Annotated in this window: 194 protein-coding genes, 4 tRNA genes and 2 pseudogenes (2 of these 200 only partly in view); 130 read left to right on the forward strand and 70 right to left on the reverse strand. The window is 64.9% G+C overall.

Annotated elements, in window-relative coordinates:
• Positions 1–1,353 carry the 5' portion of an NADP-dependent phosphogluconate dehydrogenase gene (gene gndA, locus BQ7471_RS09610; protein WP_076465836.1) on the reverse strand. Its footprint begins 114 nt before the window's first position, so 1,353 of the gene's 1,467 nt are visible here — the first part of the coding sequence; its start codon is at positions 1,351–1,353; the stop codon falls past the left edge of the window.
• Positions 1,354–1,416: 63 nt separating this feature from the next.
• Positions 1,417–2,130, reverse strand: a complete 714-nt coding sequence (locus BQ7471_RS09615) for a FadR/GntR family transcriptional regulator (protein WP_076465837.1) — start codon at positions 2,128–2,130, stop codon at positions 1,417–1,419.
• 135 nt (positions 2,131–2,265) lie between these two features.
• Between BQ7471_RS09615 and BQ7471_RS09620 the strand changes: the two genes are divergently transcribed.
• Together BQ7471_RS09620 and BQ7471_RS09625 are read left to right on the forward strand one after the other, a co-directional pair.
• Positions 2,266–2,808, forward strand: a complete 543-nt coding sequence (locus tag BQ7471_RS09620; protein ID WP_076465839.1) for a gluconokinase — start codon at positions 2,266–2,268, stop codon at positions 2,806–2,808.
• Positions 2,809–2,846: 38 nt separating this feature from the next.
• Positions 2,847–4,241: a GntP family permease gene (locus tag BQ7471_RS09625; RefSeq protein ID WP_076465840.1), complete on the forward strand. Its 1,395-nt coding sequence runs from the start codon at positions 2,847–2,849 to the stop codon at positions 4,239–4,241.
• Here BQ7471_RS09625 and BQ7471_RS09630 read toward each other — a convergent pair.
• Both BQ7471_RS09630 and BQ7471_RS09635 read right to left on the reverse strand, forming a co-directional pair.
• Positions 4,213–5,100 (reverse strand): hypothetical protein, encoded by an 888-nt coding sequence (locus tag BQ7471_RS09630; protein ID WP_076465842.1) that lies wholly within the window; start codon positions 5,098–5,100, stop codon positions 4,213–4,215. The two genes, BQ7471_RS09625 and BQ7471_RS09630, sit on opposite strands and share 29 nt — an antisense overlap.
• A 5-nt stretch (positions 5,101–5,105) precedes the next feature.
• Entirely contained in the window at positions 5,106–5,600 is a 495-nt protein-coding gene (locus BQ7471_RS09635) for a hypothetical protein (protein WP_129583420.1), read from the reverse strand.
• Between the two features lie 316 nt (positions 5,601–5,916).
• On the opposite strand from BQ7471_RS09635, the gene BQ7471_RS09640 reads away from it, so the two are divergent.
• Together BQ7471_RS09640 and BQ7471_RS09645 are read left to right on the forward strand one after the other, a co-directional pair.
• Positions 5,917–7,419: a glycoside hydrolase family 32 protein gene (locus BQ7471_RS09640; protein WP_076465845.1), complete on the forward strand. Its 1,503-nt coding sequence runs from the start codon at positions 5,917–5,919 to the stop codon at positions 7,417–7,419.
• Between the two features lie 365 nt (positions 7,420–7,784).
• Positions 7,785–9,785: a PTS sucrose transporter subunit IIABC gene (locus tag BQ7471_RS09645; protein ID WP_076465847.1), complete on the forward strand. Its 2,001-nt coding sequence runs from the start codon at positions 7,785–7,787 to the stop codon at positions 9,783–9,785.
• Between the two features lie 88 nt (positions 9,786–9,873).
• Here the strand turns inward: BQ7471_RS09645 and BQ7471_RS09650 are convergent, their stop codons facing one another.
• A complete protein-coding gene (locus tag BQ7471_RS09650) occupies positions 9,874–10,929 on the reverse strand; it encodes a LacI family DNA-binding transcriptional regulator (protein WP_076465848.1) in 1,056 nt (351 codons plus the stop codon).
• 399 nt (positions 10,930–11,328) lie between these two features.
• Here BQ7471_RS09650 and BQ7471_RS09655 point away from each other — a divergent pair, with 399 nt between their 5' ends.
• The 5 genes from BQ7471_RS09655 (at position 11,329) to BQ7471_RS09675 (ending at position 17,669) form a co-directional block, all read left to right on the forward strand.
• The gene (locus tag BQ7471_RS09655) at positions 11,329–13,329 is read left to right on the forward strand and encodes a glucose PTS transporter subunit IIA (RefSeq protein WP_076465850.1); all 2,001 of its coding nucleotides are present in this window, start codon (positions 11,329–11,331) and stop codon (positions 13,327–13,329) included.
• A 33-nt stretch (positions 13,330–13,362) separates the two neighbouring features.
• The gene (locus BQ7471_RS09660; RefSeq protein ID WP_076465851.1) at positions 13,363–14,202 is read left to right on the forward strand and encodes a PRD domain-containing protein; all 840 of its coding nucleotides are present in this window, start codon (positions 13,363–13,365) and stop codon (positions 14,200–14,202) included.
• Positions 14,203–14,276: 74 nt separating this feature from the next.
• Positions 14,277–14,543: an HPr family phosphocarrier protein gene (locus tag BQ7471_RS09665; protein WP_076465853.1), complete on the forward strand. Its 267-nt coding sequence runs from the start codon at positions 14,277–14,279 to the stop codon at positions 14,541–14,543.
• Positions 14,544–14,547: 4 nt separating this feature from the next.
• Positions 14,548–16,233, forward strand: coding sequence for a phosphoenolpyruvate--protein phosphotransferase (ptsP, locus tag BQ7471_RS09670; RefSeq protein ID WP_076465854.1), 1,686 nt, complete (start codon positions 14,548–14,550; stop codon positions 16,231–16,233).
• 215 nt (positions 16,234–16,448) lie between these two features.
• The gene (locus BQ7471_RS09675) at positions 16,449–17,669 is read left to right on the forward strand and encodes an alpha-amylase family protein (RefSeq protein WP_076465856.1); all 1,221 of its coding nucleotides are present in this window, start codon (positions 16,449–16,451) and stop codon (positions 17,667–17,669) included.
• Between the two features lie 49 nt (positions 17,670–17,718).
• Here the strand turns inward: BQ7471_RS09675 and BQ7471_RS09680 are convergent, their stop codons facing one another.
• Positions 17,719–18,342: a superoxide dismutase gene (locus tag BQ7471_RS09680; RefSeq protein WP_076465858.1), complete on the reverse strand. Its 624-nt coding sequence runs from the start codon at positions 18,340–18,342 to the stop codon at positions 17,719–17,721.
• A gap of 156 nt (positions 18,343–18,498) precedes the next feature.
• Complete coding sequence (locus tag BQ7471_RS11540; protein WP_205408289.1) at positions 18,499–23,706, reverse strand: family 78 glycoside hydrolase catalytic domain; 5,208 nt, start codon at positions 23,704–23,706, stop codon at positions 18,499–18,501.
• Between the two features lie 162 nt (positions 23,707–23,868).
• Between BQ7471_RS11540 and BQ7471_RS09700 the strand changes: the two genes are divergently transcribed.
• Positions 23,869–24,885 carry a LacI family DNA-binding transcriptional regulator gene (locus BQ7471_RS09700; protein WP_076466363.1) on the forward strand — a complete coding sequence of 339 codons (1,017 nt, stop codon included), beginning with the start codon at positions 23,869–23,871 and terminating at the stop codon, positions 24,883–24,885.
• A 273-nt stretch (positions 24,886–25,158) separates the two neighbouring features.
• Positions 25,159–26,547 (forward strand): MFS transporter, encoded by a 1,389-nt coding sequence (locus BQ7471_RS09705; protein ID WP_076465859.1) that lies wholly within the window; start codon positions 25,159–25,161, stop codon positions 26,545–26,547.
• 85 nt (positions 26,548–26,632) lie between these two features.
• On the opposite strand, the gene BQ7471_RS09710 is transcribed toward BQ7471_RS09705, so the two are convergent.
• From BQ7471_RS09710 to tdh, 3 genes are read right to left on the reverse strand one after another with little or no spacing between them, the layout of a single operon-like run.
• Entirely contained in the window at positions 26,633–27,592 is a 960-nt protein-coding gene (locus BQ7471_RS09710; protein WP_076465861.1) for a DUF808 domain-containing protein, read from the reverse strand.
• 6 nt (positions 27,593–27,598) lie between these two features.
• Positions 27,599–28,795, reverse strand: a complete 1,197-nt coding sequence (locus BQ7471_RS09715) for a glycine C-acetyltransferase (RefSeq protein ID WP_076465862.1) — start codon at positions 28,793–28,795, stop codon at positions 27,599–27,601.
• A 31-nt stretch (positions 28,796–28,826) separates the two neighbouring features.
• Positions 28,827–29,891: an L-threonine 3-dehydrogenase gene (gene tdh / locus BQ7471_RS09720; protein ID WP_235821292.1), complete on the reverse strand. Its 1,065-nt coding sequence runs from the start codon at positions 29,889–29,891 to the stop codon at positions 28,827–28,829.
• 347 nt (positions 29,892–30,238) lie between these two features.
• On the opposite strand from tdh, the gene BQ7471_RS09725 reads away from it, so the two are divergent.
• From BQ7471_RS09725 to hemH, 8 genes are all read left to right on the forward strand, one after another.
• Complete coding sequence (locus BQ7471_RS09725) at positions 30,239–31,852, forward strand: DUF7059 domain-containing protein (protein ID WP_076466365.1); 1,614 nt, start codon at positions 30,239–30,241, stop codon at positions 31,850–31,852.
• Between the two features lie 491 nt (positions 31,853–32,343).
• Positions 32,344–35,028 (forward strand): type I DNA topoisomerase, encoded by a 2,685-nt coding sequence (gene topA, locus BQ7471_RS09730; RefSeq protein WP_076465866.1) that lies wholly within the window; start codon positions 32,344–32,346, stop codon positions 35,026–35,028.
• 77 nt (positions 35,029–35,105) lie between these two features.
• Entirely contained in the window at positions 35,106–35,927 is an 822-nt protein-coding gene (gene tmk, locus BQ7471_RS09735) for a dTMP kinase (protein WP_235821293.1), read from the forward strand.
• Positions 35,924–37,126, forward strand: a complete 1,203-nt coding sequence (locus tag BQ7471_RS09740; protein WP_076465868.1) for a DNA polymerase III subunit delta' — start codon at positions 35,924–35,926, stop codon at positions 37,124–37,126. Before tmk ends, BQ7471_RS09740 begins: the two co-directional genes overlap by 4 nt.
• 50 nt (positions 37,127–37,176) lie before the next feature.
• A complete protein-coding gene (locus BQ7471_RS09745; protein WP_076465869.1) occupies positions 37,177–38,814 on the forward strand; it encodes an alpha/beta hydrolase in 1,638 nt (545 codons plus the stop codon).
• A 110-nt stretch (positions 38,815–38,924) separates the two neighbouring features.
• Positions 38,925–38,997, forward strand: a tRNA-Thr gene (locus BQ7471_RS09750).
• A gap of 170 nt (positions 38,998–39,167) precedes the next feature.
• Positions 39,168–39,647: a formate/nitrite transporter family protein gene (locus BQ7471_RS09755; RefSeq protein WP_268874475.1), complete on the forward strand. Its 480-nt coding sequence runs from the start codon at positions 39,168–39,170 to the stop codon at positions 39,645–39,647.
• A gap of 188 nt (positions 39,648–39,835) precedes the next feature.
• On the forward strand, positions 39,836–40,846 hold the full coding sequence (gene hemH, locus BQ7471_RS09760) for a ferrochelatase (RefSeq protein ID WP_076466369.1): 1,011 nt from the start codon (positions 39,836–39,838) through the stop codon (positions 40,844–40,846).
• A 54-nt stretch (positions 40,847–40,900) separates the two neighbouring features.
• Here hemH and BQ7471_RS09765 read toward each other — a convergent pair whose 3' ends face one another.
• Both BQ7471_RS09765 and BQ7471_RS10900 read right to left on the reverse strand, forming a co-directional pair.
• Positions 40,901–41,350: a MarR family winged helix-turn-helix transcriptional regulator gene (locus tag BQ7471_RS09765; protein ID WP_076465872.1), complete on the reverse strand. Its 450-nt coding sequence runs from the start codon at positions 41,348–41,350 to the stop codon at positions 40,901–40,903.
• A 519-nt stretch (positions 41,351–41,869) separates the two neighbouring features.
• Positions 41,870–42,292, reverse strand: coding sequence for an LLM class flavin-dependent oxidoreductase (locus BQ7471_RS10900; RefSeq protein ID WP_076465874.1), 423 nt, complete (start codon positions 42,290–42,292; stop codon positions 41,870–41,872).
• Positions 42,293–42,685: 393 nt separating this feature from the next.
• Here BQ7471_RS10900 and BQ7471_RS09775 point away from each other — a divergent pair, with 393 nt between their 5' ends.
• The 5 genes from BQ7471_RS09775 (at position 42,686) to BQ7471_RS09795 (ending at position 45,833) form a co-directional block, all read left to right on the forward strand.
• The gene (locus BQ7471_RS09775) at positions 42,686–43,006 is read left to right on the forward strand and encodes a histone-like nucleoid-structuring protein Lsr2 (protein WP_076465875.1); all 321 of its coding nucleotides are present in this window, start codon (positions 42,686–42,688) and stop codon (positions 43,004–43,006) included.
• A gap of 74 nt (positions 43,007–43,080) precedes the next feature.
• Positions 43,081–43,818 (forward strand): phosphoglyceromutase, encoded by a 738-nt coding sequence (locus tag BQ7471_RS09780; RefSeq protein WP_076465877.1) that lies wholly within the window; start codon positions 43,081–43,083, stop codon positions 43,816–43,818.
• Positions 43,819–43,916: 98 nt separating this feature from the next.
• Positions 43,917–44,363 (forward strand): GNAT family N-acetyltransferase, encoded by a 447-nt coding sequence (locus tag BQ7471_RS09785; protein ID WP_076465878.1) that lies wholly within the window; start codon positions 43,917–43,919, stop codon positions 44,361–44,363.
• A gap of 179 nt (positions 44,364–44,542) precedes the next feature.
• Entirely contained in the window at positions 44,543–45,061 is a 519-nt protein-coding gene (locus BQ7471_RS09790) for a CarD family transcriptional regulator (RefSeq protein ID WP_076465880.1), read from the forward strand.
• 1 nt (position 45,062) lies between these two features.
• On the forward strand, positions 45,063–45,833 hold the full coding sequence (locus BQ7471_RS09795; protein ID WP_076465882.1) for an IspD/TarI family cytidylyltransferase: 771 nt from the start codon (positions 45,063–45,065) through the stop codon (positions 45,831–45,833).
• Between the two features lie 37 nt (positions 45,834–45,870).
• Here BQ7471_RS09795 and BQ7471_RS09800 read toward each other — a convergent pair whose 3' ends face one another.
• Positions 45,871–46,080 (reverse strand): hypothetical protein, encoded by a 210-nt coding sequence (locus tag BQ7471_RS09800; protein WP_076465883.1) that lies wholly within the window; start codon positions 46,078–46,080, stop codon positions 45,871–45,873.
• 472 nt (positions 46,081–46,552) lie between these two features.
• Between BQ7471_RS09800 and BQ7471_RS09810 the strand changes: the two genes are divergently transcribed.
• The gene (locus tag BQ7471_RS09810) at positions 46,553–47,845 is read left to right on the forward strand and encodes an MFS transporter (RefSeq protein WP_129583456.1); all 1,293 of its coding nucleotides are present in this window, start codon (positions 46,553–46,555) and stop codon (positions 47,843–47,845) included.
• A gap of 21 nt (positions 47,846–47,866) precedes the next feature.
• Here BQ7471_RS09810 and BQ7471_RS09815 read toward each other — a convergent pair whose 3' ends face one another.
• The 3 genes from BQ7471_RS09815 to BQ7471_RS09825 form a co-directional block, all read right to left on the reverse strand.
• Positions 47,867–48,532 (reverse strand): class I SAM-dependent methyltransferase, encoded by a 666-nt coding sequence (locus tag BQ7471_RS09815; RefSeq protein ID WP_076465887.1) that lies wholly within the window; start codon positions 48,530–48,532, stop codon positions 47,867–47,869.
• A 73-nt stretch (positions 48,533–48,605) separates the two neighbouring features.
• The gene (gene ispF / locus BQ7471_RS09820; protein WP_076465888.1) at positions 48,606–49,121 is read right to left on the reverse strand and encodes a 2-C-methyl-D-erythritol 2,4-cyclodiphosphate synthase; all 516 of its coding nucleotides are present in this window, start codon (positions 49,119–49,121) and stop codon (positions 48,606–48,608) included.
• A 42-nt stretch (positions 49,122–49,163) separates the two neighbouring features.
• The gene (locus BQ7471_RS09825; protein ID WP_205408290.1) at positions 49,164–50,864 is read right to left on the reverse strand and encodes a hypothetical protein; all 1,701 of its coding nucleotides are present in this window, start codon (positions 50,862–50,864) and stop codon (positions 49,164–49,166) included.
• Between the two features lie 72 nt (positions 50,865–50,936).
• Between BQ7471_RS09825 and thrC the strand changes: the two genes are divergently transcribed.
• Complete coding sequence (gene thrC / locus BQ7471_RS09830) at positions 50,937–52,382, forward strand: threonine synthase (protein ID WP_076465891.1); 1,446 nt, start codon at positions 50,937–50,939, stop codon at positions 52,380–52,382.
• Here the strand turns inward: thrC and BQ7471_RS09835 are convergent.
• The 5 genes from BQ7471_RS09835 to BQ7471_RS09855 form a co-directional block, all read right to left on the reverse strand.
• Positions 52,351–53,910: a hypothetical protein gene (locus BQ7471_RS09835; RefSeq protein ID WP_076465893.1), complete on the reverse strand. Its 1,560-nt coding sequence runs from the start codon at positions 53,908–53,910 to the stop codon at positions 52,351–52,353. The two genes, thrC and BQ7471_RS09835, sit on opposite strands and share 32 nt — an antisense overlap.
• Complete coding sequence (locus BQ7471_RS09840) at positions 53,907–57,455, reverse strand: DUF5682 family protein (protein WP_076465894.1); 3,549 nt, start codon at positions 57,453–57,455, stop codon at positions 53,907–53,909. Before BQ7471_RS09840 ends, BQ7471_RS09835 begins: the two co-directional genes overlap by 4 nt.
• Positions 57,456–57,503: 48 nt before the next feature.
• Positions 57,504–58,637 (reverse strand): ATP-binding protein, encoded by a 1,134-nt coding sequence (locus tag BQ7471_RS09845; protein WP_076465896.1) that lies wholly within the window; start codon positions 58,635–58,637, stop codon positions 57,504–57,506.
• Between the two features lie 156 nt (positions 58,638–58,793).
• The gene (locus BQ7471_RS09850) at positions 58,794–63,314 is read right to left on the reverse strand and encodes a hypothetical protein (RefSeq protein ID WP_076465898.1); all 4,521 of its coding nucleotides are present in this window, start codon (positions 63,312–63,314) and stop codon (positions 58,794–58,796) included.
• A gap of 78 nt (positions 63,315–63,392) precedes the next feature.
• Positions 63,393–64,238 carry a DUF4132 domain-containing protein gene (locus tag BQ7471_RS09855; protein ID WP_076465899.1) on the reverse strand — a complete coding sequence of 282 codons (846 nt, stop codon included), beginning with the start codon at positions 64,236–64,238 and terminating at the stop codon, positions 63,393–63,395.
• Positions 64,239–64,567: 329 nt separating this feature from the next.
• On the opposite strand from BQ7471_RS09855, the gene cysS reads away from it, so the two are divergent.
• From cysS to BQ7471_RS11280, 7 genes and pseudogenes are all read left to right on the forward strand, one after another.
• On the forward strand, positions 64,568–66,019 hold the full coding sequence (cysS, locus tag BQ7471_RS09860) for a cysteine--tRNA ligase (protein ID WP_076465901.1): 1,452 nt from the start codon (positions 64,568–64,570) through the stop codon (positions 66,017–66,019).
• Between the two features lie 39 nt (positions 66,020–66,058).
• Positions 66,059–66,280 (forward strand): annotated as a pseudogene (locus tag BQ7471_RS11970) (hypothetical protein); the annotation flags it as partial.
• A 321-nt stretch (positions 66,281–66,601) separates the two neighbouring features.
• Positions 66,602–67,183: an ImmA/IrrE family metallo-endopeptidase gene (locus tag BQ7471_RS11735; RefSeq protein ID WP_235821295.1), complete on the forward strand. Its 582-nt coding sequence runs from the start codon at positions 66,602–66,604 to the stop codon at positions 67,181–67,183.
• The gene (locus BQ7471_RS09870; RefSeq protein WP_076465904.1) at positions 67,176–67,745 is read left to right on the forward strand and encodes a PIN domain-containing protein; all 570 of its coding nucleotides are present in this window, start codon (positions 67,176–67,178) and stop codon (positions 67,743–67,745) included. The genes BQ7471_RS11735 and BQ7471_RS09870 overlap by 8 nt, the downstream gene beginning before the upstream one ends.
• A gap of 166 nt (positions 67,746–67,911) precedes the next feature.
• Positions 67,912–68,907, forward strand: coding sequence for a 23S rRNA (guanosine(2251)-2'-O)-methyltransferase RlmB (rlmB, locus tag BQ7471_RS09875; protein ID WP_076465905.1), 996 nt, complete (start codon positions 67,912–67,914; stop codon positions 68,905–68,907).
• A gap of 837 nt (positions 68,908–69,744) precedes the next feature.
• Positions 69,745–70,014, forward strand: a complete 270-nt coding sequence (locus BQ7471_RS11975) for a DDE-type integrase/transposase/recombinase (protein ID WP_129583421.1) — start codon at positions 69,745–69,747, stop codon at positions 70,012–70,014.
• Between the two features lie 6 nt (positions 70,015–70,020).
• Positions 70,021–70,239, forward strand: a complete 219-nt coding sequence (locus BQ7471_RS11280) for an integrase core domain-containing protein (protein WP_129583422.1) — start codon at positions 70,021–70,023, stop codon at positions 70,237–70,239.
• Between the two features lie 362 nt (positions 70,240–70,601).
• Here the strand turns inward: BQ7471_RS11280 and BQ7471_RS09890 are convergent, their stop codons facing one another.
• Complete coding sequence (locus BQ7471_RS09890; protein WP_076465909.1) at positions 70,602–70,835, reverse strand: hypothetical protein; 234 nt, start codon at positions 70,833–70,835, stop codon at positions 70,602–70,604.
• A gap of 169 nt (positions 70,836–71,004) precedes the next feature.
• Here BQ7471_RS09890 and BQ7471_RS09895 point away from each other — a divergent pair, with 169 nt between their 5' ends.
• The 8 genes from BQ7471_RS09895 (at position 71,005) to BQ7471_RS09930 (ending at position 77,695) form a co-directional block, all read left to right on the forward strand.
• Positions 71,005–72,795 (forward strand): cytochrome c biogenesis protein CcdA, encoded by a 1,791-nt coding sequence (locus tag BQ7471_RS09895; protein WP_076465910.1) that lies wholly within the window; start codon positions 71,005–71,007, stop codon positions 72,793–72,795.
• An 86-nt stretch (positions 72,796–72,881) separates the two neighbouring features.
• Positions 72,882–73,439, forward strand: a complete 558-nt coding sequence (locus BQ7471_RS09900) for a sigma-70 family RNA polymerase sigma factor (RefSeq protein ID WP_076465912.1) — start codon at positions 72,882–72,884, stop codon at positions 73,437–73,439.
• Positions 73,436–74,125 (forward strand): anti-sigma factor, encoded by a 690-nt coding sequence (locus tag BQ7471_RS09905; protein ID WP_076465914.1) that lies wholly within the window; start codon positions 73,436–73,438, stop codon positions 74,123–74,125. The genes BQ7471_RS09900 and BQ7471_RS09905 overlap by 4 nt, the downstream gene beginning before the upstream one ends.
• Positions 74,126–74,320: 195 nt before the next feature.
• Positions 74,321–74,779, forward strand: a complete 459-nt coding sequence (locus tag BQ7471_RS09910; protein ID WP_129583423.1) for a hypothetical protein — start codon at positions 74,321–74,323, stop codon at positions 74,777–74,779.
• A 135-nt stretch (positions 74,780–74,914) separates the two neighbouring features.
• Positions 74,915–75,874: an SPFH domain-containing protein gene (locus BQ7471_RS09915; protein WP_076465917.1), complete on the forward strand. Its 960-nt coding sequence runs from the start codon at positions 74,915–74,917 to the stop codon at positions 75,872–75,874.
• Positions 75,875–75,895: 21 nt separating this feature from the next.
• Complete coding sequence (locus tag BQ7471_RS09920) at positions 75,896–76,150, forward strand: type II toxin-antitoxin system antitoxin (protein ID WP_076465918.1); 255 nt, start codon at positions 75,896–75,898, stop codon at positions 76,148–76,150.
• Between the two features lie 8 nt (positions 76,151–76,158).
• Positions 76,159–76,338 (forward strand): hypothetical protein, encoded by a 180-nt coding sequence (locus BQ7471_RS09925; RefSeq protein WP_076465920.1) that lies wholly within the window; start codon positions 76,159–76,161, stop codon positions 76,336–76,338.
• A 76-nt stretch (positions 76,339–76,414) separates the two neighbouring features.
• On the forward strand, positions 76,415–77,695 hold the full coding sequence (locus BQ7471_RS09930; protein WP_076465922.1) for an adenylosuccinate synthase: 1,281 nt from the start codon (positions 76,415–76,417) through the stop codon (positions 77,693–77,695).
• Between the two features lie 62 nt (positions 77,696–77,757).
• Here BQ7471_RS09930 and BQ7471_RS09935 read toward each other — a convergent pair whose 3' ends face one another.
• The 8 genes and pseudogenes from BQ7471_RS09935 to BQ7471_RS09975 all read right to left on the reverse strand — a co-directional run bounded on the left by BQ7471_RS09935 (position 77,758) and on the right by BQ7471_RS09975 (position 84,017).
• Positions 77,758–78,051, reverse strand: a complete 294-nt coding sequence (locus tag BQ7471_RS09935) for a hypothetical protein (protein ID WP_076465923.1) — start codon at positions 78,049–78,051, stop codon at positions 77,758–77,760.
• A gap of 5 nt (positions 78,052–78,056) precedes the next feature.
• Positions 78,057–78,785 carry a hypothetical protein gene (locus BQ7471_RS09940; protein WP_076465925.1) on the reverse strand — a complete coding sequence of 243 codons (729 nt, stop codon included), beginning with the start codon at positions 78,783–78,785 and terminating at the stop codon, positions 78,057–78,059.
• An 11-nt stretch (positions 78,786–78,796) separates the two neighbouring features.
• On the reverse strand, positions 78,797–79,102 hold the full coding sequence (locus BQ7471_RS09945) for a hypothetical protein (protein ID WP_083663369.1): 306 nt from the start codon (positions 79,100–79,102) through the stop codon (positions 78,797–78,799).
• Positions 79,103–79,425: 323 nt separating this feature from the next.
• Entirely contained in the window at positions 79,426–80,040 is a 615-nt protein-coding gene (locus tag BQ7471_RS09955; protein ID WP_076465929.1) for a hypothetical protein, read from the reverse strand.
• Positions 80,033–80,734, reverse strand: a complete 702-nt coding sequence (locus BQ7471_RS09960) for a hypothetical protein (RefSeq protein WP_076465931.1) — start codon at positions 80,732–80,734, stop codon at positions 80,033–80,035. Before BQ7471_RS09960 ends, BQ7471_RS09955 begins: the two co-directional genes overlap by 8 nt.
• Positions 80,735–80,835: 101 nt before the next feature.
• Positions 80,836–82,396: pseudogene (locus BQ7471_RS09965) on the reverse strand (IS1634 family transposase).
• A 57-nt stretch (positions 82,397–82,453) separates the two neighbouring features.
• On the reverse strand, positions 82,454–82,858 hold the full coding sequence (locus tag BQ7471_RS09970; protein WP_076465932.1) for a hypothetical protein: 405 nt from the start codon (positions 82,856–82,858) through the stop codon (positions 82,454–82,456).
• A complete protein-coding gene (locus BQ7471_RS09975) occupies positions 82,794–84,017 on the reverse strand; it encodes a hypothetical protein (RefSeq protein ID WP_129583425.1) in 1,224 nt (407 codons plus the stop codon). The genes BQ7471_RS09970 and BQ7471_RS09975 overlap by 65 nt, the downstream gene beginning before the upstream one ends.
• 177 nt (positions 84,018–84,194) lie before the next feature.
• Here BQ7471_RS09975 and BQ7471_RS11545 point away from each other — a divergent pair, with 177 nt between their 5' ends.
• From BQ7471_RS11545 to BQ7471_RS10010, 7 genes are all read left to right on the forward strand, one after another.
• Entirely contained in the window at positions 84,195–84,506 is a 312-nt protein-coding gene (locus tag BQ7471_RS11545) for a hypothetical protein (protein ID WP_205408291.1), read from the forward strand.
• A gap of 370 nt (positions 84,507–84,876) precedes the next feature.
• Complete coding sequence (locus BQ7471_RS11745) at positions 84,877–85,959, forward strand: hypothetical protein (RefSeq protein ID WP_235821300.1); 1,083 nt, start codon at positions 84,877–84,879, stop codon at positions 85,957–85,959.
• A gap of 60 nt (positions 85,960–86,019) precedes the next feature.
• Positions 86,020–86,670: a heme-binding beta-barrel domain-containing protein gene (locus tag BQ7471_RS09990; protein WP_076465937.1), complete on the forward strand. Its 651-nt coding sequence runs from the start codon at positions 86,020–86,022 to the stop codon at positions 86,668–86,670.
• 37 nt (positions 86,671–86,707) lie between these two features.
• A complete protein-coding gene (gene ygfZ / locus BQ7471_RS09995) occupies positions 86,708–87,874 on the forward strand; it encodes a CAF17-like 4Fe-4S cluster assembly/insertion protein YgfZ (protein ID WP_076466377.1) in 1,167 nt (388 codons plus the stop codon).
• Entirely contained in the window at positions 87,874–88,299 is a 426-nt protein-coding gene (gene dtd, locus BQ7471_RS10000; protein ID WP_076465939.1) for a D-aminoacyl-tRNA deacylase, read from the forward strand. Before ygfZ ends, dtd begins: the two co-directional genes overlap by 1 nt.
• A gap of 91 nt (positions 88,300–88,390) precedes the next feature.
• The gene (locus tag BQ7471_RS10005; RefSeq protein WP_076465940.1) at positions 88,391–89,551 is read left to right on the forward strand and encodes an AAA family ATPase; all 1,161 of its coding nucleotides are present in this window, start codon (positions 88,391–88,393) and stop codon (positions 89,549–89,551) included.
• Between the two features lie 56 nt (positions 89,552–89,607).
• On the forward strand, positions 89,608–90,159 hold the full coding sequence (locus tag BQ7471_RS10010) for a hypothetical protein (RefSeq protein WP_076466379.1): 552 nt from the start codon (positions 89,608–89,610) through the stop codon (positions 90,157–90,159).
• Positions 90,160–90,215: 56 nt separating this feature from the next.
• Here the strand turns inward: BQ7471_RS10010 and BQ7471_RS10015 are convergent, their stop codons facing one another.
• Complete coding sequence (locus BQ7471_RS10015; protein WP_076465942.1) at positions 90,216–91,028, reverse strand: DUF4037 domain-containing protein; 813 nt, start codon at positions 91,026–91,028, stop codon at positions 90,216–90,218.
• A 234-nt stretch (positions 91,029–91,262) separates the two neighbouring features.
• Here BQ7471_RS10015 and BQ7471_RS10020 point away from each other — a divergent pair, with 234 nt between their 5' ends.
• The gene (locus tag BQ7471_RS10020; RefSeq protein ID WP_076465944.1) at positions 91,263–93,731 is read left to right on the forward strand and encodes an ATP-dependent Clp protease ATP-binding subunit; all 2,469 of its coding nucleotides are present in this window, start codon (positions 91,263–91,265) and stop codon (positions 93,729–93,731) included.
• Between the two features lie 87 nt (positions 93,732–93,818).
• On the opposite strand, the gene BQ7471_RS10025 is transcribed toward BQ7471_RS10020, so the two are convergent.
• Both BQ7471_RS10025 and BQ7471_RS10030 read right to left on the reverse strand, forming a co-directional pair.
• Positions 93,819–94,655 carry a TPM domain-containing protein gene (locus BQ7471_RS10025; protein ID WP_076465946.1) on the reverse strand — a complete coding sequence of 279 codons (837 nt, stop codon included), beginning with the start codon at positions 94,653–94,655 and terminating at the stop codon, positions 93,819–93,821.
• 12 nt (positions 94,656–94,667) lie between these two features.
• The gene (locus tag BQ7471_RS10030) at positions 94,668–95,828 is read right to left on the reverse strand and encodes a TFIIB-type zinc ribbon-containing protein (protein ID WP_129583427.1); all 1,161 of its coding nucleotides are present in this window, start codon (positions 95,826–95,828) and stop codon (positions 94,668–94,670) included.
• Between the two features lie 250 nt (positions 95,829–96,078).
• On the opposite strand from BQ7471_RS10030, the gene BQ7471_RS10035 reads away from it, so the two are divergent.
• Positions 96,079–97,548: an SPFH domain-containing protein gene (locus BQ7471_RS10035; RefSeq protein ID WP_083663371.1), complete on the forward strand. Its 1,470-nt coding sequence runs from the start codon at positions 96,079–96,081 to the stop codon at positions 97,546–97,548.
• A 223-nt stretch (positions 97,549–97,771) separates the two neighbouring features.
• Positions 97,772–100,483, forward strand: a complete 2,712-nt coding sequence (ppdK, locus tag BQ7471_RS10040) for a pyruvate, phosphate dikinase (protein ID WP_076465949.1) — start codon at positions 97,772–97,774, stop codon at positions 100,481–100,483.
• 67 nt (positions 100,484–100,550) lie between these two features.
• Here ppdK and BQ7471_RS10045 read toward each other — a convergent pair whose 3' ends face one another.
• On the reverse strand, positions 100,551–102,212 hold the full coding sequence (locus BQ7471_RS10045) for an L-lactate permease (RefSeq protein ID WP_076465950.1): 1,662 nt from the start codon (positions 102,210–102,212) through the stop codon (positions 100,551–100,553).
• A 196-nt stretch (positions 102,213–102,408) separates the two neighbouring features.
• Between BQ7471_RS10045 and BQ7471_RS10050 the strand changes: the two genes are divergently transcribed.
• The 12 genes from BQ7471_RS10050 (at position 102,409) to BQ7471_RS10105 (ending at position 114,345) form a co-directional block, all read left to right on the forward strand.
• Positions 102,409–103,314 carry an ABC transporter ATP-binding protein gene (locus tag BQ7471_RS10050; protein WP_129583428.1) on the forward strand — a complete coding sequence of 302 codons (906 nt, stop codon included), beginning with the start codon at positions 102,409–102,411 and terminating at the stop codon, positions 103,312–103,314.
• Between the two features lie 33 nt (positions 103,315–103,347).
• The gene (locus BQ7471_RS10055; RefSeq protein WP_083663372.1) at positions 103,348–104,127 is read left to right on the forward strand and encodes an ABC transporter permease; all 780 of its coding nucleotides are present in this window, start codon (positions 103,348–103,350) and stop codon (positions 104,125–104,127) included.
• Between the two features lie 94 nt (positions 104,128–104,221).
• Positions 104,222–105,367, forward strand: coding sequence for a sensor histidine kinase (locus BQ7471_RS10060; RefSeq protein WP_076465953.1), 1,146 nt, complete (start codon positions 104,222–104,224; stop codon positions 105,365–105,367).
• Positions 105,364–105,996, forward strand: a complete 633-nt coding sequence (locus tag BQ7471_RS10065) for a response regulator transcription factor (protein ID WP_076465954.1) — start codon at positions 105,364–105,366, stop codon at positions 105,994–105,996. The genes BQ7471_RS10060 and BQ7471_RS10065 overlap by 4 nt, the downstream gene beginning before the upstream one ends.
• Before the next feature lie 171 nt (positions 105,997–106,167).
• A complete protein-coding gene (locus BQ7471_RS10070; protein WP_328586653.1) occupies positions 106,168–107,427 on the forward strand; it encodes an FTR1 family iron permease in 1,260 nt (419 codons plus the stop codon).
• 42 nt (positions 107,428–107,469) lie between these two features.
• The gene (locus BQ7471_RS10075; protein ID WP_076465956.1) at positions 107,470–108,090 is read left to right on the forward strand and encodes an iron transporter; all 621 of its coding nucleotides are present in this window, start codon (positions 107,470–107,472) and stop codon (positions 108,088–108,090) included.
• A 125-nt stretch (positions 108,091–108,215) separates the two neighbouring features.
• Positions 108,216–109,475 carry a Fe-S-containing protein gene (locus BQ7471_RS10080; RefSeq protein WP_407922689.1) on the forward strand — a complete coding sequence of 420 codons (1,260 nt, stop codon included), beginning with the start codon at positions 108,216–108,218 and terminating at the stop codon, positions 109,473–109,475.
• A 52-nt stretch (positions 109,476–109,527) separates the two neighbouring features.
• A complete protein-coding gene (locus BQ7471_RS10085) occupies positions 109,528–110,805 on the forward strand; it encodes an ABC transporter permease (RefSeq protein ID WP_205408292.1) in 1,278 nt (425 codons plus the stop codon).
• 4 nt (positions 110,806–110,809) lie between these two features.
• Positions 110,810–111,985: an ABC transporter permease gene (locus BQ7471_RS10090; protein ID WP_076465960.1), complete on the forward strand. Its 1,176-nt coding sequence runs from the start codon at positions 110,810–110,812 to the stop codon at positions 111,983–111,985.
• A 7-nt stretch (positions 111,986–111,992) separates the two neighbouring features.
• On the forward strand, positions 111,993–112,730 hold the full coding sequence (locus BQ7471_RS10095) for an ABC transporter ATP-binding protein (protein WP_076465961.1): 738 nt from the start codon (positions 111,993–111,995) through the stop codon (positions 112,728–112,730).
• Positions 112,727–113,272, forward strand: a complete 546-nt coding sequence (locus BQ7471_RS10100) for an FMN-binding protein (protein ID WP_076465963.1) — start codon at positions 112,727–112,729, stop codon at positions 113,270–113,272. The genes BQ7471_RS10095 and BQ7471_RS10100 overlap by 4 nt, the downstream gene beginning before the upstream one ends.
• Positions 113,269–114,345, forward strand: coding sequence for an FAD:protein FMN transferase (locus BQ7471_RS10105; protein WP_076465965.1), 1,077 nt, complete (start codon positions 113,269–113,271; stop codon positions 114,343–114,345). Before BQ7471_RS10100 ends, BQ7471_RS10105 begins: the two co-directional genes overlap by 4 nt.
• Here BQ7471_RS10105 and BQ7471_RS10110 read toward each other — a convergent pair.
• The gene (locus tag BQ7471_RS10110) at positions 114,312–114,953 is read right to left on the reverse strand and encodes a DNA-3-methyladenine glycosylase (RefSeq protein WP_076465966.1); all 642 of its coding nucleotides are present in this window, start codon (positions 114,951–114,953) and stop codon (positions 114,312–114,314) included. The genes BQ7471_RS10105 and BQ7471_RS10110 overlap by 34 nt on opposite strands.
• A gap of 245 nt (positions 114,954–115,198) precedes the next feature.
• On the opposite strand from BQ7471_RS10110, the gene pulA reads away from it, so the two are divergent.
• The gene (pulA, locus tag BQ7471_RS10115; RefSeq protein ID WP_076465967.1) at positions 115,199–119,170 is read left to right on the forward strand and encodes a pullulanase-type alpha-1,6-glucosidase; all 3,972 of its coding nucleotides are present in this window, start codon (positions 115,199–115,201) and stop codon (positions 119,168–119,170) included.
• Positions 119,171–119,203: 33 nt separating this feature from the next.
• Here pulA and BQ7471_RS10120 read toward each other — a convergent pair whose 3' ends face one another.
• Positions 119,204–119,722: a GtrA family protein gene (locus BQ7471_RS10120; RefSeq protein WP_076465969.1), complete on the reverse strand. Its 519-nt coding sequence runs from the start codon at positions 119,720–119,722 to the stop codon at positions 119,204–119,206.
• 281 nt (positions 119,723–120,003) lie between these two features.
• Between BQ7471_RS10120 and BQ7471_RS10125 the strand changes: the two genes are divergently transcribed.
• Positions 120,004–121,341: a replication-associated recombination protein A gene (locus BQ7471_RS10125; RefSeq protein WP_076465970.1), complete on the forward strand. Its 1,338-nt coding sequence runs from the start codon at positions 120,004–120,006 to the stop codon at positions 121,339–121,341.
• A 37-nt stretch (positions 121,342–121,378) separates the two neighbouring features.
• Here BQ7471_RS10125 and BQ7471_RS10130 read toward each other — a convergent pair whose 3' ends face one another.
• The gene (locus BQ7471_RS10130; protein WP_076465972.1) at positions 121,379–122,548 is read right to left on the reverse strand and encodes a methyltransferase domain-containing protein; all 1,170 of its coding nucleotides are present in this window, start codon (positions 122,546–122,548) and stop codon (positions 121,379–121,381) included.
• Between the two features lie 945 nt (positions 122,549–123,493).
• Between BQ7471_RS10130 and dnaK the strand changes: the two genes are divergently transcribed.
• From dnaK to BQ7471_RS10170, 8 genes are all read left to right on the forward strand, one after another.
• Positions 123,494–125,347, forward strand: coding sequence for a molecular chaperone DnaK (gene dnaK / locus BQ7471_RS10135; protein ID WP_076465974.1), 1,854 nt, complete (start codon positions 123,494–123,496; stop codon positions 125,345–125,347).
• Positions 125,344–125,982 (forward strand): nucleotide exchange factor GrpE, encoded by a 639-nt coding sequence (locus tag BQ7471_RS10140; RefSeq protein WP_076465975.1) that lies wholly within the window; start codon positions 125,344–125,346, stop codon positions 125,980–125,982. Before dnaK ends, BQ7471_RS10140 begins: the two co-directional genes overlap by 4 nt.
• 38 nt (positions 125,983–126,020) lie before the next feature.
• On the forward strand, positions 126,021–127,040 hold the full coding sequence (locus tag BQ7471_RS10145; RefSeq protein WP_076465977.1) for a DnaJ C-terminal domain-containing protein: 1,020 nt from the start codon (positions 126,021–126,023) through the stop codon (positions 127,038–127,040).
• A 4-nt stretch (positions 127,041–127,044) separates the two neighbouring features.
• Complete coding sequence (locus tag BQ7471_RS10150) at positions 127,045–127,602, forward strand: heat shock protein transcriptional repressor HspR (RefSeq protein WP_235821302.1); 558 nt, start codon at positions 127,045–127,047, stop codon at positions 127,600–127,602.
• A gap of 259 nt (positions 127,603–127,861) precedes the next feature.
• Positions 127,862–128,536 carry a helix-turn-helix transcriptional regulator gene (locus tag BQ7471_RS10155; protein ID WP_076465981.1) on the forward strand — a complete coding sequence of 225 codons (675 nt, stop codon included), beginning with the start codon at positions 127,862–127,864 and terminating at the stop codon, positions 128,534–128,536.
• Positions 128,533–129,735 carry a MalY/PatB family protein gene (locus BQ7471_RS10160; RefSeq protein ID WP_076465982.1) on the forward strand — a complete coding sequence of 401 codons (1,203 nt, stop codon included), beginning with the start codon at positions 128,533–128,535 and terminating at the stop codon, positions 129,733–129,735. Before BQ7471_RS10155 ends, BQ7471_RS10160 begins: the two co-directional genes overlap by 4 nt.
• Positions 129,736–129,783: 48 nt before the next feature.
• Positions 129,784–131,265: a Na+/H+ antiporter NhaC gene (gene nhaC / locus BQ7471_RS10165; RefSeq protein WP_235821303.1), complete on the forward strand. Its 1,482-nt coding sequence runs from the start codon at positions 129,784–129,786 to the stop codon at positions 131,263–131,265.
• A gap of 246 nt (positions 131,266–131,511) precedes the next feature.
• Complete coding sequence (locus BQ7471_RS10170) at positions 131,512–132,981, forward strand: endonuclease/exonuclease/phosphatase family protein (RefSeq protein ID WP_076465986.1); 1,470 nt, start codon at positions 131,512–131,514, stop codon at positions 132,979–132,981.
• 2 nt (positions 132,982–132,983) lie between these two features.
• Here the strand turns inward: BQ7471_RS10170 and asnB are convergent, their stop codons facing one another.
• Positions 132,984–135,716 (reverse strand): asparagine synthase (glutamine-hydrolyzing), encoded by a 2,733-nt coding sequence (gene asnB / locus BQ7471_RS10175; RefSeq protein WP_076465987.1) that lies wholly within the window; start codon positions 135,714–135,716, stop codon positions 132,984–132,986.
• A 206-nt stretch (positions 135,717–135,922) separates the two neighbouring features.
• Between asnB and BQ7471_RS10180 the strand changes: the two genes are divergently transcribed.
• From BQ7471_RS10180 to BQ7471_RS10190, 3 genes are all read left to right on the forward strand, one after another.
• Positions 135,923–136,765: a hypothetical protein gene (locus BQ7471_RS10180; protein ID WP_076465989.1), complete on the forward strand. Its 843-nt coding sequence runs from the start codon at positions 135,923–135,925 to the stop codon at positions 136,763–136,765.
• A gap of 177 nt (positions 136,766–136,942) precedes the next feature.
• Positions 136,943–137,401 (forward strand): type III secretion system chaperone family protein, encoded by a 459-nt coding sequence (locus BQ7471_RS10185; protein ID WP_076465990.1) that lies wholly within the window; start codon positions 136,943–136,945, stop codon positions 137,399–137,401.
• 13 nt (positions 137,402–137,414) lie between these two features.
• The gene (locus BQ7471_RS10190) at positions 137,415–137,912 is read left to right on the forward strand and encodes a YbjN domain-containing protein (protein WP_076465992.1); all 498 of its coding nucleotides are present in this window, start codon (positions 137,415–137,417) and stop codon (positions 137,910–137,912) included.
• 61 nt (positions 137,913–137,973) lie between these two features.
• Here BQ7471_RS10190 and clpB read toward each other — a convergent pair whose 3' ends face one another.
• Both clpB and BQ7471_RS10200 read right to left on the reverse strand, forming a co-directional pair.
• Entirely contained in the window at positions 137,974–140,613 is a 2,640-nt protein-coding gene (gene clpB, locus BQ7471_RS10195) for an ATP-dependent chaperone ClpB (RefSeq protein ID WP_076465994.1), read from the reverse strand.
• Between the two features lie 634 nt (positions 140,614–141,247).
• Entirely contained in the window at positions 141,248–144,382 is a 3,135-nt protein-coding gene (locus tag BQ7471_RS10200; protein WP_083663375.1) for an FAD-binding and (Fe-S)-binding domain-containing protein, read from the reverse strand.
• 121 nt (positions 144,383–144,503) lie between these two features.
• Between BQ7471_RS10200 and BQ7471_RS10205 the strand changes: the two genes are divergently transcribed.
• Positions 144,504–145,643 (forward strand): hypothetical protein, encoded by a 1,140-nt coding sequence (locus tag BQ7471_RS10205; protein ID WP_076465995.1) that lies wholly within the window; start codon positions 144,504–144,506, stop codon positions 145,641–145,643.
• 11 nt (positions 145,644–145,654) lie between these two features.
• Here BQ7471_RS10205 and BQ7471_RS10210 read toward each other — a convergent pair whose 3' ends face one another.
• A complete protein-coding gene (locus BQ7471_RS10210) occupies positions 145,655–146,779 on the reverse strand; it encodes an alpha/beta fold hydrolase (RefSeq protein ID WP_076465997.1) in 1,125 nt (374 codons plus the stop codon).
• Positions 146,766–147,014: a hypothetical protein gene (locus BQ7471_RS11390; RefSeq protein WP_159438545.1), complete on the reverse strand. Its 249-nt coding sequence runs from the start codon at positions 147,012–147,014 to the stop codon at positions 146,766–146,768. Before BQ7471_RS11390 ends, BQ7471_RS10210 begins: the two co-directional genes overlap by 14 nt.
• Before the next feature lie 199 nt (positions 147,015–147,213).
• Here BQ7471_RS11390 and BQ7471_RS10220 point away from each other — a divergent pair, with 199 nt between their 5' ends.
• Entirely contained in the window at positions 147,214–147,405 is a 192-nt protein-coding gene (locus BQ7471_RS10220) for a hypothetical protein (RefSeq protein WP_076466000.1), read from the forward strand.
• Positions 147,406–147,459: 54 nt separating this feature from the next.
• On the opposite strand, the gene metX is transcribed toward BQ7471_RS10220, so the two are convergent.
• Both metX and BQ7471_RS10230 read right to left on the reverse strand, forming a co-directional pair.
• Entirely contained in the window at positions 147,460–148,626 is a 1,167-nt protein-coding gene (gene metX / locus BQ7471_RS10225; RefSeq protein WP_076466001.1) for a homoserine O-acetyltransferase MetX, read from the reverse strand.
• Positions 148,627–148,659: 33 nt separating this feature from the next.
• Positions 148,660–149,994, reverse strand: coding sequence for an O-acetylhomoserine aminocarboxypropyltransferase/cysteine synthase family protein (locus tag BQ7471_RS10230; protein WP_076466003.1), 1,335 nt, complete (start codon positions 149,992–149,994; stop codon positions 148,660–148,662).
• A gap of 411 nt (positions 149,995–150,405) precedes the next feature.
• On the opposite strand from BQ7471_RS10230, the gene BQ7471_RS10235 reads away from it, so the two are divergent.
• Complete coding sequence (locus tag BQ7471_RS10235; protein ID WP_076466005.1) at positions 150,406–151,686, forward strand: C40 family peptidase; 1,281 nt, start codon at positions 150,406–150,408, stop codon at positions 151,684–151,686.
• Positions 151,687–151,738: 52 nt separating this feature from the next.
• On the opposite strand, the gene BQ7471_RS10240 is transcribed toward BQ7471_RS10235, so the two are convergent.
• On the reverse strand, positions 151,739–152,233 hold the full coding sequence (locus BQ7471_RS10240; RefSeq protein ID WP_076466006.1) for an inorganic diphosphatase: 495 nt from the start codon (positions 152,231–152,233) through the stop codon (positions 151,739–151,741).
• Positions 152,234–152,332: 99 nt separating this feature from the next.
• Between BQ7471_RS10240 and dacB the strand changes: the two genes are divergently transcribed.
• From dacB to BQ7471_RS10290, 10 genes are all read left to right on the forward strand, one after another.
• Positions 152,333–153,709 carry a D-alanyl-D-alanine carboxypeptidase/D-alanyl-D-alanine endopeptidase gene (gene dacB, locus BQ7471_RS10245; RefSeq protein ID WP_076466008.1) on the forward strand — a complete coding sequence of 459 codons (1,377 nt, stop codon included), beginning with the start codon at positions 152,333–152,335 and terminating at the stop codon, positions 153,707–153,709.
• Positions 153,710–153,755: 46 nt separating this feature from the next.
• Positions 153,756–154,583, forward strand: a complete 828-nt coding sequence (locus tag BQ7471_RS11750) for a zinc-dependent metalloprotease (protein WP_076466010.1) — start codon at positions 153,756–153,758, stop codon at positions 154,581–154,583.
• Positions 154,573–155,724 (forward strand): tRNA lysidine(34) synthetase TilS, encoded by a 1,152-nt coding sequence (tilS, locus tag BQ7471_RS10255; protein ID WP_235821305.1) that lies wholly within the window; start codon positions 154,573–154,575, stop codon positions 155,722–155,724. Before BQ7471_RS11750 ends, tilS begins: the two co-directional genes overlap by 11 nt.
• A gap of 91 nt (positions 155,725–155,815) precedes the next feature.
• Positions 155,816–156,370 (forward strand): hypoxanthine phosphoribosyltransferase, encoded by a 555-nt coding sequence (gene hpt, locus BQ7471_RS10260; protein WP_076466011.1) that lies wholly within the window; start codon positions 155,816–155,818, stop codon positions 156,368–156,370.
• A gap of 74 nt (positions 156,371–156,444) precedes the next feature.
• A complete protein-coding gene (gene ftsH / locus BQ7471_RS10265) occupies positions 156,445–158,370 on the forward strand; it encodes an ATP-dependent zinc metalloprotease FtsH (RefSeq protein WP_129583459.1) in 1,926 nt (641 codons plus the stop codon).
• Complete coding sequence (gene folE, locus BQ7471_RS10270) at positions 158,370–158,939, forward strand: GTP cyclohydrolase I FolE (RefSeq protein ID WP_076466016.1); 570 nt, start codon at positions 158,370–158,372, stop codon at positions 158,937–158,939. The genes ftsH and folE overlap by 1 nt, the downstream gene beginning before the upstream one ends.
• Position 158,940: 1 nt before the next feature.
• Positions 158,941–159,750 (forward strand): dihydropteroate synthase, encoded by an 810-nt coding sequence (folP, locus tag BQ7471_RS10275; RefSeq protein ID WP_076466017.1) that lies wholly within the window; start codon positions 158,941–158,943, stop codon positions 159,748–159,750.
• A gap of 9 nt (positions 159,751–159,759) precedes the next feature.
• Positions 159,760–161,712 carry a 2-amino-4-hydroxy-6-hydroxymethyldihydropteridine diphosphokinase gene (gene folK / locus BQ7471_RS10280; RefSeq protein WP_076466019.1) on the forward strand — a complete coding sequence of 651 codons (1,953 nt, stop codon included), beginning with the start codon at positions 159,760–159,762 and terminating at the stop codon, positions 161,710–161,712.
• Entirely contained in the window at positions 161,709–162,194 is a 486-nt protein-coding gene (locus tag BQ7471_RS10285) for a DUF3180 domain-containing protein (protein WP_076466020.1), read from the forward strand. The genes folK and BQ7471_RS10285 overlap by 4 nt, the downstream gene beginning before the upstream one ends.
• Positions 162,195–162,228: 34 nt before the next feature.
• A complete protein-coding gene (locus BQ7471_RS10290) occupies positions 162,229–162,930 on the forward strand; it encodes a hypothetical protein (protein WP_076466022.1) in 702 nt (233 codons plus the stop codon).
• A gap of 24 nt (positions 162,931–162,954) precedes the next feature.
• Here the strand turns inward: BQ7471_RS10290 and disA are convergent, their stop codons facing one another.
• From disA to BQ7471_RS11290, 3 genes are all read right to left on the reverse strand, one after another.
• Positions 162,955–164,025 (reverse strand): DNA integrity scanning diadenylate cyclase DisA, encoded by a 1,071-nt coding sequence (gene disA, locus BQ7471_RS10295; RefSeq protein ID WP_076466023.1) that lies wholly within the window; start codon positions 164,023–164,025, stop codon positions 162,955–162,957.
• 164 nt (positions 164,026–164,189) lie between these two features.
• Positions 164,190–164,870, reverse strand: coding sequence for a response regulator transcription factor (locus tag BQ7471_RS10300; protein WP_076466025.1), 681 nt, complete (start codon positions 164,868–164,870; stop codon positions 164,190–164,192).
• Complete coding sequence (locus tag BQ7471_RS11290) at positions 164,867–166,090, reverse strand: sensor histidine kinase (RefSeq protein ID WP_076466026.1); 1,224 nt, start codon at positions 166,088–166,090, stop codon at positions 164,867–164,869. The genes BQ7471_RS10300 and BQ7471_RS11290 overlap by 4 nt, the downstream gene beginning before the upstream one ends.
• 557 nt (positions 166,091–166,647) lie before the next feature.
• Here BQ7471_RS11290 and BQ7471_RS10310 point away from each other — a divergent pair.
• From BQ7471_RS10310 to BQ7471_RS10330, 5 genes are all read left to right on the forward strand, one after another.
• A complete protein-coding gene (locus BQ7471_RS10310; RefSeq protein ID WP_076466028.1) occupies positions 166,648–166,935 on the forward strand; it encodes a lactococcin 972 family bacteriocin in 288 nt (95 codons plus the stop codon).
• A 241-nt stretch (positions 166,936–167,176) separates the two neighbouring features.
• On the forward strand, positions 167,177–167,632 hold the full coding sequence (locus tag BQ7471_RS10315; protein WP_129583429.1) for a hypothetical protein: 456 nt from the start codon (positions 167,177–167,179) through the stop codon (positions 167,630–167,632).
• Between the two features lie 15 nt (positions 167,633–167,647).
• Positions 167,648–168,694, forward strand: coding sequence for a peptidoglycan-binding domain-containing protein (locus BQ7471_RS10320; protein WP_076466031.1), 1,047 nt, complete (start codon positions 167,648–167,650; stop codon positions 168,692–168,694).
• Positions 168,691–169,299 carry an ATP-binding cassette domain-containing protein gene (locus BQ7471_RS10325; protein WP_076466033.1) on the forward strand — a complete coding sequence of 203 codons (609 nt, stop codon included), beginning with the start codon at positions 168,691–168,693 and terminating at the stop codon, positions 169,297–169,299. The genes BQ7471_RS10320 and BQ7471_RS10325 overlap by 4 nt, the downstream gene beginning before the upstream one ends.
• Positions 169,300–169,370: 71 nt before the next feature.
• Entirely contained in the window at positions 169,371–170,369 is a 999-nt protein-coding gene (locus BQ7471_RS10330) for a hypothetical protein (protein ID WP_159438546.1), read from the forward strand.
• Between the two features lie 46 nt (positions 170,370–170,415).
• On the opposite strand, the gene radA is transcribed toward BQ7471_RS10330, so the two are convergent.
• The 4 genes from radA to BQ7471_RS10345 all read right to left on the reverse strand — a co-directional run bounded on the left by radA (position 170,416) and on the right by BQ7471_RS10345 (position 174,370).
• Positions 170,416–171,783 (reverse strand): DNA repair protein RadA, encoded by a 1,368-nt coding sequence (gene radA / locus BQ7471_RS10335; protein WP_076466036.1) that lies wholly within the window; start codon positions 171,781–171,783, stop codon positions 170,416–170,418.
• A 58-nt stretch (positions 171,784–171,841) separates the two neighbouring features.
• Positions 171,842–171,970 carry a hypothetical protein gene (locus BQ7471_RS11810; protein ID WP_268874471.1) on the reverse strand — a complete coding sequence of 43 codons (129 nt, stop codon included), beginning with the start codon at positions 171,968–171,970 and terminating at the stop codon, positions 171,842–171,844.
• Positions 171,971–172,116: 146 nt separating this feature from the next.
• Complete coding sequence (locus BQ7471_RS10340) at positions 172,117–172,791, reverse strand: potassium channel family protein (RefSeq protein WP_076466037.1); 675 nt, start codon at positions 172,789–172,791, stop codon at positions 172,117–172,119.
• A 49-nt stretch (positions 172,792–172,840) separates the two neighbouring features.
• Positions 172,841–174,370 carry a TrkH family potassium uptake protein gene (locus BQ7471_RS10345; protein WP_076466039.1) on the reverse strand — a complete coding sequence of 510 codons (1,530 nt, stop codon included), beginning with the start codon at positions 174,368–174,370 and terminating at the stop codon, positions 172,841–172,843.
• Between the two features lie 178 nt (positions 174,371–174,548).
• On the opposite strand from BQ7471_RS10345, the gene BQ7471_RS10350 reads away from it, so the two are divergent.
• The 3 genes from BQ7471_RS10350 (at position 174,549) to BQ7471_RS10360 (ending at position 175,706) form a co-directional block, all read left to right on the forward strand.
• Positions 174,549–174,767: a helix-turn-helix domain-containing protein gene (locus BQ7471_RS10350; protein WP_076466041.1), complete on the forward strand. Its 219-nt coding sequence runs from the start codon at positions 174,549–174,551 to the stop codon at positions 174,765–174,767.
• 88 nt (positions 174,768–174,855) lie between these two features.
• Complete coding sequence (locus tag BQ7471_RS10355) at positions 174,856–174,954, forward strand: 30S ribosomal protein bS22 (RefSeq protein WP_003792170.1); 99 nt, start codon at positions 174,856–174,858, stop codon at positions 174,952–174,954.
• 83 nt (positions 174,955–175,037) lie between these two features.
• Positions 175,038–175,706: a histidine phosphatase family protein gene (locus BQ7471_RS10360; RefSeq protein ID WP_076466042.1), complete on the forward strand. Its 669-nt coding sequence runs from the start codon at positions 175,038–175,040 to the stop codon at positions 175,704–175,706.
• A gap of 49 nt (positions 175,707–175,755) precedes the next feature.
• On the opposite strand, the gene BQ7471_RS10365 is transcribed toward BQ7471_RS10360, so the two are convergent.
• The 3 genes from BQ7471_RS10365 to BQ7471_RS10375 all read right to left on the reverse strand — a co-directional run bounded on the left by BQ7471_RS10365 (position 175,756) and on the right by BQ7471_RS10375 (position 178,532).
• Complete coding sequence (locus BQ7471_RS10365; protein WP_076466044.1) at positions 175,756–176,187, reverse strand: PLDc N-terminal domain-containing protein; 432 nt, start codon at positions 176,185–176,187, stop codon at positions 175,756–175,758.
• Positions 176,188–176,244: 57 nt separating this feature from the next.
• Positions 176,245–177,138, reverse strand: coding sequence for a 1,4-dihydroxy-2-naphthoate polyprenyltransferase (locus tag BQ7471_RS10370; protein WP_076466389.1), 894 nt, complete (start codon positions 177,136–177,138; stop codon positions 176,245–176,247).
• Positions 177,139–177,209: 71 nt separating this feature from the next.
• On the reverse strand, positions 177,210–178,532 hold the full coding sequence (locus tag BQ7471_RS10375; protein WP_076466045.1) for an AMP-binding protein: 1,323 nt from the start codon (positions 178,530–178,532) through the stop codon (positions 177,210–177,212).
• A 186-nt stretch (positions 178,533–178,718) separates the two neighbouring features.
• On the opposite strand from BQ7471_RS10375, the gene BQ7471_RS10380 reads away from it, so the two are divergent.
• Positions 178,719–180,161 carry a L,D-transpeptidase family protein gene (locus tag BQ7471_RS10380; protein ID WP_076466047.1) on the forward strand — a complete coding sequence of 481 codons (1,443 nt, stop codon included), beginning with the start codon at positions 178,719–178,721 and terminating at the stop codon, positions 180,159–180,161.
• Between the two features lie 152 nt (positions 180,162–180,313).
• Here BQ7471_RS10380 and BQ7471_RS10385 read toward each other — a convergent pair whose 3' ends face one another.
• Positions 180,314–181,294 carry a 1,4-dihydroxy-2-naphthoyl-CoA synthase gene (locus tag BQ7471_RS10385; protein ID WP_076466048.1) on the reverse strand — a complete coding sequence of 327 codons (981 nt, stop codon included), beginning with the start codon at positions 181,292–181,294 and terminating at the stop codon, positions 180,314–180,316.
• Between the two features lie 46 nt (positions 181,295–181,340).
• On the opposite strand from BQ7471_RS10385, the gene BQ7471_RS10390 reads away from it, so the two are divergent.
• The 4 genes from BQ7471_RS10390 (at position 181,341) to BQ7471_RS10405 (ending at position 186,856) form a co-directional block, all read left to right on the forward strand.
• On the forward strand, positions 181,341–182,426 hold the full coding sequence (locus BQ7471_RS10390) for a hypothetical protein (protein ID WP_076466050.1): 1,086 nt from the start codon (positions 181,341–181,343) through the stop codon (positions 182,424–182,426).
• Complete coding sequence (locus BQ7471_RS10395) at positions 182,423–183,493, forward strand: o-succinylbenzoate synthase (protein WP_076466051.1); 1,071 nt, start codon at positions 182,423–182,425, stop codon at positions 183,491–183,493. The genes BQ7471_RS10390 and BQ7471_RS10395 overlap by 4 nt, the downstream gene beginning before the upstream one ends.
• Entirely contained in the window at positions 183,490–185,202 is a 1,713-nt protein-coding gene (gene menD / locus BQ7471_RS10400; protein ID WP_076466053.1) for a 2-succinyl-5-enolpyruvyl-6-hydroxy-3-cyclohexene-1-carboxylic-acid synthase, read from the forward strand. The genes BQ7471_RS10395 and menD overlap by 4 nt, the downstream gene beginning before the upstream one ends.
• A 97-nt stretch (positions 185,203–185,299) precedes the next feature.
• A complete protein-coding gene (locus BQ7471_RS10405; protein WP_235821306.1) occupies positions 185,300–186,856 on the forward strand; it encodes a S1C family serine protease in 1,557 nt (518 codons plus the stop codon).
• A gap of 116 nt (positions 186,857–186,972) precedes the next feature.
• Here BQ7471_RS10405 and BQ7471_RS10410 read toward each other — a convergent pair whose 3' ends face one another.
• Together BQ7471_RS10410 and BQ7471_RS10415 are read right to left on the reverse strand one after the other, a co-directional pair.
• A complete protein-coding gene (locus BQ7471_RS10410; protein WP_129583430.1) occupies positions 186,973–187,638 on the reverse strand; it encodes a DUF6318 family protein in 666 nt (221 codons plus the stop codon).
• A gap of 97 nt (positions 187,639–187,735) precedes the next feature.
• Entirely contained in the window at positions 187,736–188,983 is a 1,248-nt protein-coding gene (locus BQ7471_RS10415; RefSeq protein ID WP_129583431.1) for an isochorismate synthase, read from the reverse strand.
• Between the two features lie 349 nt (positions 188,984–189,332).
• On the opposite strand from BQ7471_RS10415, the gene BQ7471_RS10420 reads away from it, so the two are divergent.
• The 17 genes from BQ7471_RS10420 (at position 189,333) to BQ7471_RS10500 (ending at position 208,577) form a co-directional block, all read left to right on the forward strand.
• Positions 189,333–190,046 carry a class I SAM-dependent methyltransferase gene (locus BQ7471_RS10420; protein ID WP_076466057.1) on the forward strand — a complete coding sequence of 238 codons (714 nt, stop codon included), beginning with the start codon at positions 189,333–189,335 and terminating at the stop codon, positions 190,044–190,046.
• 306 nt (positions 190,047–190,352) lie between these two features.
• The gene (locus BQ7471_RS10425) at positions 190,353–191,633 is read left to right on the forward strand and encodes a geranylgeranyl reductase family protein (protein ID WP_076466059.1); all 1,281 of its coding nucleotides are present in this window, start codon (positions 190,353–190,355) and stop codon (positions 191,631–191,633) included.
• A 37-nt stretch (positions 191,634–191,670) separates the two neighbouring features.
• Positions 191,671–192,030: an NADH-quinone oxidoreductase subunit A gene (gene ndhC / locus BQ7471_RS10430; RefSeq protein ID WP_076466061.1), complete on the forward strand. Its 360-nt coding sequence runs from the start codon at positions 191,671–191,673 to the stop codon at positions 192,028–192,030.
• Between the two features lie 17 nt (positions 192,031–192,047).
• Positions 192,048–192,602, forward strand: coding sequence for an NADH-quinone oxidoreductase subunit B (locus BQ7471_RS10435; protein WP_076466062.1), 555 nt, complete (start codon positions 192,048–192,050; stop codon positions 192,600–192,602).
• Positions 192,599–193,309 (forward strand): NADH-quinone oxidoreductase subunit C, encoded by a 711-nt coding sequence (locus tag BQ7471_RS10440; protein WP_076466064.1) that lies wholly within the window; start codon positions 192,599–192,601, stop codon positions 193,307–193,309. The genes BQ7471_RS10435 and BQ7471_RS10440 overlap by 4 nt, the downstream gene beginning before the upstream one ends.
• Positions 193,309–194,658 carry an NADH-quinone oxidoreductase subunit D gene (locus tag BQ7471_RS10445; protein ID WP_076466065.1) on the forward strand — a complete coding sequence of 450 codons (1,350 nt, stop codon included), beginning with the start codon at positions 193,309–193,311 and terminating at the stop codon, positions 194,656–194,658. The genes BQ7471_RS10440 and BQ7471_RS10445 overlap by 1 nt, the downstream gene beginning before the upstream one ends.
• Positions 194,655–195,350: an NADH-quinone oxidoreductase subunit NuoE gene (nuoE, locus tag BQ7471_RS10450; RefSeq protein ID WP_076466067.1), complete on the forward strand. Its 696-nt coding sequence runs from the start codon at positions 194,655–194,657 to the stop codon at positions 195,348–195,350. Before BQ7471_RS10445 ends, nuoE begins: the two co-directional genes overlap by 4 nt.
• A complete protein-coding gene (gene nuoF / locus BQ7471_RS10455) occupies positions 195,347–196,648 on the forward strand; it encodes an NADH-quinone oxidoreductase subunit NuoF (protein WP_076466068.1) in 1,302 nt (433 codons plus the stop codon). Before nuoE ends, nuoF begins: the two co-directional genes overlap by 4 nt.
• On the forward strand, positions 196,645–199,212 hold the full coding sequence (locus BQ7471_RS10460) for an NADH-quinone oxidoreductase subunit G (RefSeq protein ID WP_076466070.1): 2,568 nt from the start codon (positions 196,645–196,647) through the stop codon (positions 199,210–199,212). The genes nuoF and BQ7471_RS10460 overlap by 4 nt, the downstream gene beginning before the upstream one ends.
• Complete coding sequence (gene nuoH / locus BQ7471_RS10465) at positions 199,209–200,519, forward strand: NADH-quinone oxidoreductase subunit NuoH (protein ID WP_076466071.1); 1,311 nt, start codon at positions 199,209–199,211, stop codon at positions 200,517–200,519. Before BQ7471_RS10460 ends, nuoH begins: the two co-directional genes overlap by 4 nt.
• Positions 200,512–201,174 (forward strand): NADH-quinone oxidoreductase subunit NuoI, encoded by a 663-nt coding sequence (gene nuoI / locus BQ7471_RS10470; protein ID WP_076466073.1) that lies wholly within the window; start codon positions 200,512–200,514, stop codon positions 201,172–201,174. Before nuoH ends, nuoI begins: the two co-directional genes overlap by 8 nt.
• Positions 201,171–202,142, forward strand: a complete 972-nt coding sequence (locus BQ7471_RS10475; RefSeq protein WP_076466074.1) for an NADH-quinone oxidoreductase subunit J — start codon at positions 201,171–201,173, stop codon at positions 202,140–202,142. Before nuoI ends, BQ7471_RS10475 begins: the two co-directional genes overlap by 4 nt.
• The gene (gene nuoK, locus BQ7471_RS10480; RefSeq protein WP_076466393.1) at positions 202,139–202,438 is read left to right on the forward strand and encodes an NADH-quinone oxidoreductase subunit NuoK; all 300 of its coding nucleotides are present in this window, start codon (positions 202,139–202,141) and stop codon (positions 202,436–202,438) included. Before BQ7471_RS10475 ends, nuoK begins: the two co-directional genes overlap by 4 nt.
• Before the next feature lie 14 nt (positions 202,439–202,452).
• Positions 202,453–204,432, forward strand: a complete 1,980-nt coding sequence (nuoL, locus tag BQ7471_RS10485) for an NADH-quinone oxidoreductase subunit L (RefSeq protein ID WP_076466076.1) — start codon at positions 202,453–202,455, stop codon at positions 204,430–204,432.
• A 25-nt stretch (positions 204,433–204,457) separates the two neighbouring features.
• Positions 204,458–206,005: a complex I subunit 4 family protein gene (locus BQ7471_RS10490; protein WP_076466077.1), complete on the forward strand. Its 1,548-nt coding sequence runs from the start codon at positions 204,458–204,460 to the stop codon at positions 206,003–206,005.
• Positions 206,002–207,567, forward strand: a complete 1,566-nt coding sequence (nuoN, locus tag BQ7471_RS10495) for an NADH-quinone oxidoreductase subunit NuoN (RefSeq protein WP_076466079.1) — start codon at positions 206,002–206,004, stop codon at positions 207,565–207,567. The genes BQ7471_RS10490 and nuoN overlap by 4 nt, the downstream gene beginning before the upstream one ends.
• Positions 207,564–208,577, forward strand: coding sequence for a polyprenyl synthetase family protein (locus BQ7471_RS10500; RefSeq protein WP_076466081.1), 1,014 nt, complete (start codon positions 207,564–207,566; stop codon positions 208,575–208,577). Before nuoN ends, BQ7471_RS10500 begins: the two co-directional genes overlap by 4 nt.
• Before the next feature lie 101 nt (positions 208,578–208,678).
• Here the strand turns inward: BQ7471_RS10500 and BQ7471_RS10505 are convergent, their stop codons facing one another.
• Genes BQ7471_RS10505 through aztB form a run of 4 tightly spaced genes read right to left on the reverse strand, consistent with a single transcriptional unit; the run spans position 208,679 to position 212,969 of the window.
• Positions 208,679–209,929 (reverse strand): hypothetical protein, encoded by a 1,251-nt coding sequence (locus BQ7471_RS10505; RefSeq protein WP_076466082.1) that lies wholly within the window; start codon positions 209,927–209,929, stop codon positions 208,679–208,681.
• Between the two features lie 57 nt (positions 209,930–209,986).
• The gene (gene aztC, locus BQ7471_RS10510) at positions 209,987–210,901 is read right to left on the reverse strand and encodes a zinc ABC transporter substrate-binding protein AztC (RefSeq protein ID WP_076466084.1); all 915 of its coding nucleotides are present in this window, start codon (positions 210,899–210,901) and stop codon (positions 209,987–209,989) included.
• A complete protein-coding gene (locus BQ7471_RS11550; RefSeq protein ID WP_076466085.1) occupies positions 210,898–212,121 on the reverse strand; it encodes a hypothetical protein in 1,224 nt (407 codons plus the stop codon). Before BQ7471_RS11550 ends, aztC begins: the two co-directional genes overlap by 4 nt.
• Positions 212,118–212,969 carry a zinc ABC transporter permease AztB gene (gene aztB, locus BQ7471_RS10520; RefSeq protein WP_076466087.1) on the reverse strand — a complete coding sequence of 284 codons (852 nt, stop codon included), beginning with the start codon at positions 212,967–212,969 and terminating at the stop codon, positions 212,118–212,120. The genes BQ7471_RS11550 and aztB overlap by 4 nt, the downstream gene beginning before the upstream one ends.
• Positions 212,970–213,056: 87 nt before the next feature.
• Between aztB and BQ7471_RS10525 the strand changes: the two genes are divergently transcribed.
• The 3 genes from BQ7471_RS10525 to htpX all read left to right on the forward strand — a co-directional run bounded on the left by BQ7471_RS10525 (position 213,057) and on the right by htpX (position 216,303).
• Positions 213,057–213,659, forward strand: coding sequence for a metal ABC transporter ATP-binding protein (locus tag BQ7471_RS10525; protein WP_076466395.1), 603 nt, complete (start codon positions 213,057–213,059; stop codon positions 213,657–213,659).
• 155 nt (positions 213,660–213,814) lie between these two features.
• Positions 213,815–215,311 carry an FAD-dependent oxidoreductase gene (locus tag BQ7471_RS10530; protein ID WP_076466089.1) on the forward strand — a complete coding sequence of 499 codons (1,497 nt, stop codon included), beginning with the start codon at positions 213,815–213,817 and terminating at the stop codon, positions 215,309–215,311.
• A 110-nt stretch (positions 215,312–215,421) separates the two neighbouring features.
• Positions 215,422–216,303: a zinc metalloprotease HtpX gene (gene htpX / locus BQ7471_RS10535; protein ID WP_076466090.1), complete on the forward strand. Its 882-nt coding sequence runs from the start codon at positions 215,422–215,424 to the stop codon at positions 216,301–216,303.
• Between the two features lie 43 nt (positions 216,304–216,346).
• Here htpX and BQ7471_RS10540 read toward each other — a convergent pair whose 3' ends face one another.
• Complete coding sequence (locus BQ7471_RS10540) at positions 216,347–216,850, reverse strand: YajQ family cyclic di-GMP-binding protein (RefSeq protein WP_076466092.1); 504 nt, start codon at positions 216,848–216,850, stop codon at positions 216,347–216,349.
• Positions 216,851–216,975: 125 nt separating this feature from the next.
• Between BQ7471_RS10540 and BQ7471_RS10545 the strand changes: the two genes are divergently transcribed.
• The 6 genes from BQ7471_RS10545 (at position 216,976) to BQ7471_RS10570 (ending at position 219,072) form a co-directional block, all read left to right on the forward strand.
• Positions 216,976–217,060 (forward strand) — tRNA-Tyr (locus BQ7471_RS10545).
• A 108-nt stretch (positions 217,061–217,168) separates the two neighbouring features.
• Positions 217,169–217,241 (forward strand) — tRNA-Thr (locus BQ7471_RS10550).
• Positions 217,242–217,269: 28 nt separating this feature from the next.
• Positions 217,270–217,346: transfer RNA gene (locus BQ7471_RS10555), tRNA-Met, on the forward strand.
• 51 nt (positions 217,347–217,397) lie between these two features.
• A complete protein-coding gene (gene rpmG, locus BQ7471_RS10560; RefSeq protein WP_006680816.1) occupies positions 217,398–217,568 on the forward strand; it encodes a 50S ribosomal protein L33 in 171 nt (56 codons plus the stop codon).
• A gap of 123 nt (positions 217,569–217,691) precedes the next feature.
• Positions 217,692–218,816, forward strand: coding sequence for a UDP-N-acetylmuramate dehydrogenase (locus tag BQ7471_RS10565; RefSeq protein ID WP_076466093.1), 1,125 nt, complete (start codon positions 217,692–217,694; stop codon positions 218,814–218,816).
• A gap of 46 nt (positions 218,817–218,862) precedes the next feature.
• Positions 218,863–219,072: a hypothetical protein gene (locus BQ7471_RS10570; RefSeq protein ID WP_129583432.1), complete on the forward strand. Its 210-nt coding sequence runs from the start codon at positions 218,863–218,865 to the stop codon at positions 219,070–219,072.
• A 46-nt stretch (positions 219,073–219,118) separates the two neighbouring features.
• On the opposite strand, the gene BQ7471_RS10575 is transcribed toward BQ7471_RS10570, so the two are convergent.
• The 7 genes from BQ7471_RS10575 to BQ7471_RS10605 form a co-directional block, all read right to left on the reverse strand.
• A complete protein-coding gene (locus BQ7471_RS10575; RefSeq protein WP_076466397.1) occupies positions 219,119–220,243 on the reverse strand; it encodes an adenosine deaminase in 1,125 nt (374 codons plus the stop codon).
• Between the two features lie 36 nt (positions 220,244–220,279).
• A complete protein-coding gene (locus BQ7471_RS10580; RefSeq protein ID WP_076466097.1) occupies positions 220,280–221,089 on the reverse strand; it encodes an alpha/beta hydrolase in 810 nt (269 codons plus the stop codon).
• A gap of 61 nt (positions 221,090–221,150) precedes the next feature.
• The gene (locus BQ7471_RS10585) at positions 221,151–222,170 is read right to left on the reverse strand and encodes an LCP family protein (protein ID WP_235821307.1); all 1,020 of its coding nucleotides are present in this window, start codon (positions 222,168–222,170) and stop codon (positions 221,151–221,153) included.
• Positions 222,171–222,319: 149 nt separating this feature from the next.
• The gene (locus BQ7471_RS10590) at positions 222,320–223,525 is read right to left on the reverse strand and encodes a pyridoxal phosphate-dependent aminotransferase (protein ID WP_076466100.1); all 1,206 of its coding nucleotides are present in this window, start codon (positions 223,523–223,525) and stop codon (positions 222,320–222,322) included.
• Positions 223,526–223,588: 63 nt separating this feature from the next.
• Entirely contained in the window at positions 223,589–225,367 is a 1,779-nt protein-coding gene (locus tag BQ7471_RS10595; protein ID WP_159438547.1) for a glycosyltransferase family 4 protein, read from the reverse strand.
• Positions 225,351–226,610, reverse strand: coding sequence for a glycosyltransferase family 4 protein (locus BQ7471_RS10600; RefSeq protein WP_076466102.1), 1,260 nt, complete (start codon positions 226,608–226,610; stop codon positions 225,351–225,353). The genes BQ7471_RS10595 and BQ7471_RS10600 overlap by 17 nt, the downstream gene beginning before the upstream one ends.
• Positions 226,611–226,732: 122 nt before the next feature.
• On the reverse strand, positions 226,733–227,488 hold the full coding sequence (locus BQ7471_RS10605; protein ID WP_328586654.1) for a DUF6270 domain-containing protein: 756 nt from the start codon (positions 227,486–227,488) through the stop codon (positions 226,733–226,735).
• Between the two features lie 80 nt (positions 227,489–227,568).
• Between BQ7471_RS10605 and BQ7471_RS10610 the strand changes: the two genes are divergently transcribed.
• The gene (locus tag BQ7471_RS10610; protein WP_235821308.1) at positions 227,569–229,443 is read left to right on the forward strand and encodes a glycosyltransferase; all 1,875 of its coding nucleotides are present in this window, start codon (positions 227,569–227,571) and stop codon (positions 229,441–229,443) included.
• Positions 229,430–230,686 carry the 5' portion of a UDP-N-acetyl-D-mannosamine dehydrogenase gene (gene wecC, locus BQ7471_RS10615; protein WP_076466107.1) on the forward strand. The gene runs 39 nt beyond the window's last position, so the window shows 1,257 of its 1,296 coding nt (coding positions 1–1,257); it begins with the start codon at positions 229,430–229,432; its stop codon lies beyond the right edge, outside the window. The genes BQ7471_RS10610 and wecC overlap by 14 nt, the downstream gene beginning before the upstream one ends.

Raw genomic sequence — 230,686 nt, forward strand, 5'->3', positions numbered from 1 at the left:
GATGAGGGCGGCGGGAAGGCGTTCGGCGCGAAGCTGATCGATGTAGGAGAGGCTTGAGGCGAAGACTGGCGTTGGAGTCCCCGTGAGGATCGCCTGGGCGGTGATGCGCCTCCATGCGGGAAGCGCTTCCTCGACGGCTTCGGCGAAACGGGGCGCTGTGAGGAGCGTCGGGAGCCCCGCATCGGCTTCGTAGGCGCTGACGATGTCGTCGAGGAAGCGCGCCCGAATGATGCAGCCGCCTCGCCAGATCTTCGCCATCGCTCCCAGGTCGATGCCCCAGCCGTTCGCTTCGCTCACGGTCGCGATCTCGTCGAAGCCCTGCGCGTAGGCGGCGATCTTCGCGCCGTAGAGGGCTCGGCGGACGTCGTCGATGAAGCATGCGCGATCCTCGATCGACATCGTTTGGGCGCCGGAATCCAGGTTCCGCCGCCGCATGGCGTCGCGCTGGCGCGAGGCTGATGATATTGAGCGTGCGAAGGTCGCTTCGGCGATCGCGGGTACGGCGACGCCGAATTCGAGGGCGTTCTGCGTGGACCAGGTTCCGGTCCCCTTCTGGTCGGCTGCGTCCACGATGATGTCGACGAAGGGGTGCCCAGAATCAGGGTCGGTGCGCTCGAGCACCTCTGCGGTGACTTCGATGAGGTAGGAGTCGAGTTCGGAGTCCTTCCAGGAACGGAATACTTCTGCGATTTCGGGAACGCTCAGTCGGCCGATGGAACGAAGGACCTCGTAGGCCTCGGCGATCACCTGCATGTCGGCGTATTCGATGCCGTTGTGAACGGTCTTGACGAAGTGTCCGGCGCCGCCCGGGCCGACGTGGGCGCAGCAGGGGGAGCCGTCGACCTGTGCGGCGATGCTCTCCAACAGGGGGCCGATGCGCCGGTAGGCGTCTACGTCGCCGCCGGGCATGAGCGAGGGGCCGAGGAGGGCTCCTTCTTCGCCTCCCGATACTCCCATTCCGACGAAGCGGATGCCCTTGTCGGCGAGATCCGCTTCGCGCCGGACGGTGTCGGTGTAGTGGGTGTTACCGCCGTCAATCACGATGTCGCCGGGTTCGAGGACTTCGGAGAGCTGGTTGATGACGGATTCGGTCGCGGGTCCTGCGGCTACCATTGCGAGGACGATGCGCGGTCGGCTGAGGGAGGATGCGAAGGACGTGATGTCGGTCGCGGGGAGGAAGGATCCTTCGTCGATGTGATTCCGGGTGAAGCGGTCGACGAGGTCGGGGGTGTAGTTGAAGAGGGCGACGGTGCTCCCGTGGCGTGCGAGGTTGCGAGCGAGGCTCGTCCCCATCACTCCGAGGCCGTAGACTCCGATGTCGGCGAGAGGATGCGTACCGGGTGTGTCCTGCATGATGTGCCTTTCAAAAGGGTAGGTGCCGGTCGAACGGGGCATTCGCGGGCGTCTGGGTGAGGTTCAGTCGTTTTCGAGGAATCCGCGGAGCCCCTTGTCGAGGAGGGCGGCTTTCACTTCGGCCACGAGGGATCGGGTGGCCGCTTCGGCTGTCGCGGAGGCGCCGTTCGCGATGGCGCGGGCGACTTCGTCGTGCAGGTCGAGGGCGATGGGCTCGGGGCGCGCGGGATAGAGGCCGAGGCGGGTGCGCCCAGAGAGGACCTCTGCGACGAGCCCTGTGAGCGCGGCGAAGACATCGTTGTGGCTGGCGGTGAGGATGAGGGAGTGGAACTCGATGTCTGTGACGAGGAAGTCGCTGAGGTCTTCAGATTCTGATTGTTCTCGGAGAAGCGTTGCGAGTCTGAGGATGGACGATCGTTCTTCTTCGGTGGCGCGACGCGCTGCTGCGGCGGCGGCGGAGGGCTCGATAGCGGCGCGCGCCTCGGTGAGGGCGCCGAGTTTGGGGCCGCGGGGGTCTGCGTCGAGTTGCCAGCGGATGACGGTCGGGGAGAGGGAGTCCCATTCGGATCTGGGGCGGATGATGAGCCCGGTTCTGCGACGGGACTCCATGAGGCCGTCGGTTTCCAGGGATCGCACGCACTCTCTGGCGATGGTGCGGGAGACACCGTATTCGTTCTGGATCCACTCCAGGGTCAGGGGCTTGCCCGCTGCGAGGTCACCGGAGACGATTCGGCGGCCGAGCGCTTCTCGGACGTCGTTGTGAAGTGAGCGCGGCACGTGAACTCCTCCTCTGAGCCGATGTCGCCAGCATACTCGTAATTCAGCAAAAAAATCTCTTTTGGGATTGATTCGTAGTATTTAATGTGTAGTATGAGATTACGAAATGACGAAGATGTCACTCAAGGAGGAAATATGGGATCTGCAAACAGCAAGTCCGTCACGCACCTCGTTGTCATGGGAGTCGCCGGCTCTGGCAAGACCACAGCATCGCGCTCCCTCCGTGAACTCACCGGTTGGCCCATCGCAGAAGCCGATGACTTCCATCCTGCGGCGAATATTGAGAAGATGTCCGCCGGGATTCCACTGACCGACGAGGACCGATGGCCCTGGCTCGATAGCCTCCGTACCTGGATGACGGAGCGTGCGAACGAGGGATCCTCGACGATCGTCACCTGTTCGGCCCTCAAGCGCTCCTACCGCGACCTTCTCGCGGAGGCCCCCGGACGAGTCGTCTTCGTCCACCTCATCGCCGAGCAGGCCCTCCTCGACGAGCGCATGAAACAGCGTGAGGGGCACTTCATGCCCCCGGCGCTCCTCCCTTCCCAATTCGCGGCCCTTGAACAACTCGAGGCCGATGAGGACGGCTTCGCCGTTGAGTCCCGCGAAACCCCTGAACTCACACTCCGCGCGGTCGAAGAGGCCCTCGCTAAACGCGGCGTCTCCCTCGAGATCTGATCCCCGTCCCCAACTCATGCTTCCATATGGAGGAAACCATGACACCTGCACTCCTCAGCGCCGCAGACACCATCACTCACTCCGATAGTGATATCCGACTCGTCGGCGCCGCGCTCGCGGGCATCGCGACGATCATCGTCTTGATCGTCTGGAAGAAGGTCCACCCCTTCCTCGCCCTCACCCTCGGCTCGGCGGTCCTCGCCCTTGCCGCGGGAATCCCCCTGGGCGACACCTTCACCGCCTTCTCGAGCGGCCTCGGCTCCACCGTCGGCGGCGTCGGGACACTCATTGCCTTCGGCGCCATCATCGGCAAACTCCTCATCGACTCGGGCGGCGCCGACCAGATCGTCGACACCATCCTCGACAAGACGCCCATGTCCAGGCTCCCCTGGGCAATGGCCCTCGTCGCCTTCGTCGTTGGCATCCCGCTGTTCTTCGAGGTCGGCATTGTCCTGTTGATCCCCGTCGTCATGCTCGTCGCCCGCCGCGCACACCAGCCCCTCGTCCTCGTGGGAATCCCCGCGCTCGCCGGCCTGTCCGCGCTTCACGGCCTCGTGCCGCCCCACCCCGGGCCGCTCATTGCGATCGACGCCCTCGGCGCGGACTTGGGCATCACCCTGGGCCTCGGTCTTCTCGTCGCCGTTCCGACGATCATCGTCTCCGGTCCGGTCGCCGCGCGCTTCATGGCGCGTTGGGTCCCCATCGAGGCGGGCGCTCCTCTCGGAGCGGAGTCTCACGTTGAGGTCGAGAAGCGCCCCTCCTTCTTCACCTCGATCGCCGTCGTCCTCCTTCCCGTGATCCTCATGCTCGGCCGCACCATCGTCGAGACCCTCGCGGGCGACTCCACGGGGGCGTGGATCTACCGGGGAGCCATCTTCCTTGGTCAGCCGATCGTCGCCCTGCTCCTCACCGTCCTCGTGGCGATCCTCGTCTTCGGAGTGATCCCCGGTCGCAGCGCCGAGGACATCTCTTCGATGGTCGGAGCCTCCCTCGGGCCCATCGCAGGCATCCTCCTCATCGTCGGCGCCGGCGGCGGATTCAAACAGACCCTCGTCGATTCGGGCATCGCCGACATCATCGCCGCATGGATCGAGCAGGCCGCCGTTCCGGCGCTCGTCGCCGGATGGCTCGTCGCCGTCGCAGTCCGCCTCGCAACCGGTTCCGCGACGGTCGCGACCATCACTGCCGCGGGCATCATGGCCCCTCTCGCGGGGCAGATGCCCCCTGTCGAGGCCAGTCTCCTGGTCCTCGCGATCGGTGCGGGGTCGGTCTTCCTCTCGCATGTCAACGACGCGGGCTTCTGGCTCGTCAAGGAGTATTTCGGCATGACCGTCGGCGAAACATTCAAGACCTGGTCGCTCATGGAGACCCTCCTCTCCGTCGTCGCCGGTACGGCCATCGTCCTCATCGGAGCGGTCCTCGGAGTCCTCTGATCCGCCTCTGGAGCGCGTCGGGGCTTCGTCCCGGCCGCGTTGGTTCGTGGGGTGCGAGCGATGCGCCCCACGGGCCCGACGCGGATTCGGCGGCGCCCGCTGCGACATCGGATGCCTCGGCTGCGGCGCTCTTCAGTCCAGAATCCGCCGACCGGGTGAGTTCTGCAATGGTGGGGGTCTGTTCAATGGAGTCGGCCCGAGCGAGGATCGAGGCGTACTCGGCTGCATCGGCCCCGGGCGGGGGCATCTCGCGCAGGTGGACGAGCAGGCGCACCGACTGGCTCTTGAGGGCTACCAGGGTCATGGATCCGGAAATGACCCCGCCGACGCCCATCATGACCCCGAAGAACAGGGCGAGGCGCCCAACGGTCTCGTCGTCTGCCTCGTCGAGGTCGGAGAGCAAATCCTGCCACCCGTAAAGGTAGACGAGTTTCTGAATGATCCTCAGAGCGTGGACGTGGTACTGCGTGATATCCGCCGGCACGGTGGCGAGCATCGCAAATCCTCCCGTCAGTCCCGCTGTGAAGGACATCGCTGCGGATTTTCGGGTCTCGAAGTCGATTGTCGAGGCTGCCAACTCGTCGAGGCGGTCAAGAGCGATTCCAGCGTTGAGTGGCGTCGACTCCAGGGCGATGCCGATCTGGGCGTCCGAGGTTCCGAGCTTGCGCAGCTCTTGGCGCAGGTAGTCCTGGCGGGACACTGCCACTCCTCGGATGCGGATGACTTTGGAGAGGAACTCGATCGCGTATTGCTGTGCGTGTGCATCCTGCTCGGCGGTCATCTCAGCAAGGGGTGAGGCCGCCGCAAGCTCGTCAGCGGTCGCGCCTTCATCCCCCCGGAACGAGGTCGGCGTGGTCATTCATGTCATTCCTTCGCGGTGGGTTGCTCGGCGAACTCGAAGTCGATGGAGGCTTCGGGGTCGACTGCGGTGATGATTCCGGTGAAGAAGACTTCGGCCTGGGAGCGCAGGTGCTGCTCGTTATCTGCAATGAGCTGTGCGCTCTGGTCTGTGACGATCCTTGAGTACAGGACGCTCTCGTCAATGTCGGCGGTGACGAAGCTGAGGATGCCGTTCGCGGTGTCGATCTTCTTGAAGGGGCCTTCGCCGTCCTGATTGCTGAACTTCATGCCCATGAACTCGAACGCGGGAATGCTGACGCTGTACGAGTGTTCGCCGGTCTTCATAATGTTGACTTGCGTTCCGTTGATGCCGAGGCTGACAAGCGTGATGTCCTGTTTGAACTCGAAGGATTCGACGGTTTTCGTGTCGCGGGTGTCCGTCGAGATCCCTGCAGTGAAGAAGCCCGTGATGCAGAGGGATGAGAATGCGCCTCCAGCGATGAGTAGCAGCGCCGCCACTCCTCCGGCGATGAGCTTCGTTTTGAAACTCAGTGGATTCCGTCTCCGGACGATGGCCCCATCGGGTTGGCGTGACGAGCGCGCGAATCCGCTCGGGTCATCGTCGGGCGACAAGAGTCTAAAATCCGCGCGGGGGGGGGATGAGATTATGAGAAGATTCCTGGCTTAGCGTGAGGGAGACAATAGAACAATACCCCAGCCACCTGCGAATGCGGTCACAAGCGACGCGATGGGAGGAAGGGCAGGTCGCCTTCTTCCCTCTGAAGTCTTCTCCATCGCTCTGTCAAACGTGTGGCATAGCTGATACTCTCGCCGCATGACCGAGGATTATCTGACGCTCGCCCGCGACGCCGAGCGCAACTCTCATGCCCGTGAAGACGCCGACTACCCCCAGTTCCACATCGCCCCTCCCGTCGGACGGCTCAACGACCCCAACGGACTCATCGTCGACGGCGACACCTATCACGCGTTCTTCCAGTACACGCCGGAGCACCCCCGCAAACTCGTCTACTGGGGCCACGCGACATCCACGGACCTCGCCCACTGGACGTACATGGACCCCGCGATCCTGCCCGACTGTCACCAAGATGCCAATGGTGCGTATTCGGGAACAGCGATCGGCGTCGACGGGGGAGTCGAACTGTGGTACACCGGCAACTATAAGGATCCCGACACCGGTGAGCGCGAAGCGACGCAATGCGTTGTGACGACCCCCGACCTCGAAGTGTTCACGAAGGTCGTCCCGCCGATCATCACCGCCCAGCCCGAGGGGTACACCGCGCACTTCCGCGACCCGCAGGTCTGGGCGGACCCCGACCAGCCGGGCACCTATCGGATGCTCCTGGGGGTCCAGCGTTCCGATTCAACGGGCGCGGCCCTGCTCTATCGCTCCACCGACCTGCGCGAGTGGCAGTGCGAAGGAGAGATCACCTTCCCCGACGCGGCGGGCGCCTTCGACTCCTTCGGCTACATGTGGGAGTGCCCGAACCTGGTGCGCCTGCGCGATGAGGCGACGGGAGAGGTCAACGACGTCCTCATCTTCTGTCCGCAGGGCATCGAGCCTGAGGCAGAGGGTTTCGAGAACGTCTTCCCCTGCGTCTACATCGTCGGACACCTCGTCGGCACCGAGATGCGCGGTTGCGACGGCACATTCTCCGAACTCGACCGCGGCTTCGAGTTCTACGCCCCCCAGGTGTTCGCGCGCCGCGACCAGTCGTGGGGAGTAGTCGACGCCGACCCGGCGCTTCTCATCGGATGGGCGGGCAATGCGGGCGAGGACGACCAGCCCTCCATGCAGACCGGCGGATGGGTGCACTGCCTCACCAGTCCGCGCGCCCTCGCCCTCGTCAATGGGCGGCTCCATCAGCGCTTCTACCTGCCGAGCCTGTCCCCGTCCGCCGACGATCGCATCGACGCCCCCGCACTCACCGAGGAGAGCGGCGCCGTCGATATTGAGACGCTGAAGGGCTCGCGGTCTTGGATCTTCTCCGCGCGCGCCTCCTACGAGGGCGATTCCGCCCTGGACATCGATATGGGTGAGGATTGCGGCCTTGTGATCTCGATCAGCCCTTCGAGGCTCGTCGTCGACAGGTCGGGCACCCGCTACCCCCACGGTGACCGCCGCATGGTGAGCCTGGAGCCGACACAGGCAGAGGCGATCACCATCGTTCACGACCGCTCCATCACCGAGGTCTTCCTCGGAGGGGGGAGCCGGGTTTTCACCCTCCGCTCCTTCCTGCAGGGCGAGGGCGCAGGTCTTCGCCTGGAGGCGAGGGGAAGCGTCCGGCTCGACTCGTGCGAGGCGACCCGCGCGGACTGATGCGTCGTGCCGCTCGGCGCATCGCGCCACGAGGAGCGCCCTTCGCGTTCACTGTGCGGACATGCGGGGGAGACTGTTCACGCCCTCGGCACATAGGTGCTGATACGCGATGAACAGATCCCATATCACAACAGATCGCAATTGAGCAGGTCAGAGAATATTTCAGCGTATTGAATAAGCTGGGGTGGGTGCGAGTCGGAGCGATTCGCTGTGTCGTTCCCGACTTTCATGCAAATTGATCGCTCAAACCCTTGATAAGGACTCCTTGGGCTCTCTAATATGTCAAACGATTGCTATATCTCCCGGTTGACGTATGACGATGTCGTCTGGCAGCCGGGACCACCAAGAAAGGAACGTGGAGAGCAATGGATCACGCCAAGGTGGCGTCCGAGGTCGTCAAGGCCGTCGGAGGTGCATCCAATATCAGCGCAGCCGCACACTGCGCCACTCGTTTGCGACTCGTCATCACTGATCCCGGCAAGATCGACCAGGCCGCCCTAGACGACAACGATGATCTCAAAGGAACATTCGCCGCAGGCGGCATGTTCCAGATCATCGTCGGTCCCGGTGATGTCGACATCGTCTACCAGCACATGGTCGCCGACCACGGCGTGCGCGAGGTCTCCAAGGACGAGGCGAAGGAAGAGGCCGAGCAGGGCGGCAACATCTTCTCCCGCTTCATCAAGATGATCGCCGACATCTTCGTCCCGGTTCTGCCGGCCCTCATCGCCGGCGGTCTCATGATGGCTCTGAATAACGTCCTCCAGGCCGGATTCTTCAACGGCAAGTCGATCATCGACATGTACCCGGCTGTGGCCGACTACGCGAGCCTCATCAACCTGGTATCGGCAGCGGCATTCGCCTTCCTCCCCATCCTCGTCGGCTTCTCTGCGACCAAGAGATTCGGGGGCAATGTTTACCTGGGTGCTGCGATGGGCGCAGCCATGGTCTCCGGTTCTTTGCTGTCCGCCTACTCGATGACCGATCAGGACGCCGCTGACGCCTTCTGGGCGTACACCGGCGCCAACCCCACGTGGCACCTCTTCGGCCTCGAGGTCGACAAGATCGGCTACCAGGCGATGGTCATCCCGGTGCTGTGCGTCGCGTGGATCCTGTCCACCATTGAGAAGTGGCTGCACAAGCGCCTCTCCGGTACCGCCGACTTCCTGCTGACGCCGCTCATCACCATGCTGGTCACCGGCTTCTTGACCTTCGTCCTCGTCGGCCCGGTCACTCGCCAGCTCTCGGTGCTGCTCACCAACGGACTCGACTGGACCTACAACACGCTCGGCGTCGTCGGCGGGTTGATCTTCGGCTTCTTCTACAGCCCGATCGTCGTCACCGGTCTGCACCAGTCCTTCCCCGCAGTCGAGATCCCCCTTCTTCCGCAGAACGGCGGCCCCGGCGACTTCATCTTCCCGATCGCCTCCATGGCGAACGTCGCCCAGGGCGCCGCGGCCCTCGCGGTCTTTGCGAAGACCCGCGACAAGAAGCTCAAGGGCCTGGCCGGTGCCGGTGGCGCCTCCGCAGTCTTCGGCATCACCGAGCCCGCGATCTTCGGCGTCAACCTCCGCCTGCGCTGGCCCTTCTTCGTCGCCATGGGCGCCGCGGCGATCGGCGCAGCGGGAGTCGCGCTTTTCGATGTTCGAGGCGCTGCCCTCGGCGCCGCCGGCTTCGTCGGCTTCGTGTCGATCCGTACTGCTGACATCCCGATGTACCTGCTCCTCGAGGTCATCGTCTTTGCGCTCTCCTTCGCAGGCGTTTTCGTCTACGCCTCGACCCGTGGCAAAGCCGATATGGACGATCGCAAGGCCACCGCCGACGAGGACGCACCGGCTTCGCCTGCTGCCCCCGTTGATGAGGCCGCTGCTCCAGTCTTCTCCGCCGAAGCGGCAGCCGACTACATGGTGACTGCCCCCATGGCGGGGACCGTCGTCCCCCTCGCTGAGGTCAAGGACGAATCCTTCGCACGCGGAATGCTCGGCCCCGGCATTGCGATTGCGCCCGCCGGTGGACACGTCGTCGCTCCCTTCGACGGCGAGGTGACCGTCGCCTTCCCGACGGGTCACGCCTACGGCATCAAGTCGGCATCCGGCGTTCAGGTCCTCATCCACATCGGCATGGACACCGTCAAGCTTGACGGCAAGTGCTTCACGCCCCGCGTGTCCAAGGGTGACGTTGTCCGTCGCGGTGACATCCTCGCCGAGGTCGACTGGGCGGGAATCGCTGCCGCAGGCTATGACACCATCACGCCGATCGTGGTCACCAACAAGAAGAAGTTCTCCGACATTGCCCCCGTGGCCGAGGGGACCGTCGCCATCGGCGATGCCCTCGTGGCTCTGACTCCCAAGGAAGTCAACGCCTGATCGACTTGATTCTGGACTGAGGGGGCGGGCGCCGCTGGCGCCCGCCCCCTTCATGCCGTCTGTGGAGCGCCCGCCCGCAAGGCGTCGACTAGGCCGTCCATCCCTTGACGAGGGTTGCGGGGAACTCCACGGTCATCGTCGTCGTGTCATCCGATACTGCCGATGAGGACGCCTGAGAATCGCCGCGCAGACGGATCCTACCGCGTTTGGGCTTGCCGCTGGCGCTGTCCTTCTCGTCGATCTGTTCGAGCAGGATCTCCACCGCCTTACGGGCGATGAGGTCGAGGGGCTGGCGGATTGTCGTCAAACCGGGCAGGGCGCGTCTGACGGCCGTCGTCCCATCGAAGCCGATGACTTTGAGTTCAGTGGGGACATCGATTCCCCGCGACCGCGCCCACTCGATGGCCTCGGCGGCGGCGAGGTCATCGGTTGCGAACACTGCGTCGAAAGATCCGGCGACCGAGTCGAGTCGTTCATTAACGAGCCCTTGGCGTTCCTCTGCCGGGGTGTGGAAGGGGACTTCGAGGAACAGGGGTTCAGCGCCGTGGCGCTCCATGACGTGCCGATACCCCTGTTCGCGCAGGTTGCGTGGACCTGTGCGCGATGTGAGGAGCGCGGGCCTAGTCGCTCCTGCCTCGAAGAGGTGCTCGGTCGCCATGATTCCGGCAGCGCGGTTATCGCAGCGGACGTTGGGGATTCCCGGAGCAAGGGTCCTGTCGATCGTGACGAGGGGCATGCGGATGGAATGGTATTCCTCAAGGTCCTCATTGTGTGCGCCCGAAATAATGCCATCGACCCGGTTCCCGACGAGCAGATTGAGATATTCGCGCTCTCTGTCGGAGCGTCCCATCGAATTGCAGATGAGGATTCGATATCCGTGTTCAGCCAGGGCATTCTCTACTTCGACGGCGAGTTCCCCGAAGAAAGGGAGGGCAACCGTGGGGACGACGAGGCCGATCGTGTACGTCCTCATCGAGTGAAGTGCGCGGGCCATCTGATTCGGGCGGTATCCGAGTTCGTCAATGGCGGCTTGGACTTTGTCCTTCGTCGCCTGTGAGAGATAGCCGCGATTATTGAGAACGCGCGAGACCGTCGTCAAGGACACGCCGGCCCGCTCGGCGACATCGGCCAACGTGGGTTCCATCCGAGGACTCACTGGCAGCAACCTCCACAAACAGCGCACTCAATACATCATCGTCCGCGTGAATCACGACATGGGTATTCCCTCACAGTCTAGGCGCAACGGCGCGAGCCGAAGCCGCCGAAGAGCTCCGTCGCGGCCCACTTCGACGATGTGCAGCGGAGTATTGGGACCGTGAAGAGATGCATGTCACGTTTCCAAGAGTCTTGATGTTAACGATGTGGAGGCTGTAGGTTAAGGGTAACTGCTGATCTTCGGATCGGTTGACAGGGTTGTTACTCGGCTGAGGCAAGACCTGGGAACGTATCATGCGCGCCCAGGTCTTTTTGTTGCCTGAAACCACCTGCAACCCGCCCCATCAATACGCGACTCTCACGGGTTGCACACACAGGAAGGACACAGATGTCCACCAACCAGCAGATCGCCGAGGCGATCCTTAAAGAGATCGGCGGCGCGGGCAATGTCACCAGCCTCACCCACTGCGCCACCCGCCTGCGATTCGAACTCGTTGATGCGGGCAAGGTCAACGCCGACGCCCTCGACAAGATCGACGGCGTCCTCGGAGTTGTCCCCCAGGGCGGAGACCGCTACCAGGTCGTCATCGGCGGCGCCGTCCAGGGCGTCTTCGCCGCTATGCAGGCCCTGCCCGGTATGGGCGGAGGCATGTCCGACGCCGACGTGAAGGCCCAGGCGCGTGCTAAGGCCCGCGGCAAGAACGCCTACGTCGACGCCTTCTTCGAATACCTCTCCGACTCCTTCAGGCCCCTGTTGGGCGTCCTGCTGGGGGCCTCTCTCATCATCGCTTTCGCCGCGGTCCTCGACGCCCTCGGCATCGTCGATTTCCGAGCGACCGACAAGGCCGCCTCCTGGGTCTTCGTCGACGCTATGTGGAACGCAGTCTTCACCTTCCTGCCGATCATGGTCGCTTACAACGCCGCGAAGAAGCTCGACGTGGATCCGTGGCTCGGAGCGACCGTCATGGCGGCGCTCATGACGGCAGAATTCACCAGTCTCGGCAACGTCTCCCGCTTCCCCGACACGGTCTGCGTGACGAATGAACTCCTCGGGACTCAGAACTGCACTGCGAATATCTTCGGACTGCCGATGCAGCTCAACGGGTACGGCGGCAATGTCTTCGTCCCGCTCATCATGGTCGCGATCCTCGCCCTCGTCTACCACGGACTCAAGAAGATCATCCCCTCCAATGTCCAGATGGTCTTCGTCCCCTTCATCTCGATGATCATCATGATCCCGGCGACCGCTTTCCTCATCGGCCCCATAGGGGTGTGGCTCGGCAACGGCCTCGGCGTCGGACTGGCGTGGATGAACACGCACGCGCCCTTCGTCTTCGCACTCATCATCCCGATGATCTACCCCTTCCTCGTGCCCCTTGGCCTCCACTGGCCGCTCAACGCCCTCATGCTCGTCAATATCCAGACCCTCGGATACGACTTCATCCAGGGCCCCATGGGCGCATGGAACTTCGCCTGCTTCGGCGCCACCGCCGGCGTCCTCTTCCTGTCGATGCGCGATAAGGACGTCCAGATGCGCCAGACCGCGACGGGCGCGCTCGCGGCGGGACTCCTCGGCGGCATCTCCGAGCCCTCCCTTTACGGCATCCACCTGCGTTTCAAGCGGATCTACCCTCTTATGCTCATCGGCTGCTTCTCCGGCGGCCTCACCATCGCGATCCTCGGCCTCGCCTCGGGCGGCGTCACCACCTCCGCCTTCGCCTTCACGTCGCTGCTCACGATCCCCGTATTCAACCCGATGTGGATTTACGGCATCGCGATCGCCGTTGCCTTCTTCGTGGCCTTCGCCCTCGTCATCACCTTCGACTACCGCACTGCGGAGCAGAAGGCCGAGGCCCGCCTCGCAGCCGGGGCAGTCGAGGAGGCTGCTCCCGCAGCCTCGGCCGCGCGCACCGCGACAGCGGTCATGGCGCCGGCAACGACGGCGGTCATGGCACCCGTCGCCGGTAAGGTCATTGCCCTGGCCGACAGCGGAGACAAGGTTTTCGCCTCCGGAGCCCTCGGCGCAGGCGTCGCCATCATCCCCTCCTCCTCGAAGATCGTCGCACCCGTCGCCGGAACCCTCGCGACTGTCGCGAAGACCGGCCACGCCTTTGGCATCAAGACAGATGACGGTGTGGAGATCCTCGTCCACGTCGGCATTGACACCGTTCAGATGGACGGCGACGGCTTCGACATCGCGGTCGCCAAGGGACAGCGCGTCGAGGTCGGGGACCTGCTCGCCACCGTGGACCTCGCCAAGGTGGAGGCGGCGGGATACTCTACGAACACGCTCATGACGGTGACGAATACGAAGGCCCTCACCTCCGTCACCCCCTTGACGGGTGCCAGCGTCGAGGCCGGCGCCCCCGTCATCGACGTGGAGAACTGATCGACTGGGGCCGCGTCCGGGAAGGAGGATGCCGTGGAGCTGCTCCGCGTTTTCAACAACAATGTTGTCCTTGCCAGGCGCTCGGACGGCGTTGATGTGATCCTCACCGGACGCGGCCTCGGTTTCAAGGCCCAGCCCGGCCAGAGCGTTGACGAGGAGAAAATCGTCAAGGTCTTCGTCCCCTCCGATGGGAGGGACCCTGACCATATGGGCGAACTCCTTGCCGAGATCCCGCCCGAGCACATCCAACTCGTCGTTCGCGCGCTGCGCGAGATCGGCATCCCGGACGCGTCCTCGCCGACCCTTGTCGTCGCTCTCGCCGACCACCTCGGATTCGCCCTGGCGCGCGCGAGAGTGGGACAGACCGTCGAATACCCCCTGACGGGGGAAGTCGTCCACCTCTATCCCGACGAGTACGCGAGGGCGCGCAGTCTCGTCCGCTTCCTCAACACCGCCGTCGACGTCGAATTGCCCGAGTCGGAGGCAACCGCCTTCACACTCCACCTCGTCAATGCGGGATTCGCGACGGGGGACTTGTCGTGGACCTACACGATGACCGGTGTCATCCAACAGATCCTCGATGTCGCAGCATCGAGCATGGGAGTCGACCTCAATCCGACATCCGTGAACGTTGCGCGTTTCATTACGCACCTGCGCTACCTGTTCGTGCGGATCCGTACGGGGGAGCAGCTCCATGATGAGATGCTCACCGTCGTCCGCACGATCAACGAGGCGTATCCGCAGGCGAGCACGTGCGCGCAAACTTTAGCAGGACTCATCGAATTGCGCCTGGGAAATGCACTGTCCGCGAACGAAATCGCCTATCTGACGCTGCATTGTGCCCGACTTTCATCACCCCCTCCCCAAAAGTGAATCGAACCCATACGATGGGGCACAAGAGTATTTCTGTCCAACGATGGACAGACCTCTACCGGAAGGAAAACCCAATGATTTCACGTACCGTCACCATCGCATCCTCCGTCGGGCTCCACGCGCGTCCGGCTGCGATTCTCGCCGAGGCCGTCGATGATTCCGGCGTCGACATCACCTTGAACTTCGACGGTGAAGAGGTGGATGCCGCGTCGCTCCTTGAGATCATGACCCTCGGCGTCAAGCACGGCGACGAGGTCACTCTCTCCACCGATGACGACAATGCCGGAGCAGTCCTCGACTCCCTCGTCGAGTTGCTCTCGCGCGACCTGGATAAGGAATGACACCGTGACTTGCACGCACGAAGTTCTTCACGGGATCGGCGTCTCTGCGGGCACCGCATCGGGCCCCGCAGTCATCGTTCAGCCGGCACCCGGTATCGACACAGCGGAACCGCCGTGCACCGATCCGCAGGCCGATGGCATCCGCGTCCGCGAAGCGCTCGCAGTCGTCTCCGTCGGCCTTGAGAAGCGCATGGAGTCTGCTCCTGACGAGTCCAAGCCGATCCTCAAGGCGACGGCGAGACTCGCCTCGGATCGAGGGCTCGCCAAGGCCATCGACAAGAAGCTGAAGAAGGGCCTGGGCCTCACCCGAGCCGTGAGCGACGCCGTCGAGGAATACGCCGAGATGCTCAAGGGCTTGGGCGGATACATGGCAGAACGGGTGACGGACCTTTACGACGTGCGCGACCGCGCGATCTGCGAACTGCGCGGCCTGCCCGCTCCCGGCGTCCCGGCCCTCGACTCGCCGGTCATCATTGTCGCCCGCGACCTCGCGCCCGCCGAGACCGCGACACTCAACCCGGACACGGTCAAGGGCATCGTCACCGAAGTGGGCGGACCGACCTCGCACACGGCGATTCTCGCCGCTCAGCTCGGCATCCCCGCGATCGTCAAGGTCACGGGAATCCTCGACATCGAGCCCGGCCAGCAACTCGCCCTCGACGGCGGTGTCGGCGAGGTCATCATCGCGCCGACCGCGGAAGAGGTCGAACTCCTCGAAGAGCGATCGCGTCGTCGCGCCATGGCGCTCGCGGGTTCTTCCGGTGAGGGCGCCACCTACGACGGTTACAAGATCAAGCTCCTCGCGAATATCGGCACGGTCGATGACGCTGCGAAGGCGGCGACGTTCGACCTCGAGGGATCGGGCCTGTTCCGTACTGAGTTCCTCTTCCTCGAGCGCCCGGACGCGCCGTCGCTTGACGAGCAGATCGACACGTACACGAAGGTACTCGACGCTTTCGGCAAGCGCCGCGTCGTCGTGAGGACTCTCGACGCGGGAGCGGACAAGCCGCTGAGCTTCGCCAACCTCGGTGAGGAGGAGAACCCCGCCCTCGGTCGCAGGGGCCTGCGCCTGTGCAAGGTGCGCGAAGACCTCCTCGATACGCAGCTCGCGGCTCTGGCCGCCGCTCATGAGCGCACGAACGCGGACCTGTGGGTCATGGCGCCGATGGTGTCGACCCTTGAAGAGGCCCAGTGGTTCGCGGACAAGGCGCGCGGCGTCGGGCTGCCGAAAGTCGGCGTCATGATCGAGGTCCCGGCGGCCGCGATCCGCGCGGATCAGATCCTCTCCGTTGTGGACTTCGCATCGATCGGCACGAACGATCTTACGCAGTACACGATGGCGGCGGATCGCATGGACGGCGAACTCGCCGATCTGCTCAACGCCTGGCAGCCCGCGGTCCTCCAGATGATCAAGCTCGCCTGTGCGGGCGGACGGGCGACCGGCAAACCGATCGGCGTGTGCGGCGAGGCCGGCGGCGACCCGCTACTCGCCCTCGTCCTCGCAGGTCTGGGAGTGGCGTCCCTGTCCATGGCCCCGACGAAGGTGAACGCCGTTCGCGCGGCGCTGCGCCTGCACGACTTGGCGACGTGTCAGCAGATGGCGGCCTTCGCGGTCGACGCCCCTACGGCCGAAGAGGGGCGTGATAACGTGCTCAAACTCGTCATGCCCACAATGCTGGCATTGTTGTAACGCGGAGAAGTCGACTGCGTGTGTCAGCGCGGTCGACCGACTCGGGCGTCGTCCGCCGAGTACGACCCGCCATGATCTCGGGTGGCGGTGCGAGTCTTCCAGCAACTCGCACCGCCACCCGTCTTTGTATGCGGCGATGATTGTGCGCGTCAGCGGCGCGCCGCGAGACGCCGGATCGCATAATGGTGAGGAGTCCTGTTCAACGAGGAGTTGTCATGATGAACCTCGCCCATACGATCTTGTGGCACGTCTATCCGCTCGGCGCGTGTGGGGCGCCGATCAGGCCCACCGACAGAGCGGGGGACTGGGAGGGGCATCGGCTCGGCCTCCTCGAAAACTGGCTCGACTACGTCGTCGACCTCGGCTGCAATGGACTGCTGCTCGGCCCCGTCTTCGCCTCGACCAGCCACGGCTATGACACCCTCGACTACTATCGGATCGACCCCCGCCTCGGAGACCGGGACGATTGGGACAGTTTCGTTCACCAGGCCCGATCCAGGGGCCTGTCCATCATGCTTGATGGCGTCTTCAACCACGTCAGCGCCGACCATGCACTCGTCGCCGACGCCCTCGCAGGCTCCACCGGCATGATCCGCATGGTCGACGGCGCGCACGCGAGTTGGGAGGGGCACGGCGAACTCGCCGAACTCGACCACGCAGACCCCCGCGTTCTCGACCTCGTCGTCGACGTCATGACCCACTGGCTTGACCTGGGGGCCGACGGTTGGCGGCTCGATGTCGCCTACAAGGTGCCGACCTGGTTCTGGGCCCAAGCCCTCGCGCGAGTCCGGCGCACCCATCCCGGCGCGATCTTCCTCGGCGAAGTGATCCACGGGGACTTCGCGCAGATCGCCAAGGACTCCGCACTCGACATGGTGACCGCCTACGAAGTGTGGAAGGCGATATGGAGCAGCATCAACGACCGCAATGCGTGGGAGCTCGCCTGGGCACTCGAGCGCCACGGCGTATTCTCCTCCGGCACATGGATGCAGACCTTCGTCGGCAACCACGATGTCACTCGGATCGCCAGCCGCATCGGAGACGACGGCGCGGGCCTCGCGGCCATCATCCTGTTCACCCTGCCCGGAATCCCCAGCGTCTACTACGGAGACGAGCAGGCCTTCCGGGGCATCAAGACCGAGACATGGGGCGGAGACGATGAGATCCGCCCCGCCCTTCCCGCTTCGCCCGAGCACCTGCAGCCAGAGGGCGAGTGGCTTCACAGCCTCTACCGGGAAGCCATCGCCATGCGACGCGCCAACCCCTGGCTCGCCTCAGCCCGGCTCGACGTCCTAGACAAGACGAATACGACCCTCTCCTATGCTGCCCGCGAAGAGGCGGGGAGTCATGAACTCATTGCGCGCCTCGACATCACCGACCGCTATACGGCGACGATCACCATCGACGGGGAGCGGATCCTCGAGTGGGAGGCATAAGACTGCGGCCCTGCTCGGCAATCGCAGGCGAGGGGCGCAGCAGTGAGGCTCAGACGAGGACGAGGCCCGAGTAGTGGGCGCGTGCACGCTCGAAGCGCGCCGTCACATCCGCCCAGTTGACGATGTTCCACCACGCCGTGACGTAGTCGGCCTTGACGTTGAGGTAGTCGAGGTAGAAGGCGTGCTCCCACATGTCGAGCATGAGCAGCGGGACGGTGGCGACCGGGATATTGCCCTGCTGGTCGGTGAGCTGGAAGATCACGAGTCGCTGCCCGAGGGCGTCCCAGGCGAGGACGCCCCATCCCGAGCCCTGGAGGCCGAGGGAAGCGGCGGCGAACTGCGCCTGGAACTTCTCAAAGGAGCCGAAGAACTCGTCGATCGCGGCGGCGAGTTCGCCCTCGGGACGACCCTGACCGTCAGGCGTCATGTTCTGCCAGAAGATGGTGTGGTTGGTGTGCCCTCCGAGGTGGAACGCCAGGTTCTTCTCATGCAGGTTGATCGCGCCGTGGTCGCCCGCCTCGCGCGCGGCCTCCAGAGCGGCCAGAGCACCATTGGCACCCGCCACGTAGGCGGCGTGGTGCTTGTCGTGATGGAGCTCCATGATCTTCGCGGAGATGTGGGGCTCGAGGGCGGCGTAGTCGTAGGGCAGATCGGGAAGCGTGTACACGGTCATGTCATCCTCAAAATACTCAGATCAGTGGCCCGTCGGGCCTCGCGTGCATTCAGCGTATCGCCCTTTAGTCCTATGCGCCTAGGGAAACAGGTGGTAATGCAGCACACTTATGTGAATGCTCATGGGGGGCTCGGCTGAGCAGCCGAGCCCCCATATTCACCCCTCGACCGGTTGGAGGCTGAGTTCGATGAGAGGCTTGAGCTGATCGGCGGTGATCGGAAGGAATCCGACGAATTGTTTCATCGGCATGGACTCGATCATCGTGAGCATATCGGCGCTTTGGGCGGCTTGAGCCGCCTGCTCCTCACTCATTGACGAGGCCATGGACTCCTGGAGGACAGGCCCCACCACCGGGTGGGCGAACCAGTCGCCGACGGTGGAATCCATCGTCAAAGGCCGGACCAGGACGTCGCCGGACAAAGTCACCGCCGCGGAGACCTCGACTTCGTGGGCATTGGCTCCGACTTCGACCGAGTAGGTGCCCTCGGCGACGACCCACTGATCGCGGGTCGTGTCCCAGAATGCGAAGGCGCGCCGATCCAGGGGGAGTTCAATAGTGCGGGACTCGCCGGGCTGAAGCTCCACCTTGGTGAAGGCGCGCAACTCGCGCACCGGACGGCGAACCGGGCCCGCTTCGCCTGCCGCCACATACACCTGTACAACGTGCTTGCCGATGCGGCTCCCCGTGTTCGCCACCGTCACGCGGGCGAGCGCACTATCCGGCCCGGTCGCATCGACCTGTAGGTCGGATGTTTCGAAGGTCGTGTACGACAGGCCGTGCCCGAACGGGTAGCGCACCGGAATCCCGGCGCTCGCGTAGTAGCGGTAGCCCACCATCAGGCCCTCGCCGTACAGGACGCTTCCCTGATCTCCGGGGAAGTTGATCCAGCTCGGGTTGTCTTCCAATCGAAGGGGAATGGACTCTGCCAGGTGCCCCGAGGGATTGACGAGGCCGAAGAGCACGTCCGCGATCGCGGCTCCGCCGCCCTGGCCCAGCAGGAAGCCCTCGACGATGGCGTCGACTTCGTCGTGCCATTCTTCCAGGGAGACGATGCCGCCATTGGACAGGACGACCACGGTGCGAGGCGCCGCCTGAGCGACTGCCCGGATCAGCGCCACCTGATCGGCGGGCAGGTCGATGTGGGTGCGGTCGAAGCCCTCGGATTCCTCCTTCTGGGTCAGCCCGGCGAAGACGACTGCGACATCCGCCGCGCCTGCGACGCCGACCGCCTCGGCGAGCAGCGCCTCTGCGTCTGGTGCACTGCCGTCAGGAGAGGCTGCGCCCTCATCGGAGGAGGCGTATCCGAGCGCATGGGTCACCGTCACTCCCGCATCGGCTGCCCGTGAGCGGATCTCGTCGAGGGCGATATCCGTGCGGGTCGGGTTGATGTGCGAGGAGCCTCCGCCCTGGTAGCGCGGCTCCGTGGCCATCGCGCCGATCACAGCGACACTGCTTCTAGTGGGAGCGGCCTCCAGCGGGAGAGTATGGCCCTCGTTCTTGAGAAGGACGATGCACTCGGACGCCAGTTCACGGGCCAATGCGTGGTGCGCCTCGGCGTCGAAGGAAGTGCCCGCCTCGGGTATGCGCTCGACCAATGCGAGGAATCGTGCCACGGACGCATCCACCGCCTCGTCGGACAGCTCGCCCGAGCGCACTGCGGCGACGACCTCGGCATCGGTCGCCCCGCCGCTGCCGGGCATCTCAAGATCCATTCCCGCTGCTACCCCGGCAACCCGGTTGGATACGGCGCCCCAGTCGGACACGACGAGGCCCTCATAACCCCACTGCTCGCGCAGAACCTCGGTCAGCAGCCAGTGGTTGTGGGAGGCCGGAACACCGTTGACCTGGTTGTATGCGCACATGACGGTGGCGGGTTCGGCCTCGGTGACGACCTTCTCGAAGGGGGTGAGATAGATCTCGCGAAGGGTGCGCGCGTCGATGCGCGCGTCAATGCGCATGCGCTCGGTCTCCTGGTTATTGGCCGCGAAATGCTTGACGGAGGCGCCGGGGCCCTCAGCCTGCAAGCCCCGCACGTGGGCCGCCCCCAGGGCGCCCGAGAGCAAGGGGTCTTCGGAGTAGTACTCGAAGTTGCGTCCGCCCAGAGGCGAACGCTTGATATTCACGCCGGGGCCGAGCACCACTGCAGCACCCAACGCCCTGCCCTCACGGCCCACCCCCGCGCCGACCTTCGCCGCCACGTCGGTGTTCCACGAGGAGCCGACCGCCACCGCCGGTGGGAAGCAGGTCGCGGGTTCGGCCTCGTTGAGTCCGAGGTGGTCACTCGCTCCCTTTTGCAGGCGCACGCCGTGGGGTCCGTCGGTGAGGACGAGCGAGGGGATCCCGGCCTCCTCAATGGGTGTGGTAGTCCAGAAATCGCGGCCCGACAAGAGGGAGGCCTTCTGTTCGAGAGTCAGGGAGCGGATTGGGTCGGAGACGTCGGCGTGCGCGGGTGCGTCCTCCTTGTCGGGTGACGCCTCGCGGGCTGCGCGCACGCCCTCGATCGTGAGGTCCTCGGGCACGGACTCTGCCGCATTGAGGGCGGCGAAACCGCGCTCGATATCGGCCAGGAACTCTGCGGAGTGGGGGATCATCCCGGCGACCTGGCGCACGGTCACCGACTCCTGTCCGGCCGTGCCCGAACCCATATGCTCGGCGGCGCCCGGAATGAACTTCTCGATCACCGCTGTCAGCAGGGTCATCGCCGCGGGTACGTCCGCCAACACTCCCATCGGAGTATCGATATCCAGGTGGGGCTGTTCTTCCGTATCCGTTTCGAAGGGCTCGGTGAAAGAGTAGTCGCCGTGCTCGACCTCGTGGGACTCACCAGAGGGCAGAATGATGGTGGCCCGGGCCCCCACGGGCACGCGCACGTCGAGCCTGAGTTCGCCCTCGCCGATGGTCCACGAGGACGAGGCGAGCCCGTAGGGGGTGCGCAGGGTTGCGCCCGCCGAGGTGAGTCCCTTGCGCGGCGGGCGCGGGGCAATCGACAGATGCCGCCAGCCCGGCTCGGCCGTGTCGAGGCCCGCGACGACGCGGTGCATCCAGTCGGCCACAGCGCCCAGCGCATAGTGGTTGAAGGAGGTCATTCCCGAGGGGTTGACCGAGCCGTCGGGTAGCAGTGAGTCCCACCGCTCCCAGATGGTCGTCGCCCCCATGAGGACGGTGTTGAGCCACGAGGGCGATTCCGTTTGGAGCAGCAGGCGGTAGGCGACGTCCTGGTAGCCCTCATTCGACAGGGCATCGCAGATGACGGGGGTGCCGAGGAATCCGGTGGAGATCTTGTAGCCGCTGGCGCGCACGAGCTCGGCCAAGCGGGCGGCCGCTTTGGGGCGGGACTCTTCAGGCAGGAGATCGAAGCACAGGGCGAGGGCGTAGGCGGTCTGCGCATCCGACATGAGGCGACCGGAGCCGGTCACGTACTCGCTGATGAAGGCGTTGCGCACGCGGCGGGCAAGGTCGGTGTAGGTATCGGCGATCTCGCCCTCGCCGACGAGAGCAGCAGAGGCGGCCAGGATCTTCGTCGAATGCGCGAAGTAGGCGGTGGCCACGAGCTCGGCGGCGGCAGCGGCTTTCTCAGGGCGTTCGGGTGGGGCGGTCGGATCCAGCCAATCGCCGAATTGGTAGCCCTTGTCCCACAGCAGATCATTGCTTGCGGCGGCGGCGACCTCGTCCACCCAGGCGCGCATCGAGGGAAGCTGACGGCGCAGGATCTCAGTATCACCGCTGGCCCGGTACAGGGCCCACGGGACCACGGTTGCCGCATCCGCCCATCCCGCCATGGGGCCCTGGTAGCCGGTGACAATGGAAGGGACCACAGAGGGTGTGCCACCGTATCGGGCCTGTTCAGCGGCCAAGTCCTTGAGCCAGGAGCCGAGCATTCCGGCGGTGTCGAAGAGGAAGGCCGCAGTGGGGGCGAAAACCTGCAGGTCGCCGGTCCACCCCAGGCGCTCATCCCGCTGGGGACAGTCGGTGGGGATATCGAGGAAGTTGCCCTTCATCCCCCATACGACGTTCTCGTGGAAGCGCTGTAGGGTCGCATCTGAGCAGGTGAAGGTGCCGGTGCGCTCCATATCGGAGTGAATGACCTGGGCGATGATGGCCGGGTCGTCGCCGGTGAGTTCATCGAGTCGATCCTCCGGCCATCCGCTGACTTCGGCGTAGCGGAAGCCGTGGAAGGTGAAGGAGGGGGACCACTCCTCGGGGACGTGCCCTTCATCGGTTCCAGCACAGATATACGTGTCGGTGGCCCTGGCTCCGCGAAGCGGCTCGGTGGCCAACTCGCCTGCGTCCAGCACCTCGGCGTGGCGCAGGGTCAGCGTCGTGCCCTGCGTTGCTCGCACGCGGATGCGCAGGCGGCCCACGAGGTTCTGCCCGAAGTCGAGGATCGTTTTCCCGCTGGGTGAGGTGAGCCGCTCAACCGGGACTATCTCGCCGGTGACCCTTACGGGAGGACCGTCCGGGGCGACGAGGACGGAGGTGTCGAGATCGCGCACCGCGACGGGAGCCCACTCCGAGTCGTCGAAGTCGGCGGTCGACCAGGCGGGGTCGTGCAGGCGGGCATCATAGGTTTCCCCGTTGTAAATATCGGATTCGAGGATCGGGCCCGGCGCCCATCGCCAGTCCTTGCCGGTGGTGACGGTTGTGGTTGAGCCGTCGCTGAGTGTCGTCTCAAGCTGGATGAACGCCCCGAGATCATTGCCGTAGAAAGCATTCTTTCCGCCCCAGCCGAGATGTCCGCGCCACCAGCCGTCGCCTAGGCGCACGCCGATGGCGTTCGCTCCGCCCCTCACCAGGTCCGTGACGTCGTGGGTGCGCACTCGCAGGCGCGATTCGTAGGCGCTCCACCCCGGGTCGAATTCGACGTCGGTGGCGCGTCGACCGTTAATCTCCACTCGATCGAGGCCGTGGGCGGTGGTGCGCAGGCGTGCTCGTATGATGCTTGCATCGTCGGGGAGGGTGAAAGTTGTCCGCAGTTGCGGGCCGTGGCAGTCGGGGTCGGTGGGGCCGACCATTGTCGCTCGCCACTGGTTGGCGTCGAGGATCCCGGCCTCGACGATGGACCATTCGGACCAGTCGGAAACGGAGCCGTCTATGCCGTGGACCCTCACGCGGACTTCGCGCCCCTCGCGGGCGGCGAGAGGGGTGAACGGCCAGGGGACCAGCACCGAGTCATTCGATTCGACAATGAGGGAGCGTCCATCGGAGTCGTCGCTCAGGGGGCGCTCTGCGACTTCATAGGTGCGCTGCGTCCAGCCCGTGGGTGCCTCTGGGAGGATCCATGACATGCGCGGCGCGGTCTCTGCGATGCCGATGGCACTGCGGTGGTGTTCGAAGACGGGAGGGGTGGGGGTGATGACCATCATTACTCCAGGTGTTCTGCTCGTGGGACGGGGGCTCCTCTGCCCGCCGCTAGCACGCGCTAGTTTTGCTAGGCTATCTGGTGGGGCTCACGCGCGCAAGTACTTCTGTGGAAATAGTGATTCTTGCGGTTCTGCCTTCATATGACGACGCTGGAGGAGGTGCAGATGAAAGCCCGCAGGAGGGTTACTGCGGCAGATGTTGCCCGATCCTTAGGAATCTCCCGCGCCACCGTAGGTTTCGTCCTTAATGACACCCCGGGGCAGACTATCTCCGAGCCCACGCGCGCCAGAGTCCTCGCCGAAGCCGAGCGCCTGGGGTATCGCCCGCATCGTGCGGCCAAGGCGCTCGCCAGCGGGCGCTCGCATATCGTACTGCTGGTGCTTCCGGATTGGCCGATGGAGCATTCCATGCAATCCCACCTCGACCAAGCCTCTCGTGTCCTCGACGAGGCAGGATACTCGCTGGTTACCACCACGTCGCGGTCTGATCGCAAGACGAAGCCGCTATGGGAGGTGCTCGACCCGGATGTCGCCGTTTCGCTCGTCCCGTGGAGTAAGAAGGATCTTGCGTCACTCGCTCGTGTCGGCGTGCGCACTGTCATCCATGATCCGGGATCGACGCAGAATGAATCGCTACAGCATGATGATGAAACCTGTCGTCGTCTGCGATTCGATGATGGGCCCCGCCTCCAGGTCGAGCACTTACGCGATCGTGGCCGCATTCGGCTGGCCTATGTCTCATTGGATGATCCTCGCTTGGTCGACCTGACGTCGGCTCGTGAGGAGCGAGCGCGCCAGACGGCGGAGGAGATTGGGGGAGTGGAACTGATTGACAGTGCAAGTATTGACCTTGCCTCCCCTGGGCGTATTGAGTATCTGCTGAGTCGCTGGATCGCCTCCGGTGTTGATGGGGTCGTCGCCTATAACGACACTGTCGCCGCAGCTGTCGTGGGTGCAGCGCATCGCATCGGTTTGGCGGTGCCCGACGATCTGGCGGTGGTCGGCCATGACGATACGCCTCTCGCGTCCCTCTTCGTCCCCTCATTGTCGTCGGTCCATGTCGACTATTCCGGCCTCGGCCGCTTCCTCGCCGAACTGGCACTGAGAGAAGCCGGCGAGGGAAGTGGACCGGTGAGGGAGCCGGAGGCGGTCATCTACCTAATCTCCCGGGCCTCCAGCTGATCGTCCGTTTTGATTGTCGCGGGCGCCTTCAATCGCTTAAATGAATCAATTCATTATAAATGCTTGCGCGCGCTAGCTTTTGTGTCTACGCTGAACTAGCGCGCGAAAGTTCTAGTTGTAAAAGTTCTAGTTGTATCTGAGCTATTTGCGCGGCGCGCGACGACGGGTGCACAGACCTCGATGATGAATGGTCCACCGCCCCCTACACGGCAGTACCAACGCACTGCCCCGACATCCCCCAGCACGCAATGACGCACAGCGAAAGGCACTCTGATGGCCAGAAAGCCCCTCGGACTCGACCGACAAGGCATCCAGAAAACGATGCGCATGTCCAACTACTTCGGCGACGGCCTAGGGCAGTTGGGTCTCAACATCATGTCTGGCTTGATCGGCATCCTCGTCTACTTCTACACCGACAAGGTCGGCATTGCAGCCGGAGCGGCCGGCACCGCCCTGCTCGTCGCCAAAATCGTCGATGCCTTCTCCGACTTCACCATGGGATGGCTTCTCGATCGAGTCCGTACGCGGTGGGGCAAGGCCCGCCACTGGCTGCTGTGGGGCGCCGTCCCCGCAGGCATCGCCGTTACCGTCCTCTTCACGGTCCCTGTCGGTGCCGCTGACGGAGTCAAAGTAACCTACGCCATCGCTACGAACATCCTGCTGTCGGCGGGTGCGTACACGATGCTCGTCATCCCCTACGGCTCGCTCATGTTCTACTTGACCCCTTCCATCGAACAGCGTGGGAGCATGGGACTGACTCGCGCGGTCTTCGGGTACATCAGCGGCATGATCATCGCCATCGGCTACATCCCGATCACCAATGCCCTGGGCGGAGACCAATCGGCGTGGATCAAATTCGGCTTCGGAGCCGCCGTTGCCATCACCGTGTGCTTCCTCATCGCTTTCGTCACCGATAAAGAGAAGACCGCCGACAGTGAAGAGAGCGCCGATGAGAAGCTGCCGATCGGGCAGGCAATCGCGCTTCTCTTCCAGAACAAGTATTGGGTCATCATGCTGGGCGTCCAAGTGGTGTCCAACATGATCTTCTCCATCACCTCTGCCACGGGCATCTACTACGTCAAGTGGATTCTCCACAACGAGGAACTCGTATCACTCCTCGGCGCCATCGGCCTCATTCCCGTCGTCATCGGATTCCTCTTGGTCAAACCGCTCACCCGCTTCTTCGGCATGGCCGGTGCCGCGCGCATGGTGATCATGGTCGGCATCATCGCCACCGCGATCCGCTGCGTCTTCCCCTTCGACTTCTGGGCGCTCATGTTCGTCGGCCCCTTCGTGACCCTCGCAACCATCCCCCTCATGGCGCTGTCCGGTCCCCTCGTCCAGAACACCATCACCTACGGCGAGTGGCAACACTGCTACCAGCAAGTCGGCATGGCCAACGCTGCAACCTCCTTCGGTTCCAAGATTGGATCCGGTCTGGGTGCCGCAATGATCGGCTGGATCCTCGCACTGGGCGGCTACGACGGCGAGGCCGTCGAGCAGGCCGACTCCGCGATCAACGCCATCATCGGAGTGTCCATCTGGCTGCCCGGAATCCTGCTGGTGATCTGCTGGCTGTTCCTCAAGGCCTATGACCTGGAGGCAAAGTACGCCGACATCGTCAAGGAGCTCAAGGAGCGCAAGGCTGCGCAAGTCGGCTGACTTCCGGGGCGCCTGCTCGCACGAGGGCAGAGCCCGTTGAGCGCCTGCTGGACAGACAATTTCAGCAGGCGTTCCCGTGCGTGTGTCAGTGCGCTGCGCCCTCGACCGCCGTCGCCTTCTTCGGCATCAGGTGCGAGAGTGCGAGCCATGCGTATGCGAGGACGCTCCCCCACACGAGGCCGAATAGCCCCGACAGAGCCGTCTCCATCGTCCACATCGCGGCGCCCCCCAGGTGCGCCACCCATTCGACGGCGCCGCCGATGAGGTGGTGCAGCCACGAGGCGCCGAGGTCGTCCAACGAGACGATGACGATATGTCCGCCTACCCACTCCATCGCGATCGTGCCGACGATGCCGATCACTGTGAAGACCTTCGGCATGGCGGCGACGATGCGCCGACCGAGGGCGGCGACCCAGCCGTTGCCCTCCGCCATGCGCAGGCCGACATCATCCATCTTGACGAGGACGGCGACCAGGCCGTACACGAAGAAGGTCATGAAGAAGGCGACGAAGATCATGATGCCGACTCGGATGAGATTCGACTCGGCGCTGACATTCGCTAGCGAGATCAACATGATCTCAGCGGAAAGGATGAGGTCGGTGCGCGTGGCGGATGAGACGATCCCGCGTTCGAGTTCCTCAGCGGACGCCGCCCTGGGCTCGTCCTCGTCCCCCTCGTGATCGGGGAGGAGGCGCAGTTTCGCGAGCACCTTCTCCGCCCCCTCGACGCATAGGAACGAGCCTCCGACAATGAGGAGGATCGGCAGCATCCACGGCGCGAGCCAGGTGAGGATCAGCGCCGCCGGCAGAATGATCGCAAGCTTATTGATGAGGGAGCCGCGCGCAATCCTCTTGATGATCGGCAGTTCCCGGCTCGGGTCGAGGCCCGCCACGTACTGCGGAGTGACGGCGGTGTCGTCGATGACGACTCCCACCGCCTTGGAAGAGGCCTTCGCGGCGCCCGCAGCGATGTCGTCGAAGGAGGCCGCAGTTGTCTTCGCAAGGGTCGCAATGTCATCGAGGAGGGCGATGAGTCCGCCTGCCATGGGATGTCAGCGCCCGTCGACGTCGGCGCGCGCCCGGATAAACGCATCAACGCAGGCGCGCACATCCTCTTCGCTGTGGGCGGCGGAGAGTTGAACGCGGATGCGTGCCTTTGAACGGGGGACCACCGGGAAGGAGAAGGCCGTGACGTAGACGCCGAGTTCGAGCATTCGCTCCGCGATGGCGCCCGCCAGGCGCGCCCCGTCCTCACCGGGGAACATCACCGCATGGATCGGGTGGGTGCCCGGGAGGATCTCAAACCCCGCTTCGGACATGAGGGAGCGGAACAGGGCTGACAAGTCCGCCAGATGCGCCCTCGCGTTGTCCGCACCCGCAGCGACGCGCAGCGCTTCGCGCGAACCGGCGACGATCGCGGGCGCGAGAGTGTTGGAAAAGAGGTAGGGGCGCGCCTTCTGTCGGAGCATGTCGACGACCGCCTGACCTGCGGCGACGTAGCCGCCGGATGCGCCGCCCAGAGCCTTGCCGAGCGTCCCCGTGAGGATGTCGACCCGGTCGCGGACGTTGAAGAGCTCCGGCGTTCCCCGCCCGCCCGCCCCGACGAACCCGGTTGCGTGCGAATCGTCGACCATCACGAGGGCGCGGAACTCCTCCGCCAGGTCGCAGATCCCGGGCAGCGGCGCGTAGGAGCCGTCCATCGAGAAGACCCCGTCCGTGACGATGACGATCTGCTCGGCACCGGCAGCCCGGGCCGCTTCGAGTTGGGAGCGCAGGTCGCCCATGTCGGCATTGCGGTAGCGGAATCGCTTCGCCTTGCACAGGCGGATGCCGTCGATGAGGGAGGCGTGATTGAGCTCGTCGGAGACGATCGCGTCGTCCGCGGTGAACAGGGCTTCGAAGATGCCGCCGTTGGCGTCGAAGCAGCTGGAGAACAGGATTGCGTCATCCATTCCGAGGAAGTCGGCGATCTCGCGCTCCAGGGCCCGGTGCTGGTCCTGGGTGCCGCAGATGAAGCGCACGGAACTCATGCCGAAGCCCCAACGCTCAAGGGCCTCCTTCGCGGCCTCGGCGGGGCGCGGGTCGCCGGCGAGGCCGAGGTAGTTGTTCGCGCAGAAGTTGAGGGCATCGCCGCTGCGGGTGGTGACGGTCGGGCCCTGCCTGCCCAGGATCTCGCGTTCGTTCTTGTACAGGCCCGCCTCGCGGATATCAGCGAGCGCGGCCTCAAGCTTCGGTGTCAAAGTGTTCATGAGTGTTCCTTATAAATGAGGGGAATGGGAGTCACGCCTCCCAGTCGATGATGACCTTTCCGACGGTGCCCGAGGCAGCGGTGTCGAAAGCTGCTTGCCAGTCATCGGGGGTGAAGCGGTGAGTGATGATGGAGCGCACCGCATCGCGCAGTTCTTGAGAGGTTTCCATCATGTAGGTCGCGAGGTACCAGGTGTCGAACATTTCACGTCCGTAGACGCCCTTAATGGTGAGCATCCGCGTGATGACCTTGTTCCAGTCGACGGAGAAGGAGCCCTTGGGCAGCCCGAGGAGGGCGATCGTGGCGCCGTGCGTGCAGTGCTCAATGAGGGTTGACAATCCGCCGGGCGCTCCCGACATCTCAAGGCCCGCATCGAAGCCCTCGCGGATATTGAGCCCGGCCATGACATCGGGCAGAGTCTGCTCGCGGATGTCGAGGGCGACATCGGCACCCGCCTTCTCAGCGAGGGCGAGGCGATCAGCCTGCAGATCGGTGACAACGACGTGGCGAGCTCCAGCGTGCTTGGCGAGGGCGACGCACATGATGCCGATCGGTCCCGCTCCGGTGACGAGGACGTCCTGCCCGGTCATCTCAACCTGCTGGCAGGAGTGGACGGCATTGCCGAGGGGATCGAAGAGGGCGCCGAGCTCCGGGTCGATGGACTCGGGCTGCACCCAGACATTGCCCGCGGGAACGACGACGTAGTCGGCGAATCCACCGTCTCGGTTGACGCCGATACCGATGGTGCGGATACACATGTGACGACGCCCCGCACGGCAGTTGCGGCAGCGCCCACACACGATATGCCCTTCGACGGATACCCGCTGGCCGACGTGGAGCTCGTCGCGCCCCCGCCCCTGTACGACGCCGGGGCCGATGTCGGTGATCTCGCCGCAGAACTCGTGTCCGAGGGTCTGCGGGGGCGTGAGGGAGCCGGGCGCTCCGCCGTCCCACGTATACAGGTGGACGTCCGTGCCGCACAGGCCTGCCCGCTGGACGCGGATCTTCACCTCGCCGAAACCGGGAGTGGGCTCGGGGATATCGCACAATTCGAGGCCGGGAGCCTCACTCGTCTTGCGCAGCGCACGCATATCCATTCCTTCGATCGTAAGAAGACGGGGGAGAAGCCGTCACTCTATTGTGCGCCACTGAGCGGGCATCTCACGCACGCGCTGAGGGCGGCGGCTCCACCGGTACACATGATGACGACGAGGACGAGTCGGATGAAATGGGATAGTCGTTGTGAAGGAACGACGGAACGCAGCGAGGCATAGCGCGGCATTAGGGGATCATCTCCAATGATGATGTTGATGAGATATGGCAGAGATTACATCCACTCCAGGAGGTAATGGGGCAGGATGCGATGATGAATCGCTCGACTGTTGGTCTCCCGGTGCCTGTGCACCTGGGAAGCACCCATCGGCACGCAATATGCTGGGGACTCATGAGTACATCTGGGGGCCCCGTGCCCGCCCTTGACGCCGACCTCATCGAGCGCCTGCGTTCGGATCTCGTAACAGCCGATTGGACGGCGGCCCGCCTCGGCGAGCTGCTCAGCGCCGATGCGGCGGCCGCGCTCTCCAGAGAGCAGCGCATCCCCGCCCTCGTCGAACTCGAAGGCTCTGACGACCCGGCGGCGACCCTCACTCGCTTCTTCATACTCGGCTCCGTCGAGGAGGCCCCCCGCCTCGACGCCGCGCTCGCCACACTTACCAGCGCGGGACTCGTGGCGCTCGGCCTCGCCCAGCCGCTCGACGGCGAAGAGGCCTCATCCGACGAGGGCGATGCTCCGTCGCGCATGAGGGCGCTTGTCGACCTGCGCCCCCACGCAGCCGCCGTCGGGGACGAGGACGCAGACACCACCTGGTGGATCGCCAGCGACCAGGGGGAAGCCATCACCGGACGCCCACTCGCATCCGACCACGTCATGGGCGTCGGCGGGGCATCGGCCTCGTTGCTGAGGGCGACGATGAGACGCCGCGTCGCCCGCGCCCTCGACCTCGGGTGCGGATGCGGTATCCAATCCCTCGCCCTGGCCACCCACGCAGACCACGTCGTCGCCACCGATCTGTCCGCCCGAGCCTGCGCATTCACCATATTCAATGCGGCTCTCAACTCGGTGAGCCTCGACGTGCGCCAGGGGTCGCTGTTCGAGCCCGTCGAAGGAGAGAACTTCGACCTCATCGTGTCGAATCCGCCCTTCGTCATCACTCCCGACTCGGTGCGATCCTCCCGCGGCACGGGCATGCTCGAATACCGCGATGCGGGGATGAACAGGGACCGCCTTGTCGAGATCATCATTCGAACAGCACCCGCCATGCTCGCACCGGGAGGATGTCTCCAAATGCTCGCGAATTGGGAGATTCCCGAGGGCGTTGACCCCGATTTCGAATGGTCGCAGCGCATCGACGAATGGTTCGACGGGCTTCCCGTCGATGCGTGGGTCGTCCAGCGCGATGTCCTCGACCCGGCGCGTTATGTCGAGATGTGGACGCGGGACTCCGGCGTCGGCCTCGTCGGCAGGGACGCCTATGAGCGCACCTACCGCACCTGGCTCGCCGATTTCCGTGCCGCCGGGGTCGGAGCGATCGGCATGGGCCTCATCACCATGCGCACCCCTGCGGTCGCCGAGGGCGCGACCGGCGAGGACAACGGTGTGCGCGTCTACGACTACGCGATCACGGGCATCGCCCCGCGCGGGTTGGACGTCGAACGGGCTCTGGCTGCGTTGAGACTCCCGAACGACCTATGGGACTCGCGGCTGATCAGGGCAGATGACGTCATAGAAGAGCGCCATTATGTGCCGGGAAGCGCGGATCCGACTGTTCTCATCCTCCATCAGGGCGCGGGTCTGGGAAAGTCCATCGTAGTGTCCAGTGCGACCGCCGCTGTAGTCGGCGCATCGGATGGGGAGTTGACTGTTGGTCAGATCGTGTCAGCGGTCGCGATGCTCACCGACCGGCGGGTGGATGAAGTGAAAGAGGAAGTGGGACCCGCGCTGCGCGAGCTGCTCCGCGCAGGAATGATGTCCATTGCAGCGGGTGAAGCGGCTTCGTGATCCGTTCGAGGAACACATCGGGCTGAATCGGATCGGCAACCGCTTGAGGCACATGGTCACGGCGTCAAGGACGCGAGCGCTTATTGATCTGAACGAAAGACGAACTTCATCACGATGTGAGGATTGCCGGTTCGTTATCCTTTGTCTTCGGTGCTCGTAAGGGCTTCTGCTCCATCGTGGTCGAACTGGATCCAGCTATCCGCGACCGCTGTAGCCCCTTCAGACAGTGCCTATGTGTGCAACGCCCGCAGCGGAGGGCCCGTTCCCGACGCAGCCGGAAATCGGGGAGCATACGCATCATCGAGCGGAACACCGGGGAGAAGCCGGAATATCCGAACAGGGGTCTGCATGCCCGTTGAAAAGGGTGGGGAATGCGACGATACGGCATCGAAGGGTAGACATTGTCTGAACATGCCTGTCGTTAGTTGTAAGGTCATGTCCACTGGTGCAGTCGGCGAAGCGCCGCATAGGAAACGGAGGCTCAGGAGAACATGGGAGCGTCGAAGCTGGTCATCGTGGAGTCCCCCGCGAAGGCAGCGACCATCGAGGGGTACCTGGGCCCCGATTACCATGTCACCGCGTCTATCGGGCATATTCGCGACCTCCCTCAGCCCAAAGAGCTTCCCGCCGACATGAAGAAGGGCCCCTACGGGCGTTTCGCCGTTGACATCGACCACGGGTTCACCCCCTACTATGCGGTGAACCCGGACAAGAAGAAGAAGGTCACCGAACTCAAGCGGGCCCTCAAAGAGGCCGACGAACTCTTCCTCGCAACCGATGAGGACCGCGAGGGCGAGGCCATCGCCTGGCACCTCCTTCAAGTCCTCAAGCCGAAGGTGCCCGTGCGCCGCATGGTGTTCCACGAGATCACGAAAGAGGCGATCACTCGGGCACTGGAGACGACGCGCGAACTCGACACCGCCCTCGTCGACGCGCAGGAGACTCGGCGCATCCTCGACCGCCTCTACGGCTACGAGGTGTCGCCACTGCTGTGGCGCAAGATCCGCCCCTCCCTGTCTGCCGGGCGCGTCCAGTCCGTCGCCACGCGTCTCGTCGTCGATCGTGAGCGCGACCGTATGGCGCACATCAAAGCTGAATACTGGTCGATCCAGACCCGCGTCGAAGCCGCGGGGGAGGCCTTTGACGCCCGCGTCACCCATATCGACGGCCGCGCGGTCGCCACGGGTTCGGACTTCTCTGAAAGGGGAGTCCTCTCCGCGAAGGCTCAGAAGGCGGGCGCCGTCCATCTGAGCGCGGATCGTGCGCGCGAACTCGCCGACGCGCTCGGAGCCTCGACCTCGTCGATCATCAACGAGGTCGCGCACAAGCCCTACCGCCGCCGTCCTGCCGCGCCCTTCACGACCTCCACCCTCCAGCAGGAGGCATCGCGCAAACTCCACTGGAATGCCTCGTCGACAATGCGCACGGCGCAGTCCCTCTACGAGTCCGGCTACATCACCTACATGCGCACCGACTCGACCGCCCTGTCGGGCCAGGCGATCAACGCCGCGCGCCGCCAGGCCACCGAACTCTACGGCGCCGACGCAGTCCCCGATTCTCCGCGCGTCTACGGCAAGGTCGCCAAGGGCGCGCAGGAGGCGCATGAGGCGATCCGCCCCGCAGGCGACCACTTCCGCACCCCCGACCAGGTGGCCGCGCATCTGTCGCGCCAACAGCTCGCCCTCTACGACCTCATCTGGAAGAGGACGATCGCCTCGCAGATGGCTGACGCCGTCGGCTTCACCGCGACGATCCGGGTCCTCACCGGAGTGTCCACCGCCCAGGGGCGCCACGACGTCGTCTCCTCCGCATCCGGCACCGTCATCACATCCCCTGGATTCCGCCTCGCCTACGAGGAGGGCCGCGACAAGGGCCGCTATGACGCTGAGAAGGCGGACGCGGAGAAGGTCCTGCCCAATGTCGCCGAGGGCGACGCAGCGGATATCGCCTCCGCCCAGCCTGAGGGGCACGAGACGCAGCCGCCCGGCCGCTACACGGAAGCAACCCTGGTGAAAACCATGGAAGAGCGCGGCATCGGGCGCCCCTCCACCTACGCGTCGACGATTCAAACCATCGGGGACCGCGGCTACATCACGCACCGCGGCCAGTACCTCGTGCCGACATGGCTGGCGTTCTCAGTGACGCGCCTGCTCGAAGAGAACCTCGCCAATCTCGTCGACTATGACTTCACTGCCTCCATGGAGGCCGACCTCGACCGCATCGCCGCTGGCGAAGAGTCGGGAACGGATTTTCTCTCCCTGTTCTACCTGGGCGCGGACGGCGGCGGAGACGCAGACGGATTGAAGTTCCAGGTCGAGTCCCTCGGAGATGACATTGACGCGAGGGCGGTCAACTCGATGGAGGTCGCCGACGGTGTGGTCGTGCGCGTCGGCCGTTACGGCCCCTACTTGGAGAAGGCGGACGGCACGAGGGCGAATCTGCCCGACGAGGTCGCCCCCGACGAGGCGACCCCCGACAAGATCGCAGAACTCTTCGCCCTCGCCGCCGCTGACGGGCGCGAACTCGGTGTTGATCCCGGCACCGGCCACACGATCATTGCGAAGTCCGGCCGATTCGGCCCCTACGTCACCGAGGTGCTCCCCGAATCCGAGCAGGAGACTCCTAAGGGACGCAAGGCTGCGAAGTCGAAGCCGCGGACCGCCTCGCTCTTTGCATCGATGGACCTGGCGACAGTCGATCTCGATCAAGCCCTGAAGCTGCTGTCCCTTCCCCGCGAAGTCGGCGCGGATCCCGCCGACGGCACGATCATCACCGCGCAGAACGGCCGCTACGGCCCCTACTTGAAGAAGGGGTCGGATTCGAGGACCCTCGCCAGCGAGGACCAGCTCTTCACGATCACCCTGGAAGAGGCGCTCGCGATCTACGCCCAGCCGAAGACCCGGGGGCGCGGAGCTGCCAAGCCGCCGCTCAGAGAATTCGGCGAGGATCCGGTCTCGGGGAAGAAGGTGACCGTCAAGGACGGCCGATTCGGCCCTTATATCACCGACGGGGAGACGAATGTGACGGTCCCCCGCGCGGAAACGGTGGAGGACCTCACCCAGGAGCGGGCTTTCGAGTTGCTCGCCGACAAGCGGGCCAAGGGGCCGGCGCCGAAGAAGACGCGGCGGACGACCGCGAAGAAGACGACGAGCCGGGTGAGGAAGACGTCGAAGTAGGCGTCGCTCTACACGCATGAGGCGCGGCACAGGCGGCATCGGCGCAAAATGCCCGTGAGCCGTGCGAGGATGTGCCTATGGACCAAGCGGGGGTGAATCCGATGAACGGCGCTCTGTTCATCACATTCGAGGGCGGCGACGGCTCGGGCAAGTCGACTCAGATTCAGCGGGTGCGAACCTGGTTCGAAGAACGCGGGCATAGGGTACTCGTGACGCATGAACCCGGGGGAACGGAACTGGGGCGCGATATCAGGCGTATGGTTCAAAACGGCCCCGAAGACATCGACCCGAGAACCGAGGCTCTCCTCTACGCGGCCGACCGCGCCTACCACGTGGCGACCGTCGTCCGACCCGCCCTCGAGGAAGGGTTCGTCGTCCTCGCCGACCGCTACATCGATTCGTCTCTCGCCTATCAGGGCGCCGCCCGCTCCCTCGGCGTCGACGAGATCCGCGCACTATCCGCCTGGGCGACTCGGGAACTGGCTCCGACGCTGACATTCTTACTCGACCTGCCTCCAGAGGTGGGGGCGCGGCGCAGAACGGACCGCCCCGACCGGATGGAACGCGAATCCATGGACTTTCATGAGCGCGTCCGCCACGAGTACCTGCGGCTGGCGGACGCCGAACCCGAGAGGATCATCGTCATCGACGGGGTCGGCACCCAAGATGAGGTCTTCTCCGAAATCCGCGGAGTCCTCGAGGAATGCTTCGCCGATAGAACCCCGAATGCTGCGCAGGGGGCCGAATCGTCGAATGACAATGCCGAGGTCGAGGCGGTTGTCAATGACACGCCCACTGCTCCGCGCGTTCGCTCCGGCAGGAAGAAGCCAATGCTCCACGCCCTCGCCGAAGGACAGGCGACGCTGTGGGCCATCGACGAACAGGGCGCATTATTGTGACCGCGACGGTCCCGCCCGTCTTCAGCGGACTCGTCGGCCAAGATCGCTGCGTCGCGACACTCACCCGGGCGGCTGTCGCCGCAAGGGCGATCGTTGATGCCGAGGACGGCAAGTGGATGGACTCCCAACGGGCGATGAGTCACGCATGGCTCATCACCGGTCCCCCCGGATCCGGCCGTTCCGTCGCCGCTCAATCATTCGCGGCGGCGCTGCAATGCACGGGCGGTGAGCCCGGATGCGGCGAATGCCCCGGCTGCAAGACCACGATGAACAAATCGAATGGCGACGTTCATTTCATCTCCACCCAGGAGAGCGTCATCAGCGTCAAAGTGGCGCGCCCCCTCGTATTGGACGCCCAGAGTTTCCCCTCACAGGGGCGATGGCGCGTCATGATCGTCGAGGACGCTGACCGCCTCACCGCACAGGCAGCCAATGCCCTCCTCAAAGCCATCGAAGAGCCCCCGGAGAGGACCATCTGGCTGCTGTGCGCGCCCAGCGTCGATGACATGATCCCGACCATCCGCTCCCGCTGTCGGCATATCGGACTCACCATTCCGCCCGCGCAGGCGGTCGCCGACCTCCTCGTCTCCCAGGGCATCGCCGACCCCGCGACCGCCCTCGCCGCTGCCCGTGCGGCCCAATCGCATATCGGTTTTGCGCGGGCTCTTGCCAAGGATCCGCAGATGCGTCGGCGCCGCCGCGATATCATCGCCGCTCCGATCCGGGTCCACTCCGTCGCCCAAGCGGTGTCCGCCGCAGAAGAACTCCTTGCAACGGCGAAGGCTCAGGCCGATGCCCGGGTGGAACAGATCAACGCCCAGGAGAAGGCGGAGCTGCTCCGTCAACTCGGCTTATCCGAGTCGGATTCGCCGACCAAGCAGTCGCGCACCATGGTCCGCGAACTCCAAGAGAACCAGAAGCGGAGGGCGAAGCGGGCGCTCAAAGATGAACTCGATCGGGCGCTCATCGATCTGCTCGCGATCTATCGCGACATCCTCATGGTGCAATTAGGCGCGGGCCAGGAACTCATCAACGAGGACCTGCACGACCTCGTTGACGATGTCGCCCAGCGCTCCACCGCCGCGCAGACGATGACGCGGGTGAGCGCCATTGAAGACGCTCGCAGGCGTCTTCAGCACAACGGGCAGGCGACCCTCGTCCTCGAAGCGATGATCGTCGCGCTCAGGCTCGACTCCTGACCCGTCGCGTCCCCGTGCCCGAGAGGACGTTGTCTTCTACCCTTGGGGGCATGATCCGACGCTCCGGCCGCTCACCGTTTCTCATCGTCGCCGTCCTCATCGTCTTGGTCGCCATCGTCGTCATCATGGCGCGAATGGTGGTGCTGCCGGTGCTGTTGCCGTCATTGCACCGGTCGGCGACGCTCGCCCAATCCGCCCCCGATATCAACGCGACGACGAGGGAATCGTTCTACTCCCAACAGATCGAATGGAGCGCGTGCGACAGGGAGAGGATCACCCTCTCCGGTGTTCGTGTGAACCCGAATATGTCCGAATACCAGTGCGCGACCCTTAAAGCCCCCCTGGACTGGGACGAACCCGGGGGGGAACAGATCACCCTGTCGCTCGCGGTGCACCGCTCAGGCGCCGCTGGAGCGCCGATGCTGTTCTACAACCTCGGCGGCCCCGGGGCGCAGGCTGTGCGCTCCCTCTCCTACCAGATCGAGGAGAATCTCGGGGACGCCCTCGTCGATCACTACGACATCGTCGCTCTCGACCCCAGGGGAGTCGGCGGATCCACACCCGTCACCTGTATGACGGACGAGCAGAAGGACTCCTATAGCGCTCATGGGAGCCCCATCGAAGGCGCGGCGGCGAACGCGGAGTCGATGACTCCCCAGCAGATCGTTGATGCCGCCGATGAGAGGGCCGGCGCTATCGCCGAGGGGTGCAGGCGCTTGAGCGGGAGCCTCTTCGAACACATCGATACCGTTTCAGCGGCGACGGACTTCGATATGGTGCGCGCCGTTCTCAGCCAGGGTGAGCTCCACTACCTCGGCTTCTCCTATGGGACATTCCTCGGCGCCACATACGCGGAGCTATTCCCCGACAGGGTCGGACGCTTCGTCCTCGACGGGGCGATCGACCCGGCGATGAACGTGAACGACGTGTCGGACCTGCAGATGAGGGGATTCGAGGAAGCAATGGGCCACTGGGTCGACGTGTGCCTGAACGAGGCCGACTGTCCCCTGTCGGGGACGCACGCCGACGGCGTCGCTCAGGTATCAGACTTCCTCTCCTCGCTGACCGGCGTCCCCTTGGATACATCGGACCCGCAGCGTCCTCTCACGCAGAACCTCGCGTTAACGGCAATGACCGGGATGCTGTACTCCGAGCAGAGCTACCCGCTCCTCAAGCAGGCCCTCGCGCAGGCAGTCACCCACGGGGACGGGTCGCAACTGCTGATGATCGCCGACTATGTCAACGACCGTAATGATGACGGGACGTATTCGTCGTCAACGGATGCCCTCATTGCGATCAACAATCTCGATTACGGGCCTGTGGGCACCATTGATGAGTGGACGAAGAACGCCGACGCCCTGAAAAAGGAACTCACTGTTTTCGGCGGATTCGCGGGATACACCTCGGCGGGCCTGGGTCGGTGGCCGACATCCCACGCGCCCCGGCGCCCGATCAGCGCCTCCGGCGCCGCTCCGATCGTCGTCATCGGGACGACGCATGACCCGGCAACGCCCTATGTCATGGCGGTGAATCTCGCTGCTCAATTGTCCTCCGGTGTCCTCGTGACAAACGAGGGGTGGGATCACACCGCGTATTCGAAGGTGGCGAATCCTTGCGTGCGCGGAGCCGTCGAAACCTATCTCGTTGATGGCAGCGTCCCCGAACAGGGGTTGATGTGCGGACAGTAGGGACCGGTGTGAGGCGATCCATTGACGAGGACGTGCCGGGCATTTGCCCCAACCGAGCCCCTCACATTACAGTGTCACCGTTGCCTTGATACCCGCGGGTGTTGCGGCGCGCCACCTTAGCTCAGTCGGCAGAGCGATTCACTCGTAATGAATAGGTCGTGGGTTCGATTCCCACAGGTGGCTCCGTGTGAAGTCCAATCCAGTTCCTCCCCGCATAAACGCACACAGTTTCTGGAAACCAAAGTTAAGTCAAACAGTTTTCAACCCTGTGACCTGCGAATATGTGATGCTTGTTCACGTGCGTGGGGAGTTTTTCGGGGAAACTGTGTGCGTTTTAGCGGGTTGACGGCGGCATCGCGGATGTCTTCATGTTCACCGCCGCGGGACCCTTCTACGTGGCGAGTCATCCCGTATCCTCCCTCATCTCGGGCCTCGTTTTCGGCCTCGGTCTCATTCTCGTTGTCTTCGCAGGCGGAGAACTCGCGACTTCGGCGATGATGGCGCTTCCCCAGGCCGCCGCTCTGCGCCGCATCACCTGGGGGCGGGCGTCCCTCTGCCTCGCGATCTGGGCGCAGTCGAAAATTGCCAATGATGTGGCGAAGATGGTTCTCATGGCGTGGTGCATGTTCGCCTTCGTGACCTCGGACTTCGAGCACGTCGTGGCGAATATGACGACGCTGAGCCCGGGGCTATTCTTCAATGCTCCGGGCGTTCAGGCTGCGGGGATCGTTCATAATCTGGTGTTCGTAGGTTTGGGGAATCTCGTGGGCGGTGCCCTCTTCGTCGGGGCGGTCTATCTATTCATCGCGCACCAAGAGGCTGCCGATCATTGACCGCAGGGCGGCGAGACGCATGGTCTTTGCGACACGCCGTCGCAAAGACTGGGTCGAAAGTCCTCTATGCTCGCCTTCATGACGAAATGCGTGGTCGTGTCAGATCGCCTCGACAACGGGTGCGGGATCACGCAGATATGCCCTGCGAGCAGACCGAAGGTGGACTGACAACGGTGAACCTCATCGATATGCGCAACGAACTCGGACACCGGGCGGCGCCCGCAGTCGTCCTCGTCAATCTGGGAACCCCGAAGACGCCGACAACGGCGGATGTGCGCACCTACCTGCGTCAATTCCTCTCCGATCGGCGCATCATCGAGATGAACCCGCTCATGTGGCGGCCCATTCTCGAAGGCATCATCTTGCGCGTCCGCCCCGCGCGAACCGCGGAGAAATACAGGACCATTTGGATGGATGAGGGGTCGCCGCTGCTTCATTACACCCTCGAGCAGGCCAGGCTCGTAGGGGAGGAGCTCAGCGGAGTCGCCACAGTTCGCGCGGCGATGCGCTACGGCAGCCCCGCCCTGGCGGATGTGCTTGACGAGCTCTACGCCGACGGATACCGCAAAGTAGCTGTGCTCGCGGCCTACCCGCAGTACTCGGGGACGACGGTTGCTTCCGTCAATGACGCACTCATCTCGTGGATGGCGTCGCGGCGCGACCATATGGAGATCCGGATCTCCCGGTCCTTCCCCATCGTACCCTCCTACATCGAGGCTCTCGCCCGGGCGGTCGAAGACCATTGGGCGACTAATGGTCGCCCGGACTTCGAGGGCGGGGACCGCCTTATCGCGTCCTTCCATTCGATTCCCGTGGCGATGCACAAGGCGGGAGACCCCTATCGGAGTGAATGCGAAGCGACCGCCGCCGCCGTGAGCGATCGCCTCAACCTCCCCGAAGGGGCGTTGAGCGTCACCTTCCAATCCGTATTCGGGCCCGCCGAGTGGCTCGCCCCTGCGACGATCGACACGGTCGAACACCTGGGGAAGCAGGGGGTCAATCGCGTCGACGTCATCTGTCCGGGATTCGTCGCCGATTGTCTCGAGACCCTTGAGGAGATCGACCAGCTCAACCGCGAGACATTCCTCAAGGCGGGGGGCTCGCAATTCCACTACATCCGCTGGGGCAATGATGCTCCGGCGACGGTGGAGGCGCTCGTACAACAGGCGCGCAGTCTCATCGGAGGTTGGGCGTCCTGACTACGATGGCACGGAGCAAGGCGACGGGAATTAATTGGGCCCGCACCGACCGGGTTACTTCTCGATATCGCTGAGGCGCTCTGCGATCCGTGAGAAGACGCGGTCGAGGACGGTGATCTCATCCTCTGTCAGGTCGTTGAGGACGAGAGACCTGATGATGTCTCGTTGAACGAGGGCGGCCTGTGAGAACAGGGCGGCGCCCTCGTCGGTGAGAATGACGAGCCCGCCGCGGCCATCTCCCGCACAAGGGGTTCTCATGACGAGTCCCCGGTCGACGAGCCGGTTGATGGTGTGAGTGAGGCGCGAGGGGCTGAAAACCACCTGGTGGGCCAGGATGGAAGGGCGGATGCCATTGGCTCCGGCGCGGGAGATCTGGAGGAGGACATTATACTCGGGCAGCGTGAGCTTGCAGGAGGACTTGAGGCCGATTTCGATGCGGTTCGACAGGCGAGAGGTCGTCGTGAAGTACGCCTCCCAGGCTTTGCCCCGAGCCTCCGGCCTCATCGTCGTGCGCCTCCCAGCAACGTGTCGAAGTCCGTGAAGCCCGGCCAAGAGTCTGCCTCGCTCACGGTGGTGGGGACGGGGGACTCGAAGGGGATCCCACTGCTCCCCGATATGGGATTGATTTTCAGGAAATTATCGCTTGAACCCTCCTCATGTCCATGTTTTGTGACCCCTTCCACCTTTGCGGGCGTGCAGGATGCGTCAGTGCGCGTCCCGAGGCGACGTAATAGCTCAGCGGCTCCCCGGGGTGATACGGGGGGCGGGGGAGGTCCTGCCCGACCCATCCGAGTCGACCGCGTGCGCGCCCCAGTCCTCCGTGGCGGCGTAGATCGCGGTCGGCACCGGATCGGCGTGCGCGCATTCGAGACGGGATGGGGCGAAAGCGGTGAGGACGTGGTCGATGATTCTTCCGACATGCCCGCGTGGATGATGACGATGCTGCTCATGCGACGTCGTTCCGATCCTGCCCGCCCGCGAGGAGCGCGTCGGAATGGCGGATGGCGTCCTGGGAGTTCCTCCTCATAGAACTCTCCGGTCCAGTCCCGCGATTGTCTTCTTCGCCTCCCCGTGGTCGTGGTATTCGAATCGCTCGCGGTAAAGGGCGACCATTCGGGCGGTGTGCTCGGGCGGCCAGAAGATATTGTTGTGGAAGAAACCGTCGCCGCAATAGGCGGCCTGTTCGGCGATTTCGGGGAAGCGGATGGAGCCGTGCCACACGAATGGGGCGATGGAGTCGAGAGGGCGCGGTGTGGAGATGTATCCGCGAAGGAGAGTGCGGAACTTGCCCGACCGCGTGACATTCTCATTCGCCCACAGTTCGCGCAACAGTGCATAGTTCTCAATGGCACGTGCGATTCCATCTCGAATGTCTTTGCCGAACCAGGGGTAGACGGAGCCGGTGTTGCCGTGGCCCATCGTGAGGTCGATCCGTCCGTCGGGCATATAGTGGCATCGCGTAATCCTCGGCGATCTTCACGGGGTCATTCGTCGTGATGAGAGCCCTCGGTCGATAGTTGGATCCTTTCGGTGACCGCAGCGATGCGCGCGAGGGGCGTCGTGGGATGTGGTCGGTGGTGGGATCGGTGGTGGGGTCCGAGACGCTCATGATTCCGAACTGCATGGGTGTTCCTTAGAAGAATCGTTCACCGAAAGATGTAGTGCAACTTTCAACCATATCTGAACTGCGAGGTGCATCTCGTAGTGTCAGGGACGGGCTGCGGCACAGGGAAAGAATGAATTTCTACTTGCGTCATCATGAATGATGAATTTATTCTTGAGTATTGAAAAGCGGGGAGTTGAGCCCCGGCATTCACCCTCTCGAGAATAGGAATTTTCATGAAGAAGACTCATGTCGTCCTCATTGATGACATCGACAACTCTGTCGAAGCGGTGAAGACCGTGAATTTTGCACTCAATGGCACCTCCTACGAAATCGACCTTTCTCAGGATCACCTTGACGAACTCGAAGCCGATTTCGCGAAGTGGGTCACCGCTGCTCGCAAGATCTCAGGACGAGGTGTGCGCTCTGCTCGGACCTCGACAGGGCCGAAGACCGCGGTTGTGCGCGCCTGGGCGAAGGAACAGGGCATTGAGATCTCCGATCGTGGTCGGATCCCCGCTCCCGTCCTCGAGTCGTACCTCGCTGCGAAGGCCTGATGCATGTGCCTGCTCGCCGTTGAGCAGGTAAGAACACCGGTGACAAGACCGCTGTCGAATGAAAGAATGACACCATGACTTACACGCTGGTACTGCTCCGCCACGGCGAGAGCGAATGGAACGCGAAGAACCTCTTCACAGGTTGGGTCGATGTGCCCCTGTCGGACAAGGGCCGTGCAGAAGCCACCCACGGTGGCGAACTCCTCAAGGAATCCGGCGTTCTGCCGGACCTGCTGTTCACCTCGATGCTGCGTCGCGCCATCATGACGGCGAATCTCGCCCTCGACGCCGCTGACCGCCACTGGATCCCCGTCGAGCGCAACTGGCGCCTCAATGAGCGCCACTACGGTGCCCTCCAGGGCAAGAATAAGAAGGAGATCCGCGACGAGTACGGCGAAGAACAGTTCATGCAATGGCGCCGCTCCTACGACGTGCCGCCGCCCGTGATCGAGGCTGGTTCGGAGTTCTCCCAGGACGCTGATCCCCGCTACACGGGTGAGCCGATCCCGGCGACCGAGTGCCTTAAGGACGTCCTCGAACGCATGCTCCCCTATTGGGAAGGCACGATCGTCCCGGCGATCACAACCGGCAAGACCGTTATGATCGCTGCGCACGGCAACTCGCTGCGCGCCATCGTCAAGCACCTCGATGACATCTCCGATGATGACATTGCGGGCGTCAACATCCCCACCGGCATTCCGCTCGTCTACGAGCTCGACGAGGAGACTCTCAAGCCCGTGAAGAAGGGCGGCACCTATCTGGATCCCGAGGCTGAGGCGAAGATCGCCGCCGTCGCGAACCAGGGCAAGTGAGCCATTCTCGCTGAAACTGCGGTATGGGGGTGGCCCCGACTATCGGTCGGGGCCACCCCCATACCGCAGTTGTGCTGCACCGGTACTATACTCGCGGGATGATCGCTGAGAATCCCGAGACGCTCATCGGGTTGACGGTCGTCACCGACTTGAGCCGGGCGGATATGGAAACCGTTCACCGATGGTTGACGGGTGACACCTATTGGGGTGCGGGCAGGAGCCTCGAGCAGACCCTGACTGCTGGCGACCACTCGTTGAACTTCGGCCTGCGCGACGGCGACGGCGCCCTGTGCGGGTATGCCCGAGTCGTCACCGATTACGCCCACTTCGCCTGGCTTGCCGACGTCTACGTCCTTCCAGCGCTGCGGGGATGCGGTGCGGGTAGGCGGCTCATCGCCGCGGTCATCGAGACACTGAGGAGAATGGAACTCAACCTGGTGCTCCTGGCGACCAACGACGCCCATGGTTTCTACGAAGGATTCGGTTTCGCTCCCCTCGCCGACCCGGGGCGCTTCATGGCGGCGCGACTGCGCCCGCCCCGTTGACGATATCCTCGAGTCACCCCTTCCCCTTTCTGGGGCGCGCGAAGGTTCCGCTCCGATCCGCTGCGAGGTCTCGTCGGCCGGGTGCCGTCTGAGAAGAGGTTTCTCGACTCCGGGCGGGCCATATAGGTCGTGAATGGTAGAATGAGATTTGCTATTCGCATAGTTCAGGGAGTCCGCTCATGTCCTTCGCCATCGGTCAGACGGTTGTTTATCCTCACCACGGTGCCGCCACGATCGAAGAGATCTCCACCCGCACGGTTCGGGGCGAAGACGTCACCTATCTGACCCTGCGAGTCAATCAGGGCGACCTTACCATTCAGGTCCCCGCGGGAAACGTCGACCTCGTCGGAGTGCGCGACGTCGTCGATGAGGACGGCCTCGAAGAGGTCCTATCCGTCCTGCGCGCCCCCTACATCGAAGAGCCGACGAACTGGTCGCGCCGCTACAAAGCGAACCAGGAAAAACTCTCGACCGGTGACATCGTCAAGGTCTCAGAAGTGGTCCGCGACCTCACCCGTCGTGACGATCAGAAGAAGCTCTCGACCGGGGAGAAGCGGATGCTGACGAAGGCCCGCCAGATCCTCACCTCTGAACTCGCTCTCGCGCGCAATATCGACAAGGCGGCTGCGGCCGCCAGGCTTGACGAGGTCCTCGCAGAGGGGTACGTGCCCTTCGACGACGACGCAATCGACGAGTGACATGGCGGCGTTCGCCGTACTGACAGCCGCAGGATCGGGCACCAGGCTCGGATGCTCGGGCCCCAAGGCCCTCGTCGGCGTCGCGGGCGTCCCGATGGTTGTGCGTGCTGCGCGCGGCCTCGTCGATGCGGGAATCGCCGGGATCATCATCACCGCCCCCTCCGACCATCTTTACGACTTCACCCGGCTATTCCCCGGCGCAGTGCTGAACGGGGTCCCCATCCGCGTCGTCGCGGGCTCATCTGCATCCCGCCAGGCCTCCGTCGCCCTCGGAATGGCGCAACTGCCCGCATTGGCAGCGGATACGGGGGAGGGCCTCGATGCCACGACCCCCGTCCTCGTCCACGATGCCGCACGCTGCCTCACGCCCACCAGCGTGATCCGCCGGGTCGTCAACGCCGTCGAATCCGGCCTCGTCGCCGTCATCCCCGTCCTGCCCGTCACCGATACCCTCAAAGAGGTCGGGGAGCCCCTCACGGTCTCCGATATCCGCATGCGCCCCGTCCTGGCGACTCCCGACAGGCTCACCATGGTCGCAGTGCAGACCCCTCAGGGATTCGCATGGTCCATTCTCAAGAAGGCACATGCGGCGGCCGAGGCCCGCTCCGCATCGGAATCAACCGCAGCGACCGACGACGCGGGACTCGTCGAGGACCTTGGGGAACAGGTCGTCGTCGTCGACGGCGACGCGCTGTGCCTCAAGATCACGACCGCACTCGACTTGGGGCTGGCCGAGCATCTCATCGCCAATACTGAACGGGCGGGCGCTTAAGCGTCGTTGAGTCGACGCTTGCGGGTGAGGACGACCGCTACAGCGCCTGCAACTCCGATCGCTCCAACGAGGGCGGAGTAGGAGCCTCATCCTTTGAGCCGCTCGGGCGCGGCGTGATCGAGCCGGTCGCAAGATCGAGGAGAGAGTGGTGCTCGTCTGCGAGGGCGAAATCCTTGATGACGAAGGATTGGACGGACGCAGTGAAACGCGAATGCGGAAGAAACTGACACGGCGAAGCTCTTTGCATCCTTTGCAAACTCGAAGCTCTCGTTCATACTGATGCGCCGTCCCCCGCTCAGCGTCGTCTCAATGCTCTTCCCGGAGGTGAGAGTCTCGCTCAGCAACTTCGGGTACTCTCGCCATAGCGGTTGCCGAGTTCAACCTTCACATATGCGGACAGTGTGAGATCGGCTGACTTGAGGGAGACCCTGTGATCGCCTGACTCGGTGTTCACTATGTCGAATTCGACGATCGGTGAGGCAAGGGCTCGTGGCGCGTAGTCCAGACGAGTGTTCTCCGACCGATTGACGCGTTCGGCAAGATCCGGGGGATGCCCATTCGACGTACGGCGCGTGAGTGTGCCCATCGCCGTGATAGCTTTACGATGAGCTCGCACTTGCGGGCCTTGGACATCCCAAGGAGTGTACGCCTTGTCCAACACACAGGTCGGCGCCGTCGGCGCACCCAAGATCCTCACCCGGCCCATCATCGAATGGGCGATGTGGGACTGGGGGTCAGCAGCATTCAACGCGGTCGCCACAACCTTCGTGTTCTCCGTCTACCTGACGGGGACCGATAGATTCGCCCCTGGAGACGAGGCCTCCGTTCATCTGACAACCGGTATGACTATTGCGGGTCTCGTCATCGCCCTCCTCGCTCCGATCACCGGCCAGAGGGCCGACCGGCGCGGCAAGGGAGGCGTGTGGCTCGGATGGTTCACTGCAATGGTCGTCGTGTGCTGCGCATCGATGTTCTTCGTCGCACCCGAATCTCCGTTTGGGCGCAGCGGGGCGATGTGGCTCGGCATCGTCCTTCTCGGCTTGGGCAATATCTTCTTCGAATTCGCATCCGTCAACTACAACGCGATGCTCAACCACCTCACGACGAAGGAGAACATGGGGCGAGTTTCTGGACTGGGATGGGGCGCCGGATACGTCGGTGGCATCGTCCTCCTCCTGATCCTCTACGTCGGCCTCATCGGCCCGAATCTCTTCGGCGTCCCCACCGACAACGGTATGGCCGTCCGCATCTCCATGGTGATTGCTGCTCTTTGGTTCGCCCTGTCAGCAGCCCCCGTCATTATGCGTCCGCCGACACCGTCCGTGATCCGCCACGAGGGCGATGCGCGCGAGACTCTGTGGGACTCCTACCGGCTCTTGTGGGGCACAGTGAAATCCCTCGCCGCAGAAGCACCCCACACGCTGTTCTTCCTCATCGCCTCCGCAGTCTTCCGCGATGGATTGGCGGGTGTCTTCACCTTCGGAGCGATCCTCGCGGGCACCGCCTTCGGCTTCTCCGCCGGCTCCGTCATGATCTTCGCTATCGCTGCGAATATCGTTGCGGGGATCGCGACCATCAGCTTCGGCGCCCTTGACGACCGATTCGGGCCCAAGAAGGTCATCATCTTCTCACTCGCCTCCATGGTCGTAGCGGGACTGGGGGTGTTCTTCCTCCACTCCCATGGTCAGATCGTGTTCTGGACGCTCGGCCTCATCCTGTGCATCTTCGTCGGGCCCACCCAATCCGCCTCCCGCTCCTTCCTCGGGCGCATGATCCCCAAGGGGCGCGAGGGCGAGGTCTACGGGCTGTACGCCACCACCGGGCGCGCGGTCTCCTTCGTCGCACCCGCCATGTACGGGCTGTTCCTGCGCATAGGCAAAACGGTGACAGAAGAGGGCCAAGATTACACCTACTGGGGGATCCTCGGCATCATCCTCGTGCTATTGGTCGGCCTCGTCCTCACGATCCCTGTGAAGGCGGAACAGGCCCACCTCGACCACTTCGACGACTGACAATCGGCCGCGCGCCGGGCCTCACTGATCCTCCCGCGATGCGGGGGAGCGCAGCACGAGCAGCGCATCCGCCCGTCTGCCGGCCTCGTGTTCGCCAGAAGCGGGAACTTCCCTCCACCGATCCTCGCCCACCTCGATCTGCCACCGGGGAGTCACGAAGGATAAAGCGGCGAGGAGCTCCGCTGCCGTATACGTGGTCCCATGGTTGGAATGCCACGGCGGATTTACCGCGTGCACGGCGATCATGAGGCGACCGCCCGGTGCGAGGCGCTCGACCTGACGGGCGAGGAGTCCGGGAAGGGTTGGGCCGTCGCCCTCGTCATTGCAGTGGACGAATGAGGCGCAGATGAGGTCGAACTCGCCGTCAATGTCGACGTTGGACGCGTCGCCGACGATTCCCGTCAAGCGCGGGCGCAACCCCTCAAGGCGGGCCGTTTCGCACATGCGGCTGATCGCCGTCACTGAGTAGTCGATACCGACGCCCTCCCATCCGCGCGAGACGAGCCAGAGAAGATCCGCTCCCTCGCCGCAGCCGATGTCGAGAACCCTGCCCGGGGTCCATGATTCAGTGACCGTGGCGAGCCATTCATTCGGCTCGTTCGACCACAGTCGCCGAGTCGAGGAGTAGCGCTCCTCCCAGCGGTCCGGGCCGTCAGCCTGCGGAGGAATGTCGTTCGTAGAACTCATAAGGGCACACTAAGCGGTGGTGGAGTGACGCGCTAGACATGACGCATCACGAAACGATCAAGAGAATGCCCAGTCAGCCGATGCGGACGACGAGGGCGGCCGCACTCGCCGCGAGACCATCCCCGCGCCCCGTGAACCCCAGACCATCAGTCGTCGTCGCACTCACCTGCACCGGTGCTCCGACGATCTCGCTCATTCGCGCGCGCGCCTCGGGCAGTCGCGTCGCCATACGGGGTCGATTCCCGATCACCTGCACCGTCGCATTGCCGACCTGCCAGCCCGCCTCGGCGGCCATGCGCACCACTTCTTTGAGGAAATCCTCCCCCGATGCATTCGCCCACTCAGGGCGGGACGTCCCGAAGACGCTGCCCATCTCACCCAATCCAGTCGCCGCGAGGATCGCATCGCACACTGCGTGTGCGGCGACATCCCCGTCGGAGTGTCCCGACAGCGGGGTTTCGCCCGGCCATGCGAGGCAGGCGAGCATCAACGAACCGGTTTCGGGATCGTCCTCGTCGGTGACGAAGGCATGGACGTCGATCGCCTGACCGACGCGGAAGGGGATCGGGGAGTCGCTGTAGTCGCTCATGGCGTCAGCCTAGCGAGTGCGGGGCTCCCAATTGTTCTCACACTACGAGAGGGAGGGGGTCAGGGCGACGAGTCCCAGGCCGGAGACTCCTACGAGGAGGTCGTCGAAAACGAGAGTCGGTTCTGACAACTTTCGGGTTTTCTTCACATCGACAAGGGAGCCTGTCGCCGAATCGGCAAAGAACGGATGCCGCTCGAAATCGTAAAACCCTAACCCGATCGAACGATCCGTTGAGAGCACGAAGCCTTCAAGTTCAACAGTGCATTCGCCGTCATAACCGTAGGACAGCGAGTAATCGGAGTTGATGCCCTCTATCGAAATCTTCTGGTTGTTCATAACCATGTCCTCACAATTCTCACCGGTGAAGCCGACGAGTCCATCACCCCAGGTGCGCACTTCATCGCGCCATTGTCGGCCGATTTCTTCGATAGTGGGGCGCCGCGGTCCGAGGACGGGCCGGGGTCCGCGCGTGACACGGCGGTAGTCGATGTCGAAGGTTTCGATGAGTGAGCCATCCGGGGCGAGTAGGCTCATAGAATCCTTCTCGCCGGGGATGACGGCCCACCCATCCGACGCTGCAATGATGGGTCCTTCAGAGTCCAGATAGGCGTAGTCGGGCTTGACCTCGAAGGAAGAGGTCTCACCGGTGCGGATATTGAAAAGGAGCATCATGTCAGCTGAATAGTCCGTGACAATCGTCCACTGATCGTCTCCCTCGCCGACAATGTCGTCACTCAGAGAGGCTCTGGTGGGTAACCGTCTCTGCCACAATTGTTCAGTCGGTGATGCCCAACCGGTGCACAGTCCATCCCAATCACATGCGATCGCCATATCGCCGACAATTTTGACGCGTGTATCCGCACTCCACGGAGACACGATGCGTGCGCCAGTCTCAATGTCGATGAGGTATCCATCGAGGAGGAGCAGATCCCCCCACAAAGACAGCTCATTCGAGGAGTAGATGACTATGTCCGCACTGAGTCGCCACAATTCCTGCGGGGTTGCTCCCGCAACGTCATACGCGACGAGTTGCGGCAATGCGCTGCCATCGCTCGAGACGACGATCAGTGTCGTACCGTTGGCGATTGAAGCAAAAGTGGATGTCGGCCGATCTGAATCGAGGGGGATCGGGAGTGTCCAGGCGACTGCGACTCCGTGTGACCAATCGGATGAGGGATGTCCTGTCGACGCCGTAGTACCCGAGTATCCGACAGCCGCCTCCCTGTCGATGCTCGTCCATCGTGTGATGAAGGGGGTGAGGACCAGCACCGCGATGACAATGACAGCGCTCCCAACGGTGAGCCACGTACGAGGACGTCGATTCGGATGAGGTCCGGACTTTTGTGCGACCGTCGAAAAGGGGTTGACGGCGGGACTGATCTGTGAGGTCCACTGTTGCAGGGGATCCAACGGCTGGTGCGCGCCCACGAGCGGATCGGACTGCGCGTGGCCAGGATTCGGTCGAAGCGTCGGGACAGCGGGTGTGATGTCCTCCCGCTCGGGCGCAGCGCTTCCCGGATGCTCGTGCCCGACCCGCGGGGGCTCCGCGGATGGAACGGGCTGATCCGGATGGGACCAGCGTTCGTCGGCCACCGATGACGGCTCACCCGGTGTGGGAGAGAAGACCGCAGGCGGCTCGGGGAGCGGCGCAGCGATGTCATCAACGCCGTCCACAGGCGGCGCCCACTTCGAATCGTCGCTCATCGCGCCTCCATTCATCGGGTCGGACCTGGGTTCACTCACACGACCAGTATGCCGTCACCGGTGCGTTGGACGCCGCTACTGTCAGTGCTCGAACGCCGATAGGATTGAAGCGTGCGATACATCTCAACACGGCAAGATCCGGCGGTGCCCTCGCGGACTTTCTCGGACATCCTCTTGGAAGGGCTCGCCCCCGACGGGGGTCTCTACCTACCCGAGGAATACCCGCAGCTGACCCCCCAGGACCTCGCGGACCTGCGTCGCGTCTTCGTCGCCGAGGGCTATGCCGCCCTCGCCTCACGCGTCCTCGCCCTCTTCATCGACGACATCCCCGCCGCCGACCTCGAAGCGGTCACCGCTCGCGCATACTCCACCCCCGCTTTCTCACATCCCGACATCGTCCCCGTCACGCACCTGCGCGACTCCCTGTGGATCGCCCACCTGTCGAACGGCCCGACCGCCGCTTTCAAGGACATGGCGATGCAGCTGCTCGGCGAACTCTTCGAATACGAGCTCGCCCGGCGGGACGACTGGCTCACCATCGTCGGCGCCACATCGGGGGACACCGGTTCTTCCGCGGAATACGCGTTGCGGGGCAGGCCCGGCCTCGGAGTCGTCATGCTCACCCCGGCCGACCGCATGACCCCCTTCCAGAGGGCGCAGATGTTCTCCCTCATGGATGACAACATCATCAATGTCGCCGTTGACGGCGTCTTCGACGATTGCCAGGACCTCGTCAAGGCACTCAATATGGACGCCGACTTCAAAGCCGCCTGGCATATCGGAGCCGTCAACTCGATCAACTGGGCGCGCCTGCTCGCCCAAGTCGTCTACTACATCGCGACCTGGCTGAGGATCTCGACGGCGGACACGGACGCGGTGAGCGTCGTCGTCCCGTCGGGCAACTTCGGCAACGTCTGCGCCGCCCACATCGCCCGCCAGATGGGGGTGCCCCTCGACGCGCTCATCGTCGCAACGAATGAGAACGACGTCCTCGATGAATTCTTCCGCACCGGTGTCTATCGGGTGCGATCCGGCGAACAGACCCTCGCTACCTCCTCGCCGTCCATGGACATCTCCAAGGCCTCGAACTTCGAGCGATTCATCTTCGACCTCCTCGGTCGCGACGGTGGGCGCGTCGCAGAACTCTTCGGAAAGGTACTGGAGCGCGACGGCTGCTTCGACCTGTCCGACACCCCCGAATTCGCCGCCCTGAGGGAGAACTTCGGCTTCGCATCGGGGACCTCGACGCACGCCGACCGGCTCGTCGAAATCGCCCGTACTGAGACAGAAGACGGGTACCTCATCGACCCGCATACCGCCGACGGCATGCACGTGGCGCGCCAATGGGCAGCGCACGTCTCCACGCCCCTCGTCGTCATGGAGACCGCCCTGCCCGTGAAATTCGCCGAGACGATCCACGAGGCCACCGGCCACGATCCGGCTGTTCCGGAGCGCTTCGCCGACATCGGGAGCGGCCCGCAGCGCGTCGTCGAACTGCCCAACGACGTTGACGCACTCAAGACACTCATCGAATCCCGGGTCCACCCCCTCGCCTGACCCCGCCCACCCTCCCGTGAAACCCGTCCGAGTACGCGGTGGGGCGGGCGTCCTCGGCTGCGAAAGGGGCTCCGACACCGCGAACCCATGCGGCATCGCGGTCGAGGACGGGCGAGGAGAGGACGGATGGGCCCGCATCGACAACCCGCTGGCACCAGCGGCGAAGCACCTCGCGCACTTGAGCCGGCCCGGACCCCGCATCCTCCTGGGCGTCCTCGGCGCGCCGCACCTCCTCACCATCGGAGGCGGGTTCGGGCAGGGTTCCCGCCCAGGAGCGATCGACGAGGTCGAGGCCCGGCCACCACACGCCTCCGAGCTCATCGGGCACGACGATGACTCCGCTGATGACGACCATTCCGAGCAGTTCGTCCTTGCGCGCCAAACAGCGCACGTGGGTCCCCAGGGCTTGCCCGAAGAGTTCGGTCGCCAGGCCCGCGCCGAGCGCGCGAGCCGTCTCGCTCAAGGACACGAACCTTCCGCTCACATCGAGGCCGCTGCGATCGCCGCCGCGAATTTCGCCCTCGATGACCTCGAAGGGCGCGGGAACTGACTTCCACCACTCCTCCGGCGCCGCTGCGAGCGACGCCCGCACTGTTGCGCCCGCGCCCAAACGGCCGTCGTCGCGCGCCGTCGCTCCGGCGACGAGGAGTCGGCGACGCGACAGGACCCGGATCGGGGCGGACAACTCGCGCCAGACCGGCTCGACGTCGTAGGCGTTTCTCACGCTTACCGCGTCGCCGGGGCGCAGGCGCGCCACCGACCAGGTCCGCCCCGACGCGTCCGCGAAAGTCGCCTCGGCCCCGGCGAACCCCGAGGTTGCGATGACGGGTGCCGCGAAGAGCGGCGTCACAGACAGGCCCCCGACCTTGCGATAGGTCCCGCGCGCTCGGCCGAGCAGCGCCCTCGCATCCTCGTCGGGGCCGAGGTGGGACAGCAGATGCAAGTTGATGAGGGCGGAAGCGAATGCCGATGCCCGCACCTGCGGTGAGGCCGATAGGTTCTGGTAGTACGCCGTGAGCGCCCGATCCGCGGTGACGAGGCCCGCGGCTCGCAGCCCGTGGAGATCGCGGGCGAGCGCCGAACGGTGCGCCGCCCCCAGGTGCGCGGTTCCGACCTGCAGGATCGTCGCGAGGTCGGCGACGACTGCGAGGGCGGTCTCGCGCTGAGCCGCCGACACGGGAACGCTCACGGCCGGGCCCCTCCGAGCGTCGGCGCTCTCAGCTGTGGAGTCGGAGGCGCCGTCCGAAGCGGCCTCCCCGCCCTCGTCGTCCTCACATCCATCGGCGACTTCCAGGCTCAGAGCCACCACCGCGCGGTGGGCGCAGCGCGGCGCCAACAGGCAATCGCACACGATCTCGTCCTCGTCGCGCAGTACATTAACGTCGGCCATCCGCACCGTCGACGCGCCGAGAACCGTCTCAGCCCCGACCTCCACTCCGTCGGCGAGATAAGCGTCGACCCGTTGACGCACCCGCGGCGTCAACGCATCGACGATGGAGGAGAGTACCTCGGGGGCGATCCGAGTCATGAGTGCTCCCGAATGACCGTGCCCACCCATCGGGCCAGATCGAGCGGCGACACCGCCGCGACCCGCATGCCCGCGGCCGCGACCCGTGAGGCGACTCCGACGTTGTAGACGCCCGTGCCCGAATCGTTGAGAGCCGCGCACCCGAGCAGCATCACACCGGAGACGGCCAGGGCCTCGACCTCGTCCTCCAGCGCATCGAGCGGCCCGCCCTCGTCGAAATCCGACACGAGGACGAGCAGGGTGCGCCCCGGTACCCGGACCCGCGATCGGGCCACGCGAAGCGCCCCCGCGATGTCCGTTCCGCCGCCGATCTCGACCTCCACGAGCAGCGCCAAAGGGTCGTCGACCCGGCCGGAGAAGTCGATGATCTCCGTGTTGAAGGCGAGGAAGTCGACCGACAGACACGGGGACTCGGCGAGGATCGCGGCGACGAGGGCGGAGTAGACGACCGACTCCGACATCGAACCGGACACGTCGACGACGAGGATCAGACGCCAGTCGGATTCTTGGGCCTGCGCCGAATGGAACACCGGGTGAACGGGAACGACTCGGGGGCTCCCGTCGACCGGCACGACGTGGCGCAGATTCGCTCGCAGCGTCCGCGCAAGGTCGAGATCGTTCGTGTGGCGCCGCGTGGGTCGGCTCGTCGCCAGGCCCGTCAGCGCCGGGCGGAGTCTTACGGCGAGCTCCTTGGCGAGTTCGGACACAAGTCGGGCGACGAGGGGGCGCAGCTTCGCCAGGCGGGCCTCGGGCAGGGCTCCGGTCAACGACAGGGCCGTCGTCAATAGGTCGACCGAGGGGCGCACGGTGTCAGGGGAGAGGCGTTCGAGTAGGTCGGCGCGGCCTCGGGAAGCGGCCTCGCCGAAGATCTCCTCGATGTGCCCGTGACCGAAGAGCGCGTCGATCTCGGACTCCCATTGGCGCACGCCGAGCTGCGAGGGGCCCGACGCGGCGTCCCGTCTGCGCGCGTCGAGGGCGTCGGATGCGCTCCGCCCGTACAACTCGTCGAGTGCGGATGCCATGCGTCGGCCCTGCGGCGACAGGCTCGTGCGCTGCGTCCCGAGGATGAGCCGCCACCTCTCGGCCGGGCTGAAGGACGCGTCGGCGAGCCCCAGGGCCGCCAGACGCGCCCGCGCCCCCGTGTCGGCTTGTGTGATGGCGATGACCTGCTCGGCAGGAAGCTCAAGGTTGCGCGCCCGCCCCAAGTTCGGCGCGAGGTCGGCGAGCAGGCGTTCGCGAGAATCCTGGTCGAAACAGTCGAACCCGCCGCGCAGGGCCGGCAGGACCGTGACGAACTCCGCGTCGTCGACGGTGTTGATCCGATCGACGAGGGCGAGGGCGGCGGGCGCCGTGTCGAAACGGGCGCCCGCCGTGATGAGCAGGCCGACGAGCCTGCGGCGCAGGACCCGTCTGGCTTCCGGGGTGGCGGCGTTGAGCCAGGAGGCGATGCGGACCGCCGCCTCGTCCTCGTCGATGAGGAGTCCGGCGGATGCGCCCTGCATGAGGGGCGAGCCCGCGGACGTCAGGCGGTTGAGGGCCGCATGGAGCGAGAGCGGGTGGTCGGCGCCGATCCCGATGAGGGCGGCGAGGGCGGCGGCGTCGTCGGGGTCGTCGGATCCCTCGATGCCGCGGATCTCGCGGATGGCGGCGGTTCCGAACAGGTCGGCGGCGGTGGCGGCCCTCTCGCGGAGCTGAGAGTCGAGGAGAGCAGCGCCGGGAATGTCCGCGCGGGCCACGTCGCTTAGGGCGATCGCGAAGGACACGGCCTCGGCGAAGGACACGGTCGCGGTCATGCGAGTAGCGAGGTTGAGTGCTCTCTCAAGGGGTGCGGGGCAGGCGCAGGCACTGGCCTCGCGCAGGAGTCGCACGACGTCCACGGCACCCTCGACCCGCCGGGTGAGCAGCGCCGTCGACGCGATCTGCTCGACTGTGAGCCCGCGAATGGAAGCGAGTTCGATGCTCGCCTCCGTGGCGGGAGTCCACTGCACCTGCCAAGTCTGTGCAAGGGCTTGCGCTCCCCGGGTCGTGCTCCGCTCCTCGCTGTGGCCGTAGACGACTCCGCCCGCGCGCAGCCGGTGCATGAGTACGGAACGGGTGAGGTCGAGGGCGCTGCGTTCGGGTACGAGGACGAGCTCGTGGGTTCCGTCAAGGGGGAGGCGTGCCGCTTCGACCTCGGATCGCACGGCTTCGAGCAGGGGGGATGTGGGGACGGCGGGGTCGACTCGTCCCGTCCTCGTGCCGATGAGGACGCGTTCGAGGGCGTCGGCCACTGCTCTGCCCCGTCCGAGGATTTCCCCTTGGGCGAGGACGGAGGTGACCGCTTCGACGAGTTCGCGCCGTGAGGGGGCAGCCAGGTTGCGCAGGGTCGCGAGGTCGAGGGCGATGCGTGAACATTCTGCGGCTTCTGCGGGGCCTGCGGGGTGTCCGGCTTCGCGCAGCGCCCTCGTGATGGAGGTGATGACGGAGGCGACGTCGGCGCGCAGGCGCTTAGGGTCGAGGCCCGATTCGTAGACGAGTTGTTGCCAGCCGGGGTCGCGGATGCCGGATGGGTAGCCGGAACGCGAGTCGAGGTGGTCGAAGGAGTAGGCGACGAGACAGGAACGCACAGGAGCGTGCTGCGTGCGTGCAGGGAGCTTCGCAGCCTCGGAGGAGCCATGTTCCCCAAGCGGAATGTTCACAGCCACAGGGGTGCAAGATGCGGTGTCTTGTGGAAGGGGGAGAAGAGCGGGGGCGTGGAAGGCTCCGACGAGTGCGGCGACTCGGGTGCCGGACGAGATCTCGGGAGTGAGGGTGGCGCGCATCCATTGTTCGCGCTCGAGGCTGTCCTCGTCTGTTTCTGCCTCATCGACGCGCATCGCCCACCCGTGCGCGAGGGCGGCGACGCGGATCTGACCGGGGGTTGAAGAGGGTGCGCGAGCTTCGACGAGGCGATCCCAGGATTCGGCTGAATCCCCGTCCTCGGCGCGGGCCGCGGCCTCCAGGGCTCGTCGGCCTCGAGAATCGCCGGAGGCGGGAGCCGGGCCCTGGCTGCCCTTGGCCTCCTCACGGGGGTCGCTCTCTTCCCGGAGTGCGCCGAACTCCATCTCATGATCGGCTGCTCCGGCTGGTGTCTCTCCTGCTCGTGGGCCCGTTGGCGTCTCCCCACTTGGTGTTTCTCCAGCTCTCGGGCCCACGCCTGCCGAGGTCTTCTCCCCCCGAGCCGCAATGGGCCGGTCAATGCACAGGACCCGTACCCCGCGCGCCGCGGCCCAGCGCAAAGCCGCGAGTTCGGGTGAGAAGTCCGCGAACGGGTAGAAGCTGAGATCCTCGCCGCGACTGAATGCGAGAGCAACCGGGGCGACGGTGTTCGCGCTGGTCAGCCAGGGGATCCATTCATCTGCCTCAGCAGGCAGTTCGATAGCGAGCACATCGGGTGCGAAGTCGTCGAGCATCGCGGGGATACTCGCGGCCAGCGCAGGGGAGTGATGGCGCACACCGATGAGGAAGGGGTCGCGGCATGCCGCGAGCGCCGACACCTGTTCGCGCGCATCGACCTCGTTCCTCATGTTCCCACATTCCATCGCTGTGTTGTGTGATTCGTCCAGCTCGTCGGCTCAGTCCTCAAGCGCGCTGCGAAGCTCCCAGAGCTGCGCCCAGGTGTGCCGTCCCTCGTTCGCGCGGCGTTTCACAGTCGAATCCCAGTAGGCGAGCAGGCGCGCCCCGTCTTCAGAATCGTCCTTGCGGACCGCCCCGAGCAGTTGGCCGGGAATGAGTCGCACTCCGTCCTTCGCGTGAGGGAAGAACGCCCCGGCAAGGGCGATCGACCCGGAGATGGCGACCGCTTCAGCCGTCGACAGGACGGTTGAGGGTTTCTCGACGGCCCATCCTTCCTGGCTGATCCCGCTGCGCAGGTCACGGAACGCGGTGACGAGGGTTTCAACGACGACCTCGTCGACCTTCGCGGGCACTCCGGCTGCACTGAGCGTCTGCTTCGTTTTCTCAGTGACGAGGGCGATCTCAGCCGAAGCGTCGCAGATCGGGGCGACGGCCTCGAAGTTGAAACGGCGTTTGAGGGCGGCGCTCATTTCTGACACTCCCCGGTCGCGCAGGTTTGCTGTCGCGATGAGACAGAATCCGGGGCGCGCATGAATCGCATACTCCCCGAGTTCGGGGACGGCGATGCGGCGTTCGGACAGGATGGAGACGAGTGAGTCTTGGACTTCGGGCAGGCAACGGGTGATCTCCTCGATGCGCGCGACCCGCCCCGTCGACATGGCGGCCAGGACAGGGGAGGGGACGAGGGCGTCGACACTGGGGCCGCGCGCGAGGAGTTGGGCGTAGTTCCACCCGTAACGCAACTGGTCCTCGGTCGTGCCCGCACTGCCCTGGACGGTCAGCCCCGAGGTGCCGCAGATGGCTGCGGAGAGCAGTTCGGAGAGCATTGACTTCGCGGTGCCCGGCTCGCCGACGAGGAGGAGGGCGCGCTCACCGGCCAGGGTGATGACGCAGCGCTCAACGAGGGAGACATCGCCGACGAACTTGCGGCTGATCTTCAGCCGAGGGTTTCCACAGATGAAGGAGACGACGGCCGAGGGTGTCAGGCGCCAGCCGGGCGGCTTGGGCCCCTCCTGGCGGGCGAGGACGGCGAGCTCGTCTGCGTAGAGGACCTCCGGCGGCGGCACCTGCTGGGCTGTGTTCGCCTCGGACGCTCCGGGCGTGGAATCGCCGGGGGGTGTGCTCGTCGCCATGATTCCTCCTCGAAACCTTCTTCTCAGGGTCGGGTGAGCTCGGCGGCCTCATGAGCTAGTCGCCCGTCGCTCTCTCCCCTTCGGCCTGAAGTCTATTCGCTCTCTCCCCTTCGGCCCCGAGAGAAACTGGGGGAGAGGGTGAACATCTTCACCTGTTCAGCGCCTGCGGTAGCGGGTCGTGCGCAACTCCGTGTATCCGGGAACGTCCCCGTCCACGTAGCGCTGCCACGCATCCTCGAAGAGTCGCCCCAAGGGGACGAGCGGGACGACCGCATCGTGACGCGGAGTGACTTTCGGGGCGTCGGTGAGATCGTAGAATGGGGCCTTCCAGACCTCCATTGGCTTATGCGGGGTGCTCGCCTCCTGCCAGCCGCCCGGCAGGAAGAGGCTGCGACCTGCACGGGCGCGCTTCGCTTCGACGAGCAGCCCCGCCTCCAGCAGAGGGGCCGCCGCTGCGAGACGCTGCTTCTTCGACCAGGAGTTCCACGACTCGACGTTCTTGTCGCTGGGGAAGGTCAGGGCGAGGATCTGCAGCCAGTAACGCGCCGAATCTTCGGGGACACCCAGGGACTTGGCCGCAGCGGACACGACCTGGGGTGCGGACACGAGCGGGTCACAAGCGCAGCCAGGCGTTGCGTTGACGAGGGCGTCGGCGATCTCGTCATAAACACCGATCACCACATCGAGGCGCTTGCGGATCCTTTGCAGCGAGTACTCGCCCTCGTCGATCGCGTCGAGCAGACGCCGATCCTCCGTGAAGTCTTTTGACGTGTTCGGATCATAGAAGACGGTCGAGTACGGGGCGTTCGTCATCGACCAGGGGCCGACTGAATCGACCTGATCCGAGGGCGCGTTCTCGTCTACGGCGGGCAGGCCCAGGACGGTGCGCAGGCCGCTCCCGTAGTCCTGCCACTCGACTTTCACGCTTCGGCACGCTGACTTCATGCGCTCATACACCTGGGCGAGCCAGAGCGCGAAGCGGCTACCGGCCTCGGCCTGAGCAGCAGCCCACAGCCAGACATCAGGGTCGACGCTGTTCGGATCCTGACTGAGTTCGCGCAGTCGCCGTGCGCCGCCCCAGGGGAAAGCCGAATCCGCTGCGGCGAGAAGAGCACCTGGAAGATGGAAAACCTGCTCATTGTCCGACCAGGCGGCAATGACCGCTTCAACGTCGATCCCTTCATGTGCCAGACGCAGGGGGTCGGAGGCGCCGGCCTCGATGAGTCGCAGGAGCTCTTCGGCGCCGAGTCCACTGAGGAACTCCCTGCCTTCCCTCGCTTCGGCGACTTTCAGGCCGAGCAGGGTGCGCAGGTCCTTGTCGAGGAAGTTCGCCTCAGCCGAGCGGATGTTGGGCAGGCCCGCGAGGAACAATGAAGCGGCTGCTCTGGTCCACCCGGTCCCCTCAGCGAGGCGCTCGGCCTTCGCCGGATCCCACTGGGGGGCGCCCTCGTCGAGGAGGACGCGGAACGCCTCGATGATCGTTTCGGCTTCGATGCCGCAGCCTCGGGTGACGAGGCTGATCGGAGCGCCGTCGACGCTCTTGGGAACACCGCCTGAGGGAGAGAAGAAGCGCGTCTTGTCGTTGCTGTTGTGAGCCCAGAAGGGGCGGCCGGTGCCGATCAGGATTGCAGGGCCGGAGGGGGTGGTGAGGAGTCGTGCGGGCTCGGTGGATGATGGCTTTTCTTCGATCCCCGCCACCTCGAAAACACAGCACGAGGGCGAGTACAGGCCTTCATCGACGAGGTCCCCGAATGCTGCGGCGGCTTGACCTACGAACTCTTTCGAGGCGAGGGGACGGGTGACTGAGAACAGCAGAGCGATCGGTCGGGTGATGAGGTGGGTGAAAGCACTCCCGACGCCCGTCACCGCAAGCTCGGCTCCTCCTAGACGCCGGGCCATGTTATGCAGAACGTCACGCTCCGTCGTCAACGACCACTCGATATTCGCCCAGCTGAGAGCGTCGCATGAGGCTTCCCATTCGGGGAAGCTCCTTGTTGGCTGCGCCTCTTGTGTTGTGCGCTCGAGTCCGTCTTCGACGATTCGTTTGACGCGGGCCGTTGCCCATACGACGGAGTCGACGAGTGCGCGACAGTCGGAACCGAGGAAACTCGCGGCCGCTGCCCGGGCCTCGTCGGTGAGGATCCTGCCGGGATCCACCGCCTCAGCATCTTCCGTACTGTCGGCGGTCGGAACGACTTTGAGGAGCTCTTCGAGCTGGGAGGGTGTCGCATGGCGCAGCTTGTCGCTTGCGGCCTCGTCGCGCACTCGGAACTGGTTCCAGCCGACCTGGGGGACTCTGTGGAGAAGATGAGTGCCCCCTCGTGCGTCAGCCGCCGCGAACATGGGGGCGAAATCATCTTCGCGCACGAGCTCCTCGCCCTTGAGCAGCCAGTGCCCGCCCCCGGGGCGCGCCATGCGGCCTTTGAAGCGGTCCCAGCGGTCCTTCGGGTGCACCTTATGCCCGTTGGCGTCGAGGTAGAGCGACTCCTCGTCCCTGCTCATGCGCAGCCACGCGTGTCGGCCATGGGCCGTCGACAGGCTGGAGTCGGCCGTCGTCGGGAAGACTGGACACCAGATGATGGTGTGCTTTTCGAGTTCCCACCCGTCGCGAAGGTAGGGCTCGATGAGTTCGGCGAGCGGAGCGGGCAGGGATTCGCGTCCCCTCTGACCCGTCGCGGGGTCGATTTCCCGGAAGGTGTCATCGAGACGCCAGTAGTGCTCGCCTTCGCGAAGAACGAGGGCGCGATCGGCGAAGGGGTCGCCGCCGTCGCCCCCGTGGACGACGCGCTCACCGACGAGGCGCCCATCGTTGAAGGGCAGGGTCAAGGGGACGTCCGAGCCGCCGTAGTAGCGGATCTGCGTTGATGTTCCCGGGTCGGTCGACCAGGTGAGGAAGTATTCCCAGTTCTTCCGGTAGGCGCAGGCCGTGGCTTCGCCTGCGAGCAGATAGTGCCAGTATTCGGCTTTGTCTGTTGCGGTGGGAGCGAAGGAGGCTTCGGCGATCCTCTTGTCGCCGTCGACCCAGATGATGTGGCCATCGGCGGCGATGCCGATCGAGGGGAAGGACTCGTGGAAGGTGGTGTTCTTGCCGAGTTCGGCGGATGCGGCTTCCAGTTCGGGCCATGTGTACTCGGTGAGGAAACCGTCGCGGAAAACATCGGCGAGGATTTCTCCGGCGTTGAGTCGTTCGACGAGGGCGCTGATCTGGCGCGGATACGCGTCAAGACCGGCGGGGGTGAAGAGCGGGCTCAGTCGTCGTATTTCGCTGAGGACTTCTTGTGAGGTCGGGTGCTCGCCGAGCGTGGACTCCGCCCAGCGTCCGAGCATTGCGCGGGCACCGGAGTGGGAGAGGATGACGTCGAGATGGTCTGAGGCCGTCCTGCCGATTGTCCCAAGCACCAGGTGCGCGTGTTCGCTTTCGGCGAGGGCATCGAGGTCGGGGCGGTCTTGCGTTTCCGCCCAGTCGGACAGGTTCAGGCGGTTGTAGTAGGAGCCCGGAGGCGCATCGAATTCGACTTTCGCTCCGGTGGACAAGAGCGCGTCGAGGAGTTCGGGTTGCAGGCCGAAGACGCGCTTGGACAAGGTGATGCTCTGCCCCTTGAGACTCTTCATTCTTCTGATGAGGAGGCTGAGCTTGCGCGGGTATCCGGCGTTCCATTGGCTCTGGAGCATGCGCGTGTAGCGTTCGACCCATTCGCGGGCGTCGACTCGCCCGGCGGCGAGGTCTTCGCTCAAACCGACGGAGTCGAGGATGTCGATCCACTCGTCGGAGGGGACGGGACTCGGGGTGAGGGCGAGTAGCGCCTTCGTGGTCGTGGGCTCTTGCGCGACTAAAACGGGGATCGCTTTCTTGAAGCCCCTCCAGAAGGCGGCGGGCGCTTTGGACAGCGACGGGGAGGAAAGAACGGCACGCAGGAAGCGGGTGTGGACTTCCACAGGGTCCGCGTGGGCGGCTTTCGCGAGGCGCTTGAGGTCTGCGGCGAGCCCGCCGTAGGGCGGCATCCCGCCTTTGACGCGGTCGATGTTGAGGGTGAGGAAAATGTCGAGGGCGCGTTCGGGTTCGTAGCGTTCGCACAGGGTTTTCGACTCGTTCGTCAGTTCTTTAGCGGTGATGGCCCCGGCGAGGGCGAATTCGAGGAAGGCCTTGGAGTTGCGGTCTTCATCGACTTTGAGGCTGTGGACGCGCTCGGCTTCGCGCGCTTTGGAGAAGTACTGGGCTGCGTAGACGCGGTTGTCGAGGCGCAAGAAGATGCGGGCGGCCTCTTCGAGGAAGGTCGGAAGGAAATGCGGGGCGGAGTCGCCGAGCATTTTCGCCAGCTCGTCGAGGAGAAGCTTCGCATTTCCGGGCTTGGATTTGGCGGCTTTGGCGGCGCGTTGCAGGTCGCCGACGAGGTTGAGGGCGTGGCGCGCATTCTTCGGGTCGTGGATGATCGGCCAGGCGGGGAAGCCGATGGCGCGTTGGCGCATTCGACCGATGCCGGTGTGTTGCCCGGGTGTGAAGCCGAGGGAGGTGAGGGTGATGTCCTCGACTTCGCCGAGGGCGTCGGGGGTGAGGCGCACGACGGTACGCCCCTCAAGGGCGGGGTGGGTGTAGGTGCGAGCCGAGGCGGGGATGGTTCCGGGGGCGTCGGAGGAGATGATGCCACCGAGTTCGGCGGCTCGAGATGGGGTGATCATGACAGTTCCTTCGGGGCGTACGCGTACGAGGAGAGGGTGCGGGGGTGGGTGCGATCGTGTTCGGGGTGCGAGCCCCGCTCAGGGGCGGGGTTCATCGTCGATGACGCGTCCGGCGTAGATGTGGGCGGCCATGCGCACACCTTCGGAGTAGGCGATGCGGCCGACCTCGCCGATGCGGATGACGTGGTCGTCGCGCACCCAGTGCAGGTCGCCGGTCTCCGTTTCGGCGTCGGGACTGTCCGCGCCGATCCAGTAGCGGGCGGTGACGAGGGCGCCGTCCTCGTAGACCGGGCAGGTCGAGTATCCGCCGGAGACTTTGAAGCCAGCGGCGGTGGCGCGTCCTGCGGCGTAACGCAGTTGTGTGAAGGAGCCGCCCGACCAGGTGTTGAGTTCGAGCGCTTCGGCCGTGGCGGGGTCTGCGCGGTGGACATCGCGGAAGAGCTGGTCGAAGCGTTGGGAAATGCCGAGTTCCGCAGCGAATTCGCGCAGGTCGTCGAGGTCGACGAGGGCAGCGGGGTGGGGGATGAGGACGGCCTCGGCGCTGATGGTCGTCGTCTCGCCGTCGAGGTCGACGATGCCGAGGGCGTCCGCGTCCGCGGCGCGCAAGAATCCGGCGACCTCTCCGTCCGGGGTGGAGATGACGAGGTCAGTGAGCCAGGATCGCCACGCGTCATCGGGCCAGACGGTGGCCAGGACGATTCGGGGAACGGGCAGGGATCGCAGGAACCAGCGTTCGACGGCCTCCCCGACCTCGAGGTCGTGCTGGTGGAGGAAGATCAGGGTCGAGTCGAGGTCCTCCCAGGCCTGCGTCTTCTTCGCGGCCGCAGGAACGGATTTCAAAGTTCTGCCCTTGTCGTTGCGGGCGACGATCTTGCCGCCCTCGATACTGAGTTCGTGACCGGTTCCGGTCGGGATCCACTCCATCGGGGTCCTTCCTCGCGTCGCCGTCCGGTGTGTGGAAGGCGTGGGTGCGCCCGGCGGGTTGCGCCGGACGCTCGGTTGGATGTTGCCCCTCGTCAGTGGGGCCTTCCGGAGTATATGTGCAGGATGAAGAGGTGGACAAGGATCCTTGAGACATCAACTTCCTCGCGAAACCCGTCCGCTTCGTCTTGTACGGCTGTGCGCGTGAGGCGGGCCCGACGCCTTATGCGTGATTCGCGAGGGCGGGCGGGGGATCCCGGCTCAGGTACTCGCGGGTCCCGCAGAACACGCTCCGCGCCAGTTCGACCTCGCCGCCCCGGTAGAATCGGAGCATGACGCTGCAGTTGCACGACTCGAAGACCTCCCGCCTGACGCCCCTCGATCCGATCATCCCCGGACATGTCGGCATCTACCTGTGCGGGGCGACAGTCCAGGGCTCCCCGCATGTGGGCCACCTGCGCGCCGCCGTCGCCTTCGACTCCCTCGTCAGGTGGTTGCGCCGAAGCGGCCTCGATGTCACCTACATCCGCAATGTGACTGACATTGACGACAAGATCCTCAATAAGTCCGCGCAGGCGCAGGTCCCCTGGTGGGCGTGGGCCTACCGATTCGAACGCGAATTCACCGACGCTTACGACACCCTCGGCGTCCTGCCCCCGACCTATGAGCCGCGCGCCACCGGTCACATCCCCGACCAGATCGACCTCGTGCGCCGCCTCATTGACCGCGGACACGCCTACAACGACGGGCGCGGCAATGTCTATTTCGACGTGCACAGTCAGCCCGACTACGGCTCCCTGACGCGCCAGCGCCTCGACGACATGCGCACCACCGAAGACGAGACTCAGATCGACGCGGCCGTTGAGGCGGGCAAGCGCGACCCCCGGGACTTCGCCCTGTGGAAGTCCACGAAGCCCGGCGAACCTGAAACCGCATCCTGGGAGTCCCCCTGGGGTCAGGGCCGCCCCGGATGGCATCTCGAATGCTCCGCCATGGCCAGACGCTATCTCGGCGACGAGTTCGACGTCCACGGCGGAGGCATCGACCTGCGCTTCCCGCACCACGAGAACGAGCAGGCTCAGTCCCATGGCGCAGGCTGGGGTTTTGCCCGCCTGTGGGTCCACAACGCATGGGTGACGACTAAGGGTGAGAAGATGAGCAAGTCGCTCGGCAACGTCTTGTCGATCGACGCCCTCACCCGGGACTATCCCGTAGTCGCAGTGCGCTGGGCCCTATCCACTGTGCATCACCGCTCCGCAATCGAATGGGGCGACGAGACCCTGCCCGCGGCCGCCGCCGCATGGGAGCGCTTTTCCGGCTTCGTTGAGCGCTCCATCGACCTCGCCGGGGAGGCTTCGGCTGAGCAGATCGCCCTGCCCGCCTCCGAGCTTCCCGACGGGTTCGTCGCCGCCATGGACGACGACCTCAATGTCGCGGGCGCGCTCGCGGTCATCCATGAGCACATGAAGGCGGGGAACACGGCCATTGACGAGGGCGACAAGGCGCTCGTCCGTCGAGAGCAGGTGCTCGTCCGTTCCATGCTTGACGTCCTCGGTCTCGACCCGGCGTCGCCCCAGTGGCGCGGGGGACTTGGCGCGGGAGGGGGCGAGGGTTCTGCTGAGCATGAGGCCTTGGATGCCCTGGTTCGTGCCCTCATCGAAGAGCGCGCTCAGGCGCGCGCCAACAAGGACTGGGCTCGCGCGGACGCTCTGCGGGATCGACTCGCCCAGGCCGGCATCGCCGTCGCCGACGGCCGCGAGGGCGCGAGCTGGAGGCTGGGCTGAAGTCCAAGACGGGGGTATTAAGGGCCTTCGGGCCTCGCAATGAGAACAACCGATACGCGTCCACTCTTGTCATCGCATCCTACATGTGGGAAAATCACACACGTGGCACAGGTGAAGGATTTTGCTGAACTCGGCGCTCGGATTCGAGTGTTTCGCCAAGGGGCGAATCTCGATCAAGAGAAGCTCGCTTGGGAGTGCACCTGTCGAGGCCAGAACCTTGATCGCACGGCCATCTCTCGTATTGAAACAGGGGACAGGAAGGTATCGGCCCTCGAACTCTCGGTCCTCGCAGAAGTATTCGACGTATCTTTCGTTGATCTCGTCTCGCTTCCAGACCAGGCCGTGCTTGCCGCGCGCAAGCCGATTGCTGAAGAATCGACGAGCCAAGAACGCGAGGAGTTCCGCGCCGGTGTTGAGATTGATCGAGCCTGGAGAGATCTGAGCCAGTTGCGCGGCTATCACTTGATCGAACCCGTGGTATTTCCATTCAATGCGCACGGTCTTGATTCTCCCGACGAGGCGCGTGAACTTGCGCAGAAGACACGGGACTTTCTCAAAGTCGGAGACGAACCTCTGGGCCCGATGACGGATGTCGCTGCGGAACTCGGTCTGTGGTGTCGAACGACCGAAGCGAAGATTGATGGACTGTCTTTCTCGCCCGAAATCGGACTCGGTGTCGCTCTAGTGGGTCAGGGCCTGGATCCTGGTCGACGACGCGCCACCGTGGCTCATGAGATCGGCCATCACATCAGCGGTGACACCTATGAAGCGTCGAGTCATTTCTCTTCAGCAGGACAAGCCGAGGAGTTCATTGAGGTGTTTGCCGCCGAGCTTCTCCTCCCCTCCAGCGTCCTCGAAGAACTCAGGTGCCCGACGAGGGATGATCTTGTCAGGCTGGCTGCTGAATACAGGGTCTCGTGGTCCTTGATCGTTCAAAGTGCCGACACGGCCAAGGTGGATCTATCCAAGGTCGAGCGGAATACAACACCGGTTGATGAGGATTTCTATAGGGCTGTGGGCTCGAAGCCTGAAGAGGATATGCTTCCTCCAGGCCTTGCGAAGAAGTGGGTTCAAGCCTGTGTTCGCGCAGTCGATGAGGACTTCATTACTCGTCGACGCGCTCAGGAGATGACGTGCGGACTCGTCGAGGCCGGGGATGAGTGAGCCCATCTTCGTCTGGGACACGACCGGGTTGCTTCATGCCCAAGCATGTGATCGCCTTGATGGTTTGATTGACGCCGCTGGGCGTGAACGTCGGCATCTCGTTCCGAGCGGTGTCATGAAGGAGCTTCAACGGCTCGGTCACACCCCATCTCATGAAAGTCTAGAAATCTGCGATCTGGAGGAGATTGAAGAGTTCTCGGTGCTTGCCGGGTGGATGGCACGTTTCGGCTCATCCGTGCCTGATGGGCGGGACAGCGGAGAAGCGTGGGCTGCTGCCGTGGCTGAGCTCCGGGATGCGGTGGCGATCATTGACGACGCGAAAGCGCGTCGGATCATTCGGAAGACTGCGCCGCTGCTGAGGACGCGGGGTGTTCTCTGGGCGATTTCGCGAGGCGTGAAAGAAGGAAGAGCTCAGACTCCGCAGGCGTACAGCGGTCTATGTGACCAGATGCTGCAGGCACACACTCAGCATGAGAACCTCCAACCCCTTCGATGGCCATTTCAAGCCGGTGGATATGCGGCCTGGTATGAGAAGGAAGAACAACAAGGACACCTCGATTGAGGTTCGGCGCGCATGTTGAACTCCGGGCTGTTTTCTTGTGAGAGGTGAATCCGGGTGAATCGGGCCGCAAAGGCCGCTTCGGACTGCCGGATCAGCGCCGGGCCCCGCTAGGCTGAATCGGATCAGGCGCGCCGGGAGGCGCTCGCAACGAAGAAGGACGAACACGATGGCTGGAAACAACGGGCGCCGCGGAGCCGTGCGCAAGCCGGGCTCGAAGAAGGGCGCGAAGGTCGGGACGGGCGGACACTCGCGCCGTCGCCTCGAAGGCAAGGGCCCGACGCCGAAGGCCGAGGACCGCACCTACCATCCGGCTCATAAGCGCAAGGTGCAGCGTGAGGCGCGCGAAGCCCAAAAGGCTGCAATCGCCCGCGCGCGTGCGAAGAGCTCTATCAAGATCGCCCCAGGTCATGAGCTTATCGCCGGGCGTAATCCCGTCGCGGAGGCCGTGCGCGCCTCCGTTCCGATTGAGCGCGTCTTCGTCCTCGACAATGTGAAGGACGATCGCGTGGAGGAAGTCATCCGACTCGCCTCCGCCATGGGAGCCCCCGTGTACGAGGTGACGCGCCGCGACCTTGATGTTGCGACCGATGGGGCCGTCCATCAGGGCGTCGCGATTGAAGTGCGAGGCTACGAGTACGCGCAGGTCGATGACCTGATCGTGGGTTCTTTGCAGCAGCTGGGCACGCCGCTGCTCGTCGCCCTCGACCAGGTGACGGACCCGCATAACCTGGGGGCGGTCTTGCGTTCGGCGGGCGCTTTCGGAGCGGACGGGCTCATCATCCCCGAGCGGCGCAGTGCGGGCGTGACCGTGACCGCCTGGAAGGTGTCCGCGGGTGCTGCTGCTCGCGTGCCCGTCGCGAGGGTGACGAACCTCGTGCGCGCTCTTCAAGAATGCAAGAAGGCGGGCTACTTCGTCGTCGGCCTCGACGGAGGCGGCGACGCCGAGCTCCGCGAGCTGTCCCTGGCGACGGCGCCGCTCGTCGTTGTGACGGGAGCGGAGGGTTCTGGATTGTCGCGCCTCGTGCGCGAGACCTGCGACCAGATCGTATCCATTCCGATCTCTTCTGCGGTCGAGTCGTTGAACGCTGCCGTGGCGACGGGCATTGCTCTGTATGAGGTCGCCTCCCTGCGGGCTTCGGAGGCGGCCGCGAAGGGGGAGTGAAGGGGCTCCACTGCCCGAGGCGGGTAGTCTGAGTGTGCCCGCCCTCGGGTGGGGTGACCCGAAGACAGGGTGCTGCTTGCTAAAGGAAATCAACGGTGCCTGTCGAGGGACGGGCAGTCTGAAAACCCTCTCATCCGATGGGGATAAGTCGACCGATGGTGCCAGGATTAAGCTGGTGAAACTGGTTTGAAGGGGACTTTAACGTTTCACTGTAATAGCGAGTATTCGACGGGAGAGTGCCTCAGTCCCTGAGGGTGGAGGGGTTTGGGTTTTTGGGCCGTTTGTTTTGAGAGGGTTGTTCTAGGTAGTCCTGGCCGTGTGTGGCCGGGCGGAATGGATGGCCGTGAGGGGAAGTTGGCGACGCATACGCCTGAGCAGATTGTTGTGAAGTTGGAGAAGGCTGAGCAGTTGCGTGGTGAGGGGATGAGTACGGCTCAGGCCTGCCGCGTGCGTGGTATCAGTGAGGCGGCGTTGGGAGAGTTGGCAGAGGGAAACTTCTAAGCCCGGCGTGTCGGCATGAAGCTGTCAACCATCTTATTGACCTGGGGTTCTCTCAGCGTCTTGCGTGCCGCGTTGCCGGGCTGTCCCGGTCAGCGTATTGCCGAGCCCGCGATGGGGGCGGGCCTGCCAGACTGCATGATCATGCGGGTGTGCGCCAGTGGATGAACGATTTTGCTGCCACGCATCGAAGGTGGGCTATAAACGTGCCTGGGCGTGCGCCAAGAGCGAGGGAATCCATGTGGGGCGTGATGTCTTGGCGCTTGTGGCGCACCGAAGGGCTTTGCGTACGCTCGCGCAAGGCCTCCAAGCCCCGCCCCCAACTCCTGGCCACGGCCAGTGCTCCAGGGCAGGTGTGGGCCATTGATTTCCAGTTCGACTCCGACTGGAAGGGGACGGGTCTTCAAGGTCTGTAACGTCATCGATGAGCTCACGCGCCAACACCTGGCTTTCCGCGTCGAGCGCCGCATGGGAGCCGCCGACGTGATCGACATGCTTGACCTAGCAGTCCTGGCCCATGGAGCACCCCATGTGCTACGGGCCGATAACGGGCCTGAATTCATTGCCGCAGCCTTGGCACGCTGGGCCAGCGAGCACGACACGCTCTAAGCGTTCATACCCCCAGGCCAGCCCTGGCATAACGGGTTCGTGGAATCCTTGCATAACCGCATGCACGACGAACTCCTCGAGGACAACATGTTCGACGGTATCGACCACGCCCGCACACTCATCGTCGAATGGTCACGGCGCTACAATGAAGAACACCCCCACAGCGCGCTGGGCTGGCTCTCACCCAACCAATACACACGCCACTGGGTACAACACCACCAATAACAACCAACAACCCTCAAAACACCCGGCCCACAAAACCAAACCAAGCCAAGGGTGTGTACTGCTCGCTGACGACGTTGCAGTTCCTTTGGGAGCTGCACTTCATTGAGGCTGGTCGCTAGCGTGGGGTGCGTGTGTCGTGGAGAGCATTCGTAGACGTATTCACTGCGCGGGTGTGGATAGTGGCCGAAGTTTATAGTTGCTCTGTAAGCGTCTTCGTGCGGTGCACAACTCGGCCTCTCGGCGAGAGAGTCGGCTGGATTGCCGTGTTTTTCTCACCGAGAGGCCGAAGTGTGTGCGGGCCTATTTGCAGTGACGGGGCAAGTGTTCAGACAGTTGCTCCTAACTGCGCCCGGGCTGTGAGCTCAGTGCTTCTTGTCTTTATCGCTCATCTTGTCGCCGTCCGACATCTTGTCATGGTCCTTATCTGACATCTTGTCTTTGTCGCTCATCTTGTCTTGGGATGGTTTGTCCGTCGTCTGCGACGTGGAAGTGCCGGACCTGCCCTTATCTCCCGACGCGTTCTGGCCACAGGCGGCAATGCCGGAAGCGGCTGCGGCGACGATGGTGGTGGCGGCGAGAAGCTTGCGAAGATTCATGGAAACCCGATTCTGTAGTGGGGTACCCGTGTGGCACCCGCTCGTCGATTGATTCGCCGCCCAAGTTACGACAGATCTGTGACATGAGTCACCACGGTCAATCGTGCAAGAGAACGATCTGAACGCCGTCCAGTGACGAACCGATGAGTGAATACCCAGGAGGTACTACATGACAACACTCATCCTCATCGGACTCATCGGCGGCTTCATCACCGGAATCTCGCCGTGCATCCTCCCCGTCCTGCCGGTCATCTTCCTCTCAGGAGGCGCTCAAGGTGCGCGCGGCACATCATCGACATCATCAATCGCCTCCATCCCCGGCATGGCGACCGCGGGCTCCCTCTCCGCCCTCGGAAACATCACGGCGGAAACCGGATCCTCGCAATCAGTCGCGACGAGGACACCGAGCCGCTGGCGCCCCTACCTCGTCGTCGCCGGACTCATCGTCAGCTTCACCTTCTTCACACTCCTCGGCTCGACAATCCTCAGCCTGCTCCACCTCCCCCAGGACTTCATCCGCTGGGCCGGGATCGTCGCACTGTCCGTCATCGGGGTCGCCATGATGATCCCCCGCGTCATGGAGGTCCTCGAAAAGCCATTCACACGTTTCGGCAGCTCGACGGGTAAGCGCCCCGATAATGGATTCCTCCTCGGCGTCGTCCTCGGAGCCGCCTATGTCCCCTGCGCCGGTCCCGTCCTCGCAGCAGTGTCAGTCGCCGGAACCACCGGAAGGATCGGCCCGGACACGCTCGCCCTCGCCCTATCCTTCGCAATCGGCACCGGCATTCCGCTCCTCGGCTTCGCCCTCGCCGGACGCAAGCTCACCGAGCGCATCGCCGCGTTCCGCACGCGCCAGAAGGCGATCCGCATCATCGCGGGCGGCGCCATGCTCGCCCTCGCCATTGGGCTCGCAACCGACCTGCCCGCAGTGATCCAGCGCGCCCTGCCCGACTGGACCGCCTCCCTCCAGGCGAAAACCGACGAATATCTGCGCGGCAACACCTCATCGAATAACGCGAACGGCCAGCCCGCCCAATGCGTCGACGGAGCCTCCGAACTTGCCGACTGCGGCCCCCTGCCGAAGATCGAAGGAGCAGTCGCATGGTTCAACACCCCCGGTGATCAGCCTATCGGCGACGCCGACGAAACCGGCAAGGTAACGCTCGTCGACTTCTGGGCGTACTCGTGCATCAACTGCCAGCGCTCCATCCCCGGCATTGAGAAGCTGCATCAGACCTATAAAGACTTCGGCCTGCGGGTCATCGGCGTTCACTCGCCCGAATACGCTTTCGAGAAAGAGGTCGACAACGTCAAGGACGGTGCGGCCAAACTCGGCATCACCTACCCCGTTGCCGTCGACTCGAACCTGACGACATGGACGAACTTCGACAACCACTACTGGCCCGCCCATTACCTCGCAGATGCGGCGGGACAGCTGCGAGCGGTCAAGTACGGCGAGGGCGGAGAGGCGACAACGGAGAAACTCGTGCGCCGACTCCTCCAGGATGCCAATCCGAATATCACCCTGCCCGCCCCCGTCTTCACTGTGGAGAATCCGAATGACAGCGGCGACCGCAGTCCCGAGACCTACCTGGGCGCCGCCCGCAATCGCTTCTACCATGAGGGTTCCCTCGGCGCGGGGACGCGAGACTTCTCATTCCCCGACGGGCAGCGGCTCCACACTTTCGCCCTCGACGGGCGGTGGAACGTCGAGCAGGAGAGGATCAGTCCGGTCGAGGCCGATGGGCGCCTCCGCCTGTCATTCCGCGGCAAGCAGGTCAATGTCGTCGTCGCAGGCGAGGGCGACCTCGAATGGGAGGTGAACGGGCAGAAGAGACGGATGCACATCTCGGGGACGCCCAACAGCCTCGAATTGTTCTCAACGCAGAACACCGTCGACTCAGTGATCACACTGAGCGCATCACCCGGCCTGGAGCTCTACTCATTCACTTTCGGGTGACTATAAGGTGACCAGGGGGGCGAGACGGGGATGAATGACGAAAGTAATGGGAATCGTGTCGAGATGAAGTGCGATCTGTGCCTACCATGTGCGGCGTGGACGAAGCAGATATTGATCGTCGGCTGCTCCAGGCAGTCGCAGCGCGCGACGAGCGCGCCTTCGGCGAACTGTACGACCGCTGGTCGGGCAGGCTCTTCGCCCTCGTCCTGCAGGTCGTCAGGGATCGCGCTCAATCGGAAGAGGTTCTTCAGGACGTCTTCTGGCAGGTGTGGACATCAGCCGATTCCTATGACCCGACTCGTGGAAGTGCGAGGGCGTGGCTGGTGACCCTGACGCGCAGACGGGCAATCGACCGTGTGAGATCCAGTCAAGCCTCGCGAGATCGCGATTTGCGACATCATGGACTCTATCCGGCCTTCGATTCGACGCTTGATTCAATTGAAGAGCGTTTCGAGGGTGAGCGGGTGCGAAAGGCCCTCGGTCGCGTCGGAGAGCCCCATCGTACGACGATCGTCCTCGCGTACTTCACTGGCCTCACGCACTCGCAGATCGCGGAGCGCATGCAGGTGCCGCTGGGCACGGTGAAGAGTCGGATTCGTGACGGCATGGAGAAACTGCGGCATGAGATGGGAGGTGCCCGATGAGGAGGGACGCGGAAGAGCCGGAGGGGATCGACCCCCTGGACTCTGAGACTGCTGCTCTGCTCGGAGCCTCGCTGCGCCCCGTGGAGCCGCCACCCGCGCTCAAAGAGGCGCTGATGGCGAGGGTGCATGAGTCTGCGCGCGCCCCAGCGTATGACTCAGGTTCACCCCAATCGCCGACGGAGGATCGCACGGTCGTCACTATCCATGAGCGTCGCCCGATGCCCCGCGTCATGCGGATCATCGGTCAAGCGGCTGCTGCGGTTGCCCTCCTTGGAGTCGGAATGGGCGTTGGTCATTGGACGGCGATGCACTCCATGGACGCGACCAGCCACTTCGCTGCACTCAATCAGGCGCAGGACGTCGACCGGGTGACCGATACGATGCCCGATGGGCATGTCGCCACCCTCACGTGGTCCAAGGGGATGGACATGGCGGCGGTGACCCTGCCGACGGGGCTCAGGGCATCCGAGGGACGGAGCTTGCAGGTATGGGTCCGTAACGGCGATACGGTGACGAAGGCCGGCATGTACGAGCCCGCGAAGGGGACGGCCTTCTCCTTCCTCGACATCATGCCCGAACCCGGCATTGAGATTCTCATCACCGAGGAGCCCGAGGGCGGGTCCGATCAGCCGACCGGCGATCCCCTCGTCGTGCTGCGCATCGGCGAGGGCGCGAAGACTGCCTGAGGATGGAGTGAGAGAAGAGGAATGTCATCTGGTGTGAAGTCCTTCATATCGTCGCTGTGGGCGAGGGTGAGGGGCACCTACGGAGTCGATCTGATCCCTGAAGGGGCATCTAGTGGAGCGTATCCAGATGCTGTGCCGCAGTCGCCGTCACCTCATTCCAGCGGCTCGCGAGCGCAGGGGTACGCGGCGAAGTTGATGCGCTCGCTGAACCCGCGCGACGTCGATGAGGCGAGAGAGCTTGCGATTTCCGGGTGGAGGAGTCTGCAGGCCCTGCCGGAAGGTTCGCAAATATCAGGTCACGTGGCCCTCGCGGTGAATGCGGAAGACGTTGAAGGCGCTGTCGATGTCCTCGTGAAGAGGGCGGGGTATCGGCGGCGCGACGCTGTCGCCTTCGTGGCCGCGCTCATGATCGTCACCGCCTCGGGACGACAAGTCCTTGACGAAGCTGAGGAAGCGGATTGCGAATATCGACAGCTCATCAGTCGGGGACTTCCTCCGCTCGATAGTGATGAGGTCGCAATGCTGTGGAACGGCGAGGCCGATGCTGCCTGCGCCCGTTATCGGCGACGCAGCGGGGCGAGCGAGGACGACGCGCGCACTATGATCCACTTGGCGGCGAAGATAGCGGCAGCGGAAGGTGATCTTCCTCAGTGAGGTCGGCGGTCGCGCGCGATGTGATCGATTGCGCCGAGAGCTGGAGACCGAGGAACTAAATAGATATCATATTGATATGACTTTGCTCTTGGAGTCGCGCAATCCCGCGACGGGCGAAAGACTAAGGAGAACGCGATGACCGCGCACACCATGCTCGTAAACGCCGATCAGTACCACGATGCTGAGCGGACCGCCCGCGTCGACATCACCGAGCGTCCGGCGGCTACTCTCGGAGCAGTCGCCGCATTCCCCGCCCTCCTCGTCTTCCTAGCCGGGCTCGCCTATTCCATCTACCTCTTTATCAGTGGCGCGATCATGGCCGATGCGGAGGAGCCCGGCGGGATCGCTCGCATCATCGCCGCTTCGATCCTTCTCCTCGTCGTCCTCATCCTGTTCAGCTCCCTTGCAGTCATCTCGCCGGGACAAACCTCGGTCCGCCAGTTCTTCGGCAAGTACATCGGCACGGTCCGCACAACCGGCCTCGTCCTCGTTCCCCCGCTGTCGAACGGGAAGAAGATCTCCGTCAAAGTTCACAACTTCGAAACCGCCGAACTGAAAGTCAATGACTCCGACGGCAACCCCGTGAACATTGCCGCGATCGTCGTCTGGCAGGTCGCCGACACCGCCCGAGCCGTCTTCGCCGTCGAGGAATACGAGGAGTTCATCAAGGCCCAGGCCGAATCGGCGCTGCGTCACGTCGCCACCACCCACCCCTATGACGAACCCGGCCCTGGAGAGACCTCCCTGCGCGGCGGCACCGACGCGGTGTCCGCCGAACTCGCCGATGAAGTCGCGGCCCGAGTCGCCTTGGCGGGTCTTGAAATCGTCGAAGTCCGTATCTCCTCCCTCGCTTACGCGCCCGAGATCGCCCAGGCGATGCTCCAGCGCCAGCAGGCCGGTGCCGTCATCGCCGCTCGCGAGCAGATCGTCGAGGGCGCGGTTTCAATGGTGAGCCAGGCCCTCGAGCGCCTCGAAGAAGAAGACATCGTCAACCTCGACGACGAGCGCAAAGCCCAGATGGTCTCCAACCTGCTCGTCGTCCTCTGCTCGGACACGAACACCCAGCCGATCGTCAACGCCGGTTCCCTCTACTGAGCCGCGCGGGGAAGTCGAACGATGGTGCCTGACAAGCGCGAGCGCAAGCAGATCCTGCTCAGGCTCGACCCGGCCGTCCATGGGGCTCTTGCCGCGTGGGCGGCCGACGACCTGCGCTCCGTCAACGCCCAGATCGAGATCCTCCTCCGCCGCGCCCTCAAAGACGCCGGTCGCGACCCGAAAGCGGCTCCCATGCGGGGGCGGGGCAGGCCGCGCAAGAACGAGGGCGGAGCGGCGTTCGATGCGAGTCCCGCACGCGACGCGGAGAACTCCTGACATCACGTATGGAGGAATCCCGAGTCGAGATTCGAGGGCCTCGCGTCTGCGGCAAGACCGAAACGCTCCGCAGGGCTGTCGAAGCAGTCGGCGGATCGCAGATCAAACTCGACGTCTCCGGTATTCAGGTGGATCTGCTGCGCTCTGCGCCTGTGAGGCCATCGCTGGAGTTGGACATGCGCCTTTGAGGGCGATCACTGCGGCTAGGCTTGGATGAGGTGCGACCATCGTCGCGAAGCACTCGACACAAGCGGGGAGACTCTCATGCCAGCCGTGATCGTACTCGGAGCCCAGTGGGGCGATGAAGGCAAGGGCAAGGCGACCGACCAGCTCGGGCAGGACACCGACCTCGTCGTGAAATTCAACGGCGGCAACAACGCCGGTCACACGGTCGTCATCAACGGTGAGAAGTACGCCCTCCACCTCCTGCCCGCCGGCATTCTGTCCCAGGGAGTCACGCCGATCATCGGCAACGGCGTCGTCGTCGACATCAACGTCCTCTTCGCCGAGATCGAGGAGATGAAGTCGCGCGGAGTCGACTGCTCTCGACTCAAGATCTCTGCGAACGCCCACATCATCCCCAGCTACAACCGCCTCATCGACCAGGCGAACGAGAAGGCTCGCGGCAAGAACCAGATCGGCACCACCGGACGCGGCATCGGCCCCACCTACGCCGATAAGATGAACCGCATTGGCATCCGCATCCAGGACCTCTTCGACCCCGAGGGCCTCGCCGTGAAGATCGAAGCGGCGCTCGCCCCGAAGAACGAGGTCTTCGCCGCCGTCGGCATGCATACCCTGGATCCGACGGTCATCACCGAAGAACTCCTCGCATACGCCGATCGCATCCATCCGATGGTGTGCGACGCGTCCCTGCTCATCAACGACGCCCTCGACCGTGGGGAAACAGTGCTGTTCGAGGGCGGCCAGGCGACGATGCTCGACATCGACCACGGCACCTATCCATTCGTCACCTCATCGAACCCGACTGCGGGCGGGGCCCTGACAGGGGCCGGAGTCGGACCGACCCGCATCGACCGGGTCGTCGGCGTCGCGAAGGCGTACACGACGCGCGTCGGAGAGGGACCCTTCCCCACCGAACTCGACGATGAGGTCGGGGAGACACTGCGGCGCAAGGGCGGCGAATTCGGCGTCACGACGGGGCGCCCGCGCCGCACCGGCTGGTTCGACTCCGTCATCATGCGCTATGCGACCCGGATCAACGGCCTCACCGACATCTGCCTCACCAAACTCGACGTCCTGTCGAACTACCCGGTGATCCCCGTCTGCGTCGCCTACGAGGTCGACGGTGTACGTACCGAGGAGATGCCCATCGACCAGGCCGGTTTCGCTCGCGCGGTTCCCGTGTACGAGGAGCTGCCCGGCTGGGAGGAGGACATCACCGGATGCCGTTCTTTCGACGACCTCCCCGCGAATGCGCAAGCGTACATTGCGCGCCTCGAAGAACTCTCCCGCTGCCGCATCCAGTCCATCGGAGTGGGCGCCGGGCGAGAGGCGACGATCGTCCGCTACCCGCTTCTATAATTTCAGCGACGCGTCAGTTGGCCGCCCGCCCAATGGCGGGCGGCCAACTTATCGCAAGGCCATCACAGTGCGCGCACGAACTGGACAGCGACGTTGAGCGGGACGGGATCCCATTCCATGACGTAGCGGACGGCGGCCATTTCGCTGGACTTCGACGAATTGCGGAGCCTGCGAACCTCGGCTCGATCGACCGGGCTCTCAGCGAGCATCCGCTCTAGGGAGAGCCCGTACGCCGTACGGTAGTGATCCCGCTGCGCCTTCTTGCGAGGATCGTTCTTCAAGACCGACCATGCGCTGACCCCGAGGATCACGGCGATGGGGAGTGCGTAGAGCAGGGTCGGCACGATGACATCCATTCTTATCATTCCTTGACTGCGAGAGGCCACTCTTGACCGGGGAAGCTGGTGAGCGCGCTTTTCATATCGACGATTGATTTTCCGCATGCCACAAGTGTCGTGGCGAAGAAAGTGCCCGCGGCGATCAACTCGGCAACTGTGACTCCGCAGTCCAAGGCGATGATTCCCAAACCGAGCGGGGACAGCGCGATCGTGCCGCAGGCAGCGATCCCTGCGATGAGCTCTGTGACGAACTTGACGACAATAATACCGAGTGCGATGTAAAAGGCGCAGCCTGAGCCGGCGATCACCGTGAGTTGCGTGGCCATCGTTCCGCCGATGCCTGCGATGGCCGTGGCTGCACCCGGCTGATCGGATACGGCATGGATATAGGCGTCATGCGCAGAGCCTTTCCACTTTTCGGCGCTGATGAGATGGGCGGCACTGGTGGCATCGGCAATGTCGGTCATCGGTGTCTTCACATCCACCACCCAGTCGTATGCGCGCTTGAAGAACAGCACTGGTGCGGCGGCCCCCTCGAGAAGCTCTCCGAGCTTTCCGAGGAATCCCTGCACCGCATTGGCGATGGAGTTGAATGCTTTGATGACGAGGTTGGCCATCCAGTCCATGATGAGCGGCGAATTGAGTCCCGAGATAACAGCGGATCGCAGTTCCTCAGTCTTCGTGCTAACGCTTTCAATGTTCGCGTTGAGCTCGCTAATGGTTACCTCGTACGTCGCGATGCTGAAGCTCATGTAGTCTCTCCTTAATAGGCGCCGTTGATCGAGGCGGTGGTTTCGGCTTCCTGGTTCCGATAGGCGGTCGCATTTCGATTAAGGGCATCAGCGGCCGCGTTCATCAGGGAATTGGCGCGCGCACCTTGGGCCGATACGAAATCGCAGGCTTCGTTGTACTGAGAAACGATGAGGAAGAAGATCCCCGCTTTCAGGCCTGTGAGTCTCAGGTCCTGGCCCGCTGCGCCGACTCCGGCGCAGGCGGTCGCCTGAGCCCTCCAGAGGTTGGCCTCCGAATCGATCGCCTCGGCGCATGCTTTGTTCAGGATCCATGTCAACTCCTTTCTGTTAGGCGACTGAGGACGGACATGGCGGCGAAAAGCATGTCGTTTTCAGGGCGATCGGGCTCGTGCCGATTCGCCTCTGCCAAAATTGCATCAACAATGATCCTTGCGCTACGCGCCCTCGCCCATTGCTCATCGATCTCAATCGACGTGATGAGTCCTGCCTGCCTGGTTACCCGCACGTTGCCCGTCATAGGTTTCCGAGGAGTCTCTGCTTGTGCGCGCATTCGTTGCGAATACGCGATGAAGTCCTCTGCGAGGCTCGTTACGTCGACCGGCGGGCCGAAGGAGAGTCCTGCAGTATGGGAGAAGGTCCTTTAGGGCATTGGAGACCATTCGACGGAGTCGAGTACGTTGATGAGTTCAACGGGCACCGTCGTGGTGCCAGGATCGCCGGTGACGTAGATCGTCCACAGTCCGTCCTCACGCCACACTTCCCAGCATTGGGACGGGTAATCGACGCTGTCGTTGAAGGTGAAGATCCCCTCGTAGCCCCACGCCGACGAGCCGTCGATCATTCGGGGGTCGAGAAGGCGCGTGTCCTTGACCTGGCCAGTTTTCTCACGGTCCGTCATCGCCTGTTTGAGGTGGGCCTCGAGATCGAAGTCCGGCCTGGGCAGGTGATACAGGCCAAGGACCCTATCGGGAGGATCGTTGTAGGCGCTGATACCGGGGACGTTCTCCCACGACGGTGCCGCCCTCGCGATCGTGAAATTCTCGTAGGTTTCGCCTGCCTCAGGATCGAGGATGATCCACCCCTCGGGCGGGGTGGCAGTCATCGCATCGGGAGTGCTCCTTTCGTGCCATTGTTCGGCCGACGACTGAGACGATGAGGGGTCGTCCTCAGCGCATGCGCATCCGGCCACAAGGGGCACCGTGACGAGAAGTGCTGCCGTGGCGCGGACAAGCAGCCTCCATATGCTGTCACTCATCCCGCAAAGCCTCCTCACGCTCGGTTCTGGCAGTGTTAAGCGCGTCGCCAGAATGAGCGACAACGCTCGCAGTCTGGGAGCCGAGCCCGTCGGGGCCGACAACATACTGCTGGAAGGCCGCCCGCTGTCGTTCGGTCATCTCGTCGTAGGGGATGATCGCACCGTCGTCCATGAAACTCGCCAGCTCCGAGTGTTTTTCGAGGAAGAGTGCCGGATCGACCGGCGGATTCCCATACGAGCCGCTGGCGGCGATGGCCTTGTAGATCGCTGTTTGTTGCGTGATTTCAAGTGCCTGATGTGCGGTCATCTGCTCGGCTTCGGCTACCGAGACATTGTTCGTGGAGAACACGTTGTCAAGCAAGGAGTCGATGACCCCCGACTTGCCCTGGTTGATGACCCACTTCGAGAAACCGTCGAGACTCTTGATCCCCTCACCGAGGGGGAGAGCGCCGAGCCCCGAAGCGGCGATGGATTTGAGTTGTCTATTCGTCGCGTCCAGGACGGCCGAACCCTCGGTCTGCGCTTGACTGGGTGCTGCGGTGATGGCGTCCATCACTGGGGCCCACCGGTCCTGGACTGCGGTCATGGACGAGAAATCCCCCGAGGCCGCGGCCGCCGTGAGGTCGATCTGCTGGCCCGCCACCGAGGCACTGAGCAGCTTGGCGAGCGCGGTCGGCCCGCCGTAGAGACTCACGTCATCATTGAGGTTGTCAGGAGTGCTGTTGATGTCGAAGGGCTGGTCGAAGGAAAGATCGGTGAACAGGCCGTTACCACTGTCGCCTGACTCGTGCAGCTTTAGTGACCCAGGAGGGTGAGTAGTTCTTGGGTCTGGGGGTCGATTTGGGGGTAAGCGGTGTGTTGTTGCTCGTTGGGTAGGGTGATGTCGATTTCTTGCAGATCGATGAGCTTTTTGACCAGTTTTGGGGCTGTGATTCCTGTTGCCTGGTAGAGATGGCGGGCGAGGGCTAGAGCTGCGGTGACAATGGTGAGGTGGGCTTGGATGGCGTCTTTGGTGTGGTGGAAGATGGGCCGGGCTTTGAGGTCGTGCTTACTCATGCGGAAGGACTGCTCTACGTGCCATAGCTCGTGGTAGTGGGCAATAATCTGCCTGCCGTGGCTGAGGTGGGCGGGGATATTGGTGACATAGCCTTTGAGTCCAGCTAGGCGCTTGGCGCGTTCGAAGGCTTTGTCATCAAAGCTCATGCCCATACGTCCCTGGGACACGAAGCGAGGCTTACGCGCGGGTTTGGCCCCTTCGATGGCGTCCATGGCTCGACGTTGTTGCGCGTTGAGGGTTCTATTGTCACGCGCTGCACGCTTGCTGGAGTAAGCCCATATTGCTCTCCACGCTTCTTGCCCCTCCTGCCTGCTATTGTCCTGGTCAAGGCTTGGCTGTTGTGTTCTGTGGTTGGGGTTGGGGATGGGATGGTCAATAATTTGCCCATCAACCATGTAATCTCCATGCTGGTCCCAGTACTGTTCGAGGTCGTGGGGTGCTCGGCTTTGGCGGGCTCCGACGATGAAGAATAGCCCTGCTTCGTCCAGGGCTTTGAGGTTTCCTGTACTGAGCATGCCTGCGTCTGCTACCACCACGAAATCATGCAGACCGTGGCGGTTTTGGAAGCGTTTAATGATGGGGATGAGGGTGTGGGTTTCGGCTTTGTTACCTTCAAAGGCTTCCACCTCTAAAGGGTTTCCCGCGCGGTCAACGAGTAGGCCAACAATGATTTGGGGGTCAACCCGACGTTCCTTGGAGTACCCCACGCGACGAAATCCTTTATTTGCTTCCCAATCCTCATCCTCACGCTCAGCCTCGAAATACAGCGTGGTCACGTCATACAGCACAAGGGACAGGTCCCCATGACGGCTAGCGTGAGTAAAACAAGCCTGGGCTAGGGTGTCACGGTAAGCTCGCTGAGCGCAGCGCTTAAGGGAGTTAAACAGCGTCCGACGGCTGACATGCTCGATTCCTAAACGCTCAAGGACATTGATAGTGGCTTCCTTCGAGCATGGTTCAATCAAACGCGCCAACACCATCTGCTTAAACGCTTCATCACCCAGGGCGTCAAAACCAATATCCGCGTAGGCCTTGTCCAATGCGCTCCACAACAGGGCGGAGCGTTTGTCTCCCACGCGCAAAACGCTCGTGACATGGCGTTGCTTGGGCTCAAAATTCTAACGCTGTTTGGCCGGGGTGGAGTTCATCATGAGCTGCCTGCATCAACACAGTCAGCTCAACCTCATTGTGAGCAGAGCCGACATGCTTTACCACAACGTTCTTGCGTCCCTGCTTTTCCATGATCTGCACAGCAGTCGCACCAGAAGCAGTTCTCACACGACGAATAAACGGGGCCACACCCCCATCATAGACACCCGTTTAGTGACCCACCCACACACCACGAACCACAGATTTTCAACAAAAACCAGGACTCCAACTCCCGAAAACGCCACCACTTGCACGAGTCAGGTCGAAAGGCTGGTCGAAGGCAAGATCGGTGAACAGGCCGTTACCACTGTCGCCCTTACCTCGGATCTGATCGACTAAATACCTGCTCAGGAGGAACTCGTAGCCGGACCCGCCTTGGGGTACATTGATCCGGAAAGATCCCTCAGGTAGTTCGTGTCCCTCCAATGAAGCGGAGAGGCCGTCGAAGAGACTCTGAGAGGTGCCCCAATTGCCGTAGCCGCCGGCGGCGGCAATCTCGTCTCCGTGTTCGTGATCGAAAGCGATAATGTCATGGGCGATCGAATCCTTACCCTCGAAGAACTTGGGCCCGAGTGCGAGGTTCGGATTCGATTCGGCGGCGTCGCCGAGCATCGTGGCAAGGTACTCGTACCCGTAGTGGTCGCCCCATCCGCCGCCCATGTAAGGGACATCCTCGCTGAGGGGTTCCCCTGTAACCGAATAGCGTGAGTTGCCGAACGCCTTCCATTGATCGAACCGGGTATTGGAGCGAATTCACGGAGGAACCGTCATCGGTCATGAGGCCAGCATCAACGGCCGAGTATGCGTCCGACACCCCTTGCATCGCGGGGTCGGCATTGAGGCCGCCGGTCGACAAGACGACGATCGAACCAAGCGCGGACTGCAGTTCGTTCAGCGTTTCGTCGTACGCCGTGTCGAGATGCCCGGCGGCGTTGACCAATTGACCGCGGTAGTTTTCCGCGCTCAACATGAACTGGGCCAGTCGTTCCGGTGGGACGATTTCACAGAGCGCTTGAGCGAAGAATGGATTGTTGCACAGGTCCCCATACTTCGTGAGGAATTCATCGACCTGCTCAGGAGTTGGAGGCGTGGAATTGAGAATTGAAGCGGCCTCGGGTGCGATCTGTTGCGCGTATTCCCATTCGGCTTGCCCGTCAACCAGGGGAATGTCATTGAACAGGTTGGCGCCGATCTGTGCGCGGTTGGTCGAAGAAGCGGTACCGATGATGGAGGACTGGGCGCTCGCGATCACCGTCGCTGTGGTCGCGGCCTCGTCATCAAGGGCCTCCATCGCGGCGGTATACCTCGCAACGATCTCGGCCTGAGCGTCGTCACAGACAATACGGACAGTGTTCTCCCTCGAACGCGCTTCGCCCGGCATCATCGGGTCGTCGGTGCCCTCTCGTCGGGACCGCTCGGCGTCAATGTCAGCGATAGCGGCATCGTACGCCGCCTGTGCCGCATCATATTCGGTCCACAGATCAAGAACAGTCGTGGTGACGGCCGCAGTGACAGCACTCGCCCACTCCCTGATGGCATTAAGGACAGGGGAGAAGGACTCCGCGAGTTTACGAGCGTGTCCCCCAAGAGTGCGAATCGAGTCCGCGTACGCGTCGGCCGAATCGCCAATCCACCCGGGGACACCTGCCGATTGAAATCCCGCAACCTGCGTACCAGTAATTGCCCTCGCAACGGACTCATAATCGTCGGCGAGGTCCTGTGCATCGGCGCCCACGTCCACAGGCAGGGGCATCACATCCTCAGCGCTCATTCCCGTCCGTCAAACGAGCCACAAGGACATCACAACTGGACAGGTTCTGATACTCCGTCCGATCCATATCAGAAATCATCTCCTCTTGCCCCGAACCGAGAGTCGCGCACGCGTCAGAATGGGGCTGTCTGAAGAGCGGTGTGTGGGGGTTCGGCTTGATTCGAAATGGAGATGGTCGTGACTGACGTGATCGAGTTGTTGGAAGAGGTGGTGATTGGTCTTGTGATGGGGAAGATCATCTGTCGGAAGGGTTTCGCCGAGTGTTTGCTGGCGCGGGTGATGGAGCAAGGTGTGAGCCTGGTCGGCCTGGGAGGGCTGCTGAACCAGTTCACGAAGAATGTCCTCGAGATCGCGTTGAACGCCGAGCTGCCCGAGGACAGGGATGCCATAAACCTACCGATCTTCGCAAAAGCGTCAGCATCCTTCCAGTCCTTCTTCGCGCTGACACCAACAGCATCACGATCAAATTCAATGGCATCCGCCATATAACCCCTCCACGCCATCCAACCGCATCGCAGTCACCAACAACGCACACGACACTACCCCACTGCTTACGAACCACTCCACCCACGTGTGCGAGTGCTTCCGATCAATTCGAAACCCAAGCCGACACGAATTACACCACACAGTCGAGCACACACATCGAACTTTAAAAGCACCGAGCCGAAAGCGCCTGTCGGCGCGAAGGCCGCTCGTAGCGGCGGAGTGTGGAGCCCGGGGCTTAACGACTCGGTGCGGGCACCAGCATACGCGGGTCGGCTCGTCTGTGCTCGCCCGGGAACGTGGAGAATCCCACGGCTGCCTCCACCCGGTGCCCGCAGGTTCTAAGAGTCGGCGCAAGATGTGGGACGATACGATCATGGACGCCGACCATCAGCCGCCCCCCGAGCTCCGACGCAGGCGCTCGGACCGCCACCGCAGCGTCCCCGCCTCCGAGTCCGTGGGCGAAACTCCGGGCGCCACCGCCCGGGGGGAACGGCCAGGGCGATTCGCGAGCAGCGCGAACACCGTGAGCACACAGGCGATCATCGAGCCCTTCTCCTCGCGCTCCCTGTCCATCAACTCCGGGCTCAGGGTGTCCGCGCTCACCGTCCTCGCATTCTCCGTTCTCGGGATCCTCGTCTGGTTCCTGCCGGGCAGCCTGTGGACATTCGGCCCGCTCGTCGCCCTCGCAGGGATCTGCGTCGCACTCGGCTGGGAGGCCCTCGCCGGAGTCGATCTACCCTTTTCTGCACACGCCGTCCTCGTCGCAGTATCAGCGGGGATCCCGCTCGCCGTGGCGCTGACAGCGGATCTCGCGTCGGCGGTGCCCCTCGTCGCCGTCGCAGCGATCGCCATTACCGTCGGCATCTTCCGGGGGACTCCCACACCCGTCAACCGCTTCGACAAGGACGGTTCGGCGTCCCCGCAGGGCGCATCGTCGCGCAGGGCGGATCGTTCCACGAGGCCTGTTCCGACGACGACTCTGCTCGCCTCCTCTTTCTGCGCCCTCATCTTCATCACAGGAGGGACGTCGTGGATCGCGCTCGACGCCCTCGCCCAGTGGGCGGTCGTCATCCCCATCGCCTGCGTCATCGTCGCTGCGGTCGTATGGGGCGACCAGATTGGCGACACCTATCGCGCACAATCTGTGTGGGCGCTGCTCGTCGCCGTCGTCGTCGGAGTGGCGGCGTCGCTCGGCATGCGCCTGATCGGCCAGTCCGTAGCGCTCACCCCTGTCGTCCTGCCGGGGATCGCTCGCACGATCGGCGGCAATGGGGCTGCGGCGCTGCTCGGAGCGCTCACCGGTGTGGGCGTCGCCCTGTCGATCATTGCCGTCGATGGTCTGCTCGGCGATCACATCCACCGGCGCACCCCCCTCGGAGCCCTCGCCCGGGGTGCCGCGAAGTTCCTCGTCGCAGCGATCCCCGTATATGCGATGATCAGGATCGGCGGCATCTGAGACTCGGGCGCCATCCGATCCCGCTTCGCGAGTGCGCGCACAGGGCTCTAGGCTGTCCCCATGATGGTCATTCCAGCGGATCTGCCCGCCGCCCTCGCCCCTCTCGCCTGGATGCTCGGTACGTGGAAGGGGTGGGGCATGCTCGCCACCCCTGAGGGCGAGGATGATCGGGTGATCGTCGAGGAGATCCGCTCCGAGATCTGCTCCGACCGGATGCGTCTGGTGACGCAGGTCTACGAGGGCGTTCCCGCCCCCGGCGTCGTCATCGACCCCGTGTGGGATGCGGGTGAGGGCCTTGCCCGCATCGGGCGGGGGAGCCTGCTCCTCGAGGAGACCCTTTACGCGTCGGTACTGCCCTCCACGGCCGAACTTCCGCCGCCGGGCCACTACCTGCCCCGCGAGTTCACCGCCTCGTCTGCATTGACGAATGGGCTCGCCGTCTTGTGGGCCGGTGTCGGCGTGGGGCCGCGCGTGCACATGGTCTCCGATGCGGTTGCACGCGGCGCATCAGCGGAGGATGTGACGCATCTGGAGCGCATGTATGGCCTCGTTGCTGGCGAACTCCTGTGGACCCAGGAACGCACCCTGTCGGGGGCAGAGGCGCAGGTGGAGATGTCGGGCCGGCTCATGCGCACCGCGCAGGCGACCACCCAATCGGGCGCCGCCGTTGAGGGCATCGACTCCGACACGGAGGACGGTTCGCGTGTCTGATGCCATTGAATGCCCCGGTGCCGTGGGCGAGCCCGTCATGATTCACCTGCCTGGCGCAGTCGCACACGTCAACGACGAGGGCGGTGCCCCGCAGCGCACTGGGGGCGTCCCCCTGCACTACGGGGATCCTGCCGGGGAGCAGTGGGCGCTGGAGGCGGGGACCGGCCTCGTCGACCGCTCCGACCTGCGCGTCGTCACCGTGACCGGACCCGATCGCCAGACGTGGCTGACGTCGATCACCACTCAGATCATCACTGGGATGACGCCCGGTCAGTCGAAGGAGCTGCTCGTCCTCGATCCGCAGGGGCATATCGAGCACGCGGCTGCGGTGAGCGACGACTCTGAGCGCACGTGGCTCATCTGCGAGGGCGTCGACGCAGAGCCCCTCGCCGTTTTCCTCGACTCCATGCGCTTCGCCCTGCGCGTCGAGGTCGCCATCCGTGATGACGTGACCGTCGTCGCATCGACGAGCGGCCGCAGGGGGCAGGGGGTCGATGCCGCGTCCCTGCCCGGGCACGTCCTCACCTGGAACGACCCGTGGCCGGGCGTTACAGAGGGGGGAGCCGAATACTTCCAGGGCTCCCACCCCGGCGCTTCTATCGGCATGCGCCTCCACCTCGTTGAGCGCCGCGCGGCGCGCGACTTCGTCGACGCCTGGCTCGCCCGCCCCGGGCACTGCGCCGCTGGACTCTTCGCCTGGGAGGCGGTGCGTATCGCGGCATGGAGACCTCGCTTCGGCGTCGACACGGACGAGCGCACCATCCCCGCGGAAGTCGACTGGCTGCGCACCGCAGTCCATACGAACAAGGGGTGCTACCGGGGTCAGGAGTCCGTTGCCCGTGTCCTCAACCTCGGCCGCCCGCCGCGCCGACTCGTCGCCCTGCAATTCGACGGATCGCGCGGTGATCTTCCCGAAGCGGGAACACGCATCGATATGAGGGGGCGCGCCGTCGGCGTCGTCACCTCGGTCGCGCGCCACGCGGATGAGGGACCCATCGGTTTGGCGCTCGTCGCTAGAAGCGTCCCCGCCGACACCGTCTTCGACCTCGACGGCGTGGCCGCCGCGCAGGAACTCATCGTCCCGATCGATGGGAAGTCCTCCGTCTCCCCGCGCACGCGGCCCGGCCAGGATCTGACGAACCCGGACCTTCGCCGACCGGGCGTTCCCGCGGTCGGCGGGCTCGGCTCCCTGGGGGCGCGCTGATGCGAGCCGTTATCCAGCGTGTCACCAGCGCATCCGTGAGCGTCGACGGCGAGGTCGTCGGCGCTATCGATCGGCCCGGCCTCATGGTCCTGCTCGGGGTGTCGCGCAACGACGGCGCGGCGCAGGCGGCGACGATGGCGCGCAAGATCGCCGAATTGCGCATCCTGGAGGGGGAGACCAGCGCGTCAGAGGCGGGGGCGCCTGTTCTCGTCGTCTCCCAGTTCACCCTGTATGGGGATACGCGCAAGGGCCGACGCCCCTCCTGGTCGCATGCGGCCCCCGGCCCGCAGGCCGAGCCCCTCATAGATGCGGTCGTCGCCGATCTGAGGGGCCGCGGCCTCGAGGTCGCGACCGGCAGGTTCGGGGCGATGATGCGGGTCGCCCTCGTCAATGACGGTCCCTTCACGGTGCTTGTTGACGCGTGAGGGGCGGAACTTCGTCTGCTCTCGCCTCACCTGCGAATCCAGTGTGTTAGGTTCAAATATGTGAGGCGCTTGACGTGAGGATGGAGACGGCATGAAGGTGACTCATCTGTCCGCTAAGAATTGGCGGAATTTCAAAAGCATTAAGTTCGACATTAACGACCGATTGTTCATTGTCGGCCCGAATGCTGCAGGCAAGTCCAATCTTCTGGATCTCTTTCGCTTCCTGTCCGACCTCGTCTCTCCCGGCGGAGGGTTGGCATCTGCGGTGGAGAAAAGGGGAAGCCTATCGAAAATCCGTTGTCTATTCGCTCGGAACCACGCCAAAGGACGCCTGATCATCGAGGTCCGTATGCGAGACGGTGAGGATGAATGGCGCTACGAGCTGTCGATCAAGGGGGAGCAGGGCGGGCGCAACCGACCGATCGTCGATCGGGAGATCGTCGAATGCAATGGCACGATTATCCTCAACAGGCCGGATGAGAAGGATATTGAGGATTCTGAGCTTCTCGTCCAGACGCACCTCGAACAGATCTCCGCGAACCAGGCTTTCAGGAAGGTTGCGAATTATCTTTCGCAGGTGCAGTACTTTCACTTGGTTCCCCAGATCATCCGCGATCCCTCGCGCACGCCTCCCGTATCGGGGGATCCCTACGGGAGTGATTTCATCGCGCAGATGAACGCGACATCATCCAGGACCAGGGACGCATGGCTTCGCCGTATGCAGGAGGCTCTCAGTGCTGCCGTTCCGGGTTTTGAGTCTTTGACTATCGAGATTGATCCCAGTGGTCGTCCCCATCTCATCGGCGGCTATAAGAATTGGCGGTCCAGCCCCTCTCACCAGAGTGAAGCAGACTTCTCCGATGGAACATTGCGCCTCATCGGGTTGCTGTGGGCGATCATCAAGATGCCGGCGAGTTCGGGGGTTCTGCTTCTTGAAGAGCCGGAACTCTCACTCAACTCCGCCATCGTCCGGGTGCTGCCCTCGGTTCTCGCACAGGCGCGCCGGTCGAGTGATCTGCAGATCATCTTGTCCACCCACGCTCCGGAGATCCTCGACGATGAGGGGATCCAGCCTGAGGAGGTCCTCCTCCTCAGGGTGGGTGATGAGGGTACCACAGCGTGCCTTCTGTCCGATATGGAAAAAGCGATTGCCGACCTAGAGCTCGGAGTGTCGACATCGGATGTCGTGGAGGCGCTCATCGCTCCGGAAGACGTGACAGGTCTGGTCAGCGCGGTGCGGTCGAAGCGATGATCGCAGAAGGGCCCGTCTACGTATCGGTCGCCGTTGAGGGGGCATCCGACCAGGGGATGGCGCATGCACTTGTGGGATACGTCGGTTTCGCGTTGGCGAAGCCCCCGCTGTCCAAAGGCGGAAAGTCGAAACTCGATCCGCTTATCGGCAAATTGGCGAGGACCGGCGTACACAATCCGTGGATCGTGTTTCGCGACGCGGATTCGGATTGTCCCGTCGCCCTTCGCGAGCGATTGATCGGTGCTCGTGAGCACGACGGCGCGTTTGAACTGCGCATCGCTCAATCGATGACGGAGGCCTGGCTCATGGCCGATACCGAAGGATTCGCACGATACTTCTCCCTTTCTCAAGACCGCATGAGTACCGCTCCAGATCGATTGCAGCATGCGAAAAACGAGCTTCTGCAGCTCCTGGCCAAGTCCCGGTTGAGAAAGATCCGGGAAGACATGGTGTCGCGACAGGGTAAAGAAGGCCCCTTGTATGTGCATCGACTCAATGATTTCGCACAGAATCACTGGGACATCGACAACGCCCGGCGGGTCAGTCCGAGTCTCGATAGAACTGCGAGTCGCCTGCAGAAGATGCGCCTCATCCTCTCTCAGGCCTGAGTCTTCTCATCGATTCTCACTTCACACTCTGCGGGGATACTCGTAAGGGACGCCCTTCACGGTGCTTGTTGACGCGTGAGGGGCGGAACCTCGTCCATCGTGTGGACGAGGGCGACGAGTTCGTCCACGAGCTGCGCGGTCCGCGTGACGATCTCGGGGGCGTCGACGCTCAAGAGCTGCAGCTCTCTCCAGCGTCCCGTGAAATCTCGGGGCAGGGCGCCCAATCGGCCCGCATGCTCGAGGAGGCGCTTCTCCCCGGGGTGATACCTGTGATTGAGGGCGAAGAGCATGTTGAAATAGGTCGCTTGAAGGGAGGCGCGTCGGTGCGCGACCATCTCGTAGTCCCCCCGCTGATGAGCCGTCCTCATTTGCGAAAGGAACGTCGCCAAGAGTTCGGGCGATTCTGTGAGAATGCGGCGGCGAGTGGCGGCGGGATAGGCCGAGACTCGTTCCTTGAGAGCGTGGAGGCCCCCGTCGTCGTCAACCGTGACGCATGTTGCGACAGTATAGAGGAAGCACGTCGTGAATCCGTCGCTCATCAAGCCCGTCGTCGAGGCGATGCCGATCTGATGGCGGAGCCCGGAAAGATCGAGGTAAACGACCTCGATGTCGTGATGGCCGATCGACAGGTGATCCTCGGGGCCGAATGCGTCTGAGGACACGATGGTGCCCGAGTCGGCGATATCGGCGAGGAGGCGGGCGCGCTCCTCGCGCTGGGGGGCGGCGCCTTCAAAAAATGCGTACATATCGGTATCCGACGTGGAGTCCGCCATTCCGGACGCCCGTGAGCCGCCGACGGCGACCGCGCGGACCCCGGGTATGCGCATGAGCGCGTCGGCGAGACTGAAGTCGGCGTCCGTGAGATCCATGGACACACTATAGGCAATAGGCACGGACATGACGAGCCGCGTCACGATCCGATGTGCGCGGGCGGCATCAGAGGAGAACGAGCGCCGTGTGGGGCTCCGCCCTCGTCTGTGGACGGGCCATCACGCCCTCGGCGAACTAACGCGCGCAGCCCACACGCATGCCCCTAGTGTGGAGGCAGTTCACCGGACTCGGTGTGCGCTCGCGCGCCCGGGCCCCTATGCAAGGGAGTCACCATGTTCGAACGGTTCACCGACAGGGCCAGGCGCGTCGTCGTCCTCGCCCAGGATGAGGCGCGCGGCCTCAAGCACAACTACATCGGAACCGAGCACCTCCTCCTCGGCCTCATCACCGAGGGCGAGGGCGTCGCCGCGAAGGCACTGGAAATGATGGACATCAAGTCCGACTCCGTGCGCGAATCCGTCATCGAGATCATCGGCGCCGGTGAGAAGCCCGTCGAGGGCCACATTCCCTTCACGCCCCGCGCCAAGCGGGTCTTCGAGCTGTCCCTGCGTGAGGCCCTCCAGCTTGGACACAACTACATCGGAACCGAGCACCTCCTCCTCGGCCTGCTCAAAGAGGGCGAGGGTGTGGCGGCGCAGGTGCTCACCAAGCTCGGCGCGGACCTCACGCAGGTGCGCCAAACCGTCATCCAGCTCCTCTCCGGCTACCAGCGCGGCGAGGGCGAGGGGCGCGAGGCCGTCGGAGCCGGAGTCGGCGGGAGCGGCGGCCCGGATAGGGCGAACTCCGCGATCCTCGAACAATTCGGTCGCAACCTCACGCAGGCGGCCCGGGAGAACAAGCTCGACCCAGTCATCGGCAGGCGCGTCGAGATGGAGCGCGTCATGCAGATCCTCTCGCGCCGCACGAAGAACAACCCCGTGCTGATCGGCGAGCCCGGTGTCGGAAAGACTGCCGTCGTCGAGGGCCTCGCCCAGGCGATCGTCGCCGGCGACGTGCCCGAAACCATCAAGGACAAGCAGATCTACAGCCTCGACATGGGGTCCCTCGTCGCGGGTTCGCGCTACCGCGGCGACTTCGAAGAGCGTCTGAAGAAGGTGCTCAAGGAGATCCGCACGCGCGGCGACATCATCCTGTTCATCGACGAGATCCACACCCTCGTCGGCGCGGGCGCCGCCGAGGGCTCCATCGACGCCGCCCAGATGCTCAAGCCCATGCTCGCGCGCGGTGAACTCCAGACCATCGGCGCCACCACGAATGACGAGTACCGCAAGTACATCGAGAAGGATGCGGCCCTCGAGCGACGCTTCCAGCCGGTCAAGGTCGACGAGCCGAGCGTCGAGGAGACCATTGAGATCCTCAAGGGCCTGCGCGACCGCTACGAGGCCCACCACCGCGTCATCATCACCGATGAGGCGATCAGCGCCGCAGCGGAGCTCGCCGACCGCTACATCTCCGACCGTTTCCTGCCGGACAAGGCGATCGACCTCGTCGACGAGGCCGGCGCGCGCCTGCGCATCCGCCGCATGACGGCTCCGCCGGAGCTGCGCGAACTCGACGAGAAGATCGCCGAGGTGCGCCGCAATAAGGAGAGCGCCATTGACGACCAGGACTTCGAGAAGGCCGCATCCCTGCGTGACGAAGAGTCCCGCCTCGGCGAGGAGCGCAAGGCGAAGGAGGCCGCCTGGAAGGGCGGCGAGTCCGACGAGATCGCAGAAGTTGGCGACGAGGAGATCGCTGAAGTCCTCGCCATGTCGACCGGCATCCCCGTCTTCAAACTCACCCAGACGGAGACGGCGAAGCTCCTCAACATGGAGGATGAGCTCCACAAGCGCGTCATCGGCCAGGACGAGGCCGTTAAGGCCCTGTCGCAGTCGATCCGTCGCACGCGAAGCGGCCTGAAGGATCCGAACCGCCCCGGCGGCTCCTTCATCTTCGCTGGCCCCACCGGCGTCGGCAAGACGGAGTTGGCCAAGGCGCTCGCGGAGTTCCTCTTCGGAGACGAGGACGCCCTCATCCAGCTCGACATGTCGGAGTTCTCCGAGAAGCACACGGCGTCGCGCCTTTTCGGAGCCCCTCCCGGCTATGTCGGATACGACGAGGGCGGCCAGCTCACCGAGAAGGTGCGCCGCAAGCCGTTCTCCGTCGTCCTTTTCGACGAGGTCGAGAAGGCCCACCCCGATATCTTCAACTCGCTCCTCCAGATCCTTGAAGAGGGGCGCCTGACCGATTCGCAGGGCCGCAAGGTCGATTTCAAGAACACTGTCATCATCATGACGACGAACCTCGGTACGCGCGACATCAACAAGGGCGTCCTCACGGGCTTCCAGTCGGCGGAGAACATGACTCACGACTACTCGCGCATGAAGGCGAAGGTGTCGGAAGAACTCAAGCAGCATTTCCGCCCCGAGTTCCTCAACCGCGTCGACGACACGATCGTGTTCCCGCCTCTGGGCAAGGAGCAGATCAAACTCATCGTCGACCTCATGATCGCCAAGCTCGCCAAGCGAATGGAGGCCCAGGACATGCACCTGCAGCTCTCCGACGATGCGCGCGACCTGCTCGCCGATCTCGGCTTCGATCCGGTGCTCGGCGCGCGTCCGTTGCGCCGCGCGATTCAGCGTGAAATCGAGGATGCCCTGTCGGAGAGGATCCTCTTCGGAGAGATTCAGCCCGGCCAGGTCGTCACCGTCGGCGTCGAGGGCGAGGGCAAGGAGCGCAGCTTCACCTTCAACGGCCAGTAGCTCGATGAGGCTCAGTCCCCGCCACCGGATGATTCCGGGGACGGGGACTGAGTCGTTTTGGCGGTGCTCGCAGGGGGAGAGGGCCGGTCAGAACTTTCCGCCTCCCCCGCCGTGGGTGGCGCCGCTCGATGAGGTGTGCGTCGAGGAATCATCGGAGTCGTTGCTGGTGGGGCGAGGAGTCTTCGTCACATAGGTCTGGATGAATGTGTCCTGCCCCCCGCTCACGACGAACGTCCCGTCGGCGACATAGGATGCCGCCCCCGGTTCGAGGCCCTCATTCGTCATCTTGTTAATGAAATATCGCTTGACGAAGGCTCGGGCGGCGGCGATGCCTCCGACGAGGCCGGTGAGGATTGAGCCGATCACGTGACCAATGAGGTCCGTGAGCGTTGTCGGAGTCTTCGTGATGGGGTTGCCGTCTTCGGCGGCTTGCATGTAGCGCTCCATCTGCCCGACGAAGACTCGTGCACCCCCCTCCCAGTCGTTTTCGCCCAGGGGCTTTTTGATGAGCGTCCCAAGGGCGGAAATCCCGGCATCGGTGAAAGTGGCGATGGATGTGCCGCGCGTGGAGATCCACCAGTCGCGGGTCGCGGGGGCGACGAGGAGGAGGACTCCGGAGCGCTCCGCCCCGATCCCGTAACCGTTGTAGTCGAAGTAGTCGTCGGCCATTTCCATCGGCGTCTTGTTGGCGTCGAGGTCGGCGTAGAGAACGACGATGTCTTGGCCGTATCTGGCCGATACTCGGGTGATCTCCTCTTCAAGCTCCTGCTCAACGGAGGGGGAGAGCAGGCCGGCCTCGTCGACGACGTGTCGGGTCGACGCCTGCGCCGTACCCGGCAGCAGCGCGGCGATCGCGAGGACGAGAGCGAATACGACGGAGAGCCTTGTGATGATGGAGCGCATCTGCGCTGCGGTTGTGTTCATGTCACTCACCCGTCAATTCACGAAGATGTAGGCCAGGAACCAGCCGATGGTGGCGAATAGTGCGAAAAAGGGGATCGTGAAACCGACGTAGAGCGCTCTGAGCTTCCTTCGACTGATTGGGAAGGAGCCGACGACCTCGCCGGTCTGTCCATTGATTGCAAAGGGGTAGGCCTTCCCTTCGTAGGCGATGACGATCAACCACACCGGAAGCAGCGCATACCAGATGGCGTCCCTTGTGACGGAGATCTGCGCCGATTCGAGTTGGACGGAGGCATATCCGGTGACCGTCGACTGGACGAGGGTGGATAGCGTCGTCTTGACCCGCTTGTCGGCCCGGTCGATGGTGGTGGCTGCTTCAATGTCGTAGGAGGACGCGGCGTATCCGGACAGGTAGGCGGTGGCGAAGGATTTCGAGTCCGCTAATTCGAAAGGCTCTACGCCCTCGGCCCGTGTCTCTTCGAGTTTCGTCGTCGCACAGACGGGGACTCCGCGGAACTTGGCGGAGGCGTCGCGCGTGATCTGGAAGACGTCGGTTTCGACGTAGTCGAATTCGGTGTCCGACCATGTGCGGGTCTGGGTCCCTTTCAATGTGATGGTGCCCGACGCGTCGGCGTCGTGGTACCAGTAGGGGATATAGGTGCCGGTGGCCTCCGACAGGGTGTGGGTGTCCTGGAATGCGCGGGGGAGGAGGAACTTGCCCGTCGTCGCCTTCTTGAAGGCATTGAGCATTCCCGTCTTGTCGAGGGCGAACGGGATGATGAAGTCGGGGATCCGCGTGCTCTGAATGCGGCTGGATGCGACGAAGGTGTTATTGCAGAAACCGCAGCGGGTGGAGATCGTCGTCGGGTCGGCGACGATCTCAGCTCCGCAGGAATTGCACACCAGCGTCGCCACCGGGCCGAGTTCGCTCTGGTCGACATATGTCGCAGCGGATTGCTTCCACTGGTCGCCGGCCTCGGCGCTGCCGGGCGAGGGAGCCGCCGGTGCACTGTCTACCGCCCCGTCTGCATCGGGGGAAACAGGCGATCCCGCCTGCGCGAGACTCGCATTGAATTGCTCGACTTCGGCGACCTCGAAAGATGAGCCGCAGTATTCGCACGCCATTCTCCCGGTGACGGGATTGAACTCAATGGGTGCCGAGCACGACGGGCATTTGTACTGGATCTCGCTCACGATCCATCCCCTTTTCTCCTGGTGGTACACGCATGCTGGAGGGACAAGCGCTTCATGCGGAGGCGCTGTGGCGGTTGTCGTCCGACAGGGTGGTCGACGAGGTCGATCCGAGCCCCACCGGATAGAAGAAACGACGAAGAATCACCTATTCGGGTATTTCTCACGTCACACTGTTTTACCATGAATAACCACAGGATATGGGCACTGTCATGATGTGCCCCGTCCTCTGTTCATTTTGAAAGGAGAAGCCGTGGGACTCATTCAGGCCGCCACTGGCGCGATCGGGGGCACACTCGCCGATCAATGGATTGACGCTTTTGAAGCGGTGGACATGGGTGAGGGCATCGTCTTCACAAAGGGATCGAAACTGCGTCAGGGCGATCCGCGCAGTTCGAACCGCAAGGGGACTGAGGACCTCATCACGAATGGATCGAGGATCCACGTGTACGACCGTCAGGCGATGCTGCTGACGGACGCGGGCAAGATCTCGGACTTCACCGCCGAGCCGGGTCTGTACACCGTCGACTACACGGGGCAGCCGACGATCTTCTCAGGCGACCTCAAGGGCACTCTTCTCGATTCGTGGGAGCGTTTCAAGTTCGGCGGGGGCACCCCGCAGAAGCAGCAGATCTTCTTCGTTAATCTTCAAGAGATCAAGGGCATTAAGTTCGGCACCCCCTCCGCCCTCAACTATTTCGATACTTTCTATAATGCAGAGTTGTTCCTGCGCTGCCACGGCACCTTCTCAATCAGGATCGCCGACCCGATCCTGTTCTACCAGCAGGCCATTCCCCGCGACGCAGTGCGCGTGCACATCGACGACATCAAAGAGCAGTACATGTCGGAGTTCCTCGAAGCGCTTCAGGCATCCATCAACCAGATGAGCGTCGATGGCATCCGCATCTCCCAGGTCGCTTCGAAGATGCGCGAGCTGTCGCAGTACATGCGCAACACCCTCGACGATGACTGGTTGCTCGGACGCGGTATGGAGATCCAGTCCGTCGGCATCGCCTCGATCTCCTACGACGACGAGTCCCGCAAACTCATCGACATGCGTAACCAGGGCGCGATGCTCTCCGATCCGAGTGTGCGCGAGGGGTACGTCCAGGGCGCCGTCGCCCGCGGCATGGAGGCCGCAGGCTCCAACGAGGCCGGTGCGGGCATGGCATTCATGGGCATGGGTGTGGGTATGCAGGCTGGTGGCGGCTTTATGCAGGCGGCGTCCCAGTCGAACCAGCAGCAGATGCAGCAGCCCCAGTGGCAGCAACAGCAGATGCCTCCCCAGCAGCAGGGGGCGCCCCAGCAGTGGACGCAACCGCAGCCGGGCCAGTGGACCCAGCCCCCTGCCCCGCAGGGACAGCAGTGGGCGCCTCAGCAGCAGATGCCTCCCCAGCAGCAGGGGGCACCTCAGCAGTGGACGCAACCGCAGCCGGGCCAGTGGACCCAGCCCCCTGCCCCGCAGGGACAGCAGTGGGCGCCTCAGCAGCAGATGCCTCCCCAGCAGCAGGGGGCGCCCCAGCAGTGGACTCAGCCTCAGCAGGGGCAGGTACCCCCGCAGGGAGTCCCTCAGCAGTGGCAGCAAGCCCAGCAGGGGGCGCCCCAGCAGTGGGATCAAAGCCAGGGTCAGGTGCCTCCCGCCCAGCCCGAGCAGTGGTCTCATCCGCAGGCTCCGGAGGGTGAGCCCCCGGAGCAGCCGCCCGCTGACAACCAGCAGCAGTAGGCATGTCGATTGAGGGCCTGACTCGCGACGATCGCGAGTCAGGCCCTCCGTCGTGTTCTTCGGGTGTGCAGGGCTGGGATCGGCGAAAACATGCCCAGCTCGGAACAAATGAAAAGACTGAAATAGACAAATGTGTGGTGACTTAGGTCCCTGATTTGCTAGACTCGCACCCAGCGGCCTAACGACGGGCTACTCATTGCAATGACGGAAGTAGAGGACCTCAATGGTCAAGTACGTGTACGACTTCTCCGAGGGCGACAAGTCCATGAAGGACCTGCTCGGAGGCAAGGGTGCGAACCTCGCAGAGATGACGAAGCTCGGACTGCCAGTTCCCCCGGGATTCACCATCACCACCGAAGCGTGTCGGGCTTACCTCAGGGATTCAGTCGTTCCTGAATCCCTTGCCACCGAGGTCACTACGGCGCTTCGCGGCGTCGAGGACCAGATGGGCCGCACCCTCGGCGATCCCGAGAGCCCTCTCCTCGTGTCCGTCCGTTCTGGTGCCAAGTTCTCCATGCCCGGCATGATGGAGACTGTCCTCAACATCGGCCTCAACGACCAGTCCGTCCTCGGCCTGGCGAACATCTCCGGCAATGAGCGCTTCGCGTGGGATTCCTACCGCCGCCTCATTCAGATGTTCGGCAAGACTGTCCTCGACATCGACGGCGACCTGTTCTCCGACGCCCTCGACGCTCTCAAGGCCGAGCGCGGCATCAAGGGTGACACCGAGCTGACCGCCGAGGACCTCAAGGGCCTGGTCGTCACCTTCAAGAAGATCGTGTCCGATCAGAAGGGGATCGACTTCCCCCAGGATCCGCGCGCCCAGATGGATATGGCGATCGAGGCCGTCTTCCGCTCGTGGAACACTGAGCGCGCCCGGATCTACCGCCGTCGCGAGCGCATCCCTCACGATCTGGGCACTGCGGTCAATATCTGCACGATGGTCTTTGGCAACATGGGCGAAGGCTCGGGCACTGGTGTGTGCTTCACTCGCGACCCCTCTTCGGGCCACTCCGGCGTCTATGGCGACTATCTCGAGAACGCCCAGGGCGAGGACGTCGTCGCCGGAATCCGTAACACCCTGTCGCTGGCCGACCTGGAGTCGATTGACAAGGCCTCCTACGACCAGCTTCGTGGAATCATGCGCAAGCTGGAGACCCACTACCGTGACATGTGCGACATCGAGTTCACGATCGAGCGCGGCAAACTGTGGATGCTGCAGACCCGAGTCGGTAAGCGCACCGCGGCGGCAGCGTTCCGCATCGCCACCCAGCTCGTCGAGGAGAAGCTCATCACCCGCGACGAGGCTCTCACCCGCGTCACCGGCGACCAGCTCACGCAGCTGATGTTCCCGCAATTCGACCCCAGTGCCGTTAAGGAGCTCATCGCCCGAGGTATGGCCGCCTCCCCGGGCGCCGCAGTCGGCAAGATCGCCTTCGACAACGCGCAGGCCGAGGCGATGTCCGCGCAGGGCATCAAGTGCGTGCTCGTGCGCCGCGAGACCAACCCCGATGATCTGCCCGGCATGGTCGCCGCTGAGGGCATCCTGACAGCGCGCGGCGGCAAGACCTCGCACGCTGCCGTCGTGGCGCGCGGCATGGGCAAGACCTGCGTCTGCGGCGCCGAGGCCCTCGAGATCGACGCCGAGAAGGGCACCGTCACCATTGACGGGCGCGTCCTCACTGGCGATGACACCATCGCCATTGACGGTCAGAGTGGTGAGATCTTCATCGGCGATGTGCCCGTCACGGACTCCCCGGTCACCACCTACCTGTCCGAGGGCCTCGATGCGGGCCTCGCCGCAGCCGGCCACGATGAGGGGACCCGCGACCTCGTGACTGCCGTCGACCGCATCCTCACGCACGCGGATAAGGTCCGCCGCCTCAAGGTCCGCGCCAACGCCGACACCCCGACGGATTCGCGTCGGGCGATCGAGTTCGGCGCCGAGGGCATCGGACTGTGCCGTACCGAGCACATGTTCCTCGGGGCGAGGCGCCCGCTCGTCGAGCGCGCCATCCTGTCCGCGCCGGATTCGCCCGAACGCAAGGCCGCCTTCGGGGAGCTCGAGAAGCTGCAGAAGCAGGACTTCCTCGAGATGCTCGAAGTGATGGACTCCAAGGCGATGACGGTTCGCCTCATCGACCCGCCGCTCCATGAGTTCATGCCGGCGCTGTCCGAGCTGGAGATCAAGGTCGCAGTCGCCAAGGCGACGGGAGGTGCGGACCCTGCGGACGAGAGGATGCTCGCAGCGGTTCGCCGTTTCCACGAGCAGAACCCGATGCTTGGCCTGCGCGGCGTGCGCCTCGGCATCTACCTGCCGGGCCTGTTCGCCCTCCAGATGCGCGCCCTGTGCGAGGCCGCCGCCGAATTGGTCGCCCGCGGGCTCAACCCGATGCCGGAGATCATGGTCCCCCTCGTCGGCTCCGTCCGCGAACTCCAACTCATCCGTGAAGAGGGCGAGGCGATCATCGCCGAAGTGGCACGTGCCCGCGGCGTCGACCTGTCGAGTGTCACCATCGGTGCCATGATCGAGCTGCCCCGCGCGGCGATGACTGCGGAGGACCTCGCCGAGGAGGCCGACTTTTTCTCATTCGGCACGAACGACCTCACTCAGACCGTGTGGGGCTTCTCGCGTGACGATGTCGAAAGCGTCTTCTTCCCGCAGTACATCGAGGCCGGCATCTTCGGCGTCTCGCCCTTCGAGTCCATCGATGTTCACGGCGTGGGAACCCTCGTCCGTGAGGGCGTGACCCGTGCGCGCTCCACCAAGTCCGATATCAAGCTCGGCGTGTGCGGCGAGCACGGCGGGGATCCCGCGTCGATCCACTTCTTCCACGAAGTCGGCGTCGACTACGTCTCCTGCTCCCCGTTCCGAGTCCCGGTCGCCCGCCTGGAGGCCGGCCGCGCGGCAGTGGAGGCCGATGTCGACGCCTGATCGACCATGATGACAGGGGCGCCCTCGGGTCTCACCCGGGGGCACCCCCCCTCGTGTACGCGCGCGATCAGTTCGCGATGAGGAAGCCGAGGATCCCCATGGACGCCAGCGCTGTGATGATGCACAGGAATAGGAGGAGACCCACGGAGTAGGGCAGTGCCTTTCGCAAGAGCTCGGGCTCCATCCCCTCCTCCTTGACGGCGGTCGCGGCGATCGCGAGATTCTGGGGGCTGATGATCTTGCCGAGGCCGCCGCCGACCTCGTTGACGGCGAGGAGGAGCTGCGGGCTCAGCCCCGTCTGCGCGGCAACCGTCGAATGGAGGTTCGCGAAGAGTGCGCCTGCCGAGGTTGCCGAACCCGTCACAGCCGTCCCGATCCACCCCAGAATCGGGGCGAAGAAGGCGAAGGCCGCACCTGTCATCGCCAGGGCGGTTCCGATGGCGACCGTCTGACCGGAGTAGTTCATCGCGTAGGCGAGGGCCATGACAGCGGTGATCGTGAGGATCGCCATCTTCAACCCCATGATGGTCGATCCGAGGGTCGCAATGCCCTTCGAAACGGAGAAGGGGAAGCGCCCGTCCGAATCGGTCGCCGAGTATACGGCGATGACGACGAGTGAGGCGAGGACGAGCATCGTGCCGGGGGAGGACAGCGAGGACAGGGTGAAGACCGTGTCCGTGGAGACTTCGCCGCTCAGCGTCATGAGATTGCCGTCCAATCCCGGCCAGGGGATCTTCACATCCGTCGCCTTGAGAACGGCCGGGATATCGACGCCGAACCTCCACAGCTTGGCGACGGCGAAGACGATGACGACGAACCAGTAGGGCAGAAGGGCCAGGGTGATGCGGCCCGCGCCGAGTGACTCGCTGCCGTTCGCTGCGGAGCGCTGATCGTCGGGCGTCGACGGCGTCCAGAAGGTCAAAAGACCCGCGGCGAGGGCGAAGGAGAGCAGTGCGCCGACGACGGCGGTGAGCTCATAGGAGATGAAGTGCGCGGTTGCGTAGTGACCGACCGCCATGCCGATCCCGGATGCCAGGCCGATGGGCCACAGTTCCTTGACACCGCGCGCCCCGTCGAGCATGGCGAGCAGCAGGAAGGGGAGCCAGATGAGGAACAGCGGGGTGATGCTCGACGCTGTTGATGTGATGAGCGGAGTGTCGATTCCGCCGAGCTTCGCGGTGGTGATCATGGGGATCGCCATTGCGCCGAAGCCGACGTGGATGGAGTTTGCGACCATGGTCACGAGGGCGGCCTTCATCGGGGGCAGCCCAAGGGCGAGGAGCATTGCGCAGGTGATCGCCACAGGAGCGCCGAAACCGGCGAGGCCCTCCATGAGGGCGCAGAATGCAGTGGCGACGAGGAGAGCCTGAATACGCAGATCGCCCTTACCGACGAGGGAGAATACCGCGCGCACATCGTCGCCGCGCCCGGATGCCTCCGATAGGTTGTAGAGCCACACTGCTGCGACGACGATGTAGCAAATGACGAGCAGACCGAAGGTGGCGCCCTGTGTCGCCGACAAGAGGGAGAGTCCTGCGGGCATGTGGAACCCGAGGACGGCGACCGCAATGGCGACTGCGAGCGAGCCGATGGCGCACCAGTGCGTCGCGATCTTGAAGACGCCGAGCATGACGAAGAAGACCGCGAGCGGGAGGAGGGCGAGCAGGGCTGTCAGGGGCAGTGAATCTGCTACCGCTGTTGTCGAGGGAGTGAACGCGCTTGCGAACATCAGCATTCCTTGTCCGGGGTCGGCGATGATACTAGGAGGGGGCCTCAACGATGAGTGCCAGGACTTTCAGCCTAACCCCAGTATTCCTCTCAGCGCAGCCGTTCCACTCATGACGGACACTCCATGACAGATGTCATGTCACCCTCCATCACTGATGCCACTGGTGGCGTGACCAGCGCAAACGTACCGTTGGCTCATGATCGATACGAACCCCGTCATTGAGGCCGTCGCGCTGACCAAAACCTTCGGTCCCACTATTGCCGTCGACTCGGTTTCCATGCGCATCGACGTCGGTGAGATCGTTGCACTGCTGGGGAAGAACGGAGCCGGCAAGACGACGCTCATCGATATGATCCTCGGATTGCAGCGCCCTACTTCAGGGACGTCCACTCTGTTCGGGATGGAACCGCGCCGCGCCATCGCCTCGAGTCTCATCGGCGCCGTCCATCAGAGCGGCGCACTCCCCGTCGACTACACGATCCGCGAGACCCTCTCGCTGTTCGCCGCGACCCATGCCCGTCCCCTCGGCGTCGAGGCCCTGATGGAGGAGACTCGTCTGGCTCACCTCGCCCGCCGCCCCATCCGAAAACTCTCCGGCGGCGAATGCCAGCGCGTGCGACTCGCACTCGCACTCCTGCCCGATCCGAGTCTGCTCATCCTCGACGAGCCGACCGCCGGAATGGACGCGACGTCCAGGCGCGAATTCTGGGACCTCATGAAGGGCCAGGCGAAACGGGGGCGCACCATCGTCTTCGCTACCCACTATCTCGCCGAGGCAGAAGAGTTCGCGCAGCGCACGATCATCATGAAGGACGGTGGCATCGCAGCAGACAGTCCCACATACGACTTGCGCAGCTCGTACTCGCGCCGCCGCCTGCGCATCGCCGTTCCCGATCGCGCCAGCACCGATGCCTGTAGGGAAGTGACGAGTATCAGCCTCGACGTCCAGTGTGAGCGCGTCGACGGGGGCGAGTCGATCATCGTCGTCTCGGGCGACAATCTCGACGAGGCCGCCCGCGTACTCCTGTCCATCGACGGGGCGCACGGCCTCGAGATCAGCGCCTCCTCCCTCGAAGACGTCTTCGCCGCCCTCACCGCCTGACACGAGAATCGGATACCGACTATGACCACTGCAATGCCATCTCCAGCCGTCGTCGTTCGCACATCCTCAGGGTGGAAGGGCTTCGGCCTCGTCGCCTGGTACTCCTTCTGGAAGCTCCTCACCAACCCCTTCTCGCTGGGTTTTGCGATCCTGCTGCCGATCTTCATGTACATGATGTTCGGCGCCGGACGGGACTACTCGGACATTTGGACCGTCCACGCGAATGTGGCGGCGACAGTCCTGGTCAATATGACCCTCTACGGCGTCATCATCGAGACCTCCTCCATGGGGGCGAATGTCGCACTCGAGAGGACGAGCGGCATCTCCCGCCTATACGCCCTCACCCCCTTGTCGAGTACCGCTCTCACCCTCGCCAGGGCCCTCGCCTCTATGTGCATCGCCGCCGCCGTCATCGCGGTCACCTTCACGGTGGGGGCGCTGACGGGGGCGCGCATGGAGGGCGCAGCCTGGGCCTCGGTATGTGCGATCCTCCTCGTCACCTCCGTCATGCCTGCGACGATCGGCCTGGCCATCGCCTTCGCAGTCAGATCCGATGGGGCCTTCGCCGCATCCAGCGCCGTCACCGTCCTCTCCTCATTCGCTGCTGGAATGTTCATCCCCATCGAGCAGATGGGGCAATTCTGGGCGCGCCTGGCCCCGTGGACGCCGTTCTACGGGATCAGTCAGATCGCCCAATGCCCCCTATACGGGTGGGAAGCCTTCAAATGGTCGTGGATCGCCTCCATCGCCGTGTGGACCGCCCTCTTCGGACTCCTCGCCGTGTGGGCGCAGCAACGCGACACTGCCCGGTGACGAGGTCGCAGGAGAGCACGAATACTCGGCCCGGGCGCCGCATTGAGTGCCTCCGGAACGACTAGTCTCACAGGAGACGGAGGAGGAGAAGCGAATGACCCCCGACCACTATTCGGCGGGCGCCAACGGGTGGCGTGATCGCGTCGAGCGGCACCCCCGGCTCTTCTCCCTGTTGTGGGCGGTGCCGTTCATGGTGTTCCTCGCCTTCCCCATTGCGGAGGCGCTCTCTGAGGGCATCGAGACGCGGACGGGTGCGCTCATCCTGGCGGAGGCGATCGCCCTCGGCGCCGCCTACCTCGCCGTCTGGCTGCTCAACGACCCGGCGCCGACCTGCCAGAAGATCACGCCCGCACTGGCCTCCACCCTGGGCGCCCTCGTCCTCATCCAGATCATCATGGCGATTACCATCGCCCGCACTGGAGGAGCGGGCGGGGTGTACATGCTCAGCTACGTCGCGGCTCCGATGGCGCTTCTCGCACCGAGGCGATGGCTCCCGGCGGGTATGGGAGCTCTCGCGGCACTCGTCGGCATCGAGACTTTCATCTGGCCGAGGGAGGGAGTATTCCCTTTCTTGACGATCCTCATGGCGAGCGCCGTATGCCTCCTCGCGCGCACGAGTATCGACCGGGAGCGCCTCGACAAGGTGAAGGCCGCCCAGGAACTCGCCCTCTCCCAGGAGAGGGAGCGCAGCAGGATCAGTGCAGACCTCCACGACATCCTCGGGCAGACGCTCACGGGGATCACTGTGAAAGCCGATTTGGCCGGGCGTCTCCTCGACACCGGTAGGATCAATGACGCCCGCGCCCAGATCGACGATCTGATGGAAATGTCGCGCCAGGCTCTGACCGATGTGCGCGCCGTGGTGAGCGCGAATCGTACTCTCCTAGTGGATGCGGAGATCGAGTCCGCCGCGCAACTCCTCGCCGCGGCGGGAGTCCTCCTCGAGGTGCGCCGCGATGCCGAACCCGCCCCCGGTGCCACTTCGACGCTCATCGCACACGCCATTCGGGAGGGCTGTGCGAATGCGCTCCACCACGCGCGCCCGAGTCGCGTCATCATCACTGTGGGCGCTCACGGAGTGAGGATCGTCAATGATGGCGTGAGGGGGAGTCGGACGACGTTGACGCCGCAGCGTCCGGGCAATGGCCTTGAGGGGCTGCGCGAACGCGTTGGCGACCGCGGTCGCGTGGCGTGGAGAAGCGAGGGGGATGAATGGATCCTCGATATGGAGGCGGTATGAGCATCCCGGGAGGCGGTCGTCTGCGCGTCATCGTCGTCGACGACCAGCAGATGGTGAGAGGGGCCCTGGCGACGCTGCTGTCGCTGGAAGAGGATATCGATGTCGTCGCCCAAGCGGGTAGTGGTCGCGAGGCCGTGGAGGCGATCGCTGCGACTCCAGCGCCAATCGATGTCGTCGTCATGGATGTGGAAATGCCCGATATGGATGGGATCACCGCCTGTGAGGCGATCCGGTCCCGATTCCCCTCAGTCAGGGTCCTCATGCTCACCACTTTCGGAAGGCCCGGATACGTGCAGCGCTCTCTCGACGCCGGGGCGAGTGGCTTCATGGTGAAGGACGCCCCCTCCGAACAGCTCGCCGATGCTGTGCGCCGCGTGTGCGCCGGGCACCGGATCATCGACCCGACGCTGGCCGTCGAGACTCTTGCGCGCGGAGCCTCCCCTTTGACCGATAGGGAGGTCGATGTGCTGCGCGCGGTCGCAGAGGGGGGAACCATTGCGGATATTGCGGCGCAACTGGGTCTGGGACCGGGGACGGTGCGCAATCATGTCTCCGCTGTGATGGCGAAGACGAATGCGAGGACGAGGGCGGAGGCGGTGCGCATCGCGACGGATGCGGGATGGCTCTGAGGATCCGCTGATCGGGAGCGCAGCGCTCGCAATCACATTTAGGTAACGCTTATGAGGAATATTTACACCTCACATTAATTTGGTTACGCTGTGTATGCGTAATGCGGGGCATTGATGAACGACGTGTCCCGCCCATCCCGAACAGCCGTAATCGCCAAGGAGTCGTACACCGTGAGTGGAGCCATGCCCTCGACCATCACCGGACATCGGAACCACATCCTCCTCGCACTCCTCCTCGCACTCGTCGCAGCCCTCCTCTTCACCGCCCCTCCCGCAGCGCACGCCGACTCCCAGCCGCAGACCTGGACCGAAGTCGCAGAGGAGATGGGGCAGATCCTCGACGATGCACAGGCGACCTTCCTCGCCGGAGACGCCGAGGGCGGCAAAAACGGGGTGAACACCGCCTACTACCGCCGCTACGAGACCCTCGGCTTCGAAAAGCAAGTCTTGGCGCGCATCTCCGGAGAGAGGGTCTCGACCGTGGAGATGGAGTTCTCCCTACTCAAGAAGGCGATGACCGACGGCGACAGCAACGCAGTCGCCGTGCATACGGCGACGCTCAAAACTTTCCTCCTCGAAGACGCCGCCACCCTCGACGGAAAGAGCGGGACGGCGAATGCGTCGACGAGCCCATGGCTGTCGGGCTTCGTGCCCTCACTGCTCGTCATCCTGCGCGAAGGCATGGAGGCGATCCTCGTCGTCGCAGCGATCCTCGCTTACCTGACCAAGACGGGGCACGCAGATAAGGAGAGGGTCGTATGGGCGGGAGCAGTCCTCGCCCTGGCGGCATCCATCGCCCTGGCAGTCGCCTTCTCAGTGTTCACGAACCTCGCCGGAGCCAACCAGGAACTCCTCGAGGGGGTCACAGCCCTCGTCGCAGTCGCCATGCTCATCTGGGTATCGAATTGGATGATCAGAGCGTCCAGCGAAAAAGGGTGGGAGCGCTACATCTCGGGCCGCACCGACGCCTCGCTGAGCCGCGGCTCCCTCATCGGACTCGCCTTCATCGCCTTCCTCGCAGTCCTGCGCGAGGGCGCAGAAACGATCCTCTTCTACGTCCCGATCATCTCCGCGGCCGATGGGGCAGTCCGGCACGTATGGATCGGACTGGGAACGGGCGCCGTCATCCTCGTCATCGTGTACCTGCTCATCCGCTTCGCAGCGCTGCGGATCCCCCTGCGCCCCTTCTTCACCGTCACCTCGATCCTCCTGGCCGTCATGGCCATCACCTTCACGGGATCGGGAATCAAGGAACTCCAAGAGGCCGACGTCGTGTCGCTGACGCCCCTGGGCGGGTTCCCCACCATTGACCTCTTGGGGATCTATCCCCGAGTGGAGAACCTCGCCGCGCAGGCGCTGGTCCTCATCATCATCGTCGGCCTGTACTTCTGGGGCTCGTGGCGCAAGCGCCGCGCAGCCGCAGCGAAGTGACGAGTGCCGACCCCCATCCGACACTGACATGGAGAATCATTCATGAAGCGCTCACTCATCCGACTCGGCGCCGCAACAGCGGCACTCGCCCTCGTGACAGGGCTGGCCGCATGCTCCTCCGGCTCGACGTCCACCACCTCGACGAATGCCGATGCAGCGCCGTCCGCGCCCGCCCCCGGCGAAGACGCGGGCTTCGACGAGTTCCCCCTCGGGGACGACGTCTTCTCCGGCCCCCTGAAGATCGCGGGCGTCTACTTCCAGCCCGTCGATATGGAGCCCAAGCTCCAGCTCGCCGCGTCTGAGGCGTCCATGCACATCGAAGCGGACATCTCCGCTGTCGAGGGCAATGACCTCGGATACGGCGTCGGCGACTTCATCCCCGGCCTCACCGTCGAGTACAAGTTCATCGGCAAGGACGGCTCCACGGTGCTCGAGGGGGTTTTCATGCCGATGAATGCCTCTGACGGTCCGCACTACGGGCTCAACCTGCCCAAGCTCGACGCAGGCACCTACACCGTCCAGTTCATCGTCCATTCCCCGGAGGAGAACGGCTGGCTGCTGCACACCGATGCCGCCACCGGTGTCGGTGGCCGCTTCTGGACCGAGCCGATCGTCGCGGAGTTCACGGACTTCCAGTGGGATCCCTCCGCAGTAGAATGGTGATGCTGCGTTCAGGCGGGTCGAAGGGGATCCTTCGACCCGCCTCGTCTGCGCCATCCGCAACGGGCGGCCCCCGCTCGCGACGGTCCTGACACGGGAAGAAGAGTCTGAACACCATGATCGAGCAGATGAGCGAGGTCCTCCTCACACTCCTGCTGACCTCACTCGCCGTCGGTGCCGTCACCGCCGCGATGCCGAGGCGGGGAAGGGGGAGAGCCGAGGTCGGCCTGCGGGCGCGCATCATCACGGGCGCCATCCTCTCCGGCCTCGTATCCGCGCTCATCCTCACCGTCGTCAATACCATCGCGCCCAAGGCGGTGAACCGGCAGACCGTCGCCCTATGGACGCTGCCCCCCGCGATCCTCCTCGCCATTGCCCTCATCATCCTCGCCCGCCTCCTGCGCGTATCCGCTGCACAACAGAGCGGGCGTGCGGGACTCGAGCGGGCGATGAGCGCCGCCGCATCCGCCTATATCGCACTCATCGTGTTCCGCGCAGCACCGACCGCATTCACCCAGGCCATCATGATGTTCCCCGCGGGGGTGGAGCTATTCTCAACCGGCATGGTCCTCGCCCTCGTCGGATACGCCCTCGGATGGGTGATCGCCGCAGCACTGGGCTGGACTTCGGCGCGGCTGTGCGCCCGCGGGACGCGGATGTGGCCACTCGTCATCATCGTCATCACCCTTGGCACGACCCACGCGCTCATGATCGTGCGGATCCTCGTCGCTCAGCGGATCCTCGTCGTATCGAACACCGTCTTCACCGCGATCTCCTGGTTCATCAACCACGAGGCGCTCTTCCCGATCCTCGCCATGGCCTGCCTCGTCGGCGTCGCCGCCAGCATCTGGTATTCGACGCGCCTCATCCCCCGTCAGGGCGACAACCCCGCGGAGTCCCGCCTCTACCGCGCACAGGTGCGCGTGTGGAAGTGGATGGCGGGAGGCGCCGCCATGGGCTATCTGTGCGGCGCGATCCTCATCACTGTCGGCGTCGCAGTCGGCAGCGCCGACGTGGAACTATCCGAACCGGAGTCGTATTCCGTTGCGGACGAGCGCATCGTCATCGATCTCAATAATATTTCCGACGGGCACCTCCACCGCTTCGCCCACACGACCTCATCAGGGGTGGAGGTGCGATTCATCGTCATCCAGAAGGCCGGATCCTCCTACGGGGTCGGCCTCGATGCGTGCGAGATCTGCGGGCCGAGCGGCTACTACGAGAAGGACGGCAAGATCATCTGCAAACTCTGTGAAGTCGCGATGAATATCGCCACGATCGGATTCAAGGGCGGGTGCAATCCGATCCCCATCGAGTACGAAGTATCGAATGGGACCCTCACTGTGCCCCTGTCCGTCCTCGAAGACAGTGCGAGCGTCTTCGCATGAGCCGCCGACCCGCCCGCACACGCTTCCCCCACACGCCGAACGAGGACGAGTGATGTTTGTCAGAATGCTGTCGGGGGCGCTCAGGCGCAGGGGCAGCCGCCAGCTCCTCATCGCCCTCACCGTCGCCCTCGGCGCCTGCGTTGCCACATCCATGCTGTCCGTCATGTTCAATGTCGGAGACAAGGTCAACCAGGAGCTCAAATCCTATGGGGCGAATATCGTCGTGCGCCCCAAAGGGGCGGCCGTCCTCGCTGACCTCTACGGCGCCGACGCCTCCTCATCGGGGCACGCCTACCTGCGAGAAGACGAATTGTCGAAGATCAAGACGATCTTCTGGACGTACAACATCCTCGATTTCGCACCCCTATTGCGCGTCGAGGCGACCGACTCTCAAGGCAGGGCGGTCCAGATCACCGGGACCTGGTTCTCCCGCCACCTCGACCTCGACACGGGAGAGAGCGTCGACACCGGGCTGAGCAGGCTCCGCGACTGGTGGAGCATCGACGGCGACTGGGCCGACGATGACGAGGCCGACGCCGTCATGGTCGGCGCCGCCTTCGCCCGCGACCGCGGCCTCGCAGTCGGCGACACCCTCTCCCTGCATGCGCGGGGCATCGTCCGAGACGCCCGCATCGTCGCAATCTTCACCTCCGGTGACGAAGCGGACGCAGAAGTGTACGCCCCGCTCGCCCTCGCCCAAGACCTCCTCGGCGAGTCCGGCGTCGTCGGCTCCGTCGAAGTGTCCGCCCTCACGACCCCCGACAACGACCTCGCCCGCAAAGCCGCGAAGAACCCCAAATCCCTGTCCGTGTCGGAGAAAGAAGTGTGGTACTGCACCGCCTACGTCTCCTCCATCGCCTATCAGATCGAAGAGGTGATGACGGATTCCGTGGCGCGCCCCGTGCGCCGGGTCGCCGAATCGGAGGGGACGATCCTGGAGAAGACACAACTGCTCATGCTGCTCGTCACCGCCCTCGCCCTCATGTCCTCCGCACTGGCGATCGCGAACCTCGTGACGGCGAATGTCATGGAGCGATCCGCCGAAATCGGCCTCATGAAAGCAGTCGGTGCGCAGGACTCGTCGATCATCGCGCTATTCCTCGCACAGATCATCCTCGTCGGCTTGGCCGGGGGTGGCATCGGCTATGCGGGCGGACTCGTCCTCGCCCGACTCATCGGACAGATCGTCTTCTCCTCCCCGATCGAGGTCGCTCCCGTCGTCGCCGTCCTCGTCGCGCTTCTCGTCACCCTCGTCGTCCTGGGGGCTTCCATCCCCGCCATTCGCTACCTGCTGCGCCTCAATGCGGCCGAAGTACTGCACGGGAGGTGACGACATGACTCGACGCTCAATGTTCTGGCGAATGGTCGTCTCATCGATCCTGCGCAGGCGCTCGCGCGTCCTCATCGCGATCCTCGCCGTCGCAATCGGAGCGACGACCTTGTCGGGGCTCACCGCCCTCGTCATCGACGTCCCCTCGCAGATCGCTCGGGAAGTGCGCTCATACGGCGCGAACCTCGTCGTGTCGCCCGACGCGGGAGCCGATCGCCTCACCGACCCGGTCCTCGAGCGAGTGTCGGACCTTATCCCCGCTGACGCGCTCGTGGGAAGCGCATCTTTCGCCTATGAGACCGTCCTCATCAACGACCAGCCCTTCGTCGCAGCCGGGGGAGACTTCGACGCGGTGAAGACCGTCAACCCCTACTGGTACGTCGACGGGCAGTGGCCAAGCTCCGCCGGGCAGATCCTCATCGGCGAGGAGATCGCCACCACCATCGGCGCCTCGCCGGGGCACAGGATCACGGTCGCCCTGCTCGGCGAGGGCGCCCAGTCGGGCGGGGAGGAATCGCAGGGCTCGACATCCGAGCGTCCGCACAGCGCCGAGCTCACAATCGCAGGAGTCTTGAAGACCGGTGGCAATGAGGACTCCTACCTGTACATGGGCTTCGACGACCTCGCAGAGCTCACCGATGGGGGAGCCGCCGTCTCCATCGCCGAATACTCCATCGCGCTGCACGGTGAGGAGCTGGCGGGGCTCGCACAGCGTATCAGCGACGAGGTCGACGGGGCGGTCGCGCAGACGGTTAAGCGCCTCGCCGACTCCGACACCGGAGTCATCCGCATGCTCCGCTCACTCTTGGCGATGATCACCCTCATCGTCCTGGCGCTCACCATGATCGGGGTATCCACGACAATGGTCGCCGTCGTCGCCGAGCGCCGCAATGAGATCGGCCTGCGCAAGGCACTCGGCGCGACCTCGACATCCATCGTCTGGGAGTTCATCGGCGAGGGCGCCCTCCTCGGCGCATTCGGCGGCATCGGGGGAGCAGCCCTCGGATACGGCCTGGCCGCAGCCGTCTCCATTAACGTCTTCCACCGCGCCGCCCAGCCGCACCCCCTCGTCATCGCGCTCACGATCATCGCGTCCATCGTCGTCGCAGTGATCGCCTGCCTGCCCCCGGTGCGCCGCGCCGCCGCCATCGACCCCGCGCTCGTGCTGCGCGGAGAGTGAGGACACCATGCCCGATAGCCCCCGACCCACCCTCGTCGACATGTCCGGAGTCTCCAAGATCTACGGGGACCTGCACGCCCTCGACGACGTGTCACTGCAGATCCCCCAGGGGCAGTGGATGTCGATCGTGGGCCCCTCCGGCTCCGGCAAGACGACCCTCATGAATATCGTCGGCTGCATGGACACCTCTTCGCGGGGAAGGATCATCCTCGACGGGCACGACATCAGCGACCTCACCGCCGCTCAACTCACCGAGATCCGCCGCCGCACGATCGGCCTCGTCTTCCAACAATTTCACCTTATCGGCCACCTCACGGCCCTGGAGAACATCATGGTCGCCCAGTACTACCATTCGATGCCCGACGAGAAAGAGGCGATGGAGGCGCTCGACCGGGTCGGCCTGGCCGACCGGGCTTCCCACCTGCCGCGCCAGCTGTCGGGAGGCGAACAACAGCGCGTCTGCGTCGCCCGCGCCCTCATCAATTACCCCAAATTGGTGCTCGCCGATGAGCCGACAGGCAATCTCGACGAGACGAACGAGGGCATCGTCCTCGACCTGTTCCGCCAACTCCACAAGGAGGGGACCACTCTCATGGTCGTCACCCACGACGCCCTCGTCGCGAGCCAGGGCCAACGGGAGATCCGCCTCGACCACGGTCGCATTGTCTCCGAGGTCTTCCACGATCACGATCCGGGCGAAGCGGCGAACGCAGGCCCCGGGAAGATGAAGGCGGCGCTGCGATGAGTGCGAGACGACTCCTGGGCGTCGGGGCACTCGGTCTGGGCGCCATGCTGGCGGCCGCCTGCTCGCCCTCCTACGACATCGACATGACCAGGCCCATGGCGGATGGCGAATGGACGGGTCGCTCCAACCCGGACGACCAGGGCGCCGTCGGCACCATCACGATCACGGTGTCCGGCGGGGACATCACGAATACGGTTTACGAGACGGCGCAGGCGGATGGGCGGGACAAGGACGCCGACTACGGGAAGAACTCCGCGGGGGAGGTCTTCAATGAGGAGTATTATGCCAGGGCGCAGGCGGCAGTGGAGTCCTTCGAGGAGTACTCCCGGCGACTGACGGAAACGGACGACCCGAATGCGGTCGACGTGATCTCCGGTGCGACCGTCGCGCACTCCCAGTTCATGCAGGCCGCGATCCGTGCCATTTCCGCAGCCCAGGGGGTTGACAATGATGCTGCGGCAAACCGGGTCGACATCCCCGGACTGTCCGACTCGATGCGGGATGAGGGGTTGGACAAGGACCTCGGCGGGGCGGATCGGTGAGACTCCCGTCGTCGCGCAGTGCCACGGGATGGGGCGCGACGGTCGATTTCAGCGTCCGCGGCTTGCCGACCTGGAGGGTCTCCTTCCCCGCGATGGGCACCCGATTCGACCTCGTCGGCCACGGCGGGGACCTGCGGGCAATCACCGAGGCCGCCTGCTCCCTCGTCAACGCCCATGAGCAGCTCTGGTCCGTCTTCCGCGATTCCTCCGATGTATCGCGACTCAACGCCTCACAGGGGTGGACGGATGTCGACGCGTCGACGGATCGCCTCCTTGTCGATGCCCTCGCCCTGTCGGAGGCGACCGGCGGAGTGTTCACACCGCTCATCGGCGCCTTCGCTGCACTGCGGGAGGGTGCGGGCGGCGGGTGCGCACTCGGGTCGGGAGACCCTGCGACGCTCGCGCCGGACGAACAGGAACGGGCGAGAGCCCTCCGGGCGTGCTCGCCGTCGCGCCTCGAGCGCAATGACATCGGCCAGTGGCGCCTCATTGCGAGCAGCGACAGCGCGCACCCCAGGGTCGACCTCGGCGGAGTAGCGAAGGGGGAGACGGCGGACCGTCTGCGCGACCTCGCGGTCGACATGGGAGCCGGGGGAGTCCTCGTCTCCGCTGGAACCTCATCGCTCGCCGCATGGGGGACGAGGACGAGCGGCGCGCCCTGGCGGATCGGATTGCGCGACACCGTCGGGGGAGCGGACGACTGGGCGGGGTCGGTGCCCCTGCGAGGAGGGGCACTGTCGACGTCCGGGATTCCAGGCGGAGCGTCCTGCCCGCCATCCCATCGGATTGTCGACCCGAGGACGGGCGCCCCGCCGGCGCCGACGCGGCACCAGGCGAGCGTCTTGTGCGCGAGCGGAGTCATGGCGGAGGTCCTGTCGACTGCGATCCTCATCGCCGGGACGGAGTGCGTCAACGAGGAGGCGCTTCGCCGGTGGGCGCACCGTCGCGGGGTGAGCGCCGAATGGGAATGGGTCGTCATGGGCGACTCGGGCGTGCAGGCGTCGGCTGGTGCGGGCTGGACCCCGCGCACCGGTCCGACTCATGAAGTCCGTCGAGGGGCGGCGGCCCGGTAGGCGGAGACCGTCGGGTCGCCGTCGATCCAGAAGCGCCACGGGTAGGCGCCGCCGTCCCCGCCGGGGCCGGTGACGCCCGTCCTCGGGCCCCGGCGGATCATGGCCGGCGCGACCGGTTCCTCCGGCAGGGCGAGGCGGGCGCGGCCGCCTGCCTCGCCCAGCAGCGCCCCGTCGTCCTCGCGAGTCAGTCCGAGGGCGGTGCACAGCCTCGCCGGTCCTCGCGCGAGGTCGGTGTCGCGCTGGGCCCTCGGCCTGCGGGCCCTGGCCGCCTCGACCCCCCGGGTGACCTCTCCGGCGCGTAAGAGGACCGCAGAGGCCGACCCGGCGGGTCCGCATACGATGTTCGCGCAATGGTGCATGCCGTAAATGGAGTAGACGTAGATGCGGCCCCCGGCTTCGAACATTGACGAGTTCCGGGCGGTACGCCCGCGGAAGGCGTGCGATCCGGGGTCGTGCTCGCCCAGGTAGGCCTCGACCTCGGTAAGGCGGACGGACACGGCCGTGGTCGGGCCGAGAACGCTCAGGGTTGCGCCGAGGAGGAAGGGGGCGGCTGCGAGTGCGTCGCGCTCGACGATCCCGTCCAATGAGAAGCGCGCCGTCCGAGTCATGAGGAGAGTCTACCGATGCCGTTCCGCTTCCGGATACCGCGGGGCGTACGAGTCGCGGTCCAAGCGCCGCGCAGCGTATGGACGAAGGGGTGTGTCCGCCCCTGAGCGCGCGTGGTGCCGGTCCAGCGAATGGACCGGGGTCTTTACGCGAGGGGCGGCACGGAGTACGTTGTGATATGTAGTTTCAGTAACTTGCTGCACAAGACGAAGGAGTCTTTGTGAGTCCCTCATACGCCCCGCGAATAATGACCCGCCTGCGGCTTCTCCTAACCGCCCTCGTCAGCGCCGGACTCCTGATCCCCGGTGCCGCCGCCCCGACCGTCGCCGCCCCGACCGTCGCACCGACGACGGTGACCCTGACGAACGCCCTCACAGGCGCTTACGACGGAGACGGCGACGCCCTCGTCACCATCCCAGGCTCCCACAACCCCGCCATGGGGTGCTCGGGCGAATGGCAACCCGAATGCGACAGGGCCGCCCTCGCCAAAGACCCCGAGACGGGCATCTACACCGCAACCTTCGACCTGCCGCGAGGCCAATGGCAGTACAAGGTCGCGATCGGCGGGACGTGGGACGAGAGCTACGGCGCCAACGGAGTCCCCGGTGGAGACAACATCATCTACTCCCTGGACGAAGCCGGTCCCGTCACCTTCTTCTACGACCCCGCAACCCATCGGGTGTGGAATACCGCGGACGGCCCCGTCATCACACTCCCCGGAACTCTCCAAGCGCCACTGGGCTGCACGCGAGGGGACAACGGCGGCAATTGGGCGCCCGACTGCCTCGCACCGCTCATGGTGCCCAATGGGGACGGGACATGGACCTACTCAACGAATAAGCTGCCTATGGGCAGCTATCTCGTCAAAGTCGCCCATAACCGCTCCTGGACGGAGAACTACGGCGTCGACGGGGTCGAAGACGGTCCGAACTACTCCTTCTCTGTGACCTCCGACAAGACAGTGACATTCACCTACACCATGGCAACGCACCTCCTCGACATCGACGTCGCCGACGCCCCCCTCATGGGAACCGGACAACAAGCCGCCTACTGGGTAGATGCGACAACCCTCGCATGGCCGACGTCGATGCTCCCCAAAGACGTGACCGCAGATCAGGTGGTCTCAGGAGAAGCCGGTATCGGCTTCTCCCTCGTCACCGCGGGCAATGGCGGTGCGGAGATCATCGACGGAGCAGTCGCGGGAGGAGAATCGACGCCGCTGACAATTACCGCAAGCCTGCCGAAGGAGGCGACCGACCTCCGACCGAACCTCAAGGGCTACATCGGACTGCGCATCCCGGACGGCTTCGGCGCCGACGCCGTGAAGAGGGCCCTCACCGGCCAGGTTCGCGTTCTCGCCACCGCTCACGCTGCCCCCTTCGCATTCACCGGAGTGCAGATCGCGCCCGTCCTCGACGCCCTGTACTCCGACGATGCGCGCACTGCGGAACTCGGCGTGACGTGGACGGGGGCCGGGCCCTCCTTCGCGCTGTGGGCGCCGACCGCGAAGAGTGTGACGCTGCTGAGTTGGAACAGTGGCGATGACACCGGCTCCGTTCCCCAGATCAACGAGGACGCCCGCCGCACACCCGCACGCCTGGGCCCCGACGGGCGCTGGGTCGTGGACAATGCGGACGGGGCCATCACCGTGGGTGCGCAGTACCTGTGGGAGGTGGAGGTCTACGTCCCGGCGACCGGGAAGGTGGAGACGAACACCGTCACCGACCCCTATTCGATCGCCCTGACCGCCGACTCGACGAGGTCGGTCGCCATCGACCTCATGAACCCGGCGATCATGCCCGAGCAGTGGGCCCGTACCCCGTCCCCTCGGGTCCACAATGACGCCTCTCGGGCGATCTATGAACTGCACGTCCGCGACTTCTCCGCGAAAGACGAGTCCGTGCCCGCCGCGCTGCGCGGTACCTACGGGGCATTCACCGTCTCGGACTCGACGGGCATGAGGGCGCTTGCGGAACTCGCCGAAGCGGGCATCGACACCGTTCACCTGCTGCCGACCTTCGACATCTCCACCATCCCCGAGAGACGTGCGGATCAAGCGACTCCGACGATCCCGGATGCGGGTCCCGCGGCCGAGGACCAGCAGGCGGCGGTCGCGGCGGTCGCGGATCGAGACGCCTTCAACTGGGGATACGACCCGTTCCACTGGATGACCCCGGAGGGCTCCTATGCGGCCGACGGTCACCAGGACGGAGGGGCAAGGATCGCGGAGTTCCGCGACATGGTCGGTGCGCTGCACTCCGTCGGTCTGCAGGTCGTCCTCGACGAGGTCTACAACCATACGGCCGCAGCGGGGCAGGACCCCAAGGCAGTGCTCGACCGGATCGTCCCGGGCTACTACCACCGCCTCGATGCGACCGGAGCGATCACCACCTCCACATGCTGCTCCAATATTGCGACCGAGAACCTCATGAGCGAAGACCTCATGATCGATTCCCTCGTCCTGTGGGCGCGCGCCTACCGGGTCGACGGGTTCCGCTTCGACCTCATGGGTCACCATTCCCGCGACACTATGATCCGGGCGAAGGAGGCGCTCGCCGAACTCACCCTCGAAAAGGATGGTGTTGACGGATCGAGCCTCTACCTGTACGGCGAAGGATGGAACTTCGGCGAGGTCGCAAACAATGCCCTGTTCACGCAGGCGACCCAGGGACAGCTCGACGGCACACAGATCGGCGCATTCAACGACCGGCTGCGCGACGCAGTCCACGGTGGCGGCCCCTTCGACACGGACCACCGGGTCTTCCAGGGCTTCGGCTCCGGCGCGGTCACCGATCCCAACGGCTTGGACACGAGGGGTGCCGAGGAACAGCTCGCCGACCTCATGCACCGGACCGACCTGGTGAAACTCGGGGTGGCCGGCAATCTCAAGGATTACGCGCTGACGACTTACGACGGGAGCGTGAAACTCGGCAGCCAGATCGACTACAACTCCCTGTCCGCGGGCTATGCCTCAGATCCCGCGGAGAGCGTCAATTACGTGGATGCCCACGACAATGAGACGCTCTTCGATCTGCTGACCTACAAACTGCCCTCGTCAACGCCGATGAGCGATCGGATCCGCATGAACACGGTGTCGCTGGCGACCGTCGCCCTCGGACAATCCCCCTCGTTCTGGGCGGCGGGCACTGAAAGGCTCCGCTCGAAGTCACTCGACCGGGACTCCTACAACTCGGGCGACCACTTCAACGCCATCGACTGGACGGGTAACGACAACGGTTTCGGACACGGCCTGCCAGTCGCGTCGAATAATCAGGAGCAGTGGCCGATCATGAGGCCTCTGTTGGAGGACCCCTCCCTCAAGCCCGGCGCGGATGATATCGCTGCGGCGAAGGCGCAGGCCCTGGACCTTCTGCGCCTGCGCAAGTCGACACCGTTGTTCTCACTCGGATCCGCCCGGCTCATCAAGGAGAAGGTTTCCTTCCCGAACTCCGGTCCCGACCAGGCACCGGGCACTTTCCTCATGCTCATTGACGACAACGCCCCAAGCGGTGCGTCTGCGAACGCAGGGAATCGGGCGGTGACGAGCGTCGATCCGAATCTCAATGGCGTCCTCGTCGTCTTCAACGCCTCGAAGGATCCGCTCACACAGGCAGTCGACGGGCAGGCGGGCCGACACTTCGTCCTCAGCCCCGTCCAGGCCTCCGGCTCCGACCCCGTGGTGAAAACGACGACCTGGGACGATGCGACGGGCACCGTGACGGTTCCCGCCAGAACCGTCGCCGTCCTCGTCGACGAGGCGAATGCCCCCGGACCCATCGCGCCCCTCGGCGTCTCCTACGAGCCGGTCGCAGTGACGGCGGGCGACGAGGCGAGTGCGACTCCGATCGTGCGCGACGAGTCGGGCGAGGTCGTCACCCTGCCCGAGGGGACGTCGTTCACCCTGGGGGAGTCGGCTCCGCGTGATGCGGTGATCGATGCGACCACGGGCGTCATCCGCTGGAGGGTGCCGGCCGATCATGCGACGACCGCAGTCCGGATTCCCGTGACCGTCTCATTCGCCGACGGGCGGGTGGTGACGAGCGAACTCGTCGTCTCCGTGAAGGGACGCGACGCCGCATCCGATGCACCGACCTCTCCTCGTGCCGGCATCGTGGGCGCGCTGCCGATCACCGGGGCCGGCGGGCTTCTCCTCGTTCTCGCCATCGCCGGTGCCGCGGCCGTCGCCGGGGGCGTGTTCGCCTCCCGCAGGCGGGCCTAGAGCGAGGGCGGGGCGCCGTCCTCGCCGCCCGCTTCATGCCGCGGCCGCGAGGCGCGCGCGCCCGGAGGCGAGCAGACCGGTGACGTGCGAGCCGAGGCGGGAAGCATCGCAGCGCAGTGCCTCGACGGTGCCGAAGACCAGGTAGGACTGGCCGAGGTAGTTGAGTGCGAAGAGGGACGAGTTCGCCCCGATCGATGCGGCCCACAGGGGCACTCCCGCGTTCGTGAGGGCCGTGAGTGAGGCGTAGGCGAGCAGCATGATCACCGCCCCCCATGCGTAGTAGCGCGCCGCGGTCGCGATGAGGCCGCCGCGCGCCCTGAAGACACGCCGGTTGATGAGGTAGTTCATCGTGCAGGATGCGGTTCTCGCAATGATGACAGGGGCGAAGAGGCCGCCGATCGTCGCATTGAGGATGAGGAGCATGAGGTAGTCGACTCCGGTGGAGGACAGAGACGACGCGATGTAGCGGACCTGGGTGCCCAAACGCCTCATGAGGCCGGTCTCCCGGGCGAGTAGCGGAGCGGGAGAGGCGGAGGGTCGCATCATGGTCATGTCTTCAGGCAACCGTGCTGCGCTGTCGCCGCCGTGTGGCGGACCTATGGACGAGCTGTGACATTTCGAGGATGGGCGCCCCTCGGCGGCCGGTCCCGCGATCGTCCGATGGCGCCTCGATGCGGGCGCCCGCCGTCGCATGCGGCTCGCGGATCCCACGCATAAGATGGACGCATGTATCGAGGCGCCATCGCGCACCACCAGGGGTTGCGCCGCCGTGTGCGCATTCGGATGATGCGGCGCGCGACCCGACCGCCGTTCTCGGCGGAGGTGCGGGCGCCATGACGATTCCGGAGGGTCCCTCCCTTTTCGATTCGGCGGCTGAGGACGGCGGATTCGACGACACGACCCGTCCCCTCGCGGACCGGTTGCGCCCGCGCAGCCTTGACGAGGTCGTCGGGCAGGACCACCTGCTGTCAGCCGACGCCCCGCTCGGGCGAATGGTTCACGCGGGGCGGATCTCGTCGATCATCTTGTGGGGGCCGCCCGGATGCGGCAAGACGACGATCGCCCGACTGCTCGCCGGCAAGACCGGCCTCGTCTTCGAACAGGTCTCCGCCACCTTCTCCGGGGTGGCGGACCTGCGCAGGGTCTTCACCGCCGCCTCCAAGCGCAAGCAGATCGGTCAGGGCACGCTGCTCTTCGTCGACGAGATCCACCGCTTCAACCGCGCCCAACAGGATTCTTTCCTGCCCTATGTCGAGGACGGCACGGTCGTCCTCGTCGGCGCGACCACCGAGAACCCCTCCTTCGAACTCGTCGGCGCGCTCTTGTCGCGCTGCCACGTCATGGTGCTCCACCGCCTCGACGGCGCCGCTCTCGCAGAGCTCATGGACAGGGCGGAGGGCCTCATCGGACGGCCACTGCCGCTGACCGAGGGGGCGCGCGCCGCCATGATCGCCATGAGTGACGGGGATGGGCGCTACCTGCTCGGCCTCGTCGAACAGGTCGATGCACTGGGACCGAGGGGCGAAGTTCTCGACGCGGAGGGCCTCGCCCATCTGCTCGCCTCGCGGGCGCCCCTGTACGACAAGTCAAGCGACGAGCACTACAACCTTATTTCGGCGCTCCACAAGTCGATGCGGGGATCGGACCCGGACGCCTCCCTCTATTGGCTGTCGCGAATGCTGCTGGGGGGTGAGGACCCCTTGTACGTGGCGCGCCGACTCATCCGCTTCGCCTGTGAGGATGTGGGCATGGCGGATCCGAATGCGTTGTCCGTGGCGCTGTCCGCTTGGGAGTCCTATGAGAGGCTCGGCTCCCCCGAGGGGGAGATCGCCATCGCCCAGGCCGTCGTCTATCTGGCGAGTGCGCCCAAGTCGATCAGCGTGTACAGGGGATTCAACAGGGCGTGGAGACTGGCGAGGGAGACCGGGTCGCTCATGCCGCCCGCTCACATCCTCAACGCGCCGACCCGCCTCATGAAGGACCTCGGGTACGGTGCGGGATACCAATACGATCCCGACCTTGAGGACGGCTTCTCGGGCGCGGATTACTTCCCCGACAGCGTCGCGCGGCGCCGCCTCTACGAGCCGACGGATAACGGGTATGAGCATGCGGTGCGCGACCGCCTCGCACAGTGGGAGCGCATGCGCCGACTCAAAGAGCGCGACTCATGAAGCGGCGGTCGGGGCCGCCGCGCAGCGGTCGCACGGCTCAGGAGGGGGTGCGGCGCAACAGCACTGCGACCTCGACGTGGTCGGTGTGGGGGAACATGTCGAATAGGCGTGCTTCGACGCACCGGTAGGCGGGCATGGCCTCCAGATCCCGGGCGAGGCTTGTCGGATTGCACGACGAGTAGATGACGCGCTCGCCTGCGCGCTCGTTGATCCACTGGGCGAGGGTGTCCCCGATCCCGCGCCTGGGCGGATTGACGATGAGGACGTCAGGCGCCGTGGCGGGGTCTTGCTGAGCAGCCCACGCGGTTGCATCCGCTGCGATGAAGCGCGCAGCGGTGCGGGACAGTCCCGCCTGTGATGCCGAGCGGATCGCAGAGGCGATCGCCCGTTCCGAGATCTCGACGCCGGTGACTCGGGGGATGCCAGCGTTCGCGGCGTGAAGGGCGAACCCTCCAATGCCGCAGTACAGGTCCCACAGGGTCTGCGGCGCATCGCCCGATGCGAGGGGGAGAGCCGCCCAGTCGGCGGCCTGGCGGTACAGATCGCCAGCCACGGCGGCGTTCGTCTGGATGAAGGAGCCCGGCCCGAGGGCGAGGTCGAGGTCTCCCGCGCGGATCGGCAGCATCCGGCGCTTGGACAGGATGATCTCATCGGGGCCTTCGATGAGCGCCTCATGGGCGGGGTGGATATTCGCTGTGACGAGGGCGAGGTTCGGGACGAGGGCGACGAGGTCGGGCAGGGCGAGGCGGATGTCGGTGACGCGGTCGCGGGTGCGCAGTACGAAGCGGCACATGAGTGCGTCATCGGCTCCGACGGTGAGGAGGATGTACTTGAGCTCCCCGTTCTTGGTCGGAACATCGTAGGGGGTGAGGTCGAGCGAGCGGATGAAGCGCTTGAGTGCGGGCGTCGCCCGGTTGATCGCAGGATGCTGGATGGGGCAGCCCGGCAGGTCGACGCCGCGCCGATCCGGCCCGAGGATCCCGAGGGTGGGGCGCCGACGGGTCCCGCCGACGACGAGTTTCGCACTGGTGCGGAATGCTGTGGTCGCGGATCGCCTCGGTGAGAGCCAATGGACTCCCGCGGTGGTGGGGACGAGGGCGAGGGCCTCGGCCGCCGTTTCAGACTTGGCGGCGACTTGTTCGTCGTAGGGGATGTCGAGGTAACGGCAGGAGCGGCATGCGCCCCGGTCCCAGTGTTCGCACTGCATGGCCCGATCGTCTCATGAGGCCGCCACAGATGCACGTGGCTCGTCCGATGATCGAAGGGATGATCAGGAAAACCGAAATCGAAAGAGACGTATTGACTACTGTCGTTGGGGTTATCTGACGCTGGGAGAGGCAACGACGCCCCGCCCGGTGCCAAGGCTCAGCGCCTTGAGCCGTCGACTAACTTCGGTGCGACCAGTGCGAAACACGCTTCGTCCTAGATGCGTCGAACAACGCGTCTGCTGGATGTGCGCGTCTCGTTGGGGCGATCGTCTGGTCGAGGCTGGGGGAACGGACCCTGTCCTTACGCATGCCCTCGTGCGCGGCGCCCTTGATGAAATCATCGGAACGGTATTTGCGCTGACGAGGATCCTGTTTACTTGTCGGAAGAAGAAGGCGGAAGGGGTATCTATCTCTCCACGATACAGAAAGAAAACCGCCCTCGTGATGGCGAAGCAACAGCGGGGGGCGGTGTCTGAGGGAACGGCGATAACACGGCGTTCGTTGCCTTGGACGATTGCAGTGAAGATGTGGTGATGTCATGTGGGTTGCTTCCGCCCCGGGGTGTTGTTTCGCTCGTGGCGGACGTGTCTACTCACGGAGGTGTGGGAGGCGCATGAATGGTCACGCGGATAGACCGTGTCGCTGCAGGCGGATAACCGCGCGATCCAGTCGGGGCGCACGACGGCGCGCTCGGCACGAGTCAGCCGCTGCTGGGCGTCGAGCGGGGCGTGTTCTGCCGGTGATCCGTGATGAGTCTATGACGTTGTTGGGCCGTTGTGTGCGCCGACATGAGAGTTGAGTACATGTGACTCAACGTGAGTCGCGTCGTGTTGCGCCCATGAATCTCCTGTTCTAAAGTTGAGCCCAAGGGACTCAACTGAGTCCGCAGAACATCAGAAACTCCTGGTCGGGACCCTAGCCCCGACCATATGAAAGGAACTCACATGGCACGTGCAGTAGGCATCGACCTGGGAACCACCAACTCCGCAATCGCCGTCCTCGAGGGCAGTGAACCCACCATCATCGCGAACGCGGAGGGCATGCGCACCACGCCCTCCGTCGTCGCATTCTCCAAGACCGGTGAAGTCCTCGTCGGCGAGATCGCCAAGCGCCAAGCCGTCACCAACGTCTCGCGCACCATCTCCTCCGTCAAACGCCATATGGGCACCGACTGGAGCGTCTCCATCGACGACAAGACCTACACCGCTCAGGAGATCTCGGCGCGCATCCTCTCCAAACTCAAGGCGGATGCGGAGTCCTTCCTCGGCGAGCCCGTCACCGACGCCGTCATCACCGTCCCCGCCTACTTCAACGACGCCCAGCGCCAGGCGACCAAGGACGCCGGACAGATCGCAGGCCTCAACGTCCAGCGCATCGTCAACGAACCGACCGCGGCCGCCCTCGCCTACGGCCTCGAAAAGGGCAAGGAGGATGAGCTCATCCTCGTCTTCGACCTCGGCGGCGGGACCTTCGACGTCTCCCTCCTCGAGATCGGCAAGGACGAGGACGGCTTCTCCACCATCCAGGTCCGCGCGACCGCCGGCGACAACCGCCTCGGCGGCGACGACTGGGATCAGCGCATCGTTGACTGGCTCATCTCACAGGTCAAGGCCAAGACCGGCGCCGACCTGTCGAAGGACCCCGTCGCGCTCCAGCGCCTCAAGGAGGCCGCGGAGCAGGCGAAGAAGGAACTGTCCACGGCGACGACCACGAACATCTCCCTCCAGTACCTGTCGATGACCGCTGACGGACCCATCCACCTCGACGAGTCCCTCACCCGCGCCAAGTTCGAAGAAATGACCGCCGATCTACTCGAACGCACGAAGAAGCCCTTCCACGACGTCATCCGCGACGCCGCCATCTCCGTGTCCGACATCGACCACGTCGTCCTCGTCGGCGGCTCCACCCGCATGCCCGCCGTCACCGACGTCGTCAAGCAGCTCACCGGAGGGCGCGAGCCCAACAAAGGCGTCAACCCCGACGAGGTCGTCGCCGTCGGCGCCGCGCTTCAGGCGGGCGTCATCCAGGGCGACCGCACGGACGTCCTCCTCATCGACGTCACCCCTCTCTCCCTCGGCATCGAAACCAAGGGCGGCATCATGACCAAGCTCATCGACCGCAACACGGCGATCCCGACGAAGGCCTCCGAGGTCTTCTCCACCGCCGAAGACGGTCAGCCCTCCGTGCTCATCCAGGTCTACCAGGGCGAACGCGAATTCGCCCGCGACAACAAGCTCCTCGGCACCTTCGAGCTGTCCGGAATCGCCCCCGCCCCCCGCGGCATCCCGCAGATCGAGGTCACCTTCGACATCGACGCGAACGGCATCGTCCACGTCTCGGCGAAGGACCGCGGCACCGGCAAGGAGCAGTCCGTCACCATCACCGGCGGCTCCGCACTGCCCAAGGAGGACATCGACCGCATGGTGAAGGAGGCCGAAGAACACGCCGCCGAAGACAAGAAGCGCCGCGAAGAGGCCGATACCCGCAACCAGGCGGAGCAGGTCATCTACTCCATCGAGAAGCTCCTCAAGGACAATGCCGAGACGATCAAAGAAGAGACCCGTGCCTCCGTCCAGGCCGATGTCGACGCCGTCAAGGAGGCCCTCAAGGGCGACGACACCGATGCGGTCAAGACCGCACTCGAGAAGCTCAACGCCTCCTCGATGAAGATCGGTGAAGAGGTCTACGCCGCTCAGCAGGCCCAGGAGGCCCAGGCCTCCGAGGCGCCCGCATCCGATGCGTCCGCAGATGACGATGTCATCGACGCCGAGATCGTGGACGAGGACGACGCCAAGTGACCGGATCTGAGAACCAGGGCGACGCGTCCGCTCCCCGGGGCGGCGGGACCGACTCGACAGAGTCGGCCCCCGCGGCCGCGCCCGGGGAGGAACAGCGTACCGCCGAGACGGCCCCCGCCGGTTCGGAGGATGCGAACGCCCTCGACATGACTCAATTCGAAGCGGATGTCGAAGACTCCGAACTGTCGACGGCACTGGCACGAGTCGCCGAACTCGAAGATCAGCTGGCCAGGGCCCATGCGGAGCTGTACAACCAGGGCCAGGAGTACTCGAACTATGTGCGCCGCGCGAAAGACGCGATTCCCGCGCACCGCGAGTCCGGGCAGAGCGAAGTCATTGACGCGCTCATCGGCGTCCTCGACGACATCGACGCGGCACGCGCCCACGGCGATCTCGACGACGGGCCCTTCGCGTCCATCGCGGCCAAACTCGAGTCCACCCTCCAGGCGCGCTTCGACCTCGAGCGCTACGGCGCCGCGGGGGAGGACTTCGACCCCGCGATCCATGAGGCGCTGCTCGCCAGCACGAGCGCCGACGTCGACCATCCCGTCATCGCGCAGATCCTTCAACCCGGATACCGCCGGGGCGAGCGCGTCCTGCGCGCGGCGAAAGTCGTAGTCGACAACCCTGAATGAGACCACTCGTACGACGACATGGATGGAGGTGACCCGCGGTGAGTGGACAGGACTGGCTTGAGAAGGACTTCTACGCAACCCTCGGAGTCGCCAAAGATGCTGACGCGGCTACCATCAAGAAGGCCTACCGCAAGCTTGCTCGCCAATGGCACCCCGACCAGAACCCCGGGGACGCGAAGGCGGAGGAGAAGTTCAAAGAGATCGGCGAGGCCTACGCGGTCCTCTCCGATGAGGAGCAGCGCAAGCAATACGATGCGCTGCGCGCAATGGCGGGGGGCGGTGCCCGCTTCTCCGCGGGAGGCCCGGGGGCGTCGGGATTCACGGACTCCTTCTCCTCCTTCTTCGGCTCCAACGGGGCGAACTTCAGTTTCTCCACGTCGGGAGCCGAGGGCGACCTCGGGGACATCCTCTCGGGGATGTTCGCCCAGGGCGGCTTCGGCGGCGCCCAGGGCTACTCGGGCGCGTCTTTTCAGGGCGGGTCCCCCTTCGGGCAGCGCACCGCGCGCCCACACAAGGGGAGGGACCGGCACGCCTCGGCGACCGTCTCCTTCCGCGATGCCCTCTCCGGCACGGAAGTGTCGATGACGATCGACTCCAAGCGCCAGAAGGTCCGCCTTCCCGCCGGGGTAAAGGACGGGCAGAGGATTCGACTGCGTGGCAAGGGCATGCCGGGAAGCAACGGCGGCCCCGCGGGCGACCTCGAAGTGACGATCCACGTCACACCGCACCCCGTGTATACGCGCGATGGCGACGATGTGCGGATCACCGTGCCCGTGTCGATCCCGGAGGCGGCGCTCGGGGCGAAGATCCAGGTGCCGCTCATTGACGGCAGGATAGTGACGGTGAAGGTGCCCGCGGGAACCCAGTCCGGCGCCGTCCTACGAGTGCGCAACGAGGGCGTGCGCACGGCGAAGAAGACGGGCGACCTACTCATCGACATCGCCGTGACGATCCCCAAGAGCCTCTCGAAGGAGCAGAAGGATGCTCTGACCAGGCTCGCGAACGCCCTCGGCGATGCGGATCCGCGTCACGGCCTCGCCGAATCGGCGAAGGAGTAGTCCCATGGCCAGGCCTACTCCAATGAACGGCGGGGACGACTCGACCCTCACCTTCGTCATCTCCGTGGCGGCGGAGTTGGCGGGGATGCATCCGCAGACCCTGCGCCAGTACGACCGCCTCGGCCTCGTCACGCCCGCCCGTACCAAGGGGCGCGGACGGCGCTACTCCCAGCGCGATATCCAGCGCCTGCGCGACGTGCAGAGGATGAGCCAGGAAGAGGGCATCAATCTGGCGGGCATCCGCCGGATCCTCGGCCTGGAGCGCCAGGTTGTACGACTCGAGAACGAGTGCGATGCCCTGCGTGAGAAGCTCGATGAATTGCAGGCGCGCCGCGACCGCATCTTCGCGGCCACTCCCACGGGGGAGGTGTCGCCGCTGCGCCGCGGAGAACGCCCCTGGTCGGAATCGACCACATCCGGGCAGCAGCGCGCAGAAGTCGCCGTCTGGCATCCGTGGCGCTCCTACGGCGCCTACCGTCCGGCGCGCACCATCCGCGCCGTCATCGAGGCGGACCCTCAGGGGACCCGCATGATCGAGGGAACGGTCACAGTCGTCTCCTGAGTCGACGCCTCTGCTCGCGCGCTTCGACTTCCCGGTCGGCAACACGGTTCAGGCGGCGAGCGTGCGCAATAGGTCCGGACGACGATTCCGGTGGAGCACGTCGAAGAGGGGCTCGGGCGCAATAGCGGGTCATCCGAATTTTGCGGCCTTATCGCGCCAGGTGCTCACTATCAGTATTCTTCAACAGTCTGTTGACTTCATACGTATTTTGTTGTTTGATTGTACAAATCAATCGAAGTCGACCAAAGGTGGAAAACCTATGGGGAATGCGTCACGGGTCATAGATGCTGAAAGAGAGTGCATCCTCGCTACGCTTCAACAGCTTGTTGAACCATTGTGTGCCTCCATCGTCGGCCCTTCGGAAGTCGTCGTCCATGATCTCGATCTTCTACCCCATTCGATCATCGCCGTCTCGGGGAGCCTGACGGGACGCACAGTCGGAGACCCCGCCACCGATGCCCTCTTGAAGGCCGCGGTCTGCGATGAACTCAACACCCGCCTCGGCTACCGGACGACTTCGCCGGACGGCAAGAACCTTCTATCCACCACGATCGTCTTCCGGGATTCAACGGGGGCCCCCGTCGCAGCACTGTGCATCAACCGGGATATCACCCAATGGGAGGCGCTCCACTCCATCGGAGCATCCCTCGGCGCCCTCATCCACGACGAGGCCCCTCCCCCTCCCGACGCCCAGGAGTCTTTCGTGCACGACGTCGACGAGCTCGCCGCACTCCTCTTGCACAAGGCGATCGAGGGGATTCCCGTGTCTGTCGACGACATGCGCAAAGAACACAAGGTCGACGTCGTTCGACGCCTCAAGGAGCACGGGTTCTTCCTCCTGCGCGATGCTGCGAGCATGGCTGCTGAGGCCCTCCAATGCACGCGTTTCTCCATCTACAACTACCTCAATGAGATCGATGCGGAGAAGAAGTGAACGACTCGGATCCCGACTTCACCACCCGTCTGTCGCGCTGGGGGACCCACAGCGCCAAATGGGATCTCCTCGCCTCCCGCTTGGGCGACGACGTCATCGCCCTGTCGGTCGCGGACATGGAGTTCCAGACCTGCTCGGCAGTCGTCGACGCAGTCACCCTCGCCGCCTTGCACGGCTCCTACGGATACACCGAAGTCTTCCCCGACTTCGCTGAGGCCGCGGTCGGCTGGCAGCGCCGCCGCCACGGTTGGGCGCCCGACGCAGAGGACGTCCACTTCTTCCCGAGAGTCGTTCAGTGCGTATCCGCCCTCGTCAATTTCATCCTCCCGAGCGAGGACGGTCGTCGCGTCCGCGTCGCCACTCTCAGCCCCGCGTATTCCCCCCTCCTCGAGGTCTGCGAGCGCTCGGGGGTGGAACTCGCCCGCATCCCCCTCGCCGACACCGCGACGAGGGCGCGCATCGACTGGGGCGCCCTCGAAACAGCCCTCCACGACGCCGACCTCTTCTTGTGGACGAACCCCCACAATCCGACCGGTCGCGTCTGGACAACAGAGGAACTCAGACGTCTCGCGGATATCCTCCGTGAGGGGAGCGTCCTCGTCCTCTCCGACGACATCCACTCGGACTTCACCCGACCGGGGCGACCCTCTTACACGGCCCTGGCCGCCATAGCCCCCGACCTGTGGGAATCGGGGCGCATCATCCAGTGCGCATCTCCCGGCAAGACCTTCACCATCGCGGGCCTGGAGGCGACCGCCATCTGTGTGCACGGCGAACTCGGGGATCGTCTCGAAGCGGGCAAGCGCCGCATGGGCTTGCACAATCCCAACTACTTCGCCATTCCCGCAGTGCTCGCCGCGTGGAACGAGGGCGGCCCCTGGGCTGACGAACTCCTACGAGTCATTGACCGCAACATTCGAGCAGCCCTCGACATCTTCGCCCGCCTGCTCCCCGACGCTGCGGCCTGCGACCCGGACGGGACCTACCTCATATGGGTCGACGCCTCCGCCTACATCGAGGACGAGGAGGACCTTGCCCGCGCCTGTCGAGCCGCCCGGGTCGCCGTCAGTCCCGGCGGTGACTTCGGACCGGGGTACGAGCAGTACTTCCGAGTCAACACCGCGCTGCCCCGCCGCGACCTCGAAAAGGGGCTCATCCGATTGTGCTCGGCCCTCGCACACCGCGAAGCGGAATCCTGAACATCCCACAGGCGCACTGTCATGGCGGGCGCCCCCATCGAAAGGACAATGATGCCTCCTGAACCCACAGTCGTCCCCGTCGCAGAGACGACGAGCCCGCGCGCTCATCGCACTCCCTCGATCGCCATGGCCGCGATCCCCGTCATCACTCTCGTCGTCTTGCTCGGAGGCGGGTACATTTTCGCCCAACTTCCCGTTGAGCCGCTCCTCATCGCCTCCGCGGTCGTCGCCGGAATCGTCGCCTGGCGGCTCGGCTACTCGTGGGAGGAGATCATGGGATCGGTCGCCGAAAAAATCGCCAAGACCATGCCCGCGATCCTCATCCTCATCTCCGTCGGCATGCTCATCGGCACATGGATGGCCGGCGGCACCATCCCGATGCTCATCTACTACGGGCTGAAGATCATCGATCCGCAGTATCTCGCAGTCATCGCCCTGCTCGTCACCGCCATCGTCTCGCTGTGCACGGGCACATCATGGGGCTCGGCTGGGACGGTCGGAGTCGCCTTCATGGGCGTCGCCGTCGGCATGGATGCCAACCTGCCGATGGTCGCGGGCGCCGTCGTCTCCGGCGCCTACTTCGGCGACAAGCTCTCCCCCCTGTCCGATACGACGAACATCGCGTCGATGGCGACCGGTGTCAACCTCTTCACCCATATCCGCCATCTCCTGTGGACCACGCTCCCCTCGCTCCTCACCGCGGCCCTGATCTACCTGGTGTTCGGAATGGGGCTCAAGGGGGGTGAGGTTCCCGAAAAGGTCGGCGACATCCTCGCGACTCTCGATTCGGCGTTCTCATGGAACCTCCTCCTGCTTGTACCGATCGTCATCGTGCTGGGCGGTTCGATGTGGAAGAAACCGACTGTCCCCGTCATCCTCGTGTCCAGCGCTGTCGCCATGTTCAACGCGGTCGTCTTCCAGGGCATCGCCGTCAAGGACACCGTCGTCGCAGCCGTTAACGGCTTCAATGTCGAGATGGTGGCGAAGAACGGCTTCGATGCAGACCATGTCATCGAGGACGTGACGCGATTGCTCAACCGTGGCGGCATGAACTCCATGATGTCGGTCCTGCTCATCTGCTTCTGTGCGATCACCTTCGCCGGCGTCATCGCGGTGTCGGGCTCCCTCGATGTCCTCATCTCGAATCTCCTCAAGCCGGTTAAGAGCACATTCGGACTCATCGCGGCGACGATCATCACGGGGCTCGCGACCATCGGCATCACCTCCAATGGCCAGGTCTCACTACTCATCCCCGGCGAGATGCTCCGAGACGAGTACGTCAAGCGCGGACTCGACCCGAAGAACCTATCCCGTACGATCGAGGACTCGGCGACCCTATGGGAGCCGATCCTGCCCTGGACGTCGGCCGGCGCCTACATGGCGGGCACGCTCGGCGTGGCGACACTGTCATATATGCCATGGGCCGTGTGCAACTGGATCGCGATCTGCTTCGCAATGCTGTGGGGAGCGACCGGCATCGGCATCGCCCGTCTATCGAAGGAGCGTCAGGAGGAGCTGTTGAAGGCCTGAGGGTTTGGCCCGGATCCTCGCCTCCGCGTGGGGCGATCACAATCGAATACTCATGAGAAGGCGGAGTTCACGCAGGTTCGCCCTGTGTGAACTCCGCCGCGTTCATGCGCTGCAGCAGCACCTCAGTGGAAGCCCTTCCAGTCGCCGTGCAAATATGCGCACGAATCACCGGGCCTCTGTGCCTTTCCCGTATGAGGCTCTAATCTACGTGAGATCGATCCCGAACAGTGGTGAGGAGAATCACTGATGAAACCCCGCTCGGTCGCAGCTGCCGCCTGCCTTCCCCTGATTGTCGGCGTCATGGCATCCGGCCCCGTCCTCGCCGCCCCCGCGCAGCCGCCGACCACCGGTGTGCTCACGGTCGCCACATTCAATGCCAGCCTCAACCGCGATGCGGGTGGCCAGCTCCTCACAGACCTCGCCACCCCGAACAACGCACAGGCTTCGAACGTCGCGGAAACCATTCAGAGGGTGGATCCGGACATCCTCCTCGTCAACGAATTCGACTACGACGCCGAAGGCAGAGCCGTTGACCTGTTCCGCACGAACTACCTCGAAGTCGCCCATAACGGCGCCGCCCCCGTCTCCTACCCCTACGCCTGGTCGGGACCGGTGAACACCGGCGTGCCCAGCGGCTTCGACCTGGATAAGGATGGGACGAACAACGGCCCGAGCGACGCCTGGGGCTTCGGCACGTTCCCGGGTCAATACGGTTTCGTCGTCTACTCGAAGTATCCGATCAAGACCGACCAGATCCGCACGTTCCAGAACTTCTTGTGGAAGGACATGCCGGGCGCCCTCCTCCCGACCAACGCCGATGGCACGGGCTGGTACTCCGACGAGGTGCTCCAGCGCTTCCCCCTCTCGTCTAAGACGCACGCCGACCTGCCGGTCGACGTCGACGGCACGACCGTCCACGTCCTCGCCGCGCACCCGACCCCGCCCTCGTTCGACGGACCCGAGCAGCGCAACAAGAAACGCAACTTTGACGAGATCCACGTGTGGGCCGACTACGTAGCGAACCGGGCCGACTACCTCTACGACGACAATGGCGTCAAAGGCGGCCTTCCCGCCGATGCGAACTTCGTCATCCTCGGCGACTACAACTCCGATCCGCTCGACGGCGATTCGTACCCGGGAGCCATCGACCAGCTTCTCGCCAGCCCCCGAATCGTCGACACGCTACCGACCTCGCAGGGCGGCCCTCTCGAGGCTCAGCTCCAGGGCGGCGCGAACCTCACCCACAAGACGGACCCGAAGTTCGACACGGGCGACTTCACCGATGATCCGCGGCCGGGGAATCTGCGCATCGACTACGTGCTGCCGAACGCGGGTACGCAGGTCGACGAGGCGCAGGTCTTGTGGCCAACCCGCGACGACGAGCTGTTCCGCCTCACCGGCCTCCACCCCTTCCCAACCTCGGACCACCGCATGGTCTGGACGAAGCTGCGCTTCCCGACGACAGAGCCTCCCGCTCCGGAGCAGCCGGAGCCCGGAGAGCAGACCCCCGCAGACCCCGGCAAGGAATCGGACAGCGGTGCGGATGCCGGTCCCAGCGGTATGCCGAAGGCCCTTGAACAGCCCAATGCCCTGGCGAACACGGGAGCCGTGAGCGGGGCCGCTCTCGGCTTCGCACTCGTCCTCACAACGATCGGTGCGGGCGTCCTCGCGTCGGCCGGTTCGGGTGCCCTTCCACACCGCGGCCGCAGGGGCTGAGCCTATCGGTCGAAGACGATCGCCATCGGCGTCTGCTGCGAGCCCTGGCCCAGCGGATTGTCCGCGAACTGCTCCTCGTAGTACTCCGCGTCGCGCGACGCCGACAGGCCGAGCACATTGCGGCCGATGTCATTCGCATCCATGACCACGACGCCGTCGAAGGTCTCGCGGAACTCCTCGGGCACCAGGGAGCGTACAAGCTCGGACAGGTGTGCGGCGACGAGATCCGGATCCTTCGGGGGGAGCTTCGCCGACACATTCGACGGATACACGGAGTACTCCGTGGGGCCGTCGATCGCGCGCACATTCGCGCCCGCCAACTCGTAGAACACGCCTTTCTTGCCGCGCAGTTTGCCGATCACGGAACCTGCCGCCGCGTAGAGGATGCGGCCCAAGCCGGCCTCGTCAATGGCGAGCTGCATCGTCACCGGGTTGCCCAAGCCGATGCCGGCGGGCGTCCGAGTCACCATCCGGGACAGCTTGCGGGCCACAAAGGACGGCTTGACGTCCCAGATGAACCACGAGCGCCCCTGCATGATCGCGATGATCTTCTCAGAGACCGTCAGATTCCAGCGTTTCCCGCTGGTCGCCGCACGGTCGTCCTCGTCGCCCAGATTCTTCAAATCGTTGAAGAACTGCGTGATATAGTGACCGATTTCGGCATCCATATCAGAGTCTCGGGAGAACTTATCCGTCTGAATCGGGTAGCGGCGCGACACGGTCCCGTCGGGGAGGACCAGATCGAGGCTCTTCCCCGTATTCGCCTCCAACGGCGTATGCGGATCGGGAGGCAGGTTCTTCCCATGATCGGTGAGATCGAGGTCGGCGAATCCCTCGTCGAGAGATGCCCCGAGGTCGTCGCCGTCGAGGTAGATGCGCGCCCACAACTCAACATTCACCAGGCGCCAGAACAGCATCGTCGACGCGTCATTGCGGTCATTGATGAAGCCGTCGAATGCGGTGAGGACCTCCGCCTGGTTGAACCAGGGCCTTTGGCCGAAGGACTGCGAGGCCAAGATGTCGAAGATCGCACCCTTGATGCGCTTGAACCACTCGTCCTCAGGGGTGGTGAAGCCGATCTTATTGCGGCGCAGGCGGATCGAGTCGGGAACGAGGCCCGCGACGGCGCGGCGCAGGACATTCTTGTTCCACCCGGCGGTGATGATCGCGTCGTCGGACAGGGAGAACAGGAAGCGGACGGTGTCTTTGTCGAGGAAGGGGACGCGGCCCTCGAGGGAGAAGCGCATCGTATTGCGGTCTTCATAGCGCAACAGCGAGGGCAGCGAATTGTGGAAGAGGTCCTGGATGAGGCGTTCTTTGAGGTCGTCGCGCACGACGTCGAGGGACTCGTCTAAGTAGCGCTTGCGGAATTCCTCGTTGAGCAGCGTAGACGTGACGACGGGGGTGCGGCGGCGGAGCTTGTCGGCTGCGGTGAAGCGACCCAGGCGCGCGAGGACGTCCGCGCTGCGAGCAGTCTCCAATGCCAGTTTCGCGAGCTTGCCCTCCTTGCGCAGCTGGCGGAAGTAGACGAAGTAGTACGGGATGTATCCGGCCATCATCTCGTCCGCGCCCTGGCCGTCGAGGAGCACGGTGACGTGCTTGGAGGCTTCGCGCATGACGGCGTACTGGGCGTAGGGGCCGGTCGAGATGGTGGGCTCTTCCTGTGTACGGATGAAGTCGACCATGTCGAGTTTGAACTGGTCCGCGGTGGGCAGGATCTTATGGCTCTCGACGTGTCCGGCGCAGGCATCGAGGGCGTCGTCGACGTAGCGCTCCTCGTCGTTGAGTGAACCGGGGAAGACGGCGGAGAAGGTGTTCTGGCGGGCGCCGACTGCGGCGGTTGACTGCGTCGCACCCTTCGCGAGCATCTGGTTGATGATGAGGGCGACCGTCGTGGAGTCGAGGCCGCCGGACAGGGACGTTCCTACGGGGACCTCGGACTGGAGGCGCTCGCGAACCGACTGGGTGAGCATCTCCTGGTAGGTCCGCACGGCCTCATCGTCGAGGGGGCGGCGCTCCTTCGCGGCCTCGCGCAATTCGTCGGGGAAGCTCGTGTAGGTGGAGCGGGTGATGCCGGTCGAGTCGATCTGGACGAGCTCTCCCGGCATGAGGCGCTCGATGCCCTCGAAGAAGGTTTCGGGGGCGTCCTCGTGGATGCGGAAGGCGAGGTAGCGGTAGAGGGTGCGCTCATTGGCGCGCCGGGCGACGAGACCGGTACCGAGCAGGGTCTTGAGCTCCGATGCGAAGAGGACGGAGGTACCGGCGAAATCGCTGTCTTGGGCGGACAGGTCTGCGAAGTACAGGGGCTTGATGCCGAAGTGATCGCGGCTCAGAGTAAGTCGCTGTTCGACGGAGTCCCACATGGCGATGGCCCACATGCCGTCCATTCGATCGAAGAAGGCGGGCCCGTGGGCGGCGAAGCCCTCGAGGATGACCTCCGTATCGGAGTCGGTGTGGAAGGAGGCTCCCTCGGACTGCAACTGCGAGCGCAGTGGCAGGTAGTTGTACAGCTCGCCGTTATAGATGATGGTGTAGCGCTTGTCGGCCGTGGTCATGGGCTGTGCGCCGGTTTCGCGGGCGATGATCGCCAGTCGGCGGTGCGCCAAACCGACGGGTCCGTCCGAGAAGACTCCTTCACCATCGGGGCCGCGGTGGACCTGCGTCGCATTCATTGTGGTGAGAAGATCGTCATTGAGCCGTTGATCGTGACCGAAGTACCCGCTAATACCGCACATGCCGAACCGTCCTGTTCTTATGACTCCTCACTGAATGATAGAGCGTGGCATTCAATGATGCGAAGTGCGGCCCCGACGGGCGGCACTGTGCGGTGAGCGGTGCGCTCAGGGTCCCCACTCGGCACGATCAGGGGGACTCCCGTCTATCGCCCGTAGGTGACGACCGATAAGATGGGCGCGGTAACTCGTGACTTACGGAGGACTCCATGTCAACACCCGAGATGAACAATGAACCGCGCTACGGCCAGCGCGCCACCCCATCAACGCCCGTCGACGCTGGGCAGGCCCCCGAAACGCAGGGGGCGCCGTGGCCGCAGTACGGGTCGGTGAACGGGCAGGCGAATCAGCCGTACGGGACGTATCCGGGCGCATCCGCTCCCGGCGCCCCCACCGGTGCGCCGCAGGGCGCCCAGCCGAATGCTGAACAGTGGCAGCGGCCCTCCGGCGGACAGCCCCAGCCCGCGCAGTGGAGCGTCCAGACGCCCTACCCGTCCTCGGGCCCGTACCCGGGCATGCCCGCGCCGAACCAGCCCCTGCCCAGTCGCGTCGGGCCGATCCTCACCATCATCGGCGGCGTCATCATCGCTCTCATCGTCGCGCCGATCGCCATGGTCTTCGGCGTCGTCGGGGGGCTTGATATCGGCCAGCTGGTCGAAAGCACGCAACCCATCGCCTCAGGTTCAACGGTGACCGTCGATAAAACGGGTACCTACCTCGTTCTCACGCAGAATGGCGATGTGTCGGGATGTCGTTTGGATAAGGATGGCGAATCGATCTCGATGAGTTTTGAATCGGGCACCGGCTTCTACGCATCCGGACTCGACGCCGGTCAATACACGCTCACCTGCCAAGGAAGCGGGGCATCGAATCTCATGGGAATGACCGGCGTCTCCATTGACAAGATGACGAATGCGGGTCTGTCGGGACTCGCCTGGGGAACGGGAGTCGGGATCCTCGGCATCGTCGTGTCCGTCATCGGCATCGTCTGGCTCGTGAAAGTCAATGGGCGCAGGCGAGCCCTTCAGCCCGGCGCATACGTCCGGCGCTGAATAACCGCGCACTCGCGGTCAATGGGGGAGCTGCTCGAATGAGCTGCTCCCCCAACCGTGCCGAGGAGTTCCCCTCGTGCATCAGCGTCTCCCATATGCTTGAGAAAGCCGTTATCCTACTGAGTAATCGTTATTCGCCGCGGCCACTGATGACTGGCTGCACCATGAGGAGCTTTTATGGGATTGTTCGCTTCGCCCACCCCTGCGCCCCAGCCCGCATCTGTGACACCGCCAGTGACACAGGAGCGCCTCAAAGCGCTGCTGGATTCTCGGAACTGGAACTGGTGGGTCGATAACGATGGCGACCTCGGCGGAATGTGGGACGACAACCCTTTCTACTTCATCCTCACGGGCAACCAAAAGGAGATCCTTCAGATCTACGGGAACCTGTCGGAATCCATTTCCATCAATCATCTCGATGCGGTCCGCGACTTCATCCTCAAATGGCACCACGACAAGCTGTGGCCCAAGTGCTACCACCGCATCACTGACTCCGGTGTCATCCGCATCTTCACGGAGAACACCATTGACTGGGAGCACGGGGCGACCGATCAACAGATCATGCAACAGATCGAATGCGCGCTGGGAACGGCAGGCTCCTTCTACTCCGCACTCCGCTCCGAACTCGGCATCTGAAAGGCGAATGACCATGGGATGGTTCAACAAGAAGCAACCGAGTGAGCCGAGCCCGGTCGCCCTCGACGAGGTGCGCCCCATCTCCACCGAGCGGATGGCGCTGCTCTTCGACACCGAGGGGTGGCACTGGCGCATCGACGATGACGGCGACCTCGGCGGCATGTGGGACGGATCTATGTTCTACTTCCGTCTCACCGGCAAGGATAAGGAAGTCCTCAACATCGTCTCCTTCATGAAGGGGACCTACCCGCGCGAACTGCGCTCCGACCTCCTCAACCACATCGAGGACTGGCACCGCACGAAGCTGTGGCCCAAGGGCTACTTCCGCGAGGTCCCGGGCGACCGCCTCCAGGTCATGGCAGAGGTGAACGTCGACTACGAGCACGGCGCGACGGATGCGCAACTCATGCAGAACTTCCGCTGCGCCTTGGGAACGACGCTGCAGTTCTTCACCTCGATCACCGAACAATTCGGAGCTGCAGAAGAGGCCGAGAAACCCGAAGGGGAATAATCGATGAGGGGTGCGGCCCGGTGCACTGTGCACCGGGCCGCACCCCTTTGAGCGTTTCCCCTCATGCCATGAAACAGTCGTCGCTCTCTTCCGGGGCGCCGACGCTCATCGTCAAGGAGTCGAGGGACTCGGCGATGTCCACGCGGACGCACTGGCCGTCCTCGACCTGTCCGGCCAGGAGCATCTTCGCCAAACGGTCCCCGATCTCCTTTTGGATCACGCGGCGCAGCGGGCGCGCCCCATACGCCGGATCGTATCCGACGCGGGTAAGCCATCCGCGCGCAGGCTCCGACACATCGAGCCCGATGCGCCGATCGCTGAGCCGCGTCGCCAGGTCGGAGACCATGAGGTCGACGATCCCCGCGAGATCATCGCTGGACAGCGGATCGAAGACGACGGTCTCATCGAGCCTATTGACGAATTCCGGCTTGAAGGACCGCCTCACGACTTCCATCACCGCGTCCGTCTTCTCCTGTTGCGATAGGGACGAATCGGAGAGGAACTGCGAGCCGAGGTTCGACGTGAGGATGAGGATCGTATTGCGGAAGTCCACAGTCCGACCCTGGCCGTCCGTGAGCCGCCCGTCGTCGAGCACCTGCAAGAGGATGTCGAAGACCTCCGGATCTGCCTTTTCGACCTCGTCGAGCAGGATCACGCAGTAGGGACGCCGACGCACGGCCTCGGTCAGCTGCCCGCCCTGCTCATAGCCGACATACCCCGGAGGGGCGCCCACGAGGCGCGCCACCGAATGTTTCTCCGAATACTCGGACATGTCGATGCGGACCATGGCCCGCTCGTCGTCGAAAAGGAACTGCGCGAGCGACTTCGCCAGCTCGGTCTTGCCCACGCCCGTCGGGCCGAGGAACAGGAAAGAGCCTGTTGGACGGTTCGGATCGGCGATTCCGGCGCGCGACCGGCGCACCGCATCTGAGACCGCTGCAACCGCACTGTGCTGGCCGATGAGGCGCTTGCCGATCTCCTCCTCCATGTGGAGAAGTTTGTCGGTCTCCGTCTGCAACAGCTTGCCCGTCGGAATACCCGTCCAGGATTCGACGACTTCCGCGATCTCCGTGGGGCCGACCTTCTCGGCGATCATCGGCTCGGCAGATCCGGAGGGGCCCTCCGCCTCGGCGCTTGCCTCGGCTTCAGCGATCTGGCGCTCAACGGCGGGGATCTCACCGTTTTGCAGGCGCCCCGCCTCCTCCCATCGGTTCTCGCGGATCGCCACGTCGAGCTGGGTTCGCAGCTCGTCAAGCTGGACGCGCAGATCGCCGACCCGGTTGTGACCGGCCTTCTCGGCTTCCCACCTGCCGGTGAGCGCGGTCAGTTCCTCCTGCTTATCGGCGAGGTCGGCGCGCAGTTTCTCCAGGCGCTCCTGCGTGGCCTCGTCCTCGTGGGCGGGGTCGGATTCGGCGAGGTAGGACTCCTCCATGCGCAGGCGGTCGACCTGGCGACGCAGTTCGTCGATTTCGACGGGGCTGGAGTCGAGTTCCATGCGCAGGCGGGACGCGGCTTCGTCGATGAGGTCAATGGCTTTGTCGGGGAGTTGGCGGCCGGTGATGTACCGGTCGGACAGGGTCGCGGCGGCGACGAGCGCGCCGTCGGAGATCGTCACCTTGTGATGGGCCTCGTACTTCGGGGCGATGCCGCGCAGGATCGCGACGGTGTCCTCCACCGAGGGTTCGCCGACGAAGACCTGCTGGAAGCGGCGCTCCAACGCCGGGTCTTTCTCGACGTTCTCGCGGTACTCGTCGAGGGTGGTGGCGCCGACCATGCGCAGTTCCCCGCGGGCGAGCATGGGTTTGAGCATATTGCCCGCGTCCATGGCGCCTTCGGAGCCGCCGCCCGCGCCGACGACCGTGTGGAGTTCGTCGATGAAGGTGATGATCTGCCCGTCGGAGTGCTGGATTTCGGCGAGGACCGCCTTGAGGCGCTCCTCGAACTCTCCGCGGTATTTGGCGCCCGCCACCATGGACGCGATGTCGAGGGCGATGAGTGTCTTGTCCCGCAAAGATTCGGGCACGTCTCCTGCAACGATGCGCTGTGCGAGTCCTTCGACGACGGCCGTCTTGCCGACGCCGGGTTCGCCGATGAGGACCGGGTTGTTCTTCGTGCGGCGCGAGAGCACCTGGATGACGCGTCGGATCTCGGAGTCGCGTCCGATGACGGGGTCGAGTTTGCCTTCGCGGGCGACCTCTGTCAGGTCGCGACCGTACTTCTTGAGCGCCTCGAACGAGCCCTCAGGGTTCGCGGAGGTGACGGGTTCGGGGCGCAGACGCGCCAATGCGGCTGACAGCGCCTCAGGGGTTGCGCCGCTGTCGGTGAGGATGCGCCCGGCATCCGTGGAGGACGCGGCGATGGCAATGAGTAGGTGCTCAGTCGACACATAGGAGTCGCCCCCATTGGTGGCGAGCTCCTTCGCGGCATTGATGATGTCGAGTAGGGCGCGGGCGGTGTGCGGCTGTCCTGCAGTCGCGCCGCTGGTCTGCGGCAGATTGACGAGGGCGGAGCGGGTGCGCGCACCGATGGCGGCGGTATCGGCCCCCGTGGCGTGGAGCAGGGACGCGGCGATGCCGTCGGTCTGTTCGAGGAGCGCTGCGAGTAGATGGAGCGGTTCAACATTCGGGTTGCCCGCAGCGTTCGCGGATTGGAGCGCGGAAGCGATGGCTTCCTGTGCTTTCGTAGTGAATTCGTTGGTCATGGGTCCTCCTGCGACGCGGTCGCGTCGGTTGATACGCGGTCACCGGCAGTCCGGTGAGTGTCTGCATATACAACGCCGACAAACTTGAGTCTATTCCACTCAACTTTGTTTCGCGCGTCGAAAACCGTTTGAAATACCGCAGATTGTTCCCACCTGTGCACGCCCTCGCACCCCGTGGTGCCTGTGCCCGGTACACCCGCGCGGTCGACGGAGGCTGACCGCGCCCTGCGTCGCCCTCTCCACTGCTGGTCTTCTGTTCCAGATTTTCCGACCCATTCCTGTCCTCTGCGCAGTGTGTCGGGAAGCCTGGAATCGTCGAAGTGAACGACGGCGGGCAGGCGGAATAAACGAGACCCCGGCAAGCTTGGCAAGGCCAGGGCGGGCCCACTGGGAGCGCAGCGATCCCTGCCGCTGGCGGAAGCGCCGCCTATCGGCCATTCACCCGTCAAAACGCACACAGTTTGTGGAAACCGCGCCACACCGCACGAGTATCTAAGGCTGTGGCCTGCGGCTACGGACAGCACGCCAGAGGATGAGTGTCAGAGAGTGCAAAAACTGTGTGCGTGTGCGCGGGTTGAGCAGGAGCGGGACACGGGCGGGCTCTCTGGGGGGCGCAGGCCGCCCCGGGAGTGAGTCAGTCCTCTGCCGAGCGGGTGAGCAGTGTCGCCAGATGCATGCCACTGCGATCGGCAAGCTGAGCGGCCTGGGTGCGGCACGAGAAGCCATCGGCGAGGAACACAGCATCGGGATGAGACTCCAGGGCGGGCAGCAACGACTGGGAGGCCACCGCTACCGACACGTCGTAGTGGCCCTTCTCGTACCCGAAGTTTCCGGCCAAACCGCAGCAGCCCGACAGCTCGGTGACGCTCGCTCCCAAACGGTGGAGGAGTGCTCGATCCGCATCCCACCCCATGACGGAGTAGTGGTGGCAGTGGGGCTGGGCCACGATTTCCACCCCCGACAGGTCCGGTAGATTCAACTGCTCGTCGGGGACCGTGGCTAGCAACTCGGACAGCGTCACCGTCTCGGCCGCGACCGTATGCGAGCGCGGGTCGTCGGGGAGCAACTCGAGTAGGTCATCACGCAGGACCGCCGTACACGACGGCTCTACCCCGACAATGGGAATGCCATTGACGGCGAAGGGCGCGAGAACATCGAGAAGCGTGCGCAGCTTCTTCTTCGCGCCCGTCAACTGACCGGTCGTGATCCATGTGAGACCGCAGCACACATCCGGCGCGACGATGACGGCGAAGCCGTTGGCCTCCAGCAGGTTGGCGAGGGAGCGCGCCCCGGTGTCGTCGAGGGACTGGGAGAAGGAGTCCGCCCATATGACGACATATCGCCGCCCCTGCGGGTCCGTGGGTCCGAGTGCCCCGACGGACGAAAGCGTCGCAGCGCGCCCAGCATGCCCGGCCTGGCCGCCTCGCGCTGTGGGCACCGCCCCGGCGAGGCCGCGTTCGCGCGCCCAGGAGGAGAAGGTCCCCGACTGAAGGGGCGGCATGGGGCGCCTGGCGTCCAAACCGATCATCCCGAAGACCAGGCGGCGCAGGGCCGACACTGACAGCACCGCGGTTCCCAGCTTCGCCAGCCCGGGGATGGAAGCCGTGATGCGGGTCCATCTCGGCAGCCATCCGAGTGTGTAATGCGATAGGGGACGCCCTCGCCCGCGGTAGCGGCGGAAGAACACCTCTGAGCGGTACTTCGCCATATCCACCCCGGCCGGGCAATCCGAGGAGCAGGCTTTGCAGGCGAGGCACAAGTCGAGAGCCTCGAGCACTTCGGGGGATTCGATGGAGGCAATGAGCTGGCCATTAGCCGCCTCTTGCAAGATGCGTGCCCTACCGCGGGTCACGTCCTTCTCGTCCCCGGTGGCGGCGAAGGAGGGGCACATGAAGGTGCCCGGAATACCCGCCCTGCACTTGCCGACGCCGGTGCACCGATGAACGGCAGTCGCGAAATCGGAGTGGTCCTCGCTGAAGGAGAAACCCCCGTCGGCGGGCATTCGCCGGGCTGCGGGGCGGCGGAGGAAATGGTCGACGAGGTCGACGCCGGGCTGCACATCCTGAAGCGACGTGGCGCCGCGCTCGCCCGAGCGCCGCTCGCGCCGTCGCGCTCGGGCAGTCTTGGCGCTCATCGGTGCCGTCAAAACTCCCGGGTTGAAGAGGTTGTCGGGGTCGAAGAGGGCCTTCACCTGGGCGAAGAGGTCGAGCATGTCGGGCGAGTACATGTAGCGCAGCAGCTCGGTCCTCGCACGCCCGTCACCGTGCTCCCCGGACACGGAGCCCCCGTGGCTCGCACACAGGCGGGCCGCGCGCTCCAAGAAGCGCCGCGAATGGGCGACGCCCTCGTCCGTGCCGATCGGCATATCGAGGCGGATGTGCACGCACCCGTCACCGAAGTGCCCGTAGAGGAGGCCATCGATGGAGAACTCCTCCATGAGGGCGGTGAAGTCGCGCAGATAATCGCCCAGGTTCTCGGGTGGCACCGCGGCGTCCTCGAAGCCGGGCCACGCCTGCTCACCACCCGTTCCGGTCGCCTCGTTAATGGGGGTGCGGCCCCCCAGGCCCGCGCCGTCAGCCCGGATGCGCCACAGGCGCGAAGCGTCGGCCCCCGGCGGGTACACGGCGACGGCATCGGTGTGGGCGGAGCGGGCGAGGGCGTGCGCCCGGGCGAGTGAGTCTTCGGGGGAGTCGCCTCCGACCTCGCACAGCATCCACCCCTCTCCTGCGGGAAGCTCAGGGACGGCTCCCGGCCCGTTGTGGCGTCGCACCGCGTCGACGAGCCTCTTGTCGAGGCCCTCGACGGCGAGGGGGGAGTGGGCGAGAAGAGTCGGTACGTCATCGGCAGCGGCGATCATGTCGCGGTATCCGAGGGCGACGAGGACGGGCGCAGTCGGCAGGTCGACGAGGCGGACAGTGATCGCCAGGATCGTCACGAGGGTGCCTTCAGTTCCGACGAGCATCGCCGCCAGATTCCGGTGCCCCTCCGGGGTGAGGTGTTCGAGGGAGTAGCCGGAGACTTGACGTCCGAAGGTTCCCAGCTCGGTGCGGATCAGACCGAGGTTCGAGTCAATGAGGGGGGCGAGGCCGGGCACCTCGCCCAGGTCGGCATCATGGCGGGTTGTGGCAGTAAAGCGCCTCCCTCTGCCGTCAATGCAGTCGAGGGCGACAATATTGTCAGCGGTGCGCCCCCATGCCGTCGCATGAGGGCCGCACGCGTTATTGCCGACCATCCCTGCGATGGTCGCTCGGTTCTGACTTGACGGATCGGGGCCGAAGCGCAGACCGTAGGGTTGTGCCGCTTCCTGCAGGGTCGAGGCGATGCATCCGGGTTCGACGACGGCGGTGCGCGCTTCGGGGTCGATGGACAGGACGCGGTTGAGGTGGCGGGCGAACTCGATGATGAGGCCGGGGCCGACGGCGTTGCCCGAACAGGAGGTGCCTCCGCCGCGGGTCGTCACGGGCACCCCGTGTGCGCGTGCGACAGTGAGGGTGTGCAGGACGTCGTCAACGCGTGCGGGGAAGACGACGGCGAGCGGGGGGATGCGGTACAGGCCCGCATCCGTCGAGTAGCGCGCTCTCGTTGCGGGAGTCGCATCCACTTCACCGTCGATACCGGCGACGATGCTGTTGAGGACGACGGTGGTGGCATCGCTGTACGGGTCGGGAGCTGCGGCTTGCAGCGTCGACGTGCCGTTCACCGGGTGTGGGTCGCCGGGCGTCGCAGAACGGGGCATGGGGGTGAGGCCGGGGTCGACGAGTGCACTCATACCCTGATTCTGGCATCTTGACACCGCTGAGGGGACCTCGTGTTCACAGTGGGGTTACCACCGATCGGCCCGACCTGTGGAACAATGGGCGGCAAGGGGTTCACGAGGAGAAGGGAAATCGATGGCTCTGTTCGAGTTTGAGGCCGGTCGACTCATCCCAGCGCAGTTCGGGCGCCCCATGTCCGCCGACCTCAGCGAGGATGTTGTGGACGCGATCTGCGCCCAAGTCCTCGAGATCGTGTCGCGCCCCCTCTTCCCGATCACCTGGCGCAATATCGCCCGAGGCGTTGACGACGACTCCCAGACGCCTCGCCTGACTTCTTTGGATGCGACCGGGCAGGTTGTGTCCGTCGAGGTGATGACCCGCCTCGATTCCGACGCACTCATCTCCTCCCTGTCCCGTCTGTCGCACACCGCCGCCCTATCGTGGTCCGACCTCGCCCGCGAGTACCCCGGTGGTGTTGAGAGCTTCAAGATCGGGTGGTTCGCCTTCAAGGATTCGATGCCGCCTTCGCCGGTCGCCGGCCCCAGGCTCATCATGGTCGTCGGCGCGATCGACCCGCAGGTGCGCCCCGCCCTCGACGTCCTGGCGACGTCGGGTGTGGAGGTCCACGAGGTGAGCCTGCGTCAGATGTCGAATGGTCGCATCTTCCTCGAAGTGTCCGCAGTCGGCCCGCGCCTGTACACCCACGCCCCGCAACTCCTGCTCACCCAGACGGAGCGCCCCGCGCAGATCGAGGTCGCCGAATCCACACCGGTCGAGGCCGCAGAGCCCGCAGAGAACGAGGACGCAGGTCCCGCGCCGCTCGAGCAGCCCCGTGAGGATGCCACCCCCGTCGACACAGAGGATTCTTCATCCGAGGAGCCGCCCGTGCAGCCCGATTCCCCCTCCGAGCCCGACGACATCGCCCAGGCCCGCGCCGACGGCGTCCCCGTCCTCGGCCGCGATGCGCAGTCCCTCGCGATCCTCGCGGAGATCATCGGCGAGGACGTGCCCCTCGTCGCCCACCAGGACTGCGGTGCACCCGAGGACCTGTGGCTCACCCGTCAGGGGACGTTGCACAGCGGCGAGGACGTGTGGCTGACTCCCAGGCACCTCGAAGCGGCGGCGCCCAAGCTCGCAGACGCCTGGGACCATCTGCACATCTCGGATATGCGCGGTCCGAGCCTGGCCGAATCCCTCACCGAGGTCAACCACGAGATCATCCGCGAGTACTCGCAGGCCGTCCCCCGCTCCGCCCCCGCCAGACACGGCAGCTGACGCCGGGGCCGTCACACGGTCGGCGCGAATGCGTCGATCCAGTGCGTCATCGTGTCCCAGACGCGGGCGCGCACATCCGGGTCGGAGAGGAACAGGTCGTGTTTGCCGGGGAAGCGGGCGATCGTCACGAGTCGGCCCAGAGTCGATGAGCGCTCTGCGATGACATTGACGTCAAGTACCACATCCGAGCAGAAGACCCTTTCATTCCACTCGTCGCCGAAGTAGGATGAGGAGGACATCATCGACAGCACCGGGCATTCGAGATCGAGGTCCTCTTCAATGATCGCATGCCCGTCCATGATGGTGTCGAGCCAGGCCGCCGGAATGGGGTAGGACTCGGGGCGCTTCCACTCGTGGCGGTAGCGCCATCCGACGAGGGCGGGATCGTCCTCGTGAGCGGCGACTGAGGAGGGGATGGTCAGGCCGGAGTTCACCCACCCCCCAATGAGCGACGTCGAATAGAAATCGGGGCCCTCGCCGGCGGGGACCTCCCACTTGGGGTTGTATGCGGCGATGCGCCCGAGGACGGGGGACACTGCGGATCTCAGATTCGCCATCGTCTGCATCTCGAGCCACGCGGAGTTGAGGATGAGCGCCGCCACCGCACCCGGATGGCGGTGCGCCCATAGTGCGGCGATGAGTCCTCCCGTCGAGTGGCCGACGAGGATGAGGGGCAGGCGGCCGTGTTCGGCGCGGATGACGTCGAGGGCGTCGGAGATCTCCTCGTCGTAGGCGCTCAGATCGTCCGTGTAGCCGATCGACTGCCAGGGGCGCAATGATCGCCCGTATTTGCGCAGGTCGAGGGCGTAGAAGGCGCTTCCAGAAGCGGCCATGGTCTGTGCGAGCTCAGTCTGGAAGAAGTAGTCGTTGCGCCCGTGCAGGTATAGGGCGACATGACGGGGGAAGGACTTGGCCGAAGCGGGGGCGCCGGGATCACGGTGGGGCAGGTAGCGGATGAGGGTCGCGACATTGTCGCCCTCGGAGTCGGGGAGCAGGGGGAGGGTCCGCGAGTCATAGGCGGACCCGAGGATGTCTTCGCGCCACGAGCCCTCGGGGGGCGGGCCCCCCTCACCCCAGGGTGCCATGACGTCGTATGCGGGCTCCTCGCCCGCGGGTTGCGTGTCAGTGTCGCTCATGATCCAAGCCTAAGCACCCGAGGTGCTCGCAGCGGTGGCGGCGCGCATGGTTGCGGCGGGTCTGGTGTGCGACACGGTAACCCGGGGCGATCGGCGTTCTTGCGTTGGACAGGACACGGAAGATCGGCCAGATCCCGAAGCGTTGCGTGTACTGGTCGATGTCCTGGCAGATCATCGCTGGGCGGGTCCTCCATAGCGTCCACGCACATCCGGATCGCGCGCTGTTTACACTCATCGCGATACCTCCTAGGTGCTGACATGGTCCTTATCCTTCCGCGGAATCAGACCCTCCACCACACCCAGGACAAGCCACTTTCACAAGCGCCCCCGTCTGCGCCCACATTAGACACCACTACACTATGCACCAGACCCGGGCGATTACACCACTATGCGGGACTGAACTCAGGCGACGCGCACAGCGCTTCACTAAAGACATGCTCCTCGACTACACGGCGGCCGTCGGACTACGCTCCTGGGACGAGAACTTCTACACCACCCCCTTCTGCCTCATCACCAACACCGAACCGCCCTTTTTGTCCTACACCCTCGAAGAAGCCCGCGTCATGCTCGGCATTCCCCCACACTGCGGTCACCACACGCAGGAGAACACAGCCCAGTCCGGATGAGCGTACTTCATTCAGTCGGGACACACTTCCACCCTTTTTCCTGTTCCCCAGCCCTTAGCGGGAGAACACGGAGGCCCGGGAGGGGATCCTCTGGGTGAGGAACTCGTCGAGGAGCGCGGTGAGCTGGTCGGATTCGATGAGGAAGCCGTCATGCCCGTGGTCGGAGTGGATCTCCCGGTAGTAGGCCCCCTTGATGCCGTCCGCCATCTGCCATACTTGCTCGGGGAAGAAGAGGCGGTCGGAGTCGACGGCGACGACCAGGGTCTGAGCGGTGACCCGTTTGAGCGCTTCGCGCTGGCCGCCCCGGTCGCGCCCGATGTCGTGGCTGAGCATGGAGCGCGACAGAGCGACATAGGATCCTGCGTCGAAGCGCCGGATGATCTTCTCCCCGTGGTAGTCGAGATAGGACTCCACGGCGAGCCGCCCGCCGTGGAGGGGATCCTCCTCGCGTTGAGGCAGGCGCCCGAAGCGCGAATCGAGTTCGGAGGGGGAGCGGTACGTGGTGTGGGCGATCTGCCGGGCGAGGGCGAGGCCGCGGGTCGGCCCCTCTTCCTGGTCGTAGTAGTCGCCTCCCCTCCACGCCGGGTCGAGTTCAATGGCGCGGATCTGCGTGTGCGCCCACGCCGCTTGGTCGGCGGTGGTCTGCGCGCCGGAGGCGACGATGATGAGTCGGTCCACCCGCTCGGGGTAGGACACCGCCCATTCGATGGCGCGGTGCCCGCCCAGGGAAGCGCCGACGACGAGCGACCACGCATCGATGCCGAGGAGGTCGGCGAGGCGGGCCTCGGCGCGCACTTGATCGCGCGTGGAGATCACCGGGAAGCGCGACCCCCAGGCCTTGCCGTCCGGTGCGAGGGAGGCAGGGCCCGTCGACCCCTGGCATCCTCCGAGGACATTCGCCGCGACGACGAAGTAGCGCTCGGTGTCGAGGACCTTGCCGGGGCCGACGATCTGCTCCCACCATCCGGGGGTGGGCTGGCCCGGCTGGACGGGTCCGACCACATGCGCATCCCCGGTCAGGGCGTGGAGGATGAGAACGGCATTGGACTTCGACTCGTCGAGGGCGCCCCACGTCTCATAGGCGAGGGCGACGCCCTCGAGGATCTTCCCGTTCTCAAGGCGCATCGCCCCCAGATCGGCGAAGAGCCTGTCGGCTGGCGGGTCGGATTCGCTCCAAGCCCCCGTGACGTCGGCACGGCTGGGATCGGTGTGGGCAGTCATGGCGCGATCGTCTCCTGCGCAATGGTATCGGGTTCAGTCCTGGACTGCCGCGGCGGCGGCGAATCCGAGTTCGAGGTCGGCGATGATGTCGTCGATGTGCTCGATGCCGATCGACAGGCGGAATGTTCCGCCCTCAATGCCAGCGGATTCGAGCTGGGACGGTGAGAGCTGGGAGTGTGTCATCGATGCCGGGTGCGTGGCGAGGCTCTTATTGTCGCCGAGGTTGGCGATGAGGGGGAGCAGTTCGAGCGAATCCGCGAAGGCCCGCCCCGCCTCGTTGCCGCCCTTGATGACGAAGGAGAGCAGGGGACCCGCCCCCCGCGGGCAGTACTTGAGTTGAAGGCGGTGCAACGGCGAGGACTCCAGTCCGGCGTAGGACACTGACTCGACTTGCGGATGCGCCTCGAGGTAGCGGGCGACGGCGAGGGCGTTGTCAGTGGAGCGCTCGATGCGCAGCGACAGCGTCTGGATACCCGATTCGATGAGGAACGCATTGAAGGGGGAGGGGACGAATCCGAAGTCGCGCTGTCCGAGGAGCCTGGCGCGCAGGATAAAGGACAGGTTCACACCGAATGCGCCGTCAACTCCGAGATCGCGCGCGTAGACGATTCCCCCATAGGAGGGGTCCGGGGTGTTGAAGTGCGGGAAGCGCTGCGGATCGGCTGAGTAGTCGAAGCGCCCGGAGTCGACGATGAACCCGCCCATGGCCGTGCCGTGTCCGCCTAAGGCCTTCGATGCCGAGTGCACGACGATATCCGCGCCCCATTCGAAGGGCCTGGTCAGGTACGGGGTCGACACAGTGTTGTCGACGATGAGGGGGACGCCGACCTCGTGGGCGGCGTGGGCGATCGGCTCGATGTCGAGGATGTCGCCGCGGGGATTAGGGATGGCCTCTCCAAAGAAGGCGACGGTCTTATCGTCGGCGAGTGCCTTCCACGCGTCGGCGTCGAGGGGGGCGGGGACGAAGCGGACGTCAACACCGAGGCGGCCCAGGGAGTTCTTCAACAGTGTGACGGTGCCGCCGTAGAGCGACCCGGAGGCGACGATGTTATTGCCGGTGTCAGCGAGGTTGAGGATCGACAGGGCGGTCGCGGACTGTCCGGATGCGAGGAAGAGCGCGCCAACTCCGCCTTCGAGGGCCGCGACCCGGGCTTCGACCGAGTCGTGCGTCGGATTCGACAGGCGGGTGTAGATATTGCCGAGCTCTTTGAGGGAGAAGCGGTCGGCCGCCTGCTGCGCAGAATCGAAGGCGAAGCCATTGGACATGTGGATCGGCAGGGCAGTCGCCCCCGTCGCCGGATCGCGGTCCCAGCCCGCGTGGACCTGCTGCGTTTCAAATCTCCAGTTCTCGGCGTTGGAATAAGACATGTGGGCTCCTCAATAGGCGGTGACAAGGAGCGGGAAGACGCGGCCTCAGCAGGGCACGATGCCGACGATGACTCCCCGCGGGTGGGGAAAACGACTGCACGGGGCTCTGCGACTGTGAAGCAGTCACAGGCGGGGCTCAGAGCAGTCGGCTCGGCATTCGACGAATCATAGGTGAAGGTTAACGGTCCTGCGGGTGCGCCTTGCCGCCCGTTCCGGGGGGTGGACGAACGTAACAGCGCACACACATGTGATGAATGTGGCGAATGTTGCAATTGTTGATGACGTGATTAATGTGGAACCTGTTGCGTAATGTGGCACCTGTGAAGTACGCTCGCAGGGAAGTGCGGTGCAGGAGCACCGTGCCATTTCTGACGACAGGTACACCGAGTGTCTCGACTACCACAGCGCTGGATGCGCCGATCCCGAGCAGTTGTGATCACCGCCGTGGCGACCGTTGCCCTCCTGACCCCTCATATGGCATATGCGGCTCCGTCTCAGGAGGACATCGCCCGCGCCCAGGCCGAAGAAGAAGCCGCGAAGATGTCCGTCGCCCAGATCGAAGTGAGGCTCGCATCAGTCACCGCACAGGCCAATGAAGCGCTCCAGGCGGCCCAGATCGCAGCCGAAGAGCTCAACGCCGCAAACATCGCTCTCGACGAGGCCACCGCTACCGCGGATCAGGCCCAGAAGGACGCGGACCGGGCGCAGGCCGACTTCGAACAGGGGCGGCGCGAGATCGCATCCGTCGCACAGACCGCTTATCGCGAGGGCGCCTCCTCCCTCGACTCCATCGCCCCCTACCTCGGGTCCAATGGTCTGAGGACCGTGGAGACCAAGCAGAACTCCATCGAAACCTTCTCCGCATCCGCCGATGCAAAGATGCAGCGGGTCGTCGCCCTCGAACAGGTCGCATCCGTCATGCAGAAGGCGGCGGACCAGGCGCTTGAGAACCAGACCGCTGCGACTGCCGAAGTCGAGGTGAAGACGAGGGCCGCCGAGAGTGCCGCGCAATCCGCTCTCAGCCTCCAGCAGAGCACCGAGATCCAGCGTGAGGCGCTCGTCGCCGAACTCGCGAGGAAGACGTCGACAACGGTCGAGCTCATCAACGAGCGCGAAGCCGCCCTCGAAGCAGAGCGCCGAGCTGCCGCCGAAGCCGCGGCAAGGGCTGCCGCTGAAGAAGCAGCACGTCAAGAGGCCGCCCGCCAGGAGGCGGCGCGCCAAGCGGAGGCCGCTCGACAAGCAGCAACGCAAGACGATGACGATGACTACTACACGCCTCCCGCCTCGCGCGACGACTCGCGCACCACAGTCCCCTCAGGCTCTTCTGGCGAGGCGTCGACGGCGATCGCCGCGGCGAAGACCTACCTCGGCGTCCCCTACGTGTGGGGAGGCGAGTCCTACAGCGGCGTCGACTGCTCCGGCCTCACCATGCTCGCCTACAGGCAGGCGGGGGTGTACCTGCCGCACTACTCGAAGTCCCAGTACAACTACGGAACGAGGGTCTCCTTCAATTCCGCAGAACCCGGTGACCTCATCTTCTGGTCGACGAACGGATCGCAGTCCGGCATCTACCACGTCGCCATCTACCTCGGCGGGAACCAGATGATCGAGGCCCCCGCACCGGGATCCTCCGTGCGCATCACATCGATCTGGGGCTGGTCGCAACTCATGCCCTACGCAGTGCGCCTCTGACAGACAAGACGGCGGTGGCGCGAATCCTCGGGGTTCGCGCCACCCCCATGCGTCAGTGCCCGCCTTCGTGTTCCTTGAGGCGCTGGTAGGAGCGGCGGATCTCCTCTTCCGCCTCCTCGCGGCCCACCCAGTGGGCGCCCTCGACGCTCTTGCCCGGCTCAAGATCCTTGTAGACCTCGAAGAAGTGCTGGATCTCCAAGCGGTGGAACTCTGATACGTCGTCGATCTCAGTGCGCCACGATGCCCGCTGGTCCGATGCGGGTACGCACAAGACCTTGTCGTCACCGCCCTTCTCGTCGCGCATGCGGAACATGCCGAGCGCGCGGCAGCGGATGACGCACCCTGGGAACGTCGGCTCCTCCAGGAGCACCAGGGCGTCCAGCGGGTCGCCGTCCTCGCCGAGCGTGTTATCGATGAAACCGTAGTCGTCGGGATAGCGAGTGGATGTGAAGAGCATGCGGTCGAGGCGGATGCGGCCCGTCTCGTGATCGATCTCGTACTTGTTCCGATTACCCTTGGGGATCTCGATTGTGACGTCGAACTCCACTGCGCTCTCCTTCCTCCAGCCGTTCGCCCGCGGTGTCGGGCGACCGTCAGGTGACCGTGCCGCTAGGGTGGATGCAGTTCCTACTCCCGAAGGAGACCCATGCGGCGCTCAACTGTTGCGAAGATTGTAAGCGTTTCGGTGCTCGCACTGCTGGCTTGCGGGTATGGTGCCGCTGATATCGCGGATATTGTTCCCGGATTCCTCACCGCCGCGCCCGCACGCGAAGCGGCACCGGTTCCCGCGATCCCCGAACAGGCCGACGCCGTCCTCGCCGCCGTCGCCACCGCACAGGGCGACGAGGTATCGCCAACAGACGTCAGGGCGCTGTGGAGCCCCGTCGAGAGAGCCGCTTCGGAAGGGAAGTGGGCGTCGTGGGGGAGCGTCATCGATGCCGCCACTGGACAGGTTCTCCTCGACGCGGATGCCGCCACCGCCCACACCCCCGCATCGACGACGAAAGTCCTCACCGCTTTCTCTGCATTCTCCACGCTCGACACGTCCCAAAAGCTGACGACGAGCCTGCTCCTGTCGGGGGGCCGCCTCCACCTTACCTCTCAAGGGGACCTGCTCCTCGGCGAGGGCGCATCGAACCCCGATGCGGTGGAGGGCCATGCGGGCCTGGGCGATCTTGCCGCCCAGGCGGCGGCGGTCCTCAATGAGCGGGGCATCGCCGACGTCAGCCTCACCTGGGATGAACAGCCCTTCGACGGGGAATCGCGCCTGGCAGCCTGGGGCGAACAGGGAGTCGCCGGTTTCGAGGGCCGCGTCGGCGCAATGGCGATCGACGCCGGACGGACGGTCGAGGGCGCCTACGCCTTCGTCGACGACCCGAGCCGCAACGTCGCCTCTGTCGTGGCCAATGCACTCACCAACGCGGGCATCGAGACGAGTCTCGGCTCTGAGGCCCGTCCGCCCGACGGCGCCGAGGCCATCGCATCCGTCGAATCGGCGACCATGGGGCAGCAGATCCGCTGGATGCTCCACGAATCCGATAACACCGTCGCCGACCAGTACTGTCGACTCGCCGCCCGTGCCGCAGGCAAGGACACCTCCGCCCCGGGAGCCGTCGCGCACCTGCGCTCGACCCTGGAAGACGCGGGCGTCGACACGACCGGGATGTCCCTTCAGGACTGCTCCGGGCTGTCTGAGAACGACAAGATCAGTGCCGCCACCCTCGTCAATGCGCTGCGCGCATCGGCCTCGTCGTCGGGCGACCTCGCCGGACTCGTCCGTTCCCTGCCGTGGGCGGGACTCGACGGGACGATGACATCGCGCATGTCCGGTTCTGCGGCCGTCGCTAATGCCCAAGCGAAAACCGGATCCCTGGGAAGCGTCTCCTCCCTCGCCGGCATCGTCCAGACGAACTCCGGCCGCATCCTCATCTACGCGATCGGCAACGACGCGGTCCCCGACGACGCCGCCGCCCTCACCCGCCCTGTCCTCGACCGCTTCATCGTGGGTCTGGCCGAGCTGTAGGGCCCGAGCTCCGCCGGTGGCGAAGCCGACTGGCTACACTGGGCGCATGCGTGTTCCCTTCGGAGCCCCCCAGATTTCACGAGCCCTCACTGCACTCACCTACGCGGGTCCGAGCGTGCCCACGACCAGCGCCGCCGGAATCGTTGCGCGCCTGCGCAAGGCCACCGCATGGTCCGCCCCCTACCTATCCGCCCTCACCGGCCTTGCTGAGAGCGCCGCGTGTGTCAGCGCCGCACCGACGCGCATCGTCGACCGGCACGGCGCCATCACCATCGCAGCCCGTCTTGTCGACGACTACACGAGGACGCTCACGCCGACCCAGGGCGTCGCCTGCTTCAAACTCCTCTCGGTGCTCGCCGAGACGGCGACGGGAATCTGGGATCCGCGCAGCTGCGAGCGCGTCCTCGTCGCACCGAATGTCTTGGAGGACGCCCACCGCTACTCCCTTGACCAGGGGGACTGGTCCAAGTGGGTCGCGCTGCGAGCGGGACTGTGGGGGGTCGCTCTTGATGCCGCTCCCTTCATCGCCTCCTTCGATCCCGGCGACGAGGAGCCCCTTGCGGGTCTGCTCGAGCGGATGCTCCTGGTCGATTGCCTCGTCAGTGCACAACTCGACCAGCTCACCCCCGCCGATATCGCCTCGGTCGGCTGGCTCAAGGCTCACCGCCACTACAGCGCGGTCGCCACTCTCGTCTCCCTCACGGCGAGGGCCTCATCACTGCCAGTCCCCGACCACGTGCTGCGCTCGGGCGACGCCTTCGCCCGGTACATCGTCGCCGAAGGGCTCGGCGGCGCCCTCCTGTCTGAGGCGTCGAATCTGCCGACACCGGACGAACTCGACAGCCCCCAGCGCTGGCGGACTCGTGTCGCCTGAACCCTGCGAGGCGACGCGACTCGTCGGAGTGCGCCCCACGGGTGCTCTGGGCAGAGTCTCGCGCGCCATCCACCCCGTCCTCGCCGGGCTCGATGCGCGAACCCCGGTCGTGATCGCCCTGTCCGGGGGCGCCGACTCCCTGGCCCTCGCCCTGTGCGCCATCGATTCTGCCCGCAGACTCGGATTGCCCGTCCACACGATCACCGTCGACCACGCCATCCGCCCCGACTCCGCTGACGAGGCCGCAGGCGTCGCCGATCGGGCGCGGGCACTAGGAGCCGATGCGAGGGTCATCCGCGTCCACGTGGGGAGCCGTGGAGGTCCGGAGGCGGCGGCGCGAGACGCCCGCTATGCGGCGCTGCGGGGGGCGCTCGCTGACATCGGCGCATCCGCCGCTTCGACCCCGACTCCGGTGGTCTTGCTCGGACACACGATGGACGACCAAGCGGAGACGGTACTGCTGCGCCTCTCCCGCGGCTCAGGCGCCCACTCTCTGCGCTCCATCAGCCCCGAAACAGTCAATGGGGACGGCGTGCGCTGGATGCGTCCCCTGCTGTCGCTGCGCCGCTCGGACACGCGCGAGGCGTGCGAGCAGGCGGGGCTGGAGTGGGCGGAGGACCCGTCGAATGCTGCGGACGGCCCATGGAGGGCCGCCGACGGCACCCCTCTGCGCCGAGCCGCCGTACGGGCCGCCGTCCTGCCCGCCCTCGCCCGAGCCCTGGGAATGGACCCCGTCCCCGCCCTCGCGAGGACCGCCGCGCTCACGGCAATCGACGACGATGCGCTCGAGCACTGGGCGCAAGCAGTGTGGGCGGATGTCGCATCCGCTGTATGCCCCGAGCCCGGGGAGGACAGGCGAATCTCCCTTGACGTGCGAGGGCTCGAAGCGCAGCCGCGCGCCATCCGCACGAGGGTGCTGCGCCGTTTCGCCCTCGATGCGGGTGCCCGTGCGGGGGATCTGAGCACCCGGCACCTCGACGCCCTCGACTCGCTCATCACGTCCTGGCACGGCCAGGGACCGATCGACGTGCCCGCGGGGAGGATCCTCAGGACTCGCGACGAGCGTGGGAGCCCCGTCCTCGTCGCTGAGCTGCAAGCACACTGCGCGCCGGGCGCGGATTACGCTGACAGTGAGTTGTAGCGCCCCGCGTCGCCGGAGCACAGGCAAATATGGCACCCTTGACCCTGGGTGCCCCTAGGGTCGGGCATGTGATGAGAGAAGAGAGACGCTCGTGGACGCCACCGATATGGGTGAAGACCTCAAAGATGTTCTGGTCACCGCTGAACAGCTCGACCAACGACTGACGGAAATGGCCGACCAGATCGACCGGGACTACGTCGGCAAAGAACTGCTGCTCATCGGAGTCTTGCGCGGAGCCGTCATGGTGATGGCCGACCTGTCGAGGAAGATCCACACCCCGTTGCAGATGGACTGGATGGCCGTGTCCTCCTACGGGTCGGGGACGAAATCCTCCGGCGTGGTCCGCATCCTCAAAGACCTCGATCAGGACGTCAATGGGCGCCACGTCCTCATCGTCGAAGACATCATCGATTCTGGGCTGACGCTGTCATGGTTGCGCACGAACCTCTTATCCCGCGGCGCTGCATCCGTTGACATCGCGACGGCTCTGCGCAAACCCGGGGCGGCGAAAGTCGACGTCGACGTCGCCTATGTCGGCTTCGAGATCCCCAATGAATTCGTCGTCGGATACGGGCTCGACTACGCGGAGAAGTATCGCAATCTCCCCTTCGTCGGCACCCTCGCACCGCACGTGTACTCGAACTGAAACGAAGGACGCTCGTGGCAGACAAGAAGAAGCGGATCAACTGGGCGTGGATCCTCGTCCCGCTCCTCATCCTCATGATGGGCGGCTGGTTCATCTGGCAGACTTTCCAACCCAAAGCCGTCGACACCTCTGAGGGCCTCCAGATCCTCAAGGGCACGTCCCTCCAGAGGGTCGTGGTCAATGAATCCACCCAGCAGGTCAATCTCACCCTCAACGAGGACTACACCCACGAGTCCACGGGCATCGGGGATAGGACCGCGAACCTCGGCAAGTCCGTCTACTTCACCTACGCCTACACGCAGACGGAGTCCATACTCACGGCAGTCGACGCCGCTGCGCCCGCGAAGGGGTGGAACGCCATGCGGCCGCAGGCATCCGCCCTGTCGTCAATGGTGCAGATGATGGTGCCGCTGTTCCTCGTCCTCCTCGCCACCTGGTACCTCTTGTCGAAAATGGGCGGGTCGCGCTTCATGAGCGGCTTCACCCAGTCCAGAGTCAAAGAGTTCAACCAGGAGCGCCCCGACATCACATTCGCCGACGTCGCAGGCGAGGACGAGGCCGTCGAGGAGCTCGAGGAGATCCGCGAATTCCTCGCCGCCCCCGACAAGTTCCACAGGGTCGGAGCCCGCATCCCCCGCGGCGTCCTCCTCTACGGGCCCCCCGGAACCGGTAAAACGCTCCTCGCCAAGGCTGTCGCCGGTGAAGCGCACGCACCCTTCTTCTCCATCTCCGGATCGGAGTTCATGGAGCTCTACGTCGGCGTCGGCGCCTCCCGCGTGCGCGACCTCTTCGACCGCGCGAAGAAGAACGCTCCGGCGATCATCTTCGTCGACGAGATCGACGCAGTGGGCCGCCACCGCGGCAGCGGCATCGGCGGCGGCAATGACGAGCGCGAGCAAACCCTCAACCAGCTCCTCGTTGAAATGGATGGCTTCGATGAGCGTGCGAATATCATCATCATCGCCGCGACGAACCGCCCCGATATCCTCGACCCGGCGCTCCTGCGCCCCGGTCGTTTCGACCGTCAGATCGCCGTCGAAGCCCCCGATCTCAAGGGGCGCGAAGCGATCCTCAAGGTCCACGCCTCCGGCAAGCCGATGACTGCGGACGTCAACCTGCGACAGGTCGCCAAGCGCACCCCCGGCTTCACGGGCGCCGACCTGGCGAATGTCCTCAACGAGGCCGCGCTGCTGACGGCCCGTTCCAATGCGGACCTCATCGACAACCGCGCCATTGACGAGGCCATCGACCGCGTCATCGCGGGTCCGCAGAAGCGCACGCGAGTCATGAACGATCACGACAAGACCGTCACCGCCTATCACGAGGGCGGACACGCCCTGTGCGCCGCTGCTCTGCGCTACACGGATCCGGTGACGAAGGTGACGATCCTGCCGCGCGGACGGGCGCTGGGCTACACGATGGTGATGCCCACCGAGGACCGTTACAACAAGACGCGCAACCAACTGCTCGACGACCTCGTCTATTCCATGGGCGGACGCGTCGCCGAAGAGCTCGTCTTCCGCGATCCATCGACCGGCCCCGCTAATGACATTCAGCAGGCGACGAAGACCGCACGCGCCATGGTCACCGACTACGGCATGTCCGATCGCGTCGGCATGGTGAAACTGGGGACCACCGACACCGAGGCCTTCGGACACGGTTCGACCGCCCAGCCGAGCGACATGTCCGACGAGATGGCCTCGATCATCGACCATGAGGTGCGCATGCTGCTCGATAGTGCGATGCGCGAGGCATGGGAGATTCTCACGAAGAATCGTGACATCCTCGATCGTCTCGCCGCGCGCCTCCTCGAAGAGGAGACCCTCGATGAGGGTCAGCTCGCTGAGATCTTCCGGGATGTGCGCAAGCAGGATGAGCGTCCCGTGTGGAACTACGCGTCCGATGCGGCGATCCCCGGCGCGCATTATGGCGACCCCATCGGACTCGTCGAGCAGCAGGATGCGTCCGACGCGGGCGATTCTGCTGTGAAGGAGTCCTGATGGCCTACGATGTCGCCCGCGTTGAGCTGGCCTCGAGGGACTTCCTCAGCGCCATCGGCGAGGATCCCGACCGTGAGGGCCTGACCGAAACCCCCGACCGTATGGCGCGCGCATGGCGCGAGATCCTCTCCGGCATGGATGAGGACCCGAGCGAGCATCTGCGCACCCAATTCCAGGCGGGCACCGACGAACTCGTCCTCGTCCGCGACATCGCCTTTCACTCCATGTGCGAGCACCACCTGCTGCCCTTCTTCGGGCGCGCCCACGTGGGCTACATCCCGCGTGGCGGGCGCGTGACGGGGCTGTCGAAGCTGGCGCGCGTCGTTGAGGGATACGCGCGCCGCCCCCAAGTCCAAGAGCGCCTCACCGCTCAGATCGCGGATGTCATCGACGAGGTCCTCAACCCGCAAGGCGTCATCGTCGTCATCGAGGCAGAGCACATGTGCATGTCGATGCGGGGCGTCACGAAGCCCGGCTCGTCGACTGTGACCTCGGCGCTGCGCGGCATCATGACCGATGGCCGGACCCGCGCCGAGATGATGGCCCTCGTACTGGGCGGACGTCGCTGAAATGCATCCTCTGAGTCCGTCCGCCGGAGCCGCCCCCGATGAGGACCGCACCCTCATCATGGGGATCCTCAACGTCACCCCGGACTCCTTCTCCGATGGGGGGCGCTTCAAGGGCGCGGATGCGGCGATTCGCCATGCGCACGACATGATCGCCGAAGGCGCGGACATCATCGACGTTGGCGGGGAATCGACGCGCCCCGGCTCGACTCGGATCAACGAGGACGAGGAGTGGGCGCGCATCGGCATCGTCGTCGCGGAACTCGCCGACGCGGGCGTCCTCGTCTCAGTTGACACCCTTCACGCCCGCACGGCGTTGAGGGCCGCTGCAGCGGGCGCCGGAATCATCAACGACGTGTCCGGGGGGTGCTGGGACGGCGACATGAACGCCGCAGTCGCCGACACCGACTGCTCGTATGTCATTCAGCATTACCGGGCGCTGCCGGGCATGCCGGGGGAGTCCTTCGACTACGGTCCCGACCTGATGGCGGCGCTCTCCGGGCGCCTCAGATCCCAGGTGGGCGCCGCCCTCGACGCCGGAGTCGCCCCGGAGAGGATCATCATCGACCCGGGGCTCGGCTTCTCCTTGACGAATGAACAGTGCTGGGAAATCCTCGCTTCCCTCGGAAAGTTGAAGTCTCTCGGGTACCCTGTGCTCATCGGAGCATCGCGGAAGCGCTTCGTCGCAGCGCAAGGCGCCGACGTCGATGCCCTCACCGCCTCAATCACACGACAGGCGGCGCGTGAGGGGGCCTGGGCTGTGAGAGTCCACGAAATTGCAGGCAATGCGCGTGCAGCGCGTGAAGGAAGATAGGAGCGGTAAATGTCGACACCCCTCGATGTCATTGCGCTTCGCGGCCTGAGCGCGTACGGAACCCACGGTGTGCTCCCCGACGAACAGACGAACGCCCAGCCCTTCGTCGTTGACCTCGCCCTGTGGGTCGATACGCGGGCAGCGGCCGACTCCGATGACATCGACGACACGATCTCCTACGCCGAGGTCGCCGACCTCGTCTGCGGAATACTCACCGGCCCCTCCGTTCGCCTCATTGAGACGCTCGGCTCGCGGATCGCCGTCGCCATCCTCGAATTCGATCCGGTCCAGGGCGTCGAAGTGACCATCCACAAGCCCAACGCCCCGATCGGACACCCCTTCTCGGATGTGTCGGTGACGGTGCGCCGCGGCACATGCGACCCCCTGCCCATCATCTACGACACCGCAGAGGAAGCCCGGGACGATGACGAGGAGGAGCGCATTACGCGCCGGGCTGTCCTCGCCCTCGGGGGCAATGTCGGTAACGTCCCGGTGACGCTCATGCAGGCGATCGCTGAACTCATCGACACGCCGCGTATTCTCGTGCGCGAGGTCTCCCCGCTGATCCGCACGGCACCCGTCCTCGCCGATGGACAAGACGCCCAAGACGACTATTGGAACGCGGTCGTCATCATTGAGACGGACCTCGGGGCGATGGAACTGCTGGAGACGACCAGCGCCATCGAGACGCGCTTCGGGCGCGAGCGGAACGAGCACTGGGGTCCGCGCATCCTCGACATCGACCTCATCGACGTCGAGGGCGTGACCAGCGACTCCGATGCTCTTACTCTGCCCCATCCGCGCGCCGCCCGGCGCGCCTTCGTCCTCGCCCCGTGGCTCATGGTCGACCCGAATGCGTTGCTTGCCGACGCACCGGTCGTGGAGCTGCTGGAGGGGGCTCCCGATAAGGAAGGGATCCTCGACGCCGTCGACGACTGGTTGGAGGACCCCGCATCCGTGTCCTCCGACTCCGATGACTTCCTCGGGCGCGGCGCCGCCGTTCGCTCCGGTGCGAGCGAGGGCGCCGCCGACGAGGCCGGTGAACCCGCGCACGAGCCCACTCCAGCACCGCCGGTGAGCCACGAGCCCGAATCCATCACCTCGCGCCTCGACCTCATGCCAGAGGCCTCCCGAAGGGGACTCGCCCCCGCCACCGACGGAGACGACGTCGTATGGCGCACACTGTGGGCGCGCTGGGAGAAGACGGACTACACGGCACCTCCGGCGCACCTGTTCGCACAGCGCGCCGCTCCCGCAGTCTACGCCTCACTGGCCCCCGCGATGCCCGCCGGACTCATGCAATCCTCCGCCGCCGAGGAGCAGCTCGAATCCGACGAGGACGACCACGCACCCCCAGTCGAAGGGGAGCGCGCCCCGCACGAGGCGACTGACGAGGCCGCCCCCGCGAGGGCGGAGCCCGCAACGCCGCCTGCGGCAACGACGAATGAGCCGGACGCCCCCGCCGTGCCCGCGAAGAATGCGAACGACCGCAAGGCGCAGCGGCGCCCCCAGTGGAAGTCGCTCACCAAGTACGCGGCGGCGCCCCCGAAAGAGCCGGACACCGCCGATGATGGCGCGGCTGAAGCCCCCGAGGCGCCTGAACCGCACACGGCCCCGGCTCAACGGGAGCTGCCGCAATGGGACTTCGCGAGCGCTGATGTGCGCATCGTTGACGACCCGACCGCCGTCGCACAGGTCAACGGAGCCGCGGGCGCACCCGCGTCGGGCGAAGCCGATGCCGACGCCACTGATCCCGATGAGGCCGCTCCTTCGGAATCAGCCGGAGCCCCCTCGGGCGTCGTGCGCACGTCGATCCTCGACCCGAAGCTCCCCAAGGGCGCGCTGCGCGGGCCGATTCCGGATTCGGAGGTAACCCAGACGGGCATTCTCCGCAAGGTCATCGTCCGGCCGTCGACGACCGGCCACATCCCGATCGTGAAGAACCAGGACAGGCAGAAATGACCCCGGTGTCCAAGCTCTTCCTCAGCCTGGTCGCCCTCGTCTCATTCTTCCTCCTCGCAGGCGGCACCATTGTCGGCATGTCCGTCGGCGGATCACCCCTGCAGATCACCCCGCTGCTGGGAGTCGTCTTCGTCTTCCTTGCCGCCCTCATCCTGTGGACGGGCGGGCATGTGCTGCGGTACCGCAAGAAGAAGAGGACGTGGGTCGACTCCCTCACGGCCTTGAGAATCGCTGTGGCGGCTCGGGCCTCCGCCCTCGTCGCCTCCTTCTTCACCGGTGCCCTCGCGGGCATCATGGCGGCGAGCCTCACCCGAGTCTTCGCAGCGGCGATGGCGGCGAATGCCCTCGCCGCAGGACTCAGCGCCATCGCCGCCTGCGTGTGGTGCATATGCGGCGTTATCGTGGAGCGGTGGTGCACCATTGACCCCGACGACCCCGACGACCGACGTGAACAGCATGAGCCGACGGTGAGCCCCGCCTAGGGCGCCGTCATTCCGGCACTGCAAAGGAGCCACGATGGCGATTCGACGCCCCAGTACTCGCACATCCGCGAAGCGCGCTCGCAGCCGCTCGCGGGTGAATCTGTGGCCGCGTCGCATCATCACCGGCACGATCCTGCTCGGCCTCATTGCCCTCCTCATCTGGGGCGTGGTCACCATCGTGTCCCTCGTCACGGGGTCCGCGCCCGAACCGACTGCGGTGCAGTCCGCGGCTCAATCCGGAGATGCAACGGCCCCCCAATCCGCTCCACCCGTCGCAGGTCTCAAGGCCGGTGAGAGGGCAACAGTCGACGGGATCCTTGACGACGGGGAGAAGACGGTGAGGATCCCCGAATGCGCGGTGAAAGACCTCGACTATGCGGCGACGGCGATGAATACCAGCGTCGGAGCGGGCGAAACGATCACCGTGACCATCACAAACCGCAGCGGTGTTGCCTGTACGACCGCTAAGGGCGCGATCACGATGAGGATCGTGACGGGGGAGGAGACTGTCTACGACTCCGCGTCCTGCGACGGTCGCGACGACGCGGATACTCCGCTACTCCTCGCTCCCGACGCACCCTGGTCGGGGGGCCTGTCATGGGACGGCACAGTGTACGCCGCGGGCTGCACGGTCCCTGAAGGGGGACGGGAGGCCGCCGCTGTCGGCACCTATCGAGCGATGCTCTTTGTCGCGGGCACCCCCGTCACCGGGGAACTGATCTTCACGATCAACTGACGCACATGTGCGCCCATGGGGCGTTTACCAGCCGACGATGCCACTCGCCGCCATCTGCGCCTGGTGTTCGAGGTTCTCGCGGATGAGTTTCGCGCGGTAGGGGCCGATGCCCTCAATCACCTGGAGATCATCCGCGGAGGCTTGGCGCAGTTCCGCGAAGGACGGCCAATGGGAGGAGACCTCTTTGATGACATTCCACGGCAGGTGGGGGACCAGGGACAGGGCGCGGATGCCCCGCGGTTGAATATCGCGGTCGAGGTCAGCGACTTCGAAAACGCCGAGGCCGAGAATATTCGCAATCGCCGTGAGGTCGACGAGCTTGTCGCTGGACAGGTCGGACAGGCGCTGTTCGACGGAGGCGACGAGGGACTGGTCGCGGATGTAGTCGCGCATGACGAGGGCGCGCTCCGAGGCGGAGCCGCGGATGAGGTCGTCGACCTGGAGGGCGAGGAGGCGGCCCTCCGATCCGAGTTCTTCGAGGTAGCCGTTGATCTCGGAGGTGATGCGCCGGATCATCTCCATGCGCTGCATCACCGTCGCCACGTCGCGGATCGTCGCCGAATCGCGCATCTCCAAGACGGTGAGCGTCTGGAGGACCTCGTCGAGGCGCTGGGAGTACCGGTCGAGCGTGTCGACGGCGAGATTGGCGCGGGCGAGCAGGGCCTCGGGCTCTTCAACGAGGCGGTGGAACTCTCCGACGTAGACGGAGATCATCCGCATGGATGCAGACAGGGAGAGGACGGGCAGGTGCGTTTGGCGCGCGGTGCGTTGAGCGGTGCGGTGGCGCATGCCGGACTCGTCCGTGGGGATCGTCGGATCGGGGAAGAGCTGGACATTCGCCTTGCGGATGTGCCATGTGTTCATGTCGAGGACGACCGCGCCATCCATTTTGCACAATTCGCGCAGCCTGGCGGCGGTGAAGGGGACATCGAGGTCGAATCCGCCCGAGCACAGTGATTCAATGGCAGCGTTGTAGCCCAGAACGATGAGCGCACCCGTGTGCGAACGCTTAATGCGTTCGAGTCCTTCACGCAAAGCAGTGCCGGGGGCAACCGCTTGGAGTGCCTCTCGCAGCGCTGCGGAATCCGGATTCACTGACCGACCGTCTTTCTCTGGGCGATGTCTTACAGTGAGTTTACGGCAGCGTCACGCGAATTGCTGTGAACAGGTCCGAGACGATGAATACGTTCATCCCGTCAATGGCGGGGAGTTTCCTTCTGGTGATCGCGGCTGTCGGGTGGATCGAGTGGAAGTGCGGATTATGCGTCGGCAGTCAGACCGGAGCGCGCGGCGCGCAGGACGAGCTGCGTTCTCGATCTGGAGTCGGTCCGCCTCAAAATCTTCGACGAGTAGTCTTTCACGGTGCTCAGCTTGAGGTGCGTGCGTCGTGCGATCTCTGCGTTCGGTAAGGACATCGTCATGAGGTCGAACACCTCTCGGAGTGCGGGAGGAAGATCAGCCACAGCCGCTTCGAATACGCTGTCTGACCGCTGTGTGATGAGGTGCTGACGAAACGAGTCGACGAGTAATGCGGTCGGCTCGGGGCTCATTACTGTCTCTCCTGCATGGACGCGATGCAGGACGTCGGCAATGTCCTCAGTAGGAGTGTCTTTCGTGATGAAACCGCTGGCGCCGGCGAGGAGTGCTCGAGACAACGAGTCGGGCTGTTCGAAGACCGTGTACATGACAATGGTGAGATCGGGATGTGTCTGTTTCACATGGAGCGCGGTCGCAGGCCCATCCATCCCCGGCATTGTGACATCCAGGAGCACGACATCGACCGGCGCCCGGCCACTAGACGCGAGGTAGTCGATGAGGGAATGCCCGCTGAGAAAACGCCCGAGGACTCGAATATCGTGACGACGATCCAGGTTCTTCGCGAGTTGTTCGAGGAGGAAGGAATCATCATCAACGAGCAGGACGTTCAGTGGCGCAGTCATGACTCGTCGCCCGTCATCTGGAGTACGTCGAGCGTCGAATGACGGTCGCTGAGCTGAGGAGACGGCGCCGCGCCTGTGGAGCATCCGGGAATAGACACTGTGAGGAACCATCGGGATCCCGACTGACCGTAGTTGACATCCGCGCCGATCAACTCCGCGGATTCGTGCAGCGAGCGCAGCCCGAATCTGCCGGACATCGGATCGGCGGGTGCAGGGTCGTATTGAGGCGCCCCGACGATATTGGACAGTGCGCAGTCGACGGCGCCGCCGTCGAGCTGCTCAATGGTGAGGAATGCTGTCGAGTCTCGTGGTGCGTACTTGCAGATATTGAGGCACCCCTCTCTGATGGCGAGGCAGAGGAAGTCCCGTGAAGGATAGGACAACGCGGCGTCCGCGTTCTCAGGCATGTCGACGCTCAGCGCGACTCCGCGTGAGACGAGGAGCTGTGTGGAAGCGTCGATCGTCGATGACAGTGAGGGGGGAGTGGATCGTTGAGGGGCGTTGAAGCGGATGATGTCGCGAATGGTTGCGAGTGCACTGCGCCCGTGACGGGCGATCGCTTCGCTCTGCACCCGGACCCCGACGTCGGCCGTGTACTGCGTGAGTTCATCGGACAGGAGGACGACCTTCGTCAATTCCGCGGCCACTGAATCGTGGAGCCTGACCGACAAGTCATAGCGGGTTCGTTGGAATTCCTCCTCAAGATCGGTCACCTTGTGCGCCAGATCCTGGCGCTCGTGACGCGCCCAATAGAAGAGGAGGCCGGAGATGAATGAGGCGATCCATGCAATCGTGAGCAGTGGAATCGCATAGGGAAGATCCTCTGGAGAACATGTGAGGAGGATTGCGGCATCGACGAGGAACATCGCAACGATGGATTCGCCGATCCATCTGCGAGAGATCCAGTCGGCGCATACGATGTGTATGGCGTTCCCCGATATGCCGATGGATGCGTAGTCCGCAGGCGCAAAAATGCCGATCAGGCTGAAGACCGTGACAAGAGTCCCGCCGGATCGGGCGTCCCACCCGCACGCGACAACCGAGGCGAGGAGTGCGAGCGTCACAGTCCCCGTCAGAGCGCCGTGGAACCGACCATCGCGGATGATGACCGAGGCGAGGTCGATGAGCAGCAGGCATCCAGCGATGAGACTATAGGCCACCTTCAAACGGCGGGAGGAGGTGGATCCTCCGGGTTGCGGCTGTTGGAACACGAGGCGCATGACCCCAGTGTCTCACCAGCGTCCTCCTCGCATAATGCGGTACCATTTTCTCAGCCATCCGAAGTCGCTGTCCGCCGCTATCCAGCGCACTGGGCGCACCGATGCCGTTGTGCAGTGGACGACTGCCGAATTCTGGGGCGGCGCAGTCGCTGGCCGGTGGGCGATCTGTACGGAGCCCGTGATGACGAGGCCGCATGCGAGTGCAACAGATGCGAGCCGTGACATGGTGTTTTTTCCGTTTCGTGTCTGCATGTCCGCCCCTCTGGTCGTCGAATCCGTCTGTGATGCGGGGCCGCACAGGTGCGCGTGATATGCATGCCCTGAAGAACGCCGCGGCCGAAAATATGCGCCCATATCCGCCATGATGAGCCTCACTCTCGACTGCGCGCTACCCGATGGCAAAGAATCGCCGACTTAAGTAGGTGAAGTATGTGAGCTTTTGCCCTTCACCATACTTTCGTCGGTATCGTGTCGCATCGATGGCCGTTTAGTTTCGTGGTTGCCTGGATCTACGGGGATCCGGGTGCAGATCAACGCATCGACAACAGGGAGTCATCATGAAATCACTGCGGAGAGTGACAACAGCCGCCGTCGTCACGGCACTGCTCGCGATCGGAGGCGCCGGAGCCGCCCAGGCTACGATTTCCTACCCGTCAGGCGGCGTGTGGAGTTACGGTGTGGGCACCTACGTCTACTCCAACTACTACCACGGTTATCGGTGGCACGGGTCTACCGCGGTTGGTACGCGTACCTACCGCTCGCCCCTCGTGCGCCCCGGACGCTGGTCCCTTGCGTCAGCGCCTGCTGCATGGTCGGGGAACAAGGCCTACTACAGGCTCGGCTGAGTAGGTGAAACGGTGACGATGCGGGGCGGTATGCTCCAGAATTGATGGCGTACCGCCCCGCAACGAGAAGAATCAGGCAGGGGAATCCGTGAGCATTCGAACAAATGTCATGATCACGAGTATCGCGATTCTGTCCATCTCCTTAATCGCGGGGTGTGGTCAAGGAGGAGCGACTCCATCCTCGGGAGCGTCTGCATCGGGCTCAACGGGAAACGCAACCTGGGCGGCGGAGTTCGAACGCGTGAAACAGGAAACGCAGAGTGAACTCGCGCGGTCGATTCTCGAGGATCAGACGATTACGGACCGTGAACTCGAAGAGGCGCGGGAGGCATTCCGCAAGTGCGTCGCCCCGATCGGTATCACGGAAGTGGACTTCACGGTCAGCGGAGCGATGCAAACGAATACCCCTGAGGGCGTCGACGCATCGACCATCCAAGAGACGCTTGACCGATGCGGGATGGAGACGGGGTACGACGCAGTGGCATATTTATACGGCCAGGTCACTACGAATCCCACAAATGAGGATCCTTCGAAGGTACTGGTGGAATGCCTGGTACGACACGGGGCGGTTGCCCCCGGATACTCTGCTGAAGACTTCAACAAGGAGATGGCCTCAACAGGAGGTCAACCTTCATTCGTGGAGACGGACGAGGGGAGACAGGCGATGCACGTATGTCAGAACGATCCACGCAGCTGAGAGTGCGGACGGGACATGAGACAGTCGTATCTTGCGTGGGGCAGCCGCATACTTGTCATCGTCGTCGCGGTGGCGCTCGGCGCGGTTTCAGCCGCAGTCGCTCTCCTCGACGCCACGCCGACGGAGCTGTCGGCCGCACAATCAACGACGACGGTTCCCCTCACAGAAAGACATGTGGATGACCCCATCGATGTAGAACTCGTCCCCAGGCTGTCGCCCGCAGCATCGTTGAAGTCCCCAGCATCGGGGGTCATCAATCGCTTCGATTGTGCTGCTGGAAAGAAGTGGGAATCCGGGGAGGTGCTGGTTGAAATCGATGGGCAACAGCGGTACGTCATTGCAACGTCCGAGCCGTTGTGGCGCTCCTTGACCGAAGGCGACCAGGGGACGGATGTGCGCGCCTTCCAAGAGGAACTTAACCGCCTGGGATTCCCCCTCGCTGTTGATGGCGTCGTCGGGCAGCGCACGATTCGCGCCGCCGCCGACTTATTGAAACTGACGTCAGATGAGCGAACACAATTCACTTCCATCCCGCGTGAGCGATTCGTATGGATCCCGTCACAAGAGATCCAGGTCAGCACGTGCGTCGCCAACTTGGGATCTGCGATCGAAGAAGGCGGGGAGTTGGTGAATCTGGGGTCTCACCTCGTCGCACTCACCCCGAAGGAAACCCCGAGGGCGACCGTTGACGGCGACAGGATCATCGTGTTCGATGAGCTCACACTCGCAGCCGACTCCGACGGCGCGGTGGTCGACTCATCGGCCCTCGACTCCGCCGAATCATCCCCTTCGTTCGCCAAGTGGGCGGCCACGACGGAGTCCCGTAACGGGACGATCGCCGCGAAGTTCCTGCTCGCTGAACCCGTGTCTGTCTATTCCGTCCCCCCGGGTGCGATCTACGACCTGCAAGGCCCTTCGGGGTGTGTCGCCGATGGATCGGGGACCCCGTTCGAGGTGACCGTCGTGTCCTCACAACTGGGGTCGTCTCTCGTTCAATTCCCAGGTGGAGACGCTCCCGCGTCGGTCAGCTCACCTGCAGGGCAGCAGGCATCGTGCCGATGAATGAAATCCACCTGTCTGACTTGGGGCACAAGTTCACGCAGAGCGCATGGCTCTTCAGGCACCTCAGTGCTCGCCTTGAAACAGATCGCGTCTATGCTGTGGTCGGCCCCTCCGGTTCCGGCAAATCGACTCTGCTGTCGATACTGGCCGACTGGGTCCGACCGGCTGAAGGCACTGTCGTACGCGAAGGCGTTTCCACAGTCTCGTGGGTTTTTCAGAACCCGCACGGAGTCGCCAGGCGCACGGCGTTCGATCACGTGAGGCTGCCCTTCCTCGCCCGCGGTCTCCCACGTGAGGAATCCGAACAGGAGGCGGCGCGGCTCATTGAGATGTTCGGACTCGCGAAGGTCGGACACCAGCGCTTCTCTGCGCTGTCGGGGGGCGAAGCACAGAGGCTGATGCTCGCGCGGGGAATCGCATCTGATCCCGACCTCCTGCTGATCGATGAGCCGACGGCGCAACTCGACACTGCAACCTCGCGGGAGGTCAACCGCTCCATCGCCCGACTTCAACGACCCGGAATGATCGTCGTCATCGCCACCCATGATGAGGAGACGCGCGGCTTCTGCACGGACGTCCTCGATCTCCTGGAGTATTCCTCATGAGAGGCGGGGGAATATGGAGCGAGGCTTTTCGCAACGTGGCAGTGGGAACAACTCGCGCAGCCACCTTTGCGGTGATTCTTGCTATCACAGCGGGGCTACTCGCAATAGGCGACGTGCTCCAAGTCCATTCGATTGTTCTGCACGCGAGGGAGTTTCAGACCGCCGGCGCATCGATCAGTGTCCTGACCTCGTCCCACGGCATTGACCCGATCGCGTGCGATGCACTGAAAGACGTCCCGGGGATCCGAGCTGCGGGCGCTCTGCGGACCGAGACCAAAAAGGTCGTGGCGGTAGCGCTTCCCGCCGCTCCGATTCCTTCCGCGAGTATCACTCCTGGGTTCGCGGATGTCCTCCGAGCAGAACGACCATCCGGAGAGGGCGTCCTCATCTCCCGGGAAGTCGCGCAGACTTTGGGCGTGCAACGGGGGGGATCGATTGCGACCGCAGACGGCGATCTCACGGTGCAGGGCGTCTTCCCCTACCCCTCCGATGGACGACGAGCGGGATACGGATACGCAGTGCTCATTCCGACGACGGACACTCGAGCATTCGACGAATGCTGGATTGACGTGTGGCCGAGTAGCGAAGGCGTCAGTCTCCTCGCACATACGGCGTTGATACCCGGAGGAGGTTCTTCAGACAAGACTCCTCGACTCGAGCAGTTGAACACCACCCTTGGACGTGAATTCGACTCTCACGGGCTATTGCAGCAGCGTCTCACCCGCTGGCTCCCCCTGGTGGGCGGCGTCATCGGCGCTCTTGTGGGATTCGTGTCGCTGCGCGTGCGGCGCCTTGAAATCGCCGCGAATCTTCATGCCGGGGTTCATCGCAGGGACGAGCGCACGATCCTCGGTATCGAGACGATTGCGTGGGTGATCGTCGGCGCCATCATGGCGAGTGCGCTTGTCGCCTACACATTCGTATTCCACATTCGTGCGATGGATCCGCAACTGGTGCTGATCGCCGCACGAGTACTGTTCCCGACGAGTGCCTCAGTGTTGTTGGGGGCTCTGTGCGCGTGGATCACCATCCGCGAGCACCACTTATTCACCTATTTCAAGAGCCGATGAGCCGGGCGGCAAGAGCCGATGAGCCGGGCGGCGTCTCGCAGCGGACTCACGGCAGCGCCACCCGGATTGCTGTGAACAGGTCCGAGACGGTGAACACGTTCACCCCGTCAATGGAGGGGAGTCTCTCGCTGCCCTGCGCGGGGACGATCGCCGTCGTGAACCCGAGTCTGGAGGCCTCCATGAGGCGGCGGGCCAGACCCGTGCACGCCCGCACCTCGCCCGTCAGGCCGATCTCACCCATTGCGATGAGCGAGGGCCGAGCCGCTTTCCCCTTGAATGCGGAGACGATAGCGATCGCAATAGCGATGTCGACCGCCGGTTCTGAGGTCTTCGCTCCGCCGACCGTCGACGCGTAGACATCGCAGTCGGCCAAGTCGAGCCCGAGCCTGGCCTGCAGAACCGCGAGGATCATGGCGACGCGGGAGTGATCCACCCCCGACGTGGTGCGCCTCGCCGAGCCCGCGCCCGTGGGGGCGACGAGCGCCTGGATCTCCGTCGGCATGGGGCGGCGCCCCTCCAAGGAGACGGTCACGCAGGATCCCGGTACATCGCGGCTCGTCTGCGAGAGGAACAAGCCGGAGGGGTCGGCGAGCCCGAGTATTCCCGCATCCGTCAACTCGAAGCATCCGACCTCGTCGGTGGGGCCGTAGCGGTTCTTCACCGCCCGCAGCAGGCGAAGGCTCGCGTGGCGTTCGCCCTCGAATTGGCATACGACATCGACGAGGTGTTCGAGGACGCGCGGCCCCGCGATCCCGCCGTCCTTAGTGACGTGCCCGACTAAGAGCACCGGCAGATCCCGTTCTTTCGCGGTGCGAATAATAGCCGCCGTAACTGCGCGCACCTGCGCAATACCGCCCGCCCCGCCGTCGACCTGGCTCGACTGAATCGTTTGAACGGAGTCGACGATGAGCAGCGACGGTGCCGTTTGTTCCACGTGTCCGAGGATCGATGCCAGGTCGTTGTCATCGGCGAGAAGAAGATTGTCGTCAACGGCGCCAATGCGCTCCGCTCGGGTCTTCACCTGCGAGGAGGATTCTTCTCCCGTCACGTACAGCACCGGGCCTCGGCCGATCGGCTGACGCGCACAGCGGGCGGCGACGTCGAGGAGCAGCGTCGACTTGCCGACGCCGGGCTCTCCGGCGAGGAGGATCACTGCGCCGGGGACGATGCCGCCGCCGAGCACCCGGTCGAGTTCTCCGACGCCCGTGGGACGTGCGCTCGCGGCATTCCCATCGACTTGGGCGATGGGGCGGGCGGGGTGGCGCGGCGTCGAGGGCGCAGTCCCCCCGGCGAGGACGCCACTGGCCCCGGTTTCTTCGAGTGTCCCCCATGCGCGGCATTCGCGGCACTGGCCCACCCATTTGGGTGAGGCCCACCCGCAGTCGGAACATTGGTACGTCGCCTTCTTCCCCATGAGACAACCGTATAGGCGGCCTACTGCGTGTGCGTTCGATTCCGGAACGGTGCCGTGATCACCAGGCGCCGGGGTCGACCAGGGAGTCGATCTGAACCCCGACTGCCCTGTAGTCCACCGAGTGCGGTGGCATCGACATCGGGTCGACGGCCGGATTACGGACGGCGTTCCGGTAAGGGTACTTCACTCCGTCCTCATCAGTGATATACGGAACCAGATCGGGCTCGTCGAAGAGGGGGGCACCTGGCCGAAGACTCGGGGTGTGGGCGTCTCGTAAGATGAGGCAGCCCCTTTGAAGAAATCAAAGAATCCCATGGAGATCACCCGCCGAAATTACGGCCGGTTCGCGAAGTACTCGAGGAGGCGGGAATCGCCCGAGACGATGATGACGTCTTCGGGGTTGATCCGCGTTGTTGCGACCGCGTACTCGAAGGGCCTGCCGGGGCGCAGAATACCGAGCATATTGACGCCGTAGCGGCCTCGAAGATCAAGATCTTGCAGGGTGAAGCCATGGACCTCTTTGGGAGGACGAAGCTTCATGATCGCGAAGCCGTCCTTCTCCATTTCGATGTAGTCAATCATGCGGCCGCCGACCAGGTGGGCGGTGCGCTGACCGGCGTCGAACTCTGGGTAGATGACGTGGTGGGCGCCGATTCGCCGCAAGATGCGCCCGTGTTCGCGGGAGATGGCCTTCGCCCAGATCGACGGCATCCCGAGGTCGACGAGATTCGCCGTGATAAGGACCGAGGACTCCAGGGAGGAACCGGCCCCGACGACCGCTGCGCGGAACTCACGGGCGCCGAGCTGCTCAAGTGCCTCCATTGACGTGGCATCCGCTTCAACGAGGGGGAATCGTCCCGCGAAGGCCTGAACGCGGGCGGGGTTCTTCTCGACGGCGAGGATCTCGTAGCCGAGTTTGTCGAGTGTCACCGCCACGGCGGAGCCAAAGCGCCCCAGGCCGATGACGAGCGTACCTGATGCGAGATCCTTGGAGTCCTCAGATGTCATAAGGGAATTATGCCGCGTGTCGGCGCCCGTGACACGCGGCGCGTCCTCGTCAGCCGATGATCGGGCGCTCTTCGGGCATGCGGATGACGCGCGAGCGGTTGCGAAGGGCGAGCGCCGCGGCGAGCGTCATCGAACCGGTGCGACCCGCGAACATGAGGGCGATGAGGACGTACTTGGCCAGCGGCGGCAGGCTCGCCGTGATCCCGGTCGACAAGCCGACCGTCGCGAAGGCGGATATGGCTTCGAAGAGGATGACATCGAGGGAGTAGTTCGTCAGCGTGAGCAGCAGGACGACGGAGACCGCGACCATTGAGACGCCTAGGAGGGATACGGCGACGGAGAGTCGGACTACTGACGGGGGGATGCGGCGCCCGTAGCTCTCAATGTCCTGGTCGCCCCGAGCTTCGGCGAGGACTGCGAGGATGAGGATGGCGAAGGTCGTCACTTTGATGCCCCCGGCGGTCGAGGCGGAGCCGCCGCCGATCATCATGAGGATGTCCTGGACGAAGTGCGTCTGCGGGTGCATGAGCCCCACATCGAGCGCTGACAACCCGGAGGAACGGGAGTTCACGCCGGACAGGAGGGCGTTGAGGACCCGCGACGGAGTGTCGAGGGAGCCGAGGGTCTCAGGGTTTGTCCATTCCGTCAGTGCCATCATGACTGTGCCGATCAAGGCGAGGATCAGGTACATCGACAATGTGAGCTTCGTGTGGAGCGCCCACTTCGCAGGGGTCCTCCAGCGCGCCGCGAGATCTTGGATGACGGGGAAGCCGATGGCTCCGATGACGGTTCCGATGATGATGGGGACGAGCATCCACCAGTCGGAGACGTGGGGTGCGAGTCCCTCGACGAGGATGACGAATCCCGCGTTGTTGAACACGGAGATCGACATGAAGGCGGCTTCTCCGATCGCGTCGAGGACGCCTTCGCCCATTGTGAGGAAGCGGGGGAGGAACACGGCGAAGAGGAAGGCTTCGCCGATCAGGGAGGTCGCGATGACGGCTTTGATGAGCCCGGTGATCTGCCCCATCGAGTCGGAGCCTGTCTCCTGGGCGGCGAGCATGCGCTGGGTGAGCCCCAGATGGCGCGAGACTGCGAAGCCGAGGATGGAGGCGAGGGTCATGACGCCGAGCCCGCCGATCATGATGCCGAGGGCGATGACGGTCTGCCCGAAGGGCGACCAGTGGGTCGCGGTGTCCACTGTCGTCAGCCCCGTCACGCAGACGGCGGACACGGCGGTGAAGAGGACGTCGACGAAGGATGCGGGCCTGTCCGCGACGGAGGCGAAGGGCAGTAGGAGGAGGGCCGTGATGACGATGATGATGAGGGCGAAGACGATGAGGGCGAGACGGGCGGGCGCGTAGCGCGCCTGCCGGACGAACCACCCGCGGAAGGAGTCGAAGCGCCTCGATTGGAGTGCAGGGGTGGGGCCGTCAACGGCGCGGACAAAGGGAGAGGGTGCGGCCTCGACGTCATCGGGAGTCAGCGGGGATACGGACGAGGGCGCCGTCCGGGATGCGAGTGAGCGCGCAGTCGAGGCCAGGCGTGAGGACCGAGGGGCGCGAGGAGCGGTCGTCATGGTGCCTCTTCCTTGTTGGGACTAGCGGGGTGTCTTTGAGAATCACCTCTATTGTGACTCGAAAACTGTCGAGACTTGCAGATGAATGGTCCTCAGGCAGTAGTATGTCCTGTGAGGCATCCAAAGTAGCGGACGCAGGGTTCCGAGCGCCTCGCGTCTTGATGAATGTGGAGTCGTCATGGATCAGCAGGCCGCCCCCCGTTTTATGACGGTGTCTGAAGTGGCGGACATCATGCGGGTGTCCAAGATGACGGTGTACCGTCTCATTCACAGCGGTGAAATGCCCGCGATCCGTGTGGGGAAGAGTTTCCGGGTCCCCGAAGCGGCAGTCGGCCAGTTGATCCGCTCCGGTCTTGCTGATCACACCGATGACCGCGCAGCCGGTATTGGCGGGTAAGATGTCAGCGCTATGTCCATTACGGGCATGAAAGTCCCGCGGTAGGACCTCTGCCGCGTCACAGCTCAACACACGAGGGAGGAACCCCATGGGCTCCGTCATCAAGAAGCGCCGCAAGCGCATGGCGAAGAAGAAGCACCGTAAACTGCTGCGCAAGACGCGTCACCAGCGTCGCAACAAGAAGTGAGCTTCAAGGCCCGGTCCTGCAAACGGCCGGGCCTTCTCGCATCTTGGGGACATCGCTGTCGGGGTTCATGGGACACTTGAGATATGAGCACGACACGAATCCGCGTGATGCGACACGGTGAAGTCGACAACCCTGACGGCCTCCTCTACGGTAGGCTCCCCGGTTTCGGCCTCACCGAACTGGGACACGAGATGGCCGAGCGCGCCGCCGCCCACCTCGTCGATGAGGGAGCGGATATTACGGTGGTTATCGCCTCGCCGCTGCTGCGCGCCCAACTCACTGCGGCGCCCACCGCCGCAGCCTACGATCTTCCGATCCTGTCGGACCCCAGGCTCATTGAGGCGGGGAACTCTTTCGAGGGCCAGGCTATCAACGCCGATCGCACGCTCCTGCTCAAGCCGAGCAATTGGCGCCTCTACTGCAATCCCCTCGAGCCCTCATGGGGGGAGCCCTATACCGCGATTGCGTCGCGGATGCGCGCCGCTATCTCGTCGGCTCTTGCGACGGCGCAGGGTCATGAGGCTCTCGTCGTCTCCCACCAGAGCCCTATCACGGTCCTCACGCGTTTCGCCCGCAAACAGCCGCTGGCGCATGCCCCGTGGTCGCGCCACTGCTCGCTCGGCTCGATCACGACATTCGAATTCTCGGGCGCGACCCTCGTAGGGATCTCCTATGCGGAGCCGGCGGTCGACCTCGTCGCACAGGCGCAGGACATGACGCCGGGGGACTCGCAGGCCGCGCTCAAGCGCTGAGTGACCACCGCCGTTGAGCGCCCCGCCCGGTGGATGAGATGCCCGGGGCTCAGCGCTCCGGGTCCGCAGTCCCCTCGGATTCGGGCGACTCATTGGAGGAGTCGTCGGATGCGGACTTGGACGAAGAGGAACCTCGCCCCCCGCCGTTCATCTGGGCGCGTCGCTGGCGCTGGATATCGCGCTCGAGGCGGAATAGGAACTCCGGGTCGTCGTCGGGTGCGGTCGGTGCAGGCGGCTGCTCGGGCCTCGTCGGCGGGGTGAACCCCAGGGGCGGCTCGCCCTTCTCGGCCCGCATGACGGCGCGCGTGATGAGCCATGCGATCGCGCCGAGGGAGAAGGAGGGGATGGTGAGGATGATGAGGATGAGCCACAACATTTTCGGGATGCGTGCGGGCGATTCGTCCTCATCGGTGCGGTACCAGTCCGCAAGCGCGTAGATGGTGATCGCGACCCACGCGACCACAGCAATAATCCTCACCACACGATCGAGTCTAACCGTCGTGCCCCGCCAATGCGATCGCGGGGCGGATGCGGCCGCCTAAGCCGCGATGAGGAATGCGGAGACGACGAGCGCCCACCCGAGCGTGAACAGACCCGTATTGCGCAGTGCGGGGATCAGGTCTTTACCCGTGGCCCCCATAATGACGGGACCGGCCAGGGGGATCGATACGGCAAGGGTCGACGCTCCCATACTGATGCTGACCAGTGTCGAGTACCCGACATGGGGAAGGACGGTGGCGATGGCGAGTGCTGCGGCGACGACACACAGGGAGAAGAGGATGCGCGAGGGGCGCTCCCCCATGCGCACGGCGAGCGTCCTCTTCCCCGATGCGAGGTCGGTCGGGATATCCCGGATGTTATTCACCATGAGGAGCGCCACTGAGAGCAGTCCGAGAGCCGAGGCGAGGAGCCACAACCACCAGGGCGCCTGCGGCGTCTGCGTCCACGCCGTGCCGACACACGCCATGAGGCCGAAGAACACGAATACGAAGAGTTCGGACAGGCCGATGCCCATGTAGCCGTAGGGGGTGCGCCCGCCCGTGTAGAACCAGGCGGCGATGACGGCCGCGATGCCGGGGACGATGAGGATCCACACGCCCGACAGGGCGAGGAGGATCAGGCCCGCGACACCCGCGACGAGGAAACACGCGAGCGCTGCCCGAAGGACCGTTCGGGGAGATGCCAGGCCCCCTCCGGTCAGGCGCGCGGGCCCCGTCCGGTGCTCATCCGTTCCGCGGATTCCGTCGGAGTAGTCGTTGGAGTAGTTGACGCCGACTTGCAGGGCGAGGGCGACGACGAGGGCGAGGACGGCGTTGAGGGGTTCTCGGGCGCCCATGTGGACGGCTGCAGCGGTACCGACGAGGACGGGCGCTGCGGCTGCGGGCAGGGTCCTGGGGCGCGCGCCCTCGATCCAGTCGCCGATTGTCGCCATGGGGTCCTCCTCGTCGGGCATCACGGGGGCGTGGGCGCCCGCATGCGTCACTCGTGCGATCGTATCGCGGCTCAGCGCCACCAGTCGTGCATCGTATGGATGGCGCGGTCCGCTATCCGGCGTGCGGCGATTCGGTCGATCTTCATACCCGACAGGTAGGGCAGATGCTCGAGGGCGACGAAGCGGCGGGGCGCGTGGGCGCGCCCTATGGTCTCACCGACGTGGGTGCGCAGGCGCTTGGACAGTTCCTCCATCTCGGAGTGGTTCGCCGGCAGACGGTGGGGGACGATGAGCGCCGTGATGACGTGCCCCCACTTCTCGTCGGGGGTGGATGTCACCCATGCGTCGGTGAGCTCCGGCGAAGAGAGGAGGGCGTCCTGGACGGGCACGGGGGCGACCGACAGGCCGCCGGTGACGATGACATCATCGGCGCGCCCGTGGACGCTCACGATGCCCCCGCCGTTGATGCGCCCCACATCGCCAGTGAGGAGCCAAGTGCGGCCCGACTCTTCGAAGAAGGGGGAGTCCCCATCGAGGTAGCGGGTCATGAGGGGAGCGCCCGCGATCGCGATGCGCGATTGCCCCTCCCTGTCGACGACGCGGACTTCGACGCCCGCTTGGGGGACTCCGTCGTAGACGCAGCCCCCACAGGTTTCCGTCATGCCATAGGTCGCGACGATGCGGATGCCGTTGGCGCGGGCGCACTCGATGAGTTCGGCGCGGATACCCGATCCGCCGACGAGGACGGTGTGCAGGCGGGCGAGGGCGGTTGTCACTTCTTCGCCAGCGCTCAGACACGCCTGCAGCTGGGTGGGGACGAGGGAGAGGTAGCCGGGGATACTCGGATCTGCTGTGGCCCCCGCGATGGCGGGCAACAGTGCATGCGGGTCGAAGCCTTCAGTGGTGTCGACGATCTGCGGATTCGTCCCCGCGACTGCGGAGCGCACAAGCACCATGGCGCCAGCGATGTGGTGGGCGGGCAGAGCGAGGATCCAACGACCGGGTCCTCCGAGCGCCTCGTGGGTCGCCTTCGCCGATGCGACGAGCGCGTCGGTGGACAGGCCGACGAGGCGGGGACGCCCGGCACTCGACCCCGACGTCGGCACGACGAGGTCGATGCCGTCGAGGAAACCTTCGTCGTGCAGTCGCTCTGCGACCGCCGGATAGCGGTCCGCGGGGAATGCGGCTTCGAGGGTGTGCGCGGAGCTGCGCAGGGTCGACGGCGGAACGTCAGAGGGGTCGCGCAGGACGACGATTGTGCGAACGGAGGGGGCGTGGGGGTCGGCGCGGCGCTCGTCGTAGAGTTCGACGAGTTTGTGGAGCGAGGCGTTGGCGAGGGAGACCGCTCCGATTGATGTCCCTCCGGGAACAACCAGGATGCGCGGCATCGGCATCAACGACTCCTTTACACATGCAGCTGCCCACGGCGCCGGGCGGTGCCGCAGTCACACCAGAGTAGGGGGTGGGGATCTCCCTGGTCACATTGTGCGCTCATTCACGCGCATTTAGTGGTCGATTCCCCATCATTTCGCGGATGGTCGCATAGCGTCTCGAATCGGGGCTCGGTAGAGTGGCAAACGATGTTCACAACACTGTCACCCCGCGTGAAATGGACGATCGGCTCCGCCATCACCGTCGTCCTTATAGCTGTTGGCGCCACCGCAGCATACGCGGTGTCCTACGCCGATAGGGCTCTTCCGGGCATCTCCATTGCGCATCAGTCCATTACCGGCATGACCCGTGAGGAGGCTGTCGCATCGGTCGAGCAACGAGCCTCGGACACGATGGTGACGATTGACGTGGACGGTTTGAAGACCTCCACGACTCTTGCCGATGCGGGTGTACGCATCGATGTTGACAAGACTGTTGAAGCAGCGTTCTCAGCGAATGCCTCGGTCGGCTCACAGCTCCGGGCTCTCGTCACCTCCACGGATATCGAGCCCGTCATCGTCATTGACGAGGCGAAGCTCGCCGAGTTCGCGACGACGGTCGCCGAATCGACGGGCAATGCGGCCAAAGAGGCGGAGGTGGTGCTCGACGCGGAGGCCGCCCGTTTCGTGTCCACTGAAGCCTCGGCGGGAACCCTCGTGGATGCGGATGACATTACGGAGACTGTGACCACTCAGGCGAAAGCACTTGCCTCCGGTGAGGCGTCGCTCCACGTGCAGGACGTCACTCCGGTTGTGACCTCCGAAGCTGCGGCCGCTGCCGCGCAGGCGGCGAATGCGTTGATCGCCCCCGATGTCACGCTCACCGACGGTGATGCCTCGTACACGGCGTCCGCGGCTGATAAGGCGTCCTGGGTGGAGGTCCCGACGAATGACGACGGTACTCTCACAGTGCCGACGATCAACGCCGGCAAGACGAGGGCCTGGCTTTCGGGACTCGCAGACACCCTCAGTGTGGAGCCCACGAAGGGCGTTAACAATGTCAACTCCGAGGGCAAGGTACTCACTGTTCACAGGCAGGGCATCAAAGGGTGGTCCGTCAATAATATCGACGCCATGACCGAGGGGATCGTCTCCTCTTTGAATGCGGGAACCGCCTACACCTCGGAAATCACCTACGACGAAATTGAGCCCGAATACGACACGCGGACTATCGCGGAAGGCGCGGAGAACCTGGTCTATCAGGCCGCTCCCGGTGAGAAGTGGATCGACCTGGACCTGTCGACGAACACGGTCGTTGCCTATGAGGGTGCGAGCATCGTCGGCGGCCCCTTCTACATGGTTCCCGGCGCCCCCGATACCCCGACGGTGACGGGAGTATTCCACGTGTACTCCAAGCTCGTCCAGCAGACGATGCGCGGCGAGAACTCGGACGGCACGAAGTATGTCACGCCCGATGTCCCGTGGGTGACGTACTGGTACTCCGGCTATGCCTTCCACGGTGCGCCGTGGCGCTCCACCTTCGGCTGGTCCGGTTATGGCGGCTCGCACGGCTGCATCAACATGCCGGTCTCCTCCGCCAAGTACATCTACGACTGGGCCGACATCGGGACGACTGTCGTGTCCCACTACTGAGCGGAACTGCTGACTGTACTCGGTCATTGATTGCTGTGAGTGCGCACCACCCCAGCACCTGCGCGTGCTCGAGCGACCTGCGATCGACTCCACCGACTGTGGGCGCTGCAGGCACCATGGGCGCAGGGCCGACTCCGAGGCCGCGGGCCGACTCAGAAGTAGTAAGGGTAGGCCGACCAGTCGGGCTCACGGCGCTCGAGAAAGGCATCGCGCCCCTCCTGAGCCTCACCGGTCATATATGCCATGCGGGTCGCCTCACCTGCGAAGATCTGCTGACCCGCTAGGCCATCATCGGCGAGATTGAAGGCGAATTTCAACATGCGGATCGCCTGCGGGGACTTGCGGCACACGGTCCGAGCCCATTCGAGGGCCGTTTCCTCTAATTGCGCGTGGGGGACCGCCGCATTGACGACGCCCCAGCGCTCCGCTGTTTGAGCGTCATAGCGACCCGCGAGGAAGAAGATCTCCCGCGCCCGCTTGTCTCCAACCTGGCGCGCCAGCAACGCCGACCCGTAACCAGCGTCGAAGGACCCCACATTCGCGTCGGTCTGCATGAAGGCCGCATGCTCGAGTGAGGCGACAGACAGGTCGCAGACGACATTGAGCGAATGACCCCCACCCGCAGCCCACCCGGGAATCGCAGCGATGACGACCTTCGGCATGTGGCGGATGAGGCGCTGAACCTCAAGGATGTGCAGGCGCCCGGCCTGAGCGGGATCGACCTGTTCGCGGCGCGTCGCGCGGTCGGCATCAGCGTCGGCGCCCTCGACCTCGTAGCGGTAGCCATCAGAGCCCCGGACCCTCTGGTCCCCACCCGAGCAGAACGAATACCCCCCGTCCTTCGCACTCGGCCCATTGCCCGTAAGGATCACAGCACCCACGTCGCCGCTCATGCGCGCAGAGTCGAGGGACCGGCACAGCTCGTCCACCGTGTGCGGGCGGAAGGCGTTGCGGATATCGGGGCGGTCGAATGCGATGCGCACTACCGGCAGGTCCTCTCCGGCGGGGCGTCCGTCGAGGTCGGCGCCCCTGGAGATCCCGCGATGGTAGGTGATGTCGGTGAAGGTGAATCCCTCGATCTCGCGCCAACGGGCGGGGTCGAAGGTGTCGGAGACGAAGGGCAGTGCACTCATGGCTCCAGCCTATGTGGTTGCGACGACAAGGTCCTACGCTTGACCCATGAGTCACCGCGTATCGTCGGCACAACCCGCTTTTCACGCACTCTCTCTGCAGGACAACGCCTGGGAGGCCGCCCTCGCCTTCGACGCCTTCCGCGGCCGGTGCGACGCTGCCGCTCCCGTGCTCCGCGACGCTCAAGCGGATCACGACCTGAAGGAGGCTCAGGCCTTCGCTCACGGCATCGACCCTTCCGCCGTGACCGACGAGGCCGGGGCGACCGGCGACGCGGATGCGATCACGCGGCTGTGCAGCGACCTCGATGAGCGCCTTGGCACCTATGAGGCGCACATCGGCCTGAGTCACGATGGGACCGGGGAATCCTGGGCGGTGCTGCGCGCCTGGCACCGCACCTGCTGGGAAGCCGGATACGCCTGCGACATCCTCGCCGAGGGTCGGCGATTCGCGGCGCGCCACAGGCTCGTCATCCACTGCTCCCACGAGGCGCGGGCGCCTCGCACACTCGACGAGGGACATCATCTCCTCGTCGACTCCTCCGGCGCGCTGGAGCGAAGCGACGAGGGACTCATCGACTCCGACGATCTCGTCTACCGCATCTCACGTGCGCGCCGCACCGCGAACCGGTCGCTCGGGGCCCAGAAACCGGGCGCACGCGCCGGACACCTTCTCACGGTCGTCCACCCGTCACTGACCCGCGCCCTCGACACGATCTGCGACCCCGCTCCGGCGCTTCGCGCCCTGTGCGTTCCAACCACCCCGGTCCCGCGCGGTGCCGCAGACTCACAGGTCTACGCGCGCTATGACACGCCCGAAGGCCCTCTCCCGGTACTCGTCAGGATGGCTGCGACCTGGATGCTCGAATGCGGACTCGACGCGGCGTCCAGGCGCGCCCTCCTCGGGCTGCTCACGGCTCACGCCCGCATACTCCCAGTGCGCTCCGGCCTGCCCGACGGGATCGAAGCATGCCGACGCGGCGATGTACTCCTCGTTCTCAACCACTCCGACAGCGCGAGAGAACTGTCCGGCATCATTGGATTCGACGTCGTGAGTGCGAGCGAGTGCACGGGGCACGTGCTCCTCGCCCCGCAGTCGTATATGGCGATCGTCCCGGGCACAATAGTCCCATGACCCCGCCCGCCGACCCCTCACAGCGCCTCGCACTCAGCCGTATCCCCTTCGAGTCGTTGAGCCCGCGGGTGCGCCGCGTCCTCGACGGCGTCGACGACCTGCTCGTCTACTCCGCTCCCATGAGCGTCCGCTTCCGTCGCGTCACATCTCGCGACGGCCTGCTCCTGCACGGGGTCAGCGCCTGGGGTGAGGCCTCCCCCTTCTGGGACTATGCCGCCCGCGAATCATCCGCGTGGCTCGCGAGCGCCCTGAGGGCGGCGATGACGCCCGCACCGCCCGCGAAACGCTCGCAAGTGCCCGTCAATGTCACCATCCCCGTCGTCTCGCCTGAGGACGCATACCGCAAGGTTCTCGCCTCGGGCGGATGCGCGACCGCGAAGGTCAAAGTCGCGGACCCGGGGGCGGGCCCTGCCGACGACTGCGCCCGTGTCGAAGCGGTCGCTCAGGCGCTCGCGGATACCGTCGGCTCATCGGGCGCCGTGCGCGTCGACGCCAATGGCGCATGGGACGAGGACGAGGCCGTCCGCGCGATCCGCGCACTCGATGAGGCGGCGAGCCCTGTCGGCGGCCTGCAATACGCCGAACAGCCCTGTCCGAGCGTCGACGAGTTGGCGCGGGTGCGCCGCCGCGTCGATGTCCCCATCGCTGCTGACGAGTCGATCCGCCGCGCCGAGGACCCCCTCGCCGTCGCCCGTGCGTGCGCCGCCGATATCGCCGTCATCAAGATCGCGCCACTCGGCGGAATCGACAGGGCGCTGAGCATCGCGCGGGACACGGGATTGAGGCTCGTCGTCTCCTCCGCCCTGGAGACCTCCATCGGCCTGGCGACCGGAGTGAGCGCGGCCGCCGCCCTCGACGACGTCCTCGCTTGCGGTCTCGCGACCAGTCGCTTCCTCGCCGCCGATGTCACAGCGGATCGCCTGACACCTGTCAACGGACACCTGCCCCTGCGTGCGATCGCCCCAGATGCGGACCTCATCGACCAGCATCCAGTCGACGAGGATCTGCGTCGGCGCTGGACGGTCCGACTGGAGGACATGTGCGCCCATATCGAGGGGGCCCGATGACCCACCCCTCTGAGCGCCTCGCCGCGGGAGTCGTCGACGCACTCATCGGCGTCGGCGTCGGCGACATCGTCTACTGCCCGGGATCGCGCTCCGCTCCCTTCGCCTACGCCCTCGACACCGCATGCAGGGCGGGCAGGGTGCGCGCACATGTGCGCCTCGACGAGCGCTCTGCGGCATTCCTCGCCATTGGCCTGTCGAAGGCGGGGCAGGGTGTCCCACACGCGTCCACCGCGCACCCCGAGCCGGTTCCCGTCGCCGTCATCATGACATCGGGTACCGCCGTCGCCGAAACGCATGCTGCGGTCGCGGAGGCTCATCATTCGCGCCTGCCGCTCATCGTGGTGAGCGCCGACAGGCCCTTCGAGATGCTCGCCGTCGGGGCGTCGCAGACGACCTTTCAGTCGGGGATCTTCGGCCCCCACACGCCCCCCACCTGCGACATTCCCGCGGACACCGAGCCGGGCAGGGAACTCGGCGCAAAGATCGCGCGGGTCGTGGCGAGAGCGTGCGGACGCCCCACCGGGCAGGCCGGCCCCGCGCATATCGATGTCTCCCTCCGCGACCCCCTCACCCCCGAGGGCGGCAGCGTCCGCAGCTCCGCCTACGAGGCTGCGTTCTCCTTCGATCCTGCGTTGATCCCTGCCGCTGCACCCCAGCCCGCTTCGTGGTGCGATGTCGTCGAGGAGGATGCTCTGAGCGTCATCATCGCCGCAGACGGAGCGTGCGCTGATGCGTCCTCGTGGGCGCGCGGCGCCAAGTGTCCGATTCTTGCCGAGCCGAGTTCGGGGCTGGCGTGGGACGAATTCCGGATCCCCTTCCAGCAGTCGCTCCTGTCCTCGCCGCTGGCGGATGAGATCGAGCAGGTGATCGTGACGGGGAGGCCGACCTTGTCGCGCTCAGTGTCGGCACTGCTCGCCCGCCCCGACGTGCGGGTCGTCATCGTGGACCCGGATCCCGCGTGGGCGGATGCGTCCGGCACGGCCGATGTCGTGGTCGGCGCGCTAGCGGCGCCGACCACGCGCCCCGCTGACTCCGACGGGGGTTGTGGAGCCGAGGTCGGGGGGTCGTGGCTCGGGCGGTGGCGGGAGGCTGCACGGCTCGCGGACAAACGGATCACGCGCATCTGCGACTCCTCTGACCTGTCGGTCCTGCACGTCGCCCGGGCCGTGTGGCAGGCGGACGACAAGGACCTTCTGCTCGGCGCATCGAACTCGGTGCGCGCCTGCGACCTCGTCGGGCACGGGGGTGCGCCCAGGCGCGTGTGGTCGAACCGGGGCCTTGCGGGGATTGACGGCACGGTCGCAACGGCGATCGGACTTGCGCTGGGAATCGGACGGCCGTTGAGTGCACTCATGGGAGACCTCACCTTCTTCCACGACGCGGGCGCCCTCGCTATTCCTGCATCAGAGTCGGCGCCCGACCTGACGATCATCGTCGCGGATGACGCGGGGGGATCCATCTTCGCGAGCCTCGAACACGGCAGGCGGGAGAACGCTTCGACCTTCGACCGTTGGTTCGCGACCCGTCAGCGGACCTCCATCGAGTATCTCGCCCGCGCCTATGGCGTCGGTTATCGCAGGATCGAGGACGAGGAATCGCTGCGCTCAGCTCTCGTCGAGCCTTCGCGGGGGATTCGTATCCTGCACGTGATCTGCACGCTCCCCGACGAGATCGTCTCGGTGAGAAACGTGCTGCACGAACATGAATGACCCACAGGGAACGCACAGGAAAGATTCAGTAAGTGAGCAACAAGGGCGTCCACACTGGGTGCCGTTGAATCCAAACCGCATTGTGAAAGAAGGTTCCATGAGCGACAACACATCCCGCTGGTCCTCCCCGGATGCTCCTGCCGGAGGGGCCCGGGACAACAGCGAGGAGACCGTTGTATCGACCGGCGTCGACTCTCCGACGGAGACTCTGGAATCGGCGCGGAGCGGGGCGACGCGGGAGATGCCCCCCCAGATCCAGCCGACGGGCGGTCCTCAGCCCCCTGCCCCTCCCTCAGCGCAGACTGCCGGGAGCTCTCAGCAGATGCCGGGATGGGGCGTGCACCAGGAGAGGTCGGCTCCTGCCGCGCCACAGGTCGTCTCAAACGGGGCCGCATCGAGCCCGTGGATATCCGAGGGCTCCGCTCCCGCACGAGCCCGCTCCTCGTCGCAGACTGCGGTGCGGGCGAAGCGAGGGCCCGGATGGGCGGCACTTTTCGTCACGATGGTGCTGACCGCCTCCCTCACACTCGGCGGAGCGTGGCTGCTCTTCAACAACCGCCCCTCTCCAGTCCCTGTGTCATCGCCTGCATCCACCAATTCCACGTCGACGACCGTTCAACCGGTGACATCAACAGGCGACAAGCCCGACTGGTCGGCCGTGTCGACCGCGGTGTCGCCCGCAGTCGTCACCATCACCGTGTCGGGCGCCTCCGGTTCGGGAGTCGGCTCCGGAGTCATCTACAACTCGGACGGTGACATCGTGACGAACTATCACGTCATCGCCTCGCAGGCGTCCTCCTCGGCAGATGGGCAGATCGGCGTCACCCTCGCCGACGGGCGCATGTTCGAGGCGAAGATCGTCGGCGTTGATCAGACGACGGATCTTGCGGTACTGCGCCTCGTCGATGCGCCCTCCGACCTGACGGTCGCCTCCTTCGGCTCATCGGCTGGACTGACCGTCGGCCAGGAGGTCATGGCGATCGGAGCGCCGCTCGGCCTGTCGAATACGGTCACCACCGGCATCATCTCCGCGCTCAACCGCCCGGTTGAGGTGTCGACCAGGGAATCTGATTCCCATCAGCAAATCGACCCGAACGACCCCTTCGGACAGCTGCCGAATTCGCAGAACCAGCAGACGACATCGAACTCCGTCATCACGAACGCCATTCAGGTGGATGCGTCGATCAACCCGGGCAACTCCGGCGGGCCGCTCTTCGACTCGACCGGCGCCGTCATCGGCATCAACTCCTCGATCGCGTCGAACTCCTCCTCGTCGGAGAACGCCGGCTCGATCGGCTTGGGCTTCGCGATCCCCGTCGACCTCGTGAGATCCGTCGTCGATCAGCTCATCTCCACCGGCCGGGTCGATCACGCGGTCCTCGGCGTATCCGTGACGAGCGGTCAGGCGCGCGTCGGGGATTCGGTAGTGGCGGGCGCGAAGATCGCCTCCGTCGTCGACGACTCGGGTGCCGCGCAGGCGGGACTGCGGGTTGATGACGTCATTGTCGGAGTCAATGGGGAGACCGTGTCCTCGTCCAAGCAGCTCACCGGTTACATCCGCCGTTACCGCAGCGGCGATTCGGTGACCATCACATACGTCCGCAATGGGGAGAAATACGAGGTGGTGGCGACCCTCAAGTCCCAGTCGAATTAATCGCGAGCGTCGAAGCGGGTCCGCCCTTTTGGGGGCGGACCCGCTCGGCATATGTTCCACAGGGCTCGCACACGAGGTTTAGTCGGCCTGCGCGAGTCGGAGTCGTTCTCATCGGGTTACTCCTCGTTCGGTTCCTCTCGGGGGACGCCGTACTCGAGCATCCTCCACCGGCTCCCGTCCCACTGCGTGTGGAAGAGATAGCGGACCTCCTCAGCGGGTTTTTCCACGAGTTCGCCGTCATAGTAGGCATAGGGCGACACCTGGAAGACGGCGACGATCTCACGGGTATCGGGATACTCCTCGAGTCTTGAGAGGTCCCAGTTGTACTCGACGGAGGTGATGTTGAAATCGAGACCGCTGTGCCAGTGCCCGGAGGCATAGTGCTCTTCGATCCTGTCTCGGTGACTGAGGCATTGGGGACAGTCGTCGAGTGACGCCTCCATGAATGCCTCGGTATCACCTGTATTCCAGGTGTAGGCGAGGAGGTCGAGGAAGTGGGAAGTCGCGTGCAGCGCCCCCGTCGCGGTGAACTGGTCGACCCACTCATCCGGCTCGGGCGGCGACGAGGGGCCGACCGGCGGGAGCAGAGCACCGTCCACCGTGGTGAAGTAGTCGCCCTCGGCGAGCGAGTCGACGCTGGCCCCGGCAGTCGTCGAGGGCGAGCACGCGCTCAACAAGGCACAGGCGAGTGCACTCACGCCGAGGCGACCGAGTACGGGGCCCATCGACGCCTGGAAGTGGTGGTGTCGCTGACGGGCTCCGGATGGTGAAGGGGGTCTCATGCTGGTGAGCGTAGGGGACGGGATCGTCGAGGAAAAGACTTATCCGTTAACCCTGTGGATAACCTCTGGCGTCCCTTGCGCTGCGATGCCCGCGCGTTCACTCCACGCCGAGGGCGTCGAGCAGCGGCGCCATCTTCGCCCGAGTCTCCGCCAATTCCGATGCTGGCGAAGAATCAGGCATGATGCCGCCACCGGCGAAGACCCTGAGAGTCCGCCCCCCGTCCTCGATGAGACCGCAGCGCAGAGCGATGCAGAATTCGCCCTCGCCACCGGCGTCCACCCACCCGACGGGACCCGAATAGCGGCCGCGCTGGGTGCGCTCCATGCGGGTGAGCAACTCCAATGCCGCAGCGCGAGGGGTTCCGCACACGGCAGCTGTCGGATGAAGCGCCTGGACCGCATCCAGCAGGCTGGTTCCCCCCAGGTCCGCATTGATGTCGGTGGCGAGGTGAGAGACATTGGGCAGGTCGAGGAGGAAAGGCTCGTCGGGAGCGGACAGCGAATCGACGATCGGGGTGAGCGCCTGCACGACCGATTCGACGGCGAGGGCGTGCTCGCGCCGGTTCTTCTCCGACCCCATGAGCTCCGCACCGCGCCCTGGTCCGGCGGTCCCGGCGAGGACACGCGATCGCAGACGCCCCTTCGACGTGGACGCGAGCATTTCCGGAGTGGCGCCCACGAGCCTGTCGACTGCGAATCGCCACGTCGTCGGATACAGGGCGTCGAGTCGCGTAAGCAGGTGGCGCTCGGTGAACGAGGAGTCGGTACGGACACACATATCGCGAGTCATGACCGCCTTCGAGGCATCGCCTGCCGCGAGACGCTCGGCGAGGCGGGCGACGGACTGCATCCATTCGTCCTGCGTCATCCGCCCGACTCCTGTGACGAGGCCGATGGGGGCATTGGGCGGGCGGGGCACAGGGGTGAGGGCTCGTGCGAGGACGGCCAGCGGTTCGGGCGCGGAATCTCCCCGCGAGGCTGTGGCGACCCAGCGGCGCCCGTCGGCCTCGATGATGCAGATTTCGGGGACGATGAGGGTCGACTCGGTGTCGGCGGAGAATCCGAATGAGCCGAAGGCAATGGGGGCGTGCGGCGCATCCGAGGGCGCGTCGCATGTCATCGATTCGCCAAGGGCGCGCCACCAGTCGCCCGCAGTGGCGACGGCGTGCGACCCTGAACCCGTCCACACGGCGGCGCAACCCCATCCGACCATCGACTGACGGAAGCCTAGCCATACGAGAGGCCTGGTATCGGCGGGGATCATGTCGAGAAGGGGAGCGTTCTGCCACGGGGCGTCCACCAGCTCCACAACGCGAACGGTCATGTGGGCGAAACGTGCGGGCATGGCGTTCATCCTACTCGGAGGTCCCGCTGGCCGCCTCGGAGACCAGGTGCGAATACGTCCCGGGCCTTGATCGGCGTTCGCGCTTGCGAGTCAGCTGCGGTATGGCGTTCCTACGGCAAGCGGTCCCCGCAGATTTGGCCTGTGTCCCGCTCCTGCTCAACCCGCGCACACGCACACAGTTTTTGCACTTTCTGACACTCATCCTCTGGCGTGCTGTCTATAGCCGCAGGCCACAGCCTTAGATACTCGTGCGGTGTGGCGCGGTTTCCACAAACTGTGTGCGTTTTGACGGATGAATGGCCGATAGGCGGCGCTTTCTCCGGCCGCGTGGGCGTGAGAAGATGGGGATATGAGCGATACCTCGGTCCTGCGCGCCGACCTCAGCAAATCCACGAGTGATGTGGCGTCGATGTTCGACCATGTCGCCGACCGCTACGACCTCATGGATGTTGTGATGACCGGCGGCTTGGACCATGTGTGGATGGTGGCGTTGCGCAAAGCGGTCGCCCCGACCGCGTGGGAGAGGATACTCGACGTCGCCGCTGGAACGGGCGCTTCCTCGGCGGCATTGGCGTCCTGCGGCTCCGAGGTCGTCGCCTGCGACCTGTCGGAGGGCATGATCGAGGTCGGCCGTCAGCGCCACCCCGATATTGAGTTCGTTCAGGGTGACGCGATGAGTCTGCCCTTCGAGGACGACTCATTCGACGCCGTGACGATTTCCTACGGGTTGCGCAATATCCCCGATCCGGCGCTAGCCCTCCGCGAGATGTCGCGGGTGGTGCGCCCCGGCGGGCGCCTCGTCGTCTGCGAGTTCTCCACCCCGCCCAATGCGGTGTTCCGTTCGCTCTATTCGGCGTATCAATCGACGGTGATGCCGCTGATGGCGAAGCTCATGTCGTCGAATGAGGTCGCCTACGACTATCTCATCGAGTCGATTCGCGACTGGCCGGACCAGGAGAGCGTCGGGCGACTCATCGCCGCCAACGGCTGGGAGCGAGTCGAGTACCGCAATCTGACGGGCGGGATCGTCGCCCTGCATCGCGCATTCGCCCCCGGTGCGTAAAAGGCGCCTCTGGCAGCGGAGGAGCGCCCCATTCGAGGTCGGATGTTCGCCCTTATCTGGGCGGATGGTCACCTGAGGGTGCTCTATGCCACACGCCCCATTTTGGGGAGTGTCGCCTTTCGTAAATCTCGTCGCCGTTGTGGCGTACGGGAAGGCTGAAACGGCGAGAAGACGCCTTTTGTGGCACTGTGCACCACGGCCCCCAGCCGGGGGCTACGCTTGCGAATCGGGACGCGGTGCAGTGTACGCCGCCCCATCATGCACATCTGCGCATACTGGTCTGCGCGCAATACGGGAGGAAGTCCGGTGGTCGAAGACGTCACTGACGAGGCGGCAGCAGACGTCGTCATCGTCGGCGCGGGCCCCGCCGGATCCTCACTCGCCTACCACCTCGCCACTGTCGGCATCAACGTCCTCGTCCTCGACAAGGCGACATTCCCCCGCGACAAGATCTGCGGCGACGGCCTCACCCCCGCCGCCGTCCACGAACTCATCCTCATGGGAATGGACATCAACGGCTGGACCCGCAACCGCGGCCTCACCGTCATCGGCGGCGGACACCGGGTCGCCATGGAATGGCCAGATCAGAAGTCCCTGCCCGGTTTCGGACTCACGAGGGCGCGTATGCGCCTCGACCACGAACTCATCACCCATGCTGTAGCAGCGGGCGCGCGCCTCATCGAGAACGCGAATGTCACGGGCGCCATCCAGGACTCCACCGGCCGCGTCATCGGGGTCACCGCGACCATCGACACGGGGGAGGACACCCGCGAGGTCGCAATCCGCGCCACTCTCGTCGCCGACTGCGGGGGAGTGGCAGGGCGCCTGGCGACATCGCTCGGCCTGGAGAAGAAGACCCGTCGCCCCATGGGGGTCGCGGCCCGTGCCTACTTCACATCGCCGCGCGGCGACGAGGAATGGATGGAGTCCCACCTCGAACTGTGGTCCGGTGCGCCCGGACAGTCCGATCTCCTCCCCGGATACGGCTGGATCTTCCCGATGGGCGACGGCGTCGTCAACGTCGGCCTCGGATCCGTGTCCTCCACCGCGAACACCACGCGCCTTCCTTATAAGAAGGTCTTCGAACACTGGACGACGTCCGTCCCCGAGGAGTGGGGCTTCACACCCGCGAACCAGATCGGCCCCCTGCGCTCCGCCGCGCTGCCCATGAGCTTCAACCGCACCCCCCACTACACCTGCGGTCTCCTCCTCGTCGGCGATGCAGGCGGAATGGTGTCCCCATTCAACGGCGAGGGGATCGCGCCCGCCCTCAAGGCGGGCAGGCTCGCCGCCTCGTGCATCGCTCAGGCGCTGCGCCGCTCCGATCGGGCGGGCATCGATCGGGCGATGAGTGAATACCCCGAGATGCTGCGCGACGTGTACGGCGGCTACTACCAACTCGGCAGGATCTTCGTCGCCCTCATTGAGAACCCGCGGATCATGCGCCTGTGCACCACCAAGGGCCTGCCGATCCCGCGCCTCATGACCCTCGTCCACAAGCTCTTGTCGGACGGATACGAGCGTCAGGGGGGCGACCTCGACGATCGCCTCATCACGACACTGACAAGGCTGGTGCCATCGGTATGACCACGCCCCAGCACTTCGATCGATCCTTGGAGGAACGATGACGAATCCCTATTTCCCGCTGCTGATCATGGCTGCGGCCGCCCTCGTGCTGGCCTTCGGCGGTCTAGGGGCCTCAGCGATCCTCGGTCCGACGAAGAAGTCCAAGGTCAAGGCCGAGAACTACGAGTGCGGGATCGAGCCGACGTCGGCCCACCTGCACGAGGGCCGCTTCCCGGTGCGCTACTACCTTGTCGCCATGACCTTCATCATCTTCGACATCGAGGTCGTCTTCATGTACCCGTGGGCCGTCAGTTTCGACCAGCTCGGCCTCTTCGGGCTCATCGCCATGCTCACCTTCCTCGCACTCATCACCGTGCCCTACGCGTACGAGTGGCGACGCGGCGGATTGGATTACTGAGGGACAGGAGAACGTCAATGGGTCTTGAAGAAGCCCTGCCCGCCGGCATCGCACTGACCAGCGTCGAGAAAGTCCTGGGACTCGCGCGCAAGTACAGTCAGTGGCCCGTCACCATGGGTCTGGCGTGCTGCGCCATCGAGATGATGGCCGCCGGAACCCCGCGCTTCGACATGTCGCGCTTCGGCCTCGAAGTGTTCCGCGCATCGCCGCGCCACTCCGACATGATGATCGTCTCGGGCCGCGTCTCCCATAAGATGGCCCCCGTCATCCGCCGCGTCTACGACTCGATGCCGGAGCCCAAGTGGGTCATCTCGATGGGCGCCTGCGCCTCGACGGGAGGCATGTTCAACAACTACGCCGTCATTCAGGGATGCGACCACATCGTGCCCGTCGACGTGTACCTGCCTGGCTGCCCGCCGCGCCCCGAGGCCCTCATCCACGCCGTCATCACACTTCGCGAGCAGATCGGCAAGGAGCCGCTCGGCGTCCACCGCCGTGAGATCGCGCGCAAAGCGGAGCAGGCGGCCCTCGCCGCAACTCCGACCCACCAGATGAAGGGACTCCTCGCATGAGCGACGAACTCATCGCTCCCGAAGGCGAACTCACAGGGCCCGCACAGCGGGGCTTCGCACAGCCCGAGCCCATGACCCGCCGTGAGGGACTCTTCCCCGACACCACCGGCTTCGGCACACTGGTGACCCAGTCCTTCCTCCCCGGCGAGTCGGCACGCCCCTACGGAAGCTGGTTCGACTCAGTCGTCGATGTCCTCGAAGAGCTCATCGCCGCCGACGGCCTCGACGCGGCGGACGTCATCGAGAAGGTCGTCGTCGACCGCGACGAACTCACCGTCTTCATCACCCGCGAGCACGTCGCCCTCGTCGCGAAATACCTGCGCGATGACGCGGACCTGCGCTTCGAACTGTGCCTGGGAACCAATGGCGTGCACTATCCCGAAGACCGCGGCAGGGAACTCCATGCGATCTATCCGTTGATGTCGATCACCCACAACCGGATGATCCGCCTCGAAGTGACCTGCCCCGACGCGGACCCGCACATCCCGTCGATCGTTTCCGTCTACCCGGCCAATGACTGGCAGGAGCGCGAGACATGGGACCTCATGGGCATCATCTTCGATGGACACCCCTCCCTCACCCGAACCGCGCTGCCCGACGACTGGGTGGGCCACCCCCAGCGCAAGGACTATCCGCTGGGCGGCATCCCCGTCGAGTACAAGGGCGCCACCGTCCCGCCCGCCGACACGCGGAGGTCGTACAACTGATGAGCACCCCGAACTTCCATGCGGCCGCTTCCGGCGCAGCCCTTCATGTCGACGAGATTCCCGAGGTCATGACCCAGGGCGGTGACTGGGCTGACATTCTCAACGAGATCGAGAAGATCTCGTCGGAGCGCATCGTCGTCAACCTCGGCCCGGTTCACCCGTCGACTCACGGCGTGCTCCGCCTCATCCTCGAACTCGACGGCGAAACCGTCCGCGAGACGCGAGTCGACACCGGCTACCTCCACACCGGTATTGAGAAGACGATGGAGTACCGCACGTGGACGCAGGGAACAACCCTGTGCACGCGCATGGACTACGTCGCCCCCTTCTTCCAGGAGACGGCCTACTGCCTCGCGGTCGAGAAACTCCTCGGCATCACCGGCGACATCCCCGAGCGCGCGACTCTCATCCGCGTACTCATGATGGAGCTGTGCCGCATCGCCTCCCACCTCGTCGCCATCGGCTCGACCGGCAACGAGATGGGCGCGACGACCATCATGACCATCGCATTCAGGGGCCGCGAAGAGATCCTGCGCATCTTCGAACGGATCACCGGCCTGCGCATGAACCACGCGTACATCCGCCCCGGCGGCGTCGCGCAGGACATCGGTGAGGGCACGACCGACTACATCCGCGAGCTGCTTCCCAAGTGCCGCCGCGACATCGGCGAACTCGAGGACCTCACGAAGGAGAACCCGATCTTCAAGAAGCGCCTGTGCGATGTCGCGGTCATGCCATTGAGCGCACTGATGGCGCTGGGCAATACGGGTCCGGGCGTGCGCGCCGCAGGCCTGCCCCTCGATCTGCGCAAGATGCAGCCCTACTGCGGATACGAGGACTTCGAGTTCGACATCCCGACGCGCAACCAGTCCGACGTGTACAACCGTACGATGGTCCGCTTCGACGAGTGCTACGAGTCCCTGCGCATCGTCTACCAGGTGCTCGATCGTCTCGAGAAGTGCGAGGGCGCCCCCGTCATGGTCTCCGACCCCGCGATCGCATGGCCCGCGCAGCTGTCCGTCGCCACCGACGGGCAGGGCAATTCTCCCGAACACATCGCGACGATCATGGGTTCGTCCATGGAGTCCCTCATCCACCACTTCAAGCTCGTGACCGAAGGATTCAAGGTCCCGGCCGGTCAGGTGTACCAGACGATCGAGCACGCGAAGGGCATCCTTGGCGTCCATCTCGTGTCCGATGGGGGCACCCGCCCGTTCCGCGCGCACTTCCGCGATCCCTCCTTTGCGAACCTGCAATCCCTGGCCATGATGACCGAGGGCGGCCAGTTGGCCGACGTCGTCGTGTCGCTGGCCGCCATCGACCCGGTCCTGGGAGGCGTCGACCGATGAGTTACACCAAGGAAGTGGAAGCTCGCCTGCGCGAACAGTCCGCCGAAATCATCAGCCGCTACCCGAGCGGACACTCGCGCTCCGCGATGCTGCCGATGCTGCATCTCGTCCAATCCGTCGACGGCTACGTCAGCCCCGACGGCATCGCCCTCATCGCCGACATCCTCGATGTCTCGCGCGCGGAGGTGAGCGCCGTCGCGACCTTTTACACGCAGTACAAGCGCCACCCCACGGGGGACTACCTCGTCGGCGTGTGCACGAATGCACTGTGCGCCGTCATGGGAGGCGACGAGATCTGGGAAGCCGTCTCCGAGCACGTCGGCGTCGGCTCCGATGAGACCAGCGAATCCGGGCGCATCACACTCGAACGCATCGAATGCAATGCGGCCTGCGATTATGCGCCGGTCGTCATGGTGAACTGGGAGTTCTTCGATAATCAGACGCCCGTCTCGGCGCTCGCCCTCATTGACGACATCGAAGCGGGACGCCCCATCCACCCGACCCGCGGTGCCGACACAGTCGCCACTTTCAAAGAGGTCGAGCACACGCTCGCCGGCTTCCTCGACGGCCACGAAGACGAGGGCCCCTCGGCGGGAGAGCCGAGCCTGCGCGGCAGGGTCCTCGCTGAGCAGAACGGCTGGACCGAACCGGTCGCCGACGCCGATGACACCAAGGGAGGCGAGCAGGCATGACGACGTTTGCAGCACCCGGGCCACTCACCCCGATCGTCTCCGACGGCTGGGGCGAGGACAAGTCCTGGACACTGAAGTCCTACCTCGCCAGGGGCGGATACGAGGGCCTGAAGAAGGCGAACACCCTCGACGCTGCCGATATCGTCGACGCAGTCAAGGCCTCGGGCCTGCGCGGCCGAGGCGGCGCAGGCTTCCCGACGGGCCTCAAATGGTCCTTCCTGCCCCCGGATGACGGCAAGCCCCGCTACCTGGTCGTCAACGCCGACGAGTCCGAACCGGGAACCTGCAAGGACATACCGACGATCATGGCGAATCCACACATCCTCGTCGAGGGCATTGCGATCACGAGCCGCGCCATTAACTGCACCCACGCCTTCGTCTACCTGCGAGGCGAGGTCGTTCACGTCTACCGTCGCCTTCTCGCGGCGATCAGGGAAGCGACCGACGCCGGGATCCTCGGCGACTTGACGATCACCGCACACGCGGGAGCCGGCGCCTATATCTGCGGCGAAGAATCGGCGCTCCTCGACTCCCTCGAAGGGCGGCGCGGGCACCCCCGCATCAAACCGCCGTTCCCGGCAGTCGCAGGTCTGTACGCCCGGCCGACGGTTGTCAACAACGTCGAGTCGATCTGCCAGGTCACCGGCATCTTCCGCAACTCGCCCGAGTGGTACGCATCGATGGGCACCGAGAAGTCGAAGGGCCACGGCCTCTTCTCCGTCTCGGGCCATGTCAATGCGCCCGGACAATTCGAAGCGCCCTTCGGCATCACGATGCGCGAACTCATCGACATGGCGGGCGGCATCCGCGATGGGCACAGCCTGAAGTTCTGGACCCCGGGCGGCTCCTCGACTCCGCTATTCACCGCAACTGAACTCGATATCCCACTCGATTACGAGTCCGTCGTCGGAGCCGGTTCCATGCTGGCGACCCGCGCCCTGCAGGTCTTCGACGAGACGACTTCCGTGGTGCGCGTCATCGCCCGCTGGGCGGAGTTCTACCAGCACGAGTCGTGCGGCAAGTGCACGCCGTGTCGCGAGGGCACCTACTGGATCAAGCAGATCATGTTCCGCCTGGAAAAGGGCGAGGGCCTGCCGGGGGATGTCGACCTGCTCGACGAGATCGCCCACAACATTGCCGGACGCAGCTTCTGCCCGCTCGGCGACGCCGCGGCCACGCCGATCATGTCCGGTATTGCGCGCTTCCGCGACGAGTTCGAAGCCGGGCTGACGACTCCCGCTCGCGAACTCTTCCCCTATGAGGCATCCGCCGTTTTCACACGAGGAGGTGTCCGATGAGCGACGCACCCCAACTGGTGAACGTCACCATCGACGATGTTCAGGTGAGCGTCCCTGCGGGTACTCTCGTCATCCGTGCTGCAGAGCAGGCCGGGATCCGCATTCCGCGCTTTTGCGACCACCCCCTCCTCAAGCCGGTTGCCGCCTGCCGCCAGTGCCTCGTCGAGGTCGGCATGCCCGATCGCAATACCGGCGAGCTGCGCTTCATGCCCAAGCCCCAGCCTTCATGCGCGCAGACCGTGAGCCCCGGGATGGTGGTGAAGACCCAGTACACGTCGGAGGTCGCCAAGAAGGCCCAGCACGGTGTCATGGAGTTCCTCCTCATCAACCACCCGCTGGACTGCCCGATCTGTGACAAGGGCGGAGAATGCCCCCTGCAGAACCAGGCGATGACGGATGGACGAGGCTCGACCCGCTTCGCCGACGCGAAGCGCACGTACCGCAAGCCTCTGCGCCTGACCAGCCAGATTCTCCTCGACCGCGACCGCTGTATCCTGTGCCAGCGCTGCGTGCGCTTCGGCAAGCAGATCAGCGGCGACGTGTTCCTCGACTTGCAGGGCCGCGGCGGGGGCACCGCTCCCACCGACGACCACTACTTCATGGCCGAGCAGATCGGGGGCTTCGACTCATCCACTCTCGGCTTCCACGACCCCAAGGCGAAGGACCTCGACGGGGCGGGCATCTCCGGCCCTTACGGCGAGGCCGGAATCCTCGGCTCCTACAACGGCGGCGACCTCGGCCCCGCGGACCTCGACCAGTCGGGCCGCGCCTTCGCCTCCTACTTCTCGGGCAATATCATCCAGATCTGCCCGGTCGGCGCTCTTACCGCAGCGTCCTACCGCTTCCGCGCCCGCCCCTTCGACCTCGTATCGACTCCATCGGTGAGCGAGCACGATGCGTCCGGATCCGCGATCCGTGTCGACATCCGCCGCGGAGAAGTCGTCCGCCGGATGGCGGGCAATGAGCCCGAGGTGAACGAGGAGTGGATCACCGATAAGGACCGCTTCGCCTTCGACTGGCACCGTCGGGACCGCATCGAAACCCCGCTGGTGCGCGAGGACGGGCAACTGGTTCCGACCTCGTGGTCCGACGCCCTCGACCGGGTCCGCAAGGGCCTCGAGGGCGCATCCGGGCGGGTGGGTTTCCTGCCCGGCGGGCGCCTCACCTTCGAAGACGCATGGGCGTGGTCGAAATTCGCCCGCACCGTCGTCGGCTCCGACTCGATCGACGCGCGCTCGCGCACCCTCAGCGAGGAGGAGCGATCCTTCCTCGCCTCGCGGGTCGCGGGCACCGGCCTAGGCGTCACCTACGCCGATCTTGAGAAGGCGGGACGGGTACTGCTCGTCGCCCTCGAACCGGAGGACGAATGCGGTGCGATGTTCCTGCGACTGCGCAAGGGCGTCCTCGCGGGCACTGCGAGCGTCTCGACGGTCGCACCATTCACGTCGAATGGTTCGCGAAAGCTCAAGGCGACTCTACTGCGCGCGGCCCCGGGCACAGAGGCCGAAGTCCTCGCCTCCATTAACGAGGCCGGCTCCCGCGCCGACCTCGCCGAAGAGCTCTCCTCGGGCATCATCCTCGTTGGTGAGCGCGCAGCCCGCCACACGGGCCTCCTCAGCGCGGTCAGCGCCCTCGCGGATCGTACGGGTGCGCGCCTGGCGTGGATCCCGCGCCGCTGTGGCGATCGCGCCGCAGTCGAAGCGGGCCTGCTCCCGGGCCTCCTGCCCTTCGGCCGTCCCCTTGATGATGCCGCTGCCCGCGAATCGCTCGGATGGGAGAACCTCCCCGAGTCGCGCGGCCTCGACGCGGAGCAGATGATCGCGGGAATCCTCGATGCCGACGTCACGGCACTCGTCGTCGGCGGCGTCGACATCCGTGACTTCGCCGACCCCGCCACAGCGCGCCGGGCCCTCGAAGAGGTCCCCTTCCTCGTGTCCCTCGAAGTGCGCTCCTCCGAGGTGAGCGAGCGCGCCGACGTCGTGCTGCCGGTGGCGCCCCCGCTGGAGAAGAATGGCACCTTCCTCGACTGGGAGGGCCGCCTGCGCCCCTTCGGGCAGGCCGTTTCCGCCCGTTCTCTCACCGATCGCGACGTCCTCGTGCGCCTCGCCCGCGAGTTCGGACACGACCTGGGGATCACGACGCTGACCGACCTGTACGACGAGGTCAACCCGATCATGGAATGGAACGGCGAGCGCGCCGCCTTCACCGCAGTCGACGCGCCCGCACCGACCGGGGTGGCCCCCGGGCAGGCGATCCTCGCGACGCACAAGCCGATGCTCGACGCCGGGCGCCTCCAAGACGGCGCCCCCTGGCTCGCCGGTTCGGCCCGCGTGCCCGTCGCCCTCGTTTCGACGAACACCCTCAAAGCGGCCGGGCTTGACACTGCGGGCGCCCTCGCGGTGAGCACCGAGCGCGGCTCCATCACACTGCCCGTGCAGGTCGCGGACCTTCCCGACAACGTCGTGTGGGTTCCGGAATGCTCGACGGGCTCACTGGTCCATGAATCTCTCGGGACCGCCGGTTCCGTCGTGTCATTCACTGGAGAAGTGGAGTTGGTCCGATGAATCTCGTGAACCTCGCGGTGCCCGAGTACACCGCAGCAGATTTCTCGGAGGAGACATGGTGGTTGACGCTCATCAAAGCGGTCTTCATCATCGTGTTCCTCATCCTCAACGTCCTGCTCGCCCTGTGGGTGGAGCGACGGGGCCTGGGACGCATGCAGACCCGACCCGGCCCCAATGTCGCAGGCCCCCTCGGCCTCTTCCAAGCCTTCGCCGACGCGGGCAAGCTCCTCTTCAAAGAGGACATGTGGACCAGCCGCGCCGATAAGTTCCTCTACTTCATCGCTCCCGCGATCGCCGCGTTCTCCGCATTCAGCGTTTTCGCGGTCATTCCGATGGGCCCGAATGTCACCCTCTTCGGCCATTCGAGCCCGCTGCAGCTGGCGGATATGCCGGTGGCGACGCTCTACATCCTCGCGATCACATCGCTGGGCCTGTACGGCGTCGTCCTGGGCGGCTGGTCGACCCGCTCGACGCTGCCCCTGTACGGCGCGGTCCGCTCCTCAGCGCAGATCATCTCCTACGAGCTCGCAATGGGCATGGCCCTCGTGTCCGTGTTCCTCATGTCGGGCACCATGTCGACCTCGCAGATCGTCGCCGCACAGGCGAATGTGTGGTGGGCCTTCGCCCTCATTCCCGCATTCGTCGTCTATCTCATCAGCGCCTGCGGCGAAGTCAACCGACTGCCTTTCGACCTGCCCGAAGCTGAGGGCGAACTGGTCGCGGGCCATATGACGGAGTACTCGTCGATGAAGTTCGGCTGGTACTACCTGTCCGAATACGTCAACATGCTCAACGTGTCGGCCGTTGCGACGACCATGTTCTTCGGAGGATGGCATGCACCGTGGCCGCTCTCGCAGATCCCCGTCATCAATGACGGATGGTGGGGCATGCTCTGGTTCTTCGGCAAGATGTGGTTCTTCATGTTCCTCCTCATCTGGACGAGGGCCACGCTCTTACGCTTCCGCTACGACCAGTTCATGCAGCTCGGCTGGAAGTGGCTCATGCCGGTCGCCCTCGTCTGGCTGGTCGCCGTCGCCATCGTCCGCGGCATCACCGCCTGGGTTCAGCTGCCCCTGCCGATCTTGTCGGGCGTCATCGCGGGCGTCTTCGCCGTCATCATGCTGATCCTGTGGATCACCGACAAGGGAGAACCCGAACCCGAGCCCGACCCGGCCGACGAGGAGTACACCGGATTCGCGGACGGGTTCCCCGTGCCGCCGCTGCCCGGACAGCAACCGGTCGCCTCCCCGCGAGCCGACCGCGCACCGATCGGAGCGACTGCCTCAAAGGAGGACCCCGATGAGTAAGAAAAAAGACTGCCAGGACGAGCCAATGCGCTTCGAACACGACCCCAAGGGTCCGATCGGAGAGTTCTTCGCGCCGATCGCGGGCTACGGGGTGACGATCGCGTCCTTCTTCCGCCCAACGGTCACTGAGCAGTACCCCCGCGAGCCCGCTCGCGTCCAGCCGCGCTTCCACGGCCGCCACCAACTCAACCGCTACGCCGACGGCCTCGAGAAGTGCATCGGCTGCGAATTGTGCGCGTGGGCGTGCCCCGCGGACGCGATCCTCGTCGAGGCCGCGTCGAACACCCCGGAGGAGCAGTACAGCCCCGGTGAGCGCTACGGCAGGGTCTACCAGATCAACTACCTGCGCTGCATCTTCTGCGGCATGTGCATCGAAGCGTGCCCGACTCGCGCTCTGACGATGAGCAACGACTTCGAACTCGCCGCCTACACCCGCGTCGACGACATCTACGAGAAGCAGGACCTGCTGGTCCCCCTGTCCGACGGAATGCTCGCCCCGCCCCACCCGATGGCCGATGGCATGTGCGATGGGGACTACTACCGCGGCGCGGTGACGGGCGCGACCCAGAATCAGATCGACTGGGTGGCAGAGCACCGGGGCGCGGAGGATCCCTCCGGAGCCGCAGAGCCGGTTGTGAAGGAGGCACGCCGATGACTCTCTTAGGCGATTGGCCCGCCATGGGCTCCACCGGCGAGGCAGTGCTGTTCGCGTGCACCGCGGTCGTCATGGTCGCAGGCGCCCTGGGCGTACTCTTCTTGAAGAAGGCCGCCTACGCCGCGGTGTCCATGGTCACCGTGATGCTCGGACTCGCCGTCCTCTACATCGCTCAGAGCGCCCCCTTCCTCGGCGTCGTCCAAGTCGTCGTGTACACGGGCGCCATCATGATGCTCTTCCTCTTCGTCATCATGATGATCGGCATCGGCGCGACCGACGACTACGCGACCCAGTCGCGGGGCACGATCGCCGCCGCGGTCCTCGCAGCCGCCGGACTGGCCGTCGTCATCGGCGCCGCGGTCGGCCACTCGACGGTCCGCGAAAGGGCGACCGGCGCACAAGTCGACCCCTACTCCGATGAGCCGATCACGTCCCTGGCGACGACACTCTTCGCTGAGCACTGGCTGACGATGGAAGTCTCCGGCGCCCTGCTCATCACCGCTGCGATCGGCGCAATGCTGCTGACCCATACGGACAATCTGGGGCCGAAGATCACGCAGGGGGAGACCGCGCGAGCCAAGATGCGCGCCTTCGCCGAGACTGGCCGGGCCATCGGCCAGTTGCCCGCCCCCGGCGTGTACGCGCACTCCAATGCTGCGGATGTGCCCGCCATCTCCGGCGAGACGCTCGCCCCGATCGAGGAGTCCGTGCCCCGCGTGATCCGCGTGCGCGGCCTCACCCGCAGTCTTGACCAGGTTGACATCAATGTCGCCCAGTCCCTCATGCTCGCCCGGACCGGCACTGTCGTCGGCTCGCCCTTCTCCGAGGAGGCGTCCGGCGCGGTGCCCCGCTCAGGATCGTGGGGCATGCCCGGGCCCGCGGCGCCGACCGGCCTCGATCAGCCGATGCCCCCGGGCAGCCCCGCCGACGAGGGCGACGCCCCGACCCAGGAGGAGGAGGAGAACTGATGCTGTCCTGGTACCTCATACTCGCGGGGGTCCTCTTCGCAATAGGCGCGGCGACAGTGCTCGTGCGCCGAAGCGCGATCATCTCCCTCATGGGCGTTGAACTCATGCTGAATTCCGCGAACCTCGTGTTCGTGACCTTCGCGCGGATCCTCGGCGATATCAACGGCGAGATCATGGCGTTCTTCGTCATGATCGTCGCGGCCGCTGAAGTGGTCGTCGGCCTCGCCATCATCGTGTCCATCTTCAAATCGCGCGCCACGACCAGCGTTGACGACGTGAACCTGCTGAAGAACTGAGAGAGGCACACAGCATGACAACGTCCCTCGCACCGATGGCCGCAGGCGGAGTCGTCGATCCCGTCGCCGCGACCGGAGCGGCCTCCTACGCGTGGCTCATGATTGCCGTCCCGCTCGCATCGGCGGCGATCCTGCTGCTGCTTAACCGGCGCTGCGACCGCTGGGGCCACCTGCTGGCCACCTGCGCGTCGTGGTTCTCCTTCATCGTCGGCGCCGTCATCGTCGCCCAGATGCTCGGAGTCGATGAGGCGCGGCGCCGCATGACTCAGACCCTGTTCACCTGGATCCCCGCAGGGGATTTCAGCGTTGACGCCGGTCTGCTCATTGACCCGCTGTCGCTCACCTTCGTCATCCTCGTCACCTTCGTCGGCTCCCTCATCCACGTGTACGCGATCGCCTATATGGCCCACGATGAGGCGCGCAGGCGCTTCTTCGCCTACCTCAACCTGTTCATCGCGGCGATGCTCACGCTGGTCCTCGCCGACTCCTACGCCGTGCTCTTCGTCGGCTGGGAGGGCGTGGGCTTGGCCTCGTACCTGCTCATCGGTTTCTGGAACCAGGTTCCAGCGAATGCGAGGGCCGCGAAGAAGGCATTCATCATGAACCGCGTCGGCGATATGGGAATGCTGCTCGCGATGATGGTGATGGTCGCGAACTTCTCCTCCGTGCGCTTCGCGGATGTCAACGTCGCCGTCGGGGGCATTCCCCAGGCACAGGCCACCGCAATCGGCCTGTTCCTCCTCGTCGCCGCCTGCGGCAAGTCCGCACAGTTCCCCCTGCAGGCGTGGCTCGGCGATGCGATGGCGGGCCCGACCCCCGTCTCCGCCCTCATCCACGCTGCGACGATGGTCACCGCGGGCGTCTACCTCGTGGTCCGCTCCGGCGCCGTCTACGAGGCGGCGCCCGTCGCTGCCACGGCGGTGGCCGTCGTCGGTGCGATCACCCTCGTCTTCGGAGCGGTCGTCGGCGCCGCGAAGGACGATATGAAGAAGGTCCTCGCCGCATCCACCATGAGCCAGATCGGCTACATGATGCTGGGGGCGGGGCTCGGCCCGATCGGCTGGGCATTTGCGATCTTCCACCTGTTCACCCACGGCTTCTTCAAGGCGCTCATGTTCCTCGGCGCTGGATCAGTCATGCACGGCATGGCCGATCAGGTGAATATGCGGCGCTTCGGTGCGCTGCGCACTGCGATGACGACCACGTGGATCACCTTCATGATGGGCTGGCTCGCGATCCTCGGCGTGCCCCCCCTGTCCGGTTTCTGGTCGAAGGACAAGATCATCGAGGCCGCATTCGCCACCCGCGCCTTCGGCACCATTGATGCGCCGTGGATGGGCTGGGTCCTCGGAATGGTCGCGCTTGTCGGTGCGGGCCTCACCGCGTTCTACATGTCCCGCCTGTTCTTCATGACCTTCCACGGCACGGCCCGCTGGACCACCGATGCGGAGGGCGCTGCCGTCCACCCTCACGAGTCGAGCCCCCTCATGACGATCCCCATGATCATCCTCGCCATTGGTGCGGTCGCGATCGGCGGCCTCATGTCGATCGGGGATTTCTTCACGAACTGGCTCTCCCCGGCGATCGGGGGCGTCGGACACGCCGAACCGGTGATGCCGGTCGTCGTCATCCAGGTCGCGACCCTCGTCCTCGTCGCGGCGGGCGCATTCCTCGCGTGGCGCATGTACGGCGCGGCCGAGGTCCCCACCGCCGTTCCCGCCGGCAATGCCCTCACGGAGGCGGCGCGCCACGACCTCTACCAGGACGAGGTCAACGCGACCCTCTTCATCGCCCCGGCAGCAGCCCTCGCCAAGGGCGCGACCGGTGGAGACCGGGTGCTCATCGACGGCATCATTACGGGCGTGGCGAAAGGGTCGGCCGGAATCGGCCGCCTCATCTCCGCGACGCAGAACGGTTTCGTCCGGGCCTACGCGTCCTACATCCTCGGGGGCGTCGTGATCGCTCTCGCCATCGTCCTCGGCTTCAGGCTGTGAGGTAGTGACACATATGGAAAACACAATGGTTGCAGCCGACTTCCCGTGGCTGACCCTGCTGGTCGCCCTCCCCGCCCTGGGCGCACTGCTCCTCGCGCTGATCCCGCCGCTGCGAACCGGATCGGGTAAGGGCTTCGCACTGGCGGTGTCCCTGCTCGAACTGGGAACCGCAGTCGCCGCGGCGCTCGCCTTCGACTGGGGGGCCCCCGCCTCGTACCAGCTCGTCGAGGCGATCTCCTGGATTCCGCAGATGGGCGTGTCCTGGGCTCTGGGCGTGAACGCCCTCGGCCTGGTCATGATTATCCTCGCCGTGGCCCTCGTGCCGCTCGTCCTCCTCGCCGGGTGGGACGAGGACGAATCGGAAAGAGACGCGGGCGGGTACGCCTGCCTCATCCTCGCCCTCGAAGCGTTCATGGTCGTCATCTTCGCGGCCTTCGACGTCGTCGTCTTCTACCTCGCCTTCGAGGCGATGCTCATCCCGCTGTTCCTCATGATCGGCCGCTACGGCGTCGGCGAAGCGACCGCTCGCAGGGCCGCTGCGATGAAGTTCCTCCTCTACTCGCTGGCGGGCGGCCTCGTCATGCTCGGCGGCCTCGTCGCCCTGTGGGCCCTCGTCCCGCAGCACACCCAGACCTTCTTCCGCCTCGACACTCTTTCCGCCGTATCCCCGACCCTCGCGTCGGGAGTGCAGATGGGTGTCTTCGTGAGCTTCATGGTGGCCTTCGCCATCAAGGCGCCGATGGTGCCCGTCCACACGTGGCTCCCGGATACCGCGGCCGTCGCCCGTCCCGGCACCTCGGTGCTCCTCGTTGGCGTCCTCGATAAGATCGGCACCTTCGGGATGATCGCCCTGTGCCTGAGGCTCTTTCCGGACGCCGCCGTCGAGGCCAAGTGGGTGCTGTGCGGCCTCGCCGTCGTGTCCATCCTGTGGGGCGGCCTCGCTGCCAATGGTCAGGACGACATCATGCGGCTCGTGTCCTACACCTCCGTGTCCCACTTCGGGTTCATGGTGCTCGGCATCTTCATCGGCTCGCAGATCGCCCTCGTCGGCGCCATGTTCTACATGGTCGCCCACGGCGTGTCGATCGCAGCGATGTTCCTCCTGTCCGGCTGGCTCGCCAGGCGCGGCGGCACGCAGGACATGCGCGCCTACTCCGGGATGCAGCGGGTGACGCCGTTCCTCGCGGGCCTGTGGCTCACCTCCGGTCTCGCATCGATCGCGCTGCCCGGCCTGTCGGGCTTCGTCCCCGAGTACCTGGTCCTCATGGGCACGTGGTCGATCAACCCCGTCTTCGCCGTCTTCGCCGTCCTGGGCGTCATCGTCGCTGCAATGTACGTCCTCATGCCCTACCAGCGGGTCTTCACCGGAGGGCCGACGAAGGGCATGGATCGCTTGGATGACCTGGGCGCCCGCGAGAAGTCCGTGATGACGCCGCTCGTCATCGCCATGGTGGTTCTCGGCATCTGGTCGGCGCCGCTTGTCGGGGCCCTCACCCCGATCGCCTCCGATCAGGCGATCGGCGCCGATTCCTCCGCTCAGGCTCAGACCCTCCTCGAAGGGAGCACGAAGTGACTATACTGGCCGCAGCCTCGTTCACGGCGCCTGAGATCCCTTGGGCGTCGTTGGCCCCCATCATCATCGTGTTCGGCGGAGCGGTCATGGGCGTCCTCGTGGAGGCTTTCGCACCGGTGACGACCCGCCGCAATCTCGTCATCGGCCTCGCCCTGCTGACGACCCTCGCATCGGCCTCGACCATTGCGGTGCGATGGTGGGGCGCCGCCTCACCATCGAGCCTCGGCGAGTACATTGAGGACCCGCTGACGCTGGCCGCCCAGTTCCTCCTCTCCGTCGTCGCTTTCCTCGCGATCCTCGTCATGGCGGACCGCAGCGCCGTCGGCGACGGAGCGTTCGCCTCCCAGCCCTCCGACCGCCCTGGTTCGGCGGATGAGGAGCTATCGGACGCGAAGGGCTACCAGAGGTCGGAGATGTTCTCGCTGGTTCTGTTCAGCCTCGCGGGAATGATGCTCTTCCCAGCAGCGGACTCCTATGTCCTGCTGTTCGTCGCCCTCGAAGTGATGTCCCTGCCGCTGTACATCCTCGCGGCGACGGCGCGCCGCCGCCGTCAACTCAGTCAAGAGGCGGGCCTGAAGTACTTCATTCTCGGCGCCTTCTCCTCGGTGTTCCTGCTCATGGGATCGGCGCTGCTCTACGGGTTTTCCGGTTCACTCACCATGTCGCGCCTTGCACGCACCCTGCCCACGACGAACGGCATGGACTGGCTTGCGCTCGTCGGCGTGTTCATGGTGATGGTCGCCCTGCTCTTCAAGGTCGGCGCCGCGCCCTTCCACGCGTGGACGCCGGATGTGTACACGGGCGCCCCCACCCCGGTGACGGGCTTCATGGCGGCCGCAGTGAAGGTCGCTGCATTCGGCGCGATGCTCCGCTTCTACCAGAGTGTCGCTGCGATCCTCCAGTGGGATCTGGTCCCCGTGCTCATCGCCGTCGCGGTTGCGACGATGCTGGTCGGCACCTTCGCCGGTATCGTCCAGAAGGATGTCAAGCGGATGCTCGCTTTCTCGTCGATCGCTCATGCGGGCTTCATCCTCATGGGGGTCTTCTCACTGGTGAAGGGCTCTGCGGGGCATGTTCTGTTCTACGTGCTCGGCTACGCCCTTGCGACTATCGGCGCCTTCGCGGTGATCTCCCTCGTGCGTTCCGCGGATGATGATGGGGCAGTCGGCGGCGAGGCGACGGCGCTGGAGCGTTGGGCGGGCATGGGTCACAAGAACCCGTTGCTCGGGGGCTCGATGCTGATCTTCCTGCTGTCCTTCGCGGGAATCCCGCTGACGGCGGGCTTCGTCGGAAAGTTCGTGGTCTTCTCGGATGCCTTCGCCGGTGGCATGGGGTGGCTGGTCGCCCTCGCCCTCGCGTGCTCCGCAGTGACGGCGTTCTACTACTTCCGCCTCGTCCGGCTCATCTTCTTCACCGAGCCGAATGAGAATACGGTGGTCGTGCACTCCGAGGGCTGGACTCTCATCGCCATCATGACGTGCGCCGCTGCGACGGTGCTCATTGGGGTGCTCCCGGCTCCCGTGTTGTCGATCCTGTCCAATGTCGTCATACTTTTGCCGTGACCGTTTCCGCACCAGACCTTCATGTTCCCGACCTCGAGTCCCGAATCCAACCGGGGCTCGAGGTCGTCGAGCGTCGCCTCCGCCACAGCGTCACCGGCTCGCGTGACCTCATCAATGAGTTGACGAGCCACCTGGCCACTGCGGGCGGGAAACGGATGCGGCCACTCCTCACACTCGTATGCGCGCAGTTCGGAGACCCCGATCGGGCGCTGAGCGAGGGCGTCATTACGGGCGCGACGGCGGTCGAACTCACCCACTTGGCGTCCCTGTACCACGACGATGTCATGGATTCGGCGCCGACGAGGCGCGGTGTCCCCTCGGTTCAACATCTGTGGGGCAACAACCGTGCGATCCTCGCCGGGGATGTCCTCTTCGCGAGGGCGTCGGTATTGATAGCGGCTCTTGGTCCCGAGATGGTGGACTACCACGCCAGGACCTTCGAACGACTATGCATCGGTCAACTCAATGAGACCTTCGGACCGGAGTCGGGCGACGACCCCGTGAAGTTCTACCTGCAGGTGTTGGCGGATAAGACCGGGTCGCTCGTGGCGACGGCCGCGCACTTCGGCGCGTGGCTGTCGGGTGTGGGCGACGAGGTGTCCGCCACCGTCGCGCGTTTTGGTGAGAAGATCGGTGTTGCCTTCCAGATCGCCGATGATGTGCTCGATCTCGCGTCGACGGGGGAGACTTCGGGCAAGACCCCGGGAACGGATCTTCGCGAGGGTGTGGATACGCTGCCGGTGCTGTTGCTGCGCCGCCGCGAGGTCGAGAGTTCGATCGACGAAGCAGGCGCCCGCATCCTTACCATGCTCGACGCGGATCTGTCCTCCGATGAGGCGCTGGCGCGCGTCGTCACGGCTTTGCGCGCCCATGATGTCCTTGATGAGACTCGCGAGATGGCTCGGAAGTGGGCGGATGACGCAATCGCCGAATTGGAGCCGCTGCCCGATGGTGAGGCGAAGACGGCGCTTCATTCCTTCGCCTACCTCATGGTGGACCGTCTGGTGTGAACCACGGCGCCCGGCGTCTCAGACGCCGGGCGGACGCGTGTCGGGGCGCTCGCCCCGGATCGGTCGTCGTGGTCCGCGCGAATCCGACGAGATGCGGCGGATCAGTGAGTGTGATGATGCGCTTCGCCGGTTGCGAGCGCCGTTTCATTCGGGGCCGCCCCAACCGTCGTAGTCGAGACGGTCCTCTCAGCGAGATCGACCCGGTGCACTTGCTCGGTGGCGGGTTCGGTGACCCATGCGGTAGAACCGTCGACGGTGAGGGAAGGATGCGGGTCCTGCCATTTGCCGGGTCCTTCCCATGCGGCGGTCACGTCGATGGGGTCGCCGATGGACTGTGCGGCGACGTCAATGGGGTAGAGTCTGCCATCGGTTCCCAGGACCCATGCGTTACCCGCGCCATCGCGCTTGAGGCCTCGCCACGTGTAATGGACGCCCGCAGGCATGTCGATGACGTTCAGGGTTTTCGCTTCCGTGTCGACGAAGCCGATCTTGTCGAGGGTCACGCCCTCGGCGTGCTTGTCGTTCTTGTAGTCCGTGACGACGATGGACGAGTCGGGGGTGGCGAACTCGTTGCCGATGCGCCCATAGTCGGCGTCGGGGCTTCCAATTTTTGTGAACTCGTCGCCATCCCAGATGAGGACGCCATTCTCGCAGCCGATGGTGACGATCTCATTCTGTGCGACGCCTTCTCCGTGGACGCCGGGGCATTCGTCACTGCGTGCGATGCGGGTGCCCGCATCGTCGTCAACGAGGGCGCCCGTGCGCGCTTGAGCGGTGCCGACCGTGCGCACGACGGATCCGTTCTCCAAGACGACGGCGACGCCGTGGTGGGGGGCCTCGGACTCGATGGCGCGGATCTGGGGCAGTTCGGTGACGGTGGAGTCAGCGGTTCCTCCGAGCCCGTCGGTGGGCAGAGCCTGGATGAGTCCGGTGCCGTCGTCGAAGAACACGGTGTGGCGGGCGTGAACGACGACATGTCCGGGTTTTTGCGCGGCGATCATGAGGTCGGTGAGTCGCGGATCGCCCCCTCGGGCTCCACTCGACAGGATGCGGAACCCGCCTTCGGTGGATACCGCGATGTGTTCGCCGTCGCCGTATGCGTTGAGGCGGTTGAAGCCCGACAGCGGAAGATCCGCGATTTCGTCAAGGGTCGTGGCGTCAAGGACTTTGATGCCCCCGTCGTAGGTGAAGACGAGGCGGGGGGACGTCTCGTCATGGCTGTGGGCGGTTGGAGCGTCGGCCGATGCGGACGGGGCGTGTACCCCGGTCGTGCATGCGGCGAGCGCGATCATCGCGACGCTTGAGGCCGCAATGGCGACGAGGGGGCGTCGTATGGTGCGTCGTGTGGTCATAAATGGTCCTTTCACGGCTCCCGATCGGGAGCGGATCTGATGATGGGCGGTGGCGCTCTATCGGGTGAGGGCGCCGGTGATGCGCTGGGTGTTGATGCGCATCATGTCGAGGTAGGTGGCCGCTTCTGTGCCGGGTTCCGTGAGGGACTCGGTGTAGAGGGGGACGACCTCGACATCGACTCCCGCCTGCGCGGCCAGTGCGTCGGCGAGCGCGGTGGGAGAAGATGATTCAGCGAAGATCGCCGGTACTCGCGCCGTTGTAATCGCATCGGCGAGGTCGGCGAGGTCGGATGCGCTCGGCGAGGCGAGAGTCGCTCCTCCGGGGATGATGACGCCGATGATGGTGAAGCCGTAGCGGCGGGCGAGGTAGCCGAAGACGTGATGATTGGTGACGAGGGCGCGCCGTGAGAGGGCGATGGATGCGAAAGAATCGTTCATGTGGCGGTCGAGTTCGTCGAGGGAGGCGAGGTAGGCGGAGGCATTGGAGTGCAGCGCCTGGGTGTCGATGCCGTCGACCGCGCGGGTGAGGGATTCTTCGAGTGCGCGCACGACGCCGGCCATCTGAGTCGGGTCGGTCCACCAGTGGGGATCTGGGCCGGATGCATCATCTGTGGCGTAGTCGAGGACGTTGACGTGCGCTCCGGCTTCGAAGACGGTGACGCCTGCGGCGCGGGCGGCGTCGATATGCGTGGCGAGCCCTTCTTCGAGGCCGAGTCCGTTGGCCACCAGCAGGTCTGCTTTTTGCATAGCGAGGGCGTCTTGTGCGGAGACTCCGAAAGAGTGGGGATCAGCGTTGGCGGGCATGAGGGTGATGACGCCGACTTGGTCGCCTATGAGTGCGCGCGTGATGTCGCCGAGGATATTGGTCGTGACGACGATCGGTGCGGATGAGCGGGTCTGGGTGCAGGCGGTGAGGGCGCTGAGGATCAGTGCGGGCGCGATGAGGAGCGCTGCGATGCGTTGCAGGTTCACAGTCCGACCTCCAGAACATGGGCGATCGAGGGGTGTGGAATGATGCGGGCCGTGCGTGCGTCGTCGGCGGGCGCGATTTCGAGGATGTTGTCCCGGTCTGCTGCGCTCACGTAGGTTCGATCGCGCGTCACGTGCAGGTCGTCGGGTCGAAGCGATGTGGAGGCGATGGGTTCTGAGATCGTGACGGGTAACGAGTCGGATGCGGCTTCCCATACGAGGATTCGTCCATTGGCGTCGACGCCGACGACGCGTCCCTTCGAGTCGCCCAGTGCGGCGACTGCCTGCAGGGGGCCGTCCGAATCGAGGTGTGTCCATGTCGACTCTGCGATGTTGAGGTACCAGGCGCCGCCGGTGGGGTCGAGTCCCGCGACCTGTGGGCGTCCGGGACGACCGTGGAGTGAGGTGGGGCGGGCTGTGGGATCGGTCCCGTCGGGCATGTCGATCCGTTGCGCCGTCCACTGTTTCGTGTAGGCGTCGGCGTGAACGACGAGGACCCCGCCATCGCATGTGAAGACGGCGCCGGCGCGCGTGGTGATCCCACCTGTGGGATTCGTGCATTCGCCGTCGGGCGCCGAGCCGATGGCGCTCCCGCCATGCGCTGTGATGCGCAGCTTTCCCTCGTGAATGCGCGCCCAACCGTCTGCGAGGGGAGCGGCCCAGGAACCGTCGTCGACGGGGGAGGCGTCGAGGAGGGTGACGCGCCCGTGACCGAGGTCCTCGCGATCGAAGAGGTAAGCGGTTGTTGCGATGCGCAGCGCCGTCGCCGACTCTGAAGAGGACAGGGAAATACTCGTGTCGGCGCCGATGGGCTCGATTCCCAGGGTGTCGGGGAGCTCGCCGAGATCTCGGATCGACGCCTGGTAGTGGTGCTGGTGGTCGCCATGATCGACGGTCCATACGCCTGAGTCGATGAGGTGGAGGCGCCCGTCGGCGTCGCTGCCTGCGATGAACCGCGAGTCGGTGGCGAAGGGCCCTGCGGGGTCGAGGGTGCTCGCAGCGGCGGAGTGCAGGTCGGCGAGTCCGAGAAGGGTGAGGGAACCGGATGAGTCGAGTACGGCGAGGGAGACGGCGGGCTCTGCGAGTTCGGTGGCGCCTTCCACCCAGCCGTGGGGGTGGGCGGAAGGAGTGGCCTCGTCGGTGGGGCCTGCGGTTGCGCAGGAGGCGATGAGTGCACACGCTCCGATCAGGGTGCTTGCGGCGAGCATGGGCGAGCGGGTCATTGGTGTCCTCCGGTGGGAAGCGGGGCGGCGGATGTGCGGCGGATCAATGGGGTGATGAGGACTCCTGTGAGGAAGAGAACGCCGGAGAGGGCGGAGATGGACGCTCCGGCTGCGGTGCCGGCGTACCAGGAGATGTAGAGTCCGCCGATGACGGCGATAGTGGCGATGAGTCCTGCGAGGATCATGGTGGATGCCACGGAGTGCGACCATAGGCGCGCGGTGGCGGGAGGGGCGATGAGAAGGGCGACGACGAGGAGGGAGCCAACTGCCCGGTATGAGGCGACGACGGCGAGCGTGACGAGGATCGTCATCGTGAAGGAGGCCAGTCGGGGCCGCATGTGCAGGGTGTGCGCGACAGACTCATCGAGTGCGAGGGCGAGCAGCGGCCTGCGCAATGCGAGTGTGAGGGCGAGTGTGAGTCCGAGGGCCGCGACGAGGACCGTCAGCTCGTTGCGGCTGATGGCGAGGATGTCGCCGAAGAGGATCGCGGTCAGATCGGTGGCGAAGCTGCGTGAGCGCGACACGATGATGACGCCGACGGAGAGCATGGTGACGAAGGCGATGCCGATGGCGGTGTCTTGGGAGAGTCTGGCGCGTCGCGTCAGCCAGCCGATGCCGGTCGCCATGACGAGGGCGGAAGCCCCTGCGCCGACGAGCGGATGCCATCCGGCGAGGGCGGCGACGGCGACGCCGGGGAGCATTCCATGGGAGATGGCTTCTCCGAGGAATGCCATTTTGCGGATGATGACCCATGTTCCGGCCAGGGCGCAGATCCATGCGGCGAGGGTGCCGCCGATGAGGGCGTTGGTGAAGAACCCTGCATTGAGTGGGACGAGGAGGAAAGACACACTGATATAATAATGAGAATGATTTGCGATAACAATTCGCGGGGGATGGGACGCCCGTCACCCCTGTGCCTGCACGACGTGAGAGTCATGCGTTCTCACGTATGCGCGCTCGACTCTCTCACCGTCGATATCCGACCCGCAGAGGTCACTCTCGTGCGCGGGGGCAATGGCTCGGGCAAATCAACCCTCCTGCTCGCCCTCGCCCAGTGCCTTCCCCTCGCCGACGGACGCATCAGCGGTCTGGCTGGGCGCAGCACCGCCCTCGTGCCCCAAACTCCCCCTCATACCGGACAACTCCCCTTGACCGTGAGGGCCGCTGTCGCCATGGGCAGGTGGGGGGCGCGCGGAATGTTCGCGCCGCTGACGCACGAGGATCACGCGCTCGTCGACGAGTCGTTGCGGATCTTGGGGATCGATGCGATCGCAACACGACAGCTCTCGCAGACCTCCGGCGGACAGCGTCAACGCGCTCTCGTCGCGCAGGCCCTGACTCGTCGCGCCGACATCCTCCTCCTGGACGAGCCCACCGCTGCCGCGGATGAGCAGTCGACTCGTATCATCCACGAGGCCGCTGCCGGGCAGGCGGCACAGGGGGCCACTGTCGTTCTCGCCTCTCACGATCCGAGCGCCTGCGATGTGGCCGATAGGATCCTCACCCTCGACCGGGGCGTTCTCATCGACGAGAGGTGAGCGGGACCGCCCCGACGAGGCGGGGCGAGCGTGCCGGACGTGATGCTCATCTCGAAATGGGCTCCCGTTGCCACGACTCGATAGGATCGTCCCATCATCACTGCGGGTGTGCGTATCCCTCGCCTCCCGCGTGGGCGAAGACGAGGAGAACACAGTTGACCGCTCTCAATGTGGCAGTCATCGGCGCAGGCCCGGCAGGCATCTACGCATCGGACATTCTGTCGAAGTCTGGACTCGAGGTGAATATCGATCTCTTCGAGCGGCTCCCCGCCCCCTATGGCCTCGTCCGCTACGGCGTCGCTCCCGATCACCCGCGCATCAAGCAGATCATCGTCGCTTTGTACAAGATCCTTCAGCGCGGCGATATTCGCCTCCTCGGCAATGTCGAAGTCGGTCGTGACATCACCATCGGCGATCTCAAAGACCACTATGACGCGGTGATCATCGCGACGGGCGCCGACCGAGACGCGCCGCTGCGCATTCCCGGCGTTGATCTGCCCGAGTCCTACGGGGCGGCCGACTTTGTGTCCTGGTACGACGGCAACCCCGACTACCCGCGAACCTGGCCGCTCAACGCGCGCAATGTCGCAGTCATCGGCGTCGGCAATGTTGCCCTCGACGTGGCGCGAGTCCTCGCGAAGCATGCCGACGATATGCTCGTGACCGAGGTGCCCGAGAACGTCGCCCGCGGACTTGCTGAGAATCCCATTACCGACGTCCACGTCTTCGGACGGCGCGGCCCCGCCCAGGTGAAGTTCACTCCGCTGGAGCTGCGGGAACTGGGTCACGTGCCCGATGTCGACATCATCGTCTCCGAAGAGGACTTCGAGTTCGACGAGGGTTCCGAAAAGGCGCTGCGCGAGTCGAATCAGCAGCGTCAGGTCGTCAAGACGCTGACGAACTACGCATCGGTGGATCCCGAGGAGCGCACGGCTTCGCGCCGTATCCACATCCACCTCTTCCAGGCTCCTGTGGAGATCGTCGCTGATGACAACGGACACGTGAAGGCCCTGCGCACCGAGCGCACCGAACTCACTGGCGACGGGAACGTACGTGGAACCGGTCTCATCACAACCTGGCCCGTTGAAGCAGTATATCGCGCGGTCGGCTACTACTCCTCGCCGATCCCGGGAGTGCCCTTCGATACGGCGCGTGGCGTGGTCCCCAATATTGAGGGTCGCGTCATTCCTGAAGTCGGTGCAACGGTCGAGGACGCTCTGTCGGGCATTTACGCGACTGGCTGGATCAAGCGAGGCCCTGTCGGCCTTATCGGTTCAACGAAGTCTGATGCCCAGCAGACGATCGCCCACCTCGTTGAAGACGCCAATGAGGGGAAGTTGCACGCTGCGACCTCGGCTGTCGGGCATGAGGCGATGGTGGCGCTGTTGGAGGAGCGCGGCGTTGAGTACACGACCTGGCAGGGTTGGGAGCTCCTCGATGAATATGAACGTCAACTCGGCGAGGCCTTCGGCGATGTGCCGGGTGATCGCGGTGGGCGTGAGCGTATCAAGGTCGTGTCGCGCCGCGCGATGACGGATATCTCCCGCGGGACGTATGAGGGCGCAGACCTCATCGGCGAGATGGGGGAAATGGGTGTTCCCGCCGCTCCCGATCGTTTCGGCGACTATACCGGTCCGGGCCGGAAGGTCTGATCCGGCGCCCGTCGGCGGCGCTGTGATCACACGGGTCCAGTTACTCAGTATTTAGCGGGGGTCCAGTCGATTCACAGGAGATGTACAGGCGAGGTCCATAGAGTGTGGCTATGACGCACCGCAGCTATCACAATGGCTTGAAGACGGTTGCCCTCCTCGGCGGCATGTGGGCACTGCTTCTCGCCATTGGCGCGCTGATCGCCGGGAGTACCGGCCGTTCCATCTGGATCTGGGTCTTCGCCGGAGTCGGCCTTCTTCAAACGGCCTACGCCTATTGGAATTCTGCCACCCTCGCGCTGCGGTCGATGAATGCTTACCAGGTGAGTGAGGCGCAGCGCCCCGACCTGTACCGCATCGTCCGCGAACTCGCCGAGCGTGCGAATCAACCGATGCCGACCATCTGGATCGCGCCGACTACGACGCCGAACGCCTTCGCCACGGGGCGGGACCCCCGGCATGCCGCAGTGTGCTGCACGGAGGGGATCTTGGAGATCCTCGGTGAGAGGGAACTCAGGGGCGTTCTCGGACACGAACTCATGCACGTCTACAACCGAGACATCCTCACGTCTTCAGTTGCAGCGGCGCTGGCGGGGCTCATCACGTCGGTGGCGCAGTTCCTCATGCTCTTCGGCGGAGGCTCGCGCAGAAGCGACGAGGGCGGAGGAGTGGGCGTCCTCGCCTCCATCGCGATCGCACTTCTGGCACCGTTCGCAGCGACGCTCATCCAGTTCTCGCTGTCGCGCACGCGCGAGTTCGACGCCGACGAGGACGGGTCCACACTGACGGGTGACCCGCTCGCACTGGCGTCTGCGCTTCGCAAGTTGGAGATGGTGACCGACCACTACCCTCTTGAGTCGACCCCTGCGAATCAGAATGTCGCGGCGATGATGATCGCCAATCCGTTCCGCGGTGCCGGGGTGAAGAACCTCTTCTCGACGCACCCCCCGATGGAGGAGCGCATTGCCCGGCTCGAGCAGATGGCGGGCTACTGACGCGACGCTCGTCTGTCGTCGGCAAAGAGGGAAAGCATGCGCATCAACGGTAGTTGACGAATTGCAGTGCGACGTCGAACTTGTCGCCCTCGGGGCCCTTGAGCAGTGCGATCACCGCTTGGAGGTCGTCGCGGGACTTCGAGCTGACTCGCAACTCGTCGCCGTGGATCTGCGCCTTGACGCCCTTGGGCCCCTCATCGCGGATGAGCTTGGCAATCTTCTTCGCCGTGTCCTGAGCGATGCCCTCGCGCAGGGGCGTCACGAGCTTGTAGATCTTGCCCGACGGCTTGGGCTCGCGGTCCTTGTAGTCGAGGCTCTTGAGTGAGAGCCCGCGGCGGATGAGTTTCGTCTGGAGCACGTCGAGGATCGCCATGACCCGATCCGCAGAGTTCGCCTCCATTTCAATGGTGTCCCCCGACAGTCGGATCGCAGCATCGACGCCCCTGAAGTCGTATCGGGTCGAGATCTCCTTCGCGGCCTGATTGACGGCGTTGTCGACCTCTTGACGGTCGAGCTTCGAGACGATGTCGAATGATGAATCGGCCATGGTGGCGCCTCCTGTTTCAGTGCTGATCGACGGTAGTTGTAGATCACAGCTTGTCGCCCCTGAACGGATTGGCGTTCGAGGCTCCCGCCCTGTTATTCTTTCACGGCACCGCGAAAGCGGCGCGCGGCGGGGTTCCCGAGTGGCCAAAGGGATCTGACTGTAAATCAGACGCGGAATGCTTCGGGGGTTCGAATCCCTCCCCCGCCACCATCTTGATGACGATCGGGCAACTGGTCGAGCACAAGAGATGCCTGTGAGTTCCTTCTCAACGGTGCAGATTGCGCAAGCCGTCAGCGCTGGGATAGGCTCTACGGCATTGCCCCGATAGCTCAGTCGGCAGAGCGTCTCCATGGTAAGGAGAAGGTCAAGGGTTCGATTCCCTTTCGGGGCTCTGGTTGCGGCTGCGGTCGCGCCTTAGCGGCGGGGTAGCTCAGCTGGTCAGAGCGCACGACTCATAATCGTGAGGTCGCGGGTTCGAGCCCCGCCCCCGCTACCACAACGACAGGTCGCGCGCCGACACCACAATTCAGCAAAAGAGGAACCAACCGTGGCAAGCAAGTCTCAGGATGTTCGCCCCAAGATCACTCTCGCCTGCTCGGAGTGCAAGGAGCGCAACTACATCACCAAGAAGAACCGTCGCAACACGCCGGATCGCCTTGAACTCGCGAAGTACTGCCCGCGTTGCCGCAAGTCGACCGCGCACCGCGAGACCCGCTGATCGCTGATCGGTAGGAGCCCCCCGAGGATTCATCCCCGGGGGTTTCGTGCATGCCGCAGCATTGACACACGGCGTCGGTGACGACGACGCCATCCATCATCGAACAAGCCATACGATAACGGTATGGAGGATCTCAGAACCGCGACTGCCGCCACGACGCTCGCCGAATTGACGACGCTGCACGTCGGGGGGGCGATCAGAAGACTTATCCACCCCCTCAGCCGCGATGCGCTGACCCGTGCGATCGCACTCGCAGACGCTGAGGACGACCAGCTTCTCATCCTCGGCGGTGGGAGCAATCTCCTCGCATCCGACGACCCCTTCAATGGCGTCGTCATCCAAGATCAGCGACGCGATATCACGGCAGCTGTAGCCCCCGACCGCCCCGGCCACAGGCTCGTGACCGCCTCCGCGGGCACCGTGTGGGACGAGTTCGTCCAATGGACCCTCGATCGGGGGCTCTGCGGCCTTGAAGCACTGTCAGGAATCCCCGGTACCGTGGGCGCCGCACCCGTGCAGAACGTCGGCGCTTATGGGCACGAAGTCGGCGAGACGCTCGACTCCGTCCTCGTGTGGGATCGCGGCGAAGGCGTCGAGAAGACTCTGGACTCTGCGGACCTCGCCCTGTCGTATCGCAACTCCAACATCAAGCGCTCCATTTACGAGGGCGACGACACGGGCCGCACGTGGGGTCCGACCGGGCGCTCGGTCGTCCTCGAAGCGACCTTCCTACTCGAAGAATCGCCCTTCTCCGCTCCCGTCATGTACCGCGAACTCGCCGCCCGTCTCGGCGTCGAACAGGGGGAGCGTGCTGACGCGCGACTCGTGCGCGACACGGTGCTGGCTCTGCGCCGCTCCAAGGGCATGGTCCTGGACCCTGGAGATCATGACACGTGGAGCGCGGGCTCCTTCTTCACCAACCCGATCCTCACCGCCGCAGAGGCCGCAGGCCTGCCCGAAGCCGCACCGCGTTTCCCCGCGGGCGTCAACGAGGCGGGGGAGGGCCTCGTCAAGACGTCGGCGGCCTGGCTCATTGACCACGCGGGCTTTGCGAAAGGCTGGGCGGTGCCCGGTGCGCGCGCTGAGGGCGCGTCCCTGTCGCATAAGCACGTCCTCGCGCTGACGAATCGCGGGCGGGCGACCTCCGGCGAGGTCGAAGAGCTCGCGCGGGCGATCATCGCGGGCGTGGAGGGAGCATTCGGTGTCACACTGGTCGCCGAACCTGTCACTGTCGGCATCACCTGGTAATCCAAACGCCTTGTCCAGCGGTAACACCCGTTGATGTTATCGGCCTGTGGTAACCATTATTGCCACCATGGGGTTCGTCGAGAGCGCGGTCACCGATGATGATGATGTCATCTGCGCGATGCGCGCCCGCAACAGCGATGCCCGCCCGCAACAAGTATGTGAGGAGGAAATGACAATGAGAACCGCAGATGCACTGCTCGGTGATGTTCTCAGCATGACCCGGCAGGGCGCGAACACACGATTCAGCGCGGCTTGAATCAAAATTCTTTGAAGAGGAGACCGATAAGGAGCGGGAACGTCCGTCAGCCCGTCTGCTGCTCGTGGTCTTGGGCGTGAGGGCGCGCAGCCTTCCACGCTTCGATCTGCGCATACCAGCGGCGCTTGGAGGACTCCGACGCCAAAGACGCGTCAATCGACTGGCGCGCCAAGTCCGCGACCGTCTCATCGGACAGTGAGAATACATCGCGCGCGTGCTCGTACTGGCGCAGCAGGCGCGAATGGAACAGCAGGGGGTCGTCGGCTCCCAGTGCGATCGTGGCACCATGCCCCATGAGCACGGGCAGCGGCACCTGAGAGAAATCCGAATACACGCCGAGGTGGACATTCGACGTCGGACACACTTCGAAGGCCACATCCGCCTCAATGAGGCGATCGAGCAACTCCGGATCCTCTGTGGTCCTCACCCCGTGGCCGAGCCGCTTGGGCGCCAGCGCCGTCACGACTTCGCGCACCGACTCCGGGCCGAGTAGTTCGCCCCCGTGGGGCAAGGACGCCAGCCCTGCGCGCCGTGCGATCCCGAATGCGGCGCCGAAGTCCGAGGTCGTGCCGACCCGCTCATCATTCGACAATCCGAAGCCGACGACTTCTCCCGGGCCGTCGCCCGCATACTGCGCGGCAAGCCTGGCCAGGACCCGCGCATCAAGGGGATGTCGGATCCTCGATGCTGCAACGACCACGCCGATCTCCACGTCCGTATCCGCCGAGGCGCGTCGCGCCTCGTCGAGGACGATCTCCAGGGCGGGCGTGATCCCCCCAACCCACGGCGCATACGACGTCGGGTCGACCTGGATCTCCAGGCGCATCGATCCCTCTGCCGCATCGTCCTCGGCGGCTTCGCGGACGATCCTGCGCATCGCTGCCTCCGAGCGCACCAGGTGGCGCGCAGAATCGTAGGAGCGCTGGAATCGGAACCAGCCGCGCCCGTCGGCGGGTACCTTCAACGGGTCGACGTCGAGCAGGTGGGGAGGTAGGCGCACGCCCTGCTCCCGCGCCATGTCGATAAGTGTCTGAGGACGCATGGCTCCCGTGAAGTGCAGGTGGAGGTGTGCCTTGGGCAGCGCAACGAGGTCGCGCCTCCCCGGTGGGGTTGGCGGAGCCAGCGTCAGATTCGGCTGGGGGAGCGCGAATGAGGGGGTCGAGCGGTACATCACCGTTGAGGATACCCGGCTGTGGGAGGGGCGTGCTCAGTGCTGGTTGAACCAGAGAACAATGTCATGAATGAGGCCAGGGCCTTCCGGTTCATTGAGGATCTCATGGTAGGCGCCGTCAATGACCCTCAGGTGGATGTCGGCGTCCGGGTTGGCGGCGACGGCGCCCGCGATGAAGGCCCGCGTTCCCTTCAACGAGGCGAGGGCGTCTGCATTCCCGTGCATCACCAGCATCGGCGTGCGCACCCTGTCCGCGCGTCGGATGACCTCATTACCCTGCAACACCATTGTGACGGCAGTGAGGATCGGCACTCCTCCCGTGTAGCACAGGGGATCGGCGTCGAAGGCCTCTTGGACGCGCGGGTCGCGCGACAGTACCGACTCCGAGCCGGGCAGGCGGGCGGGTTTGACGATTACTCCGGGTGCGAGACGAGCGGCGGGCAGCATGAGCCTCGCCGTCGATGCGGGAACATCGGGCAGCGGACGCAAAGCGGGGCCGGACAGGACCGTGCCGCGCAGGTGCTTGGGATTGAGGAGAGTGGAAGCAGCGGTGATGACGCCGCCCATGGAGTGACCGAAGAGGAACAGGTCGGGCGTGCGGGCGTGTGCGAGGACGATGCGCCGCGCATCCAGGTGGTCGCGGATGAGCTTGCCGACGTCGACCTGAGCCCGGGGGCCGTCAGATGTGCCGTGCCCGGCGAGATCGAAGTAGGCGATGTCGTATCCAGCGTCGACGAGTGCGTCCTGAAGGTGCCGGTAGCGTCCAGAGTGCTCGGCGAAGCCGTGACACAAGACGACGGTGCCTTTCGGCTTTGCTGTGTCAGCATGACGGTACTGGATGTCCATGACTCCATTGTGACAGTTCACTGGGCAAATCGTGCTGCTCTCGCCGGACTCGTCCTAGGGGTCAGGACACGGCTCCTGCGCCGAGGACGTCGAATCCGCCCGCGGTCTTGACGTAGTTCGCCAGGGAGTCATTGTTCCACGCCTCCATGAGTGGGGCGATGGCCTCCGTGTCGAGGAGGACGATGGACTGACCGTCTTCGGAGGTGCCCGTCCCCGTGTAGGGGATGGTGAAGAAGTTGATGCCCGAGGAACGCAACGATGTCAGCTGCGAAGCGAGCGACAGCATGGAGTCGAAGGTGAGGGTCTCATCGACGGCTGAGTGGGCGAGCAGGACGGAGATCATGTCCGACAGCTTCGCCGGATCGGTCAGCACCGACGCGTCGAAGGCCTTGTGCAGGATGGCCCGCATCCACGCCTGCTGGCGCTGCATGCGCGAGAAGTCGCCGCGGGCAAGGGACTTGCGTTCGCGGACGTAGGCGAGCGCATCGGCGCCGTTGAAAGTCTCGACCCCCTCGCCGGTGGCGATAGTGACGCCGCCGAGGGTGTCGGTGATCTGCTCGAAGCTCGTGAAGTCGGTGACCATGAAGTGGTCGATCGTGATACCGGTAAGGTTCTGGACCGTCTCAATGGTGAGGTCCGCCCCTCCGAAGGAATAGGCGGCATTGATCTTCGCGCTGCCGTACCCGGGAATGTCAACCCACGAGTCGCGGGGGATCGACATGATATTGACGGATTTACGATCCCCGGAGATCTGCATGATCATCATGACGTCGGAGCGCTGCGCCCCGTACTCCCAGTCCGTCGGATCACCCCCGCTTTGACGCGAGTCGGTCCCCAGGATGAGGAAGTTGATGTCGTCGCCGCTCGGCGTCGATTGCGCGTGAACCGTGCTCTGCGGGGTCGGCGAGCCCAGAGAGGTCGACACGTGCCTGATCTGGGAGTTGATGGAGTGACGCACGCCGAGGAACACTGCGGCGACGCCGACGAGGGCGACCAGGAGTAGCACGAGCAAAACAATGAGCGCCTTCTTCGTGCCGCTCATCGGCGCCTTGGCGGCTGCGCGGGCCTGCATACGACTCATGGGCATCCTCTCCTCGGATGCCGGGCACGGACGTTCGCCACGATTACCCGGTGATCATCTCCGACACTCCTACGGTACCGTTTCCCCGCGCCGCTGGGCAGCGCGAAGCGCAATGCAGTACCAGTGCATCGGGTCTCATGTGGGACTTGTCAGGCCAAGAGCTCCTGAATGCGCCCTACACCCTCGACGAGGTCCTCGTCCGACAGGGCGTAGGACATGCGCAGGAATCCCGACGGCCCGAAGGCCTCGCCGGGAACCACGGCGACTTCGACCTCGTCGAGGATGAGATCGGCGAACTCGGCGGAGGTGGTGGGGACCCTGCCGCGGATGGAGCGACCCAGGATCGCCTCGACGCTTGGGTAAGCGTAGAACGCGCCCTTCGGCGTGGGCACGCTGACCCCGTCGATTTCGCGGAGCATCGAGATGATGGTGCGGCGACGCCGGTCGAAGGCGTCGCGCATCATGTGGACGTCGTCGAGCCCGCCGGACACTGCTTCGAGGGCCGCGCGCTGAGCCACATTCGACACATTTGACGTCAAATGAGACTGGAAGGAGGTCGCCGCTTTGATGATGTCTGCGGGGCCGATCATCCAGCCGACGCGCCATCCAGTCATCGCGTACGTCTTGGCGACTCCATTGAGGACGATCGTCTGATCCGCCAACTCGGGAACGAGGGCGACGATGTGCGCACTTACGGCGTCCTCGTACAGCAGGTGCTCGTAGATCTCATCCGTGATGACCCAGATGCCGTGTTCGAGGGCCCACTTGCCGATGGCTCGGGTCTCCTCCGGGGTATAGACGGCGCCGGTGGGATTGGAGGGGGAGCAGTGAAGGAGGACTTTCGTTCGGTCGGTGCGAGCGGCCTCGAGTTGCTCCACCGTCACCTTGTAGCCCTGGTCGGCGCCCGCGAACACGGGAACGGTGACACCGTCGGCGAGTTTGATGGCCTCCGGGTAGGTCGTCCAATAGGGGGTCGGCAGCAGCGCCTCGTCACCCGGATTGAGGATCGACGCGAATGCCTGGAAGACGGCCTGCTTGCCGCCATTGGTGACGAGCACCTGGGCGGGGTCGACCTCGTAGCCCGAATCGCGCAGGGTCTTCGCCGCGATCGCCTGACGCAGGGCGGGCTGACCGCCTGTGGGCGTGTATCGGTGCATCGCGGGCTCGCGGGCAGCGGCAATCGCTGCTTCGATGATGAAGTCGGGGGTTGCGAAGTCGGGCTCTCCGGCGCCGAAGCCGATCACGGGCCGCCCCTGAGCCTTCAGCGCCTTCGCCTTGGCGTCCACTGCCAGGGTGGCTGAGGGCGTGATGGACGCGAATCGCCGGGACACACGGGCGCGAGGTGCAGTACTCATGCGCATATCGTCGCACAGGCCCGCCCCGGGCGACGAAGCGCCCAGTATTCGGCTGCAGCCCCGTCAGTCCAGGAGTGAACGGTAGAGCCGCTCATAGGCCCTACCGTTGGCGGCCCAGGTCCTCTCGGCTGCGGCGCAGCGCCCGGCATCTGCGAGGCGCTCGGCCAGGTCGGAGTCGGCGAGCACCCGGGTGATCGCCCCGGCGAGGGCGTGAGAATCTCCGGGTGCGATGGCGATTCCCTGGCCGTCTCGGGCCCCTACTTCGACGAGAGCGGGAAGATCCGACACGATCTGCGGGATTCCCAGCGCCATCGCCTGCAGACCCTTGATCGGGGTGACCGCCCGGGTCACGGGGGTGTCGCGGCGGGGGATCGTCATGATGTCGAGGGCCTGATACCAGGTGAGGGCCTCGTCGGGGGAAACCTTCCCGGGGAAGACGACGTCGGCATCGGGATCGGACAGTCCCACTGCAACATGCAGCCCCCGTTCGCGGGCCTGTTGAATGAGGGACTCGCGCGAGACACCATCGCCGACGATGAGGCATCCGACGTCCATCCCCCGGCCTCGAACCTCGGCGAGGGCGTCGATGAGAGTGTCGAGCCCTTCGTAATCGACGATCGCCGACACGGTACCAACCCACGGCTTGTCGGGCCTCAGGCCGAGTGCGGTGCGCGCCGCTTCGCGGTCGCGCGGTGTATCGAGGAGCGCCTCATCGACCGCGTTCGGGATGACGCTGATTGTGTCCTCGGGGATCCCCCGCTCGACGAGTGAGCGGGCCTGATGGTGGGAGAGGGCGACGACGGCGTCCGCCGCGAGCGCCATCTCGGTCTCGCGGGCGCGCATCATGGCGTAGCGCTGAGAGGCGAGGGCGCGCTCCTCCTGGTCGTGCGGCCTGCGCGCTACCCATGATTTCTCTAGCTCGCCGCGGAACTCGTAGACCCAGGGGATGTCCAGGGCCTGTGCGACGGCCCGCGTGACGAGGGCGTTGTGGAAGTCCGTCGTCGTGTGCAGAACATGCGGGGCGAAGGCCCGTGCCTCCTCGACAAGCATTTTCGCGTGCACGGCGAGGCGGTCGTCCTCGTAGCGGGGGAGGGCGCGCGGGAGTAGACGCCGGTAGTCGATGCCGTTGATGACGTCGCGAGTCGGCGTCCAGGGGCGTCCAATGGTGATGGGGTAGGCGAGCCGCGTCACGGCGAGGACGTCGAGGCCGACGTCGCGTTGCGCGATGAGGACTGCGTGGGAGCGCAGCGCATAGCCGGAGTTCGTCCACGGCAGGGAGTTCGTCAGCGCGTGGAGGACTCGAATGCGTGAGCGCGGGTGAATGTCGGGGCACATGAGCGGCAGTGTCAGAGTGCGCCCGGGGGTGAGGACCCGTGTGCGCGCTTCGAAAACTCGTCGGAGCGGCGCGGGGGCGAGTCCGATCGCCTCGTCAATGTCTCCCGCCTCCCACAGCTCCTTTGCCCGGTTGCGGGCCGAGGCCGACTCGTCAAGCGGGGCGCCCACTTGTACGCGGATCGCATCGGCGAGCGGCCCCCTCGTCATTGAAGCGGAGAGTTCCTCTTTCGCAATACCCGGCCGGTCGACCATCATGAGCCACAGGGCCCGCGGGGTGGAGCCCTCCCGACGGGGAGCGGGTCCTGATCCGAGGGCATCGCGCAGGCGACGCGGTAGGCGGCGCGATGTTTGAACGGCGAAGTGAGCCGGGTCCTCGACGATCATCCGTGCGACAGCGCTGGTCAATAGGGGAAGATGGACGGCGGTCCGGGCGATGCGCCCGGGAAGGGAGCGCGCCACCTCACGCGTCTTCCTCGTCGGTTCGGCGGGATCAGCCGACGCGCTCATTGACGATCCCTTCGATGAAGCGGACGAAGCGCTGAGCGTTGTCGTCCGGGGTGCCCTGCGCGTCGAGCCACGTGATGCCCCGCCCCGCGGCATTGAGGCGTTCGCGGTTGCGTGCGAGGTCCTCCCACAGGTCCGCGAGGGCCGTGCGGTCCATTGCGGGGACGGCGTCGCCGGCGCCGGAGGCGGTGATGATCTCCGCGGCCTCTCCATTGACGGACAGACTGATGTGGCGTCCGATCTCAAGGGCCTCGTAGAGCTTGGAGGGGACGGTGTGGGACATGGGAGCCCAGTCCTGCAGATGGATGAGGACGGTGTCCGCCCACTCGTAGTGCTCCATGACGAGCCGGTAGGGGAGTCGTCCGGTGAATTCGACGGGGATGCCGAGCGTTTCAGCATTGTTGCGCAGCGTCTTCAGGTGTGCGCCCGACCCCACGATTCGCATTCGCGCGTCGACTCCGCGTTTGCGTACTTCGGCGAGGGCGTGGAGCGCGTTCGACAGTTCTTGGGCGCGTCCAGTCGTCCCGACGTAGAGGACCCGCAGCCCGGTGCGCTGTGGGGGGTTGTCCAGTTCCACCCCGCGCCTGGCGCCGAAGTTGCGGACGGTGAGGGTGGAGGAGATGCCCCGGTCGCGTAGGACACGGCCGAACGAGTCGGTTGTCGTGATGACGGCCGCCGAGTCCCGCAGGACACGGTTGAGGGCTTTTCCGCCGAAGAAGGCGGCGCTCCTGAAGGCGTGCTGCTTGACGAGCCCGCGGCGTGCGGGCCGCCCCGTCACGGGCGCCCAGACGTTCATGTAGTCGATGAGGTCGGGCCAGGCGTCGCGCAGGTCGATGACGATCGGGATCTTGTTACCGGCGGCGATGCCGTGCGCTGAGATCGCGGCGGGTAGGGGCGGTGCGGTGGCGATGATGAGCTCGGGGCGCCATTGACGCACCAGCTTGCGTCCCAGGCGGATCTGAGAGGCCATGATCCGCTCTTCATCGCGCACTCGGGCGTAGAGCGTGGAGTCGTGTCCGAGGAAATCCGAGCGGTGGATGATCTCCCCGTTGGTGCCCTCGGCGACGGCGCCGAACTGGTATTCAGACTCGGTGAACAACAGATGCCCCGTGGGGTAGTGCGGGGGAGGGGCGAGGACGTGGACCTCGTGCCCGGCCAGCGTCAACGCGCGCGTCAACCATGCCCAACGGCGTTGGGGAACGCCTTCCTCGGGTTCCCATGTTTGTGCGACGACCAGCAGACGCATGAGGCCCAGGATTCCTGACTGTAACAAGTGATGACGGGGAATTGCCTATAGGTTAACAGAAACCATTACCGAGGATTCTCGGTCTGCGCAATGGATGCTGTGCAGAAGTATTCACGCGCGCCTCACGTGAGCGTGCGCGTCAATGCGTCGTTGATTGCGCGATAGTAGGACTCTGTGTAGTGGAAGGGGGCGGCCCCCCACTTGTGGTCGGGGTCTGCGATCGGTTCGACCCCGGGGGTGACGAGTGTCCACCCGTGCATGTCGAGGAGCTCGTAGTACCCGTCGAGGATCTCATTGGCGACCTCGGCGGTGAAGCCGAAGGAGCCGGCGGTGGGCGCCCCGGTCGTGTCCTCTGCGGCCCACTTGACCTTCACGACGACTGTCCGCCTCCACACCCCCACCTCTTCGAGTGCGCGGCGCAGGTCCTGGCTCGCCCGGGCGTACATCGTCCAATGCTGCATCGAGCCGAAGGTATGGAGGGTCCAGTCGGCGCTCAGGCGCGAGTAGACGTCGTTGTCGACGCCGTCAATGCTGCGGGTGATGACCGCGCCGTCAGGGTGGACGAAGATCCCGCCGCGCTCGTCGACGAGGTCGAGGACGAGGCATACCGACGTGTCGGAGGTCGACAGAGTGCGGCGGATACGGGTCAATGCATCGCCCGCAAGGTCCCCGTGAAAGAGATGGTGCTGGAAGGGGGAGGTGAGGCTCACGGAGGTCAGGGCAGTATCCGAGGTCGGGTGTCCGATGGAGATCATCGACTGGCGGGCGATGTACACGGAGCGTTCGAATAACGCCGGATCCGCGTACTCAAGGGCGTCGCGGGTCACGCAACTGCCGAATATCGCCTGTTTCATAACACCTCGGGGGTTGGGGGTCATATTCCGCCATTCTCACCGATGGGGCCCTCGATATGGGATCATCGGATACATCCTAACGGTGAATGTGCGAGGTGGATATCGTGCGACTCGATCTGTGGCGAAAGCGCTTGTGGCATCTGCGCCACGGCGGGCTCGTGCAGCTCAGAGACTTCGAACAGCGCCGCTCCTCCTACCCGCGGGCTTCTCGGAGGCGCAGGAAGCGCGACGGCGCCCTCTTCGACGAGTGGCCCGCACCCGATCCCGAGACGTGGAGGGGACGGCGGCCTCTCGTCGTCGGAGTCATCGCTGACACCTTCACCCTCGACGCCTTCGCCTATGAGTGGAACCAGGTGGAACTCGACCCCAGGCGGTGGTCGGACCAACTGCGCGACACCCCCATCGACCTGCTATTCGTCGAATCGGCGTGGCATGGGAACCATGATCAGTGGAAGGGCAGATTCACAGGTGGCAACGCTCCCTCCCAATATCTGAGCGCCCTCATTGAGCACTGTCGCGCCCACTCGATCCCCACGGTGTTCTGGAACAAGGAAGACCCGGTCCACTACAACGACTTCTTAGCCACCGCTCGACTCTTCGACTGGGTGTTCACGACGGATGTGTCTTCCGTCGACTCCTATCGGCGCGACTTCGGCCACAATCGTATCGGCGTTATGCCTTTCGGCGCCCAGCCCGCCATCCATAACCCGATCCGCCCCGTCGGCCTCGCTGAAGAGGACGAGCGCTCCGTGGCCTTCGCGGGCACCTATTTCAAGGATAAGTACCCCGAGCGGCGCGAGCAGATGGAGATGCTGCTGGGGGGAGCCCTCGACGTGGAATCGCGACTATCGCACCCGCTTGACATCTTCTCCCGATTCCAGGATATGTCGGATGCTTACCGCTTCCCCGCCCCCTACGACGCCTCTGTGCGCGGCGAACTCACCTATTCGCGGATGCTGACGGCGAACCGCAGCTACCATGCGATCCTCAATGTGAACTCCGTCGTCGCGAGTCAGTCGATGTGCGCGAGGAGGATCTTCGAGGCCACGGCCTGCGGTACCCCGGTCATTTCCGCTCCCTCCGCCGCGATCGACAGCTTCTTCGACGCTGGAGACGTCATCCAGGTGAAGGACCGGACAGAGACGGGGCAGTGGATCCGCGCCCTCGACGCGTCACCGGAGTTGAGAGACCGGATCACGCACCGCGCCCAGCGGCGCATCTGGCGCGAACACGCCTACTCTCATCGACTCGACGCGGTATTCACCGCCATCGGCCATCCCGAGTGGGTCGCCCCGCCCCGCACCGTCACCACTCTCGTCTCGACGAATAGGCCGCATCAACTCGATCACGTCCTCACCCAGATGGCCGACCAGCGCGACGTGGACCTGCAGGTTCTCATCCTCACCCACGGATTCGACGCCGATCCTCGCGCCGTCGCCCGGGCGCGCGACATGGGCCTGAACGTCCAATGGCTGATGGGGGAGCGCTCATGGAGCCTGGGGGAGTGCTACAACGCCCTCGTTGCCCGCGCCGACGGGGACGTCCTCGCCAAGATCGACGATGACGACTGGTACGGCGGCCACTACCTCGCCGACCAGCTTGCTGCCCTGTCCTACTCGAATGCGGAGGTTGTCGGCAAACACGCCCACTACATGTACCTGGAGGGCATGGACGCCCTGTGTCTGAGGTTTGCTCGCAGTGAGCGGACATGGACGCATTTCGTTGCAGGACCGACGATCGTCGCGCCCCGCGACGTGTTCATGAACGCCCCCTTCGAAGCTCGGACGACGGGAGAGGATTCCGAATTCCTTAGAGAAGTTCAGCGCAACGGGGGTAGAGTCTTTTCAAGCGACCGATTCGGGTTCATCCAGCACCGGTCGACGCATCCCTCGCACACATGGCAGATCGACGACCCACAGGTGCTCGCCACTTCACGCGTCGTCTCGTTCGGGAAGGCATTCGATCATGTCCTCTTCTGAGCCCCTTCGTGCGCTCCCACAAGGCCGACTGGTCGTCGTCGGACTGGGATACATCGGCCTGCCCACCGCCGTCGTCTTCGCCCAGGCGGGATGGAGCGTCCTCGGAGTCGATGTCTCCGAGAACGTCGTCGCATCCATCAACTACGGCTCCCTGCCCTTCGTCGAAGCGGGCTTGGAGGAGGCCCTCGCGGGTGTCGTCCGCTCGGGTGCGTTTCGCGCATCTACCCGTCCTGAACCCGCCGACGTATTCATCGTGTCCGTGCCGACCCCCTTCACGGGCGAGCACACAGTGGACATGAGCTACATCAACGCCGCCGCGGAATCGATCGCGCCGATCCTTGCGGGCGGTGAACTCGTCGTCCTTGAATCAACGGTTCCCCCGGGGACGACTGAGATGATGGCGCACAAGATCCTCGCCGAGCGCCCCGACCTCAGCATGGACCCGGCACATCCCGGCGCTCTTTTCTTCGCTCACGCCCCCGAAAGAGTCCTGCCCGGACGCATCTTGGCCGAGCTGACGACGAATGATCGGATCGTCGGCGGTCTGGGGGACGAGGCCGGCGTCCGCGCACAGGCGGTCTATCAGTCCTTCTGCACGGGAACGGTGTCCGTCACCGGCGCTGCGACGGCGGAACTGACCAAACTCGCGGAGAACTCCTTCAGGGACGTCAATATCGCCTTCGCGAACGAACTCTCCCTCATCTGCGACGACCTTGGGATCAACGTGTGGGATGTTATCGAATTGGCGAATCGGCACCCCCGCGTCTCTATCCTCCAGCCCGGCCCGGGGGTCGGCGGGCACTGCATTGCAGTAGACCCGTGGTTCATTGTCTCGGCCGCCCCCTCCCGGGTGCGCTTGATCCGCACGGCCCGTGAGGTCAACGACTCGATGCCTGCAAGAGTCATCGAACAGATCCGCGCCGCCGTCGACGTCCTCGGACTGGACAAGCCGAAGATCGCGCTGCTCGGCCTCGCATTCAAACCTGATATCGACGACTTGCGCGAATCACCTTCGGTGGGCATTGCCCTCGAACTCGCCACGAGCAACCCGACGATGGAGGTGCTTGCCGTCGAACCGCATATCACGCACCTGCCCACAGCGTTCGCCGCCATGACCAATGTGCGTCTCGTGACGCTCGACGATGCGGTGGAGCGTGCCGATATCATTGTCCTGCTCGTCGACCACCGGCAATTCCGTCGAACGGACCCGGCGATTTTCGGCGATCGTCCGATCATCGATACG

It is taken from the genome of Actinomyces mediterranea (assembly GCF_900155595.1).
Lineage (GTDB): Bacteria > Actinomycetota > Actinomycetes > Actinomycetales > Actinomycetaceae > Pauljensenia > Pauljensenia mediterranea.

Bases quoted from the DNA above. Each gene is read 5' to 3' on its own strand.
- BQ7471_RS10170 (WP_076465986.1), top strand. From the start codon at position 131,512: ATGAAACCCCGCTCGGTCGCAGCTGCCGCCTGCCTTCCCCTGATTGTC.
- BQ7471_RS09680 (WP_076465858.1), bottom strand. From the start codon at position 18,342: ATGACCGTGTACACGCTTCCCGATCTGCCCTACGACTACGCCGCCCTC.
- BQ7471_RS09955 (WP_076465929.1), bottom strand. From the start codon at position 80,040: ATGAGTGACAGCATATGGAGGCTGCTTGTCCGCGCCACGGCAGCACTT.
- BQ7471_RS09890 (WP_076465909.1), bottom strand. From the start codon at position 70,835: ATGAATCTTCGCAAGCTTCTCGCCGCCACCACCATCGTCGCCGCAGCC.
- BQ7471_RS10055 (WP_083663372.1), top strand. From the start codon at position 103,348: ATGCCATCTCCAGCCGTCGTCGTTCGCACATCCTCAGGGTGGAAGGGC.
- BQ7471_RS09765 (WP_076465872.1), bottom strand. From the start codon at position 41,350: ATGAGGCCGGAGGCTCGGGGCAAAGCCTGGGAGGCGTACTTCACGACG.
- BQ7471_RS09850 (WP_076465898.1), bottom strand. From the start codon at position 63,314: ATGATCACCCCATCTCGAGCCGCCGAACTCGGTGGCATCATCTCCTCC.
- BQ7471_RS09835 (WP_076465893.1), bottom strand. From the start codon at position 53,910: ATGACTCGGATCGCCCCCGAGGTACTCTCCTCCATCGTCGATGCGTTG.
- asnB (WP_076465987.1), bottom strand. From the start codon at position 135,716: ATGTGCGGTATTAGCGGGTACTTCGGTCACGATCAACGGCTCAATGAC.
- BQ7471_RS10585 (WP_235821307.1), bottom strand. From the start codon at position 222,170: ATGAGTCGTATGCAGGCCCGCGCAGCCGCCAAGGCGCCGATGAGCGGC.
- BQ7471_RS10150 (WP_235821302.1), top strand. From the start codon at position 127,045: ATGGCCAGGCCTACTCCAATGAACGGCGGGGACGACTCGACCCTCACC.
- BQ7471_RS10440 (WP_076466064.1), top strand. From the start codon at position 192,599: ATGAGCGACGAACTCATCGCTCCCGAAGGCGAACTCACAGGGCCCGCA.
- BQ7471_RS10065 (WP_076465954.1), top strand. From the start codon at position 105,364: ATGAGCATCCCGGGAGGCGGTCGTCTGCGCGTCATCGTCGTCGACGAC.
- ispF (WP_076465888.1), bottom strand. From the start codon at position 49,121: ATGAGCGACTACAGCGACTCCCCGATCCCCTTCCGCGTCGGTCAGGCG.
- BQ7471_RS10130 (WP_076465972.1), bottom strand. From the start codon at position 122,548: ATGCAGTGCGAACACTGGGACCGGGGCGCATGCCGCTCCTGCCGTTAC.
- cysS (WP_076465901.1), top strand. From the start codon at position 64,568: ATGACGCTGCAGTTGCACGACTCGAAGACCTCCCGCCTGACGCCCCTC.
- BQ7471_RS10075 (WP_076465956.1), top strand. From the start codon at position 107,470: ATGAAGCGCTCACTCATCCGACTCGGCGCCGCAACAGCGGCACTCGCC.
- topA (WP_076465866.1), top strand. From the start codon at position 32,344: ATGGGAGCGTCGAAGCTGGTCATCGTGGAGTCCCCCGCGAAGGCAGCG.
- BQ7471_RS09625 (WP_076465840.1), top strand. From the start codon at position 2,847: ATGACACCTGCACTCCTCAGCGCCGCAGACACCATCACTCACTCCGAT.
- BQ7471_RS10310 (WP_076466028.1), top strand. From the start codon at position 166,648: ATGAAATCACTGCGGAGAGTGACAACAGCCGCCGTCGTCACGGCACTG.
- BQ7471_RS09845 (WP_076465896.1), bottom strand. From the start codon at position 58,637: ATGGCGACGAGCACACCCCCCGGCGATTCCACGCCCGGAGCGTCCGAG.
- BQ7471_RS10375 (WP_076466045.1), bottom strand. From the start codon at position 178,532: ATGCCGATGCCGCGCATCCTGGTTGTTCCCGGAGGGACATCAATCGGA.
- BQ7471_RS10060 (WP_076465953.1), top strand. From the start codon at position 104,222: ATGACCCCCGACCACTATTCGGCGGGCGCCAACGGGTGGCGTGATCGC.
- BQ7471_RS10475 (WP_076466074.1), top strand. From the start codon at position 201,171: ATGACTCTCTTAGGCGATTGGCCCGCCATGGGCTCCACCGGCGAGGCA.
- BQ7471_RS10090 (WP_076465960.1), top strand. From the start codon at position 110,810: ATGACTCGACGCTCAATGTTCTGGCGAATGGTCGTCTCATCGATCCTG.
- BQ7471_RS09900 (WP_076465912.1), top strand. From the start codon at position 72,882: ATGTGCGGCGTGGACGAAGCAGATATTGATCGTCGGCTGCTCCAGGCA.
- BQ7471_RS09630 (WP_076465842.1), bottom strand. From the start codon at position 5,100: ATGACCACGCCGACCTCGTTCCGGGGGGATGAAGGCGCGACCGCTGAC.
- BQ7471_RS10095 (WP_076465961.1), top strand. From the start codon at position 111,993: ATGCCCGATAGCCCCCGACCCACCCTCGTCGACATGTCCGGAGTCTCC.
- BQ7471_RS10605 (WP_328586654.1), bottom strand. From the start codon at position 227,488: ATGACCCCCAACCCCCGAGGTGTTATGAAACAGGCGATATTCGGCAGT.
- BQ7471_RS10565 (WP_076466093.1), top strand. From the start codon at position 217,692: ATGGAGGATCTCAGAACCGCGACTGCCGCCACGACGCTCGCCGAATTG.
- ndhC (WP_076466061.1), top strand. From the start codon at position 191,671: ATGACGAATCCCTATTTCCCGCTGCTGATCATGGCTGCGGCCGCCCTC.
- nuoI (WP_076466073.1), top strand. From the start codon at position 200,512: ATGAGTAAGAAAAAAGACTGCCAGGACGAGCCAATGCGCTTCGAACAC.
- BQ7471_RS09745 (WP_076465869.1), top strand. From the start codon at position 37,177: ATGATCCGACGCTCCGGCCGCTCACCGTTTCTCATCGTCGCCGTCCTC.
- BQ7471_RS09925 (WP_076465920.1), top strand. From the start codon at position 76,159: ATGGAGGAATCCCGAGTCGAGATTCGAGGGCCTCGCGTCTGCGGCAAG.
- BQ7471_RS09970 (WP_076465932.1), bottom strand. From the start codon at position 82,858: ATGCTCGGCGACGCCGCCGAATCGAATCCGAACCTCGCACTCGGGCCC.
- BQ7471_RS10020 (WP_076465944.1), top strand. From the start codon at position 91,263: ATGTTCGAACGGTTCACCGACAGGGCCAGGCGCGTCGTCGTCCTCGCC.
- menD (WP_076466053.1), top strand. From the start codon at position 183,490: ATGACCCACCCCTCTGAGCGCCTCGCCGCGGGAGTCGTCGACGCACTC.
- BQ7471_RS09905 (WP_076465914.1), top strand. From the start codon at position 73,436: ATGAGGAGGGACGCGGAAGAGCCGGAGGGGATCGACCCCCTGGACTCT.
- BQ7471_RS09620 (WP_076465839.1), top strand. From the start codon at position 2,266: ATGGGATCTGCAAACAGCAAGTCCGTCACGCACCTCGTTGTCATGGGA.
- BQ7471_RS09650 (WP_076465848.1), bottom strand. From the start codon at position 10,929: ATGGAACCCACGTTGGCCGATGTCGCCGAGCGGGCCGGCGTGTCCTTG.
- BQ7471_RS10125 (WP_076465970.1), top strand. From the start codon at position 120,004: ATGACGATTCCGGAGGGTCCCTCCCTTTTCGATTCGGCGGCTGAGGAC.
- BQ7471_RS09645 (WP_076465847.1), top strand. From the start codon at position 7,785: ATGGATCACGCCAAGGTGGCGTCCGAGGTCGTCAAGGCCGTCGGAGGT.
- BQ7471_RS10395 (WP_076466051.1), top strand. From the start codon at position 182,423: ATGACCCCGCCCGCCGACCCCTCACAGCGCCTCGCACTCAGCCGTATC.
- BQ7471_RS09910 (WP_129583423.1), top strand. From the start codon at position 74,321: ATGCGCTCGCTGAACCCGCGCGACGTCGATGAGGCGAGAGAGCTTGCG.
- BQ7471_RS10025 (WP_076465946.1), bottom strand. From the start codon at position 94,655: ATGAACACAACCGCAGCGCAGATGCGCTCCATCATCACAAGGCTCTCC.
- BQ7471_RS10355 (WP_003792170.1), top strand. From the start codon at position 174,856: ATGGGCTCCGTCATCAAGAAGCGCCGCAAGCGCATGGCGAAGAAGAAG.
- dacB (WP_076466008.1), top strand. From the start codon at position 152,333: ATGCGGCGCTCAACTGTTGCGAAGATTGTAAGCGTTTCGGTGCTCGCA.
- dnaK (WP_076465974.1), top strand. From the start codon at position 123,494: ATGGCACGTGCAGTAGGCATCGACCTGGGAACCACCAACTCCGCAATC.
- pulA (WP_076465967.1), top strand. From the start codon at position 115,199: ATGACCCGCCTGCGGCTTCTCCTAACCGCCCTCGTCAGCGCCGGACTC.
- BQ7471_RS09775 (WP_076465875.1), top strand. From the start codon at position 42,686: ATGAAGAAGACTCATGTCGTCCTCATTGATGACATCGACAACTCTGTC.
- ftsH (WP_129583459.1), top strand. From the start codon at position 156,445: ATGATGGGCGGCTGGTTCATCTGGCAGACTTTCCAACCCAAAGCCGTC.
- BQ7471_RS09915 (WP_076465917.1), top strand. From the start codon at position 74,915: ATGACCGCGCACACCATGCTCGTAAACGCCGATCAGTACCACGATGCT.
- BQ7471_RS10190 (WP_076465992.1), top strand. From the start codon at position 137,415: ATGGGATGGTTCAACAAGAAGCAACCGAGTGAGCCGAGCCCGGTCGCC.
- BQ7471_RS10230 (WP_076466003.1), bottom strand. From the start codon at position 149,994: ATGTCTTATTCCAACGCCGAGAACTGGAGATTTGAAACGCAGCAGGTC.
- BQ7471_RS11390 (WP_159438545.1), bottom strand. From the start codon at position 147,014: ATGAGTGTAAACAGCGCGCGATCCGGATGTGCGTGGACGCTATGGAGG.
- BQ7471_RS10580 (WP_076466097.1), bottom strand. From the start codon at position 221,089: ATGGACATCCAGTACCGTCATGCTGACACAGCAAAGCCGAAAGGCACC.
- BQ7471_RS10155 (WP_076465981.1), top strand. From the start codon at position 127,862: ATGGGGAATGCGTCACGGGTCATAGATGCTGAAAGAGAGTGCATCCTC.
- folP (WP_076466017.1), top strand. From the start codon at position 158,941: ATGCATCCTCTGAGTCCGTCCGCCGGAGCCGCCCCCGATGAGGACCGC.
- BQ7471_RS10100 (WP_076465963.1), top strand. From the start codon at position 112,727: ATGAGTGCGAGACGACTCCTGGGCGTCGGGGCACTCGGTCTGGGCGCC.
- BQ7471_RS10205 (WP_076465995.1), top strand. From the start codon at position 144,504: ATGGCTCTGTTCGAGTTTGAGGCCGGTCGACTCATCCCAGCGCAGTTC.
- BQ7471_RS09790 (WP_076465880.1), top strand. From the start codon at position 44,543: ATGTCCTTCGCCATCGGTCAGACGGTTGTTTATCCTCACCACGGTGCC.
- nuoE (WP_076466067.1), top strand. From the start codon at position 194,655: ATGAGTTACACCAAGGAAGTGGAAGCTCGCCTGCGCGAACAGTCCGCC.
- BQ7471_RS11745 (WP_235821300.1), top strand. From the start codon at position 84,877: ATGGACGCCGACCATCAGCCGCCCCCCGAGCTCCGACGCAGGCGCTCG.
- BQ7471_RS09665 (WP_076465853.1), top strand. From the start codon at position 14,277: ATGATTTCACGTACCGTCACCATCGCATCCTCCGTCGGGCTCCACGCG.
- BQ7471_RS09935 (WP_076465923.1), bottom strand. From the start codon at position 78,051: ATGGATGTCATCGTGCCGACCCTGCTCTACGCACTCCCCATCGCCGTG.
- BQ7471_RS09920 (WP_076465918.1), top strand. From the start codon at position 75,896: ATGGTGCCTGACAAGCGCGAGCGCAAGCAGATCCTGCTCAGGCTCGAC.
- BQ7471_RS10490 (WP_076466077.1), top strand. From the start codon at position 204,458: ATGGTTGCAGCCGACTTCCCGTGGCTGACCCTGCTGGTCGCCCTCCCC.
- BQ7471_RS09725 (WP_076466365.1), top strand. From the start codon at position 30,239: ATGAGTACATCTGGGGGCCCCGTGCCCGCCCTTGACGCCGACCTCATC.
- BQ7471_RS10015 (WP_076465942.1), bottom strand. From the start codon at position 91,028: ATGGATCTCACGGACGCCGACTTCAGTCTCGCCGACGCGCTCATGCGC.
- BQ7471_RS10120 (WP_076465969.1), bottom strand. From the start codon at position 119,722: ATGACCATGATGCGACCCTCCGCCTCTCCCGCTCCGCTACTCGCCCGG.
- BQ7471_RS10350 (WP_076466041.1), top strand. From the start codon at position 174,549: ATGGATCAGCAGGCCGCCCCCCGTTTTATGACGGTGTCTGAAGTGGCG.
- BQ7471_RS11290 (WP_076466026.1), bottom strand. From the start codon at position 166,090: ATGCGCCTCGTGTTCCAACAGCCGCAACCCGGAGGATCCACCTCCTCC.
- BQ7471_RS09640 (WP_076465845.1), top strand. From the start codon at position 5,917: ATGACCGAGGATTATCTGACGCTCGCCCGCGACGCCGAGCGCAACTCT.
- BQ7471_RS10085 (WP_205408292.1), top strand. From the start codon at position 109,528: ATGTTTGTCAGAATGCTGTCGGGGGCGCTCAGGCGCAGGGGCAGCCGC.
- BQ7471_RS10210 (WP_076465997.1), bottom strand. From the start codon at position 146,779: ATGAGCGACACTGACACGCAACCCGCGGGCGAGGAGCCCGCATACGAC.
- BQ7471_RS10505 (WP_076466082.1), bottom strand. From the start codon at position 209,929: ATGACCACACGACGCACCATACGACGCCCCCTCGTCGCCATTGCGGCC.
- BQ7471_RS10220 (WP_076466000.1), top strand. From the start codon at position 147,214: ATGCTCCTCGACTACACGGCGGCCGTCGGACTACGCTCCTGGGACGAG.
- metX (WP_076466001.1), bottom strand. From the start codon at position 148,626: ATGACTGCCCACACCGATCCCAGCCGTGCCGACGTCACGGGGGCTTGG.
- BQ7471_RS10540 (WP_076466092.1), bottom strand. From the start codon at position 216,850: ATGGCCGATTCATCATTCGACATCGTCTCGAAGCTCGACCGTCAAGAG.
- BQ7471_RS10405 (WP_235821306.1), top strand. From the start codon at position 185,300: ATGAGCGACAACACATCCCGCTGGTCCTCCCCGGATGCTCCTGCCGGA.
- BQ7471_RS11750 (WP_076466010.1), top strand. From the start codon at position 153,756: ATGCGTGTTCCCTTCGGAGCCCCCCAGATTTCACGAGCCCTCACTGCA.
- BQ7471_RS09870 (WP_076465904.1), top strand. From the start codon at position 67,176: ATGAGTGAGCCCATCTTCGTCTGGGACACGACCGGGTTGCTTCATGCC.
- nhaC (WP_235821303.1), top strand. From the start codon at position 129,784: ATGATGCCTCCTGAACCCACAGTCGTCCCCGTCGCAGAGACGACGAGC.
- tmk (WP_235821293.1), top strand. From the start codon at position 35,106: ATGGACCAAGCGGGGGTGAATCCGATGAACGGCGCTCTGTTCATCACA.
- nuoH (WP_076466071.1), top strand. From the start codon at position 199,209: ATGAATCTCGTGAACCTCGCGGTGCCCGAGTACACCGCAGCAGATTTC.
- BQ7471_RS09990 (WP_076465937.1), top strand. From the start codon at position 86,020: ATGATGGTCATTCCAGCGGATCTGCCCGCCGCCCTCGCCCCTCTCGCC.
- BQ7471_RS09940 (WP_076465925.1), bottom strand. From the start codon at position 78,785: ATGAGCTTCAGCATCGCGACGTACGAGGTAACCATTAGCGAGCTCAAC.
- BQ7471_RS10595 (WP_159438547.1), bottom strand. From the start codon at position 225,367: ATGAGCGCGTCGGCTGATCCCGCCGAACCGACGAGGAAGACGCGTGAG.
- BQ7471_RS09815 (WP_076465887.1), bottom strand. From the start codon at position 48,532: ATGAGTTCTACGAACGACATTCCTCCGCAGGCTGACGGCCCGGACCGC.
- BQ7471_RS10380 (WP_076466047.1), top strand. From the start codon at position 178,719: ATGTTCACAACACTGTCACCCCGCGTGAAATGGACGATCGGCTCCGCC.
- BQ7471_RS10525 (WP_076466395.1), top strand. From the start codon at position 213,057: ATGCGTTCTCACGTATGCGCGCTCGACTCTCTCACCGTCGATATCCGA.
- BQ7471_RS10235 (WP_076466005.1), top strand. From the start codon at position 150,406: ATGCGCCGATCCCGAGCAGTTGTGATCACCGCCGTGGCGACCGTTGCC.
- clpB (WP_076465994.1), bottom strand. From the start codon at position 140,613: ATGACCAACGAATTCACTACGAAAGCACAGGAAGCCATCGCTTCCGCG.
- BQ7471_RS10285 (WP_076466020.1), top strand. From the start codon at position 161,709: ATGACCCCGGTGTCCAAGCTCTTCCTCAGCCTGGTCGCCCTCGTCTCA.
- BQ7471_RS09800 (WP_076465883.1), bottom strand. From the start codon at position 46,080: ATGCAAAGAGCTTCGCCGTGTCAGTTTCTTCCGCATTCGCGTTTCACT.
- BQ7471_RS10460 (WP_076466070.1), top strand. From the start codon at position 196,645: ATGAGCGACGCACCCCAACTGGTGAACGTCACCATCGACGATGTTCAG.
- nuoL (WP_076466076.1), top strand. From the start codon at position 202,453: ATGACAACGTCCCTCGCACCGATGGCCGCAGGCGGAGTCGTCGATCCC.
- BQ7471_RS10185 (WP_076465990.1), top strand. From the start codon at position 136,943: ATGGGATTGTTCGCTTCGCCCACCCCTGCGCCCCAGCCCGCATCTGTG.
- BQ7471_RS10900 (WP_076465874.1), bottom strand. From the start codon at position 42,292: ATGCCCGACGGACGGATCGACCTCACGATGGGCCACGGCAACACCGGC.
- BQ7471_RS09810 (WP_129583456.1), top strand. From the start codon at position 46,553: ATGTGGGACTGGGGGTCAGCAGCATTCAACGCGGTCGCCACAACCTTC.
- BQ7471_RS10200 (WP_083663375.1), bottom strand. From the start codon at position 144,382: ATGAGTGCACTCGTCGACCCCGGCCTCACCCCCATGCCCCGTTCTGCG.
- BQ7471_RS10575 (WP_076466397.1), bottom strand. From the start codon at position 220,243: ATGTACCGCTCGACCCCCTCATTCGCGCTCCCCCAGCCGAATCTGACG.
- BQ7471_RS10445 (WP_076466065.1), top strand. From the start codon at position 193,309: ATGAGCACCCCGAACTTCCATGCGGCCGCTTCCGGCGCAGCCCTTCAT.
- BQ7471_RS09795 (WP_076465882.1), top strand. From the start codon at position 45,063: ATGGCGGCGTTCGCCGTACTGACAGCCGCAGGATCGGGCACCAGGCTC.
- tdh (WP_235821292.1), bottom strand. From the start codon at position 29,891: ATGGATATGCGTGCGCTGCGCAAGACGAGTGAGGCTCCCGGCCTCGAA.
- BQ7471_RS10320 (WP_076466031.1), top strand. From the start codon at position 167,648: ATGAGACAGTCGTATCTTGCGTGGGGCAGCCGCATACTTGTCATCGTC.
- rlmB (WP_076465905.1), top strand. From the start codon at position 67,912: ATGGCTGGAAACAACGGGCGCCGCGGAGCCGTGCGCAAGCCGGGCTCG.
- BQ7471_RS09930 (WP_076465922.1), top strand. From the start codon at position 76,415: ATGCCAGCCGTGATCGTACTCGGAGCCCAGTGGGGCGATGAAGGCAAG.
- BQ7471_RS11550 (WP_076466085.1), bottom strand. From the start codon at position 212,121: ATGACCCGCTCGCCCATGCTCGCCGCAAGCACCCTGATCGGAGCGTGT.
- BQ7471_RS11735 (WP_235821295.1), top strand. From the start codon at position 66,602: ATGACGGATGTCGCTGCGGAACTCGGTCTGTGGTGTCGAACGACCGAA.
- BQ7471_RS10110 (WP_076465966.1), bottom strand. From the start codon at position 114,953: ATGACTCGGACGGCGCGCTTCTCATTGGACGGGATCGTCGAGCGCGAC.
- BQ7471_RS10420 (WP_076466057.1), top strand. From the start codon at position 189,333: ATGAGCGATACCTCGGTCCTGCGCGCCGACCTCAGCAAATCCACGAGT.
- BQ7471_RS09710 (WP_076465861.1), bottom strand. From the start codon at position 27,592: ATGGCAGGCGGACTCATCGCCCTCCTCGATGACATTGCGACCCTTGCG.
- BQ7471_RS09705 (WP_076465859.1), top strand. From the start codon at position 25,159: ATGGCCAGAAAGCCCCTCGGACTCGACCGACAAGGCATCCAGAAAACG.
- BQ7471_RS09715 (WP_076465862.1), bottom strand. From the start codon at position 28,795: ATGAACACTTTGACACCGAAGCTTGAGGCCGCGCTCGCTGATATCCGC.
- folE (WP_076466016.1), top strand. From the start codon at position 158,370: ATGGCCTACGATGTCGCCCGCGTTGAGCTGGCCTCGAGGGACTTCCTC.
- BQ7471_RS10600 (WP_076466102.1), bottom strand. From the start codon at position 226,610: ATGCGTCTGCTGGTCGTCGCACAAACATGGGAACCCGAGGAAGGCGTT.
- BQ7471_RS09780 (WP_076465877.1), top strand. From the start codon at position 43,081: ATGACTTACACGCTGGTACTGCTCCGCCACGGCGAGAGCGAATGGAAC.
- BQ7471_RS10345 (WP_076466039.1), bottom strand. From the start codon at position 174,370: ATGACGACCGCTCCTCGCGCCCCTCGGTCCTCACGCCTGGCCTCGACT.
- BQ7471_RS10415 (WP_129583431.1), bottom strand. From the start codon at position 188,983: ATGCCCGCACGTTTCGCCCACATGACCGTTCGCGTTGTGGAGCTGGTG.
- BQ7471_RS09700 (WP_076466363.1), top strand. From the start codon at position 23,869: ATGAAAGCCCGCAGGAGGGTTACTGCGGCAGATGTTGCCCGATCCTTA.
- BQ7471_RS10290 (WP_076466022.1), top strand. From the start codon at position 162,229: ATGGCGATTCGACGCCCCAGTACTCGCACATCCGCGAAGCGCGCTCGC.
- BQ7471_RS10080 (WP_407922689.1), top strand. From the start codon at position 108,216: ATGAGCGAGGTCCTCCTCACACTCCTGCTGACCTCACTCGCCGTCGGT.
- BQ7471_RS09785 (WP_076465878.1), top strand. From the start codon at position 43,917: ATGATCGCTGAGAATCCCGAGACGCTCATCGGGTTGACGGTCGTCACC.
- BQ7471_RS09675 (WP_076465856.1), top strand. From the start codon at position 16,449: ATGATGAACCTCGCCCATACGATCTTGTGGCACGTCTATCCGCTCGGC.
- BQ7471_RS10180 (WP_076465989.1), top strand. From the start codon at position 135,923: ATGTCAACACCCGAGATGAACAATGAACCGCGCTACGGCCAGCGCGCC.
- BQ7471_RS11540 (WP_205408289.1), bottom strand. From the start codon at position 23,706: ATGATGGTCATCACCCCCACCCCTCCCGTCTTCGAACACCACCGCAGT.
- BQ7471_RS10370 (WP_076466389.1), bottom strand. From the start codon at position 177,138: ATGGCGACAATCGGCGACTGGATCGAGGGCGCGCGCCCCAGGACCCTG.
- BQ7471_RS10390 (WP_076466050.1), top strand. From the start codon at position 181,341: ATGAGTCACCGCGTATCGTCGGCACAACCCGCTTTTCACGCACTCTCT.
- BQ7471_RS10005 (WP_076465940.1), top strand. From the start codon at position 88,391: ATGAAGGTGACTCATCTGTCCGCTAAGAATTGGCGGAATTTCAAAAGC.
- BQ7471_RS10300 (WP_076466025.1), bottom strand. From the start codon at position 164,870: ATGACTGCGCCACTGAACGTCCTGCTCGTTGATGATGATTCCTTCCTC.
- BQ7471_RS09855 (WP_076465899.1), bottom strand. From the start codon at position 64,238: ATGGAGTGGATCCCGACCGGAACCGGTCACGAACTCAGTATCGAGGGC.
- BQ7471_RS10360 (WP_076466042.1), top strand. From the start codon at position 175,038: ATGAGCACGACACGAATCCGCGTGATGCGACACGGTGAAGTCGACAAC.
- hemH (WP_076466369.1), top strand. From the start codon at position 39,836: ATGCGCAACGAACTCGGACACCGGGCGGCGCCCGCAGTCGTCCTCGTC.
- BQ7471_RS10045 (WP_076465950.1), bottom strand. From the start codon at position 102,212: ATGTTCGCAAGCGCGTTCACTCCCTCGACAACAGCGGTAGCAGATTCA.
- BQ7471_RS09840 (WP_076465894.1), bottom strand. From the start codon at position 57,455: ATGAGGAACGAGGTCGATGCGCGCGAACAGGTGTCGGCGCTCGCGGCA.
- BQ7471_RS09895 (WP_076465910.1), top strand. From the start codon at position 71,005: ATGACAACACTCATCCTCATCGGACTCATCGGCGGCTTCATCACCGGA.
- ygfZ (WP_076466377.1), top strand. From the start codon at position 86,708: ATGATTCACCTGCCTGGCGCAGTCGCACACGTCAACGACGAGGGCGGT.
- BQ7471_RS09655 (WP_076465850.1), top strand. From the start codon at position 11,329: ATGTCCACCAACCAGCAGATCGCCGAGGCGATCCTTAAAGAGATCGGC.
- BQ7471_RS10385 (WP_076466048.1), bottom strand. From the start codon at position 181,294: ATGAGTGCACTGCCCTTCGTCTCCGACACCTTCGACCCCGCCCGTTGG.
- radA (WP_076466036.1), bottom strand. From the start codon at position 171,783: ATGGGGAAGAAGGCGACGTACCAATGTTCCGACTGCGGGTGGGCCTCA.
- BQ7471_RS10410 (WP_129583430.1), bottom strand. From the start codon at position 187,638: ATGAGACCCCCTTCACCATCCGGAGCCCGTCAGCGACACCACCACTTC.
- BQ7471_RS09975 (WP_129583425.1), bottom strand. From the start codon at position 84,017: ATGAGCGCTGAGGATGTGATGCCCCTGCCTGTGGACGTGGGCGCCGAT.
- BQ7471_RS10010 (WP_076466379.1), top strand. From the start codon at position 89,608: ATGGCGCATGCACTTGTGGGATACGTCGGTTTCGCGTTGGCGAAGCCC.
- BQ7471_RS10590 (WP_076466100.1), bottom strand. From the start codon at position 223,525: ATGAGTACTGCACCTCGCGCCCGTGTGTCCCGGCGATTCGCGTCCATC.
- nuoF (WP_076466068.1), top strand. From the start codon at position 195,347: ATGACGACGTTTGCAGCACCCGGGCCACTCACCCCGATCGTCTCCGAC.
- htpX (WP_076466090.1), top strand. From the start codon at position 215,422: ATGACGCACCGCAGCTATCACAATGGCTTGAAGACGGTTGCCCTCCTC.
- BQ7471_RS10435 (WP_076466062.1), top strand. From the start codon at position 192,048: ATGGGTCTTGAAGAAGCCCTGCCCGCCGGCATCGCACTGACCAGCGTC.
- BQ7471_RS10340 (WP_076466037.1), bottom strand. From the start codon at position 172,791: ATGACATCTGAGGACTCCAAGGATCTCGCATCAGGTACGCTCGTCATC.
- ppdK (WP_076465949.1), top strand. From the start codon at position 97,772: ATGGTCAAGTACGTGTACGACTTCTCCGAGGGCGACAAGTCCATGAAG.
- BQ7471_RS10050 (WP_129583428.1), top strand. From the start codon at position 102,409: ATGATCGATACGAACCCCGTCATTGAGGCCGTCGCGCTGACCAAAACC.
- dtd (WP_076465939.1), top strand. From the start codon at position 87,874: ATGCGAGCCGTTATCCAGCGTGTCACCAGCGCATCCGTGAGCGTCGAC.
- folK (WP_076466019.1), top strand. From the start codon at position 159,760: ATGTCGACACCCCTCGATGTCATTGCGCTTCGCGGCCTGAGCGCGTAC.
- BQ7471_RS10325 (WP_076466033.1), top strand. From the start codon at position 168,691: ATGAATGAAATCCACCTGTCTGACTTGGGGCACAAGTTCACGCAGAGC.